Raw genomic sequence first — 230,686 nt, forward strand, 5'->3', positions numbered from 1 at the left:
CAGACGTGCCCGCGGTTCGTCTTTCGCAAGCCGGCGTTTGCGCGAAGTCGCGTTCCACAAGTCGCGCAGAACGTGCCGCATGGTTGCTTCGAGCAGGCCGTCCTTGTCGCCGAAATAATGGCTGACGATACCCGTCGAAATGCTTGCACGCTGTGCGACGGATGCGAGCGTGGTGCCGGGAAGACCCGAGTGGTCGATCGTAAGCAGGGTCGCATCAATTAGCTGCGCTCGGCGGATTTCGCGCATTCCAAGCTTGGGCATTGACGTTCTCCAGATAGCGGTTACCAGATGCGTGATCCGAATGCTATGAATTTTATATTGAACGGTCAATCAATAAAAAACCGCGATGTCGGTTCCAGCCAAACCCGTGTCGCGTTGGAGGCGCATCTCTGGTGCAAGTCGGGACTACGCTCGTAAGACGGTGCACGGCGTGGTCAGCCGTGCGGATCGTCCACGAGAAAGGAGACAAGCATGAGCAACAATCGCGGTGTTGTGTATTTAGGGCAGGGCAAAGTGGAAGTGCAATCCATCGACTATCCGAAGATGGTCGATCCGGGCGGCCGGCAAATTGGCCACGGCGTGATTCTCAAGGTCGTTACAACGAACATTTGCGGGTCCGACCAGCACATGGTGCGTGGCCGCACGACCGCTCAAGTCGGGCTCGTGCTCGGACACGAAATCACGGGTGAAGTGATTGAAGTCGGTCGCGACGTGGAGACATTGAAGATTGGTGATTTGGTTTCCGTGCCGTTCAACGTGGCATGCGGACGTTGCCCGACATGCAAGGCGCAGAACACAGGCGTATGCCTGAACGTGAACCCATCGCGTGCGGGCGGCGCATACGGTTACGTGGACATGGGCGGCTGGATTGGCGGTCAGGCCGAATACGTCATGGTTCCTTACGCCGATTTCAATCTGCTGAAGTTTCCCGATCGCGATCGGGCGATGTCGAAGATTCGGGACCTCACGTGCCTCTCCGACATCTTGCCGACGGGTTATCACGGCGCCGTGATGGCGGGCGTGAAACCGGGATCGACTGTTTATATCGCGGGGGCGGGACCGGTGGGGATGGCTGCCGCGGCATCGGCGCGTCTGCTTGGCGCGGCTGTCACGATCGTCGGCGATATGAACGAAGAGCGTCTTGCGCACGCGCGCAAGGTGGGCTTCGAGACGGTGGATCTATCGAAGGATGCGACGCTCAGTGAACAGATCGCGGCGATTCTCGGCACGCCCGAAGTGGATTGCGCGGTTGATTGCGTCGGCTTCGAAGCGCATGGCACCGGCAGCAGCGGACATCAACAGGAAGCGCCCGCAACGGTGTTGAACTCGCTGATGGAGATTACGCGGGTAGCGGGCGCAATCGGGATCCCGGGCCTCTATGTCACGGACGATCCTGGCGCCGCCGATGCAGCCGCGAAAAAGGGCGCGTTGAGCATCCGCTTCGGTTTGGGTTGGGCGAAGTCGCATTCGTTCTTCACCGGGCAGACGCCTGTGATGAAGTACAACCAGAACCTGATGCAGGCGATCTTGTGGGACCGCTTGCCGATTGCGGATATTGTGAACGTGTCGGTGGTGACGCTCGATCAGGCGCCGGATGGGTATCGTCAATTCGATGGCGGTGCGCCGCGCAAGTTCGTGATCGATCCGCACGGGTTGTTGAAAGCCGCTTGAGGCTTGGGGCCTAAGGGCGTCGAATAAGGCTATGGATAAGGGCTTATGCGGCGCTCTGAACAATTGCCATCGAAGGAACAACGGCAAGCGGCGGCAACTGGCGACGGCGTTCGCGAGTGGGCGCCGTGCCAAACGCATCGCGATAGCTCTTGCTGAAATGGCACGCGGACTGAAATCCGCACGCCATCGTGATGTGCATGATCGACATGTCGGTCTGTAGCAGCAACTCGCGCGCGCGCCGCAACCTTAACGTGAGGTAATAGTGCGTAGGCGTCATGCCAAGATGTTCGCGAAACAACCGCTGCAATTGCCGCTGTGACATCCCCGCGAGCCGCGCGAGTTCCTCCCGCGACAACGGCTCTTCAATGTTGTTCTCCATCAGCGAAATCACTTCAAACAGCGACTTGTTCGCCGACCCGAGGCGCGCAACCAGCGGCATGCGTTGCTGTGCGCTTGTATCGCGCACGTGCTCCACGATGAACTGCTCCGCGATCTGCGTGACCTTCGCAGATCCTACACGGGTGGCGATGAGGTTCAGCATCATGTCGAGTGGTGCGACGCCGCCGGTACACGTCACACGATCCCGGTCGATAACAAACAACTCCTTGAGAAAGCGCGTATCGGGGAATTCTTCCTTCAGCGCCGACATGTTTTCCCAGTGGATCGCACACGCATACCCGGCGAGCAGACCGGCGCGTGCAAGTGCGTATGTGCCGGTGCAAAGACTGCCGAGCGCGCTGCCCAGACGTGCAAAACGGCGCAACGCGGCAAGATGCGCCGCCGTGGTTTCGCGTTGCACATCGATACCGCCAACCACGAACACGATGTCCGGCTGCCCGACGCAATCGACCGCGCCCGTATCCACGGAAAGACCATTGCTCGCTGACACGGGGCCGCCTTCGGGACTCACGATGGACCACGTGTAAAGCTTCTGCCCCGTCAGATAGTTCGCCATGCGCAGCACTTCGATGGCGTTGGTGAACGCGATCATCGTGAAGTTTGGCAGCGGCATGAACGCGAAGTGCGCGAGCGACGCGGTGCGATCGGGGGACATGAGAGGAATGATTCCTTCGAATCGTGGGTTGCTGTGTCGTGGGGACACGACTATGGACATTTTGTAGATGTTTGCAACTAGCATGCCATCAGGCTAAACCCTATCGGCATTGAAGCTTACGCAAATGTAAGTCCCGATAGCGCACCGGGACGGGGATAACGCATTGGTCGCGCACCGCACGAGAGCGCGAAATCTCCGCCGCAGTGCAGCAACTCTCCGCCTAGCTCAAAGCGCCCGATGCGACTTGTGTAAAACGGACGCTCATGTCGGAAAAGGCCAAGAACACGTCTAAATTCATAAATTGGCGGATTGGGTGAAAGTCAAGAATAGACGCATCGGGAAGTGCTTTTTGAATGCTTCGGCATGGCAAATCCACTTTTCAAAATACGACTTGTCCCCGAACCCACGGATGCTTCAATGTCAAACTCCACCACCCGTCCCGCCGCGCCTTTCTTCGACGAACCGCTTGCCACTCGCGACGCGCCCGTGCGCAGCGCCATTCTCAAAGAGCTCGAGCGCCAGCAGTCGCAGATCGAGCTGATTGCGTCGGAAAACATCGTGTCGCGCGCGGTGCTCGAGGCGCAAGGTTCGGTGCTGACGAACAAGTACGCGGAAGGGTATCCGGGCAAGCGGTATTACGGTGGTTGTGAATTCGTCGATGAAATCGAAACGCTTGCGATCGATCGTGTGAAGCAAATCTTCAACGCTCAGTTCGCTAACGTGCAGCCGCATTCAGGCGCCCAGGCAAACGGTGCTGTCATGCTCGCGCTGACCAAACCTGGCGACACGGTGCTCGGCATGTCGCTCGACGCGGGTGGTCACCTGACGCATGGCGCGAAGCCTGCGATCTCGGGCAAGTGGTTCAACGCGGTCCAGTATGGCGTGAGCCGCGAGACCATGTTGATCGACTACGAGCAGATCGAAGAACTCGCAATGCAGCACAAGCCGACGTTGCTGATTGCGGGCTTCTCGGCTTATCCGCGTGAACTGGATTTCGCGCGGCTGCGTGCCATCGCCGATAAAGCCGGTTCCAAGCTGATGGTCGACATGGCGCACATCGCGGGTGTGATCGCGGCGGGCCGCCATCAAAATCCGGTCGAACATGCGCACGTGGTGACGTCGACCACGCACAAGACCTTGCGTGGTCCGCGCGGCGGATTCGTGCTGACCAACGACGAAGACATTGCCAAGAAGATCAATTCCGCGGTCTTCCCGGGCCTCCAGGGCGGTCCACTCATGCATGTGATCGCCGGTAAGGCCGTGGCCTTCGGCGAGGCGTTGCAGCCTTCGTTCAAGACGTATATCGACAATGTGCTGGCGAATGCCAAGGCGCTTGGCGAAGTGCTGAAGGCGGGTGGCGTGGATCTCGTAACAGGCGGTACGGATAACCACTTGCTCCTTGTCGATCTGCGGCCGAAGGGTTTGAAGGGCAATCAGGTCGAGCACGCGCTGGAACGCGCCGGCATCACATGCAACAAGAACGGCATCCCATTCGATCCGGAAAAGCCCACTGTCACCTCGGGCGTGCGCCTTGGTACGCCGGCCGGCACGACGCGCGGCTTTGGCGCGGCTGAGTTCCGCGATATCGGCCGCCTGATCGTGGAAGTGTTCGACGCGCTGCGCGACCACCCGGAAGGCCATGCCGATACTGAATATCGCGTGCGCCGCGAGATCTTCGCACTGTGCGAACGCTTCCCCATTTATTGATTAATTGATTACGTCCTCCCATTCTGGAGCATGAGATGAGCACATTGCACGACACCAGCATCATCATTGACGGGTTGAACATTTCGAAGTTCGAGCCTTCAGTGTTCGAGGACATGAGAAAGGGCGGCGTGACCGCGGTGAACTGCACCGTGTCGGTTTGGGAGAGCTTTCAGAAGACCGTAGACAACATTGCTGAAATGCGCCAGATGATGCGCGAACACAGCGATATTCTCACGCTCGTGCGCACCACGGACGACATTCGCCGCGCGAAGAAAGAGAACAAGACCGGCATCATTTTTGGTTTCCAGAACGCGCATGCGTTCGAGGACAACCTGGGTTATATCGAAACGTTCAAGCAGCTTGGCGTGAACGTCGTGCAGCTTTGCTACAACACGCAAAACCTGGTTGGTACGGGATGTTACGAGCGCGATGGCGGCCTGTCTGGTTTCGGCCGGGAAGTGATCCAGGAGATGAATCGCGTCGGCATCATGGTCGATCTTTCGCATGTTGGCGGCAAGACTTCTTCCGAAGCAATCGCGGCATCGACCAAGCCGGTGTGCTATTCGCATTGCTGTCCTTCGGGCCTGAAAGAACACCCGCGCAACAAGACCGACGAGCAGCTCAAGGAAATCGTCGATGCAGGCGGTTTTGTCGGCGTGACGATGTTCGCGCCGTTCCTCAAGCGCGGCCCGGATGCAACCGTCGAGGACTATCTCGAAGCCATCGAATACGTGGTGGATCTGATTGGCGAAGACAACGTAGGCATTGGTACGGACTTCACGCAAGGCTATAGCACGGAATTCTTCGACTGGATCACGCACGACAAGGGCCGTTATCGTCAATTGACGAATTTCGGCAAGGTCGTGAACCCGGAAGGAATCCGAACGATTGGTGAATTCCCGAACCTGACCGCCGCGATGGAACGCGCCGGCTGGAGCGAGTCGCGCATCAAGAAGGTCATGGGCGAAAACTGGGTACGCGTGTTCGACAGCGTCTGGAACGTCTAAAGCCCTCATCCCTAGGAAGACAAAACAATGCAACCGCAACTACCTATTGACGTCGATCCGGAAACCGGCGTCTGGACGACCGACTCGCTTCCCATGCTGTACGTCCCGCGCCATTTCTTCACGAACAATCATCTTGCCGTTGAAGAAGCGCTTGGCCGCGAAGTGTATGCGAAAAGCCTGTACACGGCGGGCCACAAGTCGGCGTATCACTGGTGCGACAAGGAAGCCAAGCAGCATGGCATCAGCGGCATGGCAGTGTTCGAACATTATCTGAAGCGTTTGTCGCAGCGCGGCTGGGGCTTGTTCTCGATCGTGAAGAGCGATCCGGCTGCATCGACGGCAACCGTGCACTTGCATAACTCGTCGTTCGTGCTCGCGCAGCCAGGCAAGGAAGGAAAGCTTTGCTACATGTTCGCCGGCTGGTTTTCAGGTGCGATGGACTGGGTCAACGACACTGCGCCGGAAGGCGCGAAGAAGGGCCCGAAATCCTTCTCGGTCGAAACGCAATGCGCCGCGGAAGGTTTTCCGCATTGCGTGTTCGAAGTGACGCCGTTGGCAGCGTGAACGCATAGCAAGCCGCACAGTACATAGATAAACCCGAGGTCGACCGCGATGCGTTACCCCAACCTTTTCAAACCTCTCACGTTGAACAAGCTGACGCTGCGCAATCGCATTGTCAGTACCGCGCACGCGGAGGTCTACGCGGAACCGGGTGGTTTGCCGGGCGACAGATACATTCGCTACTACGAAGAGAAGGCGAAGGGCGGTGTCGGACTCGCCGTGTGCGGCGGTTCGAGCCCGGTGTCCGTGGATAGCCCGCAAGGCTGGTGGAAGTCGGTGAACTTGTCGACGGATCAAATCATCGATCCGCTCGCACGTCTTGCCGAGGCCATGCACAAGCACGGCGCGAAGATCATGATCCAGGCTACACACATGGGTCGTCGAACCGCGTATCACGGCGAACATTGGCCGCACTTGATGTCGCCTTCAGGCGTGCGTGAACCGGTGCATCGCGGTAACGCAAAGATCATTGAAGTCGAAGAAATCAAACGCATCATTTCCGACTTCGCAGCGGCGGCGAAACGCGTGAAAGACGCGGGAATGGATGGCGTAGAAATCTCGGCGGCGCATCAGCATTTGATCGATCAGTTCTGGAGCCCGCGCACGAATTTTCGCACCGATGAATGGGGCGGTTCACTCGAGAATCGCCTTCGTTTTGGGAACGAAGTGTTGAAAGCCGTGCGTGAAGCGGTGGGTCCGGATTTCTGCGTCGGCTTGCGCATGTGCGGCGATGAGTTTCACGAAGACGGACTCGATCACACGCAACTGAAAGAGATCGCTCAGTCAATGTCGGAGTCGGGTCTGATCGATTACATCGGCGTGATCGGATCAGGTGCAGATACGCACAACACGCTCGCGAACTGCATGCCGCCGATGGCGTTGCCCCCCGAGCCGTTCGTGCATCTTGCTGCCGGTATCAAGTCGGTCGTGAAGTTGCCTGTGATGCATGCGCAAAGCATCCGCGACGCGGGACAAGCCGAGCGTTTGCTCGAATCCGGCATGATCGATCTGGTCGGTATGACGCGCGCGCAGATCGCCGATCCGCATATGGTCATCAAGATTCGCGATGGCCGAGAAGACGAGATCAAGCAATGCGTGGGCGCGAACTATTGCATCGACCGCCAGTACAACGGGCTCGACGTGCTGTGCGTGCAAAACGCGGCGACATCGCGTGAATCGACCATGCCGCACGTGATCGAAAAGTCGCGCGGGCCGAAGCGCAAGGTGGTAGTCGTTGGTGCCGGTCCTGCCGGTCTGGAAGCCGCGCGCGTTGCGAAATCGCGTGGTCACGATGTGGTGCTGTTCGAGAAGAACGATTATGTCGGCGGCCAGATCATGCTGGCCGCGAAGGCGCCGCAACGCGAGCAGATGGCCGGCATCGTGCGCTGGTTCGATATGGAAACGAAACGCCTCGGCGTGGATCGTCGCCTGGGTGTTGCCGCAGACGAAAAGATGATCATGGCGGAGAAGCCGGACATCATCGTGTTGGCGACCGGTGGTTCGTCGTTCACGCAGCAAGTTCCTGCATGGGGTGTCGAAGAAGGTCTCGCCGTGAGTTCATGGGACATTCTTTCTGGCAAGGTCGAGCCGGGCAAGAACGTGCTGGTGTACGACGGCGTCAGCATGCATGCGGGCGCGGGCGTGGCGGACTTCATCGCGAGCCGTGGTGCGAATGTCGAGATCGTGACGCCGGACGTGAAGGTCTCCGACGACGTGGGCGGTACCACGTTCCCGATTTTTTATCGGCGCTTGTATGCGCAAGGTGTGATCTCCACGCCGAATTACTGGCTCGATAAAGTCTATGAGGAGGACGGCAAGAAGATTGCCGTGATCCGCAACGAATACACCGAAGAACAGGAAGAGCGCGCGGTCGACCAGGTCGTGATCGAGAACGGCATCACGCCGAACGATGACCTCTATTGGAAGCTCAAGCCCGAGTCGCTCAATCGCGGCCAGGTCGATGTCCACAAGCTCTTTGCATCAGAGCCGCAACCATCGTTGAGCGAAGAGCTTGGCAACGGCCGCTTCCTGCTGTTTCGCGTTGGCGATTGCATTTCCATGCACAACATTCACGGCGCGATCTACGACGCGCTGCGCCTCGTCAAGGACTTCTGATAATGAGCCCGGTGTTTGTCATTACCGCATTGTTGTGGTTGTCGGTAGCGGGTCTGGCATTCGCATTGTTCAAGCGCGCGGCGTACTGGCGTGAAGGCCGCGCGACCGCCGCGGGCGCGTACGGATGGGGCAACCTGCTTTGCATTCCGAAGCGTTATTTCGTCGATCTGCATCATGTGGTCGCGCGTGATCCGTACATCGCGAAGACGCATGTAGCGACGGCGGGCGGCGCTATCGCTGCGATGGGTCTCGTGTTTATCAACTACGGGCTCGCGATTTATTCGCCGTGGATCGACAAGCTGATTTTTCTGGCTGCGCTGATCATGCTGGTGGGCGCGGTGTTCGTGTGGCGTCGCCGGCATGGCGCGAAAGCGGTCCCGGCGCGTTTGTCGCGTGGTCCGTGGGACAGCTTGCCATTGCTGCTCGGGTCGTTTGCGCTGGGGCTCGTACTGTTTATCGTGTTGCCGGCCTCCGCAATGTCGGGCGCATTGGCGATCATCGTCGCGTTGCTGATTGCTGCGGGTGCTTTCACGATGACCTTCGGCGCCGCGCGCGGCGGTCCAATGAAGCATGCGCTCGCAGGTTTGTTGCATCTTGCGTTTCATCCGCGTCAGGAACGCTTTACCGGCCGCAGCCATGAGCACGACGTGGTTCCGCCGACCGCGCTCAAGATGCCTGTTCTCGACGCGAAGGAATATGGCGTCTCCAAGCCGGTTGAGTTTCGCTGGAACCAGTTGCTCAGTTTCGACGCCTGCGTGCAATGCGGCAAGTGTGAAGCGGCATGTCCGGCATTTGCTGCAGGCCAACCGCTGAACCCCAAGAAGCTGATTCAGGATCTGGTGACGGGCATGGTCGGCGGAACCGACGCCGCGTATGCGGGCAGCCCTACGCCGGGCATTCCCCTCGGCGAACATTCCGGTGCGCCTTCGAAACCCTTGATCTCCACGATGATCGAAGCGGACACCATTTGGTCGTGCACCACCTGCCGCGCGTGCGTTCAGGAATGCCCGATGTTGATCGAACATGTGGATGCAATCGTCGATATGCGTCGCAACCAGACGCTGGTCGAGGGCATCGTGCCGGGCAAGGGTCTGGAGACGCTTGCGAATCTGCGTGAGACGGGCAGTGCGAATGGCTTCGATATCGGCGCGCGTTATGACTGGGCCGTCGATCTGCAAGTGCAGGTTGCTCAACCTGGCCGACCTGTCGAAGTACTGTTGATCGCAGGCGAAGGCGCGTTCGATATGCGCTACCAACGCTCGCTGCGCGCGCTGGTCAAAGTGCTGAACAAGGCCGGCGTGGATTACGCGGTACTCGGCGGCGTGGAAACAGATACGGGCGACACCGCGCGTCGTCTCGGCGACGAAGCCACGTTCCAGCAGCTCGCCACGCAAATGATCGCAACGCTCTCGCAGTATTCGTTCCGCAAGATCGTCACCGCCGATCCCCATGTCATGCATAGCTTGCGCAACGAATATCGCGCACTCGGTGGCTTGTATGAAGTGCAGCATCATACGGCGCTGATTGCGGAGCTGGTCGCAAGCGGCAAGCTGAAACCATCGGCGCAAAGCGCGCTCGCGGCAGGTAAGACCGTTACCTACCACGATCCGTGCTATCTCGGCCGATACAACAGCGAAACCGAAGCGCCACGCGCGCTGCTTCGCACCATCGGCATCAAGGTGGTCGAAATGGAACGCAACGGCATGCGCGGACGATGCTGCGGCGGTGGCGGCGGCGCGCCCCTCACGGACATTCCCGGCAAGCAACGTATTCCCGACATCCGAATCAACGACGCGCGCGCTATCAACGCGGAGATCGTCGCTGTCGGATGTCCGAACTGCACGGCGATGCTCGAAGGTGTTGTCGGTGCGCGTCCAGAAGTGCTCGACGTCGCCGAACTTGTTGCAGCGGCGCTGGAGTAAGCAATGCATACAATCAAACGAATCGATCCGCGCCGGCCGTTTTCGGTTACTGCAGAAGGGCTCAAACGCATTACGCTGGGTGTTATCGGTGCGGCGGGCGATGTCGAGCTCGCGGCGCTCGGCGGGCATCGTGAACAGGCGAAGCCGCGTCGCACTATGTCCGCAGCGCTTCGCTCGCTGCTCGTGGCGGCTCACAGCGATCGCGGTTCGCTCGATGACCACGCGCGTCAAACGCTTGCTGCCGTTGCATTGCTTGCGGACGCGGCGACGCAAGTCGTATTGCTGGTATTCGGCGAATTGACAGATGACGCGGCGGTGCTGGGCGCAGACAAAGTGATTGCAATGCCCGCGTTTGATCGGCGCGCTTTTACGCCCGACGCCGCACTCAACGCTCTCGCCGCGTGTATCGCGGCATATTCTCCACTGCATATTTTTCTGCCCGACAACGCCACCGGCGATGGCGACCTCGGCCGTCGCTACGCGGCGCAAGCGAAGGCAACAGTCGCGACGCAAGTCGTCGAGATCGATGCCGCACATGTCGCGGTCTACACGCAGACGCGCAAAGCTTATGCGGTGCGCGAATTGCCCGATGTAATCCTGCTTGCGCCGAACGCGGTCGATGCTCGTTTGCCCTTTGTCGGAGCCGGCGAGCAAGTGGATGCCGAGCAGTTCGCCATCGCAAGCGCGCAAACAGCAAGCCCATACAAAGACCTTGGCGTTGAAGAAATCGATGCCGCGCAAGTCGCGCTCGAGGAGGCGGATTTCATCGTGTCGGCAGGCAATGGCGTGACTGACGTCCCCGCTTTCGAGCGTCTGGCCAGCACGGTTGGCGCCGCGATCGGTGCGAGCCGGGTCGCGGTCGACGATGGCAAATTCCCGCGCGACAAGCAGATCGGCGCGACGGGCAAGACCGTCGATGCGAGCATCTACATTGCATTCGGTATCTCGGGCGCGGTGCAGCATTTGCAAGGCATCAAGGATTGCCGCCATGTGATTGCGGTGAACCTGGATGCAAGTGCACCGATTGCGAAGCGCGCCAATCTGACGATCATCGGCGATGCTGCGGAAACGATCGCGGCGCTCACCGATGCTGCCGCAGCCGCGCGCAGCGCTCGCGCGAATCCGGGCGCACAGTCCGCTCACGGCGAAGGCGTGCCGAACGCGGCGAAGCTGGAAGGAGCGCTTGCATGAACCCCAACGCAACGACCACGAAACGCACGGGCAGGATTGCGGTGCTGGTATCGGTCGGCCGTCATCCGGTCAGCGCAACGCAGCGCTACAGCCGTAACGACGCCGCTGCACTGACTCTCGCAACTGCACTCGCCGCAAAACATCAGGCGACGCTCGACGTGATTCACGCCGGCGACCCTACGAACCCTGCCTTGCGTGAATATCTCGCTCTGGGCGCGACGAAAGTCGAAGTGCTTTCGGTCGCCGACGGCGACGAGATTGCACCCACCCTGAGCGTTCGTTTGAAAGGCTACGACCTCATCCTCACCGGTACGCGAGCGGAAGGCACGCAGGACAGCGGCATGCTGCCATACCAACTCGCCGATGCCTTGAACATGCCGTTGCTCGCGTCGGCGGTGGACATCGATATCGAAGCGGATAACGTGACAGTCCGGCAATTCCTGCCGAAGGGCTTGCGTCGCCGGGTTCAGGCACGGCTTCCAGCGGTTGTCGCCGTGCATCCGATGGCCAACGCAGCGCCGCGCTACGCGTACGCAAAGCTGCGCGAAGGCGCCATCGAAAAGGTGCTGGTGAGCGCCGCGAGCGCATCGGATCACGCGGCATGGACCGTCAAACCCGCGACCGCAAAACCCGTGCGCCTCGCCGCGGCCGAGAAGCGCTCGGGCCACGCGCGCATGCTCTCGGCTACGACCACCGAAAGCCGAGGCGGAAGCGTCGTAATTGAAGGGACTTCCGTCGAAAAAGCACAAGTGATCCTGGCGTATTTGCGCGAGCATCAACTCGTAGATTACTGATTCGCGATATGAAATTTCCCGTGCGTTCAAGGTCGCCCGGGGCACCAAAACACGGAGTACACGATGAAAGTTTCCGCTGACGTTCGCGCAATGATCGAACGCCGCAAGAAGGGCCACACGCTCGAAGCGCCGTTCTACGCGAGCGAGGAAATTCACGCGCTGGATATGGAGGTGATCTTCCGCAAGCACTGGATTCAGGTGGCGGTCGAGCCGGACGTGCCGGAAGCGGGCGACTACCTGACAGTGGAACTCGGCAACGATTCGATTTTGATCGTGCGCGACGACGATATGCAGATCCGCGCATTTCATAACGTTTGCCGTCATCGCGGCGCGCGTCTGTGCAGTTCGGAAAAAGGCTCGCTTGGCAATATCGTGTGTCCTTATCACAGCTGGACGTATAACCTGAACGGCGACCTGATGTTCGCTGAGCACATGGGCGAGCAGTTCGACAAGTGCAAGCACAGCCTGAAGAAGGTTCATCTCGAGAACCTCGCCGGGCTGATCTTCATCTGTCTCGCAGAAACGCCGCCTGCCGATTTCGCGGTGCTGCGTGCATCGATGGAACCGTATTTGTTGCCGCATGGCCTGGCCGATTGCAAGGTTGCCGCTTCGATCGATATCATCGAAAAGGGCAACTGGAAGCTCACCATGGAGAACAACCGCGAGTGCTATCACTGCGTCGCGAACCATCCTGAGCTGACCATCTCGCTCTACGAATACGGTTTCGGATACCAACGTTCCGCCGATAACGAAGAAGCGATGGCCGCCTTCGACAAGACTGTCGAAGAACGCACGGCGCAGTGGGAAGCGATGAACCTGCCATCGAAAGAAATCGACCGGCTCGCAGACCTCGTCACCGGCTTTCGCACGCAACGGTTGCCGCTCGATCGCAGCGGTGAATCGCAGACCATGGACGCCAAGGTTGCATCGACCAAACTGCTGGGCGGTTTCGAACAAGCCGATCTGGGCGGCCTGTCGTTCTGGACGCAGCCCAACTCGTGGCATCACTTCATGAGCGATCACATTGTGAGCTTCTCGGTGATTCCGCTGTCGGCAGGTGAAACGCTCGTGCGTACCAAGTGGCTGGTGAACAAGGACGCGCGGGAAGGCATCGACTACAACGTGGATAACCTCACGGCCGTCTGGCGCGCAACCAACGATCAGGACCGTGCGCTGGTTGAGTTTTCGCAACTGGGCGTGACGAGCAGCGCGTATGAACCGGGTCCGTACTCGCCGTTCACGGAAGGACTCGTGGAGAAGTTTTGCGAGTGGTATATCGGGCGTCTGGAGGACTACGCAAATACACCGGATGAAGTGGCCGTACCTTCCTCGCACGGTGAGAAAGTCGTGTCGTTCAAGCGCTGATTAAACGCGCACCAAGGCTAAAAGCGGAGAAACAGATGATGCGCGATCAGGCGACGTTCGAGCTTGCCCCGAACCGAGTCACCCAGCCCGAGTTCTGGGGCAAGCTTCCGGCACGTTGGGACAGCGACACCGACGACACACTCGTTTGTTGTCACGTGCGCCAGGAAACGCATGACGTGAAGAGCTTTTTCTTTCGCGCGCCCAGTGAACGCACGTTTGTTTTCGAACCGGGCCAGTTCATTACGCTCGAACTGGAGATAGACGGCGAGTCGATCAATCGCTGCTACACCATCTCTTCACCGCCGACGCGGCCGCATACCATCTCTATTACGGTTAAGCGCGTACCGGGTGGAAAGGTTTCGAACTGGCTCCACGATAACCTGCAGACCGGCGGCAAGGTTCGCGTGCTGGGTCCCGCAGGAGAGTTCACGTGCGCGCGTCATCCTGCGCGCAGGTTTCTGTTTTTATCGGCGGGATCGGGTGTCACACCCTTGATGTCGATGAGTCGCGCACATCACGAATTGGGCGAGGATCGCGACATCGTGTTCGTGCATAGCGCGCGAACGCCGGACGACATCATCTTCGCTCGCGAGCTTGACCTGATCGCGGCGAACCAGTCGAATTTCCGTACCGCGTTTGTATGCGAACGGGTTGGCGCGAGAACGAACTGGCCGGGCGTGACCGGTTTTCTTACGCTGCCCTTGCTCGAGCTAATCGCGCCGGATTACATGGAGCGCGAAATCTTCACGTGCGGCCCCGCGCCGTATATGAAAGCCGTGCGCGATCTTCTTGCGGAAGGCGGTTTCGATACCATGCATTATCACGAGGAAAGCTTTTCCTTCGAGACGATCGTCGAACTTGCAGCCGAACTCACGACAGCTCATGTCGCCGATGCGTTGCATTCGGCCGAGACGTTCGTTCAAGCGCGTGAAACCGCGGTCGGCTTTGCACCAGCGCCCGAGCCCGCTGTAGCGCCCGTGGAAACCACATTCAAGGTCAGCTTCGCCAAGAGCAATCGCGAGATTGAATGCGGCAGCGGACAACACGTTCTGGATGCCGCCAAGAAATCCGGTGTGCGATTGCCCGCCTCATGCACGCAAGGCATGTGCGGCACGTGCAAGGTCAAATTGATTTCCGGTGAAGTGCAGATGAAGCACAACGGCGGCATTCGTCAGCGGGAGATCGATCAGGGCATGGTGCTTTTGTGCTGCAGCAAGCCTTTGAGCGATCTTGTCGTAGACAAGTAAGGGTATTCATCAAGACCGGCGACGCACCGGGATAAAACGAGGTCGCATCCGGACAACTGGATGTCGAAAAAAAACCAGTCGGCGTATTTCTGGCAAGCGATTCTAAAGCCTCAATAGTTTGTACCGCGAAGGGGAGAAGACAATGAAACTGATCAAGAAACTGTTTGTTTTGAGCGCGATGAGCGCAGCGTTGGCTGCGGCCAGCGTGTCCGCCATCGCCGCCGATGCGAAACCGACCATCAAGATCGGTTACGTGGAAGGCTGGGATGACAGTGTGGCGACATCGAATGTCGCTGCGCAGATCATCGAGAAGAAGCTCGGTTACCCCGTACAGCTCGTGCCTGTGGCAGCGGGCGTGATGTGGCAGGGCGTGGCGCGCGGCGACCTCGATGCCACCTTGTCGGCTTGGTTGCCGGTCACGCATGGCGCGTATTGGGACAACTTCAAGTCTAAGGTCGTCGACCTCGGCGCGAACTTTCCCGACGCCAAGATCGGCTTGATCGTGCCGGAAGATGCGCCGGTCACGAGCCTCACGGATCTCGAAGCGAAGAAGGCCGATTTCGGCGGACGGATCGTGGGTATCGATGCAGGCGCCGGCGTGATGTCGAAGACTAGCGAGGCGATCAAGGCCTATAACCTCGACTACACTTTGATGCCGAGTTCGGGCAGCGCGATGACGGCGGAGCTGGCTCGTGCAGAGAACGCAAAGAAGCCGATCATTGTGACGGGCTGGAAGCCGCACTGGATGTTCGCGAAGTACAAGCTCAAGTTCCTGGACGATCCGAAGAAGGTGTTCGGTGAAGCCGAGCACGTGGATAGTGTGGTGAATCCCGGACTTGAAACGAAGGCGCCGACGGTTGTCGCGTTCCTTAAAAAGTTCCAGTGGAAACCGGGCGAGATCGACAGCGTCATGCTCGCAACGACGAACGGCGCAAAGCCGGCCGCCGCAGCGGATGCGTGGGTGAATGCACATGCGGACCGCGTGTCGAGCTGGACGAAGTAGATTGTTGTCGAAGCTAGTGCTGTTACGAGAACGCCGCTTGAATCAAGCGGCGTTTTTTTTTGGTGCGCGCAAGTTCGCGCGCTGGCCAGGATCAAGGGCGCTGATGGACGCCACAGCACCCCGCTGAGAAGCCAGTAGTCCTGGCGGCAGAATACCGCGATTTATTCAACACGATTCGACGTTGTTAAAAAAGCGCTCTGACGCGATGTTTCAGGTGCCCCAGCGCTTGTGCAAGCTGCTACGTTGCATCGGCGTCGGCATCCACGTTCGAACGAGGCCGGGGATGGGCGTATTGAATATCGGTCAAATCCGTGGTCCTGCGCCCGCTCGGCAGGTGCAGCGTGGCGAAGAAAAACAGTAGTGTCATCACCGCCATCGACCAGAGACCTGCGCGGCTGACATGCGCGCGTGTTTGCTGATAGTACTTCGTGAGCGCGGAGAGATCGGCCTGTTGTACGCCGGCATCCACGATCAGCGCCTTGAACTGAAGGTCGTTGAGATACGGAATGACCGGCAAGCTCCGCACGGCACTGAGCGTCCGGGGGTTCAGGCCGGCATCTTCGGCGACCAGAAGTTTCATCCCATAGGTGATCGCGGTCAGCATCACCATGCTGACCAATGCCACGCCGAGCGCCTGGCCGATATCCCGCGCGGCCGCCTGCACGCCTCCGGACTGCTGCGCGTCGCGTGCGGATAATGCGTTGGTAACCAGGGACGGCGCATTGGCCGCAATCGTTCCCATGCTTGCGCCGATCAGGCACAGCCCGAGCGTGACGACAGGCGTGTTGAGTTCGAGTGTGTTGATACCCGCCGCCGTGACCAGGGCGCCCACCAGTCCTAATAACAACCCCGTGCGGCATTGGCGTTGCTGGTTGCGTTGCTTGATGACAAGCGGCAGGCCCAGCGAGCATGCCGCGAGGCAAATGGCAAACGGCAAGATCAGAAGTCCCGTGTGGACCGCGTCCTGTCCGGCCACGACCTGACCGAAACTGACCACGACAAAGATGCCCGAGCTGTAGGCAAAAAAGATATACGCGGTCAGATAGAGCCCGCCGCGCACGTTGGCGGTCTGTATGAACGTTCTGGGAATCAGCGCGCTTCCGATCCGGGCGTCGCGATAAATCTCCCAGCGCAGCATCAACGCCAGCACCACTAGACCCGCCGCCACAAGGAAAGGTGCCGGGCTCAGGCCGATCACCGTGAAGGGCGGGTTGAAAGGTGCGAACAGTCCCCACGAGGAAACGCGCAACAGTCCGAATACGGTCATGAACAGGCCGGCTGTGGAGAGCACGAAGCCCGGGATGTCAAAGCGGATGCCGCGTTCCCGGGCAGTCGATGTGGGAATGAGCGTTGAACAGGCAAGTATCAGGATGGCGAACGCGCCCATTACGCCGAACGCCGACCTCCAGCCGAGATGTTCCAGTAGCAGACCACACGCAATGGGTCCCGATGCGAACGAGATACCGCTCGCGGCCCCCAGTGCGCCGAAAGCCACCGCACGGTCGTGGCCTGAATAGATGCCGGTGATGAGGCCGAACACGGCGGGAATCATGAAGCTTCCGCCAATACCCGCAAGGGCGCGGGCGGCGAATATGAAGAAATTCATCGACGGGGACAGGCCGGCGCAGACTTCAGCTGCGAGATAGATGATGCATCCTAGCTGGAAAATGCGCCGCCATCCTACGACGATCCCAAGCATGCCGCCGGCCACCATGAAGCTGCCCGCGACGAGCGGATACATGGTGTTGGCTTCGCTGACCTGACTCATCGATGCACCCAGACTGCGTATCAACGCACCGGTCGCGATGCTGAGCGTTACGTTGTCAGCCGAAGCCAGGAACTGCGCCATGCATAGAATGCACAGCGGCAACCACCGCATTGCCCGTGCGACTCTATTCTTGTTCTTTTCCGGCATGCTTGGTCATCCTGATTAAATCAAACGCTTGGCGTGGTGTCCGCCAGTTTTTCGAGCAGGTCGGCGTCCTTGGCGCGCGTGACCTGTGTCGAGGTCGGAAGGTTGCGCGTCCCGAACAGGAACAGCAACGTCATCAGCGCGGTCGCGATCATGCCGGCGCGGGTGGCGTCCAGGCGGGCATGCTTGTAGACATCGGTGAGGACCGGCATGTCGGCCTGGTCGATACCATGGTCGAGCATCAGCTCGGAGAACTTGCCGTCGCTGAGATAGGGAATCACTGCAATCGCCGACACCTTGCCGCGAGTGGCATCGCTTAGCCGTGCGTCGCCGTGCGCGGTGCTTTGCACGCTCATGGTGATTGCGGTCAGCATGACCATCCCGCAGACCGCAACGCCGATCGCCTGGCCGACATTGCGGGAGGTCGCCTGGACGCCGCCCGACTGCTGCGCGTCGCGCGGTGGCAGCGCGCTGGTCACGCAATAGCTTGAGTACGCGGATATGATCCCCATGCTGATGCCGATCAGGCACATGCCGAATGGGACAACGGCGCTGTAGCTCGACAAGTCGAAGCCCAGGATGCATGCGATCGAACCGACCGCACCGATCACCAGCGCAGCCTGGCACATCCGTTTTGGGTTCGCGTTTTTATATATCACGGGTAATCCCAGCGAGAACACCACCACGCCAAGTGCGAACGGCAGGATCATCAGGCCCGTCTGGATTGCGGTCAGTCCGGCGACGACCTGGACGAAGCTGACGGTCACAAAGATGCCCGAGCCATAGGCGAGGAAGATGAACGCGGTCAGGTAGAGGCCGTTGCGGACCTGGGGCGTGCCGATGAACGACATCGGGATCAGTGCGCTCCCGGTAGTCGCCTCGCGGTGGCGTTCCCACTTCAGCATCAACGCCAGGACCACAATGCCGAACAACACAAGGAAGGGCGCCGGACTCAGCCCGAGCACGGTGAACGGCGGAGAGAACGGTGTGAACAGCCCCCAGCTCGACACCTTGAGAAAGCCGAGGATCACGCTGAACAGGCCGATCACGGTGAGCAGCACGCCGGGCAAGTCGAACACGACCTTGCGCGCGGGCTTGGGCGGCGTGGGCACGATGAACGAGCCGAGAAATATCACGACGCACAGGCAAGCGATTGCGCCGAATGCGTAGCGCCAGCCCAGGTGGTCCACGAGCAAGCCGCAGATGATCGGGCCGGCGGCAAACGACACGCCGCTCGCGGCGCCTATGGCGCCGAACGCGACGGCCTGCTCACGCCCGCGGTAGTTACTCGCAATCAGTCCGAGCACCGAAGGGATCATGAAGCTGCCGCCGATGCCTGAGAGCAGCCGCGCGCCGTAAGTGAACACTTCCATGTTCGGCGAGAAAAACGCGGTGATCTCGGCGCAGAACAGTAGCGCACAGCCGACGCGAAAGGTCTTCTTCCAGCCAACGATGAGACCGACCATTCCGGCGGCCACCATGAGCGAACCCGCCGCAAGCGAATACATGGCGTTGGCAATGCTCACCAGGTCCATCGGTGCGTTAAGGTCCTTGATCAGGGCCCCTGTCGCGATGCTGAGGGTGGCGTTGTCGCCCGAAGTGGAAAGCTGAGCCAGGCACAGGACCAGGAGCGGCAGCCATTTCCCGAGGCCGGAAGCGGTCGAATCCGGCTGTGGGGAGTCGAATGCGGGTGCTGGGCCGTTTGTGCGCGAAGACATAGATTGAGTACCTTCAATGACGTTGACAAAATGCGGCGCGAGTTTCGTCATCGCCTGCGCACGATGCGCGGGCGATGGGACGCGTGGATGAGTCAGGCAGGAATTTTCTGCACGCGTCCGCCCAGCACGGTGCCCCACACCGGAATGTCCTTGAGGCGCACAGGGTCGACTTCGAGCGGGTCTTCTTCGACGATCGTAAAGTCAGCCAGCTTGCCGCATTCGATACTGCCGATCAGGTGGTCCACTTTCATGGTGTAGGCGGCGCCGAGCGTCATGGCGTGCAGCGCGTCCCTGACTGAAATACGCTCTGTTTCGCCAAGCACGCGGCCAGATGCGGTCAGGCGGTTGACTGCGCACCAGCCCGTGAACAGCGGATTGATCGGCGTGATGCCGCAATCGCTGTGGAACGCGAAGGGAATGCCGTGACGTACTGCACTGCCGCACGCGTTCATGCGGTTCGCGCGTTCGGGGCCCATGGTCTTCGCGTAGTGCTGGTCGCCCCAGTAATAAATATGGTTGCTGAAAAAATTCACGACCATGCCAAGCGCTTTGATGCGCTTGAACTGATCTTCTCGCAGCATCTGGGCGTGTTGCATTCCGGCGCGATGGTCAACGGCCGGAATCCGGTTCAACGCTTTCTGGACAGCGTTGATAAAGGCCTCTGACGCTTCGTCACCGTTGCAATGACAATGCACCTGATAACCGCGCCGCATGATTTCGTAGACTTGCTCGTCTACCTGTTCCGGCGTCGCGTTCCATGCGCCGTTATGGCCGTCCTGGAAGTAGTAGGGCGCGAGCATGCGAGCGGAGCCGCCCTGGATCGAACCGTCCAGAAAGATTTTCATGGAACCAAAGATCAGCTTGTCGTGACCGCGTGTCATGATTTCCGGTGCGAACTCGACGGCTTCCACGAACGGCTTCCTGACAAACGGTGGCCCATAACTCACCAGCAGGCGGATAGGGAATTCGGATTCGCGTGTGGCGCGCAAGTAGTTCGCTTCGAGTTCGGGATTCGCGAAATCGGTAAGCCCCATGTCGGCAGCCGATGTGCAGCCCGCGCGAAAGGCTTCCTGTCCGAAGTTGCGGATCGCCTTTTCAGTGGTCAGTGCGTCCCAGAATCCATATTTATCCAGGATGGGACCCATGGCGGCGAATTCGACCAGTTCGCCATGCAGGCTGCCGTCATCGTTGCGGACGACGCCTTCAACGGTGGATTGTTCAGTGATGCCGCAATCATGCAGTGCCGCGGTGTTGGCGCCCATCAAGTGGATGCTCATGTGAATGACCGCGACCGGCCGCGTCGTCGATACACGGTCCAGTTGCGCACGTCCAAGTTTTTCCGAGCCGAAATAAATCGGGTCGACGCCCCACGCAATCAAGGGTGCGTCGGGATCTGTCATGGTTCGCTCGACGGCTTGCAGCGCGGCGACCACTTCATCGAATGACCGGCAACCCTTCCACACTTTGCCCGTATAGTCGGGACGATCGTAGTAGCCCACATAGGTGAACTGCCACATGCCGCCACCTGTGGAGTGCGAGTGCGCTTCGACCAGGCCCGGCAAAATGATCTTGTCGGCAAAGGTGTGGTCCACGACGTGTTTGCCGAACCCCTGCAGTTCTTCGAGTGTACCGACACCCAGTATTTTGTCGCCGCGGACGGCGACGTGAGTGGCCACGGGTTGCGACGGGCACATGGTGATGATCTTGCGGGCGGAAAAGATGGTGGTTTGGCTATGTGTCATCACGAAAAGTTTTATCGTTGCGTGGATGAAGAGATGTGCCGCTTCAGGCGAGCAGGCCCCGGTCGGATGGCGCGCTGCTGCATCGCCATGAACGAACGCTTGAATACAGTCGGAGTCCGAAACAATTTGCCCGGAAACATATGTTTGTTCAATTACGCGATCGACACGCTTGCGCGTCAAGCATCGTAAATGCTTAATCCGCCGGGAAATAGCGCTAAAACGGGAACGATGGGGCGTGGGAATTGAAATCTTCCCGAAGCAGGGTTACTTCGGAAAAAGCGGTAGGAAATCGCAACTACGACGGGCGTTGTTGCAAAAGCGCGGCCGTGCGAGACGGTGGCTGAAGGGGACGTGGAGAAGCACGGCTATGAACGCGAGGGCGTTCGCCGTGCTCAGAATCCGGCTTATTACAGCACAACCGTGCGGTCACCGTTGATAAACACGCGCCGCTCAATGAATGCCTTGACCGCCCGTGCGAGGGTGATGCATTCCACATCGCGTCCTGTTGCGAGCAAACGTTCCGGCTTGTACGAATGGTCCACGCGCTCGACTACCTGTTCGATGATCGGACCTTCATCGAGGTCATCGGTCACGAAATGCGCCGTTGCGCCAATCAGTTTCACGCCGCGCGTATGCGCCTGATGATAAGGCTTCGCGCCCTTGAATCCGGGCAGGAATGAATGATGGATATTGATCGCGCGCGCCGCGAGTTTGCGGCTCGTCTCGCCAGACAGGATCTGCATGTAGCGCGCGAGAATCATCAGCTCGGCGCCGGATGTCTCGAACAAATCGAGCAGGCGTGCTTCCTGTTGCGGTTTTGTGTCGGCGGTAACCGGGAGATGGTGAAACGGCAAACCATGCTGAACGGCAAGCGGTTCGAGGTCACTATGATTCGACGCGATGCCAACAATATCCATCTTCAGTTCGCCCATCCGCCAGCGGAACAGCAGGTCGGCAAGGCAATGTTCGAGCTTCGAAACCATGATCAGTACCTTGGGCCGCGCGTTGACGTTATGGATGGCCCATGTCATCGAGAAACGCTCGGCGATGGGTGCAAATTCTTGCTGCAACGCGGCGAGCTGCAGGGATTCATCGCGATCCACGCCGTGGAAGACGCAGCGCACGAAGAAGCGCTGGCTGAGGTCGTCGTCGAAGACGGTGAGTTCATCGACGTAATAGTGATGACGATCAAGGAAGCCGACCACCGCTGCAACCTGTCCTGCGGCGCTTGGACAAGCGACCGTCAGCACGAGTTGATGAGGATGGGTGTTACTGACGGTATCGCCTGCCATGCGGTTCTCCACTGTGCAAAGGGCAGCGCCGCGAAGACGGCGCGTGTATTTCGCAGTAGAACAAATCGGCTATGAGCGCGGCTAGAAGCTATGCGCCGTGATGCTGGTACGGGAGCGTCAAGCGGATACTCCGCATTCGGCGAGCAGCCAGTCGCGGAAGGCGCGAACTGCTGTGGTTTGAGCGCGCGGCGCGCTTAGCAAATATCCGCCGTCGGTGATAATGGGTGTATCGAATAGCTGCACCAGTTGCCCGCTGGCGACGAGTTCATCCACTAACGGCGTCCATCCTAGCGCCACGCCTTGGCCCATGATCGCGGCGTGCGCAACAAAGCCGTAGCTATTGAATGTGATGCCGCGATGCGCAGGCGGCGCGGCCAGCCCGTGCGCCGCGAACCAGCCGTGCCAGGACAGCCAGCGTTCGGGATTTGTCGGTTCGAGATGCAGCAGCGGCAATTCGCTCAGGTCCGACGGAGACGCCGGCTTGCCATGCCGCGCGAGAAGCGTGGGGCTGCATACAGGTGTGACCTGTTCGGGAAACAGCTTGAGTGCGCCGTGCCCGGGCCAGTTCATCGATACATGACCAAAGCCGATCACGATATCCGCATGATCGTGCTCCGCCGCAAGCACGTCCTGCGCGGTGGTGATCCTTACATCGACGTCAGGCATCAGTGCCTTGAATTGCGACAGGCGCGGCATCAGCCAGTAAGTCGCAAAGCCGAAGTCCGTCAGAAGGTTGAGCGATTGCTGCGCGGGCGCGGCATGACGCGCGCGAATGTCGTTCGTGGCGATGCGGATGGTTTCCAGACCCAGGCGCACGGCTTCGAACAGCCGCACACCGTCTTCGGTCAGCGTCACGCCGCGATGCCCCCGCTCGAACAGCGGCGCGCCGAGATTCTCTTCGAGCTGAACCACACGCTGGCTTACCGCGGGTTGCGTGGAGCCGAGCTCGCGCGCGGCGGCCGTGAAACTGGCGAGACGCGCGGCGGACTCGAACATGGAGAGCGCCTGCATTGGCGGCAAACGATCCTGTCTCGACATAAGCGCCCCTTATGAGCTCATAACGTTTTGCTCTCTTCACAGCCGCGAATTGAACGGCAATAGTGATACGCGATGCAATGCGTTGCGCGTTTCACCCAATTGATTCTATTCGAGCCTCACCCCGATGCTTAAGCCCAGACAAAATATCCTGATCCTGATGGCCGACCAGATGACGCCATTCGCGTTATCGGCTTATGGTCACCCCGTGAGCAAAACACCGAACATGGACGCGCTCGCGGCGCGCGGCGTGGTTTTCGATTCCGCTTATTGCGCAAGCCCGCTATGCGCGCCTTCGCGCTTTTCATTTTTGTCCGGCAAGCTGCCGTCCAACATAGGTGCCTACGATAACGCCGCCGAATTTCCATCGCAAACATTGACGTTCGCGCATTATCTGCGCGCGGAGGGGTACAGGACGGTTCTCTCGGGGAAAATGCATTTCTGCGGCCCGGACCAGCTGCACGGTTTCGAAGAACGTCTGACCACGGATATCTACCCGGCAGATTTCGGCTGGACGCCGAACTGGGATGACTTCGAGACGCGCCCGAGCTGGTATCACAACATGAGTTCGGTTATCGATGCAGGCCCGTGCGTGCGCACCAACCAGCTCGATTTCGACGACGAAGTCACCTACACCACGCGTCAGAAGCTATTCGATATCGCCCGTGAGCGGCAAGCCGGCAAGGATGCGCGGCCGTTTTGCGTGGTGGCGTCGCTGACCCATCCGCACGATCCTTACGCAATCCCGCAGAAATACTGGGACATGTATCGCGATGAAGACATCGAGATGCCTGCGTATCGCGACGCGCTGGAAACCGCCGATCCGCATTCGAAGCGCCTTCGCCATGTTTGCGAAACCGACAAGACGCCGCCGAGCGACCAGCAGATTCGCAACGCACGTCGCGCATATTACGGCGCGATTTCATACGTCGATGCGCAATTCGGCGCGATCCTCGAAGCGCTCGATCAATCAGGCATGGCCGATGACACCATCGTGATCGTGACGTCCGATCATGGCGAGATGCTGGGCGAACGCGGTCTTTGGTACAAGATGACGTTCTTCGAAGGCGGTTGCCGGGTGCCGTTGATCGTGCATGCGCCGGGGCAATTCGAGGCGGGACATGTGAAGGCATCGGTCTCGCATCTCGACTTGTTGCCGACGCTGGTCGAACTTGGTCGCGGTTCCGCGCGGCCATCATGGCCGGATACGCTCGATGGTCAAAGCCTCGTGCCGCATCTTCGGGGCGAGCCTCATGCGCGCGATGAAGCCATCGGCGAATACCTTGCCGAAGGGGCGATCGCGCCCATCGTCATGTTGCGTCGCGGTAATTTCAAGTTTATCCATACGCCGGCTGATCCCGATCAGCTTTTCAACGTCACCGCCGATCCCCCGGAGCGAACGAACCTTGCCACGCATCCGGAACACGCGGCGCGGGTCGCTGCATTCCGTGCGGAAATCGCAGAACGCTGGGACCTGACAAAGCTGCGGGAGGAAGTCGTGCAGAGCCAGCGCCGCCGCCAATTCCATTTCGATGCCACCACGCAAGGCGTGATCGAGTCATGGGACTGGCAGCCATCAGTCGATGCCAGCCAGCGTTATATGCGCAATCACATCGACCTGGACACGCTTGAAGCGATGGCGCGTTTCCCTGCAGTCAAACGATAAATAAACGCTCGCAGAAAAACACACCCACAGGAAACCACCATGAAAAAGCCCTTGAAACAAGCACTATTCTGCATTGCAGCGCTTTGCACATCCATCGGCTCGGTGGTCGCGGCCGAGCCTCAAAGCTGCTTGCAGGTCAGGATGGCGGACCCGGGCTGGACGGATATCGACGCGACCAACGCCATGGCCGGCGTGGTGCTGAAGGCGCTGGGCTACAAGCAGACCGTGTCGAATCTATCGGTGCCAATCACATACCAGGGCTTGAAGAAAGGGCAGATCGACGCGTTCCTTGGCAACTGGATGCCTGCACAGGCACCCATGGTGAAACCTTTCGTCGATGAAAAATCGATCGAGATCGTGCATCCGAACCTGACGAACGCCAAGTTCACGCTCGCGGTCCCTGACTACGTGGCGGCTGCCGGCGTCCATACATTCGCCGACTTGCAGAAGAACGCGGACAAGTTCGAAAGCAAGATCTACGGCATTGAGCCGGGCGCGCCGGCGAACCAGAACATCAAGAAAATGGTCGACGAAAAGGCCTTCGGACTCAATGGCTGGAAGCTCGTTGAATCCAGCGAGACCGGCATGCTGACTCAGGTAGAGCGCGCCGTACGTGAGAAGAAATGGATCGTGTTCCTCGCGTGGGAGCCGCATCTGATGAATACGAAGTTCCACCTTACCTACCTTGATGGCGGCGACAAATACTTTGGCCCGAACTTCGGCGGCGCGACGGTGAACACGGTTGCACGCACGGGGTATATCGGCGAATGCCCGAACCTTGGACGCCTGTTTAAACAGATGACCTTCAATGTGGACCTTGAGAACGGGATCATCACGGACGTGCTGCAAAACAAGACCAACATCGATACCGCTGCCACCACTGCGCTCAAGCGCAATCCCGATGTGGTGAAGGGCTGGCTGGATGGCGTCACTACAGCCACAGGCGGCAATGGTTTGCAAGCTGTACAAACCGCGCTCGGGTCGAAATAACAACACACGTCGCACTTGGGCAGGTTTTCGTCGCAATCCGTCGAGCCCCGTTAAATATGGACTCGTACTTTTGCATAGCTGGTGCACGCAGCGGAACGTATCGCGGTGGACACCGGCGCCACAAGCTTCAGATCACCGTACCAAGCCAGCCTCTGCAATAAAAAAACGAGCGAGAAGCGTTGCGCGATTCCGCCCTTCGGGAAGGCGTCGCCGGAGCAGCGCGGGACTTGCTTTATCCATTGAAACGAGCCAACCGGGTATCAGGGAGAATCAACGATGAAGAAGCGAAATGCCGCAAAGCTGGCGGCTCTTGCATTGAGCGCAAGCGCCGTATCCGCACCCGCCGTGGTTCACGCGCAAGGCAGCGTGACGTTGTACGGCATTCTGGATGCGGGTATCACCTACGTGAACAACACGGGCGGCTCGCACGCCTTTCGCTTTGAGGACGGCATCTCGTACGGCAACCGGCTGGGCTTCAAGGGCGTTGAAGATCTTGGCGGCGGATTGAAGGCGATCTTCGCGCTTGAATCGGGTTTTCATATCGGCACCGGCAAGTATGCTTTTGGCGGCGCGGAGTTCGGGCGTCAGGCGTACGTTGGATTGCAGAGCCAGTGGGGGACGGTGTCGCTGGGTAATCAGCTCGACATGACCAACGAGTTCATGGAGGGCTACAACATCTCCGCGTTCGCGAGCGGCTACGCGATTCACCAGGGCGACTTCGACCGCATGAACGGCGACCGTTTGCCGAACGCGATCAAGTACATGTCACCCGATATCAGCGGTCTGACATTCGGCGGCATGTATTCGTTCGGCAATGTCTCGGGCAACTTCCATCAGCAAAGCGCATACAGCGCAGGCGCGCATTACGCGCACGGCGACTTTACTATCGGCACCGCATACACGCGCCTGAACAACCCGAACGGCATCTACGCATTCGATCCGTACGCGATGATCGGCACGAAGACCTTCCTCGGCCAGACCGTTGCAACGGTGGACCCGGCAACCGGCGCGGTCAACGATCTGTTCAGCAGCACGCCGCTTGCAGTCGACAGCCAGGCGACTTACGGCATTGGTTCATCGTATGCGCTCGGCAACCTGATGCTGCTCGGCAACTATACGTACACCACCATCAAGGGTTTTGGACAGTCGTCGCACATGCATGTGGGCGAGGGCGGCGCGTCTTATAACTTCACGCCGGCGCTCATTCTTTACGGCGGTTATCAGTTCACGGCCTTCGAAGGGCACAAGTGGAACATGGGTTCACTCGCGTTGCATTACCTCTTGTCCAAGCGTACCGATCTCTACATTTCGGGCGACTACCTGCGGGCATCGAACGGGGTGGATGCAGTGATCGGATATAGCTTTACGCCATCGACATCGAATACGCAAAGCGATGTACGTATCGGCTTGCGCCACTCGTTTTAAAGAGGATCAAGCCACCGCGGCGGGGTCCTGAAGCGGGGCCGTCGCGCGTGGCGAAGCGCGGTCCTGTCGCGGACTCGAACCGAAGCGCGTGCGATAGGTGCGAGAGAAATGCGACGGCGATTCGAAGCCGCACGCGACGCACACTGTAGTGATCGACATATCCGTTTGCTGCAGCAACTCGCGGGCGCGTGCAAGGCGCAGTCCGAGATAGAAATGCGTTGGTGTGTCTTTTAGCGCCGAGCAGAACAAACGTTCGAGCTGGCGACGCGTCACGCCGATTTCATCCGCCAATGCATCTGGTGACAGCGGTTCCTCCATATGTTGTTCCATCACGCCGATCACCTGGATCAGCTTGCGATTGTGGATGCCATAGCGCGCCGCGATCTGCATGCGCTGATGATCCGAACGCTGCCGTATTCGGCCGAGTACGAACTGCTCCGACACTTGCGCGGCGAGTTCCGCGCCGTGGCGGCGGCCAATCAGGTCCAGCATCAGGTCGATGGAAGCCGTGCCGCCCGCGCACGTGATGCGGCGTGCATCGATTTCGAAGAGTTCCTGACTTACAGCCAGCGATGGATAGCGCTCCTGAAACGCCGATGCCGCTTCCCAGTGCAAGGTCACGCGTTCATGTTGAAGGAGGCCGGCTTCGGCGAGGATGAAGCTGCCTGTATCGATACCACCCAGCGTCGCGCCCGTTCGATCCATTCTGCGAAGCCATTCGGCGATCTCGCGCGTATAGCAGTTGAGCGGGCTGAACCCGGCGACGACGATGACATTTTGAGCTGATTTGACGTCGGCGATTGCGCATTCGGCGTTCAGCGATATGCCGTTGCTGGCGCAGACCGGGCCGCCGTCGAGGCTCAGGATGTGCCAACGATAAAGCTCCCCGCGGAAACGATTCGCCACCCGAAGCGGTTCGATCGCCGACATGAAGCCGATGGATGAAAACTCCGGGAGCAGCAAGAAATGAAAGTTTTCGGGCGGTGGCATCGAGGGGGGATTTTTGGGCTGACCGGGCACGGTAGCAAGCGGAAATTGCAAGCGCAATGGGGGTTCGTTCGCACTCGGTTTTTTGGGGAGGCGGGCAGGGGTGGGGTTGGGGGTCCTGCTGCTTAGGTTTTCGCGCGTTCCGTTCTAGTTGTTCTCTTTAGCACTGTTAGCCACTGTCCGTGGCGGGACTTCATTTCTTTGTCCAACGGCGACAAAGAAACGAAGCAAAGAAAACGCCTTCCAACCGCTAATTCTTAAGTGTCCACAGCGTGCAGTTATAACGATTTGGTACCCCAAAAGCACGCTCGGCGCATAACAACGAACAGTCGAAACCCTCCCCCTTCGAACACGGATACCCACACGCTTCGCCACCAGTGTGGGAATCCGTTAATACGGAAACCTCGCCTACGCATAACAATGGAATAGCCCATAACGGATTCAAAGCAATTTGAACCCGAGACTTCTTCACCGGTACGGCCGCCCTGTCACTTTGGGCGCTAGTGCGCGCAGCGCGGAGGCCTTGTTAACGGATTCCCACACTGGTGGCGAAGCGTGTGGGTTGCGGTTGACGGAGGGGGAGGGTTTCAACAAGACGAGGTTATGCGCTGAGCGTGCTTTTGGGGTACCAAACAGTTGTCACTGCACGCTTTGGACACTTAAGAATTAGCGGTTGAAAGGCGTATTCTTTGCTTCGTTTCTTTGTCGCCGTTGGACAAAGAAATGAAGTCCCGCCACGGACAGTGGCTAATAGTGCTAAAGAGAGCAGCTAAGACGGAACGCGCGAAAACCTAAAAAGCAGGACCCCAACTCACCCCCGTCCACCCCCGTCCGCCCCCCAAAAAACCGAGTGCGAACGAAACCCCCTGGTCGCATCCAGTCAAAACCGGGTCGCACCCGGTCGCCTGGACGGTATTCTGCGGCAGTACTTTTACACACGGCCGGTTGGGACCGAACCCCAACGCCCCGTCCACTAAAAAACTTCGGAACAGGAACCCATGTCCACTCTACCGGCCACGAAAAAGCTGTTCGCCTGTCTGTTTCTCGCGCTGACTTCACTCGGCGCCGCAGCCCAGAGCAAGGAAGACGCAACCTGCCACACGGTCCGTTTCGTCGATATCGGCTGGACCGACATCACGTCGACCACCGCGCTCGCATCGGTCGTATTCGAGGGCCTGGGCTATAACCCGAAAGTGACCGTGGCCTCCGTGCCCATCTCCCTCGCGGGGCTCAAAAGCAAGCAAATCGATGTATCGCTCGGGTACTGGTGGCCGGTGCAGGAAAAGGTGGTGCAGCCATTCATCGATTCAAAAGCCATCGACAAACTCGATCCGCCCAATCTTTCCGGCGCAAAGGCCACGCTCGCCGTGCCGAGCTACGAATACGACGCGGGCCTGAAGACGTTCCAGGACATTGCGAAGCATAGAGACGAACTCGACGGCAAGATTTACGGCATCGAACCAGGTAGCAGCGCGAACGCGCAAATCCAGAAGATGATCGATACCAACCAGTACGGACTCGGCGGTTTCAAGCTCGTGCAATCGAGCGAAGCGGGCATGCTGGTGACGGTCGATCGCGCAGTCCGCGACAAGAAATGGGTCGTATTCGTCGGCTGGGAACCGCATCCCATGAACATCCAGGTCAAGATGAATTACCTCGCCGGCGGCGACGAAGTCTTCGGCCCGAACTACGGCGAAGCACGCGTCTATACGCTCACCAACCCCGACTTCCTCGCGCGTTGCCCGAACGCCGGAAAGCTCGTATCGAATCTGCGATTCACAACGCAACTCGAGAACCAGTTGATGATTCCCGTCATGGCGAAAGAGCGCCCAACCGACGCGGCAAAGGCTTATCTAAAGAAAAATCCGCAAGTGCTCGACGCATGGCTTGCGGGCGTGAAGACGGTGGACGGCAAGGATGGCTTGCCGGCAGTCAAGCAATATCTTGGTCTTTGAAAGGACGGCGTGACATGAACTACGAAGTAATCGTGACGTGCGCGGTAACGGGCGCAGGCGACACCACCGGCAAACATCCGGCGATTCCGGTCACACCAAAACAGATCGCGGAAGCGGCAATCGAAGCAGCGCGTGCGGGCGCAACTGTCGCGCATTGCCATGTCCGCGATCCGAAAACGGGCCGCGGCAGCCGTGACCCAGCGCTGTATCGCGAGGTTGTGGATCGCATCCGGTCATCGGATGTGGACGTGATCATCAACCTCACGGCCGGCATGGGCGGCGATCTGGAAATTGGCGCCGGCGAATCGCCGATGGAATTCGGCGCCGCGACCGACCTCGTCGGCGGATTGACACGTCTTGCACACGTGGAAGAGCTGTTGCCGGAGATCTGTACGCTCGATTGCGGCACGCTCAATTTCGGCGATGGCGACACCATCTATGTATCGACGCCGGCGCAACTTCGAGCGGGCGCAAAACGCATCCAGGAACTCGGCGTGAAGCCAGAACTCGAGATCTTCGATACCGGCCATCTCTGGTTCGCGAAGCAAATGCAAAAGGAAGGCCTGCTCGACGACGCGCCCTTGTTCCAGCTATGCATGGGCATTCCATGGGGCGCGCCTGCCGATGTCGGCACGCTCAAGTCGATGGTCGACAACATGCCGGCGGGCGCGCATTGGGCGGGGTTTGGCATCGGCCGGATGCAGATGCCAATGGTCGCTCAGGCAATGCTTTTAGGCGGTCATGTTCGCGTTGGATTAGAAGACAATTTGTATCTGGATCGTGGCGTGCACGCGAGCAACGGGACGCTCGTGCAGCGCGCGGTCGAGATCATCGAACGTCTGGGTGGCCGGGCGCTGACGCCCGCTGAAGGCCGCGAGAAGCTCAAGCTGCCCGCACGCGGCGAACGTTTTCTGGATCGTCGCAAGATCGAGCACTTCGCTTAAGTAAATAATCAATAAGGAATCCGGTGTATGCAAGTGAAGACGTTGGCGGCGTTGGGCGTTGGTGTGATTGGCAGCGGATGGGTGTCGCGGGCATTGGCGGCCGGGCTCGATGTGATCGCGTGGGACCCGGCGCCGGGCGCCGAGGAACAGTTGAGAAAGAACGTCGCGAATGCGTGGCCCGCGCTTGAGCGTGTCGGGCTTGCACAAGGTGCATCGAAGGAAAGACTGAGATTTGTCGAAACGATCGAAGAGTGCGTGGGCGAGGCCGACTTCATTCAGGAAAGTGCGCCCGAGCGCGAGGACCTGAAGCTGAGTCTTCACGAGCGGGTGTCGAAGGCGGCGAAGCCGGAAGCGATCATTGCGTCGTCTACATCCGGTCTGTTGCCAACGGACTTCTATGCGAGCGCGAAGAACCCGTCGCGTTGCATCGTAGGCCATCCGTTCAATCCGGTTTATCTGTTGCCATTGGTCGAGGTTTTAGGCGGCGAGCAGACGTCCGAAGACACGTTGAAAGCGGCGTCAACGTTCTATGAATCCATCGGCATGCGGCCGTTGCGCGTGAGGAAGGAGGTGCCGGGGTTTATCGCGGACCGGTTGCTCGAAGCGTTGTGGCGCGAGGCGCTGCATCTGGTGAACGAAGGCGTGGCGACGACCGGCGAAATCGATGACGCCATCCGTTTTGGCGCCGGCATACGCTGGTCGTTCATGGGCACGTTTCTGACCTACACGCTCGCGGGCGGCGAAGCCGGCATGCGCCATTTCATGCAGCAATTCGGCCCGGCGCTAGAATTGCCGTGGACCAAGCTGGTTGCGCCCAAGCTCACCGATGAACTCATCGACCGCGTGGTGGAAGGCACGACCGAGCAGCAAGGATCGCATTCGATCAAGCAGCTGGAACGTTATCGCGACGACTGCATTACCAGCGTTCTCACGGCGATAGCCGAAGCGAAATCACGTCACGGCATCAAGGATTAAACGGCTGACAATGCAAAGCTTGACCATTCATCGCGATATAGTGAAACCCGAGTGGGTCGACTACAACGGGCATTTGCGTGACGCGTTCTATATGCTGATCTTCAGCCTCGCGACCGATGCGTTCATGGATCGCATCGGTCTCGACGAGGCAGGACGCGCGTCCCGTGGCCGCTCGTTGTTCACACTTGAAGCGCACATCAATTATCTTCACGAGATCAAGGAAGGCGCGCAAGTTCGCGTGGAGGCATCGGTGCTCGCGTTCGATGCCAAGCGCGTTCATCTCTACATGGAGATGTTCGAGGGCGAGGGTACGGAACCCGTTTCGGCGAGCGAGCAGATGCTGCTTCATGTTGATACAACCAACGGCGCGAAATCGGCGCTCTTCGATACGGACATCGCCGCCCGCGTCGAGGAGATGCATGCCGGCTCGAACAAGACTGCGCGTTACGCCGGGCGCGTGATCGGCTTGCCTTCGAGGTCGGGTTCGTCGGCAGCGACCAAACCCGCCTGAGCGCGCCACGTACGCAGCAACAATGCGTTCGTAACCACGCTCACGCTCGAGAACGCCATCGCGGCGCCGGCGAGCATCGGATTGAGCAGGCCGAACGCGGCAAGCGGAATGCCGATCAGGTTGTACACGAACGCCCAGAACAGGTTCTGCTGGATCTTGCGATACGTGCGCCGTGCGATATCGATGGCATCCGCCACCAGCGCTGGATCGCCACGCATCAGCGTAATGCCGGCGGCTTCCATGGCGACATCGGTGCCGGTTGCCATCGCGATGCCGATATCCGCTGCGGCGAGCGCGGGCGCGTCGTTGATGCCGTCGCCGGCCATCGCGACCGCGCCCGTGGTGCGCGCTTTCAGTTCCGAGATCACGCGCGCCTTGTCGGCGGGGAGCATTTGCGCGTAGACGGCGTCGGGCGAAATGCCGAGCGACTTCGCTACGCTCGCGGCGCTTCCGGCGTTATCGCCGGTGATAAGGACGCTCTGGATGCCCATTGCGCTCAATCGGGCGATGGCGTCGCGTGCACCGGGTTTTATCGAATCGCCGAATGCGAGCAGCGCGAGGACGCGTGCCGGGGCATTCAAGTCCACGAACCACGACACCGTGTTGCCAAGCGTTTCCAGTTCCGCCGCGCGCTGTTTGAGCGCATCCGGCGCAACAACCGCCAGTTCCTCGAGCCAACGCGCGCTCGCAACCGCCAGATGACGCTCGCCCACGCGTGCTTCCACGCCGCGCCCGGCGACCGCTTTTGCGTCGCTTGCGTTGACGGGCCGGAGCGATTCGGCATCGGCGGCGGCGACAACCGCTCGCGCCAACGGGTGATCGCTCAGGCGTTGAACGGCTGCGGCCAGCGTCAACGCTTCCTTCCGTTCGATCCCGTCAGCGGCATCGAACGCGGTCATCGATGGTTTGCCGACGGTCAGCGTGCCGGTTTTATCGAAGGCGACAATTCTGATTCGATGCGCCATTTCCAGCGCCTGCGGGTCCTTGATCAGCACGCCATGGCGCGCCGCAACGCCGGTTCCGGCCATGATCGCGGCGGGCGTGGCGAGCCCGAGCGCGCACGGACACGCAATCACGAGCACCGCGACCGCGTTCAGCACGGCCGTTTCGGCGCCCGCGCCCACTGCCAGCCAGCCGATCAGCGTCACGAGCGCGATCACCAGAATGACAGGCACGAAGATCGCCGATATCCGGTCGACGAGCCGTTGTATTGGCGCCTTCTCGGCCTGCGCCGATTCAACCAGCCGGATAATGCGCGCGAGCGTCGTTTCCGCGCCGGTCGCGGTCGTTTTGACAGTAATCGCGCCTTCGCCGTTGATCGATCCCGCCGTCACGCGCGCACCGGTTTCCTTCGCGACCGGCAGGCTTTCGCCGGTAATCAGCGATTCGTCCACATGCGTGCGGCCTTCGCGGATCACGCCATCGACGGGCATCCGCTCGCCCGGCCGGACGATAGCGACATCGCCGTTGCGTACATCGGCGAGCGCGACATCGCGTTCCTGGCCGGTCGCGGCGTCGCGAATCCGCGCGCGGTCGGGGCGCAAAGCGTCTAGGGCGCGGATGGCGTCGGTGGTTTGGCGCTTCGCGCGCGCTTCCAGCCATTTGCCGAAGCGCACGAGCGTGATCACGACCGCCGCGGCTTCGAAATAGAGATGCGCCGATTCGCCCGGATGCGCGAACAATTCGTACACGCTCAAACCCCACGCGGCGGACGTACCCAGCGCGACCAGCAAATCCATGTTGCCTTCACCCGAGCGCACCGCCTTGAAGCCGCCGACATAAAATCGCGCGCCAAGCACGAACTGGACAATGCTCGCCAGCCCCAGCGATACCCAGACGCCCAGGTTCAGGTCGATCCCGAGCATCGGCAGAACGAGCGGCAGCGTCAGCAGCGCCGATACAACCACGGCAACCAGCTCGCCCGTGTGCGCAGACGCCGCAACTGGCGCGGCTTCCGGCTCGATAAACGTGGCTTCGTACCCCGCTTTCGTTACGGCCGCGAGCAACTGGTCGCGCGAAACGGACGGTTCAGCGCGAACCGTGGCTTTTTCGGTGGCGAGATTCACGGAGACGTTTTCCACGCCCGGTACTTTGGCGAGCGCCTTCTCGACGCGGCGAACGCACGACGCGCATGTCATCCCGCCGATCGCAAATTCAGCGGTATTCGACGCAGCAGCAATGTTTTGACTCGTACTAGCAGACATAAAAGCTTCCCGATTCATTGCGGGCCACAAGATTCAGCTCGATAAAACCAGTATCGACATTCCAATGATTGGAAGGTCAAGGTGTATTTTCAAGTGAGTTGCACTTGCATTGCCATGGCGCGTGAATAAAAAACCGGCACTATATAGGCAGTTACTTGTCGCAAAAATTATGAAACGTCTGACTAATTTTCAGGCATCGTTACGCGCTTCTTGCCTATCGTCATTGGATAAGATAAAACGCGTTTTCAAGATAACTTGAACGATAGTTTGAACGTCGGCGAGCGAACCTGCAGGACATGAATTCCAGGACCAGCCGGCGCGCGCGCCGAACGAAGTAAAAAAGCCTAAACAGACCTAATTCGAATGAAAAATAACCGACGCTGGGCAGTTCCGTTGTTTGCGCTGAGTGGGACACGTTGGATGCTTGCGGGTTTGAGCACGCTGGCAATACTGGGTGGTTGCTCGACGCAGGCGCCTGTCGTGACGAACGGCGACGGCTGGCGGAAAGATCAGGTCGCGGATGCTTATGTATTCGGTTATCCGCTGGTCGCGTCCGACCTGGCACGCGAAAAGGCGACGGGCGGCGATGCATCGAAGCCGGGACAAGCACCTGTGAACAGCTTGCGGCACACCACGGCATTGCCGCCGGTCGGCGCGACGGGGCGGCCGAGTGTGGACACGCTTGAATCGACCGCGTGGCTGGATGTATCGAGTGGACCGGTGCTGGTTTCGCTGCCCGCGTTGTCGTCGGTGCAATCGACGCCTTCAGGCGCGTTGCGAGGCCGTTATTTCGATGCCCGCGCCTTCGATGCCTGGACCAACGTGATCTATTCGAGCATTGGCGCCGCGCCCGATACCCCTGCGCCCGTCGTGAAAAAGCGTGGCAAGGCGGCGCGCGCCGCGGCCGAGCAGGCGAGCGTGCTCGCTTTCGTGCCAAAGGGTTATACCGGCACGCTGCCTGAGGGCGTGACGCGCGTGGAAACGCCGACGCGTTACGTGTGGTTATCGGTCCGGGTGCGCGTAAACGGCCAGCGTGACGTGCGCGAGGCGCGCAAGCTCCAGACCGCGATGCACATCGAAGCGCCTTCTTCCGATAAAACCAGTCCCACGACCGCCGGCGCTGCGTGGCCGAACGTCACAGCCAACACGCCGAGCGTGATTTCAAGCGGCGACAAGGCCGATTCGCTCGATGCCACCGCGTACTTCACGCGCCTGGCCAAAGCCCTGGAAGACAACCCGCCCGTGCCCGCTGATCCGCACGCCGTGAGCTTGCTGGCGCAATTGGGCGTGAAAGCGGGCGAGCCGGTTCAGTTCCGTGCATCGGATGCAGCCTTGCTCACAACCGGTCTTGCCGACGGCCGGGCGCGCGTCGACACGGTTCCTTCGAATGCGACGAGCCGCAACGGCTGGGTCTGGTTCGGCGACGCTGTCGGCAATTACGACACCGACTACACCTTGCGCGCATTCCTCGCCAAACGTCAGCCAGGTACGGGGACAAAGGAGGGCGAGGTGAAACCTGTCGCGTTCTTGGACAGCGACGCCCACGCGCTCAACGGCGCGAATACTTATGTGCTGCATTTCGCGGCCAACCAGTTGCCGCCGGTGCGCGGTTTCTGGACGCTCACGGCGTACACGAAGGACGGCGCGCTTATCGATGACAAAGCGCCGAGGCTTTCGCTCAGCGACCGCGACCGCCTGAAGAAAAATCGCGATGGCTCGACAGACGTGGTCGTCTCTGCGACATCGCCGGGCAAGGCGCGCGCGTCGAACTGGCTGCCCGCACCCGAGGGCGACTTCCAGTTGATGATGCGTTTGTATGCGCCAAAGCCTGAAGCGACTTCGGGCGCGTGGGCGCCGCCGGCCATCGAACGGCAGTAGAAGAGTAATAAGCGCGGGACATACGGACCATCGCCGATTCAATTTGACGCTTTCGCGTCGTATACTCGGGCCTTCCGTTTCCCCCAGGTCACGCGCGGTCTCATGGCGCGTGACCGCGCTGTGAGGCCCGCATGGCAAGCCTGAACAAGACTTCCCTGACATCCGCTGGCCGTGGCCTGATCGATCGAGCAAACGCGGTCGCGAGTTCTAACCGCACGCGCCGTGTCGCGATTGGCCTGGTTTTATTTGTCGTCGTGATCGGGCTGCTGGGATTTTTCGCGGCGCCCCCTCTCATTCGCCATATCGCCGAGCAGCAGATTTCCGACCAGCTTGGCCGTCCGGCCACGATCGGCCGCATTGCGCTCAATCCCTATACGCTTAGCTTTGAAGCTGACCGCGTGCATATTGGCGAGGCGAAAGGCAATCTTTCTGCCGACGCCAAGGGCGGCGATTTTATCGATATAGAACGGCTGATCGTGCTGCCTTCGTGGTCTTCGTTGTTCCGGCTCGCGCCCGTGATCAACGAGCTGAAAATCGATTCGCCGCGCTTTCATATCGTCCGGTACGACGCGCAACGCTTCAACTTCTCGGACCTCATCGAAAAGTTTTCGAAGCCGTCCGCCAAGCCCGCCGATAAACCCGCCCGTTTTTCCGTATCGAATATCCGGATCGCGAATGGGCGCATTGATTTCGATGATCGCTTGCAGAAGACGCAGCACGTAATCGATCAATGGTCGGTCGGGATTCCGTTCATAGCCAATCTTCCCTCGACCACCGAGTTGTTCGTGACGCCGTCGCTGCAGGCGCGCATCGACGGCTCGCCGCTGTCCATCAAGGGCCGCACGAAGCCGTTCGCCGAGTCGCGCGAGTCGGAAGTCGCGCTGCAGCTCGACGGGCTCGATGTGCCACAGCTGGTTTCGTACGCGCCGGCTTCGCTGCCGGTCGTGGTGAAAAGCGGCAAGCTTTCGACCAATCTCGATGTGAGCTTCTCTCTTAACGGTGATGCGCCTGTTGTGCGCATCAAGGGCACGGCCGATTTCGCGGATATCGACGTGACGGACAAGCAGAACGCGCCGCTGTTTGCCGCGCAATCGCTGCACGTGAACGCGGCGAATCTCGAGCCGCTGCGCAATGTTTATCAATTGATCGAGATAAAATTAGCGCAACCCGATATAAAACTTTCCCGCGATAAATCCGGAGCCTTCAACTTCCAGAAACTGAGTGGTCCGCCCGCCAACACGCCTCCGGCAGCCGAAACCAAAGCCGCAGCCGAGACGCAACCGCTCGATTTGTCGATCAAACACGTCGCCATCGATCAAGGCCAGATCGCGTTCAGCGACAGCCTGATGGCGCAACCCGCGAAGCTTGGCCTGAAGGCGCTGGACGTCACACTCGATGACTTTTCCACGCTTGGAAAAGCGCCGGCGCGCTATACGCTGAAAACCGCGCTGGATCATGGCGGAACGCTCGCGGCATCGGGCGGATTCACCTTGCCCGGCAAGAACGCCGACGCGAAACTCGCGCTCGCCGATGTGCCGCTCCCGCCGCTGCAACCCTACGTGGCGAACGCGCTTGCCGCGCGGGTATCGGACGGCGCGCTGAGCGCGAACTTGCCGCTGCAAGTCGACTGGTCGAAGCCCGAAGCGTCCATCCAGGTCGGCGCCGGCGACGTCTCGCTCAAGTCGCTGAAACTCGTTCCAACCGCGAACACGGCGCCGGTCACGCTGGCTTCGGCACAGGCGAAGATCACAAAAATCGATGTCGCCGCGCGTACTGCCGCGTTGGAAAGCGTGACGCTGAACGGCCTTTCCGTCGATGCAAAACGCCTGAAAGACGGCAGTATCGACCTCGCGGCGCTCGCCGGTCCGCACGAAGCCGCGCCGGACGTCAGCGCGACGCGCAAGATCGAAAAGGCGAACGCCGCCGGCCCGGCCTGGCGCTACCAGATCGCGCAGGTATCGCTAAACGACAGCACCGCCGATTTCACCGACGAAACCACGCCGACTCCGGTCAAGCTTCACATCGCGCCGCTTCAGGTGAACGTGAAGCAGGTCACGGACGACCTCACCAAACCGCTCGCCGTCGATGGCAAGCTGACCATGAACGGCAAGGGCACGCTCGCCACGGCAGGCACGTTGACAATCAAGCCGCTGAGTCTCGCGCTGCATCTCGATGCAAGTCAGCTGGACGCGGCGGCATTCGAGCCATATTTCGGGGGCGCGCTGAACGCATCGCTTTCGAGCGCGTTGGTCACCGCGAACGGCGACGCCTCGTTCTCGGGTGAGGGACGCACGCTGAAGGCGGGTTACAAGGGCGATGTGTCGTTGTCGAATGTGCGTTTGATCGACCGGGTAAGTTCCCAACCGCTCGCCGGATGGAAGCTGCTCGGCCTGACAAAGCTGAACGCCCGCTACGATGAAAAAGGCGCCGACGTGGAAGCCGCGCGCGTTACGTTCGCTAATTTCTACGGCCGCGTTCTGCTCGATGCACAAGGAAAGCTGAACCTGCGCGACGTTGTGGTGAAGGACAAGACGGGCACTCAGACCGTGGCCGCCGCGCCTGCTCCGGTAGCCTCCGCGCCGGTGGTTCCCAAGCCGGCATCGACATCGCCCACGCCTAATCTGCGCTTCGGCCAGCTCGTGCTGCAAAACGGGCGCGTGACCTACACCGACAACTTCATCAAGCCGAATTTCACCGCCAATCTTGTCGCGATCACGGGCACCATCGGCGCATTCGGGACGCATTCGACCGTGTCCGCACCCGTCGATGTCGCCGCGAAACTCAACGCAAACGGACCGGTATCGATCAAGGGCACGGTCAATCCGTTGATCGCGAAACCCGCGCTGGACCTGACCGCGAGCGCGCACGACGTCGAATTGCCCAATATCTCGCCGTATTCCACCAAATATGCGGGATATCCGATCACAAAAGGCAAGCTGAACGTTGACCTGCACTACCAGCTCGCGGACGACAAGCTCAGCGCGAACAACCATCTTTTCATCGATCAACTCACGTTCGGCGATCACGTCGACAACTCGACCGCGACCAAACTGCCGGTGCGGCTGGCCGTGTCCTTGTTGAAGAACTCGCGCGGCGAGATCGATGTGAACATCCCGATTTCCGGCTCGCTTGCGAATCCTGAGTTTTCGGTCGGCGCGCTGGTCTGGAAAGCGATCGTGAACCTGCTGGAACGCGCCGTGACCGCGCCGTTCTCGCTGCTGGCAAACGCGTTCGGCGGCGGCAAGAACGCCGAAGAACTCGGTTACGTGGAGTTCGACCCGGGTTCGTCCACGTTGAGCGACGCCGGCAAGCAGAAGCTCGACACGATTGCCAAGGCGTTGGCCGACAAGCCGTCCATCAAGATGGATTTGTCGGCGCGGGTTGATCCCGCCGTCGATGAACCCGGCCTGCGCGCCGCGTACGTGGATCGCCAGGTGAAGCTCGCCAAGATGAAGGATTCGAGCGACGACAACCCGAACATCAGCCCGTCGACAATCACCCTTTCCGCCGATGAATACACGAAGTTTCTGACCAAGGCGTACAAGGACGCCGACTTCAAAAAGCCGCGGAACATGATCGGCTTGACGAAGACCTTGCCCGACGCCGACATGAAAGCAGCGCTCGCAGCCAACGCGCCCATTGACGAAGGCGCGCTTGGCACGTTGGCGCAAAAACGGGCGTCGGCGGTGAAGGCTTACTTCGACGGCAAGATCGACAGCAAGCGGATCTTTATCGTTTCACCGCACATGAACGCCGATGGCATCAAGGACAAAGGCGCGCCCACTCGCGTTGATTTTGGTTTGCAGTGATGGCTCACCATGGTACATGGGGCGAAATGACTATTTAGGCGTGCGCTGAAAATCGGCGCTGTCATATGGTGTATGGCGAAGCGTGCGGTTCATGGCATTTTCGTCAATCCGCGCTACACTCATCTCATTAATGCTGCGGCGCCGGGCGACGCGCATGACTGCCGGGGGCGCCGTTTCAAATCCGTCCCGCGCTTCGTTTCAAAGCCGTAAAAAATGCCGCTGAGCACGCGCCTTCGGGCGGCGTCCGGCATCGCGCATTCCCCACCCGAATCCAGCGCAGCACAACCCGCAGGAGAATCTCATGCTGTTGCATGATCTGGCTGACCGGTATGGTCCGGCTATCGTGTTTTTCAATGTGATGGGCGCGGCGCTCGGCCTGCCCGTTCCCGCCATGCCGACGCTGATCGTGGTCGGCGCGTCTGTCGCCATGATGGGCGTGAACGGCCAGGCGGTGTTGCCGCATCTCGCGTTGATGCTTGGCATTGCCGTGCTCGGCGGCGTGCTGGGCGATATGGTCTGGTTCCAGGGTGGCAGGCGTTATGGCGACCGCACGCTCAAGACCATCTGCAAGTTGTCGCTCTCGCGCGATACGTGCGTCAAGAAGACCGAACGTTTCTTCGGCCGATGGGGCGTGCGCGTGTTGCTGGTCGCGAAATTCATTCCGGGTTTGTCGCTGGTTTCGGTGCCGCTTGCCGGCGCCATGGGCGTGCGCACGCGCTCGTTCATCGCGCATGACGGGGTTGGCGTGGGATTGTGGGCGGCGGTCGGCTTGCTGGTCGGCGTGATTTTCGCCGCGCAACTCGACATGGTCTTCGCGATGATCGCGCAACTCGGGCGGCAAGCGCTGGTCGTGGTGGCGATCGCGCTGGCAGGGTACGTGGCGTATCGCTACTGGCGCCGGAAGATGCTGATGAAAACGCTGGAAACGGCGCGCATCACCGTCGATGAACTTTATGCCCTGATGGAAAACGAGCCGCTGCCGGCAATCTTCGATATCCGTTCGTCCGAGAAACGCGTGCTCGATCCGTTCGTGATCCCCGGTTCCGTTTTCGCCGATGAACGCGAACTCCAGAAGATCGTCGAGAGTTATCAGCCCGACCAGAAGATCATTATTTATTGCTCGTGCCCGAACGAGGTATCGGCGGCGTGGATGGCGAAGTCGCTGCGCAATGCGGGTTTCAAGGACGTCGTACCGCTGACCGGTGGCCTGGACGCGTGGCGTCTCGCCGGCCTCGAGCTCAAGCCGCTGACGGACTTCGGCGGCCCGCGCGAGGACCTGGGCGAAATGGCCGCCATGTGCCCGTGGCCTGCGAAAGCGCCGGCCGCCGGCAAGGGCGCGTTGCACGAGGCCGTCTACCTTCACGGAGATCGACACGCATGAGTACTGCCTACGAAGGCATGAGCGAAGGATCGGATCACGCCCGAGCGGAATGGCGCGACAATGCGCCGCCAGCGCGCGAAAACCTGAACACGATCACAAACGATGCGGGCAGCGCCGCGCCGGCGGAAACGCCCGCCGATGCTCCGTTTTCACCGCTCCAAAGCCGCCGCCACCAGATGTACCCGCATCTGACGGTCGAGGAAATCGATCGCATGCGCGGTTTCGGCTCAATCAAGTACTACCGTGCAGGCGAACTGATGTTCGAGGTCGGCGCGCCAGGTCCCGGCATGTTCGTGCTGCTCAATGGCCGCGTGCGGATCACGCGGCGCGACGGTCTTGGTCACGTGCATCTGGTGGTCGACTCGGAACCCGGGCAATTCGTTTCGGAAGTCGGACAGTTATCGGGGAAACCTGCTCTGGTCGATGGCCACGCGATCGATGACGTCGAAGCCATCCTGATCCCGCCGGACAGGCTGCGCGCGTTGCTCGTGGCCGAAGCAGATCTCGGCGAACGGATCATGCGTGCGTTGATCCTGCGCCGCGTGGGCTTGATCGAAAAGGGCAGCGGGCCGGTTCTCGTCGGTCAGTCGGACGATGGACGGCTGGTATCGCTGCAAGGATTTTTGAGCCGCAATGGTTATCCGCATACGGTGATCGATGCCTGTACCGATCCTGACGCCATTGCATTATTGGAACGGATCTCGACATCGAAGGCCGATTTCCCGCTTGTCATTTGTCCCGATGGCACCGTGATGCGCGCGCCCGACGAAAACCAGCTCGCGTCGCAACTGGGCTGGCTGCCGGAATTCGATCCGGCGCATATCTACGATGTCGCCGTCGTCGGCGCGGGACCGGCCGGATTGGCGACGGCCGTGTATGCGGCGTCCGAGGGGTTGTCGGTGTCGGTGTTCGATTGCCGCGCGCCGGGCGGCCAGGCGGGCGCGAGTTCGCGCATCGAAAACTATCTTGGCTTCCCGACCGGCATTTCCGGCCAGGCGCTCGCCGGACGCGCGTTCGTGCAGGCGCAGAAATTCGGCGCGCACATTGCCATTCCGACCGAGATCAAGGCGCTGCATTGCGATTGCACGCCCATTCAAATCGAATTGATGAACGGCACGCGCGTCACCGCGCACACCGTGGTGATCGCGACTGGCGCGGCGTATCGGCGGCCCGCGATCGAAGGGCTGGAGAAATTCGAAGGGCGCGGCACCTATTATTGGGCGTCGCCGGTCGAGGCGAAGCTTTGCAAGGGCACGGAGGTCGTGCTCGTTGGCGGCGGCAACTCGGCGGGGCAAGCGGTGGTTTATCTTGCGTCGCACGCGGCGCGGGTGCATTTGCTGATTCGTGGCCCAGGGCTGGAATCGAGCATGTCGCGGTATTTGATCGACCGGATTGCATCGTTGCCGAACGTGACGGTGCATACGCGCACGCAGATCGAGTCGCTCGAGGGCGATGGCCGCACGCTTGCCTCGGTGCATTGCAAGACGCCTGATGGCCCGCTCAAGATCGAAGCGCGGCATTTGTTCCTGTTCACCGGCGCCGATCCGAATACGGCCTGGCTGACCGGGTGCAACGTCAGCACGGACGGCAAGGGTTTCGTGCTGACGGGACCCGAGGCCCACGGCGGCCACATGGATGGCGCGACCGCGTTGGAGACGAGCGTGCCGGGCGTGTTTGCAATCGGCGATGTGCGCTCGGCATCGACAAAACGCGTGGCCGCCGCAGTGGGCGAGGGCGCGGCGGTTGTATCGCAGATACACGGTTTGCTGGCCGTGCGGCAGGAACTGGCGCTAAAAGCTGGTGTGGTGGAATAAAAGGTCAGCTAGGCCTGCGCGGCAAACCGAAGCGTGAACTCGATCCACCCATCCGCCGAGCAACTCGCCGATGCCGATCCGCCATGCAGTCGCATGATTGCCTGCACGATCGCGAGTCCAAGCCCGCTTGATTCTGTGAATTCGCTGCGCGCGGCATCGCCTCGATAAAACCGGTCGAACAGCCGCGCGAGTTCTTCCGGCGACACGCGCTCGCCCTGATTGCCGATCACGATACGCGCGCCCTGCGCGTCTTCGCTGCCGGTCAGCCGGATCGTGGTGCCCGGCTTTGCATACCGCACCGCATTCACCACGACGTTGCTGATCGCCCGCCGCGACATGATCTCGTTGACGAACATCTCGCCTTCGGCTTGAACGTCGAAGCGGAGATCGCGTTCATCGGCGAGACCTTCGAAGTAGGTGGCGATGGTTTCGAGCTGTTCGCGCGTGTTCAGCGTCGCCCGCTCGATTTCCTGCCGTTCGTGATCCGCTTGCGCGAGAAACAGGATGTTCTGCGCAATGCGTCCCAGCCGCTCGAGTTCCTCGAGATTCGATTCCAGCACGCTCTTGTATTCGCTCTCGCTGCGCGTGTGGGCGAGCGTGACCTGCGTCTGCCCGATCAACACGCCGATAGGCGTACGCACTTCATGCGCCAGATCCGCCGAGAATTGCAGCAGCCGTTCGTATCCCGTCGACAGTCGATCGAGCATCGCGTTAAACGATACCGCCAGGCTCTGCAATTCGGTCGGCGTGTTCTCGACATCGAGCCGGGCGGAAAGTGTGTTGGGCGTGATTTCGGCGGCTTTATCGGCCATTTTTCGCAATGGCGTGAGACCGCGGCTCGATACCCACCACGCCAGCAACGCCGTGACCAGAACAGCAATGGCTACGTTGATCCAGACCCGCACGAGATACGTCGACAACACGTGCGCCTCTTGCGTCATCACATGCGCCGCGATGATCTCGACCACTTCGCCGCTATCGCCCACTTGCGCCTGAGCCGCAACCCAGCGCATGCGCACGCCGTCGGAACGTGTGCCTTCGTATAGCGCATCAAGACCCACTGCGCGCTGCACTGGCACGGGAACCAGTGGAGGCAAGGGCATGTTCTCCGGATTCACGTTGATGAACGGCGGCACGCCTGGCCGGCGAAAGATGATCACGTCCTGGCGATCGCCGAGCATGGTTTCGAAGAGCCGTGGCCGCGCTTCGATTTCCTGGATGGTGTAAAGATCGTGCAGCAGAGAACGAAAATGTTCGACACGCCCGATCAACTGATAATCTGCGCGCGTGGACAGGGTCAAGCTGGTCGCGTGATAAAGCGACCCGCCGACCATGCTCACCACCACGCACACAATCAACGCGAACAGGACCGTGATGCGGACAACGAGCGAGCGTGAACGCATTGGATTCAATGCGATTCTCCATTCGCGCCGAACGAATATCCGATGCTACGTACCGTGTGGATGAGCTTGATATCGAAGGGTTGATCGAGCTTGGCCCGCAGGCGTTTGATCGCGACATCGACTACGTTGGTGTCGCTGTCGAAGTTCATGTCCCACACTTCCGACGCAATCAGCGTGCGAGACAATGCTTCGCCTTGCCGTTTGCAAAACAGATGCAGCAACGCGAATTCCTTGTTCGTCAGCGCGATATCCGTGCCTTGACGCGTCACGCGGCGTCGCAGGACATCGACATGAAGATCCGCTACCTGGAACACATCCGATTCACGGATCACGCCGCGCCGCAGCAAGGTGCGAATGCGCAGCACGAGTTCGGTGAACGAAAACGGCTTGACAAGGTAATCATCCGCGCCGAGTTCGAGACCGTGAATACGATCGCTGACGTGATCGCGCGCTGTCAGGAAGATGACAGGCAGATCGCGTTTGGCGCGCAAGGCCTGCATGATCTGCCAGCCATCGAGGCCGGGCAGCATCACGTCCAGCACGATCAGCTCGTACGGGTGCGCCAGAGCCTGATGCAGGCCGTCGGCGCCATTACGAATCAGGTCGACCTGATACCCGGACTCCGTCAGCCCCTTCTTCAGATAGTCGCCGGTCTTGCGGTCGTCTTCTATAACGAGAATGGTCATGCGGCAGGTGCGTTGCGCTCGAACGCGCTTCAGTTGGGCAGAACCCCATTCTAACGATCCGCCTTCCATGCACCCGAAGAATGACAAAAAAGTCATTAACGTGTCATGCGTTCATCAGTGTGCGATCGTTAAGATGCGATCAAGCGGCGGCTTTATCGCGTTGTATAACTATCCCTACGAGGCGAGTTTGGCTCAATCTTCGACTCAATCAATCAAGCTGAGCGCGACGCAACCCGGCTGGGTTCGCATCACGCACTGGATCAATGCGCTTGCGGTCGTGGTCATGGTCACGAGCGGTTGGCAGGTCTACAACGCTTCTCCCATTTTTCCGGCGCTGGTTTTCCCGGCCAGTATCACGCTGGGCGGATGGCTCGGCGGCGCGTTGCTGTGGCACTTCGCGGCCATGTGGGTGCTGGTCGCCAACTTCCTGATCTACGTCGCGATGAACATCGTGTCCGGACGATTCCGCCGCAAGCTGTTTCCGCTTAGCGTGAAAAGCCTTGTCGGCGATCTGCGCGCAGCGCTCACCGGCAAGCTCAAACACGACGATCTGTCGCACTACAACGCCGTGCAGAAGGCGGCTTATCTCGCGGTTATCGTGGACATCGTGGTCGTGATCCTGTCGGGACTCGCGATCTGGAAGTCAGTGCAATTTCCGTTATTGCGTGACTTGATGGGCGGTTACGACAATGCGCGCGTCGTCCATTTCTTCGCGATGAGTTTCCTTGTTGCGTTCTTCGTGCTGCACGTGGTGATGGTTGCGCTCGTTCCACGCTCGTTGTTGTTGATGATCCGGGGCCGCTGAACCATGCTGAACAGAAAGAGTGAACTGATAGCCAAGCATCTCGATGTCGACAACATCCTCAAAGATGCGCGCAACGAATTGAAGGCGCCCGCGCGGCGTCTTTTCGGCAAACGCATTTTGTCGCTGGGTGGCTTGATGATGCTGTCGGGCTGCAACATCTCCGACGATAAATCCGTGGACACCGTCTTGCGCACCATGTCGCATTTCAACGATGACGCGCAAGCTTTTCTCTTTGATCCCAACAAGCTCGCGCCGACCTATCCCGAGTCGATGATCACGCGGCCATTCCCCTTTAACGCGTTCTACGACATCGACGATGTCCCGATGGTCGATGCCGCCGCGTACAAGTTGCCCATCGGCGGATTGGTGAAAGGCAAGAACGTTTGGACTCTTGATGAATTGCGCGCGCTGCCGCAAGAAAGCCAGGTGACGCGGCACATTTGCATTGAAGGATGGAGTGCTATCGGCAAATGGGGCGGCGTGCGTTTCGCCGATCTCCTCAAGCGTTCGGGTGCCGATACGACAGCCAAATACGTAGCGTTCCATTGCGCTGACAACTACTCGACGAGCATCGACATGCCGACCGCGCTGCACGCGCAGACGCTTTTGACGCTGACCTACGACGGACAGGTTTTGCCGCCCAAATACGGCTTTCCGATGAAGCTGCGCATGCCAACGAAGTTGGGCTACAAGAATCCGAAGCACATCGTTGCGATAACCGTGACGAACGAATATCCCGGTGGTTACTGGGAGAACCAGGGTTACAACTGGTTCGGCGGGGCTTAAGTTTTCTTACTATTCACTAATGGAGTCTCCATGGCATCTGCGTCAATCCGCATGAAACTGGGTGTATCGATTGCAGCGCTCGCATTTGCTGGCGCCGCGCTGGCTCAAACGCCGTCTGCAAAGCCCGCGCGCATTCGTGGCGATATCGTCTCGATCTCCGGCGATACGCTCACCGTGCACCGTCGTAGCGGCGATACCGTGACCATCGACATGAAGCAGGACACGCCGGTGACGGCTGTCAAGAACATCAAGCTTGCGGATATCAAGGCCGGGTCGTTTATTGGCACGGCTGCCACGACGGGCACCGATGGCAAGATGACGGCGACCGAAGTGCTGGTGTTCCCGGAAGCGGCACGCGGTACGGGTGAAGGGCATTACGCCTGGGACTTGTCGCCGAATAGCACGATGACGAATGCGAACGTGGATCAGGTTGTTACCGGCACGAGTGGGCGGGATTTAAAGCTGTCTTATAAGGGTGGTTCGAATACCGTGACAGTGCCGGAAGGCGTGCCTGTCGTGACGTTTGCGCCGGCTGCGCGCGCTGATTTGCTCGCGGGGAAGAAGGTGTTTATTATTGCCACGCCAGTTAAAGGCACGGAGTATGCGGCTTCGCGTGTTGTGGTGGAGAAGGATGGGGTTGCGCCGCCGATGTGAGTTTGGGCGTAGGCGTAGGAAAGGACAAAGCCGACCGGAGGTCGGCTTTGTTGTTTTAAAGTCTGATTTTGGGCTTATCGCGAACGCGCTAAAGTAATCTGCACTGGTTATTTTTATATCTTAATACCCTCTATTGGCATTCCATGTTTCAGTGAATGTGTGCAATATTGGGTTTCTTGATAAAAATTAGCTCGATTCGAATGATTCAGTTCTTGTCGGTCCGCTTTAATTTTTATTTACTTAACCGTAATTTGATTAAAAAAATTTAACGTAAAGCTAGCTGAGAACCTCTAGGAACGGATTCCTCTCAACGATCGCTGCTTTGGTTTTTTCCCGAAGAAAATTCACTAGGTCGTGGTTGTTTTGTAGAAGCATTACAAACTCCTGCAACGAGCAAAGAAAGATTGTTCTTAAGTTTAGAGCATTTCTACATTCAGCTAAGACAGCGTCTGTATATCCATTTGTCGCGATGAAGATGCCACGCGCATTATTTGGGCGCAATAGCAACCTGCTCAGATGTGGCGTAAAGTCACCAATCCCGACCGGAGTGTTCAGCCATTTCATCTCAACTAAATAAATTGCATTGTCAAATTCGATTATTCCATCGAGTTGTTCAACCACTACGTTACTGTCGAGCGCTTTTCGGCGAAAATCTTCACTGACGTGGATGCCATATGCCTTAAATAAATCATTTAAAACCGATTCTAGGAGTTTTCCACGCTCTTGCGGTCGATCGTCCATTGCGAAAAGTGCAAATAGACGCTGCGTAATCTGCTCAAGTGCAGAAATCTTTTTGGCTAACGCGGTTTGTTCAGCGCGCCAGTTTGTCAAACTTTTCTCGCGCTCTGAATCTCGTTCTTGCTTCATTCGGGTGAACGAGTCCTTCGTGTTAACGATTTCTCTTACACCTGCAATGAGTCCCTTAGCTTTTAAGCGATCTTCTGGCCAACAAGATTCAAAATTTTCAAATTCTGTTACGCGTTTAATGATTTCACGTCGCGCCCGCAATCCACTGTCACCGCGCGCATTTAACTTAGTTAAAACGCTTCGAACGATTTCAAATTTGCTTATCGAGTCCGGATTAGAGTCTACGATATCGCTTACCTCGGCCAAATCGTCCGTTGCCACACCAGCGCCACGCAAAAAAAGCAATGCTCCTTTTTTACTTCGATTTAGCCGCGCAATAGTTTCAATTAATAGATCAAACAGATCTGGAAAATAGTGGAATTCTTCGTTCATCTTGCTCTCGCGTTTTTGTAGTGTATAAGTACTAAAAAAATCAAAACCAAAATAGGGACTTTGCAGTCCGGGCCGACCTGATGCGATGCGACTGGGCGGCTAATTGCGTCGGCGCGGGGGGTCTACCATTTATCTGCGAATCGTCTGCTAAAGCTATTTTACTCAAAAGCAAGTCGATATATCCATAGCTTCTATAAGATTCGGAATTTTCTGATATACAGCCGATTCACCGTTGCGCGCGATCCCTGTATCATCAAAGAAACTCGGCGCGGAGAGCTAAATTTTAACTTAGGTAATATGCGTTTCGACGGGAAACTGGCTTGGGTTCCGAATAGTAAAGTTGGCGAGCGATGGATTTGTTCCGAGTCAACATTTGGTGACAGTGTCGTGATATGCGAAAGTAGCGTTTCATCCAACCATGTTAGGTGCGTAGACTCAACAATGTTCTCTTGTAGGCCTCCGCCCGAGGCCATGCAAATTCTGGCGGATGACTTAAGAAAATCCCTAGGTGAACATCTTTTACGCTACGGTCGGAAGCGTGACGCATGATACGCGATGGCTCTACTTGAAATGAGAAGCCAGAAAGACTTTGCGCTGGTTCAACACTTTTGTTCCCAGTTAACGATTAGCGGTTCTACTCGAAAGCTGGCGCATGAAAACTAAACTCTTGCGATCGTGTTATGTAGGTCTGCAAGCAATTCTTGTAAACTGTAAATGTTGATAAGAGGAACACGTGCTTTCGCATCTGAAAGCGATACGGAGGGCATCACCCCTCTTTCCCCTCCACCGTCGTAACCAGATCCCCAAAATCCGTCACCAGCAAACTCAGCACAAACGGCAGCACGGTATTTTTCTCCATCGATGCGGTCGCTTTGTTGGCCGCCTCCCGCAGTCTTTCAAACGCCTCCCGCGCCGCTTTGACATTCTCATCCTGCTGCCGTCTATCGGCATCGAGCGTAGCCGCCAGCGCCTTCGCCAACGCATCGAACGCATCGGCGCTTTCCCCCAACGCTTCGCGGGAAACCAAAGTCAATCGCCCCGCCAACCCCACATCCCCAGCAAATGCCTGCCCTAGAAACAGCGCATCGCGATGCAAGCGCGTCAGCATCGGCACAACCTTATCGATCACGTTTTCGCGCGACCTTTTGACCGGCACGATAATGTGTTCTCGCCCGGCTTCCGTAATCGCATCGTCGAGTGCCTGCTCAGCCGCCGCCGATCTTCGATGCAAGCCTTCCGCCGTGCGCGCATCGTCGGGTTTGCGCAGATATAGCGCGATCAGTTCGCCCAGCGTCAGCACAATCTCACCCGCGCGATTGTGCGCGGCGTTGATCGCCCGGTTCGGCAACAGGAACGCGACAACCAGCGCCGAGCCCGCGCCGATCAAAATCTCCAGCACACGATCGATCGGCCTCGAAAACGGCGATCCAACTCCGGTCGCGGGAATCAGCACGACGATCACGAGCGTGACGCAAGCGAGCCGCAAGGTCGGGCGCCACGCGGCGAGCGCGGCAAGTGGCACGAGTTCGACAGCAAACACCACGAGCGGCTCTGTCCCGCGAACGATGGCAAGCAAACCGAGCACGCCGAGTATCGCGCCGATCACCGCGCCGATAATCTGATCTCGCCCCGTCGTCAGCGCCTGGTTAAGACTCGGCTGCGTGACCACAATCAGCGTAGTAATGACCGCCCAGTAAAGCTCGGGCAGCGTCGCGAGTTTGGCCGCACCATAACTCAGCAAACAACCGATCAGCGTTCGCGCAAAACGCCGGGTCTCCGCGCCACCGGGTTTGAACGATAAACGGCGTAAATCATGAAAGGCGGCGAAGGGCATGGGGTAATACCAGATTGGACGCTTGAATTATGGCCGACCGCGCGCACTTTCCCTTGTAAGCATCCATACATCGATAAAACCGCCCGCCTGCAACATCGCGCTGGTCGCGTTACCATTAGTAGTTCGGTAAATCGCGCAGCTTTTGAAGCTGGCGCGCATGGTTACCCGTTTCATCGATCACACTAAATCAGGAGCCACGCATGAGCCAAAACACCCAATATCCGAGCACGCAGTTGTATATCGATGGCGCATGGCGCGCAGGCGCACGCGACACGGCTGTCGTCAATCCGGCAACGGAAGCGGAAATCGGCCGTCTGGCGCTGGCCGGCGAGCAGCAACTCGCGGAAGCGGCCGAAGCCGCGGGCCGCGGTTTCAAGGCGTGGCGCAAGGTATCGGCGTTCGAACGCAGCAAACTGATGCGCCGTGCCGCGCAAAATCTTCGCGATCGCGCCGAAGAAGTCGCCGCCATCATGACGATGGAGCAGGGCAAACCGCTGGTCGAAGCGCGCATCGAGGTGTTGGGTGCGGCGGATACCATCGACTGGTTCGCCGAGGAAGCGCGCCGAACGTACGGCCGCGTGATCCCCGCACGCGCCGAGAACGTGCGCCAGATCGTGACGCGCGAGCCGGTCGGCCCGGTCGCCGCGTTCACGCCGTGGAATTTCCCGATCAACCAGGCGGTCCGCAAGGTTTCAGCGGCGCTCGCTGCGGGCTGTTCGGTCGTGCTGAAGGGACCGGAAGAAACGCCTGCGAGCTGCGCGGCGCTGGTTCAGGCTTACGTCGATGCAGGCCTTCCCGCCGGCGTGCTGAACCTCGTGTTCGGCGTTCCTGCCGACGTTTCGAAGTTCCTGATCGCGCACCCGCTGATCCGCAAGATCTCGTTCACGGGATCGACCCCTGTTGGCAAACTGCTGGCCGCGATGGCCGGCGAGCACATGAAGCGCGCCACGATGGAACTCGGCGGCCACGCACCGGCACTCGTTTTTGCCGATGCCGACATTCCGCGCGCCGCCAAGCTTTTGGCCGGCGCCAAGTTCCGCAATGCCGGTCAGGTTTGCATCTCGCCGACGCGGTTTATCGTCGAGGAATCGGCTTATGACGAGTTCACCGAGCATTTCGTTGCGGCGACCAAGAAACTGAAGGTCGGCAACGGGCTGGAAGAAGGCGTGCAAATGGGCGCGCTGGCTAACGGCCGCCGTCTGCAAGCCATGGAACGTCTCGTCGCCGATGCCGTCGAGCACGGCGCCAAGGTACTGACGGGCGGCGAGCGCATCGGACGCGAAGGGTTCTTCTTCGCGCCGACGGTTCTTGCCAATGTGCCGCTCTCGGCTCGCATCATGACGGAAGAGCCGTTCGGCCCAATCGCGCCAATCTCGACGTTCAAGTCCTACGACGAAGCCATCACCGAAGCGAATCGCTTGCCATTTGGTCTTGCGGCTTACGCTTATACGCGTTCGAGCGCGACATCGGCGGCGGTGGGCGAGGACATTGAAAGCGGCATGGTGTCGATCAATCATCACGGGCTTGGCATTCCGGAAACGCCGTTTGGCGGCGTGAAGGAATCGGGCTACGGCTCGGAAGGCGGCAGCGAAGCGATGGAAGCGTATCTGGTCACTAAGTTCGTGAGCGAGGCGCGCTAAGTCGAAAAGCTGTTAGCTTTACGTGAAAACGCGACGTGGCTTTTAGCTGCGTCGCGTTTTTTTACGCGTTGGGATTTCAGTTGCGGTTCTAAGGTTTTTCCAGGTTTGTCACTTTAATCATTGTACCGAATGTAGTACAATGACGACTGTGCGGTCGCTTATTAAGTGGAGTTGACTGATAGCGATCGCAGGGCGGCTGGACTCAACAAAATTGTGCCTATAAAAACAACATCTAGGGGCAGACAAGGCAAACTTTATGAATATCCTGACTTTTAGCGAGGCCCGGGCCAGCTTCAAGCAGGCGCTGGACGAGGTCTGCAAAGATCATGAACCGACTGTCATCACAAGGCAGCGCGGGGAGCACGTCGTTATGATTTCGCTGGATGACTACAACAGCATGCAGGAAACACTGCATCTGTTGGGTTCGCCAAAGAATGCGGAGCGGCTGCGGGAATCCATCGCCGAATTTAAAGCTGGTAAGACCTTGATCAAGGACTTACTGAAAGATGACGCAGCAGAAAAAGGCCAAAAACAAGGCCGCGGCGGTAAATAAGTGCAAGGTTGGATGGAGCAAGCACGCGTGGGAGGACTACCTTTACTGGCAAGAGCATGACAGGCGCATTCTCGTCGAAATCAATGGGTTGATCGAGGAGATTTCTCGCGACCCATTCAAGGGAACAGGCAAGCCGGAACCGCTCAAGGGTGACTTGTCAGGATTCTGGTCTCGACGTATTACAAAAGACGATCGTCTGGTTTATATAGTTCAGGAAGATGTGATCTACATAATGGCCTGCCGCCATCACTACTAGCGGCGCATCAGCAAACGCAATTCCAAAAGCACCGTTATCGGTGCTTTTTTGTTGGTTGACCCAGTTTTTCGTCTGGGGAAACGACACGTACCCCAAAAAAAACCCGGCCAAAGCCGGGTCCAATGTTCCCGCGCCCTGATCTCAAAGGGCGCGGTCACCTGCAAAAACTAAACCTCAAGCAGCCAACAACGAGCGCAACACGAACGGCAGAATCCCGCCGTGCTTGTAGTAGTCGACTTCAATCGGCGTATCGATACGCAGCAGCACCGTCACGCGCTGCTCGCTGCCATCCTTGCGATGGATCACGAGCGTCACTTCCTGCTGCGGCTTGATGTCGGACGAAAGGCCTTCCAGGTCAAACGTTTCTTCGCCGGTGATGTTCAGCGACTGGACGCTGTCCGAGCCCTTGAATTGCAGCGGCAACACGCCCATGCCAACCAGGTTTGAACGATGAATCCGCTCAAAGCTGCGTGCCACCACCAGCTTCACACCCAGCAGTTGCGTGCCCTTCGCGGCCCAGTCGCGCGACGAACCCGTGCCGTACTCTTCACCCGCGAACACGATGGTCGGCGTGCCTGCATCGATGTACTTCATCGCTGCATCATAGATCGACAGTTCTTCGCCGCTCGGCTGGAATATCGTCAGGCCGCCTTCCACGCGCGAACCGTCGGCCTTCAGCGGGATCATCAGGTTCTTGATCCGCACGTTGGCGAAGGTGCCGCGCATCATGACGTCGTGGTTGCCGCGACGCGAGCCGTAGCTGTTGAAGTCGGCTTTCTGCACGCCGTTCGCCTTCAGCCACACGCCTGCCGGCGAGCTTTCCTTGATCGAACCAGCCGGGCTGATGTGGTCGGTCGTGACCGAGTCACCGAAAATGCCCAGCGGACGCGCGCCCTTGACGGCCGGAATGCTGTCGGCCGGGGTCATCGAAAAGTCCTTGCCGAAGAACGGCGGCTCGGCAATGTACGTCGACTTCGGCCAGTCATAGACCTGACCCGCTTCGCCTTCGATCTTGCTCCACAGGTCGCCGGTCTTCGTGAGTTCCGCGTAGTTCTTGCGGAACGCATCGGCGTCGAGTGCGTACTTGAGCAGCGCGTTGACTTCTTCGCTCGTCGGCCAGATGTCGCCGAGGAAAATGTCCTTGCCGTTCTTGCCCTTGCCGACCGGTTCCGTCATCAGGTCGACCGTCATGTTCCCGGCGATGGCGTAAGCCACGACCAGCGGCGGCGATGCCAGGAAGTTCGCGCGGATGTTCGGGTGAATACGCGCTTCGAAGTTACGGTTACCGGACAGCACGGCGGCCGCGACGATATCGTTCTTCGTGATCGCGTCGTTCAGTTCCGGCGTCAGGTCACCCGCGTTACCAATACAAGTCGTGCAACCGTAAGCGGCCAGCGTGAAACCGAGCTGGTCGAGATACGTCAGCAAGTTCGTCTTCGTCAGGTATTCCGTGACGATGCGCGATCCCGGAGCCAGCGAAGTCTTGATGTGCGGCGCGACGGTCAAACCGGCTTCAACGGCCTTCTTCGCCAGCAAACCGGCAGCCAGCAAAACGCTCGGGTTCGACGTGTTCGTGCACGACGTGATTGCTGCGATCAAGATGTCGCCGTTCTTCACGTTGACGTTGTTCGTGGTCGTGTATTGCGTGTTCAGGTCCGCAGCCTTCTTGCCGAAACCGTTGTCGCTTACAGCCTTCGAGAACAGGTCGGTGAAGTTCGACTTCACGTTCGTGATTTCGATACGGTCTTGCGGACGCTTCGGACCCGCCAGCGACGGTGCAACCGTGCCGAGGTCGAGCGTCAGCGTCTTCGTATAGTCGATCTCGCCGGCCTTCGGCACGCCGAACAGGTTCTGCGCCTTGAAATACGATTCGAACGCAGCGATTTCAGCGTCGGTGCGGCCCGTTCCCTTGAAGTAGTCGATGGTCTTTTCGTCGACGGGGAAAAAGCCCATGGTTGCGCCGTATTCCGGCGCCATGTTGCCGATCGTCGCGCGGTCCGGCAGCGACAGCGAAGCCGTGCCTTCGCCAAAGAACTCGACGAACTTGCCGACGACCTTCTCTTTACGCAGCATTTCGGTGACGGTCAGCACGAGGTCCGTTGCCGTCACGCCTTCGCGAATCTTGCCCTTCAGTTCTACGCCAACCACGTCCGGCGTCAGGAAGTACACCGGCTGCCCGAGCATGCCGGCTTCAGCTTCAATACCGCCCACGCCCCAGCCCACCACGCCAATACCATTGATCATGGTCGTGTGGCTGTCCGTGCCGACGAGCGTATCCGGGTAATACACGGTGTCGCCTTCCAGCGTCTTCTTGTGCACGCCGCGCGCCAGATATTCCAGGTTCACCTGGTGAACAATGCCGACGCCCGGGGGCACGACCTTGAACGTATCGAAAGCTTGCATGCCCCACTTCATGAACTGGTAGCGCTCGTTATTGCGCTGGAATTCCAGTTTCATGTTCAGATCGAGCGCGTCTTTTTGACGGAAGTAATCGATCTGCACCGAGTGATCGACCACCAGATCGACGGGCACGAGCGGCTCGATCGCCTTCGGGTCCTTGCCTGCGCGTTGCGCCACGCCACGCATTGCGGCGATATCGGCGAGCAGCGGCACGCCCGTGAAGTCTTGCAGCACGACGCGCGAGACCACGAACGGGATTTCATCGGTACGATCCGCGACCGGCTTCCAGTTCGCCAGTTGCTTGATGTGTTCTTCGCCGATCTTCTTGCCGTCGTAATTGCGCAGCACCGATTCCAGCACGATACGAATCGATACCGGCAGACGTTCGATCTTGATGTTCAGCGCCTTTCCAAGCGCGGGCAACGAGTAGTACTTGCCTTTGCCGGAACCACTGTCGAATTCCTTGAGCGTTTTATGGAGATTGTGGGCCATGTTTTTTTTCCTGGGTTTAAACGAGGAAACACCTTCAGTACTTTCAATCTAAAGAACGTGTCACGGATGCTGACTAAATCACGTACAAATCAACATATTCATTAACCGGCATTGCTTCGAGCGTTGCCTGATCCAGCGATGCCGCAATGATCGCCTCTTGCTGTTTCGCCGGGAAACGCCGTGCGAGATTGGTCCTGAACTTCTCGACCAACAGAGGGATGCCGTCTTCGCGGCGGCGCTTGTGTCCGATCGGGTATTCGACGACCAGCTCGTCGAACGTGCTGCCATCGTTGAATTCGACGCTCAGCGCATTGGCGATCGAACGTTTCTCGGGATCGAAATAATCCTTCGTGAATTGCGGGTCCTCCACGCATTCGATCTTCGCGCGCAACGTATCGATGCGCGGATCTTTCGCGATCGAATCTTCATAATCGGATGCCGTCAATCGACCGTAAATCAGCGGCACGGCGACCATGTACTGGATGCAGTGATCGCGATCGGCGGGGGTATCGAGTGGACCCTTTTTATCGATGATCCGAATCGCCGCTTCGTGCGTGCGGATCGTGATCTTCTTGATGTCTTCGATTTTCTTGCCGGTTTCGGCGAGCTTTGCGTTCAAAGTCATCGCTGCTTCCACCGCCGTTTGCGAGTGGAATTCAGCCGGGAACGAGATCTTGAAGAGCACGTTCTCCATTACGTACGAACCGTACGGACGCTGGAACTTGAACGCGTTGCCCTTGAAGAGGACATCGTAGAAGCCCCACGTTTTAGCGGTCAGAACCGACGGATAACCCATCTCGCCCGTCTTCGCGATCAACGCGAGACGCACGGCGCGCGAGGTCGCATCGCCGGCGGCCCACGATTTGCGCGAACCCGTATTCGGCGCATGGCGATACGTGCGCAGCGAATGACCATCGACGAAAGCCAGCGAAACCGCGTTGATCAGTTCATCGCGCGTGAGGCCGATCAACTGCCCAACCACCGCCGTCGATGCCAGCTTCACCAGCAACACGTGATCGAGCCCGACCTTGTTGAACGAGTTTTCCAGCGCGATACAGCCTTGAATTTCGTGCGCCTTGATCATGCCGATCAGGACGTCTTTCATCGTCAGCGGTTTTTTGCCGGTGGCGACGGCGTTGCGCGACAACCAGTCGGCGGTTGCCAGAATCCCGCCGAGATTGTCCGACGGATGACCCCATTCAGCGGCGAGCCACGTGTCGTTGAAGTCGAGCCAACGGATCATCGCGCCGATGTTGAACGCGGCCTGAACCGGGTCGAGCTGGAACGATGTACCCGGAACCTTGGCGCCGTTGGGGACGATCGTGCCCGGCACGATGGGTCCCATCAGCTTGGTGCAAGCGGGATAGGTAAGGGCTTCGAGTCCGCAACCGAGGGTATCGATCAGGCAATTGCGCGCGGTATCGAGCGCAAGTTCGCTGTCGATCTGATAGTTGAGAACGTAGTCGACTATGTCGACCAGTACGCGATCCGGCTCGGGCCGGACGTTTGAAATCGGTGCGGACATCGAAAATCCCAGTTGATTACTTACTTGACGTTCTTGATCAGCTCGTTTGCCTGCGTCGGTGCCGGAGCGCCCGTTGCCGCCATTTCAGCTGTCTTGCATTCGTCGGCGAGACGCGCTTCGTCCTTGTCGGAGAACAGCATTGCCTTCGTCGGGATCACGACCAGGTCGAGGCCCGTGGCGGAATCATGGAAGCGGTCAGCGCCCGTGGTGGTTGCTTGACGCGGCAGTTGGTAATCCTTCTTCGCCCAGTTGACCGTGACGATCTGGTCACGCTTCATGTCGCCTTTCAGGTAGAAAGCGAGGCCTTCGTTACACGACCATTTGGTCGAGCCATCCGGTACCGGATCGACCTTTGCTGCCAATTTGGCTTCGGTGGCGGGTTTGCGCTTGATCAGGCGGCGCGCCGGCGCCGGGCGTTTTGCTACTGCTTTCTTTGCCGTGGTTTTTGCAGGTGCGGTGGATGCGTCCGCGGCCAGCGCGCTCGTGGTGGCGAGCATGCCCGACATGGACAGGGCGCCGACTACGGCAGCGATCAGGAGTTTGTTCATCGATGACAGCCTTTCTAGATATCGTTTAAGTGTTCAACCCGGGTCTTTATCGGCACGATATTTCGATGTGAAATGGTGCGCCGCATTGGCCCGTTTTGCGAAAGCGCGCACGCCGGTTGGACCATCCGGCACACGCAGCGCGCTATTTTCGCTTATTTAGAGACTCAAACTTCAGATTTTCGGGCCCGGTGTAATTTGCGCTCGGCCGAATGATCTTGTTATCGATGCGTTGTTCGATGATGTGCGCGCTCCATCCCGACGTACGCGAGATCACGAAAAGCGGTGTGAACATGGCGGTCGGCACGCCCATCGCGTGATACGAAACGGCGCTGAACCAGTCCAGGTTCGGGAACATCTTCTTCGCGTCCCACATGGTTGTTTCGAGGCGCTCGGCGATGTCGAACATTTTCGTGTCGCCTGCTTCCTTCGACAGCTTCTTCGCGATGTCCTTGATCACCTTGTTGCGCGGATCGGAGATCGTGTACACCGGATGACCGAAGCCGATCACGACTTCCTTCGCTTCCACGCGACGACGGATATCGGCTTCCGCTTCGTCGGGCGTTTGATAGCGGCTTTGGATCTCGAACGCAACTTCATTCGCGCCGCCGTGCTTCGGACCACGCAACGCGCCGATGCCACCGGTGATCGCCGAATACATGTCCGATCCCGTGCCGGCGATCACGCGGCACGTGAAAGTGGATGCGTTGAACTCGTGCTCTGCATAAAGAATCAAGGATGCATGCATCGCATCGACCCACGACTTCGACGGCTCCACACCATGCAGCAAATGCAGGAAATGCCCACCGATGGAATCATCGTCGGTCTCGGTCTCGATGCGCCGGCCGTTATGCGAATAGTGGTACCAGTACAGCAGAATCGATCCAAGCGATGCCATTAAACGGTCGGCGATATCCTTCGCGCCCGCGATGTTGTGATCGTCCTTCTCGGGCAACAAGGTGCCGAGCACGGAGACGCCGGTGCGCATGACGTCCATCGGATGCGCGGACGCGGGAATCCATTCGAGCGCCGCTTTCAGGTTCGCGGGCAAGCCGCGCAGAGCCTTGAGCTTCGTTTTATACGATTTCAATTCAGCCGCATTGGGCAGCTTGCCGTGCACGAGCAGGTACGCGATCTCCTCGAACTCGGACGTACCTGCGATATCGAGAATGTCATAGCCACGATAATGCAAATCGTTGCCCGTCTTGCCGACGGTACACAACGCGGTGTTACCCGCCGTCACGCCGGACAGCGCGACAGATTTCTTCGGCTTGAACCCGCCCGTTGCGGGTGCTTCTTTCGTCAAGGTATCGCTCATTCGACCTGGTCTCCTGATAGGTAGGTCAAGCTACTTTGTCTTGTGAAAAAAGCGTCTCCGCGCTTTCGGGGATGGCCTGCGCCGACGCCTTCGCGCGCCGCAGCACTGACCAGTAATACCGATAACTCGCGCGATCGTGCAGCGTGTCCTGATACCGCGTCGGTCCCCACTGCGCGTTCTGCGCGGCGAGAAGAATTTCGGTAGCCACGGCGATTTCATCACCGCGCGGCAGAAAGGCATCCACGATCGGCCTGATCTGATCCGGATGAATGCTCCACATGCGCGTGTAGCCGAACTCGTTGCGGGCGCGCTGGGCGTCGTTCGCAACCACGCTCATGTCGCGCACTTCAGTACAAACGTTATGCGACGCCACTTTGCCGTGCGCATGGCAAGCGGCCGCGATCTCCAGTTTCGCGCGGCGCACGAGCGGGTGGTCGAACTGGCCGGGCGAGCGCATGGCGGTATCGGGGATCGCGCCGTTATGCGCCGATACAAAATCCATCAATCCAAAGCTCAGCGCTTCCACGCCGGGCAGGGCGGCAAGGTCGAAAACCTCAGCCAGCGCGCCATGCGTTTCGATCAACAACTGGCACGGGATCGGATTCTCGATCCCGAACTCGCATCGCGATGCTTCGATAAACGCGACCATCTCGGCGGCATCGAAGACGCTGCGAATCTTGGGGAGCGTGATATAGGCGGGCGCTTTTTTGGCGGCGCGCAGGATGATGCGCACGTCGTCCCGCCATGCGCGGTTCTCGAAGTCGTGAATTCGGACGCCAACGCGGCCGAAGCGGTCATCTTCGCTACCTAGAAACGATGCCACCATCTCCGCGTGGGTCGCTTCCTGGCCGACTTGCGCGCCGTCTTCGCAATCGAGCGTGATATCGAACACCGGGCTAAGTTGCGCCTGCAACGCGAGCGATTTTCGGATCAGCTTTTCGCTTCCGGCGTAGTGATCGCAAGGCGGCATCACAGCGGGGGGCACGTCGCCTTCAAACAGCACTTCGGCGGGGGTGAGAGCGCGCATCGTCGGCGTCGGGTTTGCTTTTAGGAGGATGGGAACTGCGGATTCGAATACATTCGACGCGAATCAGGCCTGATCAAATGTACTCGAATCAGCCGCGAGCGCCCGTGTACAAAGGCGCCCGCGCGATTACATCAAGCTGCTTACTTGCCCAGCAAATGTGCAACGCCGTCGCGCTCTTCCAGCAATTCGTTCAGCGTGCCGGTCATCTTCTCACGCGAGAACGCGTCGATTTCCAGGCCTTCCACACGCTTGTATTCGCCGTTTTCGCACGTTACCGGCACACCATAGATGATGTCTTCCGGGATTTCGTACGAACCGTCGGACGGAATGCCCATGGTGACCCACTTGCCGTTCGTGCCGAGCACCCAGTCACGAACGTGGTCGATTGCCGCATTGGCAGCCGATGCCGCCGACGACAAACCACGTGCTTCGATGATCGCCGCGCCGCGCTTGCCGACCGTGGGGATGAACGTGTTGCGGTTCCATTCGTCGTCGTTGATCAGCTTGGTCAGCGACTCGCCTTCGACCGTTGCGAAACGGAAATCCGGGTACATGGTCGGCGAGTGATTGCCCCACACCGCCAGCTTTTCGATGGCAGCGACCGGCTTGCCCGACTTCGATGCCAGTTGCGACAGCGCGCGGTTGTGATCCAGACGCAGCATTGCCGTGAAGTTCTTCTTCGGCAGGTCCGGAGCCGACTTCATCGCGATATACGCGTTCGTGTTCGCCGGGTTGCCGACAACCAGCACCTTGACGTCGCGGCTTGCCACGTCGTTGAGCGCCTTGCCTTGCACCGTGAAAATTTCAGCGTTCGCGGACAACAGGTCCTTGCGCTCCATGCCCTTCGAACGGGGACGCGCGCCGACCAGCAACGCCACGTCTGCGTCCTTGAACGCGACCTTCGGGTCGTCGGTGACAACCACGCCGGCGAGCAGCGGAAACGCGCAGTCTTCCAGTTCCATGACTACGCCCTTGACGGCGCCTTGCGCCTGCGGCAGGTCGAGCAACTGAAGGATGACCGGCTGGTCCTTGCCAAGCAGATCGCCATTGGCGATGCGAAACAGCAGCGAGTAACCGATTTGACCTGCGGCGCCAGTGACGGCAACGCGCTTTGCGGACTTAGCCATTGAGAACACTCCTGAACGGTGCGTGAAACGCTAGGGAAAACGCCATTTTAGGCGCGTTACGCGAAGCGTTGATGAAGCAAGTGATCCGAACTGCGCGGGCAACCCTGAAAAGCCAATAACCACGCGCCTGAAGCGAGATTGTCACTGACCGTCCGGTAGCATGCCGGCAGTCGCAGCCCGGCCCATTTGCTGGAAATCGGGTCCTGCGAGCGGGAGTTTGCACTGGGATCGGCTTCATCAGTGTCGCCCAACGCTTTGTGCGCCGCGTTTTCGTGTTGCGCGCGGGCGTTGCAAGAGCGGGGCACTGGCAGCGGCCAAGCGAACACGAAAGCAGTTCGGCTTGAAGCGATGAGCGAAGGCGTGTTGGAGCGGCTCCGGCGCAAACTACCGCAAAAAAGCGCTTCGCCAACCGACGCACCTGACATGCCGGACGACGCGCGCGTCACCCCGCAAACCCTTGCTCGCCAAGGAGTGTAGGATTCGAATGAGTCAAAGTCAACCATATCATATGTCTTATATAAGACATATGAATGTCCGGGAAACCGCTGGACGCGGCTTGGGGCTTTATGATGAAATGCGCGGATGAATTCGAACCCAGCGAGCACGACGAACCCTTCCGGCACGCCCGGTGCGGCTGAAGCCGCGCCGGTTTCGTCGCCGACGTTCAGCCCGCTGTATCAGCAGATCAAGGCCCTGATCACACAAGGGCTCGAAACAGGCGAATGGAAGCCCGGCGAAATCATCCCCAGCGAGGTCGAGCTTGCCGCCCGCTACAAGGTGAGCCAGGGCACGGTACGCAAGGCCATCGACGAGCTGGCGGCCGACAATCTCCTCGTGAGACGTCAGGGAAAAGGCACGTTTGTTGCGACGCACAACGAAGATCGCGTACAGTTCCGCTTTCTGCGGTTGCTGCCTGAAGACGGCGATGTCCATCCCCACGTCAGCCGTTTGCTGGAGTGCCGCCGCTTGCGCGCACCCGCTGAAATTGCTCGTCAGCTGGATCTGAAGCCTTCCGATCCGGTGGTTTGTATCAAGCGCCTGCTGCAATTCGATGGCGAAACCACGGTCTTCGACGAGATCTGGCTTCCCGGCGCGGTTTTTCGAGGGCTTACGGCGGAGCGGCTCGCAGATTACAAAGGCCCGCTTTATGCGATGTTCGAAACGGAGTTCGGTACGCGAATGATCCGGGCATCGGAAAAAATAAGAGCGGTTGGCGCCGACGTTGCGGTCGCGCAATTGCTGGGAGTAAGCGAGGGCGCGCCGCTCTTGTCTGTCGAGCGAGTGTCCTATACCTACGGCGACCGGCCAGTAGAAGTCCGGCGCGGCTGGTATGTCACGGACGGTTATTACTATCAAAACGATTTGAGTTGAAACAGAACGTGGACGGCTGGATGACGAACCCGCAGGGTCGACATAAAAGCCTTTCTCACGCGATTAGCAATAGCTTCTTGTGAGGCATTTCGCTGCAGCGCGATATGAAAAGGCGCTAAAATCGCGGACTAGTGTGATAACAAAGTTGGGGTCTAGCATGGCTGAAGCTGTAAAAAAACCAAGGCCTGAGTACCGGAATATCGGACTTGCTCAGCTCGCAACCTACCGCCTGCCGCTAGCGGGGAAGGTTTCGATTCTTCACCGCATCAGTGGTCTGCTTCTATTCGTAGCGCTGCCGTTTCTGCTTTATCTGCTGGACCAAAGCCTGACATCGGAAATCAGTTTCGACGCATTCAAGGGCTTTCTCGCCAATCCTCTCGTCAAGATCGTGGTGCTCGTGCTGTCGTGGTCCTTCCTGTTCCACTTTTGTGCCGGCATCCGTTTCCTCCTCCTCGATACACACCGCGCAGTGAGCAAGGAAGGCGGCAAGCAGACGTCCATCGTCGTGCTGACGGTGTCGACTCTGCTGACAATCGTCGTTGCGCTTAAACTCTTCGGAGCCTTCTGACAATGGCCGCGAATAACAACAATCGAATTGGTCCCAAGCGCCTCGTAGTCGGCGCGCATTACGGTCTGCGCGACTGGCTCGCGCAGCGCATTACCGCCGTTGTGATGGCTTTGTACACACTGGTGCTGCTGTTCTGGTTTTTCGGTGCGCGCGATTTTTCGTATGACGGCTGGGCGTCGATCTTCGCCATGCAATGGATGAAGCTCGCCACCTTCGTAGCCTTGCTCTCGCTCTTCTACCACGCGTGGGTCGGCATTCGGGACATCTGGATGGACTACGTGAAGCCGGTCGGTTTGCGTCTGCTCCTGCAAGTGGCAACGATCCTCTGGCTGGTCGGTTGTATCGGCTACGCGGCACAGATTCTCTGGAGAGTTTAAAGAATGGCTGCAATTAAAACGTCCCTGCCGCGTCGCCGTTTCGACGTCGTCATCGTAGGTGCAGGTGGTTCCGGCATGCGCGCATCGTTGCAACTCGCTCGCGCGGGTCTGTCGGTCGCGGTGCTGTCGAAGGTCTTCCCCACGCGTTCGCACACAGTGGCCGCGCAAGGCGGTATTGGCGCGTCGCTCGGCAACATGAGCGAAGACAACTGGCATTACCACTTCTACGACACAATCAAGGGCTCCGACTGGCTCGGCGACCAGGACGCGATCGAATTCATGTGCCGTGAAGCCCCCGGCGCTGTCTACGAACTCGAACACATGGGCATGCCGTTCGACCGCAATGCCGACGGCACGATTTATCAGCGTCCGTTCGGCGGCCATACGGCGAACTATGGTGAAAAGCCGGTTCAGCGCGCGTGCGCTGCGGCCGACCGTACCGGCCACGCATTGCTGCATACGCTTTATCAGCAGAACGTCGCGGCCAAGACGCACTTCTTCGTTGAATGGATGGCGCTGGACCTGATCCGCGACGCCGACGGCGACGTGCTCGGCGTTACCGCGCTGGAAATGGAAACGGGCGACGTCCACATTCTCGAAGGCAAGACCACGCTGTTCGCCACGGGCGGCGCGGGCCGGATCTTCGCGGCGTCGACCAACGCGTTCATCAATACCGGCGACGGACTCGGCATGGCGGCGCGTTCGGGCATCGCGTTGCAGGATATGGAATTCTGGCAATTCCACCCGACCGGCGTTGCTGGCGCGGGCGTGCTGATTACGGAAGGCGTGCGCGGCGAAGGCGGCATCTTGCGCAACTCGGACGGCGAACGCTTCATGGAACGCTATGCGCCGACGCTGAAGGATCTGGCGCCGCGTGACTTCGTTTCGCGTTCGATGGACCAGGAAATCAAGGAAGGCCGCGGAGTGGGTCCGAACAAGGATCACGTGCTGCTGGACCTGTCGCACATTGGCGCCGAGACCATCATGAAACGTCTCCCGTCGATCCGCGAAATCGCGATGAAATTCGCGAACGTCGATTGCATCAAGGAACCGATTCCGGTTGTGCCGACCATCCATTACCAGATGGGTGGCATCCCGACGAACATTCATGGTCAGGTTGTCGGCACGCTCAAGGGCGGCTACGAAGAACCGGTCAACGGCTTCTACGCTGTCGGCGAATGCTCGTGTGTCTCGGTGCACGGCGCGAACCGGCTCGGCACGAATTCGCTGCTCGATCTCGTGGTGTTCGGCCGTGCGGCCGGCAACCACATCATCAAGCATGCGAAGGAAATGAAGGAGCACAAGCCCCTCCCCGCCGATGCAGCCGATGCGGCACTCGCGCGTCTCGCCGTGCTGGAAAGCTCGTCATCGGGCGAATACACGCAGAATATCGCCAACGATATCCGCGCGACCATGCAGGCACACGCTGGTGTGTTCCGCACGTCCGCGTTGCTGGAAGAAGGCGTAGGCAAGATCAAGGAACTGTCCGAGCGCGTCAAGCACGTGCATCTGAAGGACAAGTCGAAGGTCTTCAATACGGCGAAGGTCGAAGCGCTCGAACTTGCGAACCTGATCGAAGTGGCGCGCGCCACCATGATTTCGGCGGAAGCGCGCAAGGAAAGCCGCGGTGCGCACGCGCACAGCAACTTCGAGCATCGCGACGACGAAAACTGGATGAAGCACACGCTGTGGTTCAGCGAAGGCGACAAGCTCGACTACAAGCCGGTGCACATGACGCCGCTGACGGTCGAATCAGTGCCGCCCAAAGCGCGGACCTTCTAAGGCAAAGGAATCGAAATGGCAAAGCGTACTTTTGAAATCTACCGCTACGATCCGGACAAGGACGCGGCGCCCCGCATGCAGACGTACGAGATCGAAATCGACTCGCACGAGCGTATGTTGCTGGACGCGCTGCTGAAGCTGAAATCCGTCGATGAAACCCTGTCGTTCCGCCGTTCGTGCCGTGAAGGCGTGTGCGGTTCGGACGCCATGAACATCAACGGCAAGAACGGTCTCGCCTGCCTGCAGAACATGAACGACCTGCCGCAGAAGATCGTGCTGCGCCCGCTGCCGGGCCTGCCCGTAGTTCGCGACCTGATTTGCGACTTCACGCAATTTTTCAACCAGTATCACTCGATCAAGCCGTACCTGATCAACGACACGCCGCCGCCGGAGAAGGAGCGTCTGCAGACACCCGAAGAACGCGACGAGCTTGACGGCCTGTACGAGTGCATTCTGTGCGCCAGCTGCTCCACCTCATGCCCGAGCTTCTGGTGGAACCCGGACAAGTTCGTGGGTCCGGCGGGCTTGCTGCAAGCCTATCGTTTCATTGCGGACAGCCGCGACGAAGCGACGGGTGAACGTCTGGACAACCTGGAAGATCCGTATCGTCTGTTCCGTTGCCACACGATCATGAATTGCGTGGATGTGTGCCCGAAGGGACTGAATCCCACAAAGGCAATTGGCAAGATCAAGGAATTGATGGTGCGCCGCGCTGTCTGATAGGGACTGTGTCATGAATGACTCCGGGCATCAGTCCGACCCTCTACGTCGCGCACGCCTTAGGTGGCGGGCGCGGCGCGGTCTGCTGGAAAACGATCTGATCTTCGAGCGTTTTTTCAGCCGATATGAGCATGACCTCAGTGACACGGACGTCGGCGTGCTGACGCAACTGCTGGAACTGAGCGACAACGACCTGATGGACTTGCTGCTGGCACGCAAGGAACCGGATGGCGAACTGGCCTCGCCGGATATGACTCGCGTGCTGGAGATGCTGCGCTCAGCCTGAGCCAGCCACGAGAGTCGTGCAATTGTCGTGCGAATTATCGAAAACCTGTTTCCATACTTCGATTGAGGATGTGCTATGACCCCGTCAGATGTTAAAGCCACGCTATCGTTCAGCGACAATTCGCCGAGCGTCGAAATGCCGATCTACAAGGGCACCCTGGGCCCGGACGTAATTGACATCCGCAAGCTGTACGGCCAGACCGGCAAGTTCACCTACGATCCGGGCTTCATGTCGACGGCGGCGTGCAATTCCGCGATCACGTACATTGACGGTGACAAGGGCGAATTGCTGTATCGCGGATATCCGATCGAGGAACTCGCGGTCAAGGCTGACTTTCTTGAAACCTGCTATGCGTTGCTGCACGGCGATCTGCCGACCGCCGAGCAAAAAGCCGAATTCGTTGAGACCGTCACGAAGCACACGATGGTTCACGAACAAATGCATTTCTTCTTCCGCGGTTTCCGTCGCGACGCACACCCAATGGCCGTGCTCGTGGCAGCCGTTGGCGCTTTGTCGGCGTTCTATCACGACTCGCTGAACATCAATGACCCGCGTCACCGCGATGTATCGGCTATTCGCATGATCGCGAAGTTGCCGACGCTGGTCGCCATGGCGTACAAGTTCACGATCGGCCAGCCGTTCGTGTATCCGAAGAACGACCTGTCGTACAGCGCGAACTTCATGCACATGATGTTCTCGAACCCGTGCGAAGAGTACAAGGTCAACGACGTGCTGGTGCGCGCACTGGATCGCATCTTGATCCTGCATGCGGACCATGAGCAAAATGCATCGACGTCGACCGTGCGTCTGGCCGGTTCGTCGGGTGCGAATCCGTTTGCGTGTATTGCCGCTGGTATCGCTTGTTTGTGGGGCCCGGCACATGGCGGCGCGAACGAAGCTGCGTTGAACATGCTGGAAGAAATCGGTTCTGTCGATAACATTCCTGAGTTCATCAAGCAGGTCAAGGACAAGAACTCGGGCGTGAAGCTGATGGGCTTCGGGCATCGCGTGTACAAGAATTACGATCCGCGCGCGAAGCTGATGCGTGAAACGTGTCATGAAGTGCTCGAAGAGCTGGGTCTGCACGACGACCCGTTGTTCAAGCTCGCAATGGCGCTGGAAAAGATTGCGCTGGAAGACGAATACTTCGTGTCGCGCAAGCTGTACCCGAATGTTGACTTCTACTCGGGCATTGTTCAGCGCGCGCTGGGCATCCCGACAGCCATGTTCACCTGCGTGTTCGCAATGGCGCGTACGGTGGGCTGGATTGCGCAATGGAACGAAATGATCGCTGATCCGGAACAGAAGATTGGCCGTCCGCGTCAATTGTTTATCGGCGATACCCCGCGTGAAGCGAAGTCGATTGATAAGCGCTAAGCAATAAGCTGTTTCACGCTGCATGATCTTCAAGGTCGTGCAACGCGCGAGGCAGAATGGTTCAACAAACGCCCTGACTGGTCGCCAGTCGGGGCGTTTTTTTTGGCTGGCGCCAATTGCCGCAGCCCGTGTTCGCCGAGTGTAATCAGGAAGAAAATGACTGATGGCGCGAAGCCAACAACCGCTCTTCGTGTCTTTATCCGCGAGGAGGGCCAATCAAATGGCAAAGAAATTTCCGGCACACCCGAAACACCCCGAACGAAATTGTTGGGGATGCGATAAATACTGCGCCGCTGATTCTATGAATTGCGGAAACGGCAACGTCCGCACGCAGCATCCGGTCGAAGTACTCGGTAACGACTGGCTCGAATGGGAGCAAGGCGTTGCTGATGAGATGGCGGTGGTGCAGGGCGCTCGAAACAACGAAGCGGCATAAAACATAGGCCGCCAATCAACGTTCGAAAAACATCCCGACCAGGGCAAAACTCACTTAAACACGATGTTTATCAATATTCGAATTGTGTAGTAATGCCAAGATATTCAGGCTTACTGACCCTGCGGGTGTTACCCGCATATTGTTTGAGGAGCTACCGATGTTTCCAGAATTTCGCGACCTGATTTCCACCCTCAAAACTGAAGACGCTCACTTCGCCCGTCTTTTCGAGCGTCACAACGACCTGGATCAGCAGATCAAGAACATGGAGAACGGACCAATCCCCGCGGATGGGCGTTCCATCGAAACGCTCAAGAAGGAAAAACTGCTGCTCAAGGACAAAATCTATGTGGTTTTAAAAAAGGCCGCAGCGACAGCTTGAGCATGAAGCGCCCCGTTAGACCTGAGAACCGGGGCGCCTTGTCATAAGGAAAATAATTTGACATCACAGCATGACAAATTCGACCCTCGCACGTCTGCCGTGCGCCCCGTTGCATTAGGCGACGTATCGTCGGGCAACACGCCGCGCGCGGCGCAGATCGATGAAACAAACCGTGCGGTAGATGCAGCCAACGAACACATTGCAAGCACCGTGCAGAATGTGTTGTCGACGAGTGATATGCAGGACCCCGGTAACCTGATGGAGACCATCAAGAGCTTGATGAGCGGTCTCTCGCCAGATGAGGCCGCCGCGTTGCGCAGCGTCATGCTCGAGGGTGATCCGGCGTTGTGGCATACACGCGCTTCGCGTCATCCGGATAACGAGTTGTCGCGTAACTGGCGCACGGGTGGATATCCGTATCGGAACCTGATGTCGCGGCGCGGATATGAAAAGCAAAAGTACGCGTTGCAAGTGGAATTGCTGAAATTGCAGGCGTGGGTTCGGGAGACCGGCGAACGACTGGTGATCGTATTCGAAGGACGCGATGCGGCCGGCAAGGGCGGCGCCATCAAACGGTTCATGGAACACATGAACCCCCGCGGCGCTCGCGTTGTCGCGCTTGAGAAGCCGTCAGAATCCGAGCGCGGCCAATGGTATTTTCAGCGCTACGTGCAGCACTTGCCGACGTCGGGTGAAATCGTTCTGTTCGATCGCTCCTGGTACAACCGCGCTGGCGTGGAGCGCGTAATGGGCTTTTGCTCGGACAACGAATATACCGACTTCATGCAACAGGTTCCCGAGTTTGAACGGCAACTCGTTCGAAGTGGAATACACGTGGTGAAGTTCTGGTTCTCCGTAAGTCGCGAAGAGCAGCGCCGACGTTTCAAAGAACGCGAGATTCATCCGCTCAAGCAATGGAAACTGAGTCCGGTCGATTTGGCATCGCTTGATAAATGGGATGAGTACACACAAGCCAAGGAAGCGATGTTTGCGCAGACGGACACGGCGGATTGCCCTTGGGCAGTGGTCTTGTCAGATTGCAAGAAGCGCGCGCGGCTTAATGCCATGCGCCATATTCTGCATAAATTGCCGTACACGAATCGGGATATACGGGCAATTGGGACGGTCGATCCGTTGATTGTCGGGCGTGCGCTGTAAAAGGTAACTGCAAGGGGATGACAGCGGGTGTAAGCGCAATAAGCGCTTACACCCGTTTTTCGTTCTGACGGCTCGCGCCAACCGCAATCTCGCGAGCCCGGTATTCCCCATACAGGTAGCGCAAGTACTACCCTAACTCACTGTTTTATATCGGTTTTTTCTTGGGCAATAGCGCAATGCCTGATTCTGCGTGGCATAATCATCAAACCAAAAAACATACCCCGCAGCTACAACCGTTCAAAAAGACCATGGCCCAGACTCTCTACGACAAGTTGTGGAATTCGCATGTGATTCACACCGAGGACGACGGCACGTCCATTCTTTATATCGATCGTCATTTGTTGCATGAAGTGACCAGCCCGCAAGCGTTCGAGGGCCTGAAGCTGGCCGAACGGCCGGTCTGGCGCATTAGCGCGAACCTTGCGGTGTCGGACCATAACGTGCCAACAACTGATCGTTCGCACGGTATTGCCGATCCGATCTCGAAGCTGCAAGTCGATACGCTCGATGACAACTGCGACGCCTACGGCATTACGCAGTTCAAGATGAACGACTTGCGCCAGGGCATTGTGCATATCATCGGGCCGGAGCAGGGCGCGACGCTGCCGGGCATGACCATCGTCTGCGGCGATTCGCACACGTCCACGCACGGCGCGTTCGGCGCGCTGGCGCATGGCATTGGTACGTCGGAAGTGGAGCACGTGCTCGCCACCCAAACGCTGCTGCAAAAGAAGAGCAAGAACATGCTCGTCAGGGTCGAAGGACCGCTGCCGCGCGGCTGCACGGCTAAAGACATCGTGCTGGCGATTATCGGCAAGATCGGGACGGCTGGCGGCAATGGCTACGCCATCGAATTCGGCGGCTCGACCATCCGTTCGCTTTCCATGGAAGGGCGTATGACGGTCTGCAACATGGCCATCGAAGCGGGTGCGCGAGCCGGTATGGTTGCCGTCGATGAAACCACGATCAATTACCTGAAGGATCGCCCGTTCTCGCCGCAGGGCGTGGAATTCGAGCAGGCCGCGACCTACTGGCGCGGTTTCACGTCCGACGCCGGCGCGAAATTCGATCGCGTGGTGGAACTGAATGCTGCTGAAATCGTGCCGCAAGTGACGTGGGGCACGTCGCCGGAAATGGTGGTGTCAATCGACGGCCGGGTGCCCGATCCAGAACGCGAAAAGGATCCGGTCAAGCGCGATGCAATCGAACGCGCGTTGAAGTACATGGCGCTCGAACCAAACACGCCAATGCAGTCCATCAAGCCGGACAAGATTTTTATCGGTTCGTGCACGAATGCGCGGATCGAGGACTTGCGTGCAGCGGCTTATGTGGTGAAGACGCTCGGCCGCCGCGTCGCGTCGAATATCCGTCTGGCGATGGTCGTGCCGGGCTCAGGCCTCGTCAAGGCGCAAGCCGAGCGCGAAGGGCTGGACAAGGTGTTTATCGACGCCGGTTTCCAGTGGCGCGAACCCGGCTGCTCGATGTGCCTCGCCATGAACGCCGACCGGCTTGATCCGGGCGAACGTTGTGCATCGACTTCGAACCGGAATTTCGAAGGGCGGCAGGGCGCGGGCGGACGCACGCATCTGGTCAGTCCTGCGATGGCGGCGGCAGCGGCCATCGAAGGTCATTTCGTCGATATCCGCGAGCTCGCATGAAACGCATCGCAAGTTTGCTGGTGTTGATGGGCGTCGTCCTTGGCGCTGCGGGCTGTAACACCGTCCACGGCTTTGGCGAGGACGTACGCGCCACCGGCAGCGCAATCAGCAACGCGGTCAAATAAACCAAACCGGTTACGGATCATGGAAAAATTCACTGTACATAGCGGGCTCGTGGCGCCGCTGGATCGTGCAAACGTCGATACCGACGCGATCATCCCGAAGCAGTTTTTGAAGTCCATCAAGCGCACGGGTTTCGGCCCGAATGCATTCGATGAATGGCGTTATCTGGATGTCGGCGAGCCCGGCCAGGACAATTCGAAGCGTCCGCTGAACCCCGATTTCGTGCTGAATCAGGCGCGCTACAAGGGTGCGTCCATTTTGCTGACGCGCGAGAATTTCGGTTGTGGCAGTTCGCGCGAACACGCGCCGTGGGCGTTGGACCAGTACGGTTTCCGCGCGATCATCGCACCGAGTTTTGCGGATATTTTCTTCAACAACTGTTTCAAGAATGGTTTGTTGCCGATCGTGTTGACGGAAAGCCAGGTCGACAAGCTGTTCAACGAAACCTACGCGTTCAACGGCTTCACGCTGACGGTGGATCTCGAGCGCCAGGTTGTGTTGACGGGCAACGGCACGGAGTATCCGTTCGAAGTGCCGGGTTTCCGTAAGTTCTGCCTGCTGAATGGTTTCGACGACATCGCGCTTACGCTGCGTCACGCCGACAAGATCAAGCAATTCGAAAACGAGCGCCTCGTGAAGCAACCGTGGCTTAACAATCGTCTCGTGCGCTAAGAACGAACCAACAAAGACAAGGAAACACCATGAAGATTGCAGTGCTGCCCGGCGATGGCATCGGTCCGGAAATCATCAAGGAAGCCGTCAAGGTCCTGAACGCGCTCGGCGAGAAGTTCGAGATCGAAGAGGCGCCGGTCGGCGGCGCGGGTTACGAGGCAAGCGGCCATCCGCTGCCGGACGCAACGCTCGCGTTGGCGAAGGCATCGGATGCCATTTTGTTCGGTGCCGTCGGCGACTGGAAGTATGATTCGCTCGAGCGCGCGCTGCGTCCGGAGCAGGCCATTCTGGGCCTGCGCAAGCATCTGCAGCTGTTCGCGAATTTCCGTCCGGCGATTTGTTATCCGCAATTGACGGCGGCTTCCTCGCTGAAGCCGGAGATCGTGGCTGGGCTGGATATCCTGATCATCCGCGAACTGAATGGCGATATCTATTTCGGCCAGCCGCGCGGCGTGCGTTCATCGCCAGATGGCTTGTTCGAAGGCGCGAAGGAAGGCTTCGACACGATGCGTTATTCCGAGCCCGAAGTGCGCCGGATCGCGCACGTGGCGTTTCAGGCTGCGCAAAAGCGCGCGAAGAAACTGACGAGCGTCGACAAGGCCAATGTGCTGGAAACGTCGCAATTGTGGCGCGACGTGATGATCGATGTATCGAAGGAATATGCAGATGTCGAGTTGTCGCACATGTACGTGGACAACGCGGCCATGCAATTGGTGAAGGCGCCGAAAGCGTTCGATGTGGTCGTCACGGGCAACATGTTCGGCGACATTCTCTCGGACGAAGCGGCCATGTTGACGGGTTCTATCGGCATGTTGCCTTCGGCTTCGCTCGATAAAAACAACAAGGGCCTGTACGAGCCGTCGCATGGTTCGGCGCCGGATATTGCCGGCAAGGGCGTGGCGAATCCGCTGGCAACCATCCTTTCGGCCGCAATGATGCTGCGCTATTCGCTCGGCAAGACAGAGCAGGCGGATCGGATCGAAACGGCGGTGAAAAAGGTGCTCGCGCAAGGTTTCCGCACCGGCGATATCGCTACACAAGATGGCCGTACGGTCGGCACGAAGGAAATGGGCGAGGCAGTGCTCGCGGCGCTCTAATTTTTTAAATCGGCACGGATCTTTTCCACCACATGCATTAGCGAAAAATTCTGGTGGAAAAGCGTCCCGCGATCGACGCGTTATCAAGATACCGTCGATTGCGAAATTTCACCTCGATTCGTCGCTTTTGGCGCATGAACCACGTAGAAACAGCGTGTTTCGCTCGCGCCAGGGGACGAATATGCGGGTTATCGTGTAGACTCTTTTGTTATGGCGAAGATCTCCAAAATCTCTCAGGACTCGATTTCATGCGGCGGCATTGAAAACGCCCGCACGATTCGTCTCGCCATTACGCGTTTGAGCACCGTCACGTGCCTCAAAAGCATTACGAAAACCATTTCCCTCAAAACGATCACGTTGCGCTGATCGCCTGTCGTGCCCGCCCATCTTCCCCGCGCGGTCACGCCGGCGGAGGGCCGGACAAGCGGGGAAGTGTCCAAAATAAAGGTTAGTCATGAACGTAGGTCTCGTTGGTTGGCGCGGCATGGTCGGCAGCGTCCTGATGCAGCGCATGCAGCAGGAAGGCGATTTCGACCTGATCGAACCGGTGTTTTTCAGCACCAGCAATGCGGGCGGCAATGCGCCGTCGTTCGCGAAAAACGAGACGAAACTCAAAGATGCGACAAGCATTGACGACCTGAAAAAGTGCGACGCGATCATTACGTGCCAAGGCGGCGACTACACGAACGACGTGTATCCGAAACTGCGCGCGGCCGGCTGGAAGGGTTACTGGATCGACGCTGCTTCGTCGCTGCGCATGAAGGACGATGCGGTCATCATTCTCGATCCGGTAAACCTGAATGTGATCAAGGATTCGCTTGTGAAGGGCGGGCGGAATTTTATCGGCGGGAACTGCACGGTCAGTTTGATGCTGATGGCGCTCGGCGGCCTGTTCAACCACAAGCTGGTCGAATGGACGACCGCCATGACGTATCAGGCGGCTTCCGGCGCGGGCGCGCAGAACATGCGCGAACTGCTGCAGCAAATGGGCGTGCTGTACGGCGCGGCCAAGGAAGACCTGGCTGACCCGTCCTCGGCCATTCTGGATATCGACAAGCGGGTTCAGGCGGCCATGTCGAGCGATCGCATGCCTGTTGACAACTTCGGCGTGCCGCTTGCCGGCTCGCTGATTCCGTGGATCGATAAAGACCTCGGCAACGGCATGTCGAAGGAAGAATGGAAGGGCGGCGCGGAAACCAACAAGATTCTCGGACTCCCCGCCATGGGCGAGCCGGGTTCGGTTCCTGTTGACGGACTATGCGTGCGTATCGGCGCAATGCGCTGCCACTCGCAGGCGCTGACCATCAAGCTCAAGAAAGACGTGCCGTTGGACGAGGTGCACGGCATCTTGGCGTCGGCGAACGACTGGGTGAAGGTCGTGCCGAACGAACGCGAAGCATCGATGCGCGATTTGTCGCCAGCAGTCGTTACGGGTTCGTTGACGGTGCCGGTCGGCCGTCTGCGCAAGCTTGCGATGGGCGGCGAATATCTGTCGGCGTTCACGGTCGGCGACCAGTTGCTGTGGGGCGCGGCCGAACCGCTGCGCCGCATGCTTCGCATCCTGCTGGACAAGTAAAGTAAACTACGCGCCACGACGCGCGGCAGTCCGATTGAAGCGTCGCGCTTGCGCGGCGCTTTTTCGTTGTGCGGCGAGGTTTGTCGTAGTGTCCTGTTCTTCCGTTTTCGTCCACTCGCCTGGAGTATCAATGATCGTTCGTCCGAGTCGGCCACTTCATTCGCAGCCCCGCCACTTCAATCGTGCGCGGCGTGCGGCGCTGATCGCAGCGAGCGCCGCGAGTGTGCTGCTCGGGACGGTGTTTTCGCTAGACGCGGCGGCTCAGGCGAGCGCTGCATCCGCGCCCGTGGCCACGTCCGATGCAACCGCGGTGACGCAATACAGCGTGAAGCCCGGGCAGTCCCTCAGCGATATTGCCACGCAGATCACTGGATCGACTGATCGCGCCACGCGCGAAAAGATGGCCCGTGCGTTATTCGATGCCAATCCGAACGCGTTCATGGGTCACGATCCAAGCCGGCTGAAGCTGGGATCGGTCTTGAACGTGCCGCAGGTTGACGAGGCGGCGAGCGCGTCGGCGGCGTCAGTGGCGTCTGCGCCGGCCGCGCCTGCTGTTGTTGCTTCATCGCCTGCAACTGCAACTGCAACCGCAGCGCCGGTGGTCGCAGCGAGCGTTCCGGAGACGACCGCCGCGTCCGCCGAGGTGGCGTCCGGTGCCACGGGCCCGGCGTCCGGCGCCGAGGTAAGCGGTGCGGTGACGACGAGCACGGCAAGCGGCGCGGCGGCCAGTTCAGAAGCCAGTCCTGCTTCGAGCGCGAGCGAAACTGCGCCGGTAGCGGCGCCGGTGCCCGCGTCCGCGCCTGTTGCAGCGGCTGTGACACCTGCTTCAACGGTGAGCGCCGCGCCGACGTCCGGAAACGGACCGATTGGCTGGATCATCGGCGTGATCGTGGCCATCGGCTTGCTTTTGATCGCGATGAAAGCCGGCAAGCACCGCCGCACCGCTGCAGCGATCGAAGATGATCCGATAACGCCGGAGCAGCCGGTTGTGCCGCCAGCGCCAGAGGTGACACATACCCCGGCACACGACGCGCATTCTCATCCGGCAACCGGCGCCGCCGACCTTGAAGGCGTTGCTGTACAGCGCGGGCAGGGTGAGTTGAACGCGGTCGCGGCGAGCATGGAAAACTACGATGCCGCCCAATCCTTCGATACCCCTACGGAAGACACGCCGCTTACGCCAGCCGAAGCCCACCCGGACGTGGATAACGACGATGCCGCTCGCGTAACACTGAGCGCACCAGTTGCGCCGCCCGAACCTGAAACCAGACGCGCGCCTTTCATGCCGGATGCGCCGGCGGCGCTTCATCGCGATTTCACGCCGCCGCGGCCGGGTGCGGTGGAAGCGGCGCTGGCAGCCGAGCGCGCCGCCACGGAGCGCGCCGCGGCGCTCGAGCAAGCGACGCGGGAGGCCATCGAGCGGGAAGCCGCGGTACGTGAACTGGAGGCGAAAGAGGCGGCGGCGCGGGAGACGGCGGAACGCGAGGCGCAACAGCGTGAAGCCGAGAGACTAGCGGCGGAGGCACGTGAAGCTGAGGCGCGTGAGGCGGCTACGCGTGAAGCTGCAGCGCGAGAAGCGGAAATACGTGAGGCCGAAGCACGGGAAACAGCACTACGTGAAGCCGAAGCTCAGGCAGCCGCTGCGCGCGCGGCGTCCGAGCGGGAAGCCGAGGCGCATGCGGCCCCGCCGGCCGACCACGCAAACGCTCCGGACGACGATGCCTACGACGACGAACCATCTTCCCCTACGTCGCGTCTGCCGCAGCCCAAATTCCCCCAGGAAGCAATCGAGGCCTTGAGCGCGCTCGATTTCGGCTTGCCGCCGCGTCGAGAAGCTTCTTTTGAAGTTGACCAGTCGCCGACAACGCCCGAAAGCCCTGAAGCTCATTTGCCCGATCAACAACCTGAACTCGTTCCCGCAGCGATTACCCCGCAGCCCATCGCGGACCCGGCTGTATTCGATCACCAGAACGAGCAGCATCGGCATCCTGATGCCCTGTCCGAGTCGCCGGCGGCGTCTGTCGCTCAGCAAATCGAAACGGGCACGGCGGGCGCGGCGTCGGTGGCGGGTTTGGGTGCGTCCCGCTTCGGTCCGTTGAGCCTCGACTTCGACTACGACTCGCCATCGAGCCAGACCGAGCCACTGCCCGCGTTCACGCCGGAACAGATTGCGACCATCGCGCGCAACAAGCTGGAACTGGCGGTCGAATACATCGAGCTTGGTGATTTGTCCGGCGCGCGCACGCTGCTGCAGGAAGTCATCGAATCAAACGATCCAGCCACGCGACAACCCGCCGCCACGTTGTTATCCACGCTGGCGCCGCTTTCCTGATATGGCTTTGAAGCGCATTGCACTTGGTATCCAGTACGACGGTTCGGCGTTCAGCGGTTGGCAGACACAATTGGACGTTGCGACCGTGCAGGACGTGCTTGAACGCGCGCTCGGCAAGTTCACGCAAACGCGCGTGCAGACGGTCGTCGCGGGGCGCACCGACACGGGCGTGCATGCGCTTGGCCAGGTCGTTCATTTCGATACCGAACTCGAGCGCACCGACTTCGCATGGGTTCGCGGCACGAACGCCTTCCTCCCGCAAAGCGTCGCGGTCCAGTGGGCGCGTCCGATGCCGGACGATTTCCACGCGCGTTTCGGCGCCTACGAGCGCACCTATTACTACGCGCTGTACGTCCACCCGGTGCGCTCGCCAATGACGACCGGCCATGCCGGCTGGTGCTACGCGGCGCTCGATGCCAACGCGATGCGCGAAGCGGCCGCGCTGATCATCGGCAAGCATGATTTCACGGCGTTCCGGTCTTCCGAATGCCAGGCGAAGACGCCGGTGAAATACCTGCATCAGATCGATATTGTCGAGCAGGGCGATTTCATTCACTTTCGCTTCCGCGCGAACGCGTTTTTGCATCACATGGTGCGCAACCTGATGGGCTGTTTCGTCGCGATCGGGCGTGGCAAGCATCCCCCTTCATGGATGCGGGAACTGCTCGAAGCGCGCGACCGCAAGCGCGCCGCGCCGACCTTCATGCCCGATGGCCTCTATTTGGCCGAGGTCGGCTATCCTGAGAACTTCGTTGTTCCCGCGCCGCGTCTGGGAAGCTATCCGTGGAGCGCAGTCTGGCAAGGAATTGAACGTGCAAAACACAGTGGATAACAACGATCTGCATAGAACGCGCATCAAACTGTGCGGTTTATCGAAGCCGGAAGACGTCGATGTCGCCGTCGATCTCGGCGCCGATGCCGTCGGTTTCGTGTTTTATCCGCCCAGCCCGCGCTCGGTTGGCGTCGGCCAGGCGATCGATCTGGCGGAACGCGTGCCGCCGCTGGTTTCGGCCGTGGGTCTGTTCGTCAACGCGACGCCGGAATGGATTCGCGAGGTGACATCGAACGTGAGGTTGTCGCTTTTGCAGTTTCATGGCGACGAAACCCCGGCTCAATGCGCTGCACTCGCCGAAGTCGCGGGTTTGCCGTGGTGGCGCGCCGTTCGGGTAGGGCCCGATGCCAATGCACGCGATTTGGTAGAATCATCTCTCAATTATTCAGCAGCCAGCGGTTTGCTCCTCGACGCTTATGTCGATGGCTACGGTGGCGGTGGAAAGGTATTCGATTGGTCACTTATCCCAACAGATCTCGGGCATCGGGCCGTTTTGAGTGGTGGGTTGAACGCGCAAAACGTCCATGACGCCATCCGGCTCGTCCGGCCCTACGCAGTCGATGTCTCAAGCGGCATCGAAATAGCGGGGGTCAAGGGCGTGAAAGACCACGCCCGAATGGCGGCGTTCGTACGCGCGGTGCGCGAAGCGGATGCCGGATGATCAACGTGGGCAAGCGCAACGCTTCCACGTACCGAGAGAGTGACACACATGTACAACTTACCTGACAATCGCGGCCATTTCGGCCCTTATGGCGGCACGTTCGTCTCCGAAACGCTAATCCACGCGCTCGATGAACTTCGCGATGCATACGAAGAATCCAGCAAGGATCCGGCGTTTATCGCGGAATACGAGTACGAGCTGAAGCATTACGTTGGCCGTCCTTCGCCGATTTATCACGCCAAGCGCTGGAGCGAAATGCTCGGCGGCGCGCAGATTTATCTGAAGCGCGAGGACCTGAACCATACCGGCGCGCACAAGGTTAATAACGTGATTGGCCAGGCGTTGCTCGCGCGCAAGATGGGCAAGCCGCGCGTGATCGCGGAAACCGGCGCGGGACAGCACGGCGTGGCGACTGCGACCATCGCGGCGCGCTTCGGCATGGAATGCGTCGTGTATATGGGTTCGGAAGATGTGCGGCGTCAGGCGGCGAATGTTTATCGGATGAAGTTGCTCGGCGCGACGGTCGTGCCCGTCGAATCCGGTTCGAAGACGCTGAAAGACGCGTTGAACGAAGCCATGCGCGACTGGGTAACCAACGTTGAGAATACGTTCTACATCATTGGCACGGTGGCGGGTCCGCATCCTTATCCCATGATGGTTCGCGACTTCCAGCGGGTTATCGGCGACGAATGCAAGGTTCAGATGCCCGAAATGACCGGCCGCCAGCCCGATGCGGTCATCGCGTGCGTTGGCGGCGGATCGAATGCGATGGGTATCTTTTATCCGTATATCGACAATAAAGATGTCCGGCTGATCGGCGTGGAAGCTGCCGGCGACGGCATGGATACAGGCCGTCACGCCGCGTCGCTGATGGGCGGAAGTCCGGGCGTCTTGCACGGCAACCGCACGTATCTCCTTCAGGACGAGAACGGCCAGATCATCGAGACGCATTCGGTTTCGGCGGGGCTGGATTATCCTGGCGTCGGTCCGGAACACGCGTGGTTGAAGGACGCGGGCCGTGCCGAGTACGTGGGCATCACCGACGAAGAAGCGCTGAAGGGTTTCCACGATTGCTGCCGGATCGAAGGGATCATTCCCGCGCTCGAGTCGAGCCACGCGCTCGCATATGCCGCGAAGCTCGCGCCCACGCTGCCGAAAGACAAGCTGTTGCTCGTCAATCTGTCTGGTCGTGGCGACAAGGACATGCATACGGTCGCCGAGCGCACCGGCATCACGTTCTGAGCCCACAGCCCATGCGCGATGAAATCGTCAATGCAGGACCGGACGCCACCGGGCGTGGCATCCACTTGCATCACCGCGATTTCCTGACCGATGCAGCGAACCTGCCGGACGGCTCGATCGACCTGATCGTGGCCGATCCGCCGTACGGTCTTGGGAAGGACTACGGCAACGATTCGGACATGCGTTCCGGCGATGCCTTTCTCGACTGGACATACGGCTGGCTGGAGCTTGCAATCCCGAAGCTCAAGCCAAGCGGTTCGCTCTACATTTTCTGCACGTGGCAATATGCGCCCGAGATCTTCGTGTTCCTCAAGCGCCGTCTCACCATGGTCAACGAGATCGTGTGGGATCGGCGGGTGCCGAGCATGGGTGGAACGGTGCGCAGATTTACGTCGGTGCACGACAACATCGGTTATTTCGCGGTATCGAAGGATTATTTCTTCGATCTCGATCCCATCCGCATTCCCTACGATGCAGTGACGAAGAAGGCGCGTTCGCGCAAATTGTTCGAAGGCAGCAAGTGGCTTGAGCTTGGATACAACCCGAAAGACGTCTGGTCGGTGTCGAGGCTGCACAGGCAGCACGCGGAGCGCGTGGATCATCCGACGCAAAAGCCGCTCGAAATCATCGAACGGATGGTGCTTGCGAGTTGTCCGCGTGGCGGGCGGGTGCTCGATCCATTCATGGGCAGCGGCACCACCGCGGTTGCATGCGCGCGTCATGGGCGTGAGTTTGTCGGGTACGAAATCAACGCCGATTACCACGCGATCGCTCAGGCGCGGGTTGCCGAAACATCGTTGGCAGTCGTGCCTGTCGAAAGGCCCGTGGCCATAGCCGAAGATGCTTCCATCGATCAAGCTTGAACCTTGCCTGACTCGCTGCCAAAACACGCTAAATCGCGCCGATAACGCGCAAAAGAGAACATCATGTCCCGTATCCAAAGTACATTTGCGGCACTTGCCGAGCAAGGCAAAAAAGGTTTGATCCCGTTCATTACGGCCGGCGATCCGAATCCGGAGCAGACCGTTGAATTCATGCACGCGCTTGCCAAGGGCGGCGCGGATGTCATCGAGCTGGGCGTACCGTTTTCCGACCCCATGGCCGACGGTCCCGTGATCCAGCGTTCGTCGGAGCGTGCTCTGGCGCGCGGCGTATCGTTGAAACACGTTCTCGCCGATGTAAAACGCTTCCGCGAAACGAACACAAAAACGCCGGTTGTCCTGATGGGCTACGCCAATCCAATCGAGCGCATGGGTACCGAAGCCTTCGCAAAAGCGGCAAAGGAAGCCGGCGTGGACGGCATTCTGGTCGTGGATTATCCGCCGGAAGAATCGGTGGAATTCAGTCAGTCGATGCTCGCCGCCGGCATCGATCCGATCTTCCTGCTCGCACCTACATCGACCGATGAACGCATTGCCGCCGTGGGCAAAGTCGCGAGCGGATATGTGTATTACGTGTCGCTGAAAGGCGTGACCGGTTCGGCAAATCTGGACGTGGCGAGTATCGCGAGTAAAATCCCGGCCATCAAGAAGCATGTGGCGTTGCCGGTGGGCGTCGGTTTTGGGATTCGCGACGCGGCGTCGGCAAGGCTGGTGGCGGATGTGTCGGATGCGGTTGTGATCGGCAGCCGTCTTGTGCAATTGCTGGAAGAAGCGTCGCCGGACACGGCGGCTGAGAAGCTGACGAGTTTTATCGCTGAAATCCGTTCGGCGCTGGATTCTGCAAAATAACCCGGTTTGGCGGCCCGAATAAGAAGAAAGGCCGCAAAACACGCGAAAAATGAAGGAAACACGATGAGCTGGCTCGACAAACTGTTACCGCCGAAGATCAAGCAAACCGATCCGAAAAGCCGCAAGGGCATTCCGGAAGGGCTGTGGATCAAGTGCCCGGCATGCGAAGCGGTGTTGTACCGCAACGACGTCGAGGCAAACCTGCATGTTTGCCCGAAGTGCAGTCACCACATGCGGATCGGCGCTCGCGAACGGCTTGATGGCCTGCTCGATCCAGAAGGCCGCTACGAGATCGGCCAGGAAGTGCTTCCCGTCGATGCCCTTAAATTCAAGGACAGCCGCAAATATCCGGACCGCCTGAAAGAGGCAATGGAAGATACCGACGAAACCGACGCCATGGTCGTCATGGGTGGCGCGATCCACACCATTCCGGTCACGACCGCGTGCTTCGAGTTTTCGTTCATGGGCGGCTCGATGGGTTCGGTTGTCGGCGAACGTTTTGCACGCGGTGCGCGCAACGCGCTCGAACAGCGCACGCCGTTCATCTGCTTCACGGCATCGGGCGGCGCGCGGATGCAGGAAAGCCTGCTTTCGCTGATGCAGATGGCGAAGACCACGGCCATGCTGACCAAGCTTGCCGAAGCCAAGCTTCCCTTCATCTCCGTGCTCACCGATCCGACCATGGGCGGGGTGTCGGCCAGTTTCGCCTTTCTCGGCGACGTGGTGATCGCGGAACCGAAGGCGTTGATCGGCTTTGCAGGACCGCGCGTGATCGAGCAGACCGTGCGCGAAAAACTGCCGGAAGGCTTTCAGCGCTCGGAGTTCTTGATGCAGAAAGGCGCCATTGACATGATCGTGGACCGCCGGAAAATGCGCGAAGAGATCGCGCGCCTGATCGCATTGCTGACGCTGCAACCGGCGGATTCGGTCGCTTGAAGTCGTAGCGCATTGATTTAATGCGCCTTCCAAGCAGCGATTGCCCGGAAGGTGTCAAATGATGACGGCCCAGGCGCCGCGCGCGAACCCGCCGAGGTTCGCGCGCGGCGTTTTCGTTTTGGCGTTTCCCCTCAAGCACTCTTTCATGACGACTTCTTCGTTTAGCTTTCCTACCCTCGACGCTTGGCTCGCGCACCTGGAATCGGCGCATCCGGTCGGTATCGATATGGGTTTGACGCGCATCAGCCAGGTCCGCAACGCGCTTGGCCTCGAATTTTCGTGTCCCGTCATCACCGTGGGCGGGACGAACGGCAAGGGCTCGACGTGCGCGATCATCGAAACCATCCTGCTGCGCGCGGGGTATCGCGTGGGATGTCATACGTCGCCGCATTTGCTGGCGTTCAACGAACGCGCGCGGCTCAATGGTGTGGACGCCACGGATTCCCAGCTGCTCGAACACTTCGAAGCCGTTGAAAAGGCGCGTGCGAGCTTGCCGGAGCCGGTGTCGCTAACGTACTTCGAATTCACGACGCTCGCGATCATGCGGCTGTTTGCATCGAGTGGACTGGACGCCGTGATCCTCGAAGTTGGACTCGGCGGGCGGCTGGACGCGGTGAATATCATCGACGCGGATTGCGCGATCGTGACGAGTATCGATCTGGACCACACGGACTATCTCGGCGACACACGCGAGAAAATCGGCTTCGAAAAAGCCGGCATTTTCCGCCCGGATACGCCGGCGATCTGCGGTGATCCCTCGCCGCCACAGTCGCTGATCGATCACGCGGAGGCCATCGGCGCGGACTTGTGGCTGGTCGGCCGCGACTTTCGCTACGAAGCGCAGGGCGGCAACGAGCGACAGCAGTGGAGCTATATCGGCCGGACGCAGCGGCGTTCCGCGCTGGCTTATCCGGCATTGCGCGGCGCCAATCAGCTGATCAATACGTCGGCGGCGCTCGCCGCGCTGGAATCGTTGCGCGACCGGATTCCGGTTTCCGCGCAGGATATTCGTCTCGGATTGGCAAACGTCGAGTTGCCCGGACGCTTTCAAGTGGTCCCGGGCAAGCCCCAGGTGATCCTCGATGTCGCCCACAACCCGCATGCCGCGGCCGTTCTGGCGCAAAATCTCGGCAACATGGGCTTTTTCCCGTACACGTATGCCGTCTTCGGCGCCATGTCCGACAAAGACATCGCGGGAGTCGTGAACCACCTGAAAGGTGAGATCGACCATTGGAACGTGACGGCGCTTCCCTTGCCGCGCGCAGCCTCGAGCGCCGTGCTCGAAAGCGTATTACGCGATGCCGGCGTCAACGACAGCGCCGACAGCAGCGTTACTCAATTCAACAATCCGGCCGACGCTTTTCAAGATGCGTTAAAGCGGGCGTCCGAAAATGATAGAATTTTGGTTTTCGGCAGTTTCCATACGGTCGCCGGCGTAATGGCGTACCGTAAATCGCAGCGTCATTGAACGGACGGCCGGCCAGCCTCTCGCACAAGCCAACCATGTCCTTTTTTTCGTTCGGCAAGAAAGACGACGCGCCTTCGGGTCGCGATGATTATTCCGACTCCTCGCGCGGCTCGCGTCAGACCGTCCGTACGGAACGCCGGACGCGCCGCAGCGACCGTCCCGAAGCTGACGCCATGATGCTGGACCCCACGCTGCCGGAGAAGCAGCGTGCGCGTCGCCGCCTGGTTGGCGCGCTGGCGCTGGTTGCGGCCGCTGTGATCGTCCTGCCGATGGTGCTGGATTCGCATCCGAAGCCCGTCACCGACGACATTTCCATCGATATCCCCACGCGCCCCGCAGCGCCATTGCCCAAGACTTCACATAGCGATACCGCCGCGGCCGGTCAGGCGGCCGATTCCGCTGCCGATACCCAAGCTGGCGTAGCCCCGGACAGTCCTGGTACCGGCACGGATAACGCGACGACCGCCGCCGCACCCGTGACAAAGCCGGCCACAAGGCCCGCTCAGCCCCAGCAGCAGGCAACGGCGGCCGCGCCGAAGCCCGTTACGCCGGCACCGGCCGCACAAACGCCCGCACAAACAACACCACAAGCCACGGCGCAAGCCGCAAGGCCGCCCGCTGATGCACCGGCGACCGCCGCTGCCGCTCAGAAAAACACGCCGGCATCCCCGGCTGGCAGCCGTTTCGTGATCCAGATCGGTACTTTCGATGAATACGCTGTCGCTCAAAATTGGGTCACCAAGTTGAAGGCGGCTGGAGTGCCCGCATATGTTGAACGTCGGAAGGAAGCTGACGGCTCCACTCGCGCGCTGTTGCGTGCGGGACCGTTCGCAGACCGGGCGGCTGCATCGGCGGCGCTGGGCAAGGTGCGCCAGGCCGGACTTGGCGGCGGCAACAACGCATCGGCGAACTAGCATTTGATGTTCACGAGTTTTGACTACGCGGTGATGGCCGTGATCGGCCTCTCCGCGCTGCGCGGAATGTGGCGTGGCTTGCTGGCCGAAGTGTTCGGCCTGATTGGCTGGATTGCGGCCTTGTTGATCGCGGGGCGTTTTGTCGGTCTGGTCGTGCCTTATATCCCCGCGAACTGGCCGGGCGGCGCGCTGACACAATGGCTGATCGCATTTTTGCTGATCGTGGCGGCTGTTCTGGTGGTATCGAGCGTGGCTGGCGCGTTGCTTTCGCGCGTGACCGAAGTGGTCGGGCTGCGCGGTATCGACCGGTCGCTTGGACTTTTGTTTGGCCTCGTGCGAGGCGCAATTCTGGTAGTGATCCTGGTCGCCCTGGCGGGCTTGACCGAACTGCCGCAACACGATTTCTGGCGTAACGCCTTGTTCCGGCCCGCGGCCGAACAAGGCGTGCGAGAACTGAAACCGCTGCTTCCCGATACGCTCGCCGCGTATGTGCGTACCACGCCGGATGGCTCGCAAGAACCGTCGAAGGCGCCCGCGCAATAACGATCAAGGCGCGCTACACGGGAATTGTGTGAAGGCTCGGCGCAACATCCACGCAGTTCAGGCGCGTTTTCCGGCGTTCTGCAACCGTTGCATCGATACGCCCTTTCGACCCGTTTCGACTCTTTGAAGGACCAATGCCATGTGCGGCATCGTAGGCGTAGTTTCCCAGACTCCCGTCAACCAGCTGATCTATGACAGCTTGCTGCTCCTGCAGCATCGCGGCCAGGACGCAGCCGGCATTGCGACGGCGAACGGCAACAACTTCCACATGCATAAGGCCAACGGCATGGTGCGCGACGTGTTCCGCACGCGCAACATGCGCAGCCTGCCGGGCAATGTCGGCATTGGCCAGGTGCGTTACCCGACGGCCGGATCGGCATCGAGTGAAGAAGAAGCCCAGCCGTTCTACGTGAACGCGCCGTTCGGCATCATCCTCGCTCACAACGGCAACCTGACCAACTGGCCGCAACTGAAGGAAGAAATGTTCCGGATCGATCGCCGGCACATCAACACCGCGTCCGATACCGAAGTCCTGCTCAACGTCTTCGCCCACGAATTGCAGTTGTCGAGCTCCGGCCTGCAACTCGATCCGGCCGCGCTCTTCAAGGCGGTCAGCGGCGTTCACAGGCGGGTGAAGGGTTCGTACGCGATCGTTTCGCTGATCGCCGGTTACGGGCTCGTTGCTTTCCGCGATCCGTTCGGCATTCGTCCGCTGGTCCTCGGCAAACAGGAAACGGCAACGGGCGTGGAATGGATGGTCGCGTCGGAATCCGTGGCGGTCGAAGGTATCGGCTTCGAGTTCGTGCGTGACGTGGAACCGGGCGAAGCGATTTTCATCGATAACGACGGCAACCTCCACAGCCAGCAATGCGCCGATAACCCCAGCCTCAACCCCTGCATCTTCGAACTCGTGTATCTGGCGCGTCCGGATTCGTGCCTCGACGGCGTGCCGGTCTACAACGCGCGTTTGCGCATGGGCGATTACCTCGCCGAGAAGATCAAGCGCGTGCTGCCGGGCGTCGAAATCGACGTGGTGATGCCGATTCCGGATTCGTCGCGTCCCGCCGCCATGCAAGTGGCCGCGAAGCTGGGCGTGGAGTATCGCGAAGGTTTCTTCAAGAATCGCTACGTTGGCCGTACGTTCATCATGCCGGGCCAGGCGGTGCGCAAGAAATCGGTACGCCAGAAACTCAACGCCATGGCGATCGAGTTCAAGGGCAAGAACGTGTTGATCGTGGACGATTCGATCGTTCGCGGAACCACTTCTCACGAAATCGTGCAGATGGCGCGCGATGCCGGCGCCGCGAAGGTGATTTTCGCGTCCGCTGCGCCGCCGGTGAAGTTCCCGAACGTGTATGGCATCGACATGCCCACGCGTGGCGAACTCGTCGCGCATGGCCGTTCGGACGATGAAGTCGCGCGCATGATCGGCGCGGATCATCTGGTGTATCAGGACGTGGCCGATCTGAAGCAGGCCATCCGCGATATCAACCCGGCGCTGAAGGAATTCGATGCGTCGTGTTTCGACGGCAATTACATCACCGGCGATATCAACGAGGCTTATCTCGACCGGCTGGAAACGGCGCGTCTCGCGCCATCGGCACAATCGGATCGCGACGCCGCAAGTGAAGCGATGGAAGGCGGCGTATCGCGTTCGCAGCTGCACTTGCAGTTGTCGGTTGAATGACGCGGTTGGCTGCAGCGCGTGAAAACGCGTGATAGGATTGGGCTTGCGTCGATTTGAGATCAGCTTGCGGACGCGGGTTTTGATGGCTTCATCAATCGAAACCCGAAACAGCTAAAGCGAACCGGTGGTGGTTTCGTTTCATCCGATTCCCTTCCCGGCGACGCTACAGGCTTTTCCGCACCAAGCCCGCTCATGCTGACGCAGAAGCGGGCTTTTTTGCGTCCCGGTTTGGATACCGCCGGGTCACCATGAATAAAAGAGATGGAAAGAATGGACGATACGAACATGGACGACAACCTCAACTTCGATACGCTCGCCGTGCGCGCGGGAACCTTGCGCAGCGACTTCAACGAGCATTCGGAGGCGATTTTCCTGACATCGAGTTTCGTGTTCGAGAGCGCCGCGCACGCTGCGGAGAGCTTCAAGAACGCCGAAGAGGCTTACACGTACTCGCGCTTCACGAATCCGACCGTCGCGATGTTCCAGAAGCGCCTGGCCGCGCTCGAAGGCGGCGAGGCGTGCATGGCGACGGCGTCCGGGATGGCTGCGATCATGTCGGTCGTGATGTGTTCCATGCAGCAGGGCGACCACCTGGTCAGCTCGAAGAGCCTGTTTGGATCGACGGTCGGCATGTTTTCGCAGATCTTCACCAAGTTCGGCATCACGACCACGTTCGTCGATCCGACCAATCTCGACGAATGGCGTGCCGCCGTGCGGCCCGAAACGAAGATGTTCTTCCTCGAAACGCCATCGAATCCGCTGACGGAAATCGCGGATATCGAGGCCATCGGCAAGATTTCGAAGGAAGTGGGCGCGCTGTTCGTTGTCGATAACTGTTTCTGCAGCCCGGCCTTGCAGCAGCCTTTGAAGCTCGGTGCGGACGTGGTGATGCATTCGGCCACCAAGTTCCTCGATGGACAGGGCCGTGTGCTGGGCGGCGCGCTGGTTGGATCGAAGCAATTCATCATGGAAAAGGTGTTCCCGTTCGTGCGCAGCGCCGGGCCGACCTTGTCCGCGTTCAACGCTTGGGTATTGCTGAAGGGAATGGAGACGCTTTCGTTGCGCGTGGAAAAGCAGTCAGCCAATGCGCTGGAGATTGCGCGCTGGCTGGAAACGCATCCTGCCATCGAGCGCGTGTTTTACCCTGGGCTCGAGTCGCATCCACAGTACGCAATCGCGAAGAAACAGCAGAAGGCCGGCGGGGCGATCGTGTCGTTCGAGTTGAAGGGCGCGACGCGTGAAGAGCAGCGGGCTAATGCGTGGCGTGTGATCGATTCAACGAAAATTTGCTCGATCACCGGCAATCTCGGCGATACACGCACGACGATCACGCATCCCTCGACAACCACGCACGGGCGTTTGACGCCGGAGGTGCGTGAGGCTGCGGGAATTCGGGAAGGCTTGATCCGGCTTGCGGTGGGGCTGGAGAACGCCGCGGATATCCGTGGGGATCTGGAACGCGGTCTGAACGGGCAATAACTCGACAGCGGGTCCAGGACTCGATCCCGGACCCGCCGTGGCAAAAAATCAGACGTCCAGCAATTCAACATCGAATACCAGCGTAGCGTTCGGCGGAATCACGCCGCCCGCGCCGCGCACGCCATAACCAAGTTGCGGCGGGATGGTCAGCTTGCGCTTGCCGCCGACCTTCATTCCCTGCACGCCTTCATCCCAGCCCTTGATGACCATGCCGCCGCCCAGCACGAAGGCGAACGGATCGTTGCGGTCATGGCTTGAATCGAACTTCTGTCCGTCGGTCAGCCAGCCCGTGTAATGCACGCTGACCGTCTTCCCGGCGACGGCATCCGCGCCTTCACCCACGACCAGGTCTTCATACTTGAGGCCCGAATCTGTCGTCACGATCGCCATGTTTCTCTCCTTGTGTACGCCGGCTGCTTCGCCGGCTGAAATCGAAACCGGTATTGTAGGGCTTTCGGGCGCATCGTTACACCGGAGGAAGCGTGCACGACGTTTGCTGCATCTTCAGGCCGTTATCTTGTAATTCATTTGCGTGAGGCTGACTTGCCCCGAATCGAGAGGCCGTCGGGTACTCTCCTATAATGGCCGGTCATCTCGAAAACCGGGCAAGGTCCTCGCATTTATCAACGCTCAAGGATTTCCAATCGTGACAACGTCTTTTTCCGGCACGGTCGAAACGGGGCGCGCTCCCCGTCCTGAAGCGCCGGTCGCGGGCACGGATGGCGTGCTCGTCCTGAATGCCGCGCAACGCTGCCTTTCCGCCGATACCGTCTTCATCCATCTGTTCGATCTCGACGCCCATGCGTTCGATGGCCTCGCACTCGTCGATACCCCTTTGCCCAAGCCGCTCATCGCGGTTTTGGCCGAAGCCGCCGATGCCGCGCTCGCCGCGGGCGGCGTCCGGCGCGCGCGGGTATCGATTGAGGAGGGCGGCGCGCGCGCTTACAACATCCTCGCGTTGCCCAATACCGACACGGTGACCCTGATCGTGTCGCCGTGCGGCCTGGATACCGCCGCGCAAACCCAGCAGAAGCAGACGGATGAACGCACCGCGCACCTGCGCGCCGAAGCGGCGTTGTTCATGCGCGATCATGTGCTGGGCGTCGTGTCGCACGATCTGCGCGGACCGCTGAATGCCATTCATAGCTGGGGCTATGTGCTCGAACGCAAGGTCGATACCACCGATGCCTCCGCCCAGCGCGCGTTGGGCGGCATACGCTCGGGCGTCGAGCAGCAGGTGAAGCTGATCGAGCAATCCATCGATACAACCCGCTCCGAGACCAAGACACTCGCGCTGAACCGCGTCCCGCTCGCCTTGCGTCCGCTCGTGGAGCACGCGGCCAGCGAAGCGCGCGCAAGCCTGGCGACGGCGCGCCACGTGACGCTGCAGGTGGAATCGGCGCTGGCTGAAGAGCAGATCATCGGCGATAACGAACGCCTGATCCAGGCACTCTGGCTGATGCTCGCGTTCGCCACCGAGAGTAGTTCAGCCGGATCGACGGTGATCACGCAGGCGCGCGTGGAGGACGGCGCGTTTGTCGCTGCTGTCAGCTTTACGGCATCGGTGAAAGCACTTGGCGATCCCGATTTGCCCCATGCGCTCGAAGCGTTCGCCCGCAAGCAGGCCACCTTGCCGCGTGAAGCGGCGCGCATTGCATGGGGATTGGCGCTCTGCAAGCGGGTGGCGGAAGCGCACGGCGGCACGTTCGAACACGACGACATAGCCGATGGCGCCAACGTCACGCTCAAACTTCGCGTGCCCTTGAGCAGCACCTGATTTAACTTTCGACCAGCTTGCGCCTCTATACTGGCGTTTTCTCTTGCGGAGCAAGTTGCTTTGAATCAGGTTGTCGCGCTAATTGGTGCCTTGCTGCTCGTCGCGCTGAACGGGTTTTTCGTCGCGGCCGAGTTTGGGCTGGTCAAGTTGCGCGCCACGCGCGTCCAGGCGATCGCGCGGTCGAACGGCCTGCCCGGACGCCTGCTTGCGAAAGTTCACGGCAAGCTCGACGCGTATTTGTCGGCTTGCCAGCTTGGGATCACGCTGGCGTCGCTCGGGCTCGGCTGGCTCGGCGAGCCCGCGTTCGCCGAACTGCTACATCCCCTTTTTGCGCTGGCGGGTATCGAATCGGCGAAGCTGATCGATGCTATCTCCCTGTTCTTCGCGTTCTCCTGTATTTCCTTTTTGCACATCGTGGTCGGCGAACTCGCGCCGAAATCCTGGGCGATCCGCCGTGCGGAACAGGTTGGCCTGTGGGTCGCCATGCCGCTCTACGGCTTCTATTGGGCAATGTACCCGTTCATCTGGGTGCTCAATTCGAGCGCGAATTTCGTGCTGCGCCTGTTTGGATTGAGCGCCGAACACGGTGGCGACGCCCACTATTCCACTGACGAACTCAAACTGATCCTGCGCGGCCGCCGTTTGACCGGGGCCTCGACTACGCCGGATACGCTCGGTTTCTCCACGTCGAACGCCGACTCGAGCTATAACGCCGACGAATGGAACACCATCGCGCATTCGCTCGATTTCAGCCGCATGACGGTGTCCGACCTGATGCGTCCGAGCCACGAGATGATCGGCCTGCGCAACGACTTGCCGATGCGCGACAACATGCAGGTGATCGCGCGGCATCGTTTCAGCCGCTATCCGCTTTTCGCCGATGCCAGCAACGAACGCGTCCTTGGCATGATCCATCTGAAAGACCTGCTGCTCGCACGCGATGGCGCCGGGCGCGGCCTGCTCCATGGCCTGACACGTCAGGACACGAAACAGGATACCCTCGAGCGGCATGTGCGCCCGGTTCAGTACGTAGCGGCAAACCTCTCGGCGCTCGAATTGTTCCGGCGTTTTCGCAAGGGCGCGCCACACTTCGCACTGGTCGGACGCAAAGGCGAAAAGCCGATGGGTTTTCTCACGCTCGACAACCTGCTGGGCGCGCTCGTCGGCCAGATTCACGACGAGTTCCGTCAAGGCGATGCCGATTGGTCACGCATGGACGACGGCACGCTGATGGGCAAGGGCAGTCTGCCGGTGGTGTCGCTGGAAAGGGCGCTGGGGATCGATATCGATGAAGGGCAGGCGGAATCGGTCGGCGGGCTCGTGATCAACGCGCTGGGCGATCTGCCAAGCGAAGGCCAGCGCGTGGGCTTCGATCGCTTCGATATTGTCGTGAAGAAGATGAACGGACCACGCATCGTGCTCGTGCGCGTGTATCCGCATGAAGAGGTCGCGGAGGAAGCGGACTGATTCGTCCGCTTCCTTCAGCGTTGCTCGATCAGGCCCGCGGCACGCCTTCTTCCATCAGCAATGCAACCGGCATTGAAGCCAAGGCATCGCGCATGAACAGGCGCTGACCGTCGGACTTGGGCGCGTTCGGGCTCAGCCAGTCGAACAACGCCCGCGATGCCAGCGCCTCCGGCAACACCACCGCCGTGTCGCCCCAATGGGCGGCATCGACCAGAGGAAGCCCGGTATCGTTTTCGGCGAGCAGGGCGTCCGCCAGGCGCGTTGAGATGACGATCACATACGCGCTTCCCACATGCCGTGCGAACGCAATCACGCTGTCCGCATGCGCGCCTTCCACTTTCAGCGGCACATACGATGCCTGCTCGAACAGCGACTGTGCATGCGCCCGCAATGCAAGCGCCCGGCGCACGATGCCAAGCTTCACGCGGCCATCCTTCCAGTTCTGCAATTGTTCCGATGGTGCCCCTTGCGCCTCGCCTTCAGCGAGCCACGCACGGCGCTGCTCGAAGTCGACGGGCCGGCGATTATCGGGATCGACGAGACTGAAATCCCATAGTTCGGTGCCCTGATAAAGGTCCGGCACGCCCGGCGATGTCAGCCGCAACAAGGTCTGCTGGAAACTGTTGATGGCGCCCGTCTTTGCAATGCGCGCGACGAACGCCGGCAACTCGCCGAGAAAACCGTCGCGTCGCTGGGGCGCGAGGATATCGAAGAGAAAATCGCGGCAGGCGTTTTCGTACGCTTCGTCCGGCGCGAACCAGCTCGTGCGCAACTTGGCTTCGCGCATTCCCTTCAACTGCCACGCGCTCACGCGTTCGGCGAGTTCCGTGACGCCGGCTTCATCGTCGGGGGAAAGCGTCGGCGGCCAGCAGCCAACCAGCGTTTGATACAGCATTGCTTCGGCGGCGGCGCCGGGCGCCCAGCTGTTTTCATCGGCGTTCAGGATGCGGCGATGCGGCGTGTTCAGCGTCGACCAGCTTTTGAGCGTTGCAGCCCATTCTTCGGGGATTTCGCTCAGCGCCGCGATCCGCGCACGCACATCTTCGCCGCGCTTGTGATCGTGCGTGGCGGTTGTGAGCATGGCGTTCGGAAAGCGTTCGGCGCGTTCCTGGCTGCCTTCGTGGAACTTCTCGACCGATAACGAAAACTCGCCCGGATCCGCGCCGACTTCGTTGCGCGAGATGAGCCGGCCGTATCGATAACACGCGGTATCTTCAACGGCCTTGGCCGCCACCGGTGAGGTCAGTTGCGAGAACAAGGTCTGCGCGTTGCGCCTGTGTGAACCGATGGAATTCGAGCCGTTGACGCTCGCCGGCGGGTTGTTGAACGCGCTGACCGGGCGCTCGCGTCCGTGGCGATCGAGCGGGCGTTCGCGCGGCGGCTTTTCTTCTACGGGTTCTTCGCCGCCCGGGCCGCCGAGCCATTGCGCGACCTGATCGAGAATGCCGTGATCCGCCGGCGCCAGTGCGGACTTCGCGCCTGCGTATGCCATCGAAAAGAAGCGTTCGTCTTCGGCGCTGCGTTGTCCGCTGACTGGATAGATCCGGTACACGGGGAAGTGCACGACGAGTTCAGCCGTCACCCGTTTCAGCGATGAAAACGTGAAGTCGCGCGTGGCGGGCAAGTCGCGCGCGATCCGATGCAACGCGCGCGCAACGCGGTCGAGTTCGGCGGAAAGATTCTCGGCCAGGATCTTGCGGCGCGCGGCTTCGGCTTCGACTTCGAACTCGGCGGGGCGTCCAGACAACTCCGCCCAGCTTTGCGCCAAGGGTTGTGCGCCGCGCGGATCGTGCAGCAGCGCGCCGACGTCGTTCATGAAATCGTAGCCGGTGGTGCCGTCGATCTGCCAGTCGTCGCGCACGGGCTCGCCACGCGCCAGGATCTTTTCGACGACGAAATACGTGCGGGCTTGTCTCAGGTTTTCAGGCCGCTGCTGCGCCAGGTCTTCGAGGCGATTGCGCAGCCGCTGGCAATATTCGCGCGGCTCGGCGAGGCCATCAACGTGATCGATACGCACGCCGTCTATCAAGCCTTCGGTGAAGAGCCGCAAGATCAGCGCGTGCGATGCCTCGAACACTTCCGGTCGCTCCACGCGCATGCCGCCGAGCGTGGAGACGTCGAAGAAACGGCGCCAGTTCACTTCATCCGCCGCCGTGCGCCACCACGCGAGACGGTAATGCTGACGTTCGAGCAAGCGATGCAAACGGTCGCGGCCGACCACGTTGTCGCCGGAATGAGCGCGCACGGCGGTATCGATGGCCTTCTTGCCTTCGTCCGATGCAGCGAATTCCTTGAGTGCCGCGCGCGCTTCGTCGGCGCGTGGCTGGTCGGCTGGTTGCGTCGAAAGGCCGGTGAAACGCTGTGCCATGTCCGGCGCGCTTTCCTGCAGGATCGACGCGTAGTCGAGCGGGCTGACCGGGAAGGTGTTGCTGTAGTACGTAACCTTGAATCGGCCGTCGGTAGGGTCGAAGGTCAGCTTGATCTTGTTGCCCTTCAGTTCCTCGCCGTACGCGGCGCCCAGGAACGGCGCGAGCACCTTGCCGCGCAGCGCGGGGTCGGGCGAATGCCAGTCGACATCGAAATAACGCGAATGCGCTGCGTGACGGCCCCATTCGAGGATGTCCATCCACCAGAGGTTTTCGGACCCGCCCACGCCCATGTGGTTCGGCACGATGTCGACGATCACGCCCATCTCATGTGCGCGCAATTTTTCGACAAGGCGTTTCAGGCCTTCTTCGCCGCCAAGTTCGGGGTTCACGCGGGTGTAGTCGACGGTGTCGTAACCGTGCGTGGAACCGCTCGTGGCGGTTGTGATCGGCGACAGATACGCGTGGCTGATCCCGAGCGACGCCATGTAGTCGACCTGGCGCGCGGCGTCGTCGAACGTGAAATCCTTGTGAAGCTGTAGGCGAAGCGTGGAGCGCGGGACGGTCATGGTGTTCAGTCAGTGGGTGATGCGTTATGCGCGGTGTCTTGCGCGGCCGCCTTCGGCTGGGCGGATTTTTGTCGGACCTGGTCGACGGCAAGCAGACGGTCGACGAACGAATCGTCATCGAACAGCTCGGATACGGGAACAGCCAACCGCCGGCGCCAATTTGGATGCTCGTCGATGGAACCGGGCAGGTTCGGCATCTCGGCGAGCGCGAGCAGGTCTTCCAACGGGTAAGTCACGAGCGGCGCGGGCGTGGATGCCACGAACGCGAGCGCTTCGTCGACCGGTGCCGTTTGCGGCGAGATATCGACTGCAATGCCAACATCCGGCGCGGCAACGCCGGCTTCCTGGAAAGCAGTCCACAGCAATTCGCGATCCTCGCCGCGTTCCGCCTGCGCCATTTCAACGGCGTTCTTACCATCTGCGCGAACGGCGGTCTGGCCGATTTTCGAGCGCCACACAATATCCTCGCCCGTCCACCAGCCGGTTACGGTCGGCAGATCGTGCGTGGTGGTCGTTGCGGCGACATCGTGATCCCAGTCGGCGGGCGCCTTGAAGCGGGGACCTTCTTCGGCGCGTTCGAACCACAGGACGCGAATGCCGAGCAGACCATGTTCTTGCAGCCGTTCGCGAAAACCCGGCGGTACGGTGCCGAGATCTTCGCCGATGACGATCGCCTTGTGACGCCATGATTCGAGCGCGATGAGGCGCAACAAATCTTCGAGAGGATACCGAAGATATGCGCCGTCCTTCGCGCTTTCGCCGTCGGGCACGAGCCACAAACGGCGCAATCCGAGAATGTGATCGATACGGATTCCGCCCGCAAGTGTGAACGCGGCCCGAAGCATATCGATAAACGCCGTGAAGCCCTGCGTTCGCATTGCGCGTGGGGAGAACGTGGTGAGTCCCCACGATTGCCCTTTCTGGTTGAACAGATCAGGCGGCGCGCCGACGGACACGCCTTGCAACATTTCATCGCGATACGACCAGGCGTGACTTCCCGCGCTGTCGCAACCCACGGCCAAATCCGCGATCAACCCGATGGCCATGCCGGAATCGCGCGCCACGTGCTGCGCATGCGACAAACCCTTCGCCGCGAGCCATTGCGCGAAGAGGAAGAATTCGACTTCATCTTTGTGTGCATCGGCGAATTCGGAGACGGCGTGGCTGCGCGGATCGTTGAGATCGTTCGACCAGTTGCGCCAGTGGCCTTCGCCCGATTCCTTCAACTGCACCGCTTGCAGCGCTTCAAAGCGCGCGTGATCTTCCAGCGCGCGTCCGCCTTGTTTGACGAACTTCGCGAAGTCCTTGTGCAGGGAGTCGTCGATGCGCGACTTGAAGTGGGCGAAGAGCGCGCGCAATACTGCCAGCTTTGCCGTCACCACGCGCGGCCAGTCGATGAGCTGGAGCGCTTCGAGCTCGGCGAATTCATCGGCGACATTGGCTGTCTTGATTGCGGCTTGCGCAGCTTCCGCGCCCATGACCGCCGCCGGATCGATATGCGCGATGTTCAAAAACAAGCGCGACGACGGCGAGTACGGGCTGAACTTGTTCGGCTCGGCGCTGAACATGGCATGCATCGGGCTGATTGCGACGGCGTGGCTGCCGCGTTGGGCGCTTTCGGCGGCCAGCGTGGCAAGGGCCGTGTAATCGCCGACACCGCCATCGCCCGTGCGCCGCAAGCCGTAAACCTGGGCGGCGACGCCCCACATCGGCGGGGCTTTCTTCGCGTTGGATTCGATCACGCGCCATGCGTCGTCGACGGTATAGCAGCGCGCCGGCGCCACGGCGAGCGTCGTGCGCTGCTCGTTGATCACGAGCGTGTGATAACCCGGCTCGGAGATCGGCGAAAGCAACGCGGTTTCGCCGCGTGGCGACGTGAATCGTCCGTCGATCACAGCGCCGCTTTCAAGCTCTATCCGATACCGCACGCCCGTTTTCACGGCGGCGACCGGCAGCGCGATCGCGCGGTCGATTTCAGCGGTCATCAGCGGCGGCAGCTTGCGGCCGGTCAACTCGGCGTCGAGCGTCGCGGTGCTTTGCTTGAGCTGCGCGGCGGTGCCGCAAGGCAAGCCGAGCCGGTCCAGCAGCACGGTCAGCGTTTCTTCAGGCACGCGTTGCATTTGCTTGTGCGCATCCTGCCATTCGACTTCGAAGCCGGCCTTGATGGCGAGCGCCTCGATGGGACTCGGCGGCGTGGGTGCGTGGCCGGACGTGCCCGGCGGTGTGGTGATCGTGCTCACGAGGTTTTCCCCGAAGCTTTGACGCGGCGGGCGTCATGATTGAACGCGGCATCGGCGAAATCGCCCGTCAGCCACGCGATAAAAGTCTCGGCGCCAAGCTCGCCCTTGTCCGCAGTATCGCGTGCGCGCGCCGGCGTTTCGAAGACGACCTTGCCCGGCGGATGGCCCGTAAGTTTGACGGGTTCGCGGCCGAGATTCAGCGCAACGGAATACGTGCTGCCGTCGCCGAGCCGCCAGTTCGCGACGACCGCCTTCTCGCCGATAACCTTGGCGCCCAGCGCCTTCGAATTCTTCAGGCGCGGCATCAGCAGCTTCGTGCGCACAGCCAGCGCCGAGCGGTAGAAGTGCAGCCAGTCGTTGTGGTCGGCGGCAAGCTTTGTTGCGTCGGGCGAGGACATCTTGAACGTATCGATATGGTTAGGATCCGGGATTTGCGCACGGCGTTTTTCATCGGTGAATGCGGTGAACTTCGCGAATTCCTTGCGGCGGCCTTCGCGCACGGCATCGGCGAGTTCGTCGTGGTAGTCCGTGAAGAACAGGAACGGCTGGGTTGAACCGTGCTGTTCTTCCATGAACAACATGGGGATTTGCGGCGATAAAAGCATCAAACCCGTTGCGGCGTAAAGCGCATCTTCTGACGTGAGCGTGCGCAGCCGGTCGCCCATTGCGCGGTTTCCAACCTGATCGTGATTCTGCAAGAACATCACGAACGCGGTCGGTGGCAAATGGCCGCTTGGTTCGCCACGCGGTTTGTTATCGTGGATGGGCGAGGGTTCGCCTTGATACACGAAACCTTCGCTCAAGACGCGGGCGAGTTTTTGTATCGGCTCTTCACTGTAGGCGCCGTAATAACTTTCGTCTTCGCCGGTCAGCAGCACGTGCAACGTGTTGTGCGAGTCGTCGCTCCACTGCGCATTGAAATGCGATTCCAATAAATTCGACGTGTTGTGCTCGTTCTCCAGCACGAGATGCACATGCCGCCCATGTTCCACCGACGAGCGCACGCGGTCTGACAATTCGCGCAGCCATTCGTCGTCGTTGATGGCGTGCACGGCGTCCAGACGCAATCCGTCGAAGCGATATTCGTTGAGCCAGTAGATGGCGTTATCGAAGAAGAAATCGCGCACTTGCGGACGTTCAAAATCGATCGCCGGACCCCACGGCGTATTCACGCCTTCGCGGAAAAACGTCTTCGCGTACGCGCTCAGATAGTTGCCGTCCGGGCCGAAGTGGTTGTAGACGACGTCGAGGAAAACCATCAGGCCGAGCCCGTGCGCGGTATCGATAAGCGTCTTCAGTTCGTCCGGCGTGCCGTATGCCGAATCCGGCGCGTAGGGCAGCACGCCGTCGTAACCCCAGTTGCGCGTGCCGCTGAAGTCATTGAGCGGCATCAGCTCGATTGCCGTCACGCCGAGATGCGCAAGCTCTTCGAGGCGCTGCGTCACGCCGGCATAACCGCCAAGCGTTCCGACGTGCAATTCGTAAAGCACGGTTTCTTCCCACGGCCGGCCATGCCAACTCGTGTTTTCCCAACGGAACGCACGTGGATCGATAACCTCGCTCGGACCGTGAACGTCCTCGGGCTGAAAACGCGAGGCGGGATCTGGCACGGCGAGATCATCGTTCAATCTGTAGCGGTAGCGCGTGCCCGCGCCGCCTTCGGCAAGGGCTTCGTACCAGCCGTCGCCGGTCGCGTTCATATCGATGAGCGTGGGTTTCTGGTCGTCGCCGTACAGTTCGAGCTGCACCGATTTGAGCGAAGGCGCCCAGAACCGATACCGTGTGTGGCCGGCATCGGTGAGGTGGGCGCCGAAAGGCAGGCAATGGGCGTGTTGGCGCTTGTGCGGATCGATGGGGGTTTCAGACATGGTCTCTTTGCCTTCAAGTGCGCTTTCAAATACTTCGCTGTGGTGCGTAGGCTTTAGTCACCGCCACGTTCGCCGCATTGGTTGCTTATTCATTCAACTTCATGTTCGCCCGGGGCCGCAGGCGTCGCAGGGATTTCCGGCGATTTCCACGGGTCTGGCGTGCGCCTCGGTCCGATCGTGCCGGGGTCCGGCGGCAGCGCGGTCAGCAAGCGCGGGCCCTCGTGCGCCCCCGCCATCCACACGGCCTGCCAGTCGGCGTCGCCGGTTGGCTGCGCAAGCAGGACGGTGACGCTGTGGGCCTGCACCTCCAGCTCCGCGCCGATTAACGGCGACTGCAGCGCGTCAGGTACAGCGCTATCCATGAGCACATTCCATTCCAAGTGCGGCGCGGGCGGCGCAAAAGTCAGCGCTGCGGGGGACGCGTTCATCATGATCAGCATGACGTCGATCTTCCCGTCCAGCCCAGGCCCCGCGCGACGCAGCGTGAGCGCGCGCCCTTCCGGGTCCTGCCATGCGTCGGTAGTGAGTGCGGCGCCGCGTTCGTCGAACCAGCCGACATCGTAAAGGCCGGGAAGCACTTCCTTGTCGCCGTGCAGGAACCGCATTTCGCGTAACAGCGGGTAGTTTTTTCGCAACGCAATCACACGCGCGATGAACTCCGTCATCGTGCGGCCGGCGGGGGTATCGGCGAGACGCCAGTCCATCCACGAGATCTCGTTGTCCTGGCAATACGCATTGTTGTTGCCGATTTGCGTGCGGCCGAATTCATCGCCGCCGAGGAGCATCGGCGTGCCGAGAGACAGCAGGTTGGTCGCGACCAGCGCGCGCGCCACGCGGGCGCGTGTTTCGAGGATCTCGGGGTCGTCGGTCGGGCCTTCCACGCCCCAGTTCGTGCTGCAGTTTTCGTTGTGACCGTCGTTGTTGCCTTCCTTGTTGATCTCGTTGTGCTTCTGGTCGTAGGCGGTGACGTCGGCGAGCGTGAAGCCGTCGTGCGACGCCACGAAATTCACCGATGCCCACGGTTTCCTGTGCCTTCGATGAAACAACTCTGCCGATCCCGTCAGCCGCGCCGCGAGATCCGGGCGCACCCCTGCGTCGCCGCGCCAGAAACGGCGCACGCCATCGCGGAATTTATCGTTCCATTCCGCGAAACCCGGCGGATGATTGCCGACCTGATAACCATCGGGCCCGATATCCCACGGTTCCGAAATCATCTTTCGCGTATTCAGGATCGGGTCCTGACGGATGGCATCGAAGAAACCCGAACCCGGATCGAAGCCATGGCCTTCGCGGCCGAGCGTCACGCCGAGATCGAAACGAAAGCCGTCGATGTTGAACGCCGTCGCCCAGTAGCGCAGCGAGTCCATCACCATTTGCAGCACGCGCGGATGCGAGAGGTTGACCGTGTTGCCGCAGCCGGTGTCGTTGATGTAGTGGCGTTCATCGCCGGGAATCAGGCGGTAATAGCTGGCGTTGTCGAGGCCGCGCCATGACATGGTCGGCCCGAGTTCATTGCCTTCGCACGTGTGGTTGTAGACCACGTCCAGAAACACTTCGATGCCCGCCGCGTGCAGCCGGCGCACGGCGATGCGCATCTCGTTGAGACGATTGGTCGAGAGGTAGGACGGTTCGGGCGCAAAGAAACAGGCGGTGTTGTAGCCCCAGTAGTTCTTCAGGCCGCGTTCGACGAGAAAGCGGTCGTTGAGGAACGCGTGCACGGGCAGGAATTCGACGGCGGTAATCCCGAGCTTCTGCAAATGTTCGATAAACCACGGCGACGACAGCGCCGCAAACGAGCCGCGTTCGTGCTGGCGGATGTCGTTGCGAAGCATGGAAGTGCCGCGCACGTGTGTTTCGTAGATGACCGTTTCGCCCCAGGGGACGTTCGGGCGACTGTCGCGGGACCAGTCGAAGGCGTCGTCGGTGACGACGCATTTCGGCATGGCGGGGGCGGAGTCGCGGCGGTCCATCGAAAGGTCGAGGCGGTTCGAGTGCACGCGATAGCCGAAGAGCGCGTCGGACCATCGCCATTGGCCGACGAGTTTCTTGGCGTAGGGGTCGAGCAGGAGTTTGTGCGGGTTGAACCTGTGGCCGTGTTGCGGCTGGTAGGCGCCGTGGGCGCGGAAACCGTAGACCGTGCCGGGGTGTGCGCCGGGGAGGTAGCCGTGCCAGATTTCATCGGTGCATTCGGGCAGTTCGAAGCGGGTGAGTTCTTTGCGGCCGGTTGTGTCGAAGAGGCAGACTTCGATCTTTTGCGCGTTCGCGGAGAAGACGGCGAAGTTGACACCTAAACCGTCCCAGTTTGCTCCGAGCGGGTAGGGCGCGCCCGGGAGTAACTTGTCGGGGAATGAATTCGGCATAGAATTTTCGTTCGCACTTGGGCGGGAATTATGGGGGTTTTTAGTGGTCGGGGTTGGTGCCGGGTTGCTGCTTTTTAGGTCTTCGCGCGTTCCGTCTTATCTAATTTCTTTAGCACTATTAGCCACTGTGCGTGGCGGCACTTCATTTCTTTGTCCAACGGCGACAAAGAAACGAAGCAAAGAAAACGCCTCTCAACCGCTAATTCTTAAGTGTCCACAGCGTGCAGTGACAACGGTTTGGTACCCCAAAAGCACGCTCAGCGAATAATCCTGGACAGTTGAAACCCTCCCCCTCCGTCAAAGGCAACCCACACGCTTCGCCACCAGTGTGGGAATCCGTTAACCAGGCCTCCGCGCTGCGCGCGCTGGCGCCCAAACCGAAGGGATATGGCTTACTGGTGGCGAGGTTTTGGGTTCATGATGTTTTGGACTGTTGGGCTATTCCGTTGTTATGCGTAGGCCGGGTTTTCGTATTAACGGATTCCCACACTGGTGGCGAAGCGTGTGGGTATCCGTGTTCGGAGGGGGAGGGTTTCAACTGTTCAGGGTTATTCGCTGAGCGTGCTTTTGGGGTACCAAACAGTTTGGAACTGCACGCTGGGGACACTTACGTGCCCTCGTTTGAGAGGCGTTTTCTTTGCTTCGTTTCTTTGTCGCCGTTGGACAAAGAAATGAAGTCCCGCCACGGACAGTGGCTAATAGTGCTAAAGAAAACGACTAACACCAAACGCGCGCAGGCCCAAAAAGCAGCAACCCGGCACCAACCCCGCCCCCGCCCTCCCGCCCTAATCCAGCCTCAGTACAATCGTAGCCAACGGCGGCAACACCAACGCGGCAGAAAACTCCCGCCCATGGCTAGAAATTTCCTCGGCGTGAATCACGCCCCCATTGCCAACATTCGACCCGCCATAAACCGAAGCATCGGAATTAAGAATCTCCGTCCAACGCCCGCCGCACGGCAACCCAACCCTATACCCCTGCCGGGGTACCGGCGTCATATTCGATATCACCACGCACTCGCGACCCTCGCCATCAGTCCGCCGGAATGCAAACACGCTATTCCCGGAATCGTCCCCGACCAGCCAGTCGAACCCGCGCGGATCGCTATCGAGCTTGTGCAACGCCGGCTCGTCCCCGTACACCTTGTTCAAATCGCGAACAAGCTTTTGCAAGCCGCCGTGATACGGGTCATCGAGCAAATGCCAGTGCGGCGACGCATCGTGGTTGAACTCGGCAAACTGACCAAACTCACCACCCATGAACAACAGCTTCTTGCCCGGATGCGTCCACATGAAACCAAGATACGCCCGCAAGTTGGCAAATTTCTGCCAGTGATCGCCCGGCATCTTGCCAATCAACGATCCCTTGCCATGCACGACTTCATCGTGGGAAAGCGGTAGCACAAAGCGCTCGGAATATGCGTAGACCATCCCGAAGGTAAACATGTTGTGGTGGTACTGCCTGTATACAGGATCTTCTTCCATGTAATGCAGCGTGTCGTGCATCCAGCCCATGTTCCACTTGAAATCGAAACCTAATCCGCCGTCTTCAACGCGCGCCGTCACACCCGGCCACGCCGTCGATTCTTCGGCAATCGTGATCGCGCCCGGAATCTGCCGGACTTCGTGATTCAAGCGTTTAAGGAATGCAATCGATTCCAGATTCTCACGGCCGCCGTAAATGTTCGGCACCCATTCGTCGGCCTTGCGCGAATAGTCGCGATACAACATCGATGCCACCGCGTCCACGCGCAATCCATCGACGTGATAACGCTTCAGCCAGGCCAGCCCCGAAGCCACCAGGAACGCACTCACCTCGTTGCGCCCGAGGTTGTAGATCATCGTGTTCCAATCCTGGTGATAGCCCTCGCGCGGGTCGGCGTGCTCGTAAAGCGGCGTGCCGTCGAACTGATAGAGCCCGTGCGCGTCGTTCGGAAAGTGCGCCGGGACCCAGTCAAGAATGATCCCAAGCTCGGCCTCATGCGCGCGATTGACGAACTCGGCGAATTGCTCAGGCGTTCCGAATCGTGCCGATGGTGCGAATTGCCCCAATGGCTGATATCCCCACGATCCGCCAAACGGATGCTCGGCGACCGGCATGAATTCGAGGTGCGTGAAACCCATGCTTTTTGCATAGGGGATCAGGCGCTCGGCGAGCTCGTGCCAGTTCAGGCCGCGGTTGCCGTCTTCAGGCACGCGCAACCATGATTCGGCATGAACTTCGTAAATCGATATCGGCGCATTGACGGTCTGCTTCGGGCCGCGCTTCGTGTTCATCCACTCGCTGTCGGTCCAGCTGTATCCATCGATGGCATCTGCATCTGCAACCACTGACGCCGTCAACGGCGGCCGTTCGCTTTGCATCGCGCACGGGTCGGCTTTCAGCGGCAGCGCGTGACCTTCGCGCGTGATGATCTCGTACTTGTAGCGCGTGCCGGCGCCGAGGCCCGGCACGAATAGTTCCCAGACGCCTGCGTTGTGGCGCAGACGCATTGGATGACGCCGGCCGTCCCACGAATTGAAGTCGCCGACTACGGAAACGCGACGCGCATTCGGCGCCCATACGGCAAAGCGCACGCCCGATACACCGCCATGCACGACTGGCCGCGAACCCAGGCATTCGAGCACCGCGTACGGATCGCCCCACGAAATACGGTTCAGCGCGTCTTCATCGAGAACCGGGCCGAACGAATAGGTATCGGCGACCTCTTGCGGCGTGCCGTGCCAGTCGATGTTCAGCCGGTAAGCCTGCGCCTCGTCGATAAACCCAACGAATAGCCCCGCCGGATGGATCTGCGTGAGCGTGCCAAGCGGCGCGCTGCTGTCGCGCGCCAGCACCTGCACGCTGGTCGCTCCGGGCAGCAACACGCGCACGACGGGACCCGCATCCGTCTGATGCAACCCGAGCTTGGAAAACGGATCGGGATGCCGCGCCTCGACGAGCGCGTCGATATCGAGCGGATGCAGCCCTTCGGTCAGGCTGCGGTCGTCGGTGCGCTTATTCATGTTCGTTTCCATCGGATGTGTCCTTTTGTGCGGCGTCCGCGGGACGCGAGCCGGGCGCGAGCGGTGCGCCGGTATCGCCAAGCAGGCGGCTCGCAAGCGACGCGAGGCCACGCAACGGCAAGCCGATCCACGTCGGACGGTTAGCCGCTTCATAGCGGATTTCGTAGGCGGCTTTTTCGATCAGGAAGAGATCGAGCAGGGCGGCCAAAGTGGCTTCATCGCCGGCAACTGGCTGCGGTGAGGCTGCGACCGCCGCATTGTATTCGGCAAGGAAACCTTCTTCGCCATGCGCGCGCAGGCGCTCGAACAGTGCACGTTTGCGATCGGCGGTGGCAGCCGGTGCGTTTTCGGTCGTCGGCTGCGCTGCTGCGCTGGCATACGAGAGAGAACGCAATAAGCCGGCCACGTCGCGCAACGGGCTCGACTTTTTGCGGCGCTCTTCCAGCGGCCGCGCCGGTTCGCCCTCGAAGTCGATCAGGAACGCATCGCCTTGCGCCATCAAGACCTGGCCCAGGTGGAAGTCGCCGTGAATGCGGATGCGCAGCGCCTTGGCGCTTTCCGGCACGAGCTTCTGGACGGCCGCGAGCAGCAGATCGCGGCGATCAAGCAGGCTTTGCGCGAGTTCGCGGTCGTGCTCGCTGAAGTCGCGGATCTTGGCGCTGAGGATATCGAGCGCGGTGACGAGCAGCGTGTGCGTGCCGTCGTTCCATGCGCGCACGTCTTCCTTCGATGCCGTTTCGGGCGAGAACGCCGGATCGTCGGAAGGCGAAGCGAGCGCGACGTGCAATTCGCCGAGACGCCGCCCAATGATCCCCGCAATTTTTCTGTATCCCTCGATGCCCTGCATCTCCTTCTCGCGGTCCATCGAATGATCTTCGGTGTCCACGGCGAGCGCCAGTTCATCGACAGTACGGCGCAAATAATCGAGCGCGTAGTTCCAGGCATCGCCCTGATTGTCGATAAACCCCTGCAAGATGCACAACGTATGCGGCACGCCTTCCGGATCGACGCGCACGACTTCGCCGAACAGCGGCCCGGTGTTCGCGTAGCCGAGCTTGGTCAGGTAGCGGCTCATTTCCGCTTCCGGATGAATTCCGCCAACGAGGCGTCGCACCAGCTTGAGCACGACCTGATCGCCGATCACGAGCGAACTGTTGCTTTGTTCGGCCGCGAGCCAGCGGATCTCGGGCAGCGGTTCGCCCGGCTTGAAATTGAAGTCCAGCGCATCCAGACGCTCGGTCGGGATAAAGCGGATCTCGCTCTTCTGTACAGTCGGGACCACGGCGCGCTGCTTGAGTTTTCTCAGCACGCCATATGTGAATGCGGGCACCGCAAACGCGTCGGTGATGTGACCGATATTGCGGCTCTGGCGCACACGGGCCAGCGCCAGTTGCATGTACAGCGGCGACGTGGTTTCCGTGCCCCATGCAATGGTCAAAGGCAGCACATAGCGCTCGGTGTGATCGCCGACATCGGCTTCCACTTCTGTGAACGCGAAGCCTGCTTCGGGAATGGTCGTCAACGCGGCGAGCCGCACGCTCTTCAACGTCTGATCCTTCGATGCAAACCAGCGCCGCTTGCTCAAATAAGACGGCAATACTTCGGATTCGAGCAGGCGCACGTTCTCCGGCGTCGGGCCGGTCTGGCCGGCGCGAATCACCATGGTCACGAATTCCGGCAATTGTTCCGACGGCGCCTGGCTCCACGCCGGACGCTGATTGCCCGGGCACAGCTGGAACCATAGGAAGCCGTACGGCGGAAACGTCAGCAAATACGTCAATTGTCCGATAGGCGGGAACGCGGAGTCCGCGGTCATTTCCAGCGGCACGGAACCGGCGTACTCGGACAAATCGAGCTCGACGGCTTGCGGCGCGCGCGAAAGATTCGCAACGCACAAAATTGGCGGCTCGCCTTCGATCTCGCGGATATACGCGAGGATCTTGCGATTGTTCGGGCGCAGGAAGCGGATCGTGCCACGCCCGAACGCATGCTTCGCGCGACGCACGGCGAGCATTTTCCGGGTCCAGTTGAGCAGCGAATGCGGATCGCGGCTTTGCGATTCCACGTTGATTGCGTCGTAGCCGTAAAGCGATCCCATCACCGGCGGCAGCACGAGCTGCTCGGGATCGGCGCGCGAAAAGCCGCCGTTCCTGTCCGATGACCATTGCATCGGCGTACGCACGCCGTCGCGATCGCCCAGGTGAATGTTGTCGCCCATGCCGAGTTCATCGCCGTAATAGATCACGGGCGTGCCAGGCATGGAAAGCAGCAGCGAATTGATCAGTTCGATACGGCGACGATCGCGCTCCATCAGCGGCGCAAGACGGCGCCGAATGCCGAGATTCAGGCGCGCGCGGCGATCGCTTGCGTAGGTGTTCCACAAGTAATCGCGTTCGGAATCGGTCACCATTTCGAGCGTGAGTTCATCGTGATTACGCAGGAAAATCGCCCACTGGTTGGTCGGCGCGAGGTCCGGCGTTTGACGCATGATGTCGGTGATCGGAAAGCGGTCTTCGCTTGCAATCGACATATAGATACGCGGCATCAGCGGGAAATGGAACGCCATGTGGCATTCGTCTTCATCGCCGAAATATTCCTTCACGTCTTCCGGCCACTGATTCGCCTCGGCCAGCAACATGCGGTTCGGATATTCCTTGTCGATGGTCGCGCGGATCGTCTTCAGGATCGCGTGCGTTTCTGGCAGGTTCTCGTTGTTAGTGCCTTCGCGTTCCACGAGATACGGCACGGCGTCAAGCCGCAACCCGTCGATACCCATATCCAGCCAGAAGCGCATGACGGACAGCACTTCCTTCAGCACGGCGGGGTTATCGAAGTTCAGGTCGGGCTGATGGTTGAAGAACCGGTGCCAATAATATTGACCGGCGACCGGATCGTGCGTCCAGTTGGACGGCTCCGAATCGATGAAGATGATCCGCGTGTCTTCATACTTCTTGTCGGTATCGGACCAGACGTAGTAGTTGCGATGATTCGAGCCGGGCTTGGCCAGACGCGCGCGCTGGAACCACGGATGTTGATCGGACGTGTGGTTGATGACCAGTTCTGTCACCACGCGAATGCCGCGCGCGTGTGCTTCCTGGATGAAGCGCTTGACGTCGGCAAGCGTGCCGTAATCCGGATGCACGTTACGGTAATCGGCGATGTCGTAACCATCGTCGCGACGTGGCGATGGATAGAACGGCAGCAGCCAGATGCAATCCACCCCGAGTTCCGCGATGTAATCGAGCTTCGCGAGCAGGCCGGGGAAATCGCCGATGCCGTCATTGTTGGCGTCGAAGAAGGACTTGATGTGGATCTGATAGATGATCGCGTCTTTGTACCAAAGCGGATCGTTGCTGACAGTCGAATTCTTGTTGCGCTTCACGTGTCGCTCCTTGAGCCGGCGAGGTGCGCGTGTGCGCACTGTTTCCGGCTGCGTGAGTTGTTCTGTGCCACGTCGGCTGATGCCTTCGTGATGATGACCTGAGCGCCCGGATGGATCGCATCAGGTCCTTGACTTTCAGACCGCCGTTTCCTTGCGAGGCAGGCCCCAAGTCGGTGCGATTCTCCAGATCGCAAACGGCCGGGTATTGGGATCGAGACGAATGTGCTGCCGTCTGCCGCGCCATTCGAAACGTTCGCCCGTCATCTGGTCCTCCACTGACAGTGCGTCCCATTCCTGAACGCCCCAGCCGGAGAGGGTCTGCCACGGCAATTCGATATCCGCGCCTTGCTCGTTGAACGGATCGAGGTTGATCGCAACCAGCACCACGTTGTCACGCGCGGCGTTGGCTTTCTCGAAGAAGAGAATGTTTTCGTTAGCCGCAGGCAGGAAGTTGACGCCGAGGTGCGAATGCAGCGCCGGATTGGCCTTCCGGATGCGGTTGAGCGCCGTAATTTCCCCGACGATATTCCCCGGCCGGTTCCAGTCCCACGCGCGAATCTGGTACTTCTCCGAGTCGAGATACTCCTCGCTGTTAGGCAACGCCGCGGCTTCGCAAAGTTCGAAACCGCTATACACGCCCCAGAGTCCCGAAAGCGTTGCGGCAAGCGCCGCGCGGATCACAAACCCGGCGCGTCCCGAACGCTGCAGGAAACGCGGGTTGATATCGGGCGTGTTGACGAAGAAGTTGGGGCGGAAGAATTCCTTCGCATCGGTTTGCGTCAGGTCGTGCATGTATTCCACGAAGTCGCGCTTAGATTCACGCCACGTGAAGTACGTGTACGACTGCGAGAAGCCGAGCTTGGCGAGGCGGTTCATCACGCGCGGACGCGTGAACGCTTCGGCCAGGAACATGACGTCAGGGTGACGCGCGCGCACATCGCCTATCACCCATTCCCAGAACGGCATGGGCTTGGTGTGCGGGTTATCGACACGGAAAATCTTCACGCCCGCCGCGATCCAGAAAAGGAATACGTCGCGCAACGAAAGCCACAGCTCCGGCTTTGCGTCCTTCGCGTAGAAGTCCGGATTCACGATGTCCTGATATTTCTTCGGCGGATTTTCGGCGTAACGCAGCGTGCCGTCCGGACGCCATGCGAACCACGTGGGATGCTCCTTTAGCCACGGATGGTCCGGCGAACATTGCACCGCGAAGTCGAGCGCGATTTCAAGGCCGTGCGCACGCGCGGCTTCGAGCATGCGCTTGAAGTCATCCAGATTGCCAAGCTCCGGGTGCACCGCGTCGTGCCCGCCTTCCTTGCCGCCTATCGCATACGGGCTGCCCACATCGCCGGGTAATGCCGTAAGCGTATTGTTCTTGCCCTTGCGGTTCGCGATGCCAATCGGGTTGATCGGCGGAAAGTACAGCACGTCGAAACCCATCTCGCGGATGCGCGGCATCTTGCCGATCACATCGATGAACGTGCCGTGGCGGTTTTCATCGTCGCTCATCGAGCGCGGGAAGATCTCGTACCAGCTTGCGAAGCGCGCGGCGGCACGTTCGGCGTCGATCCGGTAAATCACCGGATCGCGTGACAGGAACGGACGATGCCGAGCCGCCTCGATCGCCTGCGCCGTCTCCGGCGACAAGGCGAGCGCAAGGCGCGTTTCGCCATCGGCTTTCGCAAACTGCTTGACGATACCTTCCAGCGGCTCCGTCTGCGAACCTTCCGTGGTTTTCACTTCGGCAAGGATCAGCGCGAAGAGATGGCGCAACTCTTCAAGTTCGAGCTCGACGGTCTGCTCCGCCTTGAGCTTCTTCTGCATGTGGTCGATGAGCGACGCAAAGTCGTCACGCCATGCGATCACGGTGAATTCATGACGGCCGAGACGATCGAGCGGAATGCGGGTCGTCCACAAGTCGTTGCCAAGTGGGATGACCGGAAGCATCTTCGCTTCGTGCCAGTCGGTTTCATCGGCGGCGCGCCATTGGACCGCGGCGGCGATCTTGTCGTGGCCTTCCGCAAAGATCGCGGCGGTGATCTCGGCTGCTTCGCCCACGATCCGCTTCGCCGGGAAACGCCCATGATCGACCGACGGCTCGACGCTTTCGATCATCACGCGCGGGGCGATGAGCGCTTCGTTCACCGATTTTTTATCGGCGGATTTGGCGCCGCGTTTGACCTGCGGTTGCGCAAGCAAGATGGGCGGTTCGGACGCGCCGCGCAGCAAGCGGACTTCGCCCGGCTGCAGCAGGAACGGTTTCAGCGGCAGCGGCGTGCCGGTCGTGTCTTCATCGATCGCGCGAAAACGCGTGAAGTTACCCGGCGCGCCATCGAGCAAATGACGGGTATCGATATAAACCGGCTTGGTCAGGTCCGCATTCAGGACGATCAATGCGGCTTCGCTCGCCGTGCGCAAGTCCGGGCCGCTGCCGCGCAGGATCGCGGCGTACGGCGTGCCGGGACCGGTCAGCGTGCGCAACTCGCCGGTGCTGGCAAGGGCCGCCGAATTGCGTTGCAGCGCATTCGCGTGCGCAACTTCCGCCGATACATTGAAGCGCGCACTCTCTTTCGCGCGATTGAATTCTTCCGCGCTACCGTGGTTGTATGAGAGCGGTTGCGTGACGCCGTATTCGAAGCCCATTGGTACGAGCACGCCGGTGCCTATGCCCGCTGCCGTGTACAACGCGCGGCGGTAAGCGCGTTCCACCAACGATGAATCGCTGGTGTCGGGCAGGTCATTCAGCAGGCGCGTGCCGTAAGGTTCTTCAGGGAACGCGATCGGCGGCGCGATGCGAAACAGCGCTGCGTGTTCATCGAAGAGCCAGTTGCTCTGAAAGTCCCACCATCTTGCCGATGAAAACACCGAGTCGAAACCGGCATCGGCGAGATTCGCAATGTCATGACGGCTGATACCGACGGTCCACGCGAGCCATTTCGTTTGCGGATGACGTTCGCGCACGGCCGCGCCCAGTCGTCGCCAGACATGCGCAGGCACCTTGTGCGGCGCTTCGAAACGGAAGCCGCCAATGCCGGCATCGGCGATCAGCATCAATTCGCGCGCCCACCATTCGGTCAATGCGTGGGCCGCTTCGCCATCGCCGAAATTCGCGTGCGCGACGCTTTCTTCATGCGGCGCGGTGCGCGGATCGAGCCGCGCTTCGGCGGCTTCAAACGGATGGAACCAGTGGCGGTTGTCCTGGAACAGGCCACCTTCGGCGCTGACCCGGTCCAGATTGATATCGACCAGCAACGTCAGCCCGTTTTTCTCCGCCTGGCTTGAAAGCAGGCGCAGGGCTTCACTCGCGGACAGATCGGTTTCGAAGGCGGGATGAAGTTTGTGATGATCGGCCACTGCCTGTCGATGCCCGTTCTTGCCGGGCAGGAATGGCGCGCCAATCAGAACGTGATCAAAGCCGAGGGCTGCGGCGTGTTCGAATTGCGCAGGCCATTGTGACAATGGTCCGACAAGAAGCGGGTCGATGAAATAGATTCGTGGCGCATACGCTTGAAGCATGTGATGGTGTTCCATCGGTCGTCTTTTCCAGTTCGTCCTGCTATGGCGTGGATGCGGGAAAACGCGATCGCGCTCAACCAGGCAAAAAACTTACCGCAAGAACGGCTACGGCAGACGAGCCTCAGACAGTCTTCAAGCACCATTTCCGGGGTCACGAGTGCGTTACGTATCGACATGAAGCTGCCATGCGCGATACGTCGTTCGGTGCGGCGCCAGGGGTCGCTTTAAGGACACAGCACGTAGCGTGCCGCACCGTTGGCGGGAATCTGGCTTGGGCGTCGGAATCCTTGGTTCAGGTCAGACGACCGCCGCCCGCCGCGCTTCTCGCAGCGCGGCGGGCGACAACGTCATAACCGTACCATTGAACGACGCGATGTGAGCGTCCTCAGGCGCTGCGCGCGACGAATCGCGGCTGTTCCGCATCGTGACGGGTGGCGACGGCAGCGGGCGCTGCCTTGGCGGAGATGGCGGCGATGCCTGGAACGGCCGACGCATGGATCGGCACGCGGCGTGTGCGCAGCGGCGTTTTTGCCGGGCGTGCGTCCGTCAGGCCGGCGTAAAGCTGGACGTATTTCGCAACCGCATGGCTCCAGCCGTAGTCACGCGCCATCGCGTTGCGTTGAAGCGTGCGCCATTGTTGCGGGCGCATGAATGCCTGGACGGCTCGCGTGACGGCGGCGACCATGTCGTGCGTTGCTTCGCCATCGAATAGAAAGCCCGTGGCTGGACGTGACGACGTCGCGCCCTCGAAGCTGCCCAGGCCTTCGACCGGCGAAGACTGGAAGCCCACTTGCATCGACGACGCTTCGACTGCATCCACAATGGTGTCTGCCAACCCGCCCACACGCGACGCCACCGGCAAGGTGCCGTAACGCATTGCATAGATCTGCGTCAGACCGCATGGCTCGAAGCGGCTGCCGTGCAGCAGGATATCGGCGCCCGAATGCAGCACGTGCGCGCGGCGTTCGTCGTAACCAATATGCACGCCGATACGATCCGGCCACGATTGCGCCAAGCGCTGAAACGCCGTTTCGATATGCGCTTCGCCTTTTCCGATTACCGCGATCTGCAAACGCGGATGCTGTTCGAGCAGGGCTGGGATGGCATCGATCGCCACGTCCGCCATTTTCTGCGACGTCATCCGGCTGCCGATTGCAATCACCGGCGCGAACGGATCGACAGGAAGCCCGAACATCTGTTGCAGCTCGCGCTTGCAGGCGTGCTTGCCGCGCATATCGTCGAAACAATAGTTGCGAGCGATCTGCGTGTCGGTCATCGGGTCCCAGGCGCCGACATCGATGCCATTGATGATGCCCGAAAGCTTCTCTGCATAGCATTGCAGGACGCCTTCCATCAGATGGCCGAAACGCGGCGTGAGAATTTCGCGTGCGTAGGTTTCGCTGACAGTTGCAACATGATCCGCGTGGACGATGCCTGCTTTCATCAGACTCAACGCGCCATAAAATTCGATGCTCTTTTGTTCCGTGAGCGCAGGCACGAGCCACTTGGCCGGCACGCCGAGCGCTGCACCAAGCGAGAGCGAATAGTTGCCTTGGAACGCAAGATTGTGGATCGTGAAAACGCTTTTTGCGTGCACGCCTGCATGCTTCATCAGAAGCGGCGTAAGGCCGGAATGCCAGTCATGTGCATGAACGATGTCCGGCTTCTTGAAGCCGCGAACGCCTTCGGCCACCCGGACCGCTGCCGCCGACAACGACGCAAAGCGGATAGCGTTGTCTTCGTAGTCGCGTCCCTTCGCATCCTGGTAAAGCCCCTCGCGAGCGTACAGATGGTCCATGCGCAACAGGATCACGGGCACGCCCGTATCGGGCATGCGACCACGATACAAAACACCGTCACCGCCCGGGAGGCCCGTCAATGAAGCGACCTTCTGCAATCCATCGACCGTTTCCAATGCTTTCGGATACGCCGGCAAAAGTATTGCCGCATCCACTCCCGCTTCACGCAACGCCGCGGCGTATGCGCTGACCATGTCACCTAATCCGCCAGTTTTGGCAAGCGGCACGGCCTCTGAAGCGACAAGCAATACGTTCAAGGACAAAGCTGACTCCTGGCGTTTGAAAGATGAAAAGCGATGGGCGGTGCTCGGCCTGATTAACAGGCGGCGCACGCGTCCGGTGCTTTTATCGGAGGGAAGAGGGGATGCGGATTCTTTAGAGCAAACGTTGTGCCATGCAGCAAAGATTTTCCTAAAACCGCGGGAAAGCGTTAGGCACGCCGCACTTAATAGATGAAGTTACGCTCGACAGAAGACAGACATTTGACGCTGTGTAAAAAAGCACGCGTCGGTAACGGCGTTTTTACACAGCGGAATTTGGAATCGTTATATCAAACCGATGAGGAAATTAAGACCGACGTTTTTTGATATCAGCAAATATTGCTTAAACAGTTTTTACGATCCTAATAATCCCGCGGCCGTATTCACGCATAAACCCAGCACAGCCGCGTTGAAGAAAAACGATAAGATCGATTGTGCCAAAGCGGTTCGCCTGACTTCGGTCGAGCGCAGGACCACGTCCGACGTCTGCGATGCCACCGCGATCGTGAAGGAGAAATACAGGAAGTCCCAATAGCCGGGCTTCAAATGAGAATCGGGAAATTTCAGCGACGTCTCGTCTTGCGATTGATAGTAATGCCGCGCGTAGTGGAGCGTGAACATGGTCGGGATCAGGAACCACGCGCCGAACATCGTGATGCCCGTCAGCAAATAGTTGGGTAAGGCGCTGCGGAACCCCATGTTCTTGGCGGCCGCCAGTTCGGCGACGATTGCCACGATACTCGCCATGGCCGCAAGACTGACGATCAGCAGGACCATCCCCGCATTTTCATCCTCGCGCGCGGCAAGTTTCTGGACCTCATCCTGATGCGCTCTCCACATTTGAATCCATATGAGCACGAGATAAAGCCATACGGTAGTGTCCCAACCAATCAGGCCGCGCACGAGCGGGCGCAAGTCATATGGAACCAAAATTGCGACAATCACACCAATGACCAGAGCAATAACCGCCCTCGGGCGATATCGAACGACGTTGGGAAGCATGAAATTCATTTTTATCGTGGCCTTGTAATGGCGGTAATCGCGTTAAGCTGTCGCGCCGCGATTATTGCCCGGGCAGCTTTCAAATTCCAACGGGCTTTCAGCGCATGAGTTTCCCTTTGCGCTTGTCTCCAGATACGGCCTCACATATTCAAAGATATCGACAGCCTCTGTTTCACCGACCTCCGCGTGACCGAGCCTGTTGATCATCGCTCTTCCGCAACAACGCGAATCGGGACATCAATCAATGACACAGCTTCACGACCCCTCGGCGCCCGCCCATTCGACCAGGCACTCCGCTGCACGCCGGCGATTCGTCCTCGGCGCATGTGCGTCGGCAGTCGCGCTCGCGTTCACATCGGCGGGAATGGGGTTTCCTTCACTCTTCTCGCAGGCATTCGCCGATACCCCTCCCGCCGGCCTCGAAGGTTTCCTCCTGCTCTCGCGCAAGCTCACCGGCCGCACGAGCTTCGACCCCGCATTGGCGCAGCGCGTGTACGACGCGTTATCGAAGTCGGATAGCGAGTTCGTCGCGAACGTCACCGCGCTCAACGAATGGCTCGCAGCGCATGGTGGCGTGCCATCGGACACGGTCACGCAGGCGCTGAAAGCCGATACACCCAAGCTCGCCGGCACGGTCACCGCTGTCATGCGCGCGTGGTATCTGGGTCTGGTCGGCGATGGGCCGCACACGAGCGTCGTGGCTTACGAACGCGCGCTGATGTTCGATCCGGTCAACGACGTGCTGACCATCCCATCCTATTGCCGCGATGTCCCGTTCTACTGGACGCAAAAGCCGCCGGCAGTTGGCGCGCCGAACGCCGCCTGACGCAGGCCGTATAAAAATCACGCCGGCGCGTGGCTGATCAGCGCGACCGCAGCATATAAGCACCTCACAGGACAATACATAATGGCAAATTCGAATTCGGCCGATGTCGTGGTCGTCGGATCCGGCGTCGCGGGCGGCTTGGTCGCCCATCAGCTCGCAAGCGCGGGCGCATCGGTGATCCTGCTCGAAGCCGGGCCGCGCATTCCGCGTTGGCAGATCGTCGAGAACTTCCGCAATTCGCCCGCGAAATCGGATTTCGCGACGCCGTATCCATCCACGCCTTACGCGCCACATCCCGAGTATTCGCCCGAGAACAACTATCTGATTCAGAAGGGCGAGTATCCCTATGCATCGCAATACTTGCGGCTCGTAGGCGGCACGACGTGGCACTGGGCCGCAGCCGCATGGCGTCTGTTGCCCGCCGACTTCAAAATCAGGACGCTGTATGGCGTAGGTCGCGACTGGCCGATCTCGTATGAAACGCTGGAGCCGTGGTATCAGGCGGCCGAGGTCCAACTGGGGGTATCGGGTCCGGGGCGCGATGTCGATCTCGGTTCGCCGCGCTCCAAACCGTATCCCATGGACATGTTGCCGCTCTCCTACATGGACCAGCGCTTCTCCGATGTCCTCAACGCCGACTCATTCCACGTCGTGCCGGAACCGGTCGCACGCAATAGCCGCCCGTACGATTCGCGCCCCACGTGCTGCGGCAACAACAATTGCATGCCCATCTGCCCGATCGCGGCCATGTACAACGGCGTCACGCACGCAGAGAAAGCGGAACGCGCGGGCGCGAAGCTGATCCCGCAAGCCGTGGTCTACAAGATCGAATCCGACGACAAAGGCCTGATCACGGCCGTCCACTACAAGGACCCGAACGGCAACAGCACGCGCGTCACGGGCAAGCTTTTCGTGCTGGCGGCGAACGGCATCGAAACGCCGAAGCTGATGTTGCAATCCGTGTCCGACAGGTTCAAGACCGGGATTGGCAACAGCTCGGACCAGGTTGGCCGCAACCTGATGGATCACCCTGGAACCGGCGTGACGTTCCTCGCCAACGAAACCTTGTGGCCGGGACGCGGGCCGATGGAAATGACGTCCATCGTCAATTTCCGCGATGGCGCTTTCCGCTCCGAATACGCGGCGAAGAAGCTGCATCTGTCGAATGGCGTGCCGACCATGGCGATCACAGCGGATCTCATCGCGAAGGGTTTGAGCGGGGCCGAGCTCGATCGCCAGATTCGCGATCGCGCGGCGCGCACCATGAACATCAACAGCTTCCACGAGCATCTGGCCGAAACGCAGAACCGCGTGCTGCCGTCATCGGACCACAAGGATTCGCTCGGCATTCCGCAACCCGAGATCTATTACTCCATCAACGATTACGTGAAGAAAAGCGCCGCCGATACCCGCACGCATTACGCGCGCATCGCGGAATTGTTCGGCGGCACGGAGATCACCTTCGACGATAAGTTCGCTCCGAACAATCACATCATGGGCACGACGATCATGGGCGCCGACCCGAAGGATTCCGTGGTCGATACCGAATGCCGCACGCACGACCATCCGAATCTGTTCGTGGCCGGAAGCGCGGTGATGCCGACGGCGGCATCGGTGAATTGCACGTTGACGCTGTCCGCGTTGTCGCTGCGTCTCGCCGACAAACTGAAGAAAGAACTTTGATTGCGCGCCGACGGAGAGCCATGATGAAGAACCACAAACCCCGCGACGCCCGCACATCCATAAAACGTTTTGGCGCCGCGCTCGCGGTGCTTGCACTCGGCATAGCCGGAGCGATGAATGTCCATTCCCTGATAGAACCCGCGCAGGCGCAAACGGCCGCAGGCGCTGCAAATGGCGCGGAAACGGCCACGACCGTCAAGGACAACCAAGCTGGTGCCGATTTGATCAAGCGCGGCGAATACCTCGCGCGCGCGGGCGACTGCATCGCGTGTCATACCGCCGATAAAGCCCGTCCCTTCGCTGGCGGCCTGCCCATCAACACGCCGTTCGGGACCATCTACACGCCGAACATCACCAGCGATCCGGACACTGGAATCGGCCGATGGACCGATGCCGACTTCCTTCGCGCAATGCACGAGGGTCTTGGCAAGGGCGGCGAGCGCTTGTATCCGGCGTTCCCGTATGCGGATTACACGAAGGTCACGGACGGCGACGTGCTCGCCATCCGCGCCTACCTCAACACGCTCGCGCCAATCCACTATTCACCGCCGCGCAACGAGATGTCGTTTCCGTTCAACCAACGCTGGCTGATGGTGTTCTGGAACATGTTCAACTTCAAGGAAGGCCGTTTCGTACCTGATCCGAAGCAGAGCGCCGAGGTGAATCGCGGGGCGTATCTGGTCGAAGGTCTCGCGCATTGCGAGGAATGCCATACGCCGCGCAACATCACGCAAGGCCTCAAATCGAGTGAACGCTTCAGCGGCGCCGAGCTTTCTGGCTGGCATGCGTACAACATCACGCCGGACAAGAATGCGGGCGTTGGCAACTGGACGGACGATGAACTCGCGCAATATCTTGCCACCGGTGCCGTGCATGGCCGCGCAAACGCAGCAGGCCCGATGGCCGATGTCATTCAGAACAGCACGCAATACATGAGCTCGGAAGACTTGCGTTCGATGGTCGCGTATTTGCGTACGATTCCGGCTCAAGGCGGCGGCGATGCCCGTCCGCGCGATTCCTTCGGCAAGCCAACCAGCGAGGACGTCATCGCGATGCGCGGCACACAGGTGAGCGGCGTGAACGGCGCGCAGTTGTTCATCGCCAATTGCGCGACGTGCCATAGCTGGACCGGCGAAGGACGTGGTGGAAGTGCTGCGGGCGCGTATCCATCGCTGATTCATAACAGCGTGGTCGGGGCATCGGCGGCGAACAATCTGACCATGGTCATGCTGCATGGCGTGAATCGCGAGACGAAAACGGCCAATGTCTTCATGCCGGCCTTCGCCGATCAGCTCAACGACGAGCAAATCGCCGCCATCAGCAACTATGTGACGAAGACCTTCGGCAATCCACAATCGACTACGACCGGCGCCCAGGTTGCCAAATTGCGCGCCACGCCGCAGTAATTGGTGGATTAGGTATGTATTAAATGCGCGTTTGTGCGGTGCGGCACGGCAAATTTTGCCTTGTCGCATTGCGGAGATTGCGTATCGGCGGCGCGCGTTTCAGAATGTGAACTTGCTTTCAAGATTGGGCGCGCTTGTGCGCCGTGTACGAAGAAGATTTGGCTATGACTGCTGCTACACATCCCGTCGTTTGTTGGCATCCGGCGAACAAGCTTGGCCGTGACCTCGTGGTCGGCGACCTGCATGGTTGCGTCGACGCATTGCGTTATCTGCTGAATGAAATCGGCTTCGATGGCGCCCGCGACCGGCTGTTCTCCGTCGGCGACCTGGTCGATCGCGGCAGCGATTCGCTCGCGGCGCTGGATTTGCTCGACCAGCCCTGGTTTTATCCCGTGCTCGGCAACCACGAAGACGCTTTGTGCGCCGTCGCCAACGGCCGCATGCAGCGTCACGTCTGGTATTCGATCGGCGGCGCGTGGGCATCGAATCTGAGCGACGAACAGTTGCAACGCCTGGCCGGGAAGTTGGCAAGCGTGCCGCTCGTGCGCATAGTCGGTGACGGCGCCACGCGCTTCAACGTGCTGCACGCAGAATTTTTTGGCAGCGACGCCGATCTGGAAGTTGCCTATTTCCCCGACGATGTCCGCCAGCAATTGCTGTGGGGACGCTCGCTCGCGCTCGGCACGGGAAAGCCTTCCACGCAGCGGGGTTTGTCGCCTACGTATTGCGGGCATACGCCGGTCAAGGCGATCAAGCAGATCGGGGCGCAGATTTTTATCGATACCGGCGCGTACACGGACGACGGACGGCTGACGATTGTGGAGGCCGGGACGGATCAAAGATGGTCGGTCAAGCAGGGCTGGGCGAAGGGCGCCGGGTCGCTGGCCGAGGGATTCCGCTAAAACGCGCGAACGGTCGCGGCATTACGCTTGCTTAGTCCTCCCAAACCGCCCGACGGGCGACTTCTGCGAGACTAGCAATAATGCCGACCTCCCCAGTCACAGATTCTGTCACCGACTCATCCACCGATATCAAAGGCTGCCCGGAAGACCTGCCGCCGGGTCTGCGCTACGTCGATGATTCCCGCGCCGGCTACACGCGCGAATGGAAAAACGGCGCGTTCGTCTACTTCAACACCCAGGGCAAACAACTTTCCGACGATGCCGACGTCAAGCGCATCAACGCCCTGGCAATCCCGCCAGCCTACACGAACGTCTGGATCTGCCCGGACCCGCGTGGACATCTGCAGGCCACCGGACGCGACGCGCGCGGCCGCAAACAATACAGATATCACCCGCAATGGCGCGAAACGCGCGACGCCACCAAATACGAACGCATGCTCGCGTTCAGCGCAGTCCTGCCGAAACTGCGCGCCCGCGTCGCACGCGACCTCGACTTGCAAGGCATGCCGCGCGACAAGGTTCTGGCGACCGTTGTCCGGTTGCTCGACACCACGCTCGTTCGCGTTGGCAGCGAAGAATATGCGCGGGACAATAAGTCCTATGGCCTGACCACCCTTCGCAAAAAGCACCTCAGCGTCAAATCCGGCACGCTGCGCTTTCAGTTTCGCGGCAAGAGCGGGATTGACCACGATGTATCGGTGAGTGATCCGCGAATCGCGAAAATTGTGAAACGATGCATGGATTTGCCGGGACATGAACTCTTCCAGTATCTCGATGCCGACGGTCAGCGCCACGCCATCAGCTCCTCCGATATCAACGACTATCTCCACGAAATCACCGGCGCCGATTTCACCGCGAAGGATTATCGGACGTGGGCGGGCAGCGTGTTTGCGCTGGCCGCGCTGCGCAAGCTCGCCTGGGAAACGGTGACCGAGGCGCGCAAGCATGTGGTGGGGACGATCAAGGAGGTATCGAAGATGTTGCGCAATACGCCGGCTGTCTGCCGCAAATGTTATGTGCATCCGGCGGTGATCGAGGCATTCGAAGCCGGCGTACTCGCCGATGAACTGCCGGCGTCACGCCGCTCAGGCCTCAAATCCGATGAAGCAACGCTCGCCATTTTTCTCGAACAGGATGCAAAACGCCGCGCGCGTGAAGCGGCTCGCGCCCGCAAGGGCAAGGCGAATACGGCAGACCCGAGTCTGGCGCGGTTGCTGACAAAATCCAGCCAGAAAGCCGCCGCTTTGAAGAGTTCGGGCAAGGACGTGAAGGCGGAAGCACTTGCTGCGGTCAAAGCGGCCTCGGGAAAACAGGCCTCGCCGAAGGTGAAATCAAAAGCCGCGCGGCCAGCGACGAAAAAGATCGCGCGGGTGCGCTCGCCGACGGCAGTTGCCATCGGCTGATTGGCTCAGAAAACTAGCCGACCTTGCTCATCTCATAGACGTTCGTGACCGTTTCGCCGTTCCATTCGTACTCCAGATACGCGGCATGGTGGCAATCGCGCAGCAAGGTCGTGCGAAACGCGGCGAGACATTCGCCGCCTTCATCCCGCACCGACGGATACGCGATCCCGCGCGCGCCTGCCTTGCGTGCCGCGCGTCCCAGCGTCTGTCCCGCCGCGTAATCCGATGGCGACAGAATCTCCGGATCGAGCGCGCTTTGGGTCAAGCGGCCGCCGCAGAGATCGAGCACTTCCCCTTGCGCCGATACCGTATAAAGCCGCATTTGCTGACGCAGCGGTGCCTGTTGGGTATGCGCGAGAAAAAGCGCCGAGTGGTATCGCGTTTCTTCGATCGCCGTGCGTCTTTCGCGCGCGCAATAAAACACGCCGTAGGTGCCATCTGAGAAGCGGCTGCCGTTCGGGTTCAGATGCGTGAACGCGGCCATGATCGGGCCGTAACCAGCGCCATACCGGCGTTCGTCGGACGGGACCAGGTCCAGTTCGCCCACTTCTGTTCGCAGGCGGTCGTTGGTCATGGCTTCGAGCGCATAAAGGGCTTCGAAATCTTGCGGCGACGCCACGCGGTCAAAGAGATTGACGGCCGGAAACCGCGTTGGAATCACGCGATATGCCGGCGACCAGTCGAGTTCAGCGTGCGGCCAGCGAGCACGCCAGTCGTTCTCTGCCTCGGGCACATTGGATAGATTGCTCACGCCCAGCCGCCTCGCATTGCATCCAGATACTGGCGGACAGCCACCAGATCGCTGACATTGCCCGCAAGCATGCGGTCGAGCGCGCGCCGTCCGCCGAACGGCGGGGCGGTGTTCGCGCGCTTGATCCAGCCATCGGCGGCTTCGGGTTGGGGCAACAGGATTTGCAGCGCTTTATAAATGCCGAGAATCAGCGAAAGCCGCTCGAGCGTGTCGCGGCCAAGGCGTGCGGTTTGCGGCGCCGCTTTCCATTTGAAAAACGTGGAACGGCCGGGAGTACCGAGCAGGACGATTTGCTCGTCGGCGGAGAGGGTCCAGTCGTTTGCGATACTGAAAAATGCGCGCAGACCGGCTGCGGACATATCGGCAATGGAAGGTCGGGGCGCCTGCACAGGGCGCGCGACGCGTTGAACGCGGGGCATGGCATGAGTCTCTATTTGAACTTGAATCGTATATTAGTCCATTTATGGACTTAATCAAGTTTTATCGAGAATCGCCGATGCCGCTCGTTGATCAAACGCTTCCGTCCGAATCCGGGGGACCGTAGCGCCGTCCGGAAATGTGCGCGCGAAGCACTTCCGCGATCTCGGACGTCGTGAATTCCGCCGGCACCACGCTCAGCTGGCTGCAAGGGTCGCTCTTGCGTGCCCACTCGACCATCCGGTACGCCTTGCCCCAAGGTCGCTCGACGGCTTCGGAAAGGCGGCACTGATGCAACGGCAACGCGTGCTCGGTTTTCATCGTCAACTTGATGTTCTGAAACGATGCGCTGGCGGCCATGGCGTGTCCTCGCGTGAAAGCCCCGGTGAAAAGTCGCCAGAGACTGGCGGTATTGAAAGCTCGCGTTGTGAAATGTGCCCTCCGACAATTAAGCGCAACTTAAACGCGACGGGTTTACGCGCATACTTCGGAACTCACCAGATCGCCGCACGGGTACTGTTCTCACGCGCGGCATTACTGTATATTCATACAGGTTGATGCTATTGCATGGACACGAAATGAACCGCCCTGAGAGCCATTCTTCTGCTGAGGCCGCCGCGCTCGCGCGGTATGTGCAGGCAACGCGCGCGGTATCGGCGGCATTCAATGCCACTCGCGCCGAGCCGGAACTCGGCGCAGGCGGCGGAACGGTCGCGTTGGCGCTGCAGCGGCTTGACAGCGCGTTGCTTGAACTCGACACATCGCAGCGCTCGCTCGACGCTATACTTTCGCGCGCTGGTGGACACTGAACAATCTGGAGCGCTTGCTGTGAGACCTGTTTTATCCGCACTTTCATCGAACGTCGTACTGGCTTTGCTGGCTGCATCCCTGAGTGCAGGATCCGCCGCCGCAATGGCCGCCGAACGTTATGTCGAAGTCTGGAATCCGCCTGAATCGCAATTGCACACGCCCAAGACCAAGACCCGCAGCGTCGTATCCGCGCAGTCCAAGAAGAAGCGCAAGAGCGGACCCGCCGTCAAACAAGTCGCCGACAGAACCATGTCCCCGCCACCGGCATTGACGGTTGCGCCTTCGGCGTCACCGAACGCGGGTCGTGCGAAGGCCGTGCCGAAATCGACCGATTCATTGCCGAAGCTGCCGCCGCTGATCGGTCCGGATGGGCGAGTCCTTCGCGTATGATCGCGCGGCCGGCTCAGAGCAGTTAAAACGCCGACCGCACCACGCCGCCATCCACGCGCAATGCTGCGCCGTTCGTGGCCGATGACGCTTCCGAACACACATACACAACCATATTCGCGACTTCCTCGGTTGTGGCGAAACGCTTGATCAGCGAACTCGGCCGTTCGGTTTCGAAGAAACCCTTCTCGAACTCCGCGAATGTCTTGTCGCCCATACCTTTGGCCGCCATTTCGTCGAGGCCGTCGGAATGCGTTGGGCCCGGCAATACCGCGTTCACCGTGACGCCCGTCCCGGCACAATCCTCGGCAAGTCCACGCGACAACCCCAGTTGCGCCGTCTTCGTCACGCCGTAATGAATCATTTCCACGGGGATCTGAACACCGCTTTCGCTGCTGATGAACACTACGCGGCCCCAGTTCTTCTCCTTCATCTTCGGCAAATAAGCGCGCGACAGACGTACGCCGGACATGACGTTGGTATCGAAAAAACGTTGCCAGTCTTCGTCCGGAATTTCCGCGAACGGCTTGGGATCGAAGATGCCGAGGTTGTTCACGAGCACATCGACCGCCGGGTACTTCGCGACCACCGCCTTGACTTGCGCGGCGTCGGATAGATCGCCGGCGAAACCTTCTACGTTTGCATCCGGCACGGCGGCGCGAAGCTTGGCGATGGCTTCATCAACCGAAGCCTGCTTGCGCCCGTTCACGATCACATGTGCGCCTTCGCGCGCGAGCCCGGTGGCAATAGCAAGGCCAATGCCTTTCGTCGATCCCGATACGAGCGCCAGCTTTCCTTCCAGATGAAGGTTCATGAAATCCGTACTCCTTGATGAGCGTTGGGAATGTAAATCGCCCGCGGGCAGGAATGTTCCCCTGCCCGCGGGCGATGACGCGATGATCTGCGACTAGTGACTTATAGCCGGCCCATGAGCAGCAGCACGATCACGATGATCAGCACCACGCCCAGAATACCGCTTGGGCCGTAACCCCAGCTGCGGCTGTGCGGCCACGACGGGAAAGCGCCGAGCAGCAACAGGATCAACACCACTAGCAAAATTGTTCCGATAGTCATTCCACTTCTCCTTAATTATTGGCGTCTGCTGAAGAGTGAATGGCGATGCCGCGAGCGGGGCGGCGTGAGTATCGGCGGATGGTGAAGCTTGTCGTGTCCCGCATCGCCGATACCTTCGCGATTGCCTGATCCTATGAGCAAGCGGTGTGCCATCGGCGGAGGTGCTTGATGGATATGGGTCGGGATCGATACAGCGCTTGCGTGCAGACAAAAGCCGGTCAGCGGTCGGGAAATTTTGCAAGCGAAGCGGCAGTTTGACGAGGGTTCGAAAAACCGCCGCCGCGTGAGGTCGGGAGAAGAGAGAAACGCTCAGAACAAGCCGCGGAAAACCCAGAACAAGCCCGCCGCCAGCGCGATGGAAACCGGCAAGGTCAGAACCCAGGCAAGCGCCAGGCTTCGCACTGTTTTCCATTGCAGGCCGGAGCCATTCGCGGCCATCGTTCCCGCGACGCCAGACGACAACACGTGGGTCGTGCTGACCGGCAGGCCATAAATATCGGCGGCGCCGATTGTCACCATCGCGACCAGTTCCGCCGAAGCGCCTTGCCCATACGTCAAATGCGTCTTGCCGATACGCTCGCCCACCGTCACCACGATGCGCTTCCAGCCGACCATCGTGCCGAGTCCAAGGGCGACCGCGACGGCGACCTTGACCCAAGTGGGGATGAACTTCGTCGAGTGATCGAGCTGGCCTTTGTAGTTCTTGAGCACGGCGGCATCTTCAGGCGCGAAAGCAGGCGCGTTCTGCTTGTCCATCAGGCGCAGCGCTTCTGAACTCACGTACATGTTGTTGCGCACGTTGCCCACGATATTTTGCGGCACGGTCGCCATCGAATCCGACGTGCCGACTTGCCCGTCGATGATATCGGTGAGCTGCTTCAACGCGACGATCGTATTTGGCTCGACCGTCTTGGTTTGCACGTAGTGCTGCACGATGGCGCGCGGATCGGCGACGGGCGCCGCGCCATTCGTGTATTTGCCGAGCACTTCGGACGCGTGATGGCCGACCGACACGAAGGTTTGCGTCTCGGCAGGCGTCACGGCCTTGTTCAGCGCGTAAGCGGTCGGGACCGTGCCGATCAGGATCAGCATGATGAGTCCCATTCCTTTCTGACCATCGTTGGAGCCGTGCGCGAACGAAACGCCCGTGCAGGTCAGGATCAGCAGGCATCGAATCCAGAAGGGCGGCGGCGTGTTTTTCTTCGGCTCTTTATAAAGCGCGGGAACGCGCACGACGAGCTTCATCACATAAAGCAGCAGGCCGGCCAGCAGAAAGCCAATCAGCGGCGAAAACAGCAACGACTTGCCGACCGCCAGCGCCTGCCCCCAGTCCACGCCCGATGTCCCCGACGTGCCATGCAACATCTGGTTCATCAGCCCGACGCCGATCACCGATCCAATCAGCGTATGCGAACTCGACGATGGAATTCCGACCGCCCACGTTCCCAGGTTCCAGATGATGGCGGCGATCAAAAGCGCAAAGACCATCGCGAATCCCTGCGATGTCCCGACGCCGAGGATCAGTTCCACCGGCAGCAATTGCAGGATGCCGAACGCAACCGCGCCGCTCGATACCAGCACGCCGAGGAAATTCCATGCGCCCGACCACACGACTGCAAGATTCGGCGCGAGGGAATGTGTGTAGATGACCGTCGCGACGGCGTTGGCGGTATCGTGGAAGCCATTAACGAACTCAAAACCCAGCGCGATCATCAACGCGATACCGAGTAGCACGTAAGGCAATATCGATGATTGCTGGACCGATTCGAGGTCGTGCAGTAAATGCGTGACGCAATAAATGATGCCGCCGGCAATCACGATCAGGAAGAGCGGCATGCTGAGCCGCCGTCCGAGCGTTCGCCCTTGCGTGTCGTTGCTATCGGGAAGGGTCAAGTCAGGCATGTAACGTCCTTTGTGCGGAAGCTGCGGGTATAGCGGAGGGTGGGCATCTGGCAGTGACGCCGTCCATGTTTGCACGCGCTTTATTGCGTTTTGATGACACGTGAAAGTATTGAAATTCGTCTGATTTGAAAGCGCGGCTTGGGACTTGCTGCCTTATCGAGTGCCGCGTTCATGGTGGAGAACTTATGTTGCAACTTGTCGAGTTGGTGATGGTTTCCCGTGATGTGTCGAACACGCCGCCCGAGAAGGCGCTCTCAAAACTCGACTCGTTTTCCAATGCACGCCGTGGCGATTTCATGTTGCGAACGCAAAAAGTCGAGGCGGATTTGCAAGGCTGGAACGTGCAAATCGAAGCGCGTGGAAAGCAGACGATGTTTGCCGCGTGTCGGGGGGAATGGCCGCTTGTCCGTCGCGTGGAGGCCGCGGCCGGCGCGCAGGATGATCTAAGAGCGTGGATCGCGTCAGAAGAAATGCTGGCTGACTTGCAGAAGCACCTCGGCGATAGCGACCCCATCCTTGGCGAAGGATCCGAAGCAGCAGTCAGCGAATGGGATACACCTGGCGCGGTCCGCGCAACGCTTCGGGTCAATACGGACCACACGGCCACCTTGACGCTTGCAGCGGCGCCCGAATCGCGTGAGGCCCTGTTTGCTCTCGCGCGTGAGATCGCGAAGGCGCTGCCGTTCGTGATCATGCCAATTCACATCGATCCCGGCGTGCACGAGCCGGTGAAAGCCGACAAGCTTAAATTGCCGCGGCACGCCACGCCGACCGATGCCTTCACCGACATCGGCAAGTCCGTGGCGGCGCATTGGTTCGGCAACGACGCTGCGTCGCGCGGCGGGCTCGAAGCGGAGCACGTGCATCAATTGCGCGTGGCGCAGCGACGCCTCAAAACCGCGCTCAAACTCTTTCCCGAATGGATCGATGAAACCTGGAACACGCAAGTCGCGCCCGACTTGACGTGGTTTGGCGACTTGCTCGCCGACGCCCGCGACTGGGATGTCTTCACCGACACGACCCTCGCCGTCTACGCCGCCGTCGATGACGAACATCGTCGAGATTCATGGTCCCCGATAAAGCGCGCCGCCGATGCAAAGCGCATCGCCGCGCGCGAGCGCCTTATTGACGCGATGAACTCGCCGCGTTACGCGAGCCTCGCCTTGTCGTTCGTGCAGTGGTTCAGTGCGCTCGAAGCGCCGCCCGAGTTTGCGCATCGCACGCTCGGGGAGCATGCGCAAAAGCGCATCGCCAAGCATTATCGGAAGATCGCGCGGGCGCCCGATCTGACCACCATCGACGCACGCACGCGGCACAAAGTGCGCATTCACGCCAAGCGCCTGCGGTACGCGCTCGAGTTTTTCCGCTCGATCGTCACGCGATCCACACGCAAGGACGTCGAGGAGGCGCTAGGCGATTTGCAGACCGTTCTGGGCGATGGCAACGACGCAGCTGTCGCCGCACAACGCCTTGCAGCACTGGACGAAGCCGGTGATTTCCAAAGAGGCCTGGCGAAGGGCTTCGCGATCGCGGCCCAGCAAATGCACGCCGCCGAAGGCGAGCGTATCCTGCGCAAGATAAAAAAGCCGCGTATCAGGTAATTTTTAGGCATCCAATATAATTGCGAGACTTTATAACCAGCCGACGACGCAGCCATGACCCACGAAATGCGTGACGAACCCCTCGAAGTCGGCGGCGCCGTCTGGTTTCGCAGCGGCAATGAGACGCTCGGCGGCGCGACGCGCATTGCCTTGCTCGCGGCCATCCAGCAAACCGGCTCGATCACAGGCGCGGCCAAAGCAGTCGGGATGAGTTACAAGGCGGCGTGGGACGCTATCGATGCCATGAACAACCTCGCGGGCGCTGCGCTCGTCGTGCGTGCGACGGGCGGCAAGGGCGGCGGCGGGACGACGCTGACGCCAAAGGCGCTGAAACTGATCGATACCTATGGCGCCATCGAACGAGAACACCGGCTGTTTCTTGAACGTGCGGGCGCGGCGATCGAAGGTTTTGAGCACGACTGGCAACTCATCGGGCGAATCGGCATGAAAACCAGCGCACGCAATCAGTTATTCGGCAAGGTTAAAAAGATCACGCGCGGTGCGGTCAATGATGAAATCGAACTCGTATTGTCGGGCGGCCAATCGATCGTCGCCATCGTCACGCACGAAAGCACCGAGTCGCTCGGCCTCAAGGAGGGCGGTGGCGCGTTTGCACTGGTGAAGGCGTCGTGGGTGATCCTGATGGCGGACGAGCCGGTCCGCATCTCGGCGCGCAATCAATTGAAGGGGAAGGTCTCGAAAGTGACGCGCGGCACAGTGAACGCGGAAGTTTCGCTCGCGCTCGACGACTCGACCACGGTCACCGCCATTATCACGAATGAAAGCGTGGAGACGCTCGGGCTCGCGGAAGGTCAGAATGCGATTGCGGCGTTCAAGGCGTCGAGCGTGATTCTTGGCGTGACGGACTGATGCTGCCGGCATCGTGAATTTGCACGATCCCCTCGCGCAGATTCACGACCTGATCGCCGAACATGGCGACATCGTCGGGATCGTGCGTGATGAGGACCATGGGAATATCCAGGCGGCTTTGCAGGTCCGCAAGTTCCTGGCGCATGCGCTGACGCAGCGCCATGTCGAGCGCGGAGAACGGCTCATCGAGCAAGAGCAGTTGTGGATGCGGAATCAGCGCCCGCGCCAGCGCCACACGCTGTTTTTGCCCGCCGGACAATTGCCCGGGATATTGCCGTGCAACCGGCTTCAGATCGAACGCGTTCAGCCAGTAATCAATGTCCGCATGCGCCACGTGTTTCGACGGATTCCACCAGCCGCGCTTGAGGCCGAACGCAATGTTTTGCCGCACGTTCAGGTGCGGAAAAAGCGCGTAGTCCTGGAACAGATAAGCGATGCGCCGCGCCTGCGGCGTCAGGTCGATACCCTTGTTCATATCGAGCAGCGTGGTGCCATTCAGCACGATCTCGCCTTCGTCCAGATGGATCAATCCCGCGATAGCCTGCAGCGTCAGGCTTTTCCCCGCGCCCGACGGCCCGAACAGCACGATGCGCTGGCTTGTCGATTCGAACGCTACGTCGAGCAGGAAATCGCGCTCGGGCGTGATGAAATGCTTGCGCAGGCGAATGGAAAGAGCGGTCATATCAACGTACCGATGCCATCGAACGCTGGGGCAACAATCGCCCTGCTGCGAGCAGGATCACTACGCAGGTCACCGATGTCACGATCACCAGGACGTTTGCCGTGCTGTCGTCGCCGGCTTGCACGGCTGCATACACCGCGACCGAAAGCGTCTGCGTCCGGCCCGGCAGGTTGCCCGCGATCATCAGTGTGGCGCCGAATTCGCCCAGCGCCCGCGCAAACGCGAGCAGCGCGCCAGCCAGAATGCCGCGTGCGGCGAGCGGCAATGTGACGCGAAAAAACACGGCGGTTTCGGTGACGCCGAGCGTTCGCGCCGCACGCTCGAACTGCGGATCGACGGCTTCAAATGCCGTGCGCGCGGATTTCAGAACGAGCGGAAAAGCGACCACCGCCGACGCGATCACGGCGCCTTGCCAGGTGAAGACCAGCTGGATATCGAATTTGTCGAGCCACGCGCCGATCACGCCGCGCCGGCCGAGTAGCACGAGCAAGTAATACCCCAGCACCGTGGGCGGCATGACGAGCGGCAGCGTCAGCAACGAATCGACGAGTTCACGCGCCGACGAGCGCCAGCGCGACAAACCGAACGCCACCGCGACGCCAAGCACGACGTCGATCGCCGTCGCCCAACCGGCCACTTTCAGCGACAGCAACAGCGGTATCCACGCGTGATCCATGAAGTTTTACTTCACTGGCGGCTTGAAGCCGAACTGCGCAAGCGTTTTCTGGCCTTCAGGCGACAAGACGAACGCAATGAAAGACTGGGCATCGGCGGCATGCTTGCTTTGCGCGACCTGGGCGATCGGATAGGTGATCGTGGTTTGCGTCGGCACCGTCAGCGCCACTTTCACCCGATCCGGCATCACGGCGGCATCGGTGCCAAAAACGAATCCCGCGTCCACTTCGCCGCGCGCCACGTAGTCGAGACTTTGGCGCACGTTCGACGCCAGCACGCCCTTCGCGCTGACCGCATCCCAGACGCCCGCTTCCTTGAGCGCGCCTTCGGTGTATCGGCCGACAGGCACCGAAGCCGGATCGCCGTATGCCACGCGCTTGACGCTGGCTTCGGTGAGGTCCTTCACCCTGGCGGGCGCGAATGCGCTGTCCTTCGGCACGATCAACACAAGCGAATTCGCGGCGAAGTCGCGGCGCGATTCGGTGGCGATCACCTTTTCCCCGATGGCCTTGTCCATTGCTTTCTGATCGGCGGACGCAAAGACATCGGCGGGCGCGCCTTTCACGATCTGCTGCATGAGCACGTCGGACGCGCCGAAATTCATTAGGACCTTGGTGCCGGGATGCTGCTTCTCATAGGCGTCGCCGATAGCCTTGAATGCGTTAGTCAGGCTTGCGGCCGCGGAGACGACGATTTCATCGGCATGGGCCGCACTTTGCAGCGCGATGGAAGAAACGGCGAGGGCGGCAACGATCAGCGATTGTTTGAGTTTGAACACGATGGCCAGGTCGAAATGAATGGAAAGCGCATCGTAATATATTCGCGGCTATAACGGGAAGCGCGCGCTCGTTTACTCGGGACTTCATGACTCTGTCGTGCCACCAAAGCGGACGTCGATATGCCGTGCCGGCTTCGCGACCGGCTTGTCGTATTGACCGGCTTTCCAACGCGCCCGGATAAAGGGCTGCTCACGGCCGGATAATTGCAGCGCGATATCGGTAATCCAGCGCTGCGTGGGCACAGGGATGCCGTGGAGCACGACCGCGACAACCGCGAGACTCACTGCAACCGGCGCAGGCGACAGCTTGCCTGCTTCCGCGCGCCACGCATACGCCACGAACAGAAGCGCCGTCACAGCGCCGAGCCCGCAACCCGTGACCACTTCCGATACCGAATGCGCGTTCAACAGAATGCGCGACACCCCGACCACGATTCCGATCAGCACGCCAAGACTGACGCCGAGCCCGCGAACCCATTGCCGGCCGGGCAGGCACGCCACGAACAAAGCGACAGGCAACACCGCCGACGAGATCATTGCGTGGCCGCTGATTCCGGTGAAGTCCAGATCGCGCACGCCGATGCCCCAGCCCATGAACGCAAGCTTGGTGACGAAGACCAGTCCGCTTGCCGAGCCGAGCAAAACAAGCCAGCACACAGCGTAGCGCCACGGGTATCCGAGAGCGAGCCAGCCTGCAACCGCGAGGGCGAGCGGGATCATGACGCCGACGCTGCCGATCGAAGTAATGGTGAGCCATAGAGATATTGGCAAGTCAGGCATGACGATTGTTCCGCATAGCGGGAAAAAGCAGACATTATACCGGGCGACTCCTGCCACAAACTTATCGGAAGCAATCTTCGGGAATTGCACCGATAGGCACAACATCGCCTAATTTGTTCGCTTCTGGCATCTACGTGTCAACTATGTGTGTCAAGGTGAAATTCTGTGTCTTGCACACGGCGTCCGATTAAATGTTATTGTGCACTGCACAACGTCCGTCATTCCAACGCGGTCTGACGGCCCACTTTTCAGTGTGCAGGATCGAATTCCATGCCTAAAAGTCTGACTAAATTATGGCTGCGAGGCTTGAAACGCCTGGTTGCCACGCAAATTGCGCCGCCGAAATCTCCCAAGCCGCGTACTGCAGCCCGGCCCACGAGCGCTAAGGCTGCGAAACCCGCGGCAAACCCAAGTCCGGCGGTCAAGCCGAGAACTTCGGTGAAGACGCAAGCCGTGCGCGAATCGCGGGTGCGGCCTCGCGCTTCGGCGTGGGCGACGGGGAAATGGACACGCTCGTTCCACTCGGCGCCCCCGGCTGCCGGCCGGTTTGTGAACCACCTGGCTTACGCCCTGTATTTGCCGGCCAACGCCGAGCCTACCGGCATGCCACTGCTGGTAATGATGCACGGCTGCCAGCAATCCGCCGAGGACTTCGCACAGGGGACGCGGGTCAACTTGCTCGCGGACCGGTATGGATTCGCGGTTTTGTATCCGGAGCAGTCGAAAACAGCGCATGTTCACCGATGCTGGCACTGGTACGAGGGCTCGGGCGCTGGAGAGGCGGCTTCGGTTGTATCGCTGGTAAGGGAAATTGTCGGCCGTCACGATCTGGATGCCGAGCGCGTCTATCTCGCCGGAATGTCGGCCGGCGCCGGGCTTGCGGCCGTGCTTGCGGTCAAATATCCATCTGTTTTCGCGGCGGTTGGCCTGCATTCGGGCGTGGTCTTCGGCGATGCCAATTCCGGCATTGATGCAATGGACGTCATGCGTCGAGGCTCGCGGAAGGATCCCGTAGCCTTGATCGACGCCGCCGTCGACGTGGGCAGTTACCCCGGCATGCCGACCGTGATCGTGCACGGCGAGTTGGACTCCGTGGTGTCGAAGGTCAATGCTGAGCAGTTGACTTCGGAATTCCTGCGTCTGAACCGTTTCACCGACGCCAACGGCGCCTGGCAAAACGGCGAACGTCGCGAAGAAACGCAAGCTGACGGCGTGACGACGGATTACTTGAAAAATGGCCGGCGCGTGATGCGCGTTTGTATCGTGCGCGGACTTGGCCACGCGTGGAGCGGTGGTGACGATACCGTGCCATTCCATTCGGCCAAGGGACCGGAGGCTTCAGCGATGCTCTGGGAGTTCTTCAAGCATCAACGCCGCGTGCAGTCGCCGGTTCGCGACGAAACGCTTGCTTAGGTCGAGTGTTGTAAAAAAGCCTTTTGCATCAATACGTTCTTTTGAACACTTGCCCGTGACTAGGGATTACCCTATACTTCGTTCAAGCACTAGGTAATTACCCTATATCACCAAGCGAGGTTCACCATGTATCTGCTCAGCCGCCTCTTCCTGTTCCTGACGAAATCCGCCGACCAGCGTGACAAGGAGCGCAACGACGCTTATCTGGCCGAAGCCACTGACATTTACGACCTCGAATACCGCATGAAGAAACTGGATCGTCGTGCAACGACACGTCATCCTTCGTGGCTCGCGCAGTAATTCAACGGCCGTAACGAAGTACAAGCAGGATTCGGTACGCCGAAAGCGGCGCTATTGAAGCAAAGAAATGCCGGCTCTAATGGCCGGCATTTTTGCGTATTGCACCAGGACACTCGAGGGCTTTCGCCCCCGTGGGCATTGCTTTAAACCAGCTTGACGCGGACGTCCACGTTACCGCGTGTGGCGTTCGAGTACGGGCAGACTTGGTGAGCGGTGTCGACCAGTGTTTGCGCTTCGGCTGCATCGAGTCCAGGCAGAGAAACCCGCAACTCGATATCCAGCGCGAAGCCGCCTTTATCATTCGGGCCGACGCCTACATCGGCCGAGACGGTCGTATCGGCAGGAATTGCCTTCTTTTGCTGACCGGCGACAAACTTCATTGCACTAAGAAAACAAGCCGAATAGCCGGCCGCGAAAAGCTGTTCCGGGTTCGTGCCGGCAGCGCCCGCGCCGCCCAATTCCTTCGGCGCGCTCAATTTCACATCCAGATTTTTGTCAGACGATACCGCCCGGCCGTCGCGGCCACCCGTGCTCGTTGCGTGTGCGGTGTAAAGGACGCTCATGATCTTCTCCTGTTCAATGGTTGCCGCTTGCGGCAGAAAGTGTCTTTGGGAATGCGCTCACCACGGGAATAAATATATCGCGCTAATCATTAGTGTGCAAACTAAATCGGCGTCAGACGCGATTGGTAATTTCTATCAATTTGTTAAGTTTCGTTGTGCTCCATCAGCGACCCACGCAGTTGGATGAGTTCGTCGCGTAGTTTCAGTAAGCGTTCAGCGTCGGATCCGGCAGCGCAGAAGATTTCGGCCGGGATGCCGCGGATGGCTTTTTTGATGGCGCGGCCGGCATCGGTCAGGTTGATGTGCACCTGCCGCTCGTCTTCCTTGCTGCGCATGCGCTGTACGAAACCTTGGGCTTCGAGACGCTTGAGCAATGGCGTCATGGTGGCTGAATCGAGATTCAAGCGCTCGGCCATCTGCTTGACGGTCAGCGCGTCGCTTTCCCATAGCACGAGCATCGCCAGGTATTGCGGATAGGTCAGCCCGACCTTGTCCAGCAACGGTTTGTACGTTTTTGTCATCGCCAGCGACGTGGAGTAGAGCGCGAAGCAAAGTTGGGCGTCGAGCTCGAGCGGGATTTGCGGCGAAGAAGTCATGGCGATCGCATTCACTGCGCTAGGAACGATACGTAACGATACTGCACGCGAATCGTTAGTGCACGAAGCAAATGAAAAGGGCGAAAAAAATGCGCCAATGATCTCGGGGGTCATCGGCGCTTTATGCGTCTTCAGCGAATCACGCCGTGGGTCCTGAAAGATCGGGGATATCGTCCGCCGGATCCTCTGATTGCAAGCCAAAACACCCGCGATAAGTCGCGTAAAACGAGCAATACAACGCGCTGGTGACCAGGATGGAGGCCGGCATCAGCACGGCGAGCGCCATTTCCTGCCCAACCCCGAGTACTTGCATCAACGCACTCAATCCAAACGATACCGCCAGCGCCACGCCAATCCACAATGCCCCGTAAAGCACGAACGCCCCACGATTGCGCCAGCAGCCGACAAAGCTGAAAAACAGCGCCTTCGCCGGCGGCACGTCGTGCCAGGCCACGAGAACCGGCGCGAACCAGAACAGCATGGCGACCGGGATATAGCAGGCCATTGCAACCAGCACTGCGAGCGGGTTGAAGCTTGCCGCGATGGTTTCGGGATCGCCGGCGGGGCCGTTGCCGATCATCAGGTTGAGCAGCACGCCATCATCAACAAGCGCCGACAACGCGAACACAATGCCCATTGCAAGCACATACACCACGCCGAGCACGAGCAACCGGCGCGCGACTATCTGCCCGTAAGACCGGAAGCCATCGACCAGCACGGTCGGCCAGACCGGCTTTTTCGCGATGGTATTGCGGCAAGCGGCCATGAATCCGACCGCGACGCCCGGTATCAGCAGCAGCGGCAGCACGGGACCAATCACCGGTAGCCGCGAAATCAGCGTCATGGCAAACAGATACGCGAAGAACACCGTAAGAAACGCGAGCGGATTCCGGCGAAACAGCCAGATTCCCTGTCGGAACCACACATAACCGGTTTTAGCGGGGACTTCGATCAAATGCATTGATTAATTACCGTCAGCGGGAGGGGGCGCAGTTTTGATGCGCTCACGCAAAATGCGTTCGAAATGGCCAGGATCGTGCGGTTTCAGCATTTCGGCTTCGCGGGGCCGGTAGAAGTCGTAAAGACGCGATACCCAGAAACGCAAAGCGCCCGCACGCAGCATGTCGCTCCAATGGTGTTCTTCGGCCGGCGTGAATGGACGCACCGTTTGGTAGGCGCGCAGCAGCGCGTCCGTGCGCGCTGTATCCAGTGCGCCGGTTGCGAGGTCGACGCACCAGTCGTTCACGCAGACGGCGACATCGAACAGCCATTTGTCGTTGCCGGCGAAATAAAAGTCGAAAAAGCCACCGAGACGCGTTTCGTCCGCCGTGGGATGCGCGAACAGCACGTTGTCGCGAAACAGATCGCAATGGCAAGGGCCTTCCGGCATTGCCTTGTATTCAGCCGATGCAAAAAACGCCGACTGATGCGCGAGTTCGTTGTTGATCAGCGCCCGCTGGTCGCCGCTGAGATGCGGCAATACGGCCGGCACGTTTTCCTGCCACCACGCGAGGCTGCGCAGATTCGGCTGATACAGGGCGAAATCACGCCCCGCCAGGTGAAGCCGCGCCAACATGTGACCGACCTCGATGCAGTGAGCCGCCCCTGGCGACAATTCCGGCGCGCCATCGAGTTTCGTCACGACAGTCGCCGGCTTGCCGTTCAGCGTGCCAAACAACGCGCCGTCGCGACGTGGCATTGGATCGGGAACCGGCACCGCGTGCGACGCCAGATGGCGCATCAGATCGAGGTAAAACGGTAACTGGGTTGCCGTCAGATTTTCGAAGATGGTGAGAACATACGCGCCGCGCGTGGTCGTCAAAAAGAAGTTGCTGTTTTCGATGCCGGATGCGATGCCACGGAAATCGATGACTTCGCCGAGTTCGTAGTTCTGGAGCCAGTCGGTGAGCTGGGAATCGGAGACAGCAGTGAATACGGCCATGCGGGAGTGCGTCGGTGAGGTTGGAAGGCGCGCAGACCGGCGTGCGGATCAGTGGCGGGGACAGCGGCGAACGCCGGGCAGCGGCTTGAGTACAGCCCGGCGGCCATGAAAGCTTAGTAGGTCAGATTCCACGAAGGCAGGCGCGTGCTCGCCTTGCCGTTGTCGCGCACGGTCGGCGACGTGTCGGCGGGCGCGCTCATCTGATAGCGCGTGCCGAAATTCGAGCGCACGTTGATCTCGACAGGCTTGCCTTTGTCGCGATATTCGGTGATTTCCGTGCCGTTCGTGCTGGTCTCGTGATAGCTCGGCAGGCGCGGCGGCGAAATCTCCACCTTCGAGCTGACTTCCGCTGCCGGGCGATTGATCGCCCTCAGGTCGGGCAGGCCGGCGTTCTCTTCGGGCGACATGACGTGCGCCGGAGCTGCATCCTTCGCGGCTGCCGATTGAGCGGGAAGGCTCTGCGCGTTTGCGCCGATGCTGGCTGCGGCCAGAACAGCCGCGATGGCGACAGATTGAAGCGACTTCATGATGTTTCTCCAGATGAGTCCCCGAATTTTAGCAAAACGCACCCGCTTGAGGGATGCTAAGGGACATTTGAATCGTCGCAAATGCCTTATTTTGCGCTGGTTTCAAATAAAGCATGGCGTTGTGCCCCGATGTGTTGAAGAAACGCATCGGCGGGAGGGGTGTTCATGGGCTCGTGGTTCTTCCGTGTTAATGTCGATTCATCACAAGAGCGCATGAAGAACATGACAAACGATCGGACTCAATCCACCCATTCCACGCCCGCCAGCAACTTCCCCACGGAATCTTTCGATGACCCCGTGGCAGCGGTTGCACGGGTATCGGCCATTTACGAAGCCAATACCGGGTTCCTGCGCGACGCCTTCGCGCGTTACCGGAAAAACGAGCCGTTTTCGCATCGCGTGAGAGCGTGTTATCCGTTCGTGCGCGTGCGGACCGAGCTGAACACGCAGATCGATTCACGCCGTTCGTATGGGTTCGTCGCGGGGCCGGGGATCTTCGAGACCACGCTCACGCGGCCGGACATGTTCGGCGATTATTATCGCGAGCAATTGCGCCTGCTCGCCAAGAACCATCATGTCGGGATTGAAGTCGGCGTGTCGGCGCAGCCCATTCCAATTCACTTCGCGTTTGCCGAAGGCATTCACCTGGAAGGCGACCTGGATCGCGACCGGCTGCTCGCCATGCGCAATATCTTCGATATGCCCGACCTCGCGCTGCTCGACGACCGCATCGTGAACGGCACGTATGAACCCGGTCCGGGCGAACCGCATCCGCTCGCGTTATTTACGGCGGCGCGGGTGGATTTCTCGTTGCATCGGCTGAAGCATTACACCGCGACTTCGCCCACGCACACGCAGAACTACGTGCTTTATACGAACTACCAGTTTTATATCGATGAATTCGTGAAACTCGGCCGCAGGATCATGTCCAAGGCGGACGACGAGGACACGCGCAAGTACCGCAGCGAATACACATCGTTTGTGGAACCGGGCGACGTGATTACAGGCAACGAAAACCTTGCCGATCTGCAGGAAGAACCGCAAGGCGTGGCGCCCGCGCGCCTGCCGCAAATGCCCGCGTATCACCTGAAACGCGCCGACGGCAGCGGCATCACGATGATCAACATCGGCGTGGGGCCATCGAATGCCAAGACGATCACGGACCACATCGCCGTGCTGCGTCCGCACGCGTGGATCATGCTCGGGCATTGCGCCGGGTTACGAAATACGCAGCGCCTCGGCGACTACGTGCTCGCGCACGGTTATGTGCGCGAAGACCACGTACTTGATGCCGACTTGCCGCTCTGGATTCCGATTCCCGCACTGGCCGAGGTCCAGGTCGCGCTGGAAAAAGCCGTCGCGCAGGTAACCAAGCTCGAAGGCGTGGACCTGAAGCACGTGATGCGTACCGGAACCGTTGCGAGCGTGGATAACCGCAACTGGGAATTGCGCGATCACCGCGAGCCGGTACAGCGTTTATCGCAGAGCCGCGCGATTGCACTCGACATGGAAAGTGCGACCATCGCCGCGAACGGGTTCAGGTTTCGCGTGCCATACGGAACGCTGCTTTGCGTCTCCGATAAACCTCTGCACGGCGAACTGAAGCTGCCCGGCATGGCGGATCAGTTTTATCGCGCGCAAGTGGATCAGCATTTGCAGATCGGCGTGATGGCAATGGAATTGCTGCGCATGAACGGCCTATCGAAACTGCATAGCCGCAAGTTGCGCGGGTTCGCTGAAGTGGCGTTCCAGTGAGGCAAAAAGCGGCTCCGGAAGGAGCCGCTTTCGATCTACCAAGCCATCAAAGATAGAACATCCGGTCTTCGTCGGACTTGCCTTCGGCGGGCTGTTCTTCCGCAGTTTCACGGTCTTCGTAGAATTGCAGCACCGCTTCGAGCACCTGGTCCGGATCATCGATGACCTGCATCAGATCCAGGTCCTTCTCGCTGATCACGCCGGTCGGAACCAGCGTATTGCGGAACCACGAGAGCAGGCCTTCCCAGAACTCGGCGCCCACCAGCACGATGGGAACATGCCGCGATTTCTTCGTCTGGATCAGCGTCAGCACTTCGGCCATTTCGTCGAGCGTGCCGAAGCCGCCCGGCATGACGACCACGGCGTCCGAATTCTTCACGAACGTGACTTTGCGCGTGAAGAAATGGCGGAACCGCAGCGAAATATCCTGCCACTGGTTGCCCGACTGCTCGTGCGGCAACTCGATGTTCAAGCCCACCGACGGCGACTTGCCCGCATGCGCGCCCTTGTTCGCGGCTTCCATGATGCCGGGACCGCCGCCGGAGATTACGGCGAAGCCCGCGTCGGAAAATTTCTGCGCGATTTCAATGGTGAGCTTGTAGTAAGGCGACTCGGGTTTCAGGCGCGCCGAACCATAGATGCTGATGGCAGGGCGGATCTCGGAGAGGTACTCGGTCGCCTCGATAAACTCTGCCATAATCGTGAACATCTGCCACGATGCGCGAGCCTTCTTGGCCGTCGCGCGCTCTTGATCTGCGAGCGATCGCAGACTCGGAATCACTTTTCTTTTGTTCATAATGCCTGAAGAACTTAATCTTGAAGGTAAGACCCTGCTATTGGTCGACGGATCCAGCTATCTGTATCGGGCCTACCACGCCATGCCGGATCTGCGCGGGCCGGATGGCGGACCAACAGGCGCGTTGTACGGAATGATCAACATGCTGCGGCGCCTGCGGAAGGACATCAATGCAGAGTATAGCGCGTGCGTATTCGACGCCAAGGGCAAGACATTTCGCGACGACTGGTACGCGGATTACAAGGCAAACCGGCCATCCATGCCGGATGATCTCTCTAAGCAGATAGAACCCATCCACGAGACCGTTCGGGCGCTCGGCTGGCCGCTCGTGATGATCGAAGGCGTGGAGGCCGACGACGTCATCGGTACGCTTGCAGTCGCCGCCGAAAAGCGCGGCATGAAGGTTATCGTGTCAACGGGCGACAAGGATCTGGCGCAGCTTGTGACGGATCATGTCACCCTCATCAATACGATGTCGAACGAGACGCTCGATCGCGCCGGGGTGCTGAATAAGTTCGGCGTGCCGCCGGAGCGGATCGTCGACTATCTCTCGCTCATCGGCGATACGGTCGATAACGTACCGGGCGTCGAGAAGTGCGGACCGAAGACAGCGCTGAAGTGGCTCACACAATACGAAACCCTTGATGGCATCGTGGCACATGCCAGCGAAATCAAAGGTGCGGTGGGAGACAATCTACGCAAGGCTTTGGACTTCCTGCCCATGGCCCGAAAGCTCGTTACCGTACATACGGAATGCGATTTGGCGGCGCAGATCGCGTCTATCGAAGAAACGTTGCCTTCGCGGCCCGAAGCGCGCGACGAATTGCGCGACCTCTTTACGCGTCACGGCTTCAAGACGTGGCTGCGCGAAGTCGAAATTGCCGATGCAGTGGAAGGCCCCACGGACACGCCGCCGGCGCCCGCCACCGAAATGGAGCGGCACTACGAAACAGTGCAGACGTGGGAACAATTCGATGAATGGCTCGCACGCATCAACGCCGCCGAGCTGACTTCCTTCGATACCGAAACGACCGCGCTCGATCCCATGCTTGCGCAGATCGTGGGCTTGTCGGTTTCGGTCGAGCCGGGACGTGCGGCTTACATTCCGGTGGCGCATCGGGGACCGGATGCGCCCGTGCAATTGCCGCGCGACGAAGTCCTGCAAAAACTGAAAACGTGGCTCGAAGATCCATCGAAGAAGAAGGTCGGCCAGCATCTGAAATACGACGAACAAGTGCTGGCGAATTACGGTATCGAATTGAATGGCGTCGAGCATGACACGCTGTTGCAGTCGTACATAATTGAATCGCACAGGCCGCACGACATGGACAATCTCGCGTTGCGGCATCTGGGCGCGAAGACCATCAAGTATGAAGAGGTCGCGGGCAAGGGCGCGTCGCAAATCGGCTTCGATGAAGTCGCGCTGGACCAGGCCGCGCCTTACGCCGCCGAGGACGCCGACATCACGTTACGTTTGCATCAGGCGCTCTATCCCCAGCTCGCCGATGAAGCGCAATTGCTGAAGGTGTATCGCGACATAGAGATGCCCACTTCGCGTGTGCTGCGCAAGATGGAACGCAATGGCGTGCTGATCGACGGCGAGTTGCTGCGCGTGCAGAGCGGTCAGATCGCGACGCGTCTGATCCAGCTCGAAGCAGAGGCGTACATGCTCGCGGGTGGCGAATTCAATCTTGGATCGCCGAAGCAGATTGGGCAGATTTTCTTCGAGAAGCTGCAATTGCCGGTGGTGAAAAAGACGCCGAGCGGCGCGCCTTCCACCGATGAAGAAGTGCTGCAAAAACTCGCCGAAGACTATCCGTTGCCGAAGATTTTGCTCGAGCATCGGGGTTTGTCGAAGCTCAAGTCAACGTATACGGACAAGCTGCCGCGCATGGTCAACGCGAAGACCGGCCGCGTGCATACGAACTACGCGCAGGCGGTGGCAGTGACGGGGCGCTTGTCATCGAATGAACCTAACTTGCAGAACATTCCAGTGCGCACCGCCGAAGGCCGGCGCATTCGCGAGGCGTTCATTGCGCCGCCGGGAAGCAAGATCGTATCGGCGGATTATTCGCAAATCGAATTGCGAATCATGGCGCATATTTCCGGCGATCCGTCGCTCATGCGCTCGTTCGCCGAGGGCGAGGACGTGCATCGCGCGACGGCGTCCGAGATTTTCGGCGTGACGCCCATCGAGGTTTCGAACGATCAGCGGCGCATCGCAAAGGTCATCAACTTCGGCCTGATCTATGGCATGAGCGCGTTTGGATTGGCATCGAATATCGGCATTTCGCGCGATGCGGCGAAGCTTTATATCGATAAATATTTCCAGCGCTATCCGGGCGTCGCCAACTACATGGACGAAACGCGCACGAAAGCGAAGCGCGACGGTTTCGTGGAGACGGTGTTCGGGCGGCGTTTGTGGCTGCCCGAAATCAACGGCGGCAGCGGTCCGCGCCGGCAGGGCGCCGAGCGCGCGGCCATCAATGCGCCGATGCAAGGCACGGCCGCCGATCTGATCAAGCTTTCCATGATCGCCGTGCAGGACTGGCTGGTAGCATCGAAGATAGACACCAAGATGATCATGCAGGTCCACGATGAACTCGTGCTCGAAGTGCCCGAAGCCGAGTTGCCGGAAGTGCGCAAGCGTCTGCCGGAACTCATGTGCGGCGTCGCGAAGCTGAAGGTGCCGCTGGTCGCCGAAGTCGGCGTGGGCAACAACTGGGAAGAAGCGCATTGAGCAGGTTTTAGTCGCGTCACAACGGAGGTTGAATGCATCGCTTCATAATCGTCGGCGGCGGGGCGGGCGGGCTTGAACTGGCTACGCGTCTGGGCGACAAATTCGGCAGCGCCGATGGCAAGCGCACGGCGCGTGCGCAGGTGACGCTCGTCGACCGGAATTCCACGCATATCTGGAAGCCGTTATTGCATGAAGTCGCGGCAGGCAGCCTCGACCCGTTTTCGCAGGAGTTGCCTTATGTGGCCCAGGCGCGCTGGCACGGGTTCGAGTTTCAGCAGGGCGACTTGCTGGGCATCGACCGCACAGCGAAGAAGGTCACGCTCGGTCCTCTCCTCGACGATGAAGCCGGCGAGCTGCTACCCCAACGCGATCTGGAATACGACACGCTGATCGTGGCTATCGGCAGCACGACGGCGTTCTTCGGCGTGCAGGGTGCGCAGGAAAATTCCCTCGCGCTCGATACCGTGGATCAAGCCGAACTGTTCCGCAAACGGCTGATTGCGGCGTGTATTCGGGCGGAATATCGGGCGCCTGATCCGCAGACTCTGAATCCGGCGGAAGCTGCGACAAGAGAGCCACGCATACAAGTTGCGATTGTCGGCGGCGGGGCGACGGGGGTTGAGTTATCGGCGGAATTGCGCAATACGGCGCAAGTCCTGCACGCGTACGGGCTGCACAAACTCGACCCGAAAAACGATATCGGCATTGTGTTGATCGAAGCGGGGCCGCGCATCCTGCCCGCGCTGCCTGAACGCGTGTCCACGGCGACGGCCGAATTGCTGGGCAAGCTCGGCGTCAAGCTGATGACCGGCGAGACCGTGGCCGAAGTGTCGCGTGACTCCATCCGCACGGCGAGCGGTAAGACCGTCGCGGCGGATCTGACAGTTTGGGCAGCAGGTATTCGCGCGCCGGCCGTGTTGTCCAAACTCGATGGACTTCCGACCAACCGGCTCGGCCAGCTCGTCGTGCGCCGTACGCTGCAAACGGAAATCGATGACAACGTCTTCGCCATCGGCGATTGCGCCGCATGCGCGTGGCCCGGCGGCGAGAAGGAAGGGCGTAACGTGCCGCCGCGTGCGCAGGCCGCGCATCAGCAAGCGAGCTTCTTGCTGAGATCGTTTGAGCGTCGGCTGGAGGACAAGCCGTTACCCGAGTACACGTATCGCGACTTTGGATCGCTCGTGTCGCTTGGACATTTCAGCGCGGTCGGCAGTCTGATGGGCGGGTTGATCGGCGGGAACATGCTGATCGAAGGACTCTTCGCGCGTTTCATGTACCAGTCGCTTTACCGGATGCACATCGCCGCACTGCACGGCTGGGCGCGCATGGCGCTCGACACCGTCGCGCACTGGCTGCGGCGCTCCACCGCGCCGCGGGTCAAGCTGCACTGAGCGATGACTTGAAGCTGAACTGAGCACGCTGCATAAAGCTGTTTAGAATGGACGCACGCTTTGGAAGCGGTTCGTTCAAGGCGCGGTCGTAGTCGAAGTCCTTGCCGTGCCTCGTTGTCCGGCGCTTTAACCGGACGCCAAGGCTTACCCGTTCTGGATGGTCCGGTGCGTTGCTACGCGGCGGGCCGTCCTCTTGCGGCCCCATGCCGCTGGAGCTCTGCATGCTTACGCCCGAAATCGACAGCCTTGTTCCGCATGTCCCGTTCAACCGGCGCACGTTCATCAAGGCGGCTGTCGGCAGCGGTTTTGCCGCCTGCGTCTTGCCGGTTTCCGCGCAAACCATCATCACGGATAGCGACGGTCTCGAAGCCGGCCCCGTAGGATTCAAGGCCGCCGACGGCACGCTCGTGCCGGCTTACCGCGCGCAACCAAAGGGCAAGACGCATTTGCCGGTGATCATCGTGATCCACGAGATTTTTGGCGTTCACGAACATATCGCCGATGTCTGCCGCCGCTTCGCCAAGCTCGGGTATCTGGCGGTCGCGCCCGATCTTTACGTGCGTCAAGGCGATGCGTCCAAGTACCCGTCGATGCAACAACTCAACGATCAGCTCGTCTCCAAAGTTCCCGATGACCAGGTGTTATCGGATATCGATTCGACTGTGGCATGGGCGGGCGAGCATGGCGGCGACCTGAACCGGCTCGGGATCACCGGTTTCTGCTGGGGCGGCCGGATCACGTGGCTTTATGCCGAGCGCAATCCGCGCATCAAGGCCGCGGTTGCGTGGTACGGACGTGTTGTCGGTGCGAAGACCGCGAACAATCCGGCGAATCCGCTGGACCTTGCCGCGAATTTGAAAGCGCCGGTCCTGGGGTTATACGGCAAGCTCGATCAAAGCATTCCGCAAGACACGCTCGCGCAAATGAAAGAGGCGATCGCGACTGGACCGCAAGTGGCGCGCGGCTCGCAATTCGTTGTCTACGACGACGCGCCGCACGCGTTTTTCGCCGATTACCGGCCAAGTTACCGCAAAGCCGATGCCGAAGATGGCTGGAAGCGCGCGGTTGCGTGGTTCAAGAACCACGGGGTCAAGTAACGCCCGGTTTCCTATGCCGCCGCGCCCGTTGCCACGGGCCGCGACGCGTCCGAACTCCATTCGCTCCACGATCCTGGATACAGCGCCGCGCCGTGGAATCCGGCGATTTCCATCGCCAGGGCGTTGTGGCATGCCGTTACGCCCGATCCGCATTGCAGCACCACGCGATCCGGCTGCGTTGCGCCGAGCAGAGCGCCAAAAGTCTCGCGCAATTCGTGCGCGGTCTTGAAGCGCCCATCGGCGGTCAGGTTATCCTTGAAAAACCGGTTCAACGCGCCGGGAATATGGCCGCCCACGGCATCGAGCGTCTCGTTTTCTCCGCGATACCGATCGGCCGCGCGTGCGTCGATCACCACGCGCTCGTGCGTATCGATATTGCGCAAGACGCCATCTGCATCGATTGTCACCGAAAGCGGTGCGCCCGCCTTGAACGTTCCCGGCGACGTGGATGGTGTTGCTGAATCCAGCGGCTGCCCGGCCGCTTGCCATGCTTGCAGGCCGCCGTCGAGCAACGCGACGGAATCGTGGCCGAGCCAACGCAACAGCCACCAGAGACGCGACGCGTACATGCCGCCTTGCGCGTCATAGGCGACGACTTGCTGGCCTTCGTTCAAGCCAATTTCCTTCAGTTTTGCGACGAGCGCCGCGCGCTCCGGCAACGGATGACGGCCGTTCTTGCCAGTCTTCGCGCCAGACAGGTCGCGATCGAGATTCAGATAATGCGCGCCCGGGATGTGTCCTGCGGCGTAAGCGGTTTCGCCAGCCTCAGGTGCGGCCAGATCGAAGCGGCAATCGACGATAAACACGCTGCCAGACGCAGCGGCAATCCGCTCGACGAGATTGGTCGCGGAAATCAGCGTGGTGTAGTGCGTGTGGGGCATGACGGCTCCTGAGGCAACGCGCGGCTTATGAGCGCTTTGATTGGCATATTGCGCGTTGCGAAAAGTTGAAATTCAAGTCTAAACAAAAAACGGGCGATTGTTGTGCCTATTGCTGTTCGTTGTCGCGATTGGCCGAAGAACGGTGTCTCTCCTGACCTCTCGCAATGCCTCGTCTCGCGAGAGGTAGTAAATAAAATCGACCCTGAATTAAGACGTTTCGCGTTTCATGACATGCGCCATGTTGCCAGTATGGGTAGTCACCTAGCGTTGCGCGGCCTGTTCCGGTTGAGTCGAACGTACTGCGCATGCTGCCTTATCAATCGAAATCTGAGGATTGCGCATGGCGACAAAATCATACGGCCTCCCCGCCTTGCCCGTTATAAACTCCGGTCCGATGAGCAACCACGAACAATTCCACGTTGTATACGACGGCCCGGCGCTTGATGAGCATCGGATGGACGTTCGCGATCTCGCACCCGCGCTGATCGCAATAGCCGATTTATTCTCCGCAGCCAACACGGAGTTGAACGGAACCTCTGCGGACGTTCGCGTCGAGGTCAAAGGAAATTTCAAATCGGGGTCGTTTGAGATCGAATTGATCTTCATGCAAGCGTTGATCGTGCAATTGCGCGACATGTTTGCGAGTTCCACTGCAACCGCTGTTTCCAACGCGTCGGCCATTCTCGCCGTGGTTGGTCTGGTCGGTGGCGGCGGCCTGATTGGTTTTCTACGGAAGTTGCGGGGCCGCCGACCTGAGCATGTCGAGGTCAACGGTGAGTCTTGCAATGTCTGGATGACCGAAACCGAAGTCATCGAGGTCTCAGGATCGGTACTCCGGCTCTATAAAACGCGGGCAGTACGCGTATTTTTGCAGCAGATGTTGTCGCCGCTTGAACGTGAGGGCATAACAAGTTTCGGCGTAGTTCGCGGCAACGACATCGATCTGGACATCGACCAGGACGAATTGCCGGCGTTTGCGTTCGCTGACACGCAAGAGGAGGTAGTGTCCGACTTCACGGGGCGCAAGTTGCTCCAGATCGAGTCGGTGACGTTCAAGGATCAAAACAAGTGGAGAGTGAACGACGGCCAGTCAGCGTTTTTTACGTCGATGGACGATGGCGATTTCCTTGCGAAAGTCAACGCGGGCGAACGCTTTGGAAAGGGTGACGTGTTGGTGGTGGACCTCCAACATATACAAACCATTACCGATGGCACCCTTAAAACGGAATTTCGCATCTTGAAGGTCCATGAGCATCGCGCGCCGCTGCAGACTGCGCTGTTCTGAACGCGGCACAAAAAATGCCCATCAAATCGATGGGCATTCTTCGCTCGACAACTCAGACTTGCACCCTCAAATCTCGCCCAACTGCCGGCGCAAGAATTCGTGAAAATGCTGCATGCCTGACTCCATCGGGCTTTGATACGGGCCGACTTGCGACTCGCCCCGATTCATCAGTGCGCGACGTCCTGCGTCCATGCGTTCGGCGATTTCATCGTCCTCACGCGCGGTTTCCATGTACGCCGCCCGCTCAGCCTCAATAAACTCACGCTCGAACAGCGCGATTTCTTCAGGATAATAAAACTCGACGATGTTCGTGGTTTTCTGCGGCCCTTGCGGAATCAGCCAAGACACTACAAGCACGTGCGGATACCACTCGATCATGATGCCCGGGTAATACACCATCCAGATCGCGCCGAATTCCGGCATTTTGCCGTTGCGGAACCGCAGTACCTCGTCGTGCCATTTACGGTACGTAGGACTGCCGGGTTTTTCGAGATTCTTGTGCACGCCAACGGTCTGGACGCTATACCAGTCGCCGAATTCCCAGGTCAGGTCATCGCAGGAAACAAAGCTTCCCAAACCCGGATGGAACGGCGCGACGTGGTAGTCCTCGAGGTACACCTCGATAAAACTCTTCCAGTTGTAATTGCACTCGTGCACTTCGACGTGATCGAACATGAAGCCCGAAAAGTCGAAATGTCTGGACGGTCCAAGTCGGGCGAGATCGGCCGCGACATCGCGTCCGCTCGCTTCGAACAGCAGGCCTTGCCAGTTCTGCAAAGGGGATTTGCCGAGGTTGAGGCACGGTTTGTCGGCGAAATGCGGCGCGCCGAGCAACTGGCCGTCGAGATCGTACGTCCACCGGTGCAACGGACACACAATGTTTTCCGCCGTGCCGCGCCCGTTCAGCATGATGGCCTGGCGGTGACGGCAGACATTGGACAGCAACTCGATCTCATCCTGTTTGTTACGGACGAGCAGACGCCCTTCGCCCTCGCCGGGCAAAGCAAAATAATTCCCCGCCTCGGGCACCATGAGTTCGTGGCCGATATAGCGTGGACCGTGCTTGAACAGCGTGTCGATTTCGCGCTTGAGAAGCGCTTCGTCAAAGTAAGCCGTGACTGGCAACTGACTGTGAATCGCGTTCAGTTGCAATGCATTGCTCAGATTGGACATTCCCACTCCCGTGAAGACGTGAAAGCAGTGAACAACCCAACCATCGAAAATTCGATTTAGGGAGACCGCGAATTATAACGAAAACCCTTTCAATGGGGCGCCCGAGGACTTGTTTTGGGTCAAATCCCAGTGCAGAGTTCCGGGCATTTGCGGGACTTTTCAGAATTTTTAGAGACAAGCGGCGCAACCCCGGGACGCGCCATAGGCACGGGTGAGCGCATGGTGGAGGTCGGAAAAGCAGCTTTTGCCGTAGAATGTCCGACTTGTTTCCCGAAATCCGACATTACACCCACGATTCATGGCGAAAACCGCACCGCAGGAAGGCTCGGCAAGCGCGGAAAACGCGCCGCTCCCGGAGAACTATGAAACGGCGCTAGCCGAGCTGGAAGGGCTTGTGGCGCGCATGGAAGGTGGCGCGCTGAGCCTCGAAGAATCGCTCGCTGCGTACCGCCGCGGCGCCGCACTCGTCGGCTTTTGCCAGCAACAACTAGAAAAGGTCGAGCAGCAAGTTCGCGTGCTCGACGGCGACACACTAAAACCGCTGCCCGCCGAATTGCAGCGCGCGACCCAGGGCGCAGGCACGTCGGCAGATAACGGGGACGACTTATGACTTTTGATCAATGGATGCACGCGAGCCTCGATCGCGTTGAAACGGCGCTGGAGCACTACCTGCCGGGCACGGATATCGTGCCCGCGAAGTTGCATGAAGCTATGCGCTACGCCGTGCTCGGCGGCGGCAAGCGGGTGCGCCCGCTCTTGTGCCACGCCGCCGGCGAACTGACGAGCGCGGATGCGCGTGCGCTCGATGCCGCGAGCGCGGCGCTTGAGATGATCCATGTGTATTCGCTGGTACATGACGACATGCCGGCCATGGACGACGACGCCTTGCGTCGCGGAAAACCAACGGTACACGTGCAATATGACGAAGCGACGGCACTCCTCGTTGGTGACGCGCTGCAGTCCCAGGCGTTCGTCGCGCTGACAGCGGACAATAACGGCTTGAGCGCCGTCCAGCAGGCCGCGCTCACCCGGGAACTGGCGCTTGCGAGCGGTTCGGTGGGCATGGCGGGTGGCCAGGCTATCGACCTGGAAAGTGTAGGCCGCAAACTCTCGCGCCCTGAACTCGAGACCATGCACCGGAAGAAAACAGGCGCTTTGTTGCGCGCAGCCGTGCGAATGGGTGCACTCTGTGGCGAAGCGCCGGACGCAGCTGCCATGAACGCGCTGGACGCTTACTCGGCTGCGGTCGGCCTCGCGTTCCAGGTGGTGGATGACATTCTGGACGTAACCGCGGACTCCGCCACGCTTGGCAAGACGGCGGGCAAGGACGCAAAGGACGACAAACCGACGTACGTGTCGATCATCGGACTCGATGCATCGCGCGAACTGGCAGCTCAACTGGGCCGCGACGCCCATGCTGCACTAGCGCCGTTTGGCCCGCGGGCCGCCCGACTGGGCGAACTGGCCGACCTGGTTGTGAACCGGGTGAACTGAAACATACGATAAAACGCGAAACCGGCGGGCGTGCAAGATGCTTGCAAACCTGAACGGCTTTCGCCAGTTTTCCTAAATGGGACGACGATGTACGACTTGCTGAAAACCATCGACGATCCAGCCGCATTGCGAGCGCTGGACCGCCACGAACTAAAACCGCTGGCCGAGGAGTTGCGTGCCTACGTGCTCGACAGCGTGTCGCAGACGGGCGGGCATTTGTCGTCGAATCTCGGAACGGTCGAGCTGACGATTGCGCTCCATTACGTCTTCGATACCCCGAACGATCGCATCGTCTGGGACGTCGGTCATCAGACTTATCCGCACAAGATTCTGACCGGTCGGCGCGACCAGATGAAATCGCTGCGCCAGGCCGGCGGCATCTCTGGCTTTCCGCGCCGAAGCGAGTCGAAATACGACACCTTCGGGACCGCGCATTCCAGCACGTCCATCTCGGCGGCGCTTGGCATGGCGATCGCGAGCAAGTTGCAGGGCGACAACCGCTATTCGATCGCGGTGATCGGCGACGGCGCCATGACCGCGGGCATGGCCTTCGAAGCCATGAACAATGCGGGCGTGGCCGACGACGTGCCGCTGCTCGTGATCCTGAACGACAACGACATGTCGATTTCGCCGCCGGTGGGCGCGCTCAATCGCCATCTGGCGCGGCTGATGTCGGGCCGTTTCTACGCGGCAGCACGCGCCGGCGTGGAGCGTGTTCTGCGCGTCGCGCCGCCTATGCTGGATCTTGCCCGCAAGCTCGAGGAACACGCGAAGGGCATGATCGTGCCGGCCACGTTGTTCGAGGAATTCGGTTTCAATTACATCGGACCCATCGATGGTCATGATCTCGAATCGCTGATCCCGACGCTGCAGAACATCAAGGAACTGCGCGGGCCGCAGTTCCTGCACGTCGTGACCAAGAAGGGTCAGGGCTACAAGCTCGCCGAAGCCGATCCGGTCCTGTACCACGGCCCCGGGAAGTTCAATCCGGCGGAAGGCATCAAGCCGTCGACGGTGCCATCGAAGAAAACCTACACGCAAGTATTCGGCGAATGGCTCTGCGACGCCGCCGAGCAGGATTCCCGCGTCGTCGGCATCACGCCGGCCATGCGCGAAGGCTCGGGCATGGTCGAGTTCGAGAAGCGCTTCCCGGACCGTTATTTCGATGTCGGCATTGCCGAGCAGCACGCCGTGACCTTCGCGGGCGGTCTTGCCGCCGACGGCATGCGCCCGGTCGTCGCGATCTATTCAACGTTCCTCCAGCGCGCCTACGATCAACTGATCCACGACGTCGCCTTGCAGAACCTGCCGGTGGTCTTTGCCATCGACCGTGCGGGCCTGGTCGGCGCGGATGGCGCAACCCACGCCGGCAACTATGATCTGGCGTTCCTGCGCTGCATCCCGAACATGACGGTGATGGCCGCGTCCGATGAAGACGAATGCCGCCAGATGCTCTACACAGCGCTGCAGCAGCCGAATCCATCGGCCGTGCGTTATCCGCGCGGTGCGGGTACGGGTGTGAAAACCGTCAAGAAGATGACGGCGATCCCGCTCGGCAAGGGCGAAATCCGCCGTGAGTCAACGCAAAAAGTCGGTTCCGGCTCGCGTATCGCAATTCTCGCGTTCGGCACGATGGTGGCGCCCGCATTGGCCGCTGCCGAGGAACTGGACGCAACCGTCGCCAACATGCGGTTCGTGAAGCCTATCGATGCCGACTTGCTGCGGGAACTGGCCGCTACGCACGACGCGCTCGTGACCGTCGAAGAAGGCGCGATCATGGGCGGCGCGGGTTCGGCTTGCGTTGAAAGTCTGCTGGCCAGCTCGGTTATCAAGCCGGTGCTGCAACTGGGCTTGCCGGACGTGTTTATCGATCATGGCGATCCGGTCAAGCTGCTGGCCTCGTGCGGACTGGACGGGGCGGGTATCGCGAAGTCGATTCGCGAGCGCTTTCTAAAAGACGCCGTGTCGCGCGATATCCAGAGCGATGTCGAACGCAACGCGGGCAAGCTGACGAAACGCGTCGCTTGATTTGAACGGATGCAATGCTACGGCGGACGTCTGGGACGTCCGCCGTTTGCATCCCGGCATGATCCTCGCGTGACAAAACCACAATTCGCGCGACGGACAAGGAAATACAATGAATCAGATGAATCCCGCCTTTGCGATGCCCGATGTCCAGAGTTCGCTCGACATCCGCCAAATCCCGATCCAGCGCGTGGGCGTAAAAGCGGTTCGATATCCGCTGACGGTCCGGACATCGACAGGGGAATTGCAGCCGGGTGTGGGCCTCTGGAATCTCGACGTGCACCTTCCCGCCGACCAGAAAGGCACGCACATGTCGCGCTTTGTCGCGTTGCTCGAAGAACATCGCGCGCCGCTCGACCAAGCCAGTTTCCGTACCATGCTCGCCGCCATGCTGCAAAAGCTCGAGGCGCATTCGGGCCGTATCGAAGTGTCGTTTCCGTACTTCGTGATGAAGACCGCGCCGGTTTCGGGCGTGCAAAGCCTGATGGATTACGAGGTCACGCTGACGGGTGAAATCCGCGCGGGCGAAACCCGGACGTCGATGAAAGTGCTCGTGCCGGTGACGAGCCTGTGCCCGTGCTCGAAGCAGATCTCGCAATACGGCGCGCACAACCAGCGCTCGCATGTGACCATCAGCGCCGAGTTCGCGGGCGACCTGGCTATCGAAGATTTGATCCGGATTGCGGAAGAAGAGGCGTCGTGCGAACTATGGGGATTGCTCAAGCGGCCCGACGAGAAGTTCGTGACCGAGCGCGCGTACGAGAATCCGAAATTCGTCGAAGACCTTGTACGCGATGTCGCCACGCGCCTGAACGCCGATGAACGAATCGTGGCGTACGTGCTGGAAGCGGAGAACTTCGAGTCCATTCACAATCACAGCGCGTATGCCGTGATCGAACGGGACAAGCGGCTTTCCTGAGCCTTTAGATCAGGCGGCCGCCAGGGAGGTCAGATCCCAGCGCGGCTTCACCGTGAATGCATAATCGCGCACGGCCTGGTCGGGCCAGCGCGCGAGCCGCAAAGCGCCCGCGAGCGCGATCATTGCGCCGTTATCGGTACACAGTGACAAGTCAGGATAGTGCACTTCGAAGCGCCGCTTTTTAGCGGCCGCCGAAAGCGCCTCACGCAATTGTCGGTTCGCGCCCACACCGCCCGCAACCACCAGCCGTCTCAGGCCCGTCTGCTTCAATGCCGCGATGGATTTGGTCGTCAGCACATCCACGGCGGCATCGACGAAACCGCGCGCCAGATCGGCCTTCGATTGCTCGCAGATATTTGCGCCAAGTTTGCGGCTGTGCGTCAGCACCGCCGTCTTCAACCCGCTGAAGCTGAAATCGAGGTCGCCGGAATGCAGCATCGGGCGCGGCAGCTTGACTGCGCCCGACGTACCAAATTCAGCCAGGCGCGAGACTTCGGGGCCACCCGGGTAACCGAGACCAAGGAGCTTGGCGGTTTTATCGAAGGCTTCGCCGGCAGCGTCATCGAGCGTTTCGCCGAGCGTTTCGTATTCGCCGACATTGGTGACGCGCATCAATTGCGTGTGTCCACCCGATACCAGCAGCGCCACGAACGGAAACGGCGGCGGCTCGCTCACCAGCAGCGGCGACAGCAAATGCCCCTCCAGATGATGAATGCCCACCGTCGGCAGGTCCCACGCCATGGCCAGTGCGTTCGCTACGCTCGCGCCGACCAGCAGCGCGCCGGCGAGACCGGGGCCTTGCGTGAACGCGATGGCATCGATGTCCGTGGGCGCCGTCTTGGCTTCCGCCATCACTTGTTCCAGCAGCGGTAACGCGCGGCGGATATGGTCACGCGAAGCCAGTTCAGGCACGACACCACCGTATTCACGGTGCATGGCGATTTGCGAATGCAGTGCGTGCGAAAGCAGGCCGCGCTCAGTGTCGTAGAGCGCGAGGCCGGTTTCATCGCAGGAGCTTTCTATGCCTAGAACGAGCATGGCGGGGGAATTCTCGGGATTTGCTGTTTAACGAATCAGTATACCAGTGGCGGGAATTTCGCCCCCCGCAAGGCCAGCGGCACCGGCAATCAACCCGCTACAATGCGCGCCATGGAAACTTACGATATCGCCGTCGTCGGCGCGGGCGCCGCCGGCATGATGTGCGCCGCCGTGGCCGCGCAGAACGGCCGTCGCGTGGTGCTGATCGATCATGCCGAACGGCTCGCGGAAAAGATCCGCATTTCGGGCGGCGGACGCTGCAATTTCACGAATATCAACGCGGGGCCGGCCAATTTTTTATCGGCGAATCCGCATTTTTGCCGCTCCGCGCTCGCCCGATATACACCGCAGGATTTTCTCGCGCTGCTCAAGCGGCATCGCGTGGCGTGGCACGAAAAGCATAAAGGCCAGCTTTTCTGCGACGATTCCAGCGAATCCATCATTCAGGTCCTGAAAAGCGAATGTGACGCGGGTGGCGTGACGTGGCGCCGGCCGGTCGGCATCGACGCGATCATTCATGACGGCGCCCGTTTTACCCTTGCGACGACCGCAGGCGCGATGTCGTGCGCGGCGCTCGTCGTAGCCACGGGCGGTCTGTCGATCCCGAAAATCGGGGCAACGGATTTTGCGTATCGGGTGGCCAAGCAATTCGGCCACAAACTAATCGATACCCGTCCTGCCCTCGTCCCGCTGACCTTCGCACCGGCCGACTGGGAGCCGTTTGCAGCCTTGTCCGGGCTGTCCGTTCCCGTGGAATTGAGCGCCGGGACCGGGCGTCAGCGGACCGACTTCTCAGAAGATCTGCTGCTCACCCATCGCGGATTATCAGGCCCTGGCGTATTGCAGATTTCGAGCTACTGGAACCCGTCGGAGCCGATTTCCATCGATCTGCTTCCGGGCGTCGACGCCACGAAAGAACTGATCACCGCCAAACGTGAATCGCGCAAGCAGGTCGGCACATTCCTCGCGGAACGTGTGCCGGCGCGACTCGCCCAGACCTGGCTGGACGTCCAGCGCGTGCGCGCGGATTCGCGTCTCGCCGATCTCCCCGATAAAACCCTGCGCCAGATCGGCGAATCCCTGTCGCGCTGGACGCTGACGCCCAATGGCACGGAAGGCTACCGGAAAGCCGAAGTCACGCGCGGCGGCGTGGACACGCGCGAGCTTTCATCCGCCACGATGATGAGCGCGCGCGTCGCGGGTTTGTATTTCATCGGCGAGGCTGTCGATGTCACCGGCTGGCTCGGCGGATACAACTTCCAGTGGGCGTGGGCGTCGGGGGTGGCGGCAGGGAAGGCGGCCGCCGGGCAGGTCACTGGATAACAGCCCAAACCCATGGCCAGCATGGGTTTGCACAAAGGAATGCGGCTCGGCGCAACCCGGCTTTCGGCTTAGAAAACCTGTTTTCGACCTGCTATACTGCTCCGTTCGTAGCGACAATCGGCGCAACTCAAACAGTGTGCAAACGGGGGCGGTGATCCATGAAAAACAATTCGATCCCTTCCGAAATCACGCCGGCAAGCGTTCAGCGCCGGCCGGCCTCAAACGCATTCGAAACATCCGTTCATGATCCCGCTTGAGGAAACGTCCCAAGCGGGTTTTTGCATTGAGCGGTGAATGGCAGAATATTCTCAACCCAGCATCAGCAGAGTTCCCAAGCAATGAGCCTTAAAGACCAGATCACCGACGACATGAAAACCGCGATGCGCGCCCGCGAAACCGAGCGCCTCGGAACCATTCGGCTGCTGCTCGCGGCGATCAAGCAGCGCGAAGTCGACGAGCGTGTCACGCTGGACGACGCGGCGATCACGGCGGTTATCGACAAGATGATCAAGCAGCGCAAGGACTCCATCAGCCAGTTCCAGACAGCAGCGCGCGACGACCTGGTCGCGAAGGAACAAGCCGAATTGTCGGTTCTGTCCGCCTACATGCCGGAACAATTATCAGCCGATGACATCAACGCCGAGATCCAGGCGGCCGTGGCGTCAACGGGCGCAGCAGGTCCGCAGGATATGGGCAAGGTGATGGGCGTGCTGAAGCCGAAGCTGGCCGGACGTGCGGACATGACGGCGGTATCCGCCCTGGTAAAAGCGGCGCTCGCCAAATAAGCTTCTTATAAAGACCTAGCAAAAGAATTAATTAGTGATTCCGCATTCGTTTCTTCAGGACTTGCTGAACCGCGTCGATATCGTCGACGTGGTGGGCAGGTTCGTCCAGTTGAAGAAGGGCGGCGCGAATTTCATGGGCCTGTGCCCGTTTCACAACGAGAAGAGTCCGTCGTTCACGGTCAGCCCGACCAAGCAGTTCTATCACTGCTTCGGCTGCGGCGCGCACGGTACGGCAATCAGCTTTCTCATGGAGCACACGGCGCTCACCTTCCCGGAGGCCGTTCAGGAACTCGCCCAATCAGTGGGTTTGACGGTTCCGCAGGAGCCGTCGCGGCTCTCGGGCGGATCCGGCGAAGGCTATTCGCCTGCGCCGAGCAAGGCCGTGAGCGTTGCATTAACCGAGGTCATGCAAACCGCCTGCGACTTCTACAGGAAGCAACTGCGCGGGGCGCCTAACGCCATCGAATATCTGAAAAAACGCGGGCTCACGGGCGAAATCGCGTTGCGTTTCGGACTCGGCTACGCCCCTGACGGCTGGCAGAACCTGGAAAGCGCGTTTCCCGAGTACAAGAATGACAACCTGGTGGAAGCCGGCTTGGTGATCGTGAGCGAAAAAAGCGACAACCAAGGCCAATCCCGCCGATACGACCGCTTCCGCGAACGGGTCATGTTCCCGATCCGCAATGTGAAGGGTAACGTGATTGGATTTGGCGGGCGTGTGCTGGATGGTGGCGAACCCAAGTACCTGAACTCGCCGGAGACGCCACTTTTCAGCAAGGGCAGCGAGCTTTACGGGCTTTTCGAAGCACGTCTGGCCATTCGTGAACTTGGCTACGCGCTGGTCGTCGAAGGGTACATGGACGTCGTTGCCCTCGCCCAGCTTGGTTTTGCTAACGCGGTCGCCACGCTTGGAACGGCGTGTACGCCGGTCCACGTCCAGAAGCTGTTTCGTCAGACCGAAACCGTGGTATTCAGCTTCGATGGCGATTCTGCCGGCCGCCGCGCCGCGCGTCGCGCGCTCGAAGCATGCTTGCCGCACGCCGCTGATAATCGCACCATCCGCTTCCTGTTCCTGCCGAAGGAACACGACCCGGACAGTTACGTGCGCGAGTTCGGCACGGACGGTTTTGGTGAACAGGTCGATCGCGCCATGCCGCTCTCGCAGTTCCTGCTCAACGAGATCCTGAACGACAAGGAGCTCGACCAGCCGGAAGGCCGCGCCAAGGCGCTTTTCGATGCCAAACCGCTGTTGCAGGCGCTCCCAGCCAACGCATTGCGTGTGCAGATCCTGCACATGCTGGCCGATCGGCTTAATACACCGTTCGGCGAAATTGCGGCATTGTGTGACATCGATTCACGCGCCGCAGCGGTCGCCCGGGCCGCGTTGCCAAAGAGCGAGCGGCGCCGGGTCAAAGGGCATGAGCAACGGGCGCTGCGCAATCTGGTGATGTATCCGTCGATCTACACAACGCTCGATCACGAAAGCGAGCAGTCGCTCGTGACCATGACCGAACATGGCGAGTTATTCAGCGAGGTGATCGGACACGCTCGGGAACTGGGCGAGACGGCGGAGTTCCAGATGTTGTCGGATCTGTTGCGCAACGCCGCGAACGCCCCGACTTACGAGGATATCTTCCAGGAAATTCTCGCCTATGATGAAAACGTGCGGGACCTGCTGATGCGCGACCCCGCCGACGAATCCGCCAACGAGCGGGTTCAGGAGCAAAAAAAGCATCTGGCGGAAGAATTGCAAGCAACCGTGGTCAAGCTTCGGCACGACAGTTATAGGAACCGGCTGGATCAGCTGGCCCAGCAGGCCAGCCTGACGGCAGAAGAAATTGCCGAGTTTTCGGAGTTATCGGTTAAAGCTGCTCAAATCAAGGCTGCACGGGGGGCGAGTCGGGACATATAAATCTTGCATGCTACAATTAAAGGTTTTCAGCAAGTTGTTTTTTTGACTTTTGTGCTCATTTGCGAAATGAGGTGGGGCACGCATGGTTAAGACTGCTAGCGGGAAGAAAGCAACGGCAAGCGGCTCGAACGAGTCGAAGCGGGCGGTGGCCCAAAGCCGGTCAGTTTCTTCCTCTGGAGCGTCCAGAAACCGCGCGGCAGCCGTTCCTTCACCTTCGAATTCGTCTGCTTTGAGCACTAAGAAGCAAAGCTCGGTTGCATCGGCAGTGAGTGCGGGGCAGGCCCGGGCGGCGCAAGCCGTCAGGCCGCCAGGCAAAAAGACGCGGGGTCAGTCGACAGGCCAGGCCGGCAGGATTTCCGGCCAGTCAGGTGCGGCGGGCGAAGCGGAGAAGGCCGGAAGTTCGGCCGGCAAGCAAGCGAGTGCAACGGAAGCGGCTGCTAATGCGGGCCGGAAACGCGTCACGAAGCAGGAGTCGAAGCAGACTCGCATGCGCGTCGTGAAGCGAGGTCCGGCGCAGGACCCCGGACGGCGTAATGCCCGGAAAGTCGTGTCGACGCAGGACGAGGCAGCGCGCACACATTCAGTATCCACGGTTCCATCGGCTGTCGTCCAGCAGCCGCGAGTCGAGACTAATGCCGGTACGGCGAACTCCATGACGAAAAAGCTGAATGAAGTACCCGTCGATGACGACGCAACGCAAAACGCGCAAAACGTCCAGGCCGATCCTGCGGTGCCCGCAGCGGAAGCCGTAGCCGCGCCTCCGGTCAAGGTCGAAAAGGTCAAGGCGCGCGACCGGCGTGCCAAGGAAAAGGCGCTGTTGAAGGACGCGTTCGCCTCGAGCGCTCCCGGTACCGTTGAGGAGCTCGAAGAGCGCCGCGCGAAGCTGCGCGCGCTGATCAAGCTCGGCAAGGAACGCGGCTTCCTGACCTACGCGGAAATCAACGATCACCTGCCCGATAACTTCACGGAAACGGAAGCTATCGAAGGGATCATCAGCACGTTCAACGACATGGGCGTGGCCGTCTACGAACAGGCGCCGGACGCTGAAACGCTGCTGCTCAACGACAATGCGCCTGCGGCATCGTCGGATGATGAAGTCGAGGAAGAAGCCGAAGTCGCACTGTCCACCGTCGATTCCGAATTCGGCCGTACGACCGATCCCGTGCGCATGTACATGCGCGAAATGGGAACGGTCGAGCTGCTCACGCGCGAAGGCGAAATCGAGATTGCGAAGCGCATCGAAGATGGCCTCAAGCATATGGTGATGGCTATTTCGGCGTGCCCGACGACCATCGCGGATATCCTCGCCATGGCCGAGCGTGTGCAGAACGAAGAAACGCGCGTGGATGAGCTTGTGGATGGCTTGATCGATCCGAACGCCGCCGACGCCGATGGTTTCTCCGAGCAGGAAGCGGAAGCCATCGAAAGCGAGGACGAAGAGGAAGCCGACGAAAGCAGCGACGACGAGGAAGAAGTCGACGAAACCACCGCCCAGGCCAACGCCAACGCCGCGCAGCTGGAAGCGCTCAAGCGTGCATCGCTCGAAAAATTCTCGCTGATCAGCGAGTGGTTCGACAAGATGCGCCGCGCGTACGAGAAGGAAGGCTACAAGTCGAAGGCTTATTTGAAGGCGCAGGAAGCCATTCAGAGCGAGTTGATGACCATTCGCTTTACCGCGCGGACCGTCGAGCGCCTGTGCGACACGTTGCGCGCGCAAGTGGACGAAGTGCGTCAGGTGGAACGTCAGATCCTGCATACCGTCGTCGATAAATGCGGCATGCCGCGTGCCGAGTTCATCGCGCGGTTCCCGGGTAGCGAAACGGACCTCGAATGGTCGGAGAAGGTCGTTGCGGAGAACCATGGCTACAGCGTGATCCTCGCGCGTAACGTCCCGGCGATTCGCGAGCAGCAACAACGTCTGCTGGACTTGCAGGCGCGCGTGGTATTGCCGCTCAAGGACCTGAAGGAAACCAACCGTCAAATGGCGGCCGGCGAACTGAAGGCGCGTCAGGCTAAACGCGAAATGACGGAAGCGAACTTGCGTCTCGTGATTTCGATTGCGAAGAAATATACGAACCGCGGCCTGCAGTTCCTCGACCTGATCCAGGAAGGCAACATTGGCTTGATGAAGGCGGTGGACAAGTTTGAATATCGCCGCGGCTACAAGTTTTCCACGTACGCCACATGGTGGATCCGTCAGGCCATCACGCGTTCGATTGCCGACCAGGCGCGCACCATCCGGATTCCGGTTCACATGATCGAAACGATCAACAAGATGAACCGTATTTCGCGGCAGATCCTGCAGGAAACCGGTCTTGAACCGGATCCGGCAACGCTCGCCGAAAAGATGGAAATGCCGGAAGACAAGATCCGCAAGATCATGAAGATCGCGAAGGAACCGATCTCCATGGAAACGCCGATCGGGGACGACGACGACTCGCATCTGGGCGACTTTATCGAAGATACGAATACGGTCGCCCCTGCCGACGCCGCGCTGCATGCCAGCATGCGCGACGTGGTGAAGGACGTGCTGGACTCGTTGACGCCGCGTGAAGCGAAGGTGCTGCGCATGCGTTTTGGTATCGAGATGAGTACGGACCACACGCTTGAAGAAGTGGGCAAGCAGTTTGATGTGACGCGCGAGCGGATCCGCCAGATCGAGGCGAAGGCGCTGCGCAAGCTCCGCCATCCGAGCCGTTCGGACAAGCTGAAGTCGTTCCTGGAAGGGAATTGATGGTTGGGGCGTGGATGTAGCACCCGAGCGCGGCGGCCCGATTTTGGGCCGCCGCGCTTGTTTTATAGCCCGTTTCAGGGCAAACTCGCAGACCTTCGCGATGCACGGCGAACGCGCTTAGTCATCGCGGCAGCGTTTATATGCCATCAGCTGCACATAGGGCCGGAAGCTTAATTGGTATAAGCTGTCGACTCATAATCGACCGACAGTGGGTTCGAATCCCACCCGGCCCACCAGGATTCCGAGCGTATCGCGCTCCCTGCGTTTCTTATTACATATCGCCACAAAAGCCGCTACGCAATCTGCTATTTCGATAACGCATCGGAAGATGCGAGCCCTGGCGTTCATCGGCTTATCTGCAACACGCGCACCCACCCATGTGCCGCATTCCGTACCCTCCTGTGGATTCCGCGGTTTCACCGGACAGCGACGGCGCGCCCACGACAACCCGCTGCGCCGTCAAGCCGCATTGCGGGCACGCGGTGGCGTCATTGCGTTCAGCAATTCGCCGAGCGGTTTCGAAATGACCGCATTCCGGGCATTCATAGTCATAAACTGGCATGGTTTGAGATCAGCACGACGGTTGCAAAAAGAACCTGCTTTGAATACCTAGCGTAACGTTTCCGGCAAACATCGGGAAGCGGTGGAATGTGAGTTGCTGTCTGTATTGATCATCGACCACAGACAGGAACGCATCATGGCCCGGATAGAACGCGAGAAAGAAGATGGCAAACCGCTTGGCGACAGCGGATCGGGCGCGAGCGGCGGCGGCTCCATTGGCAATCTGCCCGGCGGGGCGGCAACCGGGGGCGATGCCCGGCAAGGCGTGCGCGCGCCCGACGCGCCGTTGCAGAACCCTGATCCCAGACTCGAACGACCCGCCGAAGGAATAGACGAGGCCAAGCGTCCGACGCCAATGGAAGCGAACGACTACGCGAAAGATGACAAGTCGAAAGGTGCGTCGTCAAACGAAGGTGATTCGGCCAACAGCACTAAGCCTCAGACGGCGACGGAAGCGGCGCTGCCTTCGACCATCGATAAAAATCCGCGCCCGAAAGAATAGACGCGGATCGAACGGCGTTTTTTGCGCCTCCTTATTTTTGGCCGAGCGAAATACCTCGTTCGGCCAGATTCTTGTACAGCGCGCGAACCCCGAATGTCCACGGCGTGATTTCTTCCGAACGGCGCACGGTGTTCACCAGTGCACCGAGCGTCGGCGCCGAAATCGTTACCGCGTCGCCCATGTGATGCGTGAAACCGCCGCCCGGCGTGTCCCGATCCTTGATCGGCGAGAACATTGTGCCAAGGAACAGCATCAGGCCGTCAGGGTACTGATGGTGCGCGCCGATTGTCTGCTCGACGAGGTCGGCGGGGTCGCGGCTGATCTCGCTCATGTGGCTGATGCCGTCGAGCGTGAAGCCGTCGTCGGCGCCTTCGATTCGCAATGACACGCTGGCCTGGCGGACCGAATCTAGTGTGAATTCGCCATCGAAAAGGCGAATGAACGGGCCGATCGCGCATGACCCGTTGTTGTCCTTTGCCTTGCCGAGCAGCAGCGCGCTGCGACCTTCGATGTCGCGCAAATTAACGTCGTTGCCAAGCGTCGCGCCGACAATCTTCCCCACGCTGTTCACGGCGAGCACGATCTCGGGCTCGGGGTTGTTCCAGATCGACGTCCGGTACAGGCCGATATCCGCGCCAAGTCCGACCGAGGACATCGGCTGCGATTTGGAAAATACCTCGGCGTCCGGGCCAATGCCGACTTCCATGTATTGCGACCACGCGCCGCGGCGCTCGAGTTCGGCCTTCAGCTTCTCCGCGCTTTCCGAACCCGGCACGATCTTGGAAAGGTCTGCACCGATCAGCGTGTTGATGGTTTCGCGCACTTCTTTCGCCTTGCTGGCGTCGCCGCCGGCCTGCTCTTCGATCACGCGCTCGAGCAAACTGACCGCAAAGGTCACGCCGCATGCCTTGACGGCCTGCACGTCGCACGGTGCGAGCAATTTGACGCCGGTCGAATTCGGATCGAAGCTCGCACGCACGATGTCTTCGACCAAACCCAGCGATTCGCCTTCGGCATGGCGGACGATATCGAGTGCGTCGGCGCGTTCGAACAGATCGGCTGTTGTCGGCGCGATGTGCGTGATGTCGATGACCTGTCCCCCACGAACGCAGACTACAGACGGGCCGTTGACAGGGGCCGGACGCCAGACACGGCCGATAAGCACCGCACGGTCGAGATCATCGGGAAGGCAGGCGGAAGGGGAAAACGAAGCCATATGGTAGTGTCCGGGCTGGTGGAAATCGAGCCCTTGATCGTATTATCGGGGTATCGAGTTGTCCATTATGTTGTAGATAATTCCAACCTGTTGGACAAAAAAACGAACAGTCAAAATGAGAAGCGACACCGCCGAGCGTACCTACGAAGTGCCCGCGCTGCGGCGCGCCAATGATGTACTTCAAGTCCTCGCCAACGCGCGCGCGCCGGTACGTGCGTCTGCGCTGCACGAAGCCACGGGTTTATCGCGCAGCACGTTGTACCTGCTGCTGGATTCGCTTGAGCGCCAGTTCTGGATCGAGAAACGGGGCGATGGCTACATCATCGGCGTGAAGCTGTTCGAGCTGGGAAGCGCATTCGTTCGCCACGATGGTTTCCAGGCAGCGTTCCGGTCGCAGGCCGCGGCATTTGTCGCGACGCACAACGAGGTCGTGCAACTCGCCACGCTTGACGGCCGCGACGTGGTGTATATCGCCCGGGAGGATTCGCGCCGTGCGGTGCGGCTCGTATCGGATCTTGGATCGCGGCTGCCGGCGCATTCGTGCGCGCTCGGCAAGGCTTTGCTCGCGACCATTCCCGACGCGCAATTGCTTCAGTTGCTGCCTGACAGGCTCGCGGCCGCGACACCGCGAACGATCACGCGGCGCTCGGCCTTGCTGCGGGAACTTGCGCGCGTCCGGGAAACCGGGCTCGCGAGCGAATGCGAGGAAGCGGCGGCGGGGCTGACGTGCTTTGCGGCGTATGTGGGGGAAACTCCGCACGGCAAGCGGCTGGCTGTGAGCACCAGCGTGCCGATAGGACGCATGGACGCGCGCCGCGAGAAGCGGATTTGCATTGCGATCGCGCGCATGGCGCAGCAGATCGGCGCGAAATGCGCTGAAGCCTGAGGAGTTCTGAAAGGCCGTCCTATCGATACCCCCTTTTACGCAAAGGTGATTTCGATGCAAGGCGCTTCTGCGCGAACCGCCCTCTCCTTAAAGTGGCGTTACCCCATTGAACGCCCACTTGAAAGGAGCTTGCCATGCTGAATAAAACGTCCTCCGCCACGCTCGCCGAAGCATCGTCCGCAACCGATGATGCGCAGTACTTCGAGTACACGTCGTCGGCGAATCCCATCGGCGCGAAGCTCATTTCGCGCGTGCCGTTCCGCAATTTTTCGCCGTCGCTTTATGCCGATGGCAAGACGCGCATCGTGCCGCTCGACTTGTCGGCCGAGCTGAATTGCCCCAGCCCCGCGACAGGCCCCGGCCTCAGCGCGAACTTTGTGCGCATCAATGCGGGCGACGAACTCAAGCTCGCGCCAATCGCGACGTCGCAGGTTTGTTATGTGATCAGCGGCGCTGGAAACGTCACGCAAGGCGCGGCGAACTTCCCGTTCGCGCAGGGCGATTTCTTCACGCTGCCGGGAGGCGAAACCGCCAGCCTCAGCGCCGATACGGCCGCGACGCTCTACTACGTCAACGACGCGCCATTGCTGACGTACCTTGGCGTGACATCCGTTGCGTCGCGTTTTGCCGCGACGCTTTATCCGGCAGCGCGGGCGCAGGCCGAACTGAAAAAGGTGAGGGAGGACGCGAACGCCGCACGGCGCAACCGCATCAGCGTGCTGCTTGGCAACGTCCATTTCCCGCAGACACGAACGGTCACGCACACCCTCTGGGCGATGTTCGGCGTGGTCACGCCCAACTCAGAGCAAAAGCCGCATCGGCATCAATCGATAGCGCTTGATTTCATCGCGGGATGTGAGCCGGGTTGCTATACGCTCGTCGGCACGGAGCTGGACGAGAACGGCAGGATTGCGAACCCGACGCGCGTCGATTGGGAGCCGGGCATGGCCTTCGTCACGCCGCCGGGATACTGGCACGCGCATTTCAATGAATCGGATGGCGACGCTTATGTGATTCCAATCCAGGACGCCGGGTTGCAGACGTACCTGCGCACGCTCGACATCCGCTTCGCGCATTAACGTCAGGAGGCGAGCCCGTCTTCCCAATACGGCGGCTCGCCGATCACTTCGGCGAGAAAATCGACAAACGCGCGGACCTTCGACGAGACGATTTTCTTCGGCGGATACACCGCCCAGATCGCCGGTTCGGCGCGCGCGGTGCGCGCTTCCCAATCGCTAAGCGCGTGTACGAGACTCCCGTCACGCAACGCGGTTCCGACAAGCCAGGTGGGCAGCAACGCCACGCCGCAACCGGCAAGTGCAAGTTGCAGGACGGCCTCGGAATCGTCGCCGCGAAACCGTCCTTTTACTTCCACGAGCATTGGCTCAGATGCGTCCTCGAGCTTCAAGAAAAACCATCGATCGTCGGGTTGCAGCGCGAGACGTAGCGATTCGTGATTTTGCAGATCGCCGGGCTTGGAAGGCGTCCCGTTGCGCTCGAAATATCCGGGACTCGCGCACACAATCCGCCGGTGCGGCGCAAGGCGGCGTGCCATCAACAGCGAATCGGGCAGGGCGCCGATCCGCACGGCTACATCGATACCCCCTTCGATCATGTTCAGCGTCTCGTCGGTCACGACGATATCGACGTCAATATCCGGATAGCGTTGCATGAACGCCGGCAGATGCGGCACCACATGACGATGCCCGAACGCCACGGGCATGGTGATGCGCAGCACGCCTTGCGGCGTCTGATTCAGCGATGAAGTCAGCGCGCGGGCGTCATCGAGCGCCTGCAGCGCGACAAGCGCATGTTCGCGGAAGACGCGGCCGCCTTCGGTGAGCACGAGGCCTCGCGTGGACCGGTTGAAAAGGGCGATCCCCAAATCCTTTTCCAGTTCGCTCACATAGCGCGAAACGGTCGATGTCTTGACGCCCATTTCGAGCGCCGTCTTGCTGAAGCTTTCCCGTTCGGCGGCATGGACGAACGCGCGTACCGCTGCAAAATAATCCATAGGTTTGTGCGTTTGCCTGGCGTGTTTCCTGAGAAACGCCAAGACTAAAGCAAAAACCTGTGATGGACCTTACATCGTTACGCGCGTGCCTTCAGAACTTCGCGCGCACGCCGGCGCCGAAGGTGTCACCCGTCGATTGCCCGGTGATACGGTCGTTCATGTAGGCGGCATAGAGATCGGTGCGCTTCGATAACGGATAGTCGTAGCCGAGCGCCCAGGTTTGCCGCGTCTGGTCGAGGCCGCCGCCGTCGCGCGAATACGCGTAGGAGGCCATCACGGATCCGGGTCCGAGAGGGACCGTCACGCCGCCTTGCGCGGTGTTGATATGAAAGTTGCCGGTGCGTACTGTGTTGTCGGTGTACATGTACTGGCCGAACAGCTTGACCACGCGTAAGTCATAGGACACGCCGAGTTGCGCTACGGACTGGCTCTGCATGCCCGAAACCAGCGAGCTGAGGTCGTCGGGCTGCGTATTGAAGTTGACGTACTGGTAGACGCCCGTTGCCGCGAAAGGCCCACTGAAATACTGGAGCTGCGCGCTCACTTTGTGCTGGCCGTTTTCGCCGGCCTTGTTGCCGAACCCGTACATCGCGGTGCCGCTCAGGCCATGATAGTCCGGGGTCGAGTAGGAGATTGCGTTGTCCCAGCCCGAATCGCCGACCACGCCCTGATCGGTCGTGTAGGCGGGGAACGTGCCGAGGCCGAGAAACACGTGATAGACCATCGGCGAGAACGTGTATGAATCGGCGAAGGGGTTGAAGAGAATCGTCGATACAAACAGCGACGTGGTCAGCCGCCCCGCGGTCACGGTTCCGTACGGCGACTGGATGCCGACGTAGGCATCGCGCGAGAACATCGAGTCGCCCTGGAAGCGGCCGTAGGCGCCGTTTTGCGGGCGGAAAAAGTCTTCGAGCGCGAAGATCGCCTTGTATCCGCCGCCGAGGTCTTCCGTGCCCTTCAAGCCCCAATACGATGTCGACATGCCGCCGCCGCCCAACGTCCAAGCGCGCGCGCCGCCGGGGAGTTTCTGCGCGCCCACCCAGGCATCCACTTGCCCGTACAGTTGGACGCTCGATTGCGCGTTCGCGGCACCGCCATACAACATGCCGGTTGCTATCACGGATACAAGCGCCTTGACGCCTTTCGATGCAAAACAAATACGGTTCTTCACGCATCCCCCGACCAGGAAAATGCAGGCGAACGAACGCGGATCACACCGTGCGGTGCGGATCGGTCGTTCGAGCCTGCGTGAAAGGAAAAAGAGTCGTGCCTGGAATCAGGCGGCCAGCGGATAACGGAATCCATCGCCGGATGGACTGCGCTCGTAGACCTGTTCGCCCGCAACATACGTGGCCTTGATCGCGCGGTCATCGCCGAGGGTCATCAGCACGAAAAGCTGTTCCACGATGTCCTTGCAATAACCCGAGCGGAACGACATCAGGGGCGTTGCCTTGCGGTCGAGGATCACGAGATCGGCCTCATAACCCTTCGCAACCGTGCCGATCCTGTCCTGCAAGTACAGCGCCTCAGCCCCGCCTCGCGTGGCGAGGTAAAACGCCTGGATAGCGTTGAGCTTCGTCTGGTTCATCTGCGCGACCTTGTAGGCCTCGTTCAGCGATTGCAGTTGTGAAAAGCTCGTGCCTGCGCCCACGTCCGTGCCCAGGCCTACGCGAACAGGGCGCTTCGGGTTCTTGGCATCGAAGACACGGAACAGGCCGCTGCCAAGGAAGAAATTCGATGTCGGGCAGTGCGCCAGCGCGGCACCGGTCTGATGACACGTGCAGAGATCGTCTTCGGTCAGGTGAATGCCGTGGCCGTAGATTGAACGCGGTCCGACAATGCCCGCATGCGCGTACACGTCCAGATAACTCTTGCGCTCGGGAAACAGCTCCATGACCCACGCGATTTCATCGACGTTCTCGCACAGATGCGTTTGCACGTAGGCATCGGGCGTTTCCTTGAGCAGGGTGCCGCAGACATCGAGTTGCGCGTCCGTGCTCGTGGGCGCGAAGCGCGGCGTGATGCAATACAACTGGCGCCCGCGCTTGTGCCACTTTGCGATCAGGTCCGAACTCATGGAATAGGCGAGTTCGGCGGTATCGAGCAATGCGGCGGGCGCGTTGCGGTCCATCAACACCTTGCCCGCGACCATGCGGGTATTGAAGCGCGACGATTCCTCGAAGAACGCATCGACCGATCCGGGATGCACGGTGCAATACACCGCGGCCGTCGTCGTGCCCGAGCGCAACAGTTCGCGCAGGAACACCTTGGCGACCATGTCGGCATGGTTTTTATCGGCGAAATTCTGCTCGGCGACGAACGTGTACGTGTTGAGCCATTCCAGCAACTGTTCGCCGTACGCGCCGATCATCTCGGTTTGCGGATAGTGGATATGGGTATCGATAAACCCCGCCGAAATGATCGCGTCGGGATAGTGCTGAACCTGCGTTCCCGCTGGCAGGCGCGGCGTTACTTCGGAAGCCGGGCCGACATCGACGATCTGGCCTTTGTCGATCACGACGATCGCATCGGGAATATGGACGAGGCATTGCTCGGGCGTCTGGAGAAACGGGTCGCCGCTGAAGGTCACCACGTCGGCACGCAAGGCTTTGAGTGAAGTCATGTCGAATTCCTGGAAAGTGTGCCGGCCGAGCGGCCGGCTTTCGTGTCGAAGGAGGTGATCAGCGGCGCCGGGCCGGATGCGATTCCTTCATGATCAGTGAGATGACAAACGACGCAATCAGCGAGTAGGTAATCGGCGTCGCCGCATATTCCGCGATGGCCAGCGTGTGGTCGGTCAGGCCCGCCGCAATGCCGGACACCACTCTCGAGCCGGGCGCCGCAATCATGATCCCGCCGGCGATAAACGCGAGGCCGTTCACAAAAGCCGCCGATGTACCGATCAATTGCGGCGGCACCACGTCGGCGGCGCTGCTGAATGTAAGCATGTGCGCGGCGTTGGCAAAGCCGAACAGGAAGTTGAGGACCATCGCGACTGGAATGGACATGGTCGGCAGATACAACAACGCGCCCGCGCACGCCAGCTGAACGGCAATGCCGATCACGATAGGCAACTTGCGCCGTTCGATCTTGTCGGAGAGAGCCGGAATTACGAGGCAGCCCGCCGCAAGACCCAGCCACAGCAGCGACGAACTGAACGCCGCCGTGGCGGGGGAGGCGCCGCGCGTCTCCATGAGCATGGGCGTCCAGACCACGCCGGCCGCGAGCATGCTGCCGAACAACGCCGAGCAGATCAGCGCCGAGATCCAGACGTGCGGGATCTTGGCGACCTGGAGAAGTGCATCGAGCACCGAATGGACGAACGCGCCGGCGCCTCCGCCGGTCGACTCCACGGGCGTCGGATTTTTCAGGAAAAGGAAGGCGAGCACCGACAACACCACGCCCGCCGCACCGACGAAGTTGAACAGTTCGCGCCAGGGCATCTCGCTCAAGCCCCACTGCAGCGCGTTGACTGAAAACGCCGACGAAAGCGACGCGCAAAATTGCACGAGCCCGAACATGAAGTTGAAGCGCCCCATGCCGAACCACTGCCCGCCTATATAACCCGCGCCTACAAAGCCGGTACAGGCGCCGACGGCCATCACGAACTGCGAGACGAGCAACGTGCCGTAACTCTCGGCGTTGGCGAACAGGAACACGCCGGCGGTGACGAGCACCACGGATATGGGCAAGACCTTGTGCGCGCCCAGCCGGTCGAGCAACGCGCCGCCGAAGAACTGGCAGACGGCGAAGACCCACGTATAGACGGCCGCAATCGATGCAACCTGCTCCACCGTCAGCGATGCACTTTTCTTCACCTCGGGATTGACGATCGAGTATCCCGTTTGCACGCTGAAAAGATAGATGACGAACGCAACCGACAGCGCCCAGATCCACCAGGCTCGTGGACCGCCAAGCTGAAAAGACGCCGCCGGTGTTTGTTTCGATGAAACCGTGTTCATGGACTTTCTCCAGGCGAGTGCAACCCCGCGATCGATTGATCGCAATTTAAAAAAGAATTAAGAAATATTCCGGAGCTTCACGCCGATGAGGCGCTGAATTAATCGCGAAGACGGTGTTGATTACGGATTTTTCATGAGGGAAATTAAATGCGGTACGTTGCTTTATGTTGAACAGTTCGCTCTACGGCTAGTGCGTTTCTAGCCCGTACGGCGGCCCGCGCGGCTGATTACAGAGCGGTTGGGAATTCGCCTAACTTAACAACTGGCCCGTGCTTCTTCAAGCTTTTAATTGTAGGTTGACGGGAAGTGTTCAAATCTCTCGGTTCATTTTAATTCTGAGATGACCGGAATCGTTATAACGGAATCCGACTATTCTATTAACGTACTGAGCCAAGAGATAATCATGCAATCATTGTTTTGATTTCATCGTTTGAAAATACAAAAAGCCCGCTTTAAGCGGGCTTTGATTCCTGCGGCATCAAAACAAATACGTCAAGCCGCGGATAACGACCTTTCCAGCGCCGCGACGCCGCCCGGAAGATCGACCGGAACCCCGAGATCGACCATCGTGCGGCCGAGCGCGTGGATGGTACGGAAAAGATGATGCTCGCGGCATTGTTCGCCCATCTGCCCGATCCGCACAATCGGCGCGCCGAACGAACCGGCGATCTCCACGTGATGTTTGCGCGAGATATGCGCGCAGATATCGGCGCCGGTCACGCCTTTGGGCACCTCGATGCCGACCACCGAATTCAGGCGGCTTTCCTTCGGCACATAAAGCTTCAGGGACAACGCCTCGACGCCTGCCTGCAGCGCCGTCGAACATCGCAGATGCCGCGCGAAACGGCGTTCCAGCGTCTCCGCGCAGACGAGGCGCAACGCCTCGTGCAAGGCGAGCACGCCCGACACGGGCGCCGTGTAGTGATAAGACGCGTTGTGCCAGAAGTTCGCAGCGAGCGATGCATCGAAGCACCAGTGCGTATGCGGCACCGGACGCGACGTAATGCGTTCCCACGCTTTTTCGGAGAACGCGAGCAGCGATACGCCCGGAATGGACGAAAGCCCTTTCTGGCCACCCGTGATCACCGCGTCGATACCCCACGCGTCCATTGGCAGGGGCATGGTGCTGAGCGTGCAGACGGCATCGACGACAACCAGCGCGCCCGCAGCGCTCGCCACCGCCGCGATGGATTCGAGGCTGCGGTTCCAGACAGTATTCGACGTTTCGCCATGGACGATAGTGACGACTTCCGGCCGGAAGCGCTCGATCGCCTCGGCGACCTTGGCCGTATCGGCGGCGCTTCCGTCGCTCACTTTCAGCGTCTCCACGACCGCGCCCGTACGCCGCGCCATCTCCGCCATGCGCTCGCTGAAGAAGCCGTTGCAGATGCTGAGCACGCGCGAATCCTTCCACGCCAGGTTCGTGATCGCCATTTCCATGGCGCCCGATCCCGGGCCCGCCACGCCCATCACCCATTTCGATTCCGTCTGGAATACGTAGCGCGCCATGGTCTTCACCTGGCCGATAACCGCAGCCATGGTCGAACCGAGATGGTTGATCACCACGCCATTGGCTTTCGCGACGGCATCAGGGATCGGCACCGGACCGGCGCCCATCATCAGGAGCGGCTCTTCGGGCAATATCGATGAAAGCGGCAGCACCGAAGGGCAAGCCACGCCGAATGCGCCGGAAGTACCCGAAGAATTAAAGGACGGAATTCGATCGTTCATGTTGTTTTATCTGCATTCGTTGAATGGTCAGGGCTGGCCGGCCCCCGCGCATTCACATTGCCCGTGTCCTGCGCTGACTCATACGCGCCAGCATCCAGTAAAGCGGCAAGGCGAAGCGGCGCATGCTCGAAAACACCGGCGCCGATGCCAGCATGAAACGGCTGTCCGGTTCCGATGCGCTGATCCACACCTTCGATCGCGGCGCGAGTTCGAGTGTATCGCCTGCGCGCAGCCACCAGTCGGCAGTGTCGCCTTCAATGGTGACCCACACTGTTCCCCGGCACACAGTCAGGGTATGAGGCCGGTCGATCAACCAGCAGGCTGGCGCTTCGCTGGGTTGCTGCTCCAAAGTCCGGATTTCACGCATGTCGCTCTCCCATCCTGGCCGCTCACAAAGAGACGGCCTCTTGACTGCATTATTTATTTAAACTTCAATCTTGAAAATGTACACTCACGAACAGTTGTGCCGCACTGTTCAGTGATTTTCCCTGCACACTTCCAAAGATCAGACGATGAACCTCGAAATCAGCGCAAGCAGCGGCGTTCCGATGACCGATCAGCTCGTGTCCGGCATCACGAACCTGATCCGCACTCGCCAGTTGCTGTCGGGCGCGAAGCTGCCGTCCATCCGTGCGCTGGCGGCGAGCCAGCAGATCAGCCGCTTTCCGGTGATCGAGGCGTACGACCGGCTTTCGTCGTTGGGCATGATCGTGCCCAAGCACGGTTCCGGTTTCTTCGTTGCAAACCATATGGGGAGCGAGGAGCCGGGCGGCGGGTCGGATCCGCGTCTTGCCGAAGAGGAATCGAACCAGATCCTGCAGCAGTTCAACTATCCCGGCGAGACGTTGAAACTCAGCAGCGGTTTCGTGCCCGAAGCGTGGCGCGATCTGGAAGGCATCACGCAAACCGTGCGGCAAGTGATGCGGATGGACCCGAGCAGCGTCATCGACTATGCAATGCCGCATGGCGATGCAAACCTGCGCCATCAGATCCAGATGCGCCTCGCGCACGTCGGTGTCGAGGCGGACGTATCGAACATCATTGTCACGACCGGCGCGAGCCAGGGACTCGACCTGATCGTGCGCTTCATGCTGAAGGCGGGTGACACGGTGCTGGTTGAAGATCCCGGTTATTACAACCTGTTCGGCTTGCTCAAGCTGCAGGGTGTGAAAATTGTCGGCGTGCCGCGTCTTGCAACCGGGCCCGATGTCGATGTCGCCGAGCATCTGCTGAAAACCATCAAGCCGAAGCTGTTCTTCATCAACACGGTGTTCCATAACCCGACCGCGACCAACATCGCGCCGCAAGTCGCGTTCAAGCTGCTGCAGCTCGCGCAGCAGCACGACTTCACCATCGTGGAAGACGATATCTATGCCGACTTCCAGGCAACGCCGACGCAACGCCTGGCGTCGCTCGATCAGCTCGATCACGTGATCTATCTCGGCGGGTTATCGAAGACCTTGTCGTCGTCGTTGCGCATCGGGTATCTGGCCGCCAAGCGCGAGCTGGTGAAGGATCTCGTCGATGTCAAAGTGCTGACGAGTCTCGGTGGCTCGCGTTTCAGCGAATGCGTGGTGGCGGCGCTGCTCGAGCGCGGCACGTACAGGAAATATCTGGAGCGGCTGCGGCGAAGGGTTCGCGACGCGTTATCGACGGCGGTGCAGCGGATCGAGGAACACGGCTGGGAAGTATTCGATGAACCCAGCGGCGGCAATTTCATCTGGACGCGCGTGCCGCATATCGACGATTCCATGGTGCTCGTCGAGCAGGCGCTCAAGTTCGGGATCACGCTCGCGCCGGGGAGCTACTATCGGCCGAACGGCGAGACGTCGGCGTGGGTTCGCATCAACACGGCCCACGCCGACGACCCGCGTGCACTCAAGTTCTTTGAGCACATGGCGGACTACGCGCCAAAACGCTAGATCTTGCCTGCGTGTTCCGAGGTAACGGCGCGTTCTTCGTCGGTGGCAATACGCGCCACGGGCGCGGGTTCATCGATCCACGCTGTCAGCAGCGTCGAGGTCACTGCCAGAATCACCGGCCCGATAAACAACCCGACGATCCCGAACGCAAACATGCCGCCGAGCACGCCGGACAAGATCAGCAGCATCGACAGATTGACGCCGCGCTTGATGAGCATGGGCCGCAAGAAGTTGTCGAGCATGGCGACCATGACCGACCAGACCAGCAGCAGGATGGCGGCGAGTTGCGAGTCGTGCCAGAAGAGATAAGCCACGCCGCCGAGCAAGGGCAGCAACGGCCCGATCTGCGCAAGGCACAACATGAGCATCAACGCAGCCAGGATGCCGGCCGCGGGCACGCCCGCAATCCACAAGCCGATACCGCCCAAGGTCGATTGCACGACCGCTGTCACGACGATCCCCAGCGCCACTGCCCGGATGGCCAGGCCCGCGAGCTTGACCGCCTCGGCGCCGCGCTGGCTGGCAAGCCGCGTGGCAAAGCGCGTGACGAAGCGGGCTGCATGGTCGCCCTGGCTGTAGAGAATGCCGGAGATGATGATGGTCACGAACATGTGGATCACGAACACGCCGACGATGGCCGCATGGCCGAGCAGCCAGCGCGCGGCGATGGTCACATACGGTTCGAGCCGCGCCAGGATGCCGCCGGGGCCGGAGTCGGACATGGTCTGCCATTCATGTGCAATGCGCTGGCCCGCAAGCGGAATTTCAGCAATCCAGCCGGGCGGTGGTGGCAATGCATAGTTCGGCAAGCTCTTGATGGCGGCCATGATCTCGCCGCCGTGCAGCGCGAGCGTCGAGATGGCTTTATAAAGCGGCAGGACGATCACGATCACCAGCATGATGAGCATGATGGCCGTCGCGGCCCATCGGCGATTGCCTACGCGGCGCTGCACCGCGAGCATGACGGGCCAGGTCGCGACCACGATGGTCGTAGCCCAGATCAGTCCCGGAATGAATGGCCGGAGAATGTAGATGCTGCCGATCATCAACCCCATGAGGATGACGATCACGAGCAGATGCCGGGCAATATCGACTGGCTGGCGTGGGTTCACTTGGTACTCCCGACTAGGATTTGCCAGCATTGTGCCTCAATGCTTTACGTGCGCTTCCCAGTAACGTATCCCGCGATCGCGGCGTCGAGCGCTGCAGGGCATTGCTTGTGCGGTGAGTGACCGCAAGCGGGCAGCTTCACGAGCGTCGCGTGCGGCGCATGCAACGCAATGACATCTATCTGGGCCATTGTTGCGTATTCGTCGTCCTCGCCTTGAACCGCGAGAAGTGGAACGTCGATGGACGATAAAAGCCCCGTGATGTCCCAGTCTCTGAATCCGGGGTCCAGCCAGATATCGTTCCATCCGTAAAAGGCCGAATCCACATCCGCGTGATAGGGCGACAAGCGGCTGCGCAAGTCGCCTTGCGTGTACTGCACGGCGGCCTGCCTGATCATCTCCACCGATATATTCTCCACGAACACATGCGGCGCGATAGCAACAACGCCAGCCAGTGAGTCGGGAAACGCCGCCGCGTATAGCAGGGCGATGGACCCCCCGTCGCTGTGTCCGATCACCCACATCCGGGCGCGCTCGCGCGGGTCTATTTCAAGGGCATCGAGCAATGCCGGGAGTACGTCCCTGGCTTGAATGTGCAGGAAATCGACCGGCCATTTCGTGCCGGCTTCGCGTGGCGTGGACTCGCCGTAACCGGGCCGCGAATAGACCAGTCCACGCAAGCCAAGCCGATCGCAAAGCGCTTGCGGCCAGTCTTTCCACATCGCAACCGAGCCGAGACCTTCGTGCAGGAACATGGCGATGGGGGCATCGGTCCAGCCGGCATTCAACCATCGGTATTCAATTCGCAGCGATCCGCGATCACCCCTCGCGGGAAGGTGGGCGAAGGACAACGCGCTTTTGAAGAGGGATTGCGATGCCAGACGATCCATGGAGGGTTCGTATATCAGGAGTAGAACCGGCATCCATTTGCTTGGATAACCGGTTTTACGTAAGGCGGTCTACCTGCGTTCGATCAATCCGCCGGGCGTTTGTCGGCGAGCGCTCGCCTGCATTCGTCCAGAACACGCAGCACGAGTTCCGACTGGTAGTTGAGGTCGTCGCTATCGAGGATTTCTTCGACCGCGTCGCGGGCCCAGTCGGCATCGACCAGTTCGGAATGCCGCTGCGCGAGGTCCGCCGCAATTGCCGATAATTTCGCGATTGCAAGCCATTCCGCTTGCCGTTGATGCCTGTCGAGCCATTTATGCGCGGCTTGCACATGAAAGGACGCGGTGGGCCAGGAACCATTCAGGTAATACGCGCCGAGGCTCCCGCAGGTAAGCCAGCAGAGCAATTCCACGCGGTCGTTGGGGCCGAGATTGTGGCGTACATCGTTCATGGCATTGCTCACGAAGATGATTGATGTTTTCCGGAAGTTTTAACTCCGTCGGGAAAACGATATCACGCCACGGTGCAATGCGGAATCAACCATTTCCGCGGTACGTGTGAGGGCGCGCAAAAGCCGCACTGATGTTCGCGACCGCCTCAGAAAACCTGCGGGCGGCGGTTGAACTTGTGTTCCGGCGTTACGTTACGGCCGGAAATGTTCCGCACATCGCTAATGATGCGTAACGAGATGCGGAGCGGCTCCCCGATAAAACCCCGGCCCGGCCATCGCGGCTGTGATTTCACCAAACGATGACTGGAGCTGATCGATTTTTTCCCGCAGGTCATCCAGCCGTCCGGCCGCAATGCTGGCCAGTTCGCGGACGTTGCGCAGCAGCCTCTCGCATAGTGCCGAATATTGCGCGCCGACGATATCCAGCAGCGAAGGCGACGCTGCGCCGGGCTCACGGACATCTGTATCGAAGAACGAAGATTCGTGTGTTTGAGCATTTCTCAGGCGCTCGGTCGCCTGCGCGAACACTTCTACGGGCGCGATGGCGGTGGCGATGGAAGCATCGACCTCATCTAGCGCGGCCTTGAGATCGAGCGCATTTTCCTCCATGGAGACGGTCAGGCCCTGAACCTTTTGCGGCGTCATCCAGCCGCGCTGAACGAGCGTTTCGCTGGCGCCCACGAGCGCAGCCGTAATCGCCGATACCGCCACGCGTTCCGTCTCCACGCGGTATTTGAGCTCGGTGCACTCAGCGAGCACGGCGCTGAAGGCTGTCATGTGTGATTCGATTGCTTGAATGGTCGGCATGTCGGCAAATATAAGTTGGGGCGGCGGGGTATAAAAAACCGAGCACAAACTGTGCCAATTATCAGACGCTGCTGCGGATGAAAACAACGCTCTCGAATTACCGCCCCTTGGGCGACTTGGCTTTACTACGCAATTCATGCCCTTATTTTGTGGGCGTCCTGTGAATAACTGTAAAGTAATGCTGTTACGAAATGGCAATATTTGTATAAATTTGACACTTTTTTATATGGTCGGGTTTGGTTATTCCGAAATGAAATTATTAATCAGGACGTTTCATATCCGTAATTCAATCAAATACTCAGCTTGAAGTGCGCAGTGCGAGTGGCGGCTTCAATCTCGCATAATCGAAGGAAGTTTGCTTTTTGTAATTTTTAAGATTGCATAATGTCAGGATAATCGGACGCGGGAAGGGGACTCGGAGCGATAGGCGCGAACGCCCGCGTCTTAAGGCCGGGGACAGGATCGTGCTTAGCTGGACCTTGCTGGCACGCCTATATTATTTACGCCGGTGCCGTGCGGCGCTTAGGCCTTGGAAAGCTCGCCGAAGTAATTAGGTCACGAGTCGATTTGGAAAAGCCTCGATGCGGCACGGTGTCGATCAAACTAGAAGCGATTGAATTAGTTAGACAAATTATAATATGCGTTGCGATTACTTTTTTTAGGCGCCCTCGCATTGTCGGGGCGTATAGCGCTCTACGAATACACTTTAAAAGCACCAAAATGAGGCATCGGCGAATCGGTCATGCATTCACTATCAAACGGCTGTTTCCGATTGAAGTGCGTCGGCGTTTTTCGGCCGACTGCATACGATTAATAGGCGCTACGTTTCACGACGAATTGCGCAACGAACCGCCATAGGGTTTAATTTGTGTTGCTAATGCCTTATCCGACTCGCCTGAAGGAGCAAGCAATCATCGACACACCTTTTCCCCGGATCACACCTTGACGCCGCGTCTGTCCAGCGTCTGGCGGCTCGCCATGTTGTTCGTCCGTGAAAGCCGGGCGACCGCCTCCGGCCGGACCGAGCCCATCCATCGAGTCATTCGCTCGTTTGCAGCCGGCGTTCGCGCTCACGGGGCCACCAGTCTTTCGCAGCGCGTACCGCTGCTCCAGAATCTCTCCGGCGTGCTCGGCATGGCTTCGGGTTTGCTCACGCAGCATCCGGCCTTATCGGAGACGGCGGTGCGCGTCGCGCTTGCGGAGCTCGATACGCTCAAGACGCCAATAGAGGGGGCGGCGCTGCGGCAGGCGCTCCAAACTGCATTGCCTCCCGGGCGTGCCGCCACGTTGATCGATGTGGAAGACGAACCCGAGCGCTGCGGGATAGCCGAGCAGACACATCGTGCGTCGGTTCAACTGGAGGCCGGCGGCTCATCTTTCAGCGCCCGCATCACCTTGATTCGTGCAGACACCCGCCGGGAGCTCGCGCAGGACTTGGAAGTCGCGGGGTCGGCGGCGCGGCTTGCCGAACGGTTCTCGCGCGAGGTCCGCGCGCAAAACGTGAGCGCATTGATCGCGCGACTGGGCGAGGCTGTCAGTGCAATGCTTGACCTGCGCCAGCGCGCCGCCGACCAAAGTTTCCTGCGCTACCGGCTGCGCGAGGTGAACAACGACGCCCGTGTGGTGGTGCCCGAAGTGCTCTGGGATTTTTGCAGCGATACCGCGCTCGTTACCCGGGCCGTGCGCAGCGTGCCGCTGTCGGATGCCGCTGCGTTACGTGCGCACGGCATCGACCCGGTCGATCTGATTGCGACGTGGATCGAGGCTTTCTTCGAGATTACGCTGGGCGAGGGCGTCTACCATGCCGGTCTGGAGGCCGCGGGCGCGGCAGTCAGCATCGAAGCGGATACGTTTGGCCGTCTGGTGCTCGACGGTGACTCGCCTCTCACGTTTCTCGCGGCTCACGAACGCAGTTTCCTCGTCACCGGGTCGGATGCGCTTTTGCGCGGCGATCACAAGGCGGCGGCCCGCGAACACATGCGCCAGGGCATGCCACATGGGCACGAAACGCAGCGCGCGGTGCGTGTGGAGGCAACGTACCGACGGGAAGCAGAGCGTTTTGCCGGCGATGCACATCGTCATCGCACCGTCGCCGATCTGTTTACGGCGCTCGGCAAGGGACCGTTGGAACACGCTTTCGGCGATGCCCATACCGGCATTGCATCGCGGGCCGCGTTGCTGGCGCGTTCGGCGCAGAGCATCGAGGAAATGGCGCGGCGGATTGCGCCGGACATCGATGTCTGGAAGATCGCCCGGCGCGTGATCGTGCGTCTGGCGCTGGATCAGTTCAGCTCGCACGGGGTCGTGGCGCAGGTGGTCAAGGAGGCGGTGCACTGGCCTCACGCATTGCCTCGCGTGCCGAACCTGCTTTCGGACTGGATGGTTCGGCAAAACCAGCGGGGCGTAAGGGCGCGGCCGAACTCGACGCGTTAGCCTTGATTGCCACCGGATAGGGAACGCGTGTTGCTCGGTAACTCCTTGTACATCGTCAACCCCAAGGAGCAAACCATGACCGCAACCACGAAATCTGAACCGGAACCCGATAACCGCAACCTGAAGCAAAACCCAAAGCAGACGGCGGAAGTGCCGCTGGGCAGCGGTGGATCACCGGAACCCAGCGGAACGGGCGGTTTCGGCTCGCATAGTTCGGAGCCAGAGGGGGTATCGAAGGGGACGTTGAGGAAGTCGAGCCTGCCCTCCACCGATCGCGTGGATGACAAACCCGAAAAATAAGCTGCTTGGCCGCTTTTTTCGGCGGCCGCTGTCAGGGCATGCCGCCAAGCGAAGGCGAAATAATGCTGCCGGGTGGAAGGTCATCTACCTTGGATTCATTTGCCGCCCGCGATGAAACCGGCGCGTGGCTGTTGCTGCACGTGTCGACCGATTCATGCCCGATACAACGTAAGAATGCATCGGCAACCGTGCTGTCCGAAAACGTATAAACGGTCGTTTCGACAAGCACTTCTGTGTCCGACAAACGGTTTGCGACAATTGTCATAATGTTTTCTCCCGAAGAATCTTTACCCTTTGGGACTCAGCATCAACCGCGCCCGGCCTGCATTCAGGAAAACAGGGACAAAAAAAAACCGGCCGCGCCCAGGGGCACGACCGGTTCTTACAGCCAGACTCAAATTACCGTTGGCGCGCCCAGATCGCTCCAAGCACGAAACCGATCGCACCAGCGACCAGCACGCCGTTGATCGGCTGCGAAATGACTGCTTCGCGCACGTTGTCGAGCGTCTCGCCGTAATTGCGCTGAATTGTGCCGAGCGCTTGCCGCGCCTTGCCCTCTGCTTGCGTGGATGTATCGCCGGTAAGTCCGCCTACCGCATCCTGAACCTTGCCAACGACGGTTTGCGCCGCGCCTTCTACCTGATCCTGCACCATGGTGCCTCCCGTTCTAGTGAAGCGGTTTATCGAATAATCCGGCGTACCGGAACGTTCATTTGAGCAGGGTTCGTGCCCAGGCAGCCGCGAACGACTCTGGCCTTGCCGATCAGGCCGGACCAATCAGCCGCGTGACGATTGCAACCAGCGAATCGATGGACAGAGGCTTGCGATGAAACTCCAGTTTCGGATGCTCGATCTCCGGCGTGCGCGCCGCGGCGCTGGAGAGCACGACGGGGATCTGCGCGAGGGCGTCGTCGGCGGCGAGCGCGCGGCAGAGCGCAAGGCCGTCCATCTTCGGCATCATCCAGTCCGTGATGATCAGGTCGGGCGGGGCCGCACGCACCGATTCCAGTGCCAGCAAGCCATTGGACGCGGTGCCGACTTCATAACCTTCCATCTGGAGTACGAGCCGCCAGGTGGTGAGCAGGTCGAATTCATCGTCGACGACGAGGATTTTTTTCATGTCCGCGTGCCGGCGTCCTGTGAGGACAAGGTTGGCGGGATCGTGCCGCGCGCCGACAACAGCGTGGCGGTACCGACAAAACCATCGCTCAGATGCAAGCCGTTTTCATCGATGACAAAACGCCGGATCGACGGATCGTGCGCAGCTTCCCGCTGCTTGATGATCGAGATGATCCGGTACAGCGAGGTGGTTGTCTCGACGTACCGCAACAGGACGATGTTCTCCGTCATCGCCGATGCTCGGATCGACCCACCGTGCGACATGTCGCCGTAAAGCGGCAGCTCCTCGGTCAGCAGCGTGGTGACGCTTTCCTGGCGCAAACGGTGTGTGAGCGCGTTCAGGAACAGGCCAAAGCGTTCGGTGCGATTCGCGGAATCATGAAAACCTTCGATGCCGTCGACCACGAGCCGGGACGCGCCGACCCGCTTTACCACCGAGAGCAGCTCGGCCGCGAGTTCATCGATCGCAAGTTCCACTGCCGGGCGCCATTCGATGATCAGGCGGCCATCGGCGACGGCTTCGGCGACCTTGATCGACACTGATTCCGCCTTGGCAACCAGGCGTTCCGGCGACTCATAAAAGCCGAAATAAACGCAGCGCTCGCCGCGGGCAATACCCGCTTCGAGAAATTTCAGTGATATCAACGTCTTGCCGATTCCCGATGGCCCGATCAGCGTCGTAGTCGACCCCTTCACCACGCCTCCGCCGAGCATGGCGTCGAAATCGGCCAGCCCGAATGCAAGCTTCGTTTTCAGGTCGGGTGCGCCTTCGCGCAGTATCGAACGGGCTTCCAGGCGCGGGAATGTGACGAGGCCGTCGGTGGTAATCTTGAAGAAATGCCGTCCCAGCAGATGGTCGCGCGCGCGCAGCTTGTGCACTTCGATTTCCCGCGCGCGCCGCATGCCGGTCGCAAACCGGTTCAGTTCGATAAGCCCATCGACCAGCGTATGTTCCGGATGCGGCTCGTTGCCGGACAACGGCGCGAGGATCAGCGTGGTGCAGCCCGCCGCCGAGACAAATGCGCTCAATTCGTGGATGAACTGTGACAGCTCAAGCTCGGTCGAGCTGAATTCGCGTGCGCTGCGAAACCCGTCGATAACCATGAAACGCGGCCGGCTCGTCTTGATGGTCGACGCGATCAGCGCAAGGAACCCGCCGAGGCCATCACGCATCAGTTCGTGATAACCGGACACAAAGAGCATCTTGTCCGAGATGGCATCGGCGTTATAGAACGACAGCGCCTTCAGATGCGACAGCAGCTTCGAATGCGATTCCGCGATCAGCGTGATGTAGAGGACGGTGTCGCCCTCGTTCACGCGATGAAACCCGATTTGCGTCGACAAGATGGTCTTGCCCGCGCCGGCCATGCCTTCGATTAGATACAGGCCGCCCTTGATCAGGCCGCCGCCGAGTATGTCGTCGAGGCCGGGCACGCCGGTGGTGACAGTGTTCGGATCGGAATCTGGCGGGGTCGGCGGGAGGGCTTGTTCGGTCATGAATATCTCGGGTGGCGTGGCCCGGCAAGGATGGCGCGTAAAACGGGATTATCGCCGAGATGACGCACTATGTCGGCATTTGTAAATTTGTTTGAATTCGTTTCGATGCCGCGGCACTTGACACAGACCGAGAGCGCACGTTTCGCGCCCGGGTGCGAGCGGGCAGTGCCGTGTCCTTGTATTTGTCCTCCATCAACGGTCCCAGGAAGGAATTAAGAACTCGCTCATGGTCTGAAAAGCGTGCGGATGGTCTCATCTTGGTTTGCCGCATGCGTGTTGCCTCGACCCCGGCGCACACGTGTTCTTTTCCCTGTTTTCACGCCTGTTCGAGTCCGCAGCCCTCTGGTCGTTCGCGCAGGCATCTGCCGCGAGACCGCTCATGTTCCCAGGTATTGTTTCGTCCCGTTTCGTCTTGATGGCCGCGAGCCTGCTCGCGCTCAGCAGTCTCGCGCACGCCGAGTCCGGCATGGCCGCAACATCGATTGATTCAGGCATTTACTCCGGCGCGCCGTTCGCGTATCAGGCGGATCGCGGGATCATGTCGGCAGTCCCCGACCAGACGCCCGATAACCGCATCTTTTCGCCCGTGAGCGACATGGGCGATATGCACTCGCGTCAGCCCAATCCGGATCGTCCGCGTTTGCGTCACGATCTTTGAAGCGCGGTTTGAAACGCTTCGGGAAATGCCCGCCGAACTACTAAAAAATCGCTTCAGGAATCGTTCTAAAGCATGCAATGTTTCAGGCGGCGAAGTAGATACATAAAGCGGGCTCACGCATTTTCCGCTTTACCTTTTCTATCTGCCATAATTCCGGTGCTTTCGCATTCTTAATTGCGTTCAACCCGGAAATTCCATGAACTCCAACAAAACAACGAGAGGCGGGGCGCTGGTCTTGGCATGGTTCATCCTGTGCGGCGCGGCGTTCGCGGCGGGCCCTGCAGCGATCGCGCAAGGCAGTGCCACATCGGGCGATCCCCTGGGTGGTTCGGGGGCGCGGCGCAGCCTTTTGACCAACGGCGCTGCCGATGAACCACAGGCCACGGCGAACGGCAACATCGCGGAACTGCAGCAAATGATTCGCGACGGGAAGGTAAAGGAATTGCGCACGACGTATAACGGCAGTTATGGCGCAAGCATGTTGTTTTACCCGGACGAAATGACTTTCTATATTGCTTTGTTCCAGCAAAAGAAATTCTGGCGGGTAATCAAGACTCAGGCCGACGCGCGGGCGGAAACGGTTTATGCGGATTTCGCGAAGAACAGTGCCGCGCTGGCGGATACGGAGATCCGCCGCACGAAGCTCGAAGCCGAGAAGAACTTCGCGGACCGGTTGATCGCGGTTCAGCAACAGCGTGCAAACCGCCTGCAGGCGGACCTGGAAGTGGCGCGTGCGCAGCAGAGCCAGGTGGTTGACCGCCAGGCGGAGCAGCAGGAGGCGATCCGTTCGCTGCGTGCGGAGCAGGATTCGGCGCAAGCGCAATTGCGCGCTTTGCAAACCAAGGTGCAGGACTTGCAACGCCAGTCCGATACCGACCTGATGCCACTGCCGTTTCCAAAGTGATTCGCATTTGAAGGAACAAACGCTGCAGTTATTGCAGCCGCTGACGAGTTGGCGCAGCGTTTCAAGCTTCGCAAAAACGGCCGCCTTCGCGGCCGTTTTTTATTGCCGGAACGGTAATCAGCAGCCGAAACTTTTCTGATTATTTACGTTTATCGGATGTTTCCAAAGTCGTTCAAAACTGTTTCATCAATTAGGAATTATCCAGTAAGGAATGCTTGATTACGCGTGCTAACATGCCGCGCGATTTCGGATTCCAGATAGTTTTTTGATTATCCGGATCGAAGGCTTGAGGCGAATAAGGTGGCTGTGGAAATCGGGTAACTGTCTGATGGCCCGACCAGTACGCATTTGTCTCGATATCTCAGTCACACGTAATTTCGGAATGGTAAACAGGATGTCTAATAAATTAATCGCTGCAGGCTTATTGTCGATCGGTGCGCTCGCAGGCTGCTCCAGTGCTTCGGGTCCCTTGTTCAACGCAAATCAGATTCAAACCGCCAATGGCACGCAGGTTTATCGCGTGGAATGCCATGGTTTGTTTGAAGGCGTCGCGGCATGCGTGAAGCAAGCGCAAAAGATCTGCGGCGACAAGCCCGCATACAAGCTCGAAACCATGGAACGTCTGCGCTCGCCTTCGGACGACGCTCTGGACCCGCGCGTCCTGACGTTCCAGTGCGGCGCGCCGGCTCAGCCGGAAGTGGCTCCTGCACCGGCTCCGGCACCCGTGCCGCAAGCCGCGCCGGAAATGCCGCGTCAGATCGACCTGAGCGGCGACGCGAACTTCGCAACCGACAGCGCCACGTTGACGCCGCATGCAAAGAGCACGCTTGACGAGTTCGTGGCTGCCGGCCAGAACGTGCAACTGCGTCAGGTCGAAGTAGCGGGTTACACCGACTCCACGGGTTCTGCATCGCATAACTTGCGTCTGTCGCAGCGCCGTGCGGAATCGGTGCTTCAATACCTGAAGAGCAATGGTTTGCGTTCGCAAAACTACACGGCGCAAGGTTTCGGCGCTGCTAACCCGGTTGCATCGAACTCGACAGCAGCGGGCCGCGCAAAGAACCGTCGCGTTGAAATTCGCGTCAGCACGCAGTAATCACGTCGGGCGTTTCGTTTAACGCCCAGTGTAAAAAACCCCGCAAGCGCACAGCGCCTGCGGGGTTTTGTGCTTTCGAGATTGCTGAATGCTTCGATCGATTAAAACAATGTGAGCTGAGCGCGTCCGGGGCCGCCCTCAAGCGTCAGTAAATGTTGTTTGCGCTCCACGCCGCCGGCGTACCCCGTCAATTCGCCATCCGCGCCAATCACGCGATGGCACGGCACGATAATGCCCACCGGATTGCGCCCATTCGCAGCGCCCACTGCTCGCGACGCACCCGGCGCGTAGCCCATCCGACGCGCGAGATCGCCATAAGTCCACGAATTTCCGAACGGAATCTCCTGCAGCGCAGCCCAGACCTTTTGTTGAAACTCCGTTCCGTTCAAACGCAGTTTGACGGAAAAAACGGTGCGCTCGCCGGCGAAATATTCGGCGATCTGCTCCATCGCTTCGGCAATGACTTGGGACTGCGGCGCGCCGGTATCGGTGAGACCTTTGGGAAAATGCTTCTGCCCGACGAAAAACAGCCCGGTGAGGTGTTCGTCTTCAGCGCGGTAAGCAAGGTGGCCCAACGGACTCGGTGCAATGTGACATTCAATCAACAGCGTCTCCCAACTTTATGTGCAACGTGCTTGCAGCCTAGATAAACGGATTATCCGTCTTGCCGGCGGGCTTCACCGGCTCGGCGGCGATTTTGACGGGCAGCGCGGGATCGCTTTGCAATGCATCGACGATAGCGTTCACCGCTTTTTGCAAGGCAAGTGCGGTTGTCAGGCCGGCCTTGTCACGGGTAATCGTCAGGTCGCCGGAAACCGACAGGCGGGCGGGATCATTAGCGATCACGAGCGCGTCGCCGTTGATGTTGAGCGTGTCGGTATCGTTTGAGAATGGCTTAAACACCTTTCAGTCCTCCAATGCGTTGATCTTTGAGCGAGTCGGGTATGCCCGGAAACTGCAGGCCGCTCATGGCTTCCAGTTCGTTGACCGTCTTGACCGTGTATTCGTTCGTCGGGGTGTTGTCGACGACCACAGCGAACGCAAGCTTGCGTTGCGGCATATACACCACCTTATACAACTGGGTAGGAACCAGCACGCGCGAGTCGCCGATGGTTTGCAACTGCCGTCCGGAGAAGATCGGTCCGGTCACGACGTAGGTATCGCCGGATTCTTCCACCAGCCGCCGCACCGCTTGCTCGATACGCGCCCAGATGCGCCGGTTATTCGATGGATTTTGCGGCACGACGTTCGCAAGCGAAAACGATTCGGCCATGCCCTTCTTGTCCCATCGGTCGCCGGCGGGACTCATGTGGCCGCGATCGTAGCCGCTGCGTTTGTAGTCCGAGAGCGTGGCGCTGTCGCCGGGCGGAAGTTTTTTATCGACGAAAAAGCGGTTCGTGCGCGCGTTGTCCCGGGCGTCGTCAATGTGTCGCGGCGTCAGATGTTCCGCCGACCATAAAGGCCCGTGCGTTACGCCGGAGTGAAGGACCGCGAAGTCGGAATAGCAGAGCTGTTGTGTCGACGCACGCATCTTCGCATTCACGACAATGGGCGCGCGGCCTCCGGGACTGAACTGCGGGCAATCGGCGGCGAGGGCGTTAAGTGACAGCGTGCAGCCGAGTGTGGCCAGGAAAAGCGTGAAGCGGGTCTTGAACTGCGAGATGCGGATTTGCATGCGGAAAGCGAGGCGTTCGTTTATTCGAGGCGGCAGTATAAGCGCATGGCATGCAATCGGGTCCGTCAACGATCAACGCCAGCACACGATAAAATTCCCCCGCTGCGGTATCGTGGCTCAAGCGTCCGTTAGTGCCGGTCCTTCCTGTTTTTATCTGCGAGTTTGCGCACCCATGACTTTGATCAGCCGCTCGATTTGCGCTGTTTTGGCTTCGGTTTCATTGATTGCATCGCCTGTGTTCGCGGACGAAGCCGCGTCAACACCCGCAACACCTGGCGCCACTAATGATGACGGCCCCGTGTACGGTCCGGAGTTGCAAGGCTTCGACTATCCGTATCCCGTCGGCCGCTTTGCGATTTCGTCGCAGCGGCAGATCGTGCGCATGGCGTACATGGACGTAGCGTCGAAGAACCCGAACGGCCGGACGGTGGTCCTGCTCCACGGCAAGAACTTCTGCGCGGGGACCTGGAAGGAGAGCATCGATGTGCTGACGAACGCGGGTTATCGCGTGATCGCGCCGGATCAGATCGGCTTTTGCAAATCGACCAAACCCACGCGATATCAATACACCTTCCAGCAACTCGCCCGTAATACGCATGCGCTGCTCGAAGCGCTCGGCGTCAAAAAGGCGACGCTCGTTGCGCACTCCACGGGCGGAATGATTGCCGTGCGCTACGCGCTCATGTACCCGCAGGACACCGAGCAACTCGTGCTGGTTAACCCGATTGGGCTCGAGGACTGGAAGGCGAAGGGCGTGCCGTCGATTTCCATCGATGACTGGTACACGCGCGAACTAAAGACCACCGCCGATGGCATCCGCAAATACGAGCAGTCCACGTACTACGCGGGTCATTGGGACGCGCGTTATGAACCTTGGGTGCAGATGCTCGCGGGGATGAATCGCGGGCCGGGTAAAGATCTGGTGGCCTGGAATTCGGCGCTGCTCTACGACATGATCTATACGCAGCCGGTGGTTTATGAGTTCGGGCAGATCTGCACGCCGACGTTGCTGCTTATCGGCGACAAGGACACGACCGCTATCGGCAAGGATCGCGCGCCACCGGATATCAGGCCAACGCTCGGGCGTTATCCAGAACTCGCCAAAGAGGCTGCCGCGGCGATTCCCGGCGCGAAACTGGTCGAGTTTCCCGATTTCGGACATGCGCCGCAGATGCAGGACCCGCAAGCTTTCCACAAAGCCCTGCTCGAAGGGCTTGCGGCGCGCAACTAGGCGCACGACCAAGCGTTTTCCAGGATCGAACAGCGCGCGGCGGCGAAAGCCTGCTGTGCCTCACGCACGCCGCCCCTCGAATACCCATCTTGAAGCAGCCCGCGATATAGCCTACCGTGCACCACATGGGGGCATCGTGCGGATGACGCTTGGCATCGGCGAAAACCTGCCGCACCCATTTGAAGCAGCGACTTTGCATACCCCGCCAAAACAATGAGTAAAAACAAGTATTAAAAAAATGGCACGGCTGTTGCTTTATTGAGGATACTGAAACTACGAGAGCGTCGGACAAAAGGCGTGGCAGGGCGATGAGCAGCATTGTCGCCATATCCACCCACGAGCGGCATTCGCGCCGCGATCAAAAAAGGACGCACAGATGCAGATCTACGACGAAATGCGTCACGAAGAAACCGTGCGGGCGCACTACGCTCGGTTTTCCAGGTGGCTCTCCACGCAAAGCCCCGAAACCATCACGCGCAAGCGCGCCGAAGCGGATCTGTTGTTCCGGCGTGTGGGCATCACATTCGCCGTGAACGGCGACTTGTCCGGCACAGAGCGCCTGATTCCCTTCGACATGATTCCGCGCATCATCCCCGGCGATGAATGGCGCAAGCTCGAAGCGGGTCTCAGGCAGCGCGTACGTGCGCTGAACATGTTCATCCGCGATATCTATCACGATCACGACATCGTCCGGGCGGGAAAAATTCCGGCTGAACAGGTGTATACCAACGCGCAGTATCGGCCAGAGATGCAGGGCGTGGATGTGCCGCTGGATGTCTACGCGCACGTCGCCGGCGTCGATGTGGTCCGCGCCGGCGACGCCGGTGAGTTCTATGTGCTGGAGGACAACCTGCGCGTGCCGTCGGGCGTGTCGTACATGCTCGAGAACCGCAAGATGATGATGCGGCTCTTTCCCGAGCTCTTCGTGCAGAACCGCATTGCGCCCGTTGCGCACTATCCGGATCTGCTGCTGGAGACGCTGCGTTCCATCGCGCCGGCCGGGGTGGACGATCCCAACGTGGTCGTGCTGACGCCCGGCATGTACAACTCGGCGTACTTCGAGCATTCGTTCCTCGCGCAGCAAATGGGCGTGGAACTGGTCGAGGGCAAGGATCTTTTCGTCGATGAAAACTACGTCTTCATGCGCACGACGCAAGGGCCGAAGCGCGTTGACGTGATTTATCGGCGGCTCGATGACGACTTCATGGACCCGCTTGCGTTCCGTACGGATTCGGCGCTGGGCGTACCGGGTTTGCTGACGTCGTATCGCGCCGGACGCGTGGCGCTGGCGAACGCCATGGGCACAGGCATCGCCGACGATAAATCCATCTACCCGTTCGTGCCGGACATGATCGAGTTCTATCTCGGCGAGACGCCGATCCTGAACAACGTGCCGACGTTCCAGTGCCGCAAGCCCGACGACCTCGCGTACACGCTCGCGCACCTGCCGGAGCTCGTCGTGAAGGAGGTTCACGGCGCGGGCGGTTACGGCATGCTGGTCGGGCCGGCCTCTACCAAGGCCGAGATCGAAGCGTTCCGCGAGCGGCTGATCGCGCGTCCCGACGGGTATATCGCCCAGCCGACGCTCGCGTTGTCCGCGTGCCCGACCTTCGTGGAGTCGGGGATAGCGCCGCGCCATATCGATCTGCGTCCATTCGTGCTGTCCGGCAAGGAAGTGACGATGGCCGCCGGCGGCCTCACGCGCGTGGCATTGAAGGAGGGTTCTCTCGTCGTGAATTCGTCGCAGGGCGGCGGCACGAAAGATACCTGGATGGTGGATTAATCACTCGGAAGGCCAAAGCCTCGAGCGTGGCGCTGGTTTGAAGGCGCTGCATAACAACGGAACGCCATCATGATGCTAAGCCGTACTGCCGATCACCTTTTCTGGATGGCCCGTTACATGGAGCGGGCAGAGAACACCGCGCGCATGCTCGACATCAACCTGAAGGGCATGCTGCTGCCGCAGACGCCTGAGCAGATCGCGCGCGCGCAACGTTCCGTGCTGCGTATTTCGGAACTCGAATCATTTTTCGAACAACGTTTTCCAGGCTCCGATTCGCTCGAAGACATGCTGCACTTCATGGTCGCGGACTCGGGCAACCCGTCGAGCATCATTTCGTGTCTGCATGCAACGCGTGAAAATGCACGCGCCGTACGCGGCACCCTGACGACCGAAGCGTGGGAAACCATCAATTTCACGTGGCTCGAATTCGGCGAAAAGCTTGCCGCCGGAGAACTCGAGAACAGCCCGGACACTCTGTTCGAATGGGTGAAATATCGCTCGAACCTGTGCCGTGGCGTGATGGTCGGCACCGCGCTACATGACGACGCCTTCTGGTTCATCCAGCTCGGCATGTACCTGGAGCGCGCGGACAATACGGCGCGCATCCTCGACGTGCGGTTTGCCGATGCCGAACCGAATTCCCGCGAAGCCGCGCGTCAACTGGAAGACTTCTATTACTGGACATCGATATTGAGTTCGGTGTCGGCGCTGGAAATCTACCGGAAGGTGTATCGCGATGTGGTGACGCCTTCGCGCGTGGTGGAGTTGTTGATCCTCAACGCGCAGATGCCGCGTTCGCTGCTGGCGTCTCTCGATGGTGTTTGCGAGACGCTCGACAAACTGCGCACGAACGGCTCGAACGATTGCGAGCGCTTCGCCGGCAAGTTGCGCGCGGACGTGTTGTACACGGATATCCGCCAGATCCTTGAAACGGGTGTGCACGCCTATCTGACGCAATTCCTGAAACGGGTCGATGAGTTGGGCGTGCGCGTCATGCGCACGTTCCTCATGTTGCCTCTCGCCTGAACGCATCCGTACTGGGAAAAATCATGCTTCTGACCATTCGGCATCACACGAGTTATCGCTACGCCGTGCCCGTGCAGTATTCCATTCAGCAGTTGCGCATGACGCCGGCCAACGGCTCGGCGCAGATGGTGCGGCGCTGGCATATCGATACCATCGGCAAGCTCGACGTCACGCGCGACGCCTACTCCAACACCTTGCACACACTCGTGCTGACCAAACCGCATACGGAGATCAACTTGTCGGTAACGGGTCAGGTCGAAACCACCTTGCTCGATGGCGGCCGCCTCAATGACGGTCCCGGCCGGATTCCGCTGCAGCACTACACGTGTCACACGGCGTTGACCGAGGCCGATGCATCGATTCGTGAACTTGCGCATTCGGTTTCTAAGATCGATTCGCCGGCGGCCTTGATTGCGCTGGCTGAGAATATCGAAGGAAAGGTGCAATTCAAGGCAGGCGTGACAGCTGTCACGAGCACGGCGGCCGAAGCGCTGAAACTCGGCAATGGCGTTTGCCAGGATCATGCACATTTGATGCTGGCCTGCTGCCGCTCGCGCGGCGTGCCGGCGCGTTATGTGAGCGGTTACATCGATCCGGGCGACGTCCCGCATGCCGCGAGCCACGCGTGGGTGGATGTCTGGCTGGACGACGTGTGGGTATCGGTGGATGTGACCCACGCCGCGTTCGCCAGTGGCCGATACTGCCGCCTCGCCGTTGCGCGGGACTACGAGGCTGCGGCGCCAGTACGCGGCTCACGCGTGGGCGGGAAAGAAGAGCGGATGAGCGTGGATGTATCGGTACAGGCAATGGCCGATCAGTGACGCAGCGGTTTTTGTTCAAGCGCACGCCGGATTTGCCGTTATGTTAAAAGTAGACGAACGGTGAGTTTGAGCACACGTTTCGCAGCACCTTTCTGGCCCGGTCTGGCGAGAGCGCGCTTACAATACTGGTTTGCTTCTTTCAGGGATTCGACGGATGACTTATTGCGTGGCTATGCGCGTTGACGAAGGACTGGTTTTCCTGTCCGATACACGCACGAACGCCGGGGTCGACCACGTCAGCGCGGCCCGCAAGATGGCGGTCTTCGAACAACCTGGCGATCGTGTCCTCGTGCTGCTCGCCGCAGGCAATCTGGCGCTGACGCAAGCCGTCATGCAGTTGTTGTCGGAGCCGGCTCCCGAAGACAAGCTCACGCTCTACAACGCGCCTTCCATGGCGGATGCAGCGCGACTGGTAGGCGAAGCGGTGCGCGAAGTCCACAGGCGGGACGCAGCAACGCTCGCGGAATTCAGTGTCGACTTCAATTGCAGCTTCATTCTCGGCGGACAGATTCGCGGCGCGAACACGCGCTTGTTCATGATCTATTCGGCAGGGAATTTTGTCGAGGCATCGCTGGTCAGTCCGTATTTTCAGATTGGCGAATCGAAGTACGGGAAGCCGATCATCGATCGGGTCATTACGCCCACTACGCCCCTCGACGAAGTTGCGAAGTGCGCGCTGGTCTCCATGGATTCCACGCTGAGGTCGAATCTGTCGGTGGGCTTGCCGCTCGATCTGCTCGTTTATGAAAAAGACTCGTTGCGGGTCACGCGTTTCTCCACGCTCGATCACGACAACCAGTATTTCCAGATGATTCATCGCACGTGGGGTGAGCGTCTGCGGCAGATTTTCGGCGAAATTCCGAACCCCACGTGGGCCGATCCGGCGAACGTTCCGCTGCGGGCGCGAGAAACGGTATCGAGCGTGCCGCGTGTGGTGCACGGCGATGCGCTGGCCCAGCCGGATACGTCGGCGCCACCGTTTCAAACGTTGATGCAGCCGGATACCGGACGATCGCAGCAGTAGGTCTCACCCAACGAAGCTGAATTGAAAAAGCCCGCTGTCGAAAGACAGCGGGCTTTTCTTCGTGCCAAGGTCGTCGCGCATAAAAAAACAGCCATCGCCTGAAGCCGATGGCTGTTTCTGAACCGAAGCCGTAACCGGCTTCAAATCCAGCTTTAGAACTTGTGACGGATACCGACGATCACGAGTTCCTGGTTGCTCGTACCAGCGTAGCCGTACGAACCGATCGAAGCTTGCGCAGCCTGATCGACGCGAACCGTCTGGCCTGCTGCGTTCGTCGTGTACGTAGCTTGCGTGCCGCTTGCGTGCTGATAAGCCGCTACAGCGTAGAAGTCCGTACGCTTCGAAACCGAGTAGTCCGCGCCCAGCGAAGCCTGATGGTACTTGGCCGACGTATCGCCGCTTGCCTTTTCGTACGTGTAGCCTGCGCCCAACAGCAGAGCCGGCGTAGCCTGGAAGTTCACGAACGCGTTGCCGATGTTGTACTTCTGCGTCGACGTGTATGCCGAGTTGCCGTCCGGTGCGTACTGTGCATTGCTGTACGACGCGCCGACCGTTACCGGGCCGATTGCGTACTGAGCAGCAGCGCGAGCGATACCGATCGAGTGAGCGGTGGTGTAGCCGTTGTTGATCGGGCCATCGAACAGCGAATCCGACGACGGGCTGTTCCATGCCGGTCCGCGGCCAGCGCTCGGGTTGCTGGAGTAGAAGTAACCAGCAGCCAAGCCCAACGGGCCGTTGTTATACGCAACTGCGCCCGACCACGTCTGGCCTTGGCCAGTCGTGCCAGCCAGGTTGCTGAAGCCGTACAAACCTTCGACTTGCAGGCCGGCCCAGTTCGGCGACACGTACTTGACAGCGTTCGACGTACGCAAGCTGTTGTCGTAGTTGTCTACGTCGCCCGGGGTTGCGAAGGCCGAACCGAAGTAATTGTCAGCCGTGATGCCTTGCACCATGTCGACCAGCGGGTCGTATTGACGACCGATGGTGACCGTACCGTACTGGTCAGCGGTCAAACCGACGAACGCTTGACGACCAAATTCGCGGCCGCCCTGGCCCAGACGGCCCGTACCGATGTCAAAGCCGCTTTCCAACTGGAAAATCGCCTTCAAACCACCACCCAGGTCTTCCTGACCCTTCAAGCCCCAACGATCGCCCGACAGGTTGCCGTTGATCATGCCGACCAGCTTCTGATTGCCTTGTGCGTTGTGCACGTAGCCAATGCCCGAGTCGATCACGCCGTACAGCGTCACGCTATTTTGCGCTTGGGCTGCGCCAGCTGCGCCGAGCAGTGCCAGCGAAAGGGAAGTCAGTGCGAAACGTTTCATCGAGTTCTCCACGCGAAGATTTAAATTCGTTGTTGCCGGCGCAGAGAATAACGCAGCGTTACAAAGGATAAGAACCAGAAAATAAAACCTGTCTCGAAAATCAGACACTTTTGCAGATCGCGGGAGAGCAGGCGTTGCGGCCAAGCCTGTCAAGGGTTTAGCGCGGGATTCATCTATTGAAAGAGGGGCGACATACCCCTCCGGAGAAAGTTCCCGTTAATGAATAGTCGACGGGATGTCGTTCAAATCTTTATTAGTTTTTTACTAATTCGGCGTTATAGCAATACGTTATGGCGCATTACCAGACACGGGCTTATTAAGTGCCGGCGGGAGAAGGGTCCCAGCCGGCTGCGCGGCCTCAGTCGATTCGGGGCGGCTGATCCCGGCCCGAAAGCAGTGCGAGCGCAATGCCGGCACCGCCGGCGAGCAGCACTGCACGCCAAGGATGGCGTCGCACCAGGTCGTTCGCCTGCACGGCTTTCCTACCGCAGCCGAGCATCGCCTGAGCCGTTGCTTTCGTGGCAGTCGTTTCCGCCTGTGCGAGCTTGCGGCTGAGCGTAAGCGCGGTGCTCAAAGCTGAAACCTTCTTCCGTGCTTGTTGCGTGAGTTTTTGCGAGCGCCCCGCGCGTTGTTCGATCGATGTACGGGCCGGGCCGGGTACGACCGTGGATGTTTGGGGGGTATCTGAAGTATCGCCGGGACGTCCGCTAATGGTGGATCCGGCCAGCATCGATCCAATCTTGGCGCGGCTGCCGGGCGGCACGCGGCCACTCTGCTGTCCCCAGGCGCCGCGTGGATCGTGCAGGCGAGCGCGCGCAGCGGAAAATTCCGCGCCGAGCAGCAGGACGGCCGCCGAGAAGTACAGCCACATCAGCAGGACCGCGAGAGAACCCGCCGCACCGAACGAATTGGCCGTGCCCGCATGCGTCAGGTAAAAGGCAAACAGTTTCTTGCCGACGGAAAACAGGATGGCGGCGACCAGGCCGCCTACGAGCGCGTCGCGCCATTGAACGCGGGCGTCAGGCAGGAATTTCAGGAGGGCGCCGAACGCCAGGGACAGTATGACGAGACCAACGGCAAGCTGAACCAGATCGCCAATGATCACAAAAGACGAATCGCCCCACAGCCACTTTCCGACGGCCTGGATGGCGGTATCGAGGACGAGCGAGACGATCAGCAGGAAAGCCACGCCCAGTACGAGGCCGAATGAGATCAGCCGGACCCGCACCATGGCGAATACGCTCGACTTTTGCTCGCCGCTAAGCGGCCAGACGAGATTCAGCGCTGTATTGAGCGATGAAAACGTCGCCGATGCACCCACCGCCAGCAAAACAAACGAGATCACGGCCGCGATCCCCGTCCCCCCGCTGCGATGCGCATTTTCAACAATGCTTTGCACGCTTGCGGCAGCCTGATCGCCGAGCATGCCGTTGACCTGATGGAACAACTGGCCGCGCGCCGCTTCGGCGCCGAAGACCCAGCCGGCCACTGCGATCACCATGACCAGCGTCGGCGCGAGCGAAAATGCGGAATAGAACGCGATGCTGGCCGCCATTGCCGCACACCGGTCCTCGCCGAATTTCTTGAGCGCGCCCATGACCCAGGACGCGTCCTTCTTCACGACAGCCTGGAGTTTCTCGGTCGACAACGTGCTCATGGCAGCCCCAAATTCGTTTGATGGTCAGTTCTGACGGTTTGTAATGCCAATGAGCACGTTGCGTTCCACCGGCGCCGCCGCGGGCGACCGGACGCCGTCGGAACCAGGCCGGAGTGGTCAAACGGTCAGGCCGCGGTGTTTTTCTTTGACCGGCGGGAAGGTTTTTGAGCTAGCGGGTTTTGCAATTTATCCGGCTGAAGCGGATTTCTGTGACGTGAAGCCATCGAGATAAGCGGCTGGGTTTTGCCCGTCCCACACCCGGCCATCGATAAAAACATCAGCGCGCATTTCTTCCGGCACGCGAACGTTCATTGACGCCGCCGCTTCTCTGTACAACGCGGTCTGGCAGAGCGCGACGGCGACGGCGGCATCGTCGTGATCGCCGTGGAGCATTCCCCATCGGCGAAATTGCGTGAAGAACCAGAGCCCGTCGGATGGGCGCGGGTAATTCACGGCGCCTTCGTTAAAAAAGCTGACGCCCGGCGGCTGCACTGGAAATTGCGCCGGGTCGTAGTGGCCGAGCAGCCGCTGCACGATCAGCTCTTGCGGCGCGCCGACCACATCGGGCGCGGCGAGCCACGTCGAAATATCTTTTCGATGCTGCGAATTGTCGAGCCATCGGCAAGCTTCCAGCATGGTCTGTATCAATGCACGCGATGTCTGCGGATAGTGCTCCACAAAATCACGGCGGCTCGCGAGCACTTTTTCCGGATGCTCCGGCCAGATTTGACTGGTAACGGCGACGGTCTTGCCTGCACCGCGCGCTTCGGCCACGGCGTTCCACGGTTCGCCGACACACAGGCCGTCGAGTTCGCCGTCGATCAATGCATCGACCATTTGCGGCGGCGGGATCACGACGCTGCGAATATCGCGCAACGGCTGCACCCCCTGCGAGGCGAGCCAGTAGTACAACCACATGGCGTGTGTGCCGGTCGGGAAGGTCTGCGCGAACACTGGACGCCGGCCGGGCGTGGCTAGCGCGTCTTTCAGATTGCCATGCTGCTCGAAGGCCTCCGTCAACCGATTCGATAACGTGATCGCCTGCCCGTTGCGGTTCAAAACCATGAGCACGGCCATGTCGCCCTGCGGCCCGCCGATGCCCATCTGCACGCCACATACGAGACCGTACAGCGCATGAGCCGCATCGATCTCGCCCGAGAGCAGCTTGTCGCGCACCGCGGCCCACGACGGCTGCCTGCACAGTTCGAGCGTCAATCCATGACGATGTCCAAACTCGAGAACCTTCGCGGCGACGAGCGGCGCGGCGTCGCTCAACGCGACGAAGCCGAGGCGTATATGCGTCTTTTCGGGTTTGCCGATGGAAGGAGCGGGCGAGGAAATGTTCATGTCGTGCGGGCTACCCTAATAAATCAGCCATCGATACCAAATGCCGGGCGACTTCAGCAAGCTTCATCCCCTGGTCCATTGCGCGTTTGCGAAGCATGGCATACGCGTCCTGTTCGGACATCTTGCGCCGGTCCATCAGGAGGCGCTTGGCTCGGTCGATGAGCTTCCTGTCTGCGAGTTCCGTCTCGGCGTCGGCAAGGCGCTTGAGCAATTGCACTTCGCGTGCGAAACGCGCGAGCGCCACTTCGAGAATCGGCGCGAGCCGTTCCGCTTCGAGCCCTTCGACAAGGTACGCGCTCACGCCGGCGCCGACGGCGTCGCGGATCAGTTGCTGGTCGGCGTCGTTGCTGAACATGAGTACCGGGCGCGGCGCGGTCTCGTTCATCACGGCAAGCTGTTCGAGCGTGTCGCGCGAAGGCGATTCTGTATCGATGATCACCACATCCGGCCGCTGCTCTTCCACGACTCGTGGCAACGCGGCGGGCGTTGCGACTTCGGCGAGCATGTCATAGCCGAGGCGTGCAAGCGCCTGGCGCAAATCGCCGATGGGTTTGTCGGTGTCGGTGACGAGAAGCACGCGAAGCATGGGGCAAGTGCCGGTATTTTTGTTCAGGAACAACGGAGGCACTTCTTGGGCAAATCTCTTTGATCAAGCAGCGCGCTGGACATCGGGCGCCGTTTGCTCGATCCACTGCACGGCTTCGCCAATCGCGTTGCCAACCAGGATCACTGCGGGGCTGCCCAAGCCGGCTTCAGTCGCATCGATAGCCAGCCGATCAAGCGTTCCAAGCCATCTGCGTTCATCGGGCGTTCCTGCCCATTGAACGACCGCTGCGGGTGTGGACGCGGGCAGCGCGCTCATGAGCGAAGCGCAAAGGCTTTCGATGCGCGTCATGCCCATATAGATGGCGAGTGTCGTGCCGGTCGCCGCCAACGCGGCCCAGTTCGGTTCGCCGTGGTCCTGCTTGTGTGCGGTGACGAAGGTCACGCCCTGACAATGCTCGCGATGCGTCAGCGATACACCCAGACTCGCCGCCGCCGCAAAACCCGAAGAGATCCCGTTGACGATATCGACTGGAATGTGCGCACGTCGTAATGCGGCGAGCTCTTCGCCGGCACGGCCGAACAACAAAGCATCTCCACCTTTCACGCGCACCACATGCAGGCCCTTCAACGCATAACGCTGCATCAGCCCTTCAATAAACGCCTGCGGTGTCGACTTGCATCCGCCGCGCTTACCCACCCGGATCACGCGTGCGCGTGGCGCAAGAGAAGCGATCTCGGGATTCGCGAGATCGTCGAGCAGGACGATGTCGGCGAGTGCCAGCGCCTTCGCGGCTTTGATGGTGAGCAGATCCAGATCGCCCGGGCCTGCGCTGAGCAAAGTAACCTTGCCGGTAGTCATGATGATGTCCTTTGACGGCGTTCCAAAACAAAACGGCATCCGCTCGTGCTTGTGCACGAAGGGACGCCGTTGTCCTGGATCGCCGAAAGAAAGTCAGCGCTCGACGTCGTTGCCAGGCGCTCCAATGCAAATGCAATATCCAGGCCAAGACGTGTCGAGCAATACGGGCTTACAAACCACTCGTTGGCTCGCACGTGCGCAGTGCTGCGGCGCACCGTAGCTGTGCTTCGCTGCATCAAAAAGCATCGGCGCTCGTTCGCCGGAATTCGCATCAAACCCCGCAAAGCCCCGTCACACCGTGCGCAAGCTCGCATGGCATACGCCTTGCATTTGATCTCGTTACGGATCAACGACGATCCCGTCTGTTTGCTTCAAGCATCACCCTATTACAGCGGCCCTAACGGGCTTCCTGGACAACGGCGTCCCCTGAATTCAGTCAACTGGCTGGACTCACGGGACGCCTTTTTGTTTTGTGGAACGACCATGTCAGATAAAGCAACGCGGATCGATCTCTTTAGTTTTCGTACGGCGCCAATGCGTGCATTCCACCTCACGTGGATGGCATTCTTTGTGTGCTTCTTCGCGTGGTTCGCATGCGCGCCGCTGATGCCGTTGATCCAGCGCGAATTCGGTTTGTCGATCGATCAGGTCGCGAACATCAACATCGCGGCGGTCGCGGCGACGATCCTCGTACGCCTGATCATTGGCCCGATGTGCGATCGATACGGCCCGCGCAAGGTCTATACGGCGCTGCTTGTTTTAGGCGCTTTTCCCGTGCTTGCGGCCGCGCTTTCCGGCGGTTATACGAGCTTCCTGCTCGCACGTTTGGGGATCGGCGCGGTGGGCGCGAGCTTCGTGATCACGCAGTACCACACGTCGGTGATGTTCGCGCCGAACGTGGTCGGCACAGCCAACGCGACGAGCGCCGGATGGGGCAACGCCGGTGCAGGCGCAGCGCAAGCGCTGGTGCCCTTGCTGCTCGCAGCAATGCTGGCCCTGGGCGCAAGCGATGCATCGGCATGGCGCTACGCGCTCGTGGTCCCGGCCCTCGCGATGCCGCTCATGGCGGTGTTCTACTGGCGCCTTACGCAAGATTGCCCGCAAGGCAACTTCGCTGAGTTGCGTGCGCAGGGCATCGCGATCGATGGCGGCAAGAAAGGCGGTTGGGAAAGCTTTCGCGCGGCCTGTGCGAACTATCGCGTATGGATGTTGTTCGTGACCTACGCCGCGTGTTTTGGCGTCGAGGTGTTCATTCACAACATCGCTGCGATCTACTACGTCAATCATTTCCATCTCTCGTTGAAAACCGCAGGCCTTGCAGCGGGCAGCTTCGGCTTGCTGGCGCTCTTCGCGCGCGCATTAGGCGGCTGGCTCTCGGACAAGTTCGCGGCCCGCCGTGGACTCGATGTGCGCTCGACCCTGTTGTTCGTGCTGATCGCAGGCGAAGGTCTCGGCTTGTACTGGTTCTCTCGTGAGACCAGCGTCGGGCTCGCTGTCGTCGCAATGCTCTGCTTCGGCTTGTTCACGCACATGGCGTGCGGCGCGACGTATGCGCTCGTGCCGTTCATCGACCGGAAGGCGCTTGGCGGCGTGGCCGGGATTATCGGCGCAGGCGGGAACGTGGGCGCCGTTGCAGCGGGCTTCCTGATGAAGGGCTTGGGCAACGTCCAGCAAACCCTGGCCATGCTCGGCGTGCTCGTCTCGATCTCCGCACTGTGCGCGCTGGCAGTGCGCTTCAGCACCGAGCACAAGGCACGCGAAGCCGAACTGCGCGCGGATGCATTGGGTATCAACAACAGCATTGCCAACTGAGCGTTCAACATCATGAAAATCGTCGTCATCGGTCATGGAATGGTGGGGCACAAGCTTCTCGAATGCATCGCTGAGAAAGCGGGGCATGAGCTCGATATCACCGTGCTTTGCGAAGAACCGCGCCCTGCGTATGACCGGGTGCATCTGTCGGAATTTTTCTCCGGCAAGACCGCGCAGGATCTGTCGCTGGTCGAAGCAGGTTTCTTCGAGCGCGAGAACGTACGGCTCGAGCTCAATGCGAAGGCGGTATCGATAGATCGTACGGCACGTACGGTGACCGTATCGAGCGGTGAAGTGCTTGGCTACGACAAGCTCGTGCTCGCGACGGGCTCCTATCCGTTCGTGCCGCCGGTTGCGGGCAGCGACCGGGGCGACTGCTTTGTGTATCGGACGATCGAAGACCTCGAGGCAATGAAGGAATGCGGCGCGCGTTCGAAAACCGGGACAGTCGTGGGCGGCGGCTTGCTGGGACTCGAATGCGCGAAAGCGTTGCGCGATCTCGGGCTTCAAACGCACGTGGTTGAATTTGCGCCGCGCCTGATGGCCGTGCAAGTCGATGACAGCGGCGCGCGCGTACTGCGCAGCAAGATCGAAGAGCTTGGCGTGACCGTTCATACGCAGAAGAATACGGTTGCAATCGTTGACGGCGAAGCGGGAACACACCGCATGCAATTCTCCGACAACACGCATCTCGATACCGACATGATCGTGTTCTCCGCGGGCATTCGTCCGCGCGATGAAATTGCCCGCCTCAGCGGCCTCGAAGTGGGCGCGCGTGGGGGTATCGTGATCGACGACAACTGCGTGACGAGCGACGAGAACATCTACGCCATCGGCGAATGCGCGTTGTGGCAAGGTCAAGTGTTCGGCCTCGTCGCGCCGGGCTACGACATGGCGCGCGTGGTCGCGAAGCAATTGCTCGGCGAAGTGCATGCGTTCGCGGGCGCGGACATGAGCACGAAACTCAAGCTCATGGGCGTGGACGTAGCGAGCATTGGCGATGCACATGGCAAGACGCCGGGCAGTCGCGCGTACCAGTTCAGCGATGAACGCAAGCAGGTGTACAAGAAGATCGTCGTCTCCGATTGCGGCAAGTTCCTGCTCGGTGGCGTGATGGTCGGCGACGCGAACGAATACGGCACGTTGCTGCAGATGATGCTGAACCGCATCGAGTTGCCGGAGTCGCCGGAGTTTCTGATTCTCCCTTCCTCCGATGGTCAGCAGAGGCCGGGTCTTGGCGTCGACGCGCTGCCGGCATCGGCGCAAATCTGCTCGTGCAATGACGTATCGAAGGGGAAGATTTGCGAAGCCGTATGTGCGGGCGCGATGAGTATCGGCGCATTGAAGTCGGCGACCAAAGCGGGTAGTTCGTGCGGCGGCTGCGTGCCGCTCGTCACGCAAGTGATGAAGGCCGAGATGAAGAAGCAAGGGCTCGCGGTCAACAATCATTTGTGCGAGCACTTCGCGTTTTCGCGGCAAGAGCTTTATCACATGGTGCGCGTCGAGCGCATCAGGACCTTTGGCGAATTGCTTGCCAAACATGGCCACGGACTCGGCTGCGATGTCTGCAAGCCGACGGTCAGCAGCATTCTCGCATCGTGCTGGAACGAGTTTGTGCTGAAGAAGGAACACGCGAGCCTGCAGGATTCGAACGACTACTACCTGGCGAATATTCAGCGCGACGGCACGTACTCCGTCGTACCGCGCATGGCAGGCGGTGAAGTGACGCCCGACGGTTTGATCGCGGTCGGCCAGGTCGCGAAAAAGTATGGGCTTTATACCAAGGTGACCGGTGGCGCGCGCGTCGATCTGTTCGGCGCGCGGGTCGAGCAATTGCCTTTCATCTGGGAAGAGCTGATCGCGGCGGGTTTCGAATCGGGGCACGCGTATGGCAAGGCGGTGCGTACCGTGAAGTCATGCGTTGGATCGACATGGTGCCGTTTCGGGGTGGGCGATTCGGTTGGCCTGGCCATCGATATCGAGAACCGCTACAAGGGCCTGCGCGCGCCGCACAAGATCAAATTCGGGGTCTCGGGATGTACCCGGGAATGCGCGGAAGCGCAAGGCAAGGACGTGGGCATCATCGCGACCGAGAAGGGCTGGAATCTTTATGTGTGCGGCAACGGCGGCATGAAACCGCGACACGCCGAGTTGCTTGCATCGGATCTGGATGCGGTGACGCTCGTGAAGTATATCGACCGCTTCCTGATGTTTTATGTGCGCACCGCTGATCGACTTCAGCGTACGAGCGTATGGCGCGACAACCTCGAAGGCGGTCTCGATTACCTGATCGATGTCGTCGTCCATGACAAGCTCGGCCTTGCCCCCGAACTCGAAGCCGAGATGCAGCACGTTGCCGATACCTACGAATGCGAGTGGAAAAAGGCCGTCACCGATCCGGACACCCGCAGCCGCTTCCGCCATTTCGTGAATAGCGATGCGTCCGATAACAACGTGAGTTTTGTCGAGGAACGCGGACAGATTCGTCCCGCCACGCCCGCCGAGCGCAAGTTGATCGGCATACCTGTTGTTGTCGAAACTGTTTGATGGAGAATGTCATGAACATCGATCGAATTCCGGCAGCATGGGTGCCCGTATGCGCGCTCAGCGACATCCTGCCGAACACCGGCGTGTGCGCGCTGATCAATGGCGCACAAGTGGCTGTGTTCCATCTCGCCGATGGCGACGGCGGCGTCTTCGCCATCGACAACTTCGATCCAGGCTCGCAGGCATCCGTACTTTCGCGCGGACTGATCGGCAACCTGGGTGATCGCATCGTGGTTGCATCGCCAATCTACAAGCATCACTTCGACTTGCGCACCGGCGAGTGCCTTGAGATTCCCGCGAACTCCGTCAATGCCTTCGCCACGCGTGTCGAAGATGGACACGTATGGGTTGCGGTCTGACTTGATATGAACGACGGCAGCGTCAAATCTGTTTGCCCGTATTGCGGCGTTGGCTGCGGAATGATCCTGCACGTCGAGGACGGGCAGGTAGTCAAGATATCGGGCGACAAGGAACACCCCGCCAACTTCGGGCGTCTTTGCACCAAAGGGCAATCCGCGCACGTCGCGTTGCGCAAGTCGGGCCGCCTTGAAAGTGCATTCATTCGTCACGCGCGCGGCCAGGACCCCGTGCCGCTTCCGATCAACCAGGCGCTGACCGATACCGCTCGCCGCCTGCGCGCCATACTCGATCAACACGGCCCCGACGCGCTTTCTTTCTACGTGTCCGGCCAGATGTCGATAGAAGCGCAGTATCTCGTCAACAAGCTCGCAAAAGGGTTTGTGGGTACGAACAACATCGAGTCGAATTCGCGGCTTTGCATGGCGAGCGCGGGCAGCGGCTACAAACTTTCGCTGGGCGCGGACGGACCGCCGGGCTCGTATGAGGACATCGATAAAGCCAATGTGTTTTTCGTGATCGGCGCGAACATGGCCGACTGCCATCCGATTCTTTTTTTGCGGATGATGGACCGGGTGAAGGCGGGAGCGAAGCTGATCGTGGTCGATCCGCGCCGCAACGCCACCGCCGATAAAGCCGATCTTTTCATGCAGATCAAGCCCGGCACGGACCTCGCGTTGCTCAACGGGCTGCTTCATCTGCTGCACGAAAACGGGCATACGGATGCGGGTTTTATCGATGAAGCGACCGAGGGCTGGCACGCGATGCCCGCCTTTCTTGCGGACTACACGCCTGAGAAAGTAGCCGCGATCACCGGCATTGCCGAAGCCGATATTCGTCGCGCGGCGCAATGGATTGGTGAAGCGCCGGAATGGATGAGTTGCTGGACGATGGGGCTCAACCAGAGCACGCACGGCACGTGGAACACCAATGCGATCTGCAATCTGCATTTGGCGACGGGCAAGATCTGTCGTCCGGGCAGTGGCCCGTTTTCACTCACCGGTCAACCCAACGCAATGGGCGGCCGTGAGATGGGCTATATGGGTCCGGGTTTGCCGGGACAGCGCTCGGTACTCGTCGATGAAGACCGCAAGTTCATCGAGGACCTGTGGCGGATTCCTGAAGGGACGCTCAAGACATCGCTGGGGAACGGCACGGTCGATATGTTCTCGCGCATGGCCGCCGGCAGTATCAAGGCGTGCTGGATCATCTGCACGAATCCGGTGGCGAGCGTGGCGAATCGCCAGACCGTGATCGCGGGGTTGCAGGCCGCGGAGCTCGTCATCACGCAGGACGCGTTCCTCGATACCGAGACCAATCGATACGCCGATGTCCTTTTGCCCGGCGCGTTATGGGCCGAAGCAGAAGGCGTGATGATCAACTCCGAGCGCAACATGACGCTCACGCAAAAGGCCATCGAACCGCCCGGAACGGCCTTGCCCGACTGGCGGATCGTGGCGCAAGTGGCGTGTGAGATGGGTTTCGCCGATGCGTTCAGGTATGCATCGACTGAAGAGGTTTTTGCGGAGATCGTGCGGACGTCGAACGCGAAGACCGGTTATGACCTTCGCGGCGCGAGCCATGCACGGCTACGCGAATCGCCGTTGCAATGGCCTGTTGCGGAAGATGCCGAGTCTGATCGGAACCCCGTTCGGTACATCAACAATGGGGTGCATCAAGCGCTGAAGGTGTCGCCCGGTGGTACTCGTCCGCGCCTGGTGTTTCCGACTGCCAGCGGCAAGGCCATGTTCTTCGCGCGACCGCATGTGCAGCCCGCCGAGATGCCGGACGCGGAGCGGCCTATCGTGCTGAACACGGGGCGTTTGCAGCACCAGTGGCACACCATGACGAAGACCGGCAAGGTCGCGATGCTCAACAAGCTGAATCCCAAACCATTCGTGGAGATTCATCCGGAAGACGCGGCGGCCTTGGGTATCGAATCGAAGGATTCCGTCGAGATCAAATCGCGTCGCGGCCGCGCGGTCTTGCCCGCCGTTGTGACCGACCGCGTTCGCGCCGGAAATTGTTTTGCGCCCATGCACTGGAACGATGTGTACGGCGACGAGCTGTGCATCAATGCCGTGACCAACGATGCAATCGATCCCATTTCGCAACAACCCGAATTCAAGTTCTGCGCTGTCGCGCTGAGCCGTGTTGCGCCAGAAGCCAGCGAAGTCTTTCCCGATACGCGTGATGAATCCACCGATGCTCAAGCCGTCGATCATGCCAGCACCATTCAGGAACCGGACATGTCCCGCCTAAATGACCTCTCCACGTTGCTCGGCATTCCGGAAACGCCCGCGCCGCAACTCAGCGATGCTGAACGTTTGTACATCGCCGGATTCATGAGCGGGCTGCGTTCTGGCGGAGGCCAGTCGGCTCCCGGCGTTCCCGTACTGCCCGTCGGGGCACCTTTTGCTCCGCAGACCCGGCTATGGTTCGATGGCCTCCTTGCTGGCATGTTCAGCCGCACCGAAGTCGCTGTCCCCGATCGAGTCTTGCAATCGGCACATGAACCGGCCGTGCGCATTGTGAGGGCGCGGCCGAAGGTGACGTTGCTGTGGGCATCGCAGACGGGAAACATCGAGTCGTTGACGGAGCGGTACGCGACACAACTGATGGAGTCTGGCTTCGAGATCCGCACATCGTGCATGGATGATTTTGCGGTATCGGGTCTGGAAAAAGCGCAATACGTGTTGCTGATGACCAGCACGTTCGGCGATGGCGATGCGCCCGACAATGGACAAGCTTTCTGGACCGAGCTGCAAGCCGCGAACGCCCCGCGTCTCGACAATCTGCGTTACGCGGTGCTCGCTTTTGGCGATCGCAACTACGATGCATTCTGCGGTCATGGCCGCAAGCTGGATGCGCGTTTGCTGGAGCGCGGCGCGAAGCGGCTGGCTGAACGCGTGGATTGCGACGCCGAATATCAACCCGCCGCCGACGCGTGGCTCGAACGGATCGTTGCCCGTATCAAAGCGGAAGATGAAGCGCTCTACGCGGTCGCCGCCGATGGAATGATTCCCGCCGTTCTGCCCGGGACGGTTGCCTCGAAGTCGCATCCGGCTGCATCGCGGCTCGTCGCGAACTTGCGGCTGAACAAGCAGGGCGCGACGAAGGACACGCGTTATTTCTCGCTTGCGTCGAAGGACTCGGGCCTTGAATACGAAGTCGGCGATGCATTGGGCGTGTGGCCGAGCAACTGTCCTGAACTCGTCGATGAACTCATCGACTTGAGTCGTCTTTCCCCAGACGCGCCGGTGACGGTCGCGGGCGCAGGCGAAATGCGTCTAGCCGATGCACTCGGCCGGCATTACGAAATCGCACGGCCGAGCGCCGATGCGTTGGCGTTCATCGCAGCGCGCACGGAGAACGGCGCATTGAAGGACATGCTCGGAGACGAGCGCAAGGCCGATCTCAAGAAGTGGCTCTGGGGTCAGCAACTGGCGGATGTCTTGCACGAGTTTCCGGTGAAGCTTTCGGCGAATGAACTGACCGGGATGTTGAAGCGCATGCAGCCGCGCCTGTATTCCATCGCGTCGAGTCCCAAGGCGCATGCCGGCGAGGTGCACCTCACGGTATCGGCGGTTCGTTATAACAATGGGCGTCGCCATCGCAAGGGTGTGTCGTCGACCTTTCTTGCCGATCGCGCAGGCGATATCAACGTTCCCGTGTTCGTGCAAAAGTCCGCGCACTTTCGCCTTCCACGCAACGGCGACGCTCCCATGATCATGGTCGGCCCCGGTACGGGCGTAGCGCCGTTTCGCGGGTTCCTGCACGAGCGCGAGGCGCGTGGTGACACGGGACGCAACTGGTTGTTTTTTGGCGAGCAGCATTCGGCGACCGATTATTACTACGGCGACGAACTCGATGAAATGCGTCGAAAGGGTTTGCTAAGCCGTCTCGATCTTGCATTTTCGCGCGATCAGGCCGACAAGATCTACGTGCAGGACCGGATGCAAGAGCAGGGCGTGGAGTTGTGGAAATGGCTCGAGGACGGAGCGCATTTCTACGTGTGCGGCGATGCCAGCCGCATGGCGAAGGACGTGGATGCGACGTTGAGATCTGTGGTGCGCCAGCACGGCGCCATGAGCGACGACAAGGCGCAGGAATATGTGAGCCGCATGATCAAGGAAAAACGCTACGTGCGGGATGTTTATTGAACGGGCCGCCTGCACCGGCAGCGACCCGTCGATGCTCGATCAGCCTTTCGCCAACGCTTCCCGATGCGCCTTCGCAAGCTCGGCCATGCTCGTGAACTTGAAGTCGATGCGCGGTTGCTCGCCCGGATTCATTGTCGCGCCAAACCCCTGTTGCGCATGCCGCCTATAAATCCAGCACGACGCCAATCCAAACGCATTCGCCGGCTTGTGGTCATGAAACAGGCTCTCTGCCGTATGCAGGATCGTATTCTTCTCAATGCCCATCCCGCCTAGCTTGTCCAGCATGTATTCGAAGTTGCGCGGCGAGGGCTTATACGAACCAATGTCCTCAGCGGTCAGGACGGCATCGAACGCGACCTTGAGCTTCGCGTTGCTATACGCAAAGCTTTCGTTATCGATGTTCGACAGGATCACCAGCTTGAAATGCTGCTTCAGGTATTGCAGCGACTCCGCAGAATCCTCGAATGCAGGCCAGTGTTGAACGGACTGTCCATATGTCACGCATTCTTCGCGCGTGACTGGCACATTCCATTCTTCGGCAATCCGCTTGTACACGATGGGCAGCAGGTCGCGATATCGCATTGCCGGCGTATAGAGTTGCTGCGACGACTCATGGCGCGCGTGCGCTTCGAGCACCGCGTCGCGCGCAAGCGGATGGCCTGCACGCTCGATCAGCGGCTGCAAGCCATTCATGATCCCGCTTTCCCAGTCGATGAGCGTGCCGTAGCAATCGAATGTCAGTGCCTTGTAGTCGGTGAGCTTCATAAGAATTTGGCCAATGGAAAATGATCCGCTAGTCTAATCCACCCTGGCATACGTACTTGATCGAGAGGTAATCGTCCAGGCCATATTTTGAGCCTTCGCGGCCATAACCCGACTCCTTGACACCGCCAAATGGAGCCGCTTCACTCGCAAGTGCACCTTCGTTGACGCCTACGATGCCGGCTTCCAATGCACGCGCGACGCGGTCGATACGCTTGACGTCCTGACTATAAAAATACGATGCCAGCCCGAACGGTGTGTCGTTGGCTGCCTTGATTGCTTCGGCTTCGTCATCGAAACGAAAGAGCGGGACGACCGGACCGAAGGTTTCCTCGGAGCACAGCAACATGTCGGAGGTTGCATCCGCTATCACCGTAGGCGCGAAATAATTGGGACCGAGTTCCGGCAGACGTTTGCCGCCCGCGAGGATGCTCGCGCCATGGGACTTTGCATCGTCGACGTGGCGCGCAATCTTGTCGAGTGCGCGTGAATTGATCATGGGGCCGATCTGCGCTGCGGGATCGGAAGCGGGCGCGACCTTGAGTTGCCCGACGCGTTGACTCAGTAAATCCGCGAATTTTGCATAGACGCCCGACTGCACGTACACCCGATTCGGACATACGCAGGTCTGCCCGCCATTGCGGAACTTGGCAACGAGCAGGCCGCTGACGGCGGCGTCGAGGTCGGCGTCATCGAAGACAATGAACGGCGCGTTGCCGCCCAACTCAAGCGACAGTTTCTTGAGCGTGTTCGCGGATTCGCGCGCGAGATACTTTCCGACGGGCGTCGAACCGGTGAAGGTGATCTTGCGCACGCGTGGATCGTCGAGCCAGTCGGCGACCGCCGGCACGGCTTTTTCCCGCGATGCAGTGATCAGGTTCAGCACGCCCGGCGGCACGCCTGCCTCATGGGCAAGCAGGACCAGTGCGAGCGCGGTCAGCGGCGTGTCCTCGGCGGGTTTGGCGACGACCGTGCATCCCGCGGCCAGGGCCGGCGCGATCTTGCGGGCGATCATTGCCAGCGGGAAATTCCATGGCGTGATCGCGGCAACAATGCCAATGGGTTCTTTCACCGCCGTCATGCGCTTGCCGCGTTGCTGCTGCGGAATGATGTCGCCGTAGATGCGCGTGGCTTCGTCGGCAAACCATGCAACGTAGGACGCGCCATACGCGACTTCGCCACGGCCCTCGGCAAGCGGCTTGCCTTGTTCGAGCGAGATGAGCGCGCCCAGATCATCCTGATGCGCGAGGATCAGCGCGTTCCACTTGTGGAGGATCTCCGCGCGTTCTTTCGGCAGCAGGTTGCGCCATGCGGGAAGTGCGCGCGCGGCGGCGTCGGTGGCGGCGCGTGCATCGTTGGGTCCGCTGTCCGCCACCTCGGTGATGAGTTCGCCAGTTGCCGGATTGGTGACGGCGAATCGGTCACCACTTGAAGAGGCAAGCCATTGTCCATCGATGAAATTTTTCGAACGGATCAGTTCCGTCCGTTCCAGAACGAGAGCCATGAGGGATTCCTTTGAAAGACGATTCGCGTAGACGCCAATGCTAAGTGGAATTGTGGTTGCGGCCATCCTATGAGTCGCAGGATGGCCGCGAGGATTCATCCATCTAAACCTAGCGCCTATCCGTGTAGTTGCGTGGCAGCGATGTCCTCGAGCGAGCGTCCGCGCGTCGGCACGCCCATCAACACGACCGCCAGCGCGCCGATCACCAGCACGAAAGTTGTCGCGCCGAACACGCCGCCAAAACCGAGTATTGGATAGACATAACCAACCAGGATCGGCGCTGCGATCGCGCCCAGCCGTCCAATGGACGAAGCCATTCCCGCGCCCGTCGCGCGTACGTCCGTGGGGAACACTTCGGGCGTGTACGCATAGACGCCGGCATACGTCCCGTTCATGAAGAACGACAACAGCACGCCGGACGCCATGATTCCGGCGTCGCTTCGCGTGAGCGCAAGGCCGAGCGCCGAAATGCCGCCAAGGACCATATACGACGCAATGGTCGCCTGCCTGCCGATTTTTTCGTTAAGCCACGCGCCTGAAAAATACCCCGGAATCTGCGCGATATAAATCACGAGCGAATATGAAAAACTGCGCGTGATCGTCATGCCGTTCTGCACGAGCAAGCTGGGAATCCATGTGAAGAATGCGTAATAGCTGAAGGTGATGGAAAGCCACATGAGCCAGGTCATGGCCGTGATGCGCGCAAGTTTGCGCGACCACAGAGCCTTTACGTTCGCCAGCGCGGACGCGCGTTGCGCAGCAACGGGCACGACAGGATCGGCGGCTGGATCGGTTTCCGGCAGCGGCTCGAGCTTGACGCCCGCTGCCGTCAACTCGGCCTCGGCTCTGGCCACGATCGCTTCAGCTTCGTCGTGCCTGCCGCGCGCGACAAGCCAGCGCGGCGACTCAGGCAATGCTCGCCGCCACCAGAGCAGCATCACGATCGGCATCGCCGTGATCACCATGACCCAGCGCCATGCGTTCGGCGAAAGTGGAATCACAAGATAACCGAGCAACGCAGCCGCTACGAAGCCGAAAGAGAAAAAGCCCGCGAGGCTGCCCGTGAACGCCCCGCGATACCGGCGCGCCACGAATTCCGACAGGAACGGCGCCACGATCGCGCTTTCCGCGCCCGTGCCCAGCCCGGCAACAATCCGCGTCGCGAGGAAGAACGGCCAGTCGTGCGCGACGGCGCTCGCGAGCGACGCGATGCAATAGATCACGAGCGCATACATCATCACGCGCTTGCGGCCGATCAGGTCGCCGAGAATGCCCGCCAACATCGCACCGAGAAAATAACCAATGAACGTACCGCTGCCAAGCACGCCTGTCTGCACGCTGGTGAGCGCCCACTCCTTGCGCAACACCGGCAAAAGGAAGGCGAGAACAGCGGCGTCCATGGCGTCGAACGTGTAGCCGAGGCCGCCCATCAAAAGCAGCTTTCTATGAAACGAGGAAAACGGCATACGCTCGATACGGGCGGAAATCGTCGACATGCTTGCATGCCTCGCAGGCGGAGATTGCGGTTGAGATTGGGTCCAGGCGCTGGTGCTCAAGCTCTTGAATCAGGCGCGTTCGAGTTCATCGAAATGGATATGACCGCCTTTCATCACGAACGGGATATGTTCGCCCTGACCCAACAGGCAGTCAACAGACTTCAGCGGGTTGCCATCGACCACAAGTACGTCGGCGAATGCGCCCGGCATGATGCGGCCGAGTTTATCGGTCATGCCGAGCACTTCGGCGCCGACCAGCGTGGCGGCGGCTATTGCTTCTGCCGGCGAGAGAACCTCGGCGCGCAGGCGGAATTCATCGCTTTGCATATGCTGCGCTTCACCAAGCAGGTCGGTGCCGAACCCCATCTTCACGCCCGCACGCTTCATGATTTCAAGCGATCGCAGGCCGGCCTGATGCACGTCGGCAACTTTCGCAAGGCTGGCTTCAGGCAAGCCGTATTTGCCGCCGACGCTTGCCAGGGCTTCGTAGGTGACGAGCGTCGGCACCACGAACGCATCGTGTTCGACGATGAGCCGTGCGGTGTCTTCATCGATAAGATTGCCGTGCTCGATCGTTCGTACGCCGCAACGTACCGCGCGTGAAATGGCCTCCGGCGTGTACGCGTGCGCGAGCACGTAGGTCTGCCGGCCGCGCGCTTCGGCGACGATCGCACGGATTTCGTCCTCGGAATAGCCCCACGCACCCACGGGATCGGTCGGCGACGCCACTCCGCCCGACGCCATGATCTTGATCTGGTCCGCGCCCATTTGCAGTTCTTCACGCACGGCGCGGCGCACTTCATCCACACCGTCCGCCACGCGGCCAAGCGCGCCGACACGCACGCAGCAACCGCAGGGCGCGTCGGGCGGCATGTAGTCGGTGCGCGCGCGCATGTCGCCATGACCGCCGGTCTGGCTCAGCGCACGTCCGGAGACGAACATGCGCGGGCCTTCGGCAAGTCCTGCTTCGACCGCTTGTTTGAAGGGGTATCCTGCGCCGCCGGCGTCGCGGATGGTCGTGAAACCTCGCCGCAGCATTGCGCGCATCAGCGGCACTGCGCGTAGTGTAACGAGCACGTTCGGAAGTGTCGCGACGCGTGGCAGGTTGAATTCCACGGCAATGACATGAACATGCAAGTCGATCAATCCGGGCATCAGCGTGCGGCCCTTCAGGTCGATCACGCGGGCGCTGTTCGATTTGATGGGTTGATCGGAGACTTCCTTGATCAACCCGTCTTCCACGAGCACTTCGTGGCCGCTGAGAAGCTCAGCGTGTGTTGGGTCCAGCAGCGAGCCGTTCTTGAATAACACGGACGTCATTGCACATCTCCATGGACGATTGAACCGAATGCGTGAGCTGCTCAAGCTGGGCAAGGGCCAGCTTGCACGATGAGCAAACTATACGCCGCGCACGGGCGTATGTGCCACGCACCGGTGCGATCAAAATCGTCGGATGGAGAGAGAGGAGAGAAGTTCCGCGTGTCAGGACTGACGTTGGGCCATCGCGGTCGCCTGATTGTCGACGGTGTCTGCCGTCACCGGTGCGTGGGCGAATCGTGCTCGAATTCGCTTTCTCATGGGCTCTTCATAGAACCTGAAGATCACCACGCTTGCGGCGATTGCAAACACGATCACCAGCCAGCCGTTCGATTGCCGGAACCCCGCCATATAGGCAAGATACGCGATCGGCACATGAATCAGATACAGCGAATAACTCGCTTCACCCAGCTTGATCAGCACGCGCCGATTGAGGACGTTGATCACCGGGCGATCCATGAGCGCGAGTCCGAGTATCAATGCGGCGAATAGCGGTGACGCCAGATAAAACACCGGAGAAAACGGCTGCCATAAAGCAAGCACGATCAGCGCGGCCAGCGACCCGCCGATCAGCTTAAGGGCCAGCGCATGCCGGTCCGCGCGGGCTTCACGCAGTTGAAGAAACAAGATGGCGGCATAGATTCCGGCGACGAATTCGAACAGGCGCGTGAGCGGAAGTCCAACGATCAGAAAACCACTGCGCGATGCAGGCAGGAAAATTTGCAAAAAGACGATCCATAGTCCTTGCAGCACAAAGAAGCTGGCGCAAGCCAATGTCAGCCGCGCCATGGACATGGATAGCATCTTGCGCAGCATGAGCGGGAACAGCAGATAGAAGAAGGCTTCGCATGACACGCTGTCTGATGGTCCGTTCCATGGCTGGTTGATCGCGGCAAACGGAAACCATGCGTTCAAGAGCAGCATCTGGCAAATCAGGCTTGCGCCTAACGCGACATACACGGAGCCTTTGAGCGCGTACCACTGAAGCAGCAAGGACGGATTGTCCCCATTGAGTAAATAGATTGTCGTGGGCACGCACAAGGCCAGGCCCAGCAACACCATAGGGTAGATGCGCGCGAACCGCGCCTGATAAAACGCAGCGTTGCCATTGGCCGCGAGTTGATCGCGATAAGTGAACGTCAGGATGAATCCCGACAACACGAAAAACAGCGACACGGCAGGGCGCCCGCCATCGAAGAAATCGAAGATTTGCGCCGGGAGATTGAGTAGTCCCAGTTCCGAATAATGCGAGACCACTACAGTAAATGCCGCGAGAAAGCGGATGCTCGTCAGCGCAGGTAACGACCCGCCCGAATTGGATACTGGCGCATGCACTGCTGTCTCCCGTGGTCCGGAATTTACCGTGTTCGCAGCGTAGCATCGACTTTAAAGGAATCAATTACCGGTTTTCCCGTTCTGCGTGGTTTGGCGGACGGCCCCTCTAAAATGGCGATTTTCGACGTGGCGTAACGAACGTCCAGCAGCGCCGGAACAGCAATGGACGTCCTGATACCGTGCTTGTCGCTATGGTTGAAGTGCATGGCATTGGGCATCATTGAGCCAGTACCCGCCATGCGGTCCGGGATCATCACGCCTTGGAAAGAGGAAACATCTATGAGTAGCATGGACGTTGTACAAACGGAACGCGCCAGGGAAATTGCATCGCGTGTAGAGGCGTTTGTGCGAACAGTCGTGGTCCCGTACGAACGGGACCCGCGTTGCGGCAGCCACGGACCGAGCGAGGAACTCGTGCGCGAACTGCGCGGCAAGGCCCGGGCGGCGGGGGTGTTGACGCCGCATATCCTCGCCGACGGAAGCCACCTCACGCAGCTCGAGACGGCAACGGTTTTGAAATGTTCAGGCTTGTCGCCGCTCGGGCCGGTAGCCGTCAATACGGCTGCGCCCGACGAAGGCAACATGCTGCTTCTCAGCAAAGTAGGAACCAAAGCACAGAAGGCGCGCTTCCTCGCGCCGCTGATCGCGGGTGATGCGCGCTCAGCATTTTTCATGACCGAGCCGGCAGCAGACGGTGGCGCAGGTTCCGATCCGTCGATGCTCAAGACGTCCGCCCGGCGTGATAACGATCATTGGGTTATCGATGGAGTGAAGGCGTTCATCACGGGCGCGGAAGGGGCGTCGGTCGGCATCGTGATGGCGCGCAGCAACGCGGACGAGGATGGAGACAAGGTGAAGGCGACGATGTTTCTCGTCGACCTGCCTGATCCGGCCATCCGTCTTGAACGAATTCTCGACACTATAGACAGTTCCATGCCCGGCGGTCACGCGGGTGTGCGCATAGAAAACCTGCGTATACCGGACGATCAGGTGTTGGGCGAGGTACACGAAGGATTCAAATACGCGCAGGTCCGGCTGTCACCAGCCCGTCTGTCGCATTGCATGCGCTGGCATGGCGCGACCGCCCGCGCGCACGAAATCGCGACGGAATATGCATGTAAGCGGCGCGCTTTCGGCAAATTGCTGATCGACCATGAGGGTGTCGGTTTCATGCTGGCCGAGAACGCGATCGACTTGCAGCAGGCAGAACTGATGATCGACTGGTGTGCGGCGGTGCTCGACGGCGGGTCGCTCGGGACATCGGAGAGTTCGATGGCGAAGGTCGCCGTTTCCGACGCGCTGTTTCGTGTCGCGGATCGTTGCGTGCAGGTGATGGGCGGCACGGGTGTATCGCGGGATACGATTGTCGAGCAAGTGTTTCGCGAGATCCGTGCGTTCCGCATTTACGATGGTCCAACGGAAGTACACAAGTGGTCGCTCGCGAAGAAGCTCAAACGCGACACACTCGCTGGGCTTTAATCAAGGCGCCTATGTGTGTACGCAGGGCATCGACGGGTGAGGAATGGCAAATGCTTTATTGCCATCGACCTGATCGATAGCCTGGCGTGCAAGGAGCACACATGGACCAAGTGGACCGCCCTGATTCAGAAGAACTTACCCCGGACCTTACTTCCGACTACAAGCCCGCTTCACAGCCCGGGCGCCGCACGTTCCTTCAGCGTAGCAGCGCAGGCCTTGCGGCCGCGCTCGCAACCGGCGCGGCCGGCACGGCTTGGGCCGCAGGAGCGCCCGCGGCAGCGGCGAATTCGGTCAAGCTTTCGTTGATTCAGGATCCAAAGACGGAACAGAAGGAAGAGACGCCGGACGCGAACTTGCCGCCCGACAATCGTATCGGCTATGCAATTGTCGGACTGGGCCGCCTTTCGCTCGACCAGATTTTGCCGGCGTTATCGAACTGCAAGTATTCACGCGTGGCCGCGCTCGTATCGGGTGATCGGGACAAAGCGTTGAAGATCGCGCATCAATATGGCGTTCGCGAGACCGACGTCCACGATTACCAAAGCTTCGAGCGTCTCGCCGATAACCCGCGCGTCCACGTTGTTTACATCGTCCTGCCAAATGGCATGCACAAGGAGTTCACGCTTAGGGCTGCGAAGATCGGCAAGCACGTGCTGTGCGAAAAGCCGATGGCGACCAGCGTGGCCGACTGCCAGGCGATGATCGATGCATGCAGCAAGAACAATCGAAAACTGATGATTGCGTACCGAAGCCAATACGAGCCGATGGACCGCATGATTGCGAAGATGGCGAAGGAAAACAAGCTGGGTCCCTTGCGCGAATTCATTGCCGGCAATTCGCAGAATCAGAGCGATCCGTCGCAATGGCGGCTAAATAAGGCGCTTGCCGGCGGCGGCGCGTTGCCAGACATCGGGCTTTACGCGCTTAACGCTGCGCGTTTTCTGAGCGGCGAAGAGCCCTACGAAGTATCGGCCATGCTCACGCAACCCGCTGCCGATCCACGCTTCAAGGAAGTCGAGGAATCAGTGCATTTCCTGATGCGTTTCCCGAGCGGCTTTACGGCGACCTGCATGGCGAGCTACGGATGCCACGAGTCACGATTTTTCCGTCTGCAAGGTACAGACGGTTGGGCAGAAATGGATCCCGCGTTCGGCTATAACGGCTTGCGCATGCGGCACGGCATGCTTGTGGAAGGCAAGACGGCGAATACGGAAATCACCATCGATCCAAACAATCAGTTTGCGCGCGAAATCGATCATATGTCGCTGTGCGTGATCAACGACAAGATCCCGCATACGCCCGGCGAAGAGGGCTTGCAGGACCAGCGGATCATGGACGCGATCTATGAATCGGCGCGCACGGGACGCGTGGTAAAAATATCGAAGCCGCAAGGTGCTACGCGCGGCCCCGATCCCGAGGAAGAAACGTTTTGACGGACGCTTAGCCGTTCTGCGTGCTGCTCTTTAGATTTCCGTTAGCGGCAAGTCCCTTGAGGACCAGCATCAAATGGAAATAGAGACGTTTATTAAGCCCGTAGTCATAGGCGTATAAATGAGAGAGCGCGATACCAAGCGCCAGCGCCGGTTGATGGTTTCGTGCATAGACGGAAACCACAATCGGCACGAGCCGCTTGAGCGCAAGTTCACGCGCCGGCTCAAGGCTCTTGTCGAGCTTGAGCGACTTAAGGAAGTCATAGGCGAGGACCGCCGCAGCCGTGGTTGAGCGTGCAGTTGTCTTCGACATCGATACATCCGTCTTGCGGTAGTACGACACGTATTCCTTGAGGTAATAAACCTGCCTGGCCGCAATGCAGATCTGCGCGCCGAATACGTACTCGCAACCAATGCCGTATTGCTTTCTATAGCTGATTTTCTTGACCAGATCCGCGTTCGCGAGCCAGCCGTTGTTCGGCATCATCTGAACGAGACCGGTTCTGCCGGGATCGGACTGCAATCCGACCACGGCATCCGTGCGGTGATAGTCCGTGTTGAGCTTTTTGCTCGCGTCGATATCGACCACGCCGTGATCGTCCATCTGATACTGGTCGCCGAACGCGATCTCAAGATCCGGGTAAACATCCCATGCCGACAACAGGCGCTCTATGCAATCAGTCTTCAGCGCATCGTCGTCGTGGATCAGCAGGATCTTGTCGCCGGTCGCGCGATCGAACAGGCTGGCAATGTTATCCGCCTGGCCCAGCGCAGGTTCATTCCTGACGTAGATCACGCGCGGTTCATGCAGATAAGTTGAATCGATCAACGCTTGCGTGCGGTGATCCGAGGAATCATCGCCAATCAATATCTCGATGTCCTCATGCGTTTGCGCAAGGCACGACGTCAGTGATTCCACGAGCAACTCGGGCCGGTTGCACGTCGGCAGGCATATGGATATTTTCGTCGTTTTCATGATGTCGTCACCGGAGGTTGCCTGGTGCGACTTTTATACGGACGGGGATTTTTTTCGTCAACGCGATTAAATCGATGCAAAGCGCTGACGATTTATTTTATTTATTTCCCCGTACCCGCTTAAAACCGGATCTGCTCATTCGCTTTCGAGGTTGTAGCCGCTAAAGCCCATCAGCGCCGACAGACGCGACGCCATTTCTCCGACCATCCTGCAGACGTCGTCGAATTCCGGATTGAGCTTTTGGTCGATGCGTTCAAGGTAAGGCACGTTGACCGCGGCAATTGCGTCGCCGTTACTGCCGATCACGGGAAACGCGACATTGGTCACGCCGCGCATTTGCCGGCTCGGCACGATCTCGTGTCCAGTGGCGCGAATTTCATCGAGCAATGTAAGCAACACGGACGGCTCGACATCGTTCTCGCCTTCCACGCGGGTATGCGCTGCAAGCATGCGCTCACGCTCGGCAGGATCGCGAAATGCCATCAGCACATGGCCCGATGAAGTATCGGTCAGGCCCATGACCGCGCCCACTTTTAGGCCGAAAGACCATCGCTCCGGGCTGTCGACTTGCGCGATCACCGCCACCCGCCCGCTGTGATAAATCGATAAATGGCACGATTGACGCGTCACGTTCGCAAGATCGCGCAACAATGGCAGGGCCATTGCAGTCAGCGAACGAATCGGTTGCTGGCGGTGCGCCATTTCGAACAACTTGAGCGTCAGCGTGTAACGGTCGTTGTGATCTCCTTGCACGTAACCGCGCCGCTCGAGCGTCACGACCATGCGAAAGATTTCACTGACCGTGCGCCCAAGCTTCACCGAAAGTTCGTTGAGCGTGTAGCCTTCGGCGGTATCGACAAGGACATCGAGAATATCGAGTCCTTTCTCGAGCGCAGGGGCGGCGTAACGCGGGCTTTCGGTGGTATCGGCGGATGCGTTTTTCGATGGCTTGAGGACGGTGTTCATGGCAAGTTAGAAAATCTCAAAGTGCCTGATCCCGGTTCGCGATTCGCGCCGGCAAGCCAAACAGGATCAGCAATGCGGCAAGAATCAGCACGGTCGCAATGGCATAAAGACCGCCGGACGTAGCGCCGGTGATATCGACTACCTTGCCGACCAGATACGGACTGATGATGCCGCCCAGGTTGCCAATGGAGTTGATCAGCGCAATGCCGCCCGCCGCTGCCGTGCCGCTGAGAAATGCCGGCGGCAAGGTCCAGAACACCGGCAGGCAGCCGATCGCGCCAACCGATGCAATCACGAGCGAGATCATGGCGAGCGTGGTGTCGTGCGCAAAGTACGCGCTCAATGCATAGCCGATGCCGCCCACGGCCACCGCCAGCCCCAGATGCCAGCGGCGCTCACCGTGCCGGTCCGAACTCCTGCCCAGCGCAACCATGCCGATGCCCGCTGCAGCATAAGGAATCGCGGTCAGCAAGCCGATGGTCATCGGGCTCGTAATGCCGGTGTTCTTGATGAGTTGCGGCATCCAGAACGTGAGGCCGTACAAACCCATCAGCATGAAGAGATAAATCAGCGAGAGCAAAAGCGTTCCGGGCTGACGCATCGCATCGATAAACCTGTGCGACGTTCCTTTGTCTTCACGATCGATATTCCCCTGCAGCACGGCCTTCTCTTCGGTGGTGAGCCACTTGGCGTTGCCGATGCGGTCATCCAGAATCGCGAGCACGAGCAAACCGAGCAGCGCCGTCGGCAGCCCTTCGAGCAGGAACAGCCATTGCCATCCGGCAAGACCGCCGACGCCCGCGAAGCGCGTCATGATGAAGCCCGACAACGGGCCGCCGATCACGCCGGAAATGGATATCGAAGTCATGAAAAGCGCGTTGATCCGTGCGCGGCGCTTGGCCGGAAACCAGTACGTGAAGTACAAGATGATGCCGGGCAAAAACCCGGCTTCGGTCGCGCCGATCACGAAGCGCAGCACATAGAACCACGTCTCCGACGTGACGAACATCATCGCCGCCGACGCAATGCCCCACGAGATCATGATCCGCGCAATCCAGACCCGCGCGCCGACGCGGCTGAGTATCAGGTTGCTCGGAATTTCGAAGATGAAATAACCCACGAAAAAGATGCTCGCGCCGAAACCATAGGCCGCGTTCGAGAGGCCGAGATCGCCCTGCATCTGGAGCTTGGCGAAGCTGATGTTGACGCGGTCGAAGTACGCGAAGATGAAGCAGACAATCAGCAAGGGCACGATCCGCCAGACGGCCTTGCGATACGCGTTTTCTTCGAGCGCGCTGGCTTCTGCCGCGCTCCCGGCGAGTGGAATCGATCCCGACATGGGTGGTCTCCTGATACGTTTATTCGTTATTGGTAGGAGCGCGGATCAGTTCGACCAGCCGCCGTCGATCATATGGATCGTGCCGGTGGTGAAGCCGGATTCGTCGGAGGCGAGATAGGTGACGAGCGCCGCCACTTCCTCCGCACGTCCAACCCGGCCGATAGGCTGGCGGGCTACAAACGCCGCGCGGACTTTTTCTTCGTCCACGTTGGACGCCGCGGCCTGCGTGGCGATACGCCCGCGCAACGACGGGGATTCGATGGTTCCCGGGCAGATGGCATTGCACCGTATTGCCTGGCTAACGAAATCGGCGGCAACGGATTTGGTCAGGCCGATCACTGCCGCCTTCGATGCACCATATGCAAAGCGGTTCGGCACGCCTTTCACGCTCGACGCCGCCGACGCCATATTGATGATCGACGCGCCTTTGCCCGCTTCCAGCATGCCGGGCAGGTACGCGCGAATAGTCCGGTACATTGCCTTGACGTTCAGGTCGAAGCTGAAATCCCAGTCCTTGTCGTCGCACTTCAAAATGTTGCCGTCGGCCACGAATCCCGCGCAGTTGAACAGCACGTCGATAGGCCCGGTCTTCGCGGCGAACGCGGCAATATCGGCGGCGTCGAGCACGTTCAGGCGCGCGGTACGCAATGTCGAACCTTCGCCTGCGTCGCGCGCGAGTTCGGCGAGCGCTTCTTCGTTGATATCGGTGGCCCAGACGTTCGCGCCTTCGGCCGCGAGCATCAACGCCGAGGCCCGTCCAATGCCGTTTCCAGCCGCCGTCACCACCACATTCTTGCCTTCGACCCGCTTGACCATAACCGCTCCTTTCACGTTGTCAGGTTTGATCGGACGAAGCAGTCCGTCCAATTTCTACTTCAATTTTCACATATGAAAATGTTTTTTATAAGTGAAGGTAAACGCTGAGTTGAGGGGTTTCGATGCCCGTTCGCGTTCCCCGCCGATCGCAAACACGCACCATAATGTCGTTCGCACGTTACTTTGCCGGACCTCCTGAATGACTGAAATCAAGCTGAACGCAAACCCGTCGCCTCGCCTGACAAGCCTTTCCCATGGCGGGGGCTGCGGCTGCAAGATTGCGCCGGGCCTGCTCGCAGACCTGCTCAAGCGCAGTACGCCGATGGCCTTGTTCCCGGATCTGCTGGTCGGCAACGACACCGCGGATGACGCGGCGGTTTATCGGCTGAATGACGAGCAGGCAATTGTGGCCACGACCGATTTCTTCATGCCGATCGTCGACGATCCCTACGATTTCGGCCGTATCGCCGCGACCAACGCGCTGTCCGACGTCTACGCAATGGGCGGCAAGCCGATCCTGGCGCTCGCGCTCGTCGGCATGCCGATCAACGTCTTGCCGCACGATGTGATCGCGGCCGTGCTCAAAGGCGGCGAATCCATTTGCGCCGAAGCGGGCATTCCGGTCGCGGGCGGCCATTCCATCGATTCGGTCGAACCCATATATGGTCTGGCTGCAATCGGGCTGGTGCATCCGAAGCGCGTGAAGCGCAACGCCGCCGCGCGCGCCGGCGACGTGCTGATCCTCGGCAAGCCGCTGGGCGTGGGGGTTTTATCGGCGGCGCTGAAAAAGGATCAACTCGATGCAGCCGGTTACGCCGCGATGATCGCCGCCACGACCAAGCTGAACCGGCCGGGCGCGGACCTCGCCGCGCTGGACGCGGTCCACGCGCTCACCGACGTGACGGGCTTCGGCCTGCTCGGCCATACGCTCGAACTCAGCCGCGGCGCGAAACTGACCGCGCGGATTCGTTTCAACGATCTTCCGTGGCTGCCGGGTGTCGAGGCATTTGCGAAGGTGGGCGTGTTCACGGGTGCATCGGGGCGCAACTGGGCGGCCTACGGCAAGGACATTCAGCTCGCCTCGTCATTGCACGATGTGGCACAAACCCTGCTCACCGATCCCCAGACTTCGGGCGGCCTGTTGGTATCGTGCGCGCCTGAAGCGGTCGACGAAGTGCTCGCCATCTTTCGCGCGGACGGCTTCGACGACGCTGCCGTTATCGGAGAAATGATCGACGGCGAAAGCCGTGTCGAAGTGGTCTGAATCCCCAACGTTCAAAACGTCTGAACACTCGCCGGGAGCCCGATGAAAGAAGAATCGCCGAAGGCCATTTTTTACGCGCTCGCCGCCAACTTCGGCATTGCCGTTTGCAAGTTCGGCGCCGCGGCGTTCACGGGCTCAGGCTCAATGTTCGCCGAAGCGATTCACTCGACCGCCGATTGCGGCAACCAGCTTCTGCTCCTGTTCGGCCTCAAACGCTCGCAGGCGCCCGCCGACGTACTCCATCCGCTCGGCTCGGGCCGCGAGATCTACTTCTATTCCATGCTGGTTGCGTTGCTGCTGTTTTTTGTCGGCGGCGCGTTTTCTGTTTATGAAGGCATTCACCGGATCTCCGCGCATGAACCGGTCACCAATCCAATTGTCGCGCTGGTCGTGCTCGGCATCTCGGTTGTGCTCGAAGCGTTTTCGCTCGCCGGTGCCTTAAAGGAGATCCGTAAGACGTCGGGCAGCAAATCCCTCTGGCGATGGTTCCGCGAAACGCGCGAATCCGAACTGATCGTCGTGACCGGCGAAGACGTTGCAGCGCTGGCCGGTTTGGCAATCGCGTTCTGCGCGGTGCTGATGACAATGATCACCGGCAATTCTGTCTACGATGCCGCGGGCTCCATCGGCGTGGGTGTATTGCTGATGGTGATCGCATATCTGGTGGCGCGCGAAGTGAAGTCAATGATCGTCGGCGAATCGGCGAGTCCGGAAGTGCGCCGGGCGATCGATGCGCACCTGCGCGCGCGTCCGGAAATCGTGCGCGTGCTCAACCTGATCACGTTGCAGTGGGGCAAGCAGATCGTGGTCGCTGTGCAGGCGGAGATGGTGGAATACGAAAGCGGCCGCGCAATGGTCGATGCCATCAACCTGATCGAGGAAGACCTGCAGCGCGCGTTTCCCGAAGCGCGTTGGGTGTTCTTCGAGCCGGACATCGCACGTGCGCCCGGAATGAAAACCGAGGACCGGACCGAAGCCCAGGCTTGATCGCAACGCTCACGGCAAATGCGCCGGCGGGCGGTCGTGGTGCGGCCGCGGGGTATCCGGGGTATCGGGCAATTGCGTGTTGCCGCTTGCCGGAAGCTGCGTGGTGCCTTCATCGAGTGTCATCATGCTGCCAGGCTCGCTTACCGATGCCGCCACCGGCGGCGTGGTTTTCAAAACCCTTTCTGTACCCGGCGTGCGGGCGGCGAAGGCCTTTCCGGGCGCGAGAAGTGCTAATAGCAGTCCGGTCGCGGTCAGCGCGGCGACCGTAAAAAGCCTGGCAGTGTGCTGGGTCTGGACTCGCATGCGAAGGTCCGGTAGTTTTGATCAGACCTTTCATGCACGAAGTATTCCAGCTTGCACTGCGATGACCGCAGACTCAATCGTGCTCGTGGCCGAGCGCATCCGTTGCGGAATCCCCAACAGAGTTTCTCATCCCCGCCTATGCGCAAAATTGTCCTCTCCGTTTCCCTTCTTTTCGCGTTTGCCCTGAGCGGCGCGGTTTCCCTTCCCGCAATTGCCGCGGCGAGCGCTGCAAAACCGGCGGCCGTTGCATTGACTCCCGAACAGGCGCGCAACGCGCTGGCTGTGCTCAACGATCCCGCCAGGCGCAACCAGATTGAAGACACGTTGCGCGCAGTTGCGGCGGCGGGCGCGCTGGCCACGCCGGCACCGGCGAGTGATGCAACCGCCGCGTCCGGCGCGACGGCGGCAAGCGACGCGTCGGCGGCATCGGGGGCATCAGGCGCTGCGGGAGTGCTGGCAAAGTCGCTGACAAGCAACGGGCTTGCGTCGCAGATAACCCATCAGGCCAGTTCCTGGATGGTGGAGATCAGCAGCGGATTGCGCCGCTCGGTCACGGCGCTGCTCGACTATGGGTCCGTCATTCAATGGTGGCGCCAGCGCACTGCAACTGACAGCGGGCGGGCGCTGGTCGGCCAGGTGTTCTGGGCCATTTTGATATCGCTTTTGCCTGCGCTGTTGCTCGAATATTTGACCGCACGGCTCGTGCGAGGGCCGCGCGCGCGCATTGCGGCACGGGGAATTGTCGACGTCGATGACACGCAGCCCGAGCTCAAGAGCGAGGAACGCGCCGCCGTGCACGCCGAAGCGGTCGCGGAGCGTTCCGGCAACGAGGTCGCCATCCAGATTGCCGAGCACAAGGTCGATACCGCCCGTGGCGTGCGCCACGCCGCGCGTCATTGGACCTTGTTGCAGCGTCTGCCGAGCGCCGTGCTGCACAGCCTGCTCGCGGTGCTGCCGCTGGTGATCTTCACCATTGCGGCGGCGGTGCTGATGTCCATTTTCATCGATGAAGGCACGCCTCAGGGCCGTTCAGTCGGCGCGCTGGTCGATGTCTATCTGATCTGCCGCGGTATCGTGATCGCGAGCGGGTTCTTCTTTGCGCCGCGTGCGCCGGGCCTGCGCCTGATCCAGATGAGCGATGAATCCGCCGCGTTCACCCATCGCTGGCTGGTCGCGATCGTCGCGGTTGCGGGCGCGGGGATCGCACTCGCGGAGGGCGCCGCGCCGCTGGGACTGACCGATGTCGCCCACGATTCGATCATCAAGGCAGTGGCGCTGGTCGTCCACGTACTGATTGCCATCGTGATACTGAAATGCCGTACGACGGTGGCGGCATGGATCCGCGACAGCATGCGCGGGCGCCGTACCTTTGTGTTGTTCGGCAACTGGATTGCGGATATGTGGGCGGTTGCCGCCGTGTTCCTGGTGATGGCGCTGTGGTTCGTCTGGGCGCTCGATGTGCACAACGGCTATCGCACGCTGTTCCATCTTTTTGGCGTGTCGCTGCTCGTGCTGGTGGCCGCGCGCGTGATTGCGATCGTGGTGTTCGGCGCGCTCGGGCGCATTTTTCATGCGGCGACCGAAGACGAAAACCCGGTGAACAAGTCGATTGCTCACCGGCATGCGTATCGTTATTACCCGCTACTGCGGCGTATCTTGCGGACCTTGATCGTCATCGGGCTGATCCTGACGCTGCTGCAGGTCTGGGGCCTCCATGTCTTCGCGCTGTTCTCGGCAGGTGGCGTGGGGCATCGGCTGGCATCGGCGCTGATCACCATTGCGGTGGCCGCATTGTTCGCGGTGATCGTGTGGGAAGGCGCGAACGTGCTGGTCGAACAGCGGCTCGAACGGTGGACCGCGAGTGGCGATCGCTTGCGCGCCGCGCGTTTGCAAACCCTGTTGCCCATGATGCGCACGGCGCTGTTTATCGTGATCGCGATGGTCGTCGTCATGACGGGGTTGAGCGAGATTGGCGTGAATACCGGGCCCTTGCTGGCAAGCGCGAGCATCTTCGGCGTGGCGCTCGGTTTCGGTTCGCAGAAACTCGTGCAGGACCTGATCACCGGCATCTTCCTCCTGATGGAGAACGCCATGCAGGTTGGCGATTCCGTCACGCTCGCGGGGGTGTCGGGAACGGTCGAATACCTGTCGATTCGGACCGTGCGTTTGCGCGGCGGCGACGGCTCGCTTTTCACTGTGCCGTTCAGTTCGGTATCGACGGTGAACAACACGAATCGCGGCATTGGGAATGCGGCGGTTCGCGTGAGCATTGCGATGGGGCAGGATATTGGGCTGGCGTCGGATACGCTCAAGGAGATCGGCGCGTCGTTGCGAGAAGACGATGCCTTCAAGGACGGCATTCTCTCGGACTTCAGCCTCTGGGGCGTGGATGCGGTCGACGGTTCGACGGTCACGCTCGCCGGCCAGATTCAATGCCGCGATACCGCGCGATGGGGCGTGCAGCGCGAATTCAACCGGCGCATTGTGGATCGCTTCACGGAAGCCGGGATCGAAATTGCCAATCCGCAGCGCAACTTCGTGATCTTCAACGGTGCGGAGAGCGAGGAGATGGCCGCACGTGCAAAGGCAGGCGAAGACGGCGAGTTGCTGAATGCGCCCGCCCGGACCCGGCCCACAGACAGCGCAGGGCGTGATCCATATAACGATGCCGCCGTGGACAGCGATGCCAACCAACCCACTCAGCGCGGCGCCCGCACGAGTACCGGCGAGCCTTCGAACTCGCCGCCCGAGCGCTCGAACCCCAGCCGCTCGTAGAACGCCTCGAGCGCTGCGCCATCGGGCGCGGCGCGATCCACGCCTTGCCCCTTGGGCGCCAGCGGCTTCGGCACGAGCGACAGCATCACGCCATGCCGGTCGGCCAGCGCGACCAGCCGTTCCATTGCAGCACGCGCATGTCCGCGATGATGCTCCCCCTCCGACCACACCGCTTCGAGCGCAACGGCACTATCGCCGTTTGGCTCGAGCCACATCTCCACCTCTTGCCGTTCTTCGACGTGGCTCGCATGAAACGCATCGATCATTTTTGAAGCCGCGGTGGCATGCATGAAGATCCTTCGAACGCGTGGACGATGCATGGCAGGGTAGTGCGTAATCGGTACTTGCCGCAATTTGTATTGCGCGCGGCGCTTCTATAATGCGGTCAGCGCGTGATCCTTACATTGTCTTACCGATCTGCGCTTTTTGCATTCACGATGCATCTCCCCGATTCACCTCGCGTTTCACCTTGTGTTTCCACATCCACTTACGGTGCCGCCCAGATGAAATCAAACGTTCGTTTTCCGACTTTCCCCCGCCTCTTCAAACGCTCACGCGTGCGCATTCCTGCATCGAGTCTGACCGCCGTCGCCGCGACGCTCGCCTTCAGCGCGTGCGCGTCAACGTTTGCGCAGGATTCCGATGACTTTCGCAGCGGTAACCGCGGAGGGCAGGATGTAAAGGTCATGATCGTCTCCATGTTCGGGCCCGAGGGCCAGGTATGGCTCGACAAGCTCGGTCCCTGGAAGACGATACGCGTGGCTGGCCTGTCGCCGGACTATCCGGTCGTGCACTGCAACCGGCAGGACATCTGCGTGATGACCACGGGCATGGGGCACGCGAACGCAGCGGCGTCGCTGATGGCGCTCACGTTCTCCGACAAATTCGATCTGCGCCGTACGTATTTCATGATCGCGGGCATTGCCGGCATCGATCCAATACAAGGCACGATCGGCTCGGCGGCGTGGGCGAAGTATCTGGTCGATTTCGGTATCCAATGGGAACTCGATGCCCGCGAGAAGCCGGACAGCTGGCCGAGCGGATTTGTCGGCATCAATACGAAGAGCCCGAGCGAAAAGCCGCCGCTCGATTACAGGACCGAAGTATTCCAGCTGAATCCCGCGCTGGCCGATGCTGCATACGCGTTGTCGAAGAATGTAGTGCTATCCGACAGCGCCGAAGCCCAGGCCGCGCGCGCGAAATTCAGCTATGCGCCGGCCAATCGGCCGCCGAAGGTGATCCAGTGCGACACGCTTGCAGGCGACACGTGGTGGTCGGGGAAATATATCGGTGAGCGCGCGCGTGACTGGACCAAGCTGCTCACGGACGGCAAAGGCACCTATTGCACGACGCAGCAGGAGGACAACGCCACGTACGAAGCGTTGAAGCGCGCGGCGAGCGCTCGTAAGGTGGATTTGAACCGCGTGGCCGCAGTGCGCACGGGTTCGGATTTCGACCGGCCGTATGAAGGCCAGTCCGCCTCCGACAACCTCCTGAACTACGCAGCGCAGGGCGGTTTTGCGCCGGCTATTGAAAATCTGTACCGTGCGGGCAATCCGCTGGTTCAGGACATTGCCACGCACTGGGGCGAATGGCGCGAAGGCGTGCCGCAACGCTGAGATCGCCGATTGTTTCAACGGCGTGGCGCGCTGCGCGCCCGCCGCTCGCCAGTATCAACCTTCGCCTCGTTGATAGCCGATGTTCATCGGCATCTCCCCAGCTTGTTACAAACCGCTCGTAACAAGTGCGCCCAACTCCCATTCGGTAATTTTTTTCCGTTGATTGGGTACGGAAATTTGAAAGCAGAATGACAGAAGCGATATACGGGTTTTCCTTCTGGCGCATTCCACAAATCCAGAGCCAAGTTGTAACAAAGTCCGCTTAAAGATAAACCTGTTAATTGTGAAACCGTGTCAACCGGTTGTAGGCGACGCGCGTTTTTTCCTTAGTAAAATCAATCGACAAGCAAATTATCTGTCGAAAGAAGCGGTGCAAAAACGACGCAAAAAACCGGTCACTTTTTCCTGTTACAAACTTAAGAAAAAAGTACCGATCTCCGGTGTTGTTTTATGGAAATTTATTATTGAGATGAGCTTGATTTCCCGATGCACGCTACTTACAATCCGTTTCACAGTGTTGTTACAAGATGTAACTCGCTGAAACAAGTTTGAATGTAGCCCGACAGAACAAACGTTTGGCTAGGCAAAGATAAGCCGGTAAAAAATTCGGCACGGTGCTCGGGGTTTATATCGAACGCAGGAACATCATGAACGGTCGCGAAACGCTGGACTCGATTCGAGAAATCAACTTGTCGTACATCATGCTTGCGCAGCGCATGCTGCGTGACGACCGTGCCATCGGGATGTTTCGACTCGGGTTGTCAAAGGAACTCGCCGACCTTCTGTCGGGGCTCACGCTCGCACAGGTCGTGAAACTGGCGTCTTCAGACCAGTTGCTGTGTTTCTTCCGCTTCAATGATCACGCCATGTTGACTGCACTGACGGCGCCTGCGAAACATGCGGATATTGCGCCGACACACGCAGCCATCTTGCTGGCTGGCCAGCCAGCAGAACAGTTCGTCTAAGCACGAGAGCGCGCCATGCTTAAGAAGAGCCTCACCGAAGACGCACAAGAAGTTTTCCGCGCGATCGCACTGATCGAACTCGGGGCGCGGATGCAGGTGCTCGAAAGTGAACTGACACTTTCGCGTGACCGGATGATCCGGTTGTATCGCGAAGTGAAGGGAGTTTCGCCACCGAAGGGCATGCTGCCTTTCTCGGCGGACTGGTATATGACGTGGCTTGCGAATATCCATGCTTCGCTCTTCTACAACACTTACGTGTTCCTGAAGAAAGAAGCGGGCTGCTCGCACCTCGATGCACTGACCAAGGGGTATCGGCTGTATCTCGAACATTGCAGGAATAGCGATGTCGAGGCGGTACTCGATTTAACGCGGGCCTGGACCCTTGTGCGCTTTTTCGATGCAGGCATGCTGCAGTTGACCAAATGCTGCCGCTGCACTGGAAAGTTCATTGCGCACAAACATGATTTGCAAGAAAACGTGGTGTGCGGGGCCTGCCAGCCGCCGTCACGCGCGGGGAAGACCAAAAAAGCGGCGGCCGCCAGACAGGCGAGCGAGCAGACCGCGCTGGTGGAGTTGAGTGTGGTATCGACCAATGAAGTGCCGGAACCGACGGTGCTCGAAAACGCGGCGATGCTACAGCCGCGCACAGAAAGCCTGATTGCACAGGCTGCTTGACGGGAGCGGCGCCAGTAGTCCCGAGGACCGTCTTTGACGGGGTGACTGCCGGCTCGCTGCTGTTATTTATAAAACGACTATAAGAATGATTTGGGCTGCCGAGGTTTGGCAGCCCTTTTACTTTGTAGCGTCTTCCGCGTTCATTGGTCCTTCGCGTCCTTTGGAAATGGCTTGCTGAAAAACTTCGATCCGGCGAGGCCAAACCGCCAGGGCACGTCCATCGCTTTGGTGATTCCAATACGCGGTCCCGTGACGAGCGGACATCCTTGCTCAGGCATTTCGATGTAAAACGGCGTATTGAGCAGCGACATCCCATTGTTCTTGTGCGTGATGCCCAGCGCCTGCGCCACGCGGCCCGGTCCCGAGCAAAGGAGTTTCATGGGTTCGACGCCGCGCCGTTGCCGCATGGCGTCAAGTCCGGTCAGCGGTTCGATCGCGCGGATCAGCACCCCGGCGCCATGTCCGGCTTCCCGGCAGACGAAGTTCAGGCACCAGTGAATTCCGTACGACCGGTACACGTACGCGAATGCGGGCGGCCCGAACATCACGGCGTTGCGCGGCGTAGGTCCGGAAAAACTATGAGATGCCGGGTCCTCGCGATCATAAGCTTCCGTTTCCACGATCCTGCCGCCCACACCATCGACACTTACAATTGCACCGATCAGACGGCGTGCAACATCTTCGGACGGCGCGTTGAAGTCGGCTGAGGTTGCGGCACGCAAGGTGTTCGAGGTCATGAGCGATGGTTTGGCTTGAACGGATTCGACCGTCACATTAACAAGAATTGCGCCGCTCCATTGGATTCAGCGGAAAAGACTCATCGAAACGTCACCGTCTCGAAGTCCGCCGACGTGCCTGCTGCCTGCTGCGCGAGATCCTGGATCGCGATGGTCCGCGTGGTCGCTTCGTTCCACGGATTGGTGTACGTCAACATCATGTTCGTCTTGTCGATACGAATGATCGCGAACGCATGTCCATCCCCTTTCGACCAGTCGCCGTTGCGCGCGGGTTTGCCGCCGAAGACCATCGCGTAGCGGCTGCTCGCGCCATCCGCATGTTCCAGCAGGTAAGCGGTGATCTGTGCGGGTGTGCTGTGTATATCGGCTAGACGATCGTGTTCGCCAGCGTGTCCCGCGAGGAGTTCCATGACCTTGTTGGTCGGCAGCGCGCCTTGTTTCGGGTCCTTGCGGAAGTACTGGGACATCGCGCCGACCACAGCCGCCGCGCCCGGATCGCCTTTGCCAAACTGATCGAGTTCGCCCGGATTCAACCGGTAAATCGTCGACGGATCTCCCGGCAAACTCACGTTGTAACTGCCGTCGGTATTAAGCGCGACCGCCCTGTGCAAGATCGCGGCGCCCGTCTGCGTATTCGAGAACGCCTTGACGACGGAAATGCCCACGCAATCGCCTTCGCTGCTTTGGTTCAGATGCGTGCCAATGGGATTCGCGATCGGGCTCCCGGGCAAGGACGGATTCCATTTGCCGAACTCGATCACGCTGCCTTTTGCGTCGCGTCGAAGCGCATTGACACTTGCGCCGGCGTTGAACGTCCCATCGGATAACGACGCGATGATGTTGTATGCGTCCGCCGCGAGATCCGGTCGTGCGCCGCCGTCGCGTTGCATGGCGTC

General features: G+C 59.9%; 193 protein-coding genes and 1 tRNA gene (2 of these 194 only partly in view). 108 read left to right on the forward strand and 86 right to left on the reverse strand.

Annotation, left to right across the window (positions count from 1 at the left end; all coding sequences use genetic code 11):
• Positions 1–261, reverse strand: partial view of a transcriptional regulator BetI gene (betI, locus tag HB633_RS00780; protein WP_213776180.1) — the beginning only. 339 nt of this gene lie to the left of the window's left edge; only the first 261 of its 600 coding nucleotides appear in the window; the start codon lies at positions 259–261; the stop codon falls past the left edge of the window.
• Between the two features lie 210 nt (positions 262–471).
• On the opposite strand from betI, the gene fdhA reads away from it, so the two are divergent.
• The gene (gene fdhA / locus HB633_RS00785; RefSeq protein WP_213776181.1) at positions 472–1,671 is read left to right on the forward strand and encodes a formaldehyde dehydrogenase, glutathione-independent; all 1,200 of its coding nucleotides are present in this window, start codon (positions 472–474) and stop codon (positions 1,669–1,671) included.
• 43 nt (positions 1,672–1,714) lie between these two features.
• On the opposite strand, the gene HB633_RS00790 is transcribed toward fdhA, so the two are convergent.
• Positions 1,715–2,725 carry a GlxA family transcriptional regulator gene (locus HB633_RS00790; protein ID WP_213776182.1) on the reverse strand — a complete coding sequence of 337 codons (1,011 nt, stop codon included), beginning with the start codon at positions 2,723–2,725 and terminating at the stop codon, positions 1,715–1,717.
• 417 nt (positions 2,726–3,142) lie between these two features.
• On the opposite strand from HB633_RS00790, the gene HB633_RS00795 reads away from it, so the two are divergent.
• From HB633_RS00795 to HB633_RS00840, 10 genes are all read left to right on the forward strand, one after another.
• Complete coding sequence (locus HB633_RS00795; protein WP_213776183.1) at positions 3,143–4,432, forward strand: serine hydroxymethyltransferase; 1,290 nt, start codon at positions 3,143–3,145, stop codon at positions 4,430–4,432.
• A gap of 35 nt (positions 4,433–4,467) precedes the next feature.
• Positions 4,468–5,439: a dipeptidase gene (locus HB633_RS00800; protein ID WP_213776184.1), complete on the forward strand. Its 972-nt coding sequence runs from the start codon at positions 4,468–4,470 to the stop codon at positions 5,437–5,439.
• Between the two features lie 27 nt (positions 5,440–5,466).
• Entirely contained in the window at positions 5,467–6,003 is a 537-nt protein-coding gene (locus tag HB633_RS00805; RefSeq protein WP_213776185.1) for a DUF5943 domain-containing protein, read from the forward strand.
• 48 nt (positions 6,004–6,051) lie between these two features.
• A complete protein-coding gene (locus tag HB633_RS00810; protein ID WP_213776186.1) occupies positions 6,052–8,115 on the forward strand; it encodes an NADH:flavin oxidoreductase in 2,064 nt (687 codons plus the stop codon).
• Between the two features lie 2 nt (positions 8,116–8,117).
• On the forward strand, positions 8,118–10,037 hold the full coding sequence (locus HB633_RS00815; RefSeq protein ID WP_213776187.1) for a (Fe-S)-binding protein: 1,920 nt from the start codon (positions 8,118–8,120) through the stop codon (positions 10,035–10,037).
• Positions 10,038–10,040: 3 nt separating this feature from the next.
• Positions 10,041–11,228: an electron transfer flavoprotein subunit alpha/FixB family protein gene (locus HB633_RS00820; RefSeq protein WP_213776188.1), complete on the forward strand. Its 1,188-nt coding sequence runs from the start codon at positions 10,041–10,043 to the stop codon at positions 11,226–11,228.
• On the forward strand, positions 11,225–12,022 hold the full coding sequence (locus HB633_RS00825) for an electron transfer flavoprotein subunit beta/FixA family protein (RefSeq protein ID WP_213776189.1): 798 nt from the start codon (positions 11,225–11,227) through the stop codon (positions 12,020–12,022). The genes HB633_RS00820 and HB633_RS00825 overlap by 4 nt, the downstream gene beginning before the upstream one ends.
• 63 nt (positions 12,023–12,085) lie before the next feature.
• A complete protein-coding gene (locus HB633_RS00830) occupies positions 12,086–13,387 on the forward strand; it encodes an aromatic ring-hydroxylating dioxygenase subunit alpha (RefSeq protein ID WP_213776190.1) in 1,302 nt (433 codons plus the stop codon).
• Between the two features lie 38 nt (positions 13,388–13,425).
• Positions 13,426–14,634: a hybrid-cluster NAD(P)-dependent oxidoreductase gene (locus HB633_RS00835; protein ID WP_213776551.1), complete on the forward strand. Its 1,209-nt coding sequence runs from the start codon at positions 13,426–13,428 to the stop codon at positions 14,632–14,634.
• Positions 14,635–14,776: 142 nt separating this feature from the next.
• Positions 14,777–15,637 carry a glycine betaine ABC transporter substrate-binding protein gene (locus tag HB633_RS00840; protein WP_213776191.1) on the forward strand — a complete coding sequence of 287 codons (861 nt, stop codon included), beginning with the start codon at positions 14,777–14,779 and terminating at the stop codon, positions 15,635–15,637.
• Between the two features lie 238 nt (positions 15,638–15,875).
• On the opposite strand, the gene HB633_RS00845 is transcribed toward HB633_RS00840, so the two are convergent.
• The 5 genes from HB633_RS00845 to HB633_RS00865 form a co-directional block, all read right to left on the reverse strand.
• Positions 15,876–17,486 carry an MFS transporter gene (locus HB633_RS00845; protein WP_213776192.1) on the reverse strand — a complete coding sequence of 537 codons (1,611 nt, stop codon included), beginning with the start codon at positions 17,484–17,486 and terminating at the stop codon, positions 15,876–15,878.
• Between the two features lie 86 nt (positions 17,487–17,572).
• Positions 17,573–19,267, reverse strand: a complete 1,695-nt coding sequence (locus tag HB633_RS00850; protein WP_213776193.1) for an MFS transporter — start codon at positions 19,265–19,267, stop codon at positions 17,573–17,575.
• Between the two features lie 92 nt (positions 19,268–19,359).
• Positions 19,360–21,009 carry an amidohydrolase gene (locus tag HB633_RS00855; RefSeq protein WP_213776194.1) on the reverse strand — a complete coding sequence of 550 codons (1,650 nt, stop codon included), beginning with the start codon at positions 21,007–21,009 and terminating at the stop codon, positions 19,360–19,362.
• Positions 21,010–21,416: 407 nt separating this feature from the next.
• On the reverse strand, positions 21,417–22,301 hold the full coding sequence (purU, locus tag HB633_RS00860) for a formyltetrahydrofolate deformylase (protein ID WP_213776195.1): 885 nt from the start codon (positions 22,299–22,301) through the stop codon (positions 21,417–21,419).
• A gap of 117 nt (positions 22,302–22,418) precedes the next feature.
• Positions 22,419–23,339: a LysR family transcriptional regulator gene (locus HB633_RS00865; protein ID WP_213776196.1), complete on the reverse strand. Its 921-nt coding sequence runs from the start codon at positions 23,337–23,339 to the stop codon at positions 22,419–22,421.
• A gap of 124 nt (positions 23,340–23,463) precedes the next feature.
• Between HB633_RS00865 and betC the strand changes: the two genes are divergently transcribed.
• The 3 genes from betC to HB633_RS00880 all read left to right on the forward strand — a co-directional run bounded on the left by betC (position 23,464) and on the right by HB633_RS00880 (position 27,417).
• On the forward strand, positions 23,464–25,002 hold the full coding sequence (gene betC, locus HB633_RS00870) for a choline-sulfatase (protein WP_213776197.1): 1,539 nt from the start codon (positions 23,464–23,466) through the stop codon (positions 25,000–25,002).
• 39 nt (positions 25,003–25,041) lie between these two features.
• Positions 25,042–25,992, forward strand: a complete 951-nt coding sequence (locus tag HB633_RS00875) for a choline ABC transporter substrate-binding protein (protein WP_213776198.1) — start codon at positions 25,042–25,044, stop codon at positions 25,990–25,992.
• Between the two features lie 276 nt (positions 25,993–26,268).
• On the forward strand, positions 26,269–27,417 hold the full coding sequence (locus HB633_RS00880; RefSeq protein WP_213776199.1) for a porin: 1,149 nt from the start codon (positions 26,269–26,271) through the stop codon (positions 27,415–27,417).
• A 6-nt stretch (positions 27,418–27,423) separates the two neighbouring features.
• Here the strand turns inward: HB633_RS00880 and HB633_RS00885 are convergent, their stop codons facing one another.
• Entirely contained in the window at positions 27,424–28,407 is a 984-nt protein-coding gene (locus HB633_RS00885) for a GlxA family transcriptional regulator (RefSeq protein ID WP_213776200.1), read from the reverse strand.
• A gap of 995 nt (positions 28,408–29,402) precedes the next feature.
• On the opposite strand from HB633_RS00885, the gene HB633_RS00890 reads away from it, so the two are divergent.
• From HB633_RS00890 to HB633_RS00905, 4 genes are read left to right on the forward strand one after another with little or no spacing between them, the layout of a single operon-like run.
• The gene (locus tag HB633_RS00890) at positions 29,403–30,359 is read left to right on the forward strand and encodes a choline ABC transporter substrate-binding protein (RefSeq protein ID WP_213776201.1); all 957 of its coding nucleotides are present in this window, start codon (positions 29,403–29,405) and stop codon (positions 30,357–30,359) included.
• A gap of 14 nt (positions 30,360–30,373) precedes the next feature.
• On the forward strand, positions 30,374–31,303 hold the full coding sequence (locus HB633_RS00895; RefSeq protein ID WP_213776202.1) for a 3-keto-5-aminohexanoate cleavage protein: 930 nt from the start codon (positions 30,374–30,376) through the stop codon (positions 31,301–31,303).
• A 27-nt stretch (positions 31,304–31,330) separates the two neighbouring features.
• The gene (locus HB633_RS00900; protein WP_213776203.1) at positions 31,331–32,278 is read left to right on the forward strand and encodes an L-carnitine dehydrogenase; all 948 of its coding nucleotides are present in this window, start codon (positions 31,331–31,333) and stop codon (positions 32,276–32,278) included.
• Between the two features lie 4 nt (positions 32,279–32,282).
• The gene (locus tag HB633_RS00905; RefSeq protein WP_213776553.1) at positions 32,283–32,789 is read left to right on the forward strand and encodes a thioesterase family protein; all 507 of its coding nucleotides are present in this window, start codon (positions 32,283–32,285) and stop codon (positions 32,787–32,789) included.
• Here HB633_RS00905 and HB633_RS00910 read toward each other — a convergent pair.
• Positions 32,723–34,993 (reverse strand): heavy metal translocating P-type ATPase, encoded by a 2,271-nt coding sequence (locus tag HB633_RS00910; RefSeq protein ID WP_276572785.1) that lies wholly within the window; start codon positions 34,991–34,993, stop codon positions 32,723–32,725. The two genes, HB633_RS00905 and HB633_RS00910, sit on opposite strands and share 67 nt — an antisense overlap.
• 363 nt (positions 34,994–35,356) lie before the next feature.
• Between HB633_RS00910 and HB633_RS00915 the strand changes: the two genes are divergently transcribed.
• From HB633_RS00915 to HB633_RS00930, 4 genes are all read left to right on the forward strand, one after another.
• Positions 35,357–36,871: a DUF1214 domain-containing protein gene (locus HB633_RS00915; RefSeq protein ID WP_213776204.1), complete on the forward strand. Its 1,515-nt coding sequence runs from the start codon at positions 35,357–35,359 to the stop codon at positions 36,869–36,871.
• A 131-nt stretch (positions 36,872–37,002) separates the two neighbouring features.
• Positions 37,003–40,680 (forward strand): DUF748 domain-containing protein, encoded by a 3,678-nt coding sequence (locus HB633_RS00920; protein WP_213776205.1) that lies wholly within the window; start codon positions 37,003–37,005, stop codon positions 40,678–40,680.
• A gap of 304 nt (positions 40,681–40,984) precedes the next feature.
• Positions 40,985–42,061, forward strand: coding sequence for a DedA family protein/thiosulfate sulfurtransferase GlpE (locus HB633_RS00925; protein ID WP_213776554.1), 1,077 nt, complete (start codon positions 40,985–40,987; stop codon positions 42,059–42,061).
• Positions 42,058–43,875: an FAD-dependent oxidoreductase gene (locus HB633_RS00930; protein ID WP_255580688.1), complete on the forward strand. Its 1,818-nt coding sequence runs from the start codon at positions 42,058–42,060 to the stop codon at positions 43,873–43,875. Before HB633_RS00925 ends, HB633_RS00930 begins: the two co-directional genes overlap by 4 nt.
• A gap of 8 nt (positions 43,876–43,883) precedes the next feature.
• On the opposite strand, the gene HB633_RS00935 is transcribed toward HB633_RS00930, so the two are convergent.
• On the reverse strand, positions 43,884–45,278 hold the full coding sequence (locus tag HB633_RS00935; RefSeq protein ID WP_213776556.1) for a heavy metal sensor histidine kinase: 1,395 nt from the start codon (positions 45,276–45,278) through the stop codon (positions 43,884–43,886).
• A 5-nt stretch (positions 45,279–45,283) separates the two neighbouring features.
• Positions 45,284–45,964 (reverse strand): heavy metal response regulator transcription factor, encoded by a 681-nt coding sequence (locus HB633_RS00940; protein ID WP_213776206.1) that lies wholly within the window; start codon positions 45,962–45,964, stop codon positions 45,284–45,286.
• Positions 45,965–46,097: 133 nt separating this feature from the next.
• Between HB633_RS00940 and HB633_RS00945 the strand changes: the two genes are divergently transcribed.
• The 3 genes from HB633_RS00945 to HB633_RS00955 are packed head-to-tail and all read left to right on the forward strand — an operon-like array spanning position 46,098 to position 48,209.
• Positions 46,098–46,769, forward strand: a complete 672-nt coding sequence (locus HB633_RS00945; protein ID WP_213776207.1) for a cytochrome b/b6 domain-containing protein — start codon at positions 46,098–46,100, stop codon at positions 46,767–46,769.
• 3 nt (positions 46,770–46,772) lie between these two features.
• Complete coding sequence (locus tag HB633_RS00950; RefSeq protein WP_213776208.1) at positions 46,773–47,555, forward strand: molybdopterin-dependent oxidoreductase; 783 nt, start codon at positions 46,773–46,775, stop codon at positions 47,553–47,555.
• A 30-nt stretch (positions 47,556–47,585) separates the two neighbouring features.
• Positions 47,586–48,209, forward strand: a complete 624-nt coding sequence (locus HB633_RS00955; RefSeq protein WP_213776209.1) for a hypothetical protein — start codon at positions 47,586–47,588, stop codon at positions 48,207–48,209.
• A gap of 276 nt (positions 48,210–48,485) precedes the next feature.
• Here HB633_RS00955 and HB633_RS00960 read toward each other — a convergent pair whose 3' ends face one another.
• Positions 48,486–49,448, reverse strand: a complete 963-nt coding sequence (locus tag HB633_RS00960; RefSeq protein ID WP_213776210.1) for a restriction endonuclease — start codon at positions 49,446–49,448, stop codon at positions 48,486–48,488.
• A gap of 766 nt (positions 49,449–50,214) precedes the next feature.
• Positions 50,215–51,282 carry an FUSC family protein gene (locus tag HB633_RS00965; protein ID WP_213776211.1) on the reverse strand — a complete coding sequence of 356 codons (1,068 nt, stop codon included), beginning with the start codon at positions 51,280–51,282 and terminating at the stop codon, positions 50,215–50,217.
• Positions 51,283–51,482: 200 nt separating this feature from the next.
• Between HB633_RS00965 and HB633_RS00970 the strand changes: the two genes are divergently transcribed.
• The 3 genes from HB633_RS00970 to HB633_RS00980 all read left to right on the forward strand — a co-directional run bounded on the left by HB633_RS00970 (position 51,483) and on the right by HB633_RS00980 (position 53,731).
• Positions 51,483–52,922 (forward strand): NAD-dependent succinate-semialdehyde dehydrogenase, encoded by a 1,440-nt coding sequence (locus HB633_RS00970; RefSeq protein ID WP_213776212.1) that lies wholly within the window; start codon positions 51,483–51,485, stop codon positions 52,920–52,922.
• 256 nt (positions 52,923–53,178) lie between these two features.
• Complete coding sequence (locus tag HB633_RS00975) at positions 53,179–53,475, forward strand: type II toxin-antitoxin system prevent-host-death family antitoxin (protein ID WP_062172045.1); 297 nt, start codon at positions 53,179–53,181, stop codon at positions 53,473–53,475.
• Positions 53,429–53,731 carry a Txe/YoeB family addiction module toxin gene (locus HB633_RS00980; protein ID WP_213776213.1) on the forward strand — a complete coding sequence of 101 codons (303 nt, stop codon included), beginning with the start codon at positions 53,429–53,431 and terminating at the stop codon, positions 53,729–53,731. The genes HB633_RS00975 and HB633_RS00980 overlap by 47 nt, the downstream gene beginning before the upstream one ends.
• Positions 53,732–53,905: 174 nt before the next feature.
• Here the strand turns inward: HB633_RS00980 and acnA are convergent, their stop codons facing one another.
• The 6 genes from acnA to HB633_RS01010 all read right to left on the reverse strand — a co-directional run bounded on the left by acnA (position 53,906) and on the right by HB633_RS01010 (position 62,165).
• Positions 53,906–56,623: an aconitate hydratase AcnA gene (acnA, locus tag HB633_RS00985; protein ID WP_213776214.1), complete on the reverse strand. Its 2,718-nt coding sequence runs from the start codon at positions 56,621–56,623 to the stop codon at positions 53,906–53,908.
• Between the two features lie 73 nt (positions 56,624–56,696).
• On the reverse strand, positions 56,697–58,148 hold the full coding sequence (locus tag HB633_RS00990) for a bifunctional 2-methylcitrate dehydratase/aconitate hydratase (protein ID WP_213776215.1): 1,452 nt from the start codon (positions 58,146–58,148) through the stop codon (positions 56,697–56,699).
• A 20-nt stretch (positions 58,149–58,168) separates the two neighbouring features.
• Positions 58,169–58,696 (reverse strand): hypothetical protein, encoded by a 528-nt coding sequence (locus HB633_RS00995; protein ID WP_213776216.1) that lies wholly within the window; start codon positions 58,694–58,696, stop codon positions 58,169–58,171.
• A gap of 142 nt (positions 58,697–58,838) precedes the next feature.
• Positions 58,839–60,011, reverse strand: a complete 1,173-nt coding sequence (gene prpC / locus HB633_RS01000) for a 2-methylcitrate synthase (protein ID WP_213776217.1) — start codon at positions 60,009–60,011, stop codon at positions 58,839–58,841.
• Between the two features lie 25 nt (positions 60,012–60,036).
• Positions 60,037–61,038, reverse strand: a complete 1,002-nt coding sequence (locus HB633_RS01005) for an aldolase/citrate lyase family protein (RefSeq protein ID WP_213776218.1) — start codon at positions 61,036–61,038, stop codon at positions 60,037–60,039.
• A gap of 140 nt (positions 61,039–61,178) precedes the next feature.
• Positions 61,179–62,165 carry a malate dehydrogenase gene (locus HB633_RS01010; protein WP_056362837.1) on the reverse strand — a complete coding sequence of 329 codons (987 nt, stop codon included), beginning with the start codon at positions 62,163–62,165 and terminating at the stop codon, positions 61,179–61,181.
• 582 nt (positions 62,166–62,747) lie between these two features.
• Here HB633_RS01010 and HB633_RS01015 point away from each other — a divergent pair.
• From HB633_RS01015 to HB633_RS01145, 27 genes are all read left to right on the forward strand, one after another.
• Entirely contained in the window at positions 62,748–63,536 is a 789-nt protein-coding gene (locus HB633_RS01015; RefSeq protein ID WP_213776219.1) for a GntR family transcriptional regulator, read from the forward strand.
• Positions 63,537–63,693: 157 nt separating this feature from the next.
• Complete coding sequence (sdhC, locus tag HB633_RS01020) at positions 63,694–64,104, forward strand: succinate dehydrogenase, cytochrome b556 subunit (RefSeq protein ID WP_056362828.1); 411 nt, start codon at positions 63,694–63,696, stop codon at positions 64,102–64,104.
• Positions 64,105–64,106: 2 nt separating this feature from the next.
• Positions 64,107–64,481 (forward strand): succinate dehydrogenase, hydrophobic membrane anchor protein, encoded by a 375-nt coding sequence (gene sdhD / locus HB633_RS01025; protein ID WP_062002455.1) that lies wholly within the window; start codon positions 64,107–64,109, stop codon positions 64,479–64,481.
• Between the two features lie 3 nt (positions 64,482–64,484).
• Positions 64,485–66,263, forward strand: coding sequence for a succinate dehydrogenase flavoprotein subunit (gene sdhA / locus HB633_RS01030; protein WP_213776220.1), 1,779 nt, complete (start codon positions 64,485–64,487; stop codon positions 66,261–66,263).
• 15 nt (positions 66,264–66,278) lie between these two features.
• Positions 66,279–66,983 carry a succinate dehydrogenase iron-sulfur subunit gene (locus HB633_RS01035; protein WP_031362534.1) on the forward strand — a complete coding sequence of 235 codons (705 nt, stop codon included), beginning with the start codon at positions 66,279–66,281 and terminating at the stop codon, positions 66,981–66,983.
• Between the two features lie 13 nt (positions 66,984–66,996).
• Positions 66,997–67,269, forward strand: coding sequence for a succinate dehydrogenase assembly factor 2 (locus HB633_RS01040; protein ID WP_056362818.1), 273 nt, complete (start codon positions 66,997–66,999; stop codon positions 67,267–67,269).
• A 75-nt stretch (positions 67,270–67,344) separates the two neighbouring features.
• A complete protein-coding gene (gltA, locus tag HB633_RS01045) occupies positions 67,345–68,646 on the forward strand; it encodes a citrate synthase (protein ID WP_213776221.1) in 1,302 nt (433 codons plus the stop codon).
• A gap of 220 nt (positions 68,647–68,866) precedes the next feature.
• Positions 68,867–69,082 carry a DUF3079 domain-containing protein gene (locus HB633_RS01050; RefSeq protein ID WP_213776222.1) on the forward strand — a complete coding sequence of 72 codons (216 nt, stop codon included), beginning with the start codon at positions 68,867–68,869 and terminating at the stop codon, positions 69,080–69,082.
• A 157-nt stretch (positions 69,083–69,239) separates the two neighbouring features.
• The gene (locus HB633_RS01055; protein WP_213776223.1) at positions 69,240–69,461 is read left to right on the forward strand and encodes a YdcH family protein; all 222 of its coding nucleotides are present in this window, start codon (positions 69,240–69,242) and stop codon (positions 69,459–69,461) included.
• A gap of 156 nt (positions 69,462–69,617) precedes the next feature.
• The gene (ppk2, locus tag HB633_RS01060) at positions 69,618–70,619 is read left to right on the forward strand and encodes a polyphosphate kinase 2 (protein ID WP_346730251.1); all 1,002 of its coding nucleotides are present in this window, start codon (positions 69,618–69,620) and stop codon (positions 70,617–70,619) included.
• Between the two features lie 248 nt (positions 70,620–70,867).
• Positions 70,868–72,277, forward strand: coding sequence for a 3-isopropylmalate dehydratase large subunit (gene leuC, locus HB633_RS01065; RefSeq protein ID WP_213776224.1), 1,410 nt, complete (start codon positions 70,868–70,870; stop codon positions 72,275–72,277).
• Complete coding sequence (locus tag HB633_RS01070) at positions 72,274–72,402, forward strand: entericidin A/B family lipoprotein (protein ID WP_213776225.1); 129 nt, start codon at positions 72,274–72,276, stop codon at positions 72,400–72,402. Before leuC ends, HB633_RS01070 begins: the two co-directional genes overlap by 4 nt.
• Before the next feature lie 19 nt (positions 72,403–72,421).
• Positions 72,422–73,072, forward strand: coding sequence for a 3-isopropylmalate dehydratase small subunit (gene leuD, locus HB633_RS01075; protein ID WP_213776226.1), 651 nt, complete (start codon positions 72,422–72,424; stop codon positions 73,070–73,072).
• Positions 73,073–73,101: 29 nt separating this feature from the next.
• Positions 73,102–74,169 carry a 3-isopropylmalate dehydrogenase gene (leuB, locus tag HB633_RS01080; protein WP_213776227.1) on the forward strand — a complete coding sequence of 356 codons (1,068 nt, stop codon included), beginning with the start codon at positions 73,102–73,104 and terminating at the stop codon, positions 74,167–74,169.
• Between the two features lie 454 nt (positions 74,170–74,623).
• A complete protein-coding gene (gene asd, locus HB633_RS01085; protein WP_213776228.1) occupies positions 74,624–75,745 on the forward strand; it encodes an aspartate-semialdehyde dehydrogenase in 1,122 nt (373 codons plus the stop codon).
• Positions 75,746–75,875: 130 nt separating this feature from the next.
• Positions 75,876–78,077 (forward strand): FimV/HubP family polar landmark protein, encoded by a 2,202-nt coding sequence (locus HB633_RS01090; protein WP_213776229.1) that lies wholly within the window; start codon positions 75,876–75,878, stop codon positions 78,075–78,077.
• Between the two features lie 7 nt (positions 78,078–78,084).
• Positions 78,085–78,909 (forward strand): tRNA pseudouridine(38-40) synthase TruA, encoded by an 825-nt coding sequence (gene truA, locus HB633_RS01095; protein WP_255580710.1) that lies wholly within the window; start codon positions 78,085–78,087, stop codon positions 78,907–78,909.
• Positions 78,902–79,570, forward strand: a complete 669-nt coding sequence (locus tag HB633_RS01100) for a phosphoribosylanthranilate isomerase (protein WP_346730252.1) — start codon at positions 78,902–78,904, stop codon at positions 79,568–79,570. The genes truA and HB633_RS01100 overlap by 8 nt, the downstream gene beginning before the upstream one ends.
• A 48-nt stretch (positions 79,571–79,618) precedes the next feature.
• Positions 79,619–80,812, forward strand: coding sequence for a tryptophan synthase subunit beta (gene trpB, locus HB633_RS01105; protein WP_213776231.1), 1,194 nt, complete (start codon positions 79,619–79,621; stop codon positions 80,810–80,812).
• A gap of 11 nt (positions 80,813–80,823) precedes the next feature.
• Positions 80,824–81,675 (forward strand): site-specific DNA-methyltransferase, encoded by an 852-nt coding sequence (locus HB633_RS01110; protein ID WP_213776232.1) that lies wholly within the window; start codon positions 80,824–80,826, stop codon positions 81,673–81,675.
• Between the two features lie 63 nt (positions 81,676–81,738).
• Positions 81,739–82,542, forward strand: coding sequence for a tryptophan synthase subunit alpha (gene trpA, locus HB633_RS01115; RefSeq protein ID WP_213776233.1), 804 nt, complete (start codon positions 81,739–81,741; stop codon positions 82,540–82,542).
• 63 nt (positions 82,543–82,605) lie between these two features.
• Complete coding sequence (gene accD / locus HB633_RS01120; RefSeq protein ID WP_213776234.1) at positions 82,606–83,478, forward strand: acetyl-CoA carboxylase, carboxyltransferase subunit beta; 873 nt, start codon at positions 82,606–82,608, stop codon at positions 83,476–83,478.
• Positions 83,479–83,623: 145 nt separating this feature from the next.
• A complete protein-coding gene (folC, locus tag HB633_RS01125; protein WP_213776235.1) occupies positions 83,624–84,946 on the forward strand; it encodes a bifunctional tetrahydrofolate synthase/dihydrofolate synthase in 1,323 nt (440 codons plus the stop codon).
• 35 nt (positions 84,947–84,981) lie between these two features.
• Positions 84,982–85,860 (forward strand): SPOR domain-containing protein, encoded by an 879-nt coding sequence (locus tag HB633_RS01130; RefSeq protein ID WP_213776236.1) that lies wholly within the window; start codon positions 84,982–84,984, stop codon positions 85,858–85,860.
• 6 nt (positions 85,861–85,866) lie between these two features.
• Positions 85,867–86,403 carry a CvpA family protein gene (locus tag HB633_RS01135; RefSeq protein WP_213776237.1) on the forward strand — a complete coding sequence of 179 codons (537 nt, stop codon included), beginning with the start codon at positions 85,867–85,869 and terminating at the stop codon, positions 86,401–86,403.
• A gap of 139 nt (positions 86,404–86,542) precedes the next feature.
• Positions 86,543–88,090, forward strand: coding sequence for an amidophosphoribosyltransferase (gene purF / locus HB633_RS01140; RefSeq protein ID WP_213776238.1), 1,548 nt, complete (start codon positions 86,543–86,545; stop codon positions 88,088–88,090).
• A 285-nt stretch (positions 88,091–88,375) separates the two neighbouring features.
• Complete coding sequence (locus HB633_RS01145; RefSeq protein WP_213776558.1) at positions 88,376–89,569, forward strand: O-succinylhomoserine sulfhydrylase; 1,194 nt, start codon at positions 88,376–88,378, stop codon at positions 89,567–89,569.
• 48 nt (positions 89,570–89,617) lie between these two features.
• Here HB633_RS01145 and HB633_RS01150 read toward each other — a convergent pair whose 3' ends face one another.
• Positions 89,618–89,959 (reverse strand): FKBP-type peptidyl-prolyl cis-trans isomerase, encoded by a 342-nt coding sequence (locus HB633_RS01150; protein ID WP_056362764.1) that lies wholly within the window; start codon positions 89,957–89,959, stop codon positions 89,618–89,620.
• Between the two features lie 256 nt (positions 89,960–90,215).
• Here HB633_RS01150 and HB633_RS01155 point away from each other — a divergent pair, with 256 nt between their 5' ends.
• A complete protein-coding gene (locus tag HB633_RS01155; RefSeq protein WP_346730241.1) occupies positions 90,216–91,346 on the forward strand; it encodes a HAMP domain-containing sensor histidine kinase in 1,131 nt (376 codons plus the stop codon).
• Positions 91,347–91,406: 60 nt separating this feature from the next.
• Positions 91,407–92,813, forward strand: coding sequence for a hemolysin family protein (locus HB633_RS01160; RefSeq protein ID WP_213776239.1), 1,407 nt, complete (start codon positions 91,407–91,409; stop codon positions 92,811–92,813).
• Between the two features lie 28 nt (positions 92,814–92,841).
• Here HB633_RS01160 and treY read toward each other — a convergent pair whose 3' ends face one another.
• The 9 genes from treY to HB633_RS01205 form a co-directional block, all read right to left on the reverse strand.
• The gene (gene treY / locus HB633_RS01165) at positions 92,842–95,748 is read right to left on the reverse strand and encodes a malto-oligosyltrehalose synthase (RefSeq protein WP_213776240.1); all 2,907 of its coding nucleotides are present in this window, start codon (positions 95,746–95,748) and stop codon (positions 92,842–92,844) included.
• A gap of 5 nt (positions 95,749–95,753) precedes the next feature.
• On the reverse strand, positions 95,754–97,979 hold the full coding sequence (malQ, locus tag HB633_RS01170) for a 4-alpha-glucanotransferase (protein WP_346730253.1): 2,226 nt from the start codon (positions 97,977–97,979) through the stop codon (positions 95,754–95,756).
• A 5-nt stretch (positions 97,980–97,984) separates the two neighbouring features.
• Positions 97,985–99,856, reverse strand: coding sequence for a malto-oligosyltrehalose trehalohydrolase (gene treZ, locus HB633_RS01175; RefSeq protein WP_213776241.1), 1,872 nt, complete (start codon positions 99,854–99,856; stop codon positions 97,985–97,987).
• An 89-nt stretch (positions 99,857–99,945) separates the two neighbouring features.
• Positions 99,946–102,216: a glycogen debranching protein GlgX gene (glgX, locus tag HB633_RS01180; RefSeq protein WP_213776242.1), complete on the reverse strand. Its 2,271-nt coding sequence runs from the start codon at positions 102,214–102,216 to the stop codon at positions 99,946–99,948.
• A gap of 785 nt (positions 102,217–103,001) precedes the next feature.
• Positions 103,002–105,221 carry a 1,4-alpha-glucan branching protein GlgB gene (gene glgB, locus HB633_RS01185; RefSeq protein ID WP_213776243.1) on the reverse strand — a complete coding sequence of 740 codons (2,220 nt, stop codon included), beginning with the start codon at positions 105,219–105,221 and terminating at the stop codon, positions 103,002–103,004.
• The gene (treS, locus tag HB633_RS01190) at positions 105,214–108,603 is read right to left on the reverse strand and encodes a maltose alpha-D-glucosyltransferase (protein WP_213776244.1); all 3,390 of its coding nucleotides are present in this window, start codon (positions 108,601–108,603) and stop codon (positions 105,214–105,216) included. Before treS ends, glgB begins: the two co-directional genes overlap by 8 nt.
• A 135-nt stretch (positions 108,604–108,738) precedes the next feature.
• Complete coding sequence (locus HB633_RS01195; protein ID WP_213776245.1) at positions 108,739–112,134, reverse strand: maltotransferase domain-containing protein; 3,396 nt, start codon at positions 112,132–112,134, stop codon at positions 108,739–108,741.
• 370 nt (positions 112,135–112,504) lie between these two features.
• Complete coding sequence (gene glgA / locus HB633_RS01200; RefSeq protein WP_213776246.1) at positions 112,505–114,181, reverse strand: glycogen synthase GlgA; 1,677 nt, start codon at positions 114,179–114,181, stop codon at positions 112,505–112,507.
• A gap of 351 nt (positions 114,182–114,532) precedes the next feature.
• On the reverse strand, positions 114,533–115,189 hold the full coding sequence (locus tag HB633_RS01205) for a DUF1345 domain-containing protein (protein ID WP_213776247.1): 657 nt from the start codon (positions 115,187–115,189) through the stop codon (positions 114,533–114,535).
• 235 nt (positions 115,190–115,424) lie between these two features.
• Between HB633_RS01205 and HB633_RS01210 the strand changes: the two genes are divergently transcribed.
• From HB633_RS01210 to HB633_RS01230, 5 genes are all read left to right on the forward strand, one after another.
• Positions 115,425–116,006 (forward strand): sugar dehydrogenase complex small subunit, encoded by a 582-nt coding sequence (locus HB633_RS01210; RefSeq protein ID WP_213776248.1) that lies wholly within the window; start codon positions 115,425–115,427, stop codon positions 116,004–116,006.
• An 81-nt stretch (positions 116,007–116,087) separates the two neighbouring features.
• Positions 116,088–117,689 (forward strand): GMC family oxidoreductase, encoded by a 1,602-nt coding sequence (locus HB633_RS01215; RefSeq protein WP_213776249.1) that lies wholly within the window; start codon positions 116,088–116,090, stop codon positions 117,687–117,689.
• Positions 117,690–117,709: 20 nt separating this feature from the next.
• Positions 117,710–119,095, forward strand: coding sequence for a cytochrome c (locus tag HB633_RS01220; RefSeq protein ID WP_213776250.1), 1,386 nt, complete (start codon positions 117,710–117,712; stop codon positions 119,093–119,095).
• Positions 119,096–119,259: 164 nt separating this feature from the next.
• Positions 119,260–119,997, forward strand: a complete 738-nt coding sequence (locus HB633_RS01225) for a metallophosphoesterase (RefSeq protein WP_213776251.1) — start codon at positions 119,260–119,262, stop codon at positions 119,995–119,997.
• Between the two features lie 80 nt (positions 119,998–120,077).
• Entirely contained in the window at positions 120,078–121,400 is a 1,323-nt protein-coding gene (locus HB633_RS01230) for a DNA topoisomerase IB (protein ID WP_213776252.1), read from the forward strand.
• A 13-nt stretch (positions 121,401–121,413) separates the two neighbouring features.
• Here HB633_RS01230 and HB633_RS01235 read toward each other — a convergent pair whose 3' ends face one another.
• The 3 genes from HB633_RS01235 to HB633_RS01245 all read right to left on the reverse strand — a co-directional run bounded on the left by HB633_RS01235 (position 121,414) and on the right by HB633_RS01245 (position 122,928).
• Positions 121,414–122,133: an RES domain-containing protein gene (locus tag HB633_RS01235; protein WP_213776561.1), complete on the reverse strand. Its 720-nt coding sequence runs from the start codon at positions 122,131–122,133 to the stop codon at positions 121,414–121,416.
• Between the two features lie 14 nt (positions 122,134–122,147).
• The gene (locus HB633_RS01240; protein WP_346730242.1) at positions 122,148–122,570 is read right to left on the reverse strand and encodes an MbcA/ParS/Xre antitoxin family protein; all 423 of its coding nucleotides are present in this window, start codon (positions 122,568–122,570) and stop codon (positions 122,148–122,150) included.
• Between the two features lie 91 nt (positions 122,571–122,661).
• Positions 122,662–122,928 carry a DUF2866 domain-containing protein gene (locus tag HB633_RS01245; protein ID WP_213776253.1) on the reverse strand — a complete coding sequence of 89 codons (267 nt, stop codon included), beginning with the start codon at positions 122,926–122,928 and terminating at the stop codon, positions 122,662–122,664.
• A gap of 218 nt (positions 122,929–123,146) precedes the next feature.
• Here HB633_RS01245 and HB633_RS01250 point away from each other — a divergent pair, with 218 nt between their 5' ends.
• Positions 123,147–123,377 carry a hypothetical protein gene (locus HB633_RS01250; protein WP_213776254.1) on the forward strand — a complete coding sequence of 77 codons (231 nt, stop codon included), beginning with the start codon at positions 123,147–123,149 and terminating at the stop codon, positions 123,375–123,377.
• 19 nt (positions 123,378–123,396) lie between these two features.
• On the forward strand, positions 123,397–123,768 hold the full coding sequence (locus tag HB633_RS01255; protein WP_213776255.1) for a hypothetical protein: 372 nt from the start codon (positions 123,397–123,399) through the stop codon (positions 123,766–123,768).
• 22 nt (positions 123,769–123,790) lie between these two features.
• Here the strand turns inward: HB633_RS01255 and HB633_RS01260 are convergent, their stop codons facing one another.
• The 3 genes from HB633_RS01260 to HB633_RS01270 form a co-directional block, all read right to left on the reverse strand.
• Positions 123,791–124,579 (reverse strand): SDR family oxidoreductase, encoded by a 789-nt coding sequence (locus HB633_RS01260; protein WP_213776256.1) that lies wholly within the window; start codon positions 124,577–124,579, stop codon positions 123,791–123,793.
• Positions 124,580–124,680: 101 nt separating this feature from the next.
• Positions 124,681–124,839: a DUF3309 family protein gene (locus HB633_RS01265; protein ID WP_069638401.1), complete on the reverse strand. Its 159-nt coding sequence runs from the start codon at positions 124,837–124,839 to the stop codon at positions 124,681–124,683.
• Between the two features lie 309 nt (positions 124,840–125,148).
• Positions 125,149–126,741: an inorganic phosphate transporter gene (locus HB633_RS01270; protein ID WP_213776257.1), complete on the reverse strand. Its 1,593-nt coding sequence runs from the start codon at positions 126,739–126,741 to the stop codon at positions 125,149–125,151.
• Positions 126,742–126,926: 185 nt separating this feature from the next.
• Here HB633_RS01270 and HB633_RS01275 point away from each other — a divergent pair, with 185 nt between their 5' ends.
• Both HB633_RS01275 and HB633_RS01280 read left to right on the forward strand, forming a co-directional pair.
• Positions 126,927–128,342 carry a CHAD domain-containing protein gene (locus tag HB633_RS01275; RefSeq protein ID WP_213776258.1) on the forward strand — a complete coding sequence of 472 codons (1,416 nt, stop codon included), beginning with the start codon at positions 126,927–126,929 and terminating at the stop codon, positions 128,340–128,342.
• A 54-nt stretch (positions 128,343–128,396) separates the two neighbouring features.
• Complete coding sequence (locus HB633_RS01280) at positions 128,397–129,212, forward strand: TOBE domain-containing protein (RefSeq protein ID WP_213776259.1); 816 nt, start codon at positions 128,397–128,399, stop codon at positions 129,210–129,212.
• On the opposite strand, the gene HB633_RS01285 is transcribed toward HB633_RS01280, so the two are convergent.
• From HB633_RS01285 to HB633_RS01300, 4 genes are all read right to left on the reverse strand, one after another.
• A complete protein-coding gene (locus HB633_RS01285) occupies positions 129,175–129,894 on the reverse strand; it encodes an ATP-binding cassette domain-containing protein (RefSeq protein WP_213776260.1) in 720 nt (239 codons plus the stop codon). The two genes, HB633_RS01280 and HB633_RS01285, sit on opposite strands and share 38 nt — an antisense overlap.
• A gap of 1 nt (position 129,895) precedes the next feature.
• On the reverse strand, positions 129,896–130,570 hold the full coding sequence (gene modB, locus HB633_RS01290) for a molybdate ABC transporter permease subunit (protein WP_213776261.1): 675 nt from the start codon (positions 130,568–130,570) through the stop codon (positions 129,896–129,898).
• 6 nt (positions 130,571–130,576) lie between these two features.
• Positions 130,577–131,356 carry a molybdate ABC transporter substrate-binding protein gene (gene modA, locus HB633_RS01295; protein WP_213776563.1) on the reverse strand — a complete coding sequence of 260 codons (780 nt, stop codon included), beginning with the start codon at positions 131,354–131,356 and terminating at the stop codon, positions 130,577–130,579.
• A 75-nt stretch (positions 131,357–131,431) separates the two neighbouring features.
• Positions 131,432–132,127: a phosphatase PAP2 family protein gene (locus HB633_RS01300; RefSeq protein WP_213776262.1), complete on the reverse strand. Its 696-nt coding sequence runs from the start codon at positions 132,125–132,127 to the stop codon at positions 131,432–131,434.
• A 270-nt stretch (positions 132,128–132,397) separates the two neighbouring features.
• Between HB633_RS01300 and HB633_RS01305 the strand changes: the two genes are divergently transcribed.
• Both HB633_RS01305 and HB633_RS01310 read left to right on the forward strand, forming a co-directional pair.
• A complete protein-coding gene (locus HB633_RS01305; RefSeq protein ID WP_213776263.1) occupies positions 132,398–133,540 on the forward strand; it encodes a PHB depolymerase family esterase in 1,143 nt (380 codons plus the stop codon).
• Positions 133,541–133,666: 126 nt separating this feature from the next.
• Positions 133,667–133,840 carry a DUF3563 family protein gene (locus HB633_RS01310; protein WP_082508548.1) on the forward strand — a complete coding sequence of 58 codons (174 nt, stop codon included), beginning with the start codon at positions 133,667–133,669 and terminating at the stop codon, positions 133,838–133,840.
• Positions 133,841–133,983: 143 nt separating this feature from the next.
• Here the strand turns inward: HB633_RS01310 and HB633_RS01315 are convergent, their stop codons facing one another.
• The 5 genes from HB633_RS01315 to HB633_RS01335 form a co-directional block, all read right to left on the reverse strand.
• The gene (locus HB633_RS01315) at positions 133,984–134,403 is read right to left on the reverse strand and encodes an organic hydroperoxide resistance protein (protein ID WP_213776264.1); all 420 of its coding nucleotides are present in this window, start codon (positions 134,401–134,403) and stop codon (positions 133,984–133,986) included.
• A gap of 143 nt (positions 134,404–134,546) precedes the next feature.
• Entirely contained in the window at positions 134,547–134,999 is a 453-nt protein-coding gene (locus tag HB633_RS01320) for a MarR family transcriptional regulator (RefSeq protein ID WP_213776564.1), read from the reverse strand.
• Between the two features lie 139 nt (positions 135,000–135,138).
• Positions 135,139–135,960, reverse strand: coding sequence for a BPSS1780 family membrane protein (locus HB633_RS01325; RefSeq protein ID WP_213776265.1), 822 nt, complete (start codon positions 135,958–135,960; stop codon positions 135,139–135,141).
• Between the two features lie 3 nt (positions 135,961–135,963).
• A complete protein-coding gene (locus HB633_RS01330; RefSeq protein WP_213776266.1) occupies positions 135,964–136,941 on the reverse strand; it encodes a homoserine kinase in 978 nt (325 codons plus the stop codon).
• Between the two features lie 113 nt (positions 136,942–137,054).
• Positions 137,055–137,468 (reverse strand): hypothetical protein, encoded by a 414-nt coding sequence (locus HB633_RS01335; protein ID WP_213776267.1) that lies wholly within the window; start codon positions 137,466–137,468, stop codon positions 137,055–137,057.
• Positions 137,469–137,690: 222 nt separating this feature from the next.
• Here HB633_RS01335 and HB633_RS01340 point away from each other — a divergent pair, with 222 nt between their 5' ends.
• Positions 137,691–139,223, forward strand: a complete 1,533-nt coding sequence (locus HB633_RS01340) for an AMP nucleosidase (RefSeq protein WP_213776565.1) — start codon at positions 137,691–137,693, stop codon at positions 139,221–139,223.
• Between the two features lie 46 nt (positions 139,224–139,269).
• Here HB633_RS01340 and HB633_RS01345 read toward each other — a convergent pair whose 3' ends face one another.
• A complete protein-coding gene (locus HB633_RS01345; protein ID WP_062002504.1) occupies positions 139,270–140,019 on the reverse strand; it encodes a TIGR00730 family Rossman fold protein in 750 nt (249 codons plus the stop codon).
• Between the two features lies 1 nt (position 140,020).
• Here HB633_RS01345 and polA point away from each other — a divergent pair, with 1 nt between their 5' ends.
• From polA to HB633_RS01360, 3 genes are all read left to right on the forward strand, one after another.
• On the forward strand, positions 140,021–142,759 hold the full coding sequence (gene polA / locus HB633_RS01350) for a DNA polymerase I (RefSeq protein WP_213776268.1): 2,739 nt from the start codon (positions 140,021–140,023) through the stop codon (positions 142,757–142,759).
• A gap of 32 nt (positions 142,760–142,791) precedes the next feature.
• The gene (locus HB633_RS01355; protein WP_213776269.1) at positions 142,792–144,150 is read left to right on the forward strand and encodes an NAD(P)/FAD-dependent oxidoreductase; all 1,359 of its coding nucleotides are present in this window, start codon (positions 142,792–142,794) and stop codon (positions 144,148–144,150) included.
• A 221-nt stretch (positions 144,151–144,371) separates the two neighbouring features.
• A complete protein-coding gene (locus HB633_RS01360; RefSeq protein WP_213776270.1) occupies positions 144,372–145,247 on the forward strand; it encodes a dienelactone hydrolase family protein in 876 nt (291 codons plus the stop codon).
• 11 nt (positions 145,248–145,258) lie between these two features.
• Here the strand turns inward: HB633_RS01360 and HB633_RS01365 are convergent, their stop codons facing one another.
• Positions 145,259–146,128: a sulfurtransferase gene (locus tag HB633_RS01365; RefSeq protein WP_213776271.1), complete on the reverse strand. Its 870-nt coding sequence runs from the start codon at positions 146,126–146,128 to the stop codon at positions 145,259–145,261.
• A 340-nt stretch (positions 146,129–146,468) separates the two neighbouring features.
• Between HB633_RS01365 and HB633_RS01370 the strand changes: the two genes are divergently transcribed.
• The gene (locus HB633_RS01370; protein ID WP_255580691.1) at positions 146,469–147,413 is read left to right on the forward strand and encodes a hypothetical protein; all 945 of its coding nucleotides are present in this window, start codon (positions 146,469–146,471) and stop codon (positions 147,411–147,413) included.
• A 66-nt stretch (positions 147,414–147,479) separates the two neighbouring features.
• Here HB633_RS01370 and HB633_RS01375 read toward each other — a convergent pair whose 3' ends face one another.
• Positions 147,480–148,586 (reverse strand): aromatic ring-hydroxylating dioxygenase subunit alpha, encoded by a 1,107-nt coding sequence (locus HB633_RS01375; RefSeq protein WP_213776272.1) that lies wholly within the window; start codon positions 148,584–148,586, stop codon positions 147,480–147,482.
• A 298-nt stretch (positions 148,587–148,884) separates the two neighbouring features.
• On the opposite strand from HB633_RS01375, the gene HB633_RS01380 reads away from it, so the two are divergent.
• The 4 genes from HB633_RS01380 (at position 148,885) to folE2 (ending at position 153,024) form a co-directional block, all read left to right on the forward strand.
• Positions 148,885–149,196 carry an exodeoxyribonuclease VII small subunit gene (locus HB633_RS01380; RefSeq protein ID WP_213776273.1) on the forward strand — a complete coding sequence of 104 codons (312 nt, stop codon included), beginning with the start codon at positions 148,885–148,887 and terminating at the stop codon, positions 149,194–149,196.
• A complete protein-coding gene (locus HB633_RS01385; protein ID WP_213776274.1) occupies positions 149,193–150,080 on the forward strand; it encodes a polyprenyl synthetase family protein in 888 nt (295 codons plus the stop codon). The genes HB633_RS01380 and HB633_RS01385 overlap by 4 nt, the downstream gene beginning before the upstream one ends.
• An 87-nt stretch (positions 150,081–150,167) precedes the next feature.
• Entirely contained in the window at positions 150,168–152,108 is a 1,941-nt protein-coding gene (gene dxs, locus HB633_RS01390; protein WP_255580692.1) for a 1-deoxy-D-xylulose-5-phosphate synthase, read from the forward strand.
• A 109-nt stretch (positions 152,109–152,217) separates the two neighbouring features.
• A complete protein-coding gene (gene folE2, locus HB633_RS01395; RefSeq protein WP_213776275.1) occupies positions 152,218–153,024 on the forward strand; it encodes a GTP cyclohydrolase FolE2 in 807 nt (268 codons plus the stop codon).
• A 9-nt stretch (positions 153,025–153,033) separates the two neighbouring features.
• Here folE2 and tsaD read toward each other — a convergent pair whose 3' ends face one another.
• On the reverse strand, positions 153,034–154,062 hold the full coding sequence (gene tsaD, locus HB633_RS01400) for a tRNA (adenosine(37)-N6)-threonylcarbamoyltransferase complex transferase subunit TsaD (protein WP_213776276.1): 1,029 nt from the start codon (positions 154,060–154,062) through the stop codon (positions 153,034–153,036).
• A 111-nt stretch (positions 154,063–154,173) separates the two neighbouring features.
• On the opposite strand from tsaD, the gene HB633_RS01405 reads away from it, so the two are divergent.
• From HB633_RS01405 to HB633_RS01425, 5 genes are all read left to right on the forward strand, one after another.
• Positions 154,174–155,385 carry an NAD(P)/FAD-dependent oxidoreductase gene (locus HB633_RS01405; RefSeq protein WP_213776277.1) on the forward strand — a complete coding sequence of 404 codons (1,212 nt, stop codon included), beginning with the start codon at positions 154,174–154,176 and terminating at the stop codon, positions 155,383–155,385.
• Positions 155,386–155,723: 338 nt separating this feature from the next.
• A complete protein-coding gene (locus HB633_RS01410; protein ID WP_213776278.1) occupies positions 155,724–156,170 on the forward strand; it encodes a GatB/YqeY domain-containing protein in 447 nt (148 codons plus the stop codon).
• Positions 156,171–156,204: 34 nt separating this feature from the next.
• Entirely contained in the window at positions 156,205–158,082 is a 1,878-nt protein-coding gene (gene dnaG, locus HB633_RS01415) for a DNA primase (protein WP_213776279.1), read from the forward strand.
• 487 nt (positions 158,083–158,569) lie between these two features.
• Positions 158,570–160,816: an RNA polymerase sigma factor RpoD gene (gene rpoD / locus HB633_RS01420; protein WP_218626657.1), complete on the forward strand. Its 2,247-nt coding sequence runs from the start codon at positions 158,570–158,572 to the stop codon at positions 160,814–160,816.
• 159 nt (positions 160,817–160,975) lie between these two features.
• Positions 160,976–161,052 (forward strand) — tRNA-Ile (locus HB633_RS01425).
• Positions 161,053–161,168: 116 nt separating this feature from the next.
• Here the strand turns inward: HB633_RS01425 and HB633_RS01430 are convergent.
• Positions 161,169–161,378 carry a zinc ribbon domain-containing protein gene (locus HB633_RS01430; RefSeq protein WP_213776280.1) on the reverse strand — a complete coding sequence of 70 codons (210 nt, stop codon included), beginning with the start codon at positions 161,376–161,378 and terminating at the stop codon, positions 161,169–161,171.
• 135 nt (positions 161,379–161,513) lie between these two features.
• Between HB633_RS01430 and HB633_RS01435 the strand changes: the two genes are divergently transcribed.
• A complete protein-coding gene (locus tag HB633_RS01435) occupies positions 161,514–161,879 on the forward strand; it encodes a hypothetical protein (protein WP_213776281.1) in 366 nt (121 codons plus the stop codon).
• Between the two features lie 31 nt (positions 161,880–161,910).
• Here HB633_RS01435 and HB633_RS01440 read toward each other — a convergent pair whose 3' ends face one another.
• On the reverse strand, positions 161,911–163,095 hold the full coding sequence (locus HB633_RS01440) for a fumarylacetoacetate hydrolase family protein (RefSeq protein ID WP_213776282.1): 1,185 nt from the start codon (positions 163,093–163,095) through the stop codon (positions 161,911–161,913).
• A gap of 115 nt (positions 163,096–163,210) precedes the next feature.
• Here HB633_RS01440 and HB633_RS01445 point away from each other — a divergent pair, with 115 nt between their 5' ends.
• Both HB633_RS01445 and HB633_RS01450 read left to right on the forward strand, forming a co-directional pair.
• A complete protein-coding gene (locus tag HB633_RS01445) occupies positions 163,211–163,981 on the forward strand; it encodes an IclR family transcriptional regulator (protein ID WP_213776283.1) in 771 nt (256 codons plus the stop codon).
• 134 nt (positions 163,982–164,115) lie between these two features.
• Positions 164,116–165,060, forward strand: coding sequence for a cupin (locus HB633_RS01450; RefSeq protein WP_213776284.1), 945 nt, complete (start codon positions 164,116–164,118; stop codon positions 165,058–165,060).
• A gap of 2 nt (positions 165,061–165,062) precedes the next feature.
• Here the strand turns inward: HB633_RS01450 and HB633_RS01455 are convergent, their stop codons facing one another.
• From HB633_RS01455 to HB633_RS01480, 6 genes are all read right to left on the reverse strand, one after another.
• The gene (locus HB633_RS01455; RefSeq protein WP_213776285.1) at positions 165,063–165,995 is read right to left on the reverse strand and encodes a LysR family transcriptional regulator; all 933 of its coding nucleotides are present in this window, start codon (positions 165,993–165,995) and stop codon (positions 165,063–165,065) included.
• Between the two features lie 91 nt (positions 165,996–166,086).
• The gene (locus HB633_RS01460) at positions 166,087–167,100 is read right to left on the reverse strand and encodes a porin (RefSeq protein WP_213776568.1); all 1,014 of its coding nucleotides are present in this window, start codon (positions 167,098–167,100) and stop codon (positions 166,087–166,089) included.
• A 171-nt stretch (positions 167,101–167,271) separates the two neighbouring features.
• A complete protein-coding gene (gene guaD, locus HB633_RS01465; RefSeq protein WP_213776286.1) occupies positions 167,272–168,618 on the reverse strand; it encodes a guanine deaminase in 1,347 nt (448 codons plus the stop codon).
• Between the two features lie 58 nt (positions 168,619–168,676).
• Complete coding sequence (locus tag HB633_RS01470; protein ID WP_213776287.1) at positions 168,677–169,957, reverse strand: MFS transporter; 1,281 nt, start codon at positions 169,955–169,957, stop codon at positions 168,677–168,679.
• Between the two features lie 492 nt (positions 169,958–170,449).
• The gene (locus tag HB633_RS01475; RefSeq protein WP_213776288.1) at positions 170,450–171,688 is read right to left on the reverse strand and encodes an aminotransferase class V-fold PLP-dependent enzyme; all 1,239 of its coding nucleotides are present in this window, start codon (positions 171,686–171,688) and stop codon (positions 170,450–170,452) included.
• A gap of 52 nt (positions 171,689–171,740) precedes the next feature.
• Positions 171,741–172,055, reverse strand: a complete 315-nt coding sequence (locus HB633_RS01480; RefSeq protein WP_213776289.1) for a DUF2917 domain-containing protein — start codon at positions 172,053–172,055, stop codon at positions 171,741–171,743.
• 145 nt (positions 172,056–172,200) lie between these two features.
• On the opposite strand from HB633_RS01480, the gene HB633_RS01485 reads away from it, so the two are divergent.
• On the forward strand, positions 172,201–173,610 hold the full coding sequence (locus HB633_RS01485; protein ID WP_213776290.1) for a PLP-dependent aminotransferase family protein: 1,410 nt from the start codon (positions 172,201–172,203) through the stop codon (positions 173,608–173,610).
• On the opposite strand, the gene ydiK is transcribed toward HB633_RS01485, so the two are convergent.
• From ydiK to HB633_RS01505, 4 genes are all read right to left on the reverse strand, one after another.
• Positions 173,607–174,722, reverse strand: a complete 1,116-nt coding sequence (gene ydiK / locus HB633_RS01490) for an AI-2E family transporter YdiK (RefSeq protein WP_346730243.1) — start codon at positions 174,720–174,722, stop codon at positions 173,607–173,609. The two genes, HB633_RS01485 and ydiK, sit on opposite strands and share 4 nt — an antisense overlap.
• 44 nt (positions 174,723–174,766) lie before the next feature.
• The gene (locus HB633_RS01495) at positions 174,767–175,609 is read right to left on the reverse strand and encodes an alpha/beta fold hydrolase (protein WP_213776292.1); all 843 of its coding nucleotides are present in this window, start codon (positions 175,607–175,609) and stop codon (positions 174,767–174,769) included.
• 83 nt (positions 175,610–175,692) lie between these two features.
• Positions 175,693–176,058, reverse strand: coding sequence for a hypothetical protein (locus tag HB633_RS01500; protein ID WP_213776293.1), 366 nt, complete (start codon positions 176,056–176,058; stop codon positions 175,693–175,695).
• Between the two features lie 219 nt (positions 176,059–176,277).
• Positions 176,278–176,835: a hypothetical protein gene (locus HB633_RS01505; RefSeq protein ID WP_213776294.1), complete on the reverse strand. Its 558-nt coding sequence runs from the start codon at positions 176,833–176,835 to the stop codon at positions 176,278–176,280.
• Between the two features lie 972 nt (positions 176,836–177,807).
• On the opposite strand from HB633_RS01505, the gene HB633_RS01510 reads away from it, so the two are divergent.
• Entirely contained in the window at positions 177,808–179,298 is a 1,491-nt protein-coding gene (locus tag HB633_RS01510) for an AarF/UbiB family protein (RefSeq protein WP_255580693.1), read from the forward strand.
• A 75-nt stretch (positions 179,299–179,373) separates the two neighbouring features.
• Positions 179,374–179,598, forward strand: a complete 225-nt coding sequence (locus HB633_RS01515; protein ID WP_213776295.1) for a hypothetical protein — start codon at positions 179,374–179,376, stop codon at positions 179,596–179,598.
• Between the two features lie 31 nt (positions 179,599–179,629).
• On the opposite strand, the gene HB633_RS01520 is transcribed toward HB633_RS01515, so the two are convergent.
• From HB633_RS01520 to HB633_RS01535, 4 genes are all read right to left on the reverse strand, one after another.
• Positions 179,630–179,863, reverse strand: coding sequence for a hypothetical protein (locus tag HB633_RS01520; RefSeq protein WP_213776296.1), 234 nt, complete (start codon positions 179,861–179,863; stop codon positions 179,630–179,632).
• Positions 179,864–179,997: 134 nt separating this feature from the next.
• Entirely contained in the window at positions 179,998–180,252 is a 255-nt protein-coding gene (locus tag HB633_RS01525; protein WP_062172299.1) for a CsbD family protein, read from the reverse strand.
• A 109-nt stretch (positions 180,253–180,361) separates the two neighbouring features.
• Complete coding sequence (locus tag HB633_RS01530) at positions 180,362–180,718, reverse strand: response regulator (protein ID WP_213776297.1); 357 nt, start codon at positions 180,716–180,718, stop codon at positions 180,362–180,364.
• On the reverse strand, positions 180,715–182,214 hold the full coding sequence (locus HB633_RS01535) for an ATPase domain-containing protein (RefSeq protein ID WP_213776298.1): 1,500 nt from the start codon (positions 182,212–182,214) through the stop codon (positions 180,715–180,717). The genes HB633_RS01530 and HB633_RS01535 overlap by 4 nt, the downstream gene beginning before the upstream one ends.
• Positions 182,215–182,512: 298 nt before the next feature.
• Here HB633_RS01535 and HB633_RS01540 point away from each other — a divergent pair, with 298 nt between their 5' ends.
• From HB633_RS01540 to HB633_RS01550, 3 genes are all read left to right on the forward strand, one after another.
• Entirely contained in the window at positions 182,513–182,872 is a 360-nt protein-coding gene (locus HB633_RS01540) for a hypothetical protein (protein WP_213776299.1), read from the forward strand.
• Positions 182,873–183,068: 196 nt separating this feature from the next.
• A complete protein-coding gene (locus HB633_RS01545; protein WP_213776300.1) occupies positions 183,069–183,776 on the forward strand; it encodes a DUF2968 domain-containing protein in 708 nt (235 codons plus the stop codon).
• A gap of 394 nt (positions 183,777–184,170) precedes the next feature.
• The gene (locus HB633_RS01550; RefSeq protein ID WP_213776301.1) at positions 184,171–184,872 is read left to right on the forward strand and encodes an OmpA family protein; all 702 of its coding nucleotides are present in this window, start codon (positions 184,171–184,173) and stop codon (positions 184,870–184,872) included.
• A 101-nt stretch (positions 184,873–184,973) separates the two neighbouring features.
• Here the strand turns inward: HB633_RS01550 and HB633_RS01555 are convergent, their stop codons facing one another.
• From HB633_RS01555 to HB633_RS01565, 3 genes are read right to left on the reverse strand one after another with little or no spacing between them, the layout of a single operon-like run.
• Positions 184,974–185,477 (reverse strand): methylated-DNA--[protein]-cysteine S-methyltransferase, encoded by a 504-nt coding sequence (locus HB633_RS01555; protein ID WP_255580694.1) that lies wholly within the window; start codon positions 185,475–185,477, stop codon positions 184,974–184,976.
• Between the two features lie 37 nt (positions 185,478–185,514).
• Positions 185,515–185,775, reverse strand: a complete 261-nt coding sequence (locus HB633_RS01560) for a hypothetical protein (RefSeq protein ID WP_213776302.1) — start codon at positions 185,773–185,775, stop codon at positions 185,515–185,517.
• A complete protein-coding gene (locus HB633_RS01565) occupies positions 185,768–186,547 on the reverse strand; it encodes a DNA/RNA non-specific endonuclease (protein WP_213776303.1) in 780 nt (259 codons plus the stop codon). The genes HB633_RS01560 and HB633_RS01565 overlap by 8 nt, the downstream gene beginning before the upstream one ends.
• Before the next feature lie 172 nt (positions 186,548–186,719).
• On the opposite strand from HB633_RS01565, the gene HB633_RS01570 reads away from it, so the two are divergent.
• The 5 genes from HB633_RS01570 to HB633_RS01590 all read left to right on the forward strand — a co-directional run bounded on the left by HB633_RS01570 (position 186,720) and on the right by HB633_RS01590 (position 192,432).
• On the forward strand, positions 186,720–187,778 hold the full coding sequence (locus HB633_RS01570; protein WP_213776304.1) for an alpha/beta hydrolase: 1,059 nt from the start codon (positions 186,720–186,722) through the stop codon (positions 187,776–187,778).
• A 376-nt stretch (positions 187,779–188,154) separates the two neighbouring features.
• The gene (locus HB633_RS01575; protein ID WP_056362577.1) at positions 188,155–189,561 is read left to right on the forward strand and encodes a circularly permuted type 2 ATP-grasp protein; all 1,407 of its coding nucleotides are present in this window, start codon (positions 188,155–188,157) and stop codon (positions 189,559–189,561) included.
• Between the two features lie 72 nt (positions 189,562–189,633).
• Positions 189,634–190,587: an alpha-E domain-containing protein gene (locus HB633_RS01580; protein ID WP_062003617.1), complete on the forward strand. Its 954-nt coding sequence runs from the start codon at positions 189,634–189,636 to the stop codon at positions 190,585–190,587.
• A 23-nt stretch (positions 190,588–190,610) separates the two neighbouring features.
• Positions 190,611–191,408: a transglutaminase family protein gene (locus HB633_RS01585; protein WP_213776305.1), complete on the forward strand. Its 798-nt coding sequence runs from the start codon at positions 190,611–190,613 to the stop codon at positions 191,406–191,408.
• A 154-nt stretch (positions 191,409–191,562) separates the two neighbouring features.
• Positions 191,563–192,432, forward strand: coding sequence for a proteasome-type protease (locus tag HB633_RS01590; RefSeq protein ID WP_213776306.1), 870 nt, complete (start codon positions 191,563–191,565; stop codon positions 192,430–192,432).
• Between the two features lie 152 nt (positions 192,433–192,584).
• On the opposite strand, the gene HB633_RS01595 is transcribed toward HB633_RS01590, so the two are convergent.
• The 5 genes from HB633_RS01595 to cobA form a co-directional block, all read right to left on the reverse strand.
• On the reverse strand, positions 192,585–193,757 hold the full coding sequence (locus HB633_RS01595; protein WP_213776307.1) for a porin: 1,173 nt from the start codon (positions 193,755–193,757) through the stop codon (positions 192,585–192,587).
• Positions 193,758–194,115: 358 nt separating this feature from the next.
• Positions 194,116–195,414: a YihY/virulence factor BrkB family protein gene (locus tag HB633_RS01600; protein ID WP_213776308.1), complete on the reverse strand. Its 1,299-nt coding sequence runs from the start codon at positions 195,412–195,414 to the stop codon at positions 194,116–194,118.
• Positions 195,415–195,600: 186 nt separating this feature from the next.
• Positions 195,601–196,761, reverse strand: coding sequence for a CmpA/NrtA family ABC transporter substrate-binding protein (locus HB633_RS01605; RefSeq protein ID WP_213776309.1), 1,161 nt, complete (start codon positions 196,759–196,761; stop codon positions 195,601–195,603).
• A 10-nt stretch (positions 196,762–196,771) separates the two neighbouring features.
• Positions 196,772–197,347 carry an ANTAR domain-containing protein gene (locus HB633_RS01610; RefSeq protein WP_213776310.1) on the reverse strand — a complete coding sequence of 192 codons (576 nt, stop codon included), beginning with the start codon at positions 197,345–197,347 and terminating at the stop codon, positions 196,772–196,774.
• A 63-nt stretch (positions 197,348–197,410) separates the two neighbouring features.
• On the reverse strand, positions 197,411–198,166 hold the full coding sequence (gene cobA / locus HB633_RS01615; protein ID WP_213776311.1) for a uroporphyrinogen-III C-methyltransferase: 756 nt from the start codon (positions 198,164–198,166) through the stop codon (positions 197,411–197,413).
• Between the two features lie 483 nt (positions 198,167–198,649).
• Between cobA and HB633_RS01620 the strand changes: the two genes are divergently transcribed.
• The 4 genes from HB633_RS01620 to HB633_RS01635 are packed head-to-tail and all read left to right on the forward strand — an operon-like array spanning position 198,650 to position 207,045.
• Positions 198,650–199,978 carry an MFS transporter gene (locus tag HB633_RS01620; protein WP_213776312.1) on the forward strand — a complete coding sequence of 443 codons (1,329 nt, stop codon included), beginning with the start codon at positions 198,650–198,652 and terminating at the stop codon, positions 199,976–199,978.
• A gap of 12 nt (positions 199,979–199,990) precedes the next feature.
• Positions 199,991–202,525, forward strand: a complete 2,535-nt coding sequence (gene nirB, locus HB633_RS01625) for a nitrite reductase large subunit NirB (RefSeq protein ID WP_213776313.1) — start codon at positions 199,991–199,993, stop codon at positions 202,523–202,525.
• Positions 202,526–202,536: 11 nt separating this feature from the next.
• Complete coding sequence (gene nirD / locus HB633_RS01630) at positions 202,537–202,884, forward strand: nitrite reductase small subunit NirD (RefSeq protein WP_213776314.1); 348 nt, start codon at positions 202,537–202,539, stop codon at positions 202,882–202,884.
• A gap of 6 nt (positions 202,885–202,890) precedes the next feature.
• The gene (locus HB633_RS01635; RefSeq protein ID WP_213776315.1) at positions 202,891–207,045 is read left to right on the forward strand and encodes a bifunctional nitrate reductase/sulfite reductase flavoprotein subunit alpha; all 4,155 of its coding nucleotides are present in this window, start codon (positions 202,891–202,893) and stop codon (positions 207,043–207,045) included.
• A 39-nt stretch (positions 207,046–207,084) separates the two neighbouring features.
• Here HB633_RS01635 and HB633_RS01640 read toward each other — a convergent pair whose 3' ends face one another.
• The 6 genes from HB633_RS01640 to HB633_RS01665 form a co-directional block, all read right to left on the reverse strand.
• Positions 207,085–207,810 carry a haloacid dehalogenase type II gene (locus HB633_RS01640; protein ID WP_213776316.1) on the reverse strand — a complete coding sequence of 242 codons (726 nt, stop codon included), beginning with the start codon at positions 207,808–207,810 and terminating at the stop codon, positions 207,085–207,087.
• 28 nt (positions 207,811–207,838) lie between these two features.
• Positions 207,839–209,311 (reverse strand): NAD-dependent succinate-semialdehyde dehydrogenase, encoded by a 1,473-nt coding sequence (locus HB633_RS01645; RefSeq protein ID WP_213776317.1) that lies wholly within the window; start codon positions 209,309–209,311, stop codon positions 207,839–207,841.
• A 116-nt stretch (positions 209,312–209,427) separates the two neighbouring features.
• Positions 209,428–210,807: an MFS transporter gene (locus HB633_RS01650; protein WP_213776318.1), complete on the reverse strand. Its 1,380-nt coding sequence runs from the start codon at positions 210,805–210,807 to the stop codon at positions 209,428–209,430.
• Between the two features lie 69 nt (positions 210,808–210,876).
• The gene (locus HB633_RS01655; protein ID WP_213776319.1) at positions 210,877–212,127 is read right to left on the reverse strand and encodes an amidohydrolase family protein; all 1,251 of its coding nucleotides are present in this window, start codon (positions 212,125–212,127) and stop codon (positions 210,877–210,879) included.
• 162 nt (positions 212,128–212,289) lie between these two features.
• Positions 212,290–213,459: an acyltransferase family protein gene (locus tag HB633_RS01660; protein ID WP_213776320.1), complete on the reverse strand. Its 1,170-nt coding sequence runs from the start codon at positions 213,457–213,459 to the stop codon at positions 212,290–212,292.
• Positions 213,460–213,482: 23 nt separating this feature from the next.
• Complete coding sequence (locus HB633_RS01665; protein ID WP_213776321.1) at positions 213,483–213,749, reverse strand: hypothetical protein; 267 nt, start codon at positions 213,747–213,749, stop codon at positions 213,483–213,485.
• Between HB633_RS01665 and HB633_RS01670 the strand changes: the two genes are divergently transcribed.
• Together HB633_RS01670 and HB633_RS01675 are read left to right on the forward strand one after the other, a co-directional pair.
• Positions 213,748–214,938 carry an acyl-CoA dehydrogenase gene (locus HB633_RS01670; RefSeq protein WP_213776322.1) on the forward strand — a complete coding sequence of 397 codons (1,191 nt, stop codon included), beginning with the start codon at positions 213,748–213,750 and terminating at the stop codon, positions 214,936–214,938. The genes HB633_RS01665 and HB633_RS01670 overlap by 2 nt on opposite strands.
• Before the next feature lie 101 nt (positions 214,939–215,039).
• Entirely contained in the window at positions 215,040–216,371 is a 1,332-nt protein-coding gene (locus tag HB633_RS01675) for a Gfo/Idh/MocA family oxidoreductase (protein ID WP_213776323.1), read from the forward strand.
• A gap of 7 nt (positions 216,372–216,378) precedes the next feature.
• Here HB633_RS01675 and HB633_RS01680 read toward each other — a convergent pair whose 3' ends face one another.
• The 4 genes from HB633_RS01680 to HB633_RS01695 form a co-directional block, all read right to left on the reverse strand.
• Positions 216,379–217,344: a glycosyltransferase family 2 protein gene (locus HB633_RS01680; protein ID WP_218626645.1), complete on the reverse strand. Its 966-nt coding sequence runs from the start codon at positions 217,342–217,344 to the stop codon at positions 216,379–216,381.
• Between the two features lie 135 nt (positions 217,345–217,479).
• On the reverse strand, positions 217,480–218,310 hold the full coding sequence (locus HB633_RS01685; protein ID WP_213776324.1) for an IclR family transcriptional regulator: 831 nt from the start codon (positions 218,308–218,310) through the stop codon (positions 217,480–217,482).
• A 16-nt stretch (positions 218,311–218,326) separates the two neighbouring features.
• Positions 218,327–219,649, reverse strand: a complete 1,323-nt coding sequence (locus tag HB633_RS01690; RefSeq protein ID WP_213776325.1) for an MFS transporter — start codon at positions 219,647–219,649, stop codon at positions 218,327–218,329.
• Between the two features lie 45 nt (positions 219,650–219,694).
• The gene (locus tag HB633_RS01695; RefSeq protein ID WP_213776326.1) at positions 219,695–220,465 is read right to left on the reverse strand and encodes an SDR family oxidoreductase; all 771 of its coding nucleotides are present in this window, start codon (positions 220,463–220,465) and stop codon (positions 219,695–219,697) included.
• Between the two features lie 199 nt (positions 220,466–220,664).
• On the opposite strand from HB633_RS01695, the gene selD reads away from it, so the two are divergent.
• Together selD and HB633_RS01705 are read left to right on the forward strand one after the other, a co-directional pair.
• Positions 220,665–221,729: a selenide, water dikinase SelD gene (selD, locus tag HB633_RS01700; protein ID WP_213776327.1), complete on the forward strand. Its 1,065-nt coding sequence runs from the start codon at positions 220,665–220,667 to the stop codon at positions 221,727–221,729.
• A 42-nt stretch (positions 221,730–221,771) separates the two neighbouring features.
• The gene (locus tag HB633_RS01705; RefSeq protein WP_213776328.1) at positions 221,772–222,716 is read left to right on the forward strand and encodes a cation diffusion facilitator family transporter; all 945 of its coding nucleotides are present in this window, start codon (positions 221,772–221,774) and stop codon (positions 222,714–222,716) included.
• Positions 222,717–222,725: 9 nt separating this feature from the next.
• On the opposite strand, the gene HB633_RS01710 is transcribed toward HB633_RS01705, so the two are convergent.
• Positions 222,726–223,019 carry a hypothetical protein gene (locus HB633_RS01710; RefSeq protein ID WP_213776329.1) on the reverse strand — a complete coding sequence of 98 codons (294 nt, stop codon included), beginning with the start codon at positions 223,017–223,019 and terminating at the stop codon, positions 222,726–222,728.
• A 138-nt stretch (positions 223,020–223,157) separates the two neighbouring features.
• Between HB633_RS01710 and HB633_RS01715 the strand changes: the two genes are divergently transcribed.
• Positions 223,158–225,794 carry a mechanosensitive ion channel domain-containing protein gene (locus tag HB633_RS01715; protein ID WP_213776330.1) on the forward strand — a complete coding sequence of 879 codons (2,637 nt, stop codon included), beginning with the start codon at positions 223,158–223,160 and terminating at the stop codon, positions 225,792–225,794.
• Here HB633_RS01715 and HB633_RS01720 read toward each other — a convergent pair.
• Positions 225,719–226,084 carry a hypothetical protein gene (locus HB633_RS01720; RefSeq protein ID WP_213776331.1) on the reverse strand — a complete coding sequence of 122 codons (366 nt, stop codon included), beginning with the start codon at positions 226,082–226,084 and terminating at the stop codon, positions 225,719–225,721. The two genes, HB633_RS01715 and HB633_RS01720, sit on opposite strands and share 76 nt — an antisense overlap.
• A 213-nt stretch (positions 226,085–226,297) precedes the next feature.
• Here HB633_RS01720 and HB633_RS01725 point away from each other — a divergent pair, with 213 nt between their 5' ends.
• The 3 genes from HB633_RS01725 to flhC all read left to right on the forward strand — a co-directional run bounded on the left by HB633_RS01725 (position 226,298) and on the right by flhC (position 229,053).
• Positions 226,298–227,413, forward strand: coding sequence for a purine nucleoside permease (locus tag HB633_RS01725; protein ID WP_213776332.1), 1,116 nt, complete (start codon positions 226,298–226,300; stop codon positions 227,411–227,413).
• 647 nt (positions 227,414–228,060) lie between these two features.
• Complete coding sequence (flhD, locus tag HB633_RS01730; RefSeq protein ID WP_056362507.1) at positions 228,061–228,378, forward strand: flagellar transcriptional regulator FlhD; 318 nt, start codon at positions 228,061–228,063, stop codon at positions 228,376–228,378.
• Between the two features lie 15 nt (positions 228,379–228,393).
• Entirely contained in the window at positions 228,394–229,053 is a 660-nt protein-coding gene (flhC, locus tag HB633_RS01735; RefSeq protein WP_056362504.1) for a flagellar transcriptional regulator FlhC, read from the forward strand.
• A 140-nt stretch (positions 229,054–229,193) separates the two neighbouring features.
• Here the strand turns inward: flhC and HB633_RS01740 are convergent, their stop codons facing one another.
• Positions 229,194–229,790, reverse strand: coding sequence for a DNA-3-methyladenine glycosylase (locus HB633_RS01740; protein ID WP_213776333.1), 597 nt, complete (start codon positions 229,788–229,790; stop codon positions 229,194–229,196).
• Positions 229,791–229,870: 80 nt separating this feature from the next.
• A protein-coding gene (locus HB633_RS01745; RefSeq protein WP_213776334.1) for a hypothetical protein crosses the window boundary here: on the reverse strand, positions 229,871–230,686 show its 3' portion. It continues 198 nt past the right edge of the window; the window shows 816 of its 1,014 coding nt (coding positions 199–1,014); its start codon lies off the right edge, out of view — the gene reads right to left on this strand; it ends in the stop codon at positions 229,871–229,873.

It is taken from the genome of Caballeronia sp. dw_276 (assembly GCF_018449635.1).
Lineage (GTDB): Bacteria > Pseudomonadota > Gammaproteobacteria > Burkholderiales > Burkholderiaceae > Caballeronia.

Bases quoted from the DNA above. Each gene is read 5' to 3' on its own strand.
- modB (WP_213776261.1), bottom strand. From the start codon at position 130,570: ATGGATCACGCGTGGATACCGCTGTTGCTGTCGCTGAAAGTGGCCGGT.
- HB633_RS01455 (WP_213776285.1), bottom strand. From the start codon at position 165,995: ATGGATTATTTTGCAGCGGTACGCGCGTTCGTCCATGCCGCCGAACGG.
- HB633_RS01230 (WP_213776252.1), top strand. From the start codon at position 120,078: ATGCCGACCTCCCCAGTCACAGATTCTGTCACCGACTCATCCACCGAT.
- HB633_RS01375 (WP_213776272.1), bottom strand. From the start codon at position 148,586: ATGTCCAATCTGAGCAATGCATTGCAACTGAACGCGATTCACAGTCAG.
- betC (WP_213776197.1), top strand. From the start codon at position 23,464: ATGCTTAAGCCCAGACAAAATATCCTGATCCTGATGGCCGACCAGATG.
- HB633_RS01580 (WP_062003617.1), top strand. From the start codon at position 189,634: ATGCTAAGCCGTACTGCCGATCACCTTTTCTGGATGGCCCGTTACATG.
- selD (WP_213776327.1), top strand. From the start codon at position 220,665: ATGACTGAAATCAAGCTGAACGCAAACCCGTCGCCTCGCCTGACAAGC.
- HB633_RS00790 (WP_213776182.1), bottom strand. From the start codon at position 2,725: ATGTCCCCCGATCGCACCGCGTCGCTCGCGCACTTCGCGTTCATGCCG.
- HB633_RS01270 (WP_213776257.1), bottom strand. From the start codon at position 126,741: ATGCCTGACTTGACCCTTCCCGATAGCAACGACACGCAAGGGCGAACG.
- HB633_RS01650 (WP_213776318.1), bottom strand. From the start codon at position 210,807: ATGTCGACGATTTCCGCCCGTATCGAGCGTATGCCGTTTTCCTCGTTT.
- HB633_RS01740 (WP_213776333.1), bottom strand. From the start codon at position 229,790: ATGACCTCGAACACCTTGCGTGCCGCAACCTCAGCCGACTTCAACGCG.
- accD (WP_213776234.1), top strand. From the start codon at position 82,606: ATGAGCTGGCTCGACAAACTGTTACCGCCGAAGATCAAGCAAACCGAT.
- HB633_RS01715 (WP_213776330.1), top strand. From the start codon at position 223,158: ATGCGCAAAATTGTCCTCTCCGTTTCCCTTCTTTTCGCGTTTGCCCTG.
- HB633_RS01505 (WP_213776294.1), bottom strand. From the start codon at position 176,835: ATGACAGCCTTCAGCGCCGTGCTCGCTGAGTGCACCGAGCTCAAATAC.
- HB633_RS00830 (WP_213776190.1), top strand. From the start codon at position 12,086: ATGAAAGTTTCCGCTGACGTTCGCGCAATGATCGAACGCCGCAAGAAG.
- HB633_RS01605 (WP_213776309.1), bottom strand. From the start codon at position 196,761: ATGAACATTTCCTCGCCCGCTCCTTCCATCGGCAAACCCGAAAAGACG.
- HB633_RS00900 (WP_213776203.1), top strand. From the start codon at position 31,331: ATGCAAGTGAAGACGTTGGCGGCGTTGGGCGTTGGTGTGATTGGCAGC.
- HB633_RS01685 (WP_213776324.1), bottom strand. From the start codon at position 218,310: ATGAACACCGTCCTCAAGCCATCGAAAAACGCATCCGCCGATACCACC.
- HB633_RS01005 (WP_213776218.1), bottom strand. From the start codon at position 61,038: ATGCGCGCTCTCACCCCCGCCGAAGTGCTGTTTGAAGGCGACGTGCCC.
- HB633_RS01410 (WP_213776278.1), top strand. From the start codon at position 155,724: ATGAGCCTTAAAGACCAGATCACCGACGACATGAAAACCGCGATGCGC.
- sdhA (WP_213776220.1), top strand. From the start codon at position 64,485: ATGGCTGCAATTAAAACGTCCCTGCCGCGTCGCCGTTTCGACGTCGTC.
- HB633_RS00875 (WP_213776198.1), top strand. From the start codon at position 25,042: ATGAAAAAGCCCTTGAAACAAGCACTATTCTGCATTGCAGCGCTTTGC.
- polA (WP_213776268.1), top strand. From the start codon at position 140,021: ATGCCTGAAGAACTTAATCTTGAAGGTAAGACCCTGCTATTGGTCGAC.
- HB633_RS01680 (WP_218626645.1), bottom strand. From the start codon at position 217,344: ATGAAAACGACGAAAATATCCATATGCCTGCCGACGTGCAACCGGCCC.
- HB633_RS01285 (WP_213776260.1), bottom strand. From the start codon at position 129,894: ATGACCGCTCTTTCCATTCGCCTGCGCAAGCATTTCATCACGCCCGAG.
- prpC (WP_213776217.1), bottom strand. From the start codon at position 60,011: ATGAGCGATACCTTGACGAAAGAAGCACCCGCAACGGGCGGGTTCAAG.
- HB633_RS01055 (WP_213776223.1), top strand. From the start codon at position 69,240: ATGTTTCCAGAATTTCGCGACCTGATTTCCACCCTCAAAACTGAAGAC.
- HB633_RS01545 (WP_213776300.1), top strand. From the start codon at position 183,069: ATGAACTCCAACAAAACAACGAGAGGCGGGGCGCTGGTCTTGGCATGG.
- HB633_RS01205 (WP_213776247.1), bottom strand. From the start codon at position 115,189: ATGAATTTCATGCTTCCCAACGTCGTTCGATATCGCCCGAGGGCGGTT.
- HB633_RS00800 (WP_213776184.1), top strand. From the start codon at position 4,468: ATGAGCACATTGCACGACACCAGCATCATCATTGACGGGTTGAACATT.
- HB633_RS01405 (WP_213776277.1), top strand. From the start codon at position 154,174: ATGGAAACTTACGATATCGCCGTCGTCGGCGCGGGCGCCGCCGGCATG.
- cobA (WP_213776311.1), bottom strand. From the start codon at position 198,166: ATGACTACCGGCAAGGTTACTTTGCTCAGCGCAGGCCCGGGCGATCTG.
- HB633_RS01365 (WP_213776271.1), bottom strand. From the start codon at position 146,128: ATGCCCCACACGCACTACACCACGCTGATTTCCGCGACCAATCTCGTC.
- HB633_RS01535 (WP_213776298.1), bottom strand. From the start codon at position 182,214: ATGACCGAACAAGCCCTCCCGCCGACCCCGCCAGATTCCGATCCGAAC.
- HB633_RS01015 (WP_213776219.1), top strand. From the start codon at position 62,748: ATGAATTCGAACCCAGCGAGCACGACGAACCCTTCCGGCACGCCCGGT.
- HB633_RS00940 (WP_213776206.1), bottom strand. From the start codon at position 45,964: ATGACCATTCTCGTTATAGAAGACGACCGCAAGACCGGCGACTATCTG.
- HB633_RS01150 (WP_056362764.1), bottom strand. From the start codon at position 89,959: ATGGCGATCGTGACGACAGATTCGGGCCTCAAGTATGAAGACCTGGTC.
- HB633_RS01475 (WP_213776288.1), bottom strand. From the start codon at position 171,688: ATGAACGATCGAATTCCGTCCTTTAATTCTTCGGGTACTTCCGGCGCA.
- HB633_RS01645 (WP_213776317.1), bottom strand. From the start codon at position 209,311: ATGGCTCTCGTTCTGGAACGGACGGAACTGATCCGTTCGAAAAATTTC.
- HB633_RS00810 (WP_213776186.1), top strand. From the start codon at position 6,052: ATGCGTTACCCCAACCTTTTCAAACCTCTCACGTTGAACAAGCTGACG.
- HB633_RS01280 (WP_213776259.1), top strand. From the start codon at position 128,397: ATGACCCACGAAATGCGTGACGAACCCCTCGAAGTCGGCGGCGCCGTC.
- HB633_RS00815 (WP_213776187.1), top strand. From the start codon at position 8,118: ATGAGCCCGGTGTTTGTCATTACCGCATTGTTGTGGTTGTCGGTAGCG.
- HB633_RS00840 (WP_213776191.1), top strand. From the start codon at position 14,777: ATGAAACTGATCAAGAAACTGTTTGTTTTGAGCGCGATGAGCGCAGCG.
- HB633_RS01265 (WP_069638401.1), bottom strand. From the start codon at position 124,839: ATGACTATCGGAACAATTTTGCTAGTGGTGTTGATCCTGTTGCTGCTC.
- HB633_RS01220 (WP_213776250.1), top strand. From the start codon at position 117,710: ATGATGAAGAACCACAAACCCCGCGACGCCCGCACATCCATAAAACGT.
- HB633_RS01275 (WP_213776258.1), top strand. From the start codon at position 126,927: ATGTTGCAACTTGTCGAGTTGGTGATGGTTTCCCGTGATGTGTCGAAC.
- HB633_RS00820 (WP_213776188.1), top strand. From the start codon at position 10,041: ATGCATACAATCAAACGAATCGATCCGCGCCGGCCGTTTTCGGTTACT.
- leuB (WP_213776227.1), top strand. From the start codon at position 73,102: ATGAAGATTGCAGTGCTGCCCGGCGATGGCATCGGTCCGGAAATCATC.
- HB633_RS01430 (WP_213776280.1), bottom strand. From the start codon at position 161,378: ATGCCAGTTTATGACTATGAATGCCCGGAATGCGGTCATTTCGAAACC.
- trpB (WP_213776231.1), top strand. From the start codon at position 79,619: ATGTACAACTTACCTGACAATCGCGGCCATTTCGGCCCTTATGGCGGC.
- treZ (WP_213776241.1), bottom strand. From the start codon at position 99,856: ATGTCTGAAACCCCCATCGATCCGCACAAGCGCCAACACGCCCATTGC.
- HB633_RS01145 (WP_213776558.1), top strand. From the start codon at position 88,376: ATGGACGACAACCTCAACTTCGATACGCTCGCCGTGCGCGCGGGAACC.
- folC (WP_213776235.1), top strand. From the start codon at position 83,624: ATGACGACTTCTTCGTTTAGCTTTCCTACCCTCGACGCTTGGCTCGCG.
- HB633_RS01570 (WP_213776304.1), top strand. From the start codon at position 186,720: ATGACTTTGATCAGCCGCTCGATTTGCGCTGTTTTGGCTTCGGTTTCA.
- HB633_RS00955 (WP_213776209.1), top strand. From the start codon at position 47,586: ATGGCATCTGCGTCAATCCGCATGAAACTGGGTGTATCGATTGCAGCG.
- HB633_RS01245 (WP_213776253.1), bottom strand. From the start codon at position 122,928: ATGGCCGCCAGCGCATCGTTTCAGAACATCAAGTTGACGATGAAAACC.
- HB633_RS01675 (WP_213776323.1), top strand. From the start codon at position 215,040: ATGGACCAAGTGGACCGCCCTGATTCAGAAGAACTTACCCCGGACCTT.
- HB633_RS01250 (WP_213776254.1), top strand. From the start codon at position 123,147: ATGAACCGCCCTGAGAGCCATTCTTCTGCTGAGGCCGCCGCGCTCGCG.
- fdhA (WP_213776181.1), top strand. From the start codon at position 472: ATGAGCAACAATCGCGGTGTTGTGTATTTAGGGCAGGGCAAAGTGGAA.
- HB633_RS01210 (WP_213776248.1), top strand. From the start codon at position 115,425: ATGACACAGCTTCACGACCCCTCGGCGCCCGCCCATTCGACCAGGCAC.
- HB633_RS01550 (WP_213776301.1), top strand. From the start codon at position 184,171: ATGTCTAATAAATTAATCGCTGCAGGCTTATTGTCGATCGGTGCGCTC.
- sdhC (WP_056362828.1), top strand. From the start codon at position 63,694: ATGGCTGAAGCTGTAAAAAAACCAAGGCCTGAGTACCGGAATATCGGA.
- asd (WP_213776228.1), top strand. From the start codon at position 74,624: ATGAACGTAGGTCTCGTTGGTTGGCGCGGCATGGTCGGCAGCGTCCTG.
- acnA (WP_213776214.1), bottom strand. From the start codon at position 56,623: ATGGCCCACAATCTCCATAAAACGCTCAAGGAATTCGACAGTGGTTCC.
- HB633_RS01110 (WP_213776232.1), top strand. From the start codon at position 80,824: ATGCGCGATGAAATCGTCAATGCAGGACCGGACGCCACCGGGCGTGGC.
- HB633_RS00880 (WP_213776199.1), top strand. From the start codon at position 26,269: ATGAAGAAGCGAAATGCCGCAAAGCTGGCGGCTCTTGCATTGAGCGCA.
- HB633_RS01195 (WP_213776245.1), bottom strand. From the start codon at position 112,134: ATGGAACACCATCACATGCTTCAAGCGTATGCGCCACGAATCTATTTC.
- HB633_RS01600 (WP_213776308.1), bottom strand. From the start codon at position 195,414: ATGAGCACGTTGTCGACCGAGAAACTCCAGGCTGTCGTGAAGAAGGAC.
- HB633_RS01135 (WP_213776237.1), top strand. From the start codon at position 85,867: ATGTTCACGAGTTTTGACTACGCGGTGATGGCCGTGATCGGCCTCTCC.
- HB633_RS01520 (WP_213776296.1), bottom strand. From the start codon at position 179,863: ATGACAATTGTCGCAAACCGTTTGTCGGACACAGAAGTGCTTGTCGAA.
- HB633_RS01480 (WP_213776289.1), bottom strand. From the start codon at position 172,055: ATGCGTGAAATCCGGACTTTGGAGCAGCAACCCAGCGAAGCGCCAGCC.
- HB633_RS01050 (WP_213776222.1), top strand. From the start codon at position 68,867: ATGGCAAAGAAATTTCCGGCACACCCGAAACACCCCGAACGAAATTGT.
- HB633_RS01635 (WP_213776315.1), top strand. From the start codon at position 202,891: ATGAACGACGGCAGCGTCAAATCTGTTTGCCCGTATTGCGGCGTTGGC.
- HB633_RS01300 (WP_213776262.1), bottom strand. From the start codon at position 132,127: ATGCCTGACTTGCCAATATCTCTATGGCTCACCATTACTTCGATCGGC.
- HB633_RS01695 (WP_213776326.1), bottom strand. From the start codon at position 220,465: ATGGTCAAGCGGGTCGAAGGCAAGAATGTGGTGGTGACGGCGGCTGGA.
- HB633_RS01515 (WP_213776295.1), top strand. From the start codon at position 179,374: ATGACCGCAACCACGAAATCTGAACCGGAACCCGATAACCGCAACCTG.
- HB633_RS00795 (WP_213776183.1), top strand. From the start codon at position 3,143: ATGTCAAACTCCACCACCCGTCCCGCCGCGCCTTTCTTCGACGAACCG.
- HB633_RS01470 (WP_213776287.1), bottom strand. From the start codon at position 169,957: ATGAACACGGTTTCATCGAAACAAACACCGGCGGCGTCTTTTCAGCTT.
- folE2 (WP_213776275.1), top strand. From the start codon at position 152,218: ATGAATCAGATGAATCCCGCCTTTGCGATGCCCGATGTCCAGAGTTCG.
- HB633_RS01310 (WP_082508548.1), top strand. From the start codon at position 133,667: ATGTATCTGCTCAGCCGCCTCTTCCTGTTCCTGACGAAATCCGCCGAC.
- HB633_RS01640 (WP_213776316.1), bottom strand. From the start codon at position 207,810: ATGAAGCTCACCGACTACAAGGCACTGACATTCGATTGCTACGGCACG.
- flhD (WP_056362507.1), top strand. From the start codon at position 228,061: ATGAACGGTCGCGAAACGCTGGACTCGATTCGAGAAATCAACTTGTCG.
- HB633_RS01670 (WP_213776322.1), top strand. From the start codon at position 213,748: ATGGACGTTGTACAAACGGAACGCGCCAGGGAAATTGCATCGCGTGTA.
- HB633_RS01590 (WP_213776306.1), top strand. From the start codon at position 191,563: ATGACTTATTGCGTGGCTATGCGCGTTGACGAAGGACTGGTTTTCCTG.
- HB633_RS01655 (WP_213776319.1), bottom strand. From the start codon at position 212,127: ATGACGTCCGTGTTATTCAAGAACGGCTCGCTGCTGGACCCAACACAC.
- HB633_RS01040 (WP_056362818.1), top strand. From the start codon at position 66,997: ATGAATGACTCCGGGCATCAGTCCGACCCTCTACGTCGCGCACGCCTT.
- HB633_RS00995 (WP_213776216.1), bottom strand. From the start codon at position 58,696: ATGAACAAACTCCTGATCGCTGCCGTAGTCGGCGCCCTGTCCATGTCG.
- nirB (WP_213776313.1), top strand. From the start codon at position 199,991: ATGAAAATCGTCGTCATCGGTCATGGAATGGTGGGGCACAAGCTTCTC.
- HB633_RS01340 (WP_213776565.1), top strand. From the start codon at position 137,691: ATGACAAACGATCGGACTCAATCCACCCATTCCACGCCCGCCAGCAAC.
- HB633_RS00960 (WP_213776210.1), bottom strand. From the start codon at position 49,448: ATGAACGAAGAATTCCACTATTTTCCAGATCTGTTTGATCTATTAATT.
- sdhD (WP_062002455.1), top strand. From the start codon at position 64,107: ATGGCCGCGAATAACAACAATCGAATTGGTCCCAAGCGCCTCGTAGTC.
- HB633_RS00895 (WP_213776202.1), top strand. From the start codon at position 30,374: ATGAACTACGAAGTAATCGTGACGTGCGCGGTAACGGGCGCAGGCGAC.
- HB633_RS01260 (WP_213776256.1), bottom strand. From the start codon at position 124,579: ATGAACCTTCATCTGGAAGGAAAGCTGGCGCTCGTATCGGGATCGACG.
- HB633_RS00930 (WP_255580688.1), top strand. From the start codon at position 42,058: ATGAGTACTGCCTACGAAGGCATGAGCGAAGGATCGGATCACGCCCGA.
- HB633_RS01500 (WP_213776293.1), bottom strand. From the start codon at position 176,058: ATGAACGATGTACGCCACAATCTCGGCCCCAACGACCGCGTGGAATTG.
- HB633_RS01575 (WP_056362577.1), top strand. From the start codon at position 188,155: ATGCAGATCTACGACGAAATGCGTCACGAAGAAACCGTGCGGGCGCAC.
- HB633_RS01315 (WP_213776264.1), bottom strand. From the start codon at position 134,403: ATGAGCGTCCTTTACACCGCACACGCAACGAGCACGGGTGGCCGCGAC.
- HB633_RS00910 (WP_276572785.1), bottom strand. From the start codon at position 34,993: ATGTCTGCTAGTACGAGTCAAAACATTGCTGCTGCGTCGAATACCGCT.
- HB633_RS01240 (WP_346730242.1), bottom strand. From the start codon at position 122,570: ATGCCCCGCGTTCAACGCGTCGCGCGCCCTGTGCAGGCGCCCCGACCT.
- HB633_RS00945 (WP_213776207.1), top strand. From the start codon at position 46,098: ATGCGATCAAGCGGCGGCTTTATCGCGTTGTATAACTATCCCTACGAG.
- HB633_RS01335 (WP_213776267.1), bottom strand. From the start codon at position 137,468: ATGAAGTCGCTTCAATCTGTCGCCATCGCGGCTGTTCTGGCCGCAGCC.
- HB633_RS01345 (WP_062002504.1), bottom strand. From the start codon at position 140,019: ATGAACAAAAGAAAAGTGATTCCGAGTCTGCGATCGCTCGCAGATCAA.
- HB633_RS01225 (WP_213776251.1), top strand. From the start codon at position 119,260: ATGACTGCTGCTACACATCCCGTCGTTTGTTGGCATCCGGCGAACAAG.
- HB633_RS01435 (WP_213776281.1), top strand. From the start codon at position 161,514: ATGGCCCGGATAGAACGCGAGAAAGAAGATGGCAAACCGCTTGGCGAC.
- HB633_RS01720 (WP_213776331.1), bottom strand. From the start codon at position 226,084: ATGCATGCCACCGCGGCTTCAAAAATGATCGATGCGTTTCATGCGAGC.
- HB633_RS01610 (WP_213776310.1), bottom strand. From the start codon at position 197,347: ATGCTTCGCGTGCTTCTCGTCACCGACACCGACAAACCCATCGGCGAT.
- HB633_RS01360 (WP_213776270.1), top strand. From the start codon at position 144,372: ATGCTTACGCCCGAAATCGACAGCCTTGTTCCGCATGTCCCGTTCAAC.
- HB633_RS01090 (WP_213776229.1), top strand. From the start codon at position 75,876: ATGATCGTTCGTCCGAGTCGGCCACTTCATTCGCAGCCCCGCCACTTC.
- flhC (WP_056362504.1), top strand. From the start codon at position 228,394: ATGCTTAAGAAGAGCCTCACCGAAGACGCACAAGAAGTTTTCCGCGCG.
- HB633_RS01450 (WP_213776284.1), top strand. From the start codon at position 164,116: ATGCTGAATAAAACGTCCTCCGCCACGCTCGCCGAAGCATCGTCCGCA.
- HB633_RS00935 (WP_213776556.1), bottom strand. From the start codon at position 45,278: ATGCGTTCACGCTCGCTCGTTGTCCGCATCACGGTCCTGTTCGCGTTG.
- nirD (WP_213776314.1), top strand. From the start codon at position 202,537: ATGAACATCGATCGAATTCCGGCAGCATGGGTGCCCGTATGCGCGCTC.
- HB633_RS01445 (WP_213776283.1), top strand. From the start codon at position 163,211: ATGAGAAGCGACACCGCCGAGCGTACCTACGAAGTGCCCGCGCTGCGG.
- HB633_RS01440 (WP_213776282.1), bottom strand. From the start codon at position 163,095: ATGGCTTCGTTTTCCCCTTCCGCCTGCCTTCCCGATGATCTCGACCGT.
- leuD (WP_213776226.1), top strand. From the start codon at position 72,422: ATGGAAAAATTCACTGTACATAGCGGGCTCGTGGCGCCGCTGGATCGT.
- HB633_RS00855 (WP_213776194.1), bottom strand. From the start codon at position 21,009: ATGACACATAGCCAAACCACCATCTTTTCCGCCCGCAAGATCATCACC.
- HB633_RS00850 (WP_213776193.1), bottom strand. From the start codon at position 19,267: ATGTCTTCGCGCACAAACGGCCCAGCACCCGCATTCGACTCCCCACAG.
- HB633_RS00805 (WP_213776185.1), top strand. From the start codon at position 5,467: ATGCAACCGCAACTACCTATTGACGTCGATCCGGAAACCGGCGTCTGG.
- HB633_RS00890 (WP_213776201.1), top strand. From the start codon at position 29,403: ATGTCCACTCTACCGGCCACGAAAAAGCTGTTCGCCTGTCTGTTTCTC.
- HB633_RS00950 (WP_213776208.1), top strand. From the start codon at position 46,773: ATGCTGAACAGAAAGAGTGAACTGATAGCCAAGCATCTCGATGTCGAC.
- HB633_RS01725 (WP_213776332.1), top strand. From the start codon at position 226,298: ATGAAATCAAACGTTCGTTTTCCGACTTTCCCCCGCCTCTTCAAACGC.
- HB633_RS00835 (WP_213776551.1), top strand. From the start codon at position 13,426: ATGCGCGATCAGGCGACGTTCGAGCTTGCCCCGAACCGAGTCACCCAG.
- purU (WP_213776195.1), bottom strand. From the start codon at position 22,301: ATGGCAGGCGATACCGTCAGTAACACCCATCCTCATCAACTCGTGCTG.
- HB633_RS01485 (WP_213776290.1), top strand. From the start codon at position 172,201: ATGAACCTCGAAATCAGCGCAAGCAGCGGCGTTCCGATGACCGATCAG.
- tsaD (WP_213776276.1), bottom strand. From the start codon at position 154,062: ATGCTCGTTCTAGGCATAGAAAGCTCCTGCGATGAAACCGGCCTCGCG.
- HB633_RS01705 (WP_213776328.1), top strand. From the start codon at position 221,772: ATGAAAGAAGAATCGCCGAAGGCCATTTTTTACGCGCTCGCCGCCAAC.
- HB633_RS01355 (WP_213776269.1), top strand. From the start codon at position 142,792: ATGCATCGCTTCATAATCGTCGGCGGCGGGGCGGGCGGGCTTGAACTG.
- HB633_RS00980 (WP_213776213.1), top strand. From the start codon at position 53,429: ATGACGCAGCAGAAAAAGGCCAAAAACAAGGCCGCGGCGGTAAATAAG.
- trpA (WP_213776233.1), top strand. From the start codon at position 81,739: ATGTCCCGTATCCAAAGTACATTTGCGGCACTTGCCGAGCAAGGCAAA.
- HB633_RS01305 (WP_213776263.1), top strand. From the start codon at position 132,398: ATGCCTAAAAGTCTGACTAAATTATGGCTGCGAGGCTTGAAACGCCTG.
- HB633_RS01525 (WP_062172299.1), bottom strand. From the start codon at position 180,252: ATGGTGCAGGATCAGGTAGAAGGCGCGGCGCAAACCGTCGTTGGCAAG.
- HB633_RS01380 (WP_213776273.1), top strand. From the start codon at position 148,885: ATGGCGAAAACCGCACCGCAGGAAGGCTCGGCAAGCGCGGAAAACGCG.
- HB633_RS01620 (WP_213776312.1), top strand. From the start codon at position 198,650: ATGTCAGATAAAGCAACGCGGATCGATCTCTTTAGTTTTCGTACGGCG.
- purF (WP_213776238.1), top strand. From the start codon at position 86,543: ATGTGCGGCATCGTAGGCGTAGTTTCCCAGACTCCCGTCAACCAGCTG.
- HB633_RS01710 (WP_213776329.1), bottom strand. From the start codon at position 223,019: ATGCGAGTCCAGACCCAGCACACTGCCAGGCTTTTTACGGTCGCCGCG.
- rpoD (WP_218626657.1), top strand. From the start codon at position 158,570: ATGCGCGTCGTGAAGCGAGGTCCGGCGCAGGACCCCGGACGGCGTAAT.
- guaD (WP_213776286.1), bottom strand. From the start codon at position 168,618: ATGACTTCACTCAAAGCCTTGCGTGCCGACGTGGTGACCTTCAGCGGC.
- HB633_RS01010 (WP_056362837.1), bottom strand. From the start codon at position 62,165: ATGGCTAAGTCCGCAAAGCGCGTTGCCGTCACTGGCGCCGCAGGTCAA.
- HB633_RS01530 (WP_213776297.1), bottom strand. From the start codon at position 180,718: ATGAAAAAAATCCTCGTCGTCGACGATGAATTCGACCTGCTCACCACC.
- HB633_RS01130 (WP_213776236.1), top strand. From the start codon at position 84,982: ATGTCCTTTTTTTCGTTCGGCAAGAAAGACGACGCGCCTTCGGGTCGC.
- dxs (WP_255580692.1), top strand. From the start codon at position 150,168: ATGTACGACTTGCTGAAAACCATCGACGATCCAGCCGCATTGCGAGCG.
- HB633_RS01035 (WP_031362534.1), top strand. From the start codon at position 66,279: ATGGCAAAGCGTACTTTTGAAATCTACCGCTACGATCCGGACAAGGAC.
- HB633_RS00885 (WP_213776200.1), bottom strand. From the start codon at position 28,407: ATGCCACCGCCCGAAAACTTTCATTTCTTGCTGCTCCCGGAGTTTTCA.
- HB633_RS00845 (WP_213776192.1), bottom strand. From the start codon at position 17,486: ATGGCGCAGTTCCTGGCTTCGGCTGACAACGTAACGCTCAGCATCGCG.
- HB633_RS00975 (WP_062172045.1), top strand. From the start codon at position 53,179: ATGAATATCCTGACTTTTAGCGAGGCCCGGGCCAGCTTCAAGCAGGCG.
- treY (WP_213776240.1), bottom strand. From the start codon at position 95,748: ATGACCGTCCCGCGCTCCACGCTTCGCCTACAGCTTCACAAGGATTTC.
- glgX (WP_213776242.1), bottom strand. From the start codon at position 102,216: ATGCCGAATTCATTCCCCGACAAGTTACTCCCGGGCGCGCCCTACCCG.
- HB633_RS00915 (WP_213776204.1), top strand. From the start codon at position 35,357: ATGAAAAATAACCGACGCTGGGCAGTTCCGTTGTTTGCGCTGAGTGGG.
- HB633_RS01585 (WP_213776305.1), top strand. From the start codon at position 190,611: ATGCTTCTGACCATTCGGCATCACACGAGTTATCGCTACGCCGTGCCC.
- HB633_RS01460 (WP_213776568.1), bottom strand. From the start codon at position 167,100: ATGTTGTATGGCGGTGCCGCGAACGCGCAATCGAGCGTCCAACTGTAC.
- HB633_RS00825 (WP_213776189.1), top strand. From the start codon at position 11,225: ATGAACCCCAACGCAACGACCACGAAACGCACGGGCAGGATTGCGGTG.
- HB633_RS01665 (WP_213776321.1), bottom strand. From the start codon at position 213,749: ATGCTACTCATAGATGTTTCCTCTTTCCAAGGCGTGATGATCCCGGAC.
- HB633_RS01320 (WP_213776564.1), bottom strand. From the start codon at position 134,999: ATGACTTCTTCGCCGCAAATCCCGCTCGAGCTCGACGCCCAACTTTGC.
- HB633_RS00865 (WP_213776196.1), bottom strand. From the start codon at position 23,339: ATGTCGAGACAGGATCGTTTGCCGCCAATGCAGGCGCTCTCCATGTTC.
- HB633_RS01495 (WP_213776292.1), bottom strand. From the start codon at position 175,609: ATGGATCGTCTGGCATCGCAATCCCTCTTCAAAAGCGCGTTGTCCTTC.
- HB633_RS01330 (WP_213776266.1), bottom strand. From the start codon at position 136,941: ATGGCCGTATTCACTGCTGTCTCCGATTCCCAGCTCACCGACTGGCTC.
- HB633_RS00970 (WP_213776212.1), top strand. From the start codon at position 51,483: ATGAGCCAAAACACCCAATATCCGAGCACGCAGTTGTATATCGATGGC.
- HB633_RS00990 (WP_213776215.1), bottom strand. From the start codon at position 58,148: ATGTCCGCACCGATTTCAAACGTCCGGCCCGAGCCGGATCGCGTACTG.
- gltA (WP_213776221.1), top strand. From the start codon at position 67,345: ATGACCCCGTCAGATGTTAAAGCCACGCTATCGTTCAGCGACAATTCG.
- HB633_RS01370 (WP_255580691.1), top strand. From the start codon at position 146,469: ATGGCGACAAAATCATACGGCCTCCCCGCCTTGCCCGTTATAAACTCC.
- HB633_RS01595 (WP_213776307.1), bottom strand. From the start codon at position 193,757: ATGAAACGTTTCGCACTGACTTCCCTTTCGCTGGCACTGCTCGGCGCA.
- HB633_RS01325 (WP_213776265.1), bottom strand. From the start codon at position 135,960: ATGCATTTGATCGAAGTCCCCGCTAAAACCGGTTATGTGTGGTTCCGA.
- HB633_RS00920 (WP_213776205.1), top strand. From the start codon at position 37,003: ATGGCAAGCCTGAACAAGACTTCCCTGACATCCGCTGGCCGTGGCCTG.
- leuC (WP_213776224.1), top strand. From the start codon at position 70,868: ATGGCCCAGACTCTCTACGACAAGTTGTGGAATTCGCATGTGATTCAC.
- HB633_RS01385 (WP_213776274.1), top strand. From the start codon at position 149,193: ATGACTTTTGATCAATGGATGCACGCGAGCCTCGATCGCGTTGAAACG.
- HB633_RS01070 (WP_213776225.1), top strand. From the start codon at position 72,274: ATGAAACGCATCGCAAGTTTGCTGGTGTTGATGGGCGTCGTCCTTGGC.
- glgB (WP_213776243.1), bottom strand. From the start codon at position 105,221: ATGAATAAGCGCACCGACGACCGCAGCCTGACCGAAGGGCTGCATCCG.
- HB633_RS01690 (WP_213776325.1), bottom strand. From the start codon at position 219,649: ATGTCGGGATCGATTCCACTCGCCGGGAGCGCGGCAGAAGCCAGCGCG.
- HB633_RS01565 (WP_213776303.1), bottom strand. From the start codon at position 186,547: ATGCAAATCCGCATCTCGCAGTTCAAGACCCGCTTCACGCTTTTCCTG.
- HB633_RS01215 (WP_213776249.1), top strand. From the start codon at position 116,088: ATGGCAAATTCGAATTCGGCCGATGTCGTGGTCGTCGGATCCGGCGTC.
- HB633_RS00965 (WP_213776211.1), bottom strand. From the start codon at position 51,282: ATGCCCTTCGCCGCCTTTCATGATTTACGCCGTTTATCGTTCAAACCC.